This window comes from Vibrio sp. NFR, from assembly GCF_027587095.1.
Classification (GTDB): domain Bacteria; phylum Pseudomonadota; class Gammaproteobacteria; order Enterobacterales; family Vibrionaceae; genus Vibrio; species Vibrio harveyi.
The window spans coordinates 1-230,686 of record NZ_JAPPTN010000003.1; the positions used below are offsets into that span (position 1 = coordinate 1).

A 230,686-nucleotide genomic window follows, 5' to 3' on the forward strand; every position below is an offset into this window, starting at 1 on the left:
CTCAATGGTCACTTCGTTTCATTGAAACCTAATTTGAAGCCAAAGCTTCTAATTGGATTATCATCAACGAGTGCCCACACAGATTGATAGGTTCTTATTTTTAAAGAGCAGACTTTGAAGTTCTCTTCAAAGTGGACGGTCATTTTAGCGAGATAACTTGCCGTGTCAAACACTTTTTTAAGTTATTTCTCTGTGAGTTAACTTCTAACTCACTGACCTTGTCATCTTGGTTTCGCTTAGCTTGCTTTCCCGTGACAACGGAGGCGCATTATAGGGAGTTCCCTAAGGAACACAAGCCTATTTTTCAAAAAAACTTAGCTTTTTAGTTCGTTCGTATAGAAAACAAACAAAACTCAATAAAAGTGTATTAAAAAGGGGGCTATCGCCCCCTAAAGTTTGAACTTTATCCCACTTTTCAGTGCATCAATGCAATTATTGATGAGCAATGATTTGGTCATTGCTAACAATCAGCTGTACTTTCTTGTCTGGTAATATCTCTCCAGCCAAAATCGACTTCGCTAATGGGTTTTCTACATTCTGTTGAATTGCACGTTTTAAAGGTCGTGCACCATATACTGGGTCGAAGCCAACTTGGGCGATCAAATCGAGGGCTTTATCAGATACCTCAAATTGGTAGCCTTTTTCTTCTAAACGTTTAGCCAAACGTTCTAGTTGAATAGACGCAATAGATTTAATGTGTTCTTGACCTAGTGGGTGGAAGACGACACTTTCATCAACACGGTTTAAGAATTCCGGACGGAAGTGTTTGCTTACAACATCCATCACCTCATTCTTGATTCCTTGGTAATCCAGAGTAGCAAAGTTCTCTTGAATACGAGCCGAACCTAGGTTCGATGTCATAATGACGACCGTGTTACGGAAATCCACCGTACGACCTTGTCCGTCAGTTAAGCGTCCGTCATCTAATACTTGCAGTAGAATATTGAACACATCAGGGTGAGCCTTTTCTACTTCATCTAATAAGATGACGGAATAAGGTTTACGACGAACCGCTTCAGTTAAGTAGCCCCCCTCTTCATAGCCGACATAACCCGGAGGCGCACCAACCAGCCTTGCCACAGAGTGTTTCTCCATGAACTCTGACATATCGATACGTACCATGGCATCTTCACTATCAAACATGAAGCTAGCGAGTGTCTTACACAGCTCTGTTTTACCTACGCCTGTTGGACCTAAGAATAAGAAGGAACCAATTGGTTTATTTGGATCGGATAAACCAGCTCGGCTACGACGGATAGCATTCGATACCACCTCAACCGCTTCAGCCTGGCCAATGACACGTTTATGCAGAACATCTTCCATACGGAGTAATTTCTCTTTTTCTGCTTCAAGCATTTTTGAAACAGGAATACCCGTCTGCTTAGAAAGCACTTCTGCAATTTCATTGTCAGTAACCTTATTACGCAGTAGCGTCATCTCTTGCATTTCTGCTTGAGTTGCTAGGTCTAATTGCTTTTCTAATTCAGGAATACGTCCATACTGCAGCTCAGACATACGGTTTAAGTCACCAGCACGACGAGCAAAGTCCATATCCATACGAGCTTGTTCTAACTCACCTTTAATATGTTGCGTACCTGATAGCGCTGCTTTTTCAGCATTCCACACTTCTTCAAGCTCTGCATACTCACGCTCTTTCTCGTTCAACTCATCGTTAAGCACATCCAAACGTTTTTCACTCGCTTCATCATGCTCGTTGCTCAGCGCTTGCTGTTCGATTTTCAGTTGAATGATTTTGCGCTCAAGTTTGTCTAGCGACTCTGGTTTAGAGTCAATTTGTAGACGAATACTAGAAGCGGCTTCATCAATTAAATCGATCGCTTTGTCGGGTAGTTGACGATCAGAAACATAACGATGCGACAAGCTAGCCGCCGCAACAATCGCCGGATCTGTAATTTCTACGTGATGGTGAAGCTCATAGCGTTCTTTTAAACCACGCAGAATAGCAATGGTATCCTCAACACTTGGCTCATCCACCAGCACTTTTTGGAAACGACGCTCAAGCGCAGCATCTTTCTCTATATACTGACGGTATTCATCTAGTGTTGTAGCGCCCACACAATGAAGTTCACCACGAGCCAGCGCTGGTTTTAGCATGTTACCGGCATCCATAGAGCCTTCACCTTTACCTGCACCAACCATAGTATGAAGCTCATCAATAAACAGAATGACGTTGCCTTCTTCTTTGGCTAGTTCATTCAATACCGACTTCAAGCGCTCTTCAAATTCACCACGGTACTTCGCGCCCGCAACAAGTGCGCCCATATCTAATGAAAGCACTCGGCGACCACGTAGCCCCTCTGGAACTTCATTATTAATGATGCGCTGAGCCAAACCTTCTACGATTGCTGTTTTACCAACACCTGGTTCACCAATGATTACAGGGTTGTTTTTAGTACGGCGTTGCAATACTTGGATGGTACGACGAATTTCGTCATCACGACCAATAACCGGATCCAACTTACCCTGCTCTGCACGTTCAGTAAGGTCTATGGTGAACTTTTCCAACGCTTGTCGAAGTTCTTCCGCATTCGGGTCATTAACCTTTTGGCCACCTCTGATCTTTTCGATCGCTTGACTCACTTTTTGCTCGGTCAAGCCCATCTCTTTCAATAACTGACCAAGTGGACCACGGTCTTCTAATGCTGCAAGCAAGAAGACTTCGGAGGAAATGTAGGAGTCCTGACGCTTTTGAGCCACTTTGTCACACAAATTGAAAAGCGTACCCATAGAGCTAGACAGCTGAACATCACCACCGATGCCACTGACTTTAGGCAGTCGATCTAACATTTCGCTCAATTTAGAGCGTAGATGAGTCACGTCGACATCTAACATTGTTAGCAGTGGACGAATTGGGCTACCGTTCTGATCAAGCAATGCCACCATTAGGTGCACTGGTTCGATATATTGATGATCGCGCCCTAACGCTAGTGACTGAGCATCAGAGATAGCGATTTGAAACTTGCTTGTGAATCTATCAAGACGCATATCTTCCTTCCTAACCTCAACTGAAGAAAATTCTTTTGACAGTTAGAAAGATGGATACGCACAGAGGGAATTTCAAGGGAGAGAATTAATAAAGATAGCTTTGCAAAAATGAAGCTATGCATCTTTGTACTTTTGGGTTGTAGTGGTTAGTCCTCGATCCAAATAAAAGTCGCTTGTCTACCCGTCACACCATCACGACGATATGAGTAAAAATCTTCTCTATTTTGGAAAGTGCACAATCCGGAATCAAATACTTGAGTGACTCCAGCTTTGTTAAGACGTTGAGTTGCAAGCTTGGACATATCAGCCAGCCACTTACCTTCAACATTACGAGGTGTAAATGCTTGATGCGCTTGAGAGTCAAAATCTAAAAAGGATTGTAAGACATCCTCACCCACTTCAAATGCTTGAGGTCCAATTGCAGGACCAAGCCACGCTATTACTTCACCAGAAAATAGCGCTAGTGCATTTTCAACAATACCATTTGCTAAACCGCGCCAACCAGCATGCACGGCTGCCACTTGGCTGCCCTGTGTATTGGTTAATAGAACAGGTAAACAATCTGCAGTCATCGCAGAACAGACAATATTATTTGAAGAAGTAAACACACCATCAGCGTCAAGTACTTGTGTTGTTGGTGTGCTTACTTGAGCTACCACAGTAGAGTGAGTTTGATTCAACCAAATTGGCGCATTTGGCATATTCGCTTGTTGCGCCAACCAATTACGGTTCTTCTCTACTATAGACGCATCATCCCCAACATGCGCACCAAGGTTCAGCCCTTGATATGGCGAAGTCGAAAAGCCTCCGACTCTTGTAGAGGCGAAAGCTTTAACATTTTTCGGCGCGGACCAATTGGGAACAATCGTCTTCATATTAGAACTCGTCAGGTAGACCGAACTCTTCTGTATCTTTACGCAGCGCTTCTGTCATCTCTACCATGTCATCAGGAACTGGAGCATGGAACTCTAGCTCTTCACCAGTGATAGGATGTTCGAAACGTAGCATTACCGCGTGCAATGCTTGACGATCAAAACCACGAATCATGGCTGTTAGCTCTTCCGATGCACCTGTTGGGATACGAGCACGACCGCCATAAGCAGTATCACCGAGTAGCGGATGCTGTAGGTAAGACATATGAACACGGATTTGGTGCGTGCGACCGGTTTCTAGACGAAGACGGATACGTGTGTGTTCACGGAAATGCTCTGCAACACGGTAATGCGTTACCGCCGGTTTACCCAGAGGCGCAACTGCCATTAGCGTACGCTTAGTCGAGTGACGGCCAATTGGCTGATCCACTTTACCACCCGCCGTCATACGACCGATTGCAATCGCTTCGTACTCACGGGTGATGTTACGTTTTTGCAAAGCGCGAACCAGACGAGTTTGTGCCGGAACAGTTTTCGCAACCACCATCAGACCAGTGGTGTCTTTATCTAGACGGTGTACGATACCTGCACGAGGTACTTCGGCGATGTCTGGGTAGTGATGCAGCAATGCGTTTAGTACTGTGCCGTCTGGTGTACCCGCACCTGGGTGTACAACAAAATCACGAGGCTTGTTGATTACGATGATATCTTCATCTTCGTAGACGATATCTAGCGGGATATCTTGTGCTTCCCAGCGTTCTTCATCTTCCAGCTCGGCTTGCAAGGTAATTTCCTCACCACCCATTACTTTGGTGCGAGGTTTAGTGACAACTTCACCATTCACTTGTACCTTCCCGTCAAGCAACCACTCTTTCAAGCGAGAACGAGAGAAGTCCGCGAACAATTCGGCGATAGCTTGGTCTAAACGTTGACCTAACTGGCTATCTTTTACGGTGTTGGTTAAAACAATCTGCTGAGCCATATCGAACTTTTTTAAAAACTGTGAGACTAATGCTCACGACTGTGGAAAAATAGACTATTACGTCATTGTATCTGTTACTGGAAAGAAAGTAACGGCAGCTTAAGAAATATTTAGATTCAAGGAACAGACTCCTGATATGAAACATCAGACTTTAACAGGCCTTTTAGCGGTATCCCTTCTGTTTGGCTGTGCAAGCAAAGAAGAAATCGTTCCTGATGTGCCACCTTCTGAACTGTATGCAGACGCGCAAACTTCTCTGCAAAGCGGTAACTGGCTTTCTGCCATCGAGAAATTAGAAGCTTTGGATTCGCGTTACCCGTTTGGTGCCTACTCTGAGCAGGTACAACTTGACCTTATCTACGCGTACTACAAAAACGACGACCTAGCACTCGGTCTAGCAACTATTTCTCGCTTTATGCGTTTGAACCCGACTCATGAAAAAATGGACTGGGTATTGTACATGCGTGGTTTGAGCCACATGGCACAAGATCGTAACTTCATGCATGACCTATTTAACGTTGATCGCAGTGACCGTGACCCAGAGCCCGTTAAGAAAGCATTTGATGATTTCAAAAAACTGCTAGAGCGTTACCCGAACAGCCCATACGCGGAAGATTCACAGAAACGCATGGTGGCGCTGAAGAACCGTCTTGCAAACTACGATCTTGCGACAGCAGATTTCTACTTGCGTCGTGAAGCTTGGATTGCGGCGATTAACCGTTCTCAAGAGCTTCAAAAGACTTTCCCTGATACAGAAGCAGCTCGCAAGTCGCTTGAGATTCAACTAGAAGCTTACAAACAGTTGAAACTGGATGACGCCGTTGCCAGAACGGAAGAGCTTATCAAGCTAAACCCAGCAAACTAATCCTCAACCGCCACAGCTCAAACTGTGGCGGTTTTGTTTTCCCTTCTTATTTTTGCTCCACCCGCTAACTTGATGATTTTTTGAGCGCTACTTATGCTTAAAGTTCTCCTTCACCATCAACATGGATGTGAACGTGACATTATCAAAGTTATGGATAGGATTGCTGCTTCTACTCTCAGCATCGAGCTTTTCTCTTGAGCTCTCCCCTCTTAGACAACCACCTTACACGGGGGATCTGGATGTCATTAAAGAGAAAAATGTTTTACGCGTATTAGTGTCTGCCGACCTTGGTTTCTATTACATAGAAGGTGGAGAACCGAAAGGCATTGGTGCAGAACTATTGGCTCATTTCGAAAAAGAGCTCCGTAAGCTCAAACCAAAACTCAACATTCAAATTATCCCAGTTTCACGCGATGAGTTGCTACCTTCTCTTGAGCAAGGTTTAGGGGATTTAGTGGTTGCCAATCTCACCATTACCGATGCACGCAAGAAGCTGGTCGATTTTAGCGATCCTGCTATTACAGGGATTGAAGAATGGGTCATCACTAACAAAAAAACACCAGCAATGACGAAGATTGAACAACTGAGTGGCAAAGAAATTTGGGTTCGTGCCAGTTCAAGTTATTTCGAGAGCATTCAGGTATTAAACAAACAGCTTAATAAAAAAGGCTTACCACCAGTGGTGGTGCACTTTATTGAAGAGACGCTGCAAGACTATGAACTGGTAGGAATGCTAAACAATGGCTATATCAAAGCTATCGTACTTGATAGCCACAAAGCCAAGCTGTGGATGAACTTTATGGATGACATCCGAGCACACACCAAGATTCCGATTAGAGAAGGGGGTGAAATTGGTTGGGCCATGCGCCATAACAGCCCGGAGCTAAGAAAAGCGGTCAACAAGTTCATCCAAACTTCCAAGTCAGGAACACTACTGGGCAACGTCATTTATGGAAAATACATCGATAACACCAATTGGCTCAACAAAGCACTGAACCCCAAAAAGATTGCTCAGCTTGAAAAGCTCTCATCACTGTTTGCTAAGTATGGGGAGAAGTACGACTTTGACTACCTCCTCATCGCAGCGGTGGCCTATCAGGAATCAGGGTTCGATAACAGTCTAGTATCAAGCCGTGGTGCCGTTGGTATTATGCAAATCTTACCGAGTACGGCGAGTGACCCTAATGTGAACATTAAGAATGTCCGTAATCTAGAGAACAACGTTCATGCAGGGGTGAAATACTTAGCGTTTCTTCGCCGGTATTACTTCAGTGATAGCAACATAACTAAAGAGAACAAGCTCTACTTAACGTTAGCTGCATACAATGCTGGACCTGGAAACATTGAGAGAATGCGTAAACGTGCCGCTCAGCAAGGTTACGATCCGAATGTATGGTTCAATAATGTGGAGGTCGTAACACGTAGAAGCTTAGGGGAAACCATCAGGTACGTAACGAATGTGAACCGCTACTACGTGATCTACAAACAGTTAGAAAGTCTCGACCTAGCAAAAACTCTCGATAATGTTCTGCTTGTGCCTGATGACCCTGTCTTTATGACGCCATTGCGCAGCGTCAGCCAAACGCCTCAATTGAAAACACACTAGCTAGAAACCAAAAACGCCGCTCATTTGTTGAGCGGCGTTTTTGAATCTAACTTATTGTGCACTTTAAGAGTGATCTGATTCACATCTTTGATCTGGTTAATTTTTAACTAACTAGAATTACAGGCCGTATAACTCCCCTAAAAACGGGTTAGTTTTCAGCTCAGTACTCTATCCAATCTAATGATTTCGAATCCGATAACAAGCAATTTTCACATAAATCTCAGCAGTTCTTGAGTGAGATCACATTCATTTTTCATCTCGAAAAACCCATCCAAAAAAGCGATCTAGATCACATTCTTTTCTCCTCAAAGCGGTAATCTGAACTCAACCCATGAGGGATGAAACAGAGGAAAAACATTTATGACAATGAACATTACTGGTAAAAACATCGAAATCACCTCTGCAATCCGCGCTCATATTGAGAGCAAATTTAAAAAGCTGGAGAAATGGCAAGTAGACATCATTGGATGCCAAGCAACATTCAGCGAGGAACCAAACAAACAGAAGAAATTCGAAGCCGTTATTAAAGTTCCTAAAGGCCAGCTAATCGCCTCAGCAACTCACGAAGATCTTTACGCAGCTATTAATGAAGTGGAGCAAAAACTAGAACGACAACTGAATAAGCTGACCCACAAACCTGAAGCTCGACGTGCGAATAAGCCTGAGCTAGTGGAAGAAGAAGAGTAAAACGTCCAGATTGAGGAAGTAGCGCCGAAAGGCGCTATTTTTTTGCTTGACGCTCCCCGCCTGCTTGCTTATTGTGTTTAAACACTCACAAATTAAGCACTATTTATGCACTCAACTAACCTGTTTCTTTTTGACTTCTTTTTCCTTCCATAGTTGGAGGGGCTAACTCGTTTGTGAAAGAAAAGTCAAAAACAAACAGAAAGCCTCCCAAATCGGGGGGCTTTTTTTATAAGGAAAGAATTGATGACTGACCAACCTATTTCCCTGGAAGAAATTCGTTTACGTTTGAATGAACTCGATGACGAGTTATTAAGCCTGCTGTCCGAACGCCGTAAGCTCAGCATTGAAGTCGCTAAAAGCAAAGTTCAAACTTCGAAACCTGTTCGTGATGCCGTCCGTGAACAACAGCTTCTAGTAAAACTGATCACCAATGGTCGTGATAAATACGAACTCGACGCTCAGTACATCACCAAACTTTTCCATACCATCATTGAAGACTCGGTCCTTCTTCAACAAAGCTACCTACAAAACCTTGTTAACCCACAGCAAAGCCGTAAGCCACTTGCTCGTGTCGCTTTTCTTGGTGCGAAAGGCTCTTACTCACACCTTGCAAGTCGCGAATACTTCAGCCGCAAGAACACAGAGTTAATTGAACTCAACTGTGAACACTTCAAAGAAGTGACTCAAACGGTCGAATCAGGTCATGCTGATTATGGTGTGCTGCCAATTGAAAACACCAGTTCAGGCTCGATCAATGAAGTCTACGACCTACTGCAACACACAACGCTGTACATCGTTGGTGAACTGACTCAACCAATTGAACATTGCTTGGTGGCAACCAAAGACATTCGTCTTGAGAACATCAAAACGCTTTACTCTCATCCACAACCACACCAACAATGCAGCGAGTTCCTGAGTCGCATGAAAGGCGTGAAACTAGAATCTTGTGCAAGTACTGCAGATGCGATGCAAAAAGTGCAAGAGCTCAATCGTGATGATGTAGCGGCAATCGGTAATGCTTCAAGCGGTAAGCTTTATGGTCTACAAGCGATTCAGGGCAATATCGCAAACCAAACCGAAAACCACACACGCTTTATCGTAGTTGCGCGTAAACCAGTAGAAGTATCGACACAGATCCCTGCAAAAACCACACTGATCATGTCGACTTCTCAAGAAGCAGGCTCACTGGTTCAAACGCTATTGGTACTTCAACGTTACGGCATCAATATGACCAAACTAGAATCACGTCCAATCATGGGTAACCCATGGGAAGAAATGTTCTACGTTGACCTTGAATCTCATCTTGGTTCGAACGAAATGCAACAGGCAATTGATGAGCTAACTAAAATCACTAAGCACTTGAAAGTACTAGGCTGTTATCCAAGTGAGAATGTGAAACCGACTCAAGTTAAACTGAGCTAAAAGACATCCGTAGGTAAAAAGATCATGGCAGGCCAAAAAGTCGTTATCGCATCACTTAACCCAGCGAAAATCAAAGCCGTAGAGAGTGCTTTTCACAGCGCTTTCCCTGAGCAGAAGTTTGAATTCATTGGGGTCAGCGTTCCAAGTGAAGTCGCAGATCAGCCAATGACAAATGATGAAACACATCTCGGAGCTCTGAATCGCGTTCGTAACGCTAAAGCCGAAATAACGAATGCCGATTTTTATGTCGGTTTAGAAGCAGGTATTGAAGGGAAAGTCACATTTGCTTGGATGGTGATTGAATCTGATACGCATCGCGGGGAATCTCGCTCTGCAAGCTTGATGTTGCCACCAGAAGTACTACAGAAGCTTAAACATGCCAATGAACTTGGTGATGTGATGGATGAAGTTTTTGGTACCGACAACATCAAACAGAAAGGCGGTGCAATTGGGTTGCTAACTCAAAACCAACTGACTCGTAGCTCGGTGTATCATCAAGCTTTGATTCTGGCGTTGATTCCATTTACGAATCCCGAGCACTTCCCTGCGAATTTATAACTGCTTTTAGACTCATGGCTAAATAATACACGAATTAAAAAGGGCGGTTTTTCCGCCCTTTTTACTGTCTATGATATAGAAACTCAAACGACCTTACTGAGCACCTTGCTCGAGCAACGTCTTGAGTTTGTCCTTATCGACTTCCGACTTTGACTTCAACTCATTTGAGCCGCGAGTGATCGTTGCTATGCCAACCCCCAGCATTTGACTGATTTGACGTTGAGAAAGCTCACCTTTCAGCAATTCATTCAGAATGTTCACACGTGCGGTGAGTGATTCTCTCTCATCCGGTGTCATTAGCATGGTCAACAACATCTCATGTTGCTGGTTATCCACACTTGAGCGGATCAATTCAACAATCTGCTGCCAGTCTTTGTACTCAGGTTCGTGTGACATCAAGTTACCTCACTCAATACTTGGTATTGATCTCATTTGGGGTCAAGAACGCACCATCGACACCTAAAAGGTCACGGTAATACGTTTCAAACATCAAAATGTTCTGCACATAACCGCGAGTCTCTTTAAACGGAATCGCTTCAATAAAGGAATAAGCGTCCACTTTTCCTTGGGTTCGCTCTCGCCACGTTTTTACTCGGTTAGGTCCTGCATTATAAGCGGCGAGCGCAAAAATACGATTATTATCGTAATCCTCCATTAACCCTTGTAAGTAATGACTACCGATTTCAATATTCTTACCTACATTGTACAAGTCTTCCGTGCCTTGGTATTTAAGCTTATATTTACGAGCAGTGTACTTCGCGGTTGCAGGCATAATTTGCATCAAGCCACGAGCGCCAACGGGTGAGCGAGCCTCAGAGTCCAGTGCACTTTCTTGTCGAGCCAAAGACATCATAGTAATAGGATCGATGTTATGTTTCTCGGCATAGAAATTAAACCACCAGCGGTGAGCGACAGGAAAACGCAGAGGTATGTTGTCCCACATTTTAGCTTGAATACTCGCTGTTACCGTTAAATTATGCCAACGTTTAGAAGCAGCATAAGCCGCCAACATCTTTTTCTCTTCTTTACCAACACGACGCAGCAAATGTGCCCATTCACTTTTGGCAGCAGCAATTTTGTCGGTTTCAATCAACTCTTCAATTCGCACTAACGATTTTTGGTAAGGTTGAACCACCTTTTTATCGAGCTTCACAGTACTCGATGGATACTTAATCGACTGACCAATCGCATTCGCTGCAGCAACACTATAAAAATTCCGTTGACCCGCCAATTTAGCCAAGCGCTGTTTGCCCGCGACTTTATCACCCAACGCCATCTCACTGCGTCCTAACCAGTATTGCCACCGAAGCGTCGCTTGTTCTTTTTCATTTAAAACTGCAATCCACTTCTGTACCCCTTTCCAATCACCATTTTGAATCGATAAACGAATGCGGCTTTCAATCAAGGGTAAATTCTTACTCGATCTCGTCTTATCATCACGCCATTGAGCCAACGAATCTGACTCGGTACGAATCAAACGAATCGCAATATAGTCAGCTAATGCTTGTGCTTTCTCTGGTGAAAACTTCTGTCCTTTCACAACGATTGCGTAAGCGTCTTGCGCCTTTTTTGTATCCTTACGCGCTAGTTTTTCTAACGCGAATTCACTTTGAGCACGGTTGAAATCATTAGCAGGTTGTTTCTTAGCAAATGCAGCGACCGTTTCTGGTTTATCAAACAGTGCCTTCATCGCTTTGGCTTGCTGCTGCGCCTTGCTTGATTTAGGCAGTTTTTGTAGGTAACTCAATAAACCACCGTTACGCGCATCAAACGCCAGCAACATGCGTTGTAAGATAAGTTCATCAGAGCGCTCACCCGCTTTATCCCACGCAGAGAATAATGGGTCACACTCATCTGCAATGCTGCTGCCACGCAACCACATGTGTTCTGCACCTTTGAACGCAGCCACTTGTTTGCCTTGATTTAATTGGGCGACGTAAAAAATACATTGATAGCGCTCACCACTTGGTTCCACTCTCTGAAACTCAGTAATGGTTTTCCAATCTTTCTGACGATAAAGGTTATCTAAGTAAGGGGCACGAATTCGACGCGAGAATGGAAAAGCCTCATGGTCTTTAATAAATTCGTCTACCTGTTGTGGAGACTTACTCGATAATTGCCTCAGAAACACCCGATAATCCACATAAGGAGTCAGTGGATAGTTGGCGATTTTTGAACGGATAGATAAGTAACCATCAATGTCATTCTTATCTAATAGGTCTTGAGCTTGTTCATAGACCTGGCGCTGCTTTTCTAAACTCAGCGCAGCGTTTGCTGATACGCTAACCGCACATAAAGCGGCTGCATAACATACTCTTTTAGCCAATTCAGATACGTTGAATCTCATGTGCGTCATTTTCCTCAGACGTTTATCACTCCATGCCTTACTAATGATGAATACAAAGCGTAGTAAGTCATAAAGCATATGCATCTATTTACACCGTATTAAGTTCTCATTGTAAAGCGACTTGATGTAATAAATGTTGTACTCGTGAAACTTTAGAACCCTTAAAGACAAATAGATTCCCAACAATCCATTCTTCCTGATGAATCGCAGCACATTGAATTAAGGATGAACAAGAAAAGTGTATACCCTAAAGTTGTGAGTTTCCGGTCAGCAATGAAGAAGAAATCACATGAGCGGCGAATTTCTTGCAATGCGGTAACAAAACTCAAGGAGTTGGTATAAAATAGACGCTTTGAATGACAGTTAATTTAGGAACGATCGGCAATGGCTGAATACGTATATACCATGTCGCGGGTGAGCAAAATCGTGCCACCTAAGCGTCAAATTCTTAAAGACATCTCTCTAAGCTTCTTCCCAGGTGCAAAAATCGGTGTTCTAGGTCTGAACGGTGCGGGTAAATCAACTCTGCTACGTATCATGGCGGGCATCGATACTGATATCGATGGTGAAGCACGTCCACAACCTGGTCTAAACGTAGGTTACCTACCTCAGGAGCCAGTACTAGACGAATCAAAAACCGTTCGTGAAGTGGTTGAAGAAGCGGTATCTGATGTTGCAGACGCGCTGAAGCGTTTGGATGCGGTATATGCTGCGTATGCAGAACCAGACGCAGACTTCGATGCACTTGCAAAAGAGCAAGGCGAACTAGAAGCGCTAATTCAAGCGAAAGACGGTCATAACCTAGACAACGCGCTAGAGCGTGCGGCTGATGCACTTCGTCTACCTGAGTGGGATCAAAAGATTGCAAACCTATCTGGTGGTGAACGTCGCCGTGTTGCTATCTGTCGTCTTCTTCTAGAGAAGCCAGACATGCTACTACTAGACGAACCAACCAACCACTTGGATGCTGAGTCTGTTGCATGGCTAGAGCGCTTCCTAGTTGATTACACAGGCACAGTAGTTGCGATTACCCACGACCGTTACTTCCTAGATAACGCTGCGGGTTGGATCCTAGAACTTGACCGTGGTGAAGGTATTCCATGGGAAGGTAACTACACGTCTTGGCTAGAGCAAAAAGATGCACGTCTACAACAAGAAGCATCTCAAGAAAAAGCTCGTCAAAAGACCATTGAGAAAGAACTTGAATGGGTTCGTCAAAACCCTAAAGGTCGTCAAGCGAAGTCTAAAGCACGTATGGCGCGCTTTGAAGAGCTGCAAAACACTGACCACCAAAAACGTAACGAAACCAACGAGCTGTTCATCCCACCAGGTGAGCGTCTAGGTGATAAAGTTATCGAAGTGAACAACCTGACGAAATCATTCGACGGTCGCGTTCTTATTGATGACCTATCATTCAGCATGCCTAAGGGTGCAATCGTAGGTATTATCGGTGCCAACGGTGCTGGTAAATCGACCCTATTCAAGATGCTAAGCGGCACAGAACAGCCTGATTCAGGTACGATTGAGCTAGGTGAAACCGTGAAGCTAGCGTCCGTTGAGCAGTTCCGCGACTCAATGAACGACAAGAACACCGTATTCCAAGAAATTTCTGAAGGCGCTGATATCATCAAGATCAACAACTTCGAAATTCCTGCACGTGCTTACTGTTCTCGCTTCAACTTCAAAGGTTCAGATCAACAGAAGATTATCGGCGAACTGTCTGGTGGTGAGCGTAACCGTGTACACCTTGCTAAGCTTCTTAAAGCTGGCGGTAACGTACTATTACTCGATGAGCCAACCAACGACCTTGACGTTGAAACACTACGTGCGCTAGAAGAAGCTCTACTAGAGTTCCCTGGCTGTGCAATGGTTATCTCGCACGACCGCTGGTTCCTAGACCGTATCGCGACACACATCATCGACTACCGCGATGAAGGTCAAGTTAACTTCTACGAAGGTAACTATAACGAGTACATGGAATGGCTGAAGAAGACGCTTGGTCCTGAAGCGGCTGAGCCACACCGTATCAAATACAAGCGCGTATCGAAGTAATTTCGACCGCAGGTTGATGTGCGGTATTTCACCTTACATCTCACCTTTGCTTGTAATTCGTACAAAGGTCGCTATCATAGCGACCTTTGTTGTATGTGTTGCATAAATAGCTCAAATGCCCTTGTAGCATGTAAAGAGCCTAACCTTTAGCCAGCATAACTCTGTAGCATTTTCGACATTTCAAACACAAAAATCGAACATTTTTTGTTCTATTTGGTATAGTCTTGCCATTGTTTGACACTTTACGAGAAAGCTCTATGACGGAAAGACGACGCTTTTCACGCATCATCTACCAAGTACCAGCCTTAATTGAACAGAGAGATTTGGTAATACCAGCTACCATTCAAGACCTTTCTTTACATGGCTTGTTATTAAAAGCTGAAGATGCAAAAAAACTGAATTTATTACAGCCCGTAGAAGTCGGTTTTTCGTTTATTCAATCAGAGCAAACCATGCGATTAAATGCTGACGTCATTTCAATTGCAGACAATGAAGTTCGGCTAAAGATCAGCAACATAGACATCGACAGTATTAGCCAATTAAAACGATTCATAGAATTGAATGTAGGCAATAACGAGCTCCTAAATCGAGAGTTAGAACACCTTTCGGATTTAGGGGAAGAATAAACTGAACGCCTGCTTTAGTAACAATAATCATGTCTAAAAAAATCATCATGCAGATCCCAACCAAAGATGGGAATCAGCAATTTCATTTGGGTCGCCTTTCGATCCTAACCATTTGCGCATCGGTCATTGCGCTACCGGCTGTCATTGGTGGTGCTTGGTATATGAACCAAAAACAGGTTCATGACGCACAAACATTAAACCAGACCATCGCAAAGCTTGAGAGCGAGAAAGCACAAATCACTGCATTGTACGAAGAGCAGTTGGACACCAACCATTCATTATCTCAGTCTCTGACGGACAAAAATAACCAAATACAACTTCTCGGGAAGCGCGTATTTGATGTTGAATCCGTACTCGGCTTGGCAGATGAAGAGTTAATAGGTGAAGAAAGCAATCTCGCGTTAGAAGAGCGGATCGATGCAGCTGCGATAGACTCAGCGGTCAGAGCTACCATGTTTCGCTTGATACCAAACGACAGCCCGATGACCTACCAACGTATTTCATCTTCATATGGCAGTCGTATTAACCCTATTTCTGGTAAACGCCATGTTCACACCGGTATCGATCTCACCTGCAAACGCGGTGAAGAGATCCTGGCTCCAGCCGATGGGGTTGTGGAGACAGTACGACCAAGTAACAGAGGTTACGGCAACTACCTAACTCTGCGTCACTCTTTTGGTTTCTCGAGCTCTTTTGCCCACTTAAACCGTTTTAAAGTGAAAAGTGGTCAGTTCGTAAGTAAAGGTGATGTGATTGCACAATGTGGTAATTCAGGCAACTCAACTGGACCACACTTACATTATGAGGTGCGCTTCTTAGGTCGTGCGTTGAATCCTCAATATCTGATGGATTGGACACCAGAAAACTTCAACTACGCATTCGAGAAAGAGAAAAAGGTGAAATGGGGACCATTGGTTCAATTGATTGATAATGTCGTTCGTCTGCAAATCAATCTGACTAACTCACCTTACCGTGATACTAGCATCAGCACCGTATCAAGCGAAGATAAGACAGGAACCGCAACCAACTAAGGTTTTACGCTCCTTTTCTTCACTTCACATATAAAAAGAGCAGCCTCAGGGCTGCTCTTTTTATCTATCAAATCGGTGTTTATCCACGATGGATATTGTCATTCGCTTGTTTTAGCAGATTCTGACTCTCGTTCATAAATTGTTGAGAGTACTCACCAAACCAATCACTGACTTGTTCAAAGCTTTCAACAAATTCTGCTTTGTCTTTGCTATCCAAAATGCTCAGCGCCTCACCAAAACGTTGGTGGAATCGCTTAATCATATCGATGTTCTCTTGCGACGAGAGAATAATGTCACCGTAGAGGTTTGGATCTTGACCAAACAAACGCCCTACCATCGCTAACTCCAAGCGGTAAATTGGCGAGCTCAACTTTAACAACTGTTCAATGTTTGGATTCTCTTTGCTTAGGTGCATACCGTAAGCAAACGAAGTGAAGTGGCGCAGCGCCTGAATCAATGTCATGCCATGATCGTGCTCTTGCGCATCAATTTGGCACAGGCTTGCGCCCCAAATCCCAAATTGTTGCAATAGCCATTGGTATTGTTCGTTACCACGACCATCACAGTACACAATTACCTGTTTCGCTAAGCTTGGCACATCTGGACCAAACATAGGGTGTAAACCAACAACCGGACCTTGGTGCACATTCAACATTGCTTGCAATGGCTTAGACTTGATGGAAGTCAGGTCACAAAGAATGCAGTCTTTTGGTAGGTTGCCTAGCTTTTCAATCACACCTTCTGTCAGGTGAATCGGAACAGTAACCACCACCAGCCCAGCATCTTCCAAGATGTCGTCTGCATGATCCCAGTCTTTACTGCCCAGCACTTTAACTTGGTAACCAGACAGCTTAAACATTCGACCAAACAGACCACCTAACTGACCATTACCACCAATAATAACCACTGAGCGCAATTCTGGGTTCAAACACTTAAAACCGGAATCTTTCTCGCTGGCATAAGACTCACGCATTGTTCGACGAAGAATGTCTTCAATCAGTTGTGGAGGGATCCCCATTTTTTCAGCTTCAGCTCGTCGTGATGCCAGCATTGCCGCCTCACGATCTGGGGCATAAATTGGCAAACCGTGTTCGCTTTTTACTTCCCCTACTTTCTCTACTAGAGCCAAACGCTGAGCTAATAGCTCCAACATTTGCTTGTCGACTGCATCAATCTGATCGCGTAATGCGTTAAGTTCAACTGCCATTGATGTTCCTTAAATCCCGTGTTGTTAGCCTTTTAGACGATTCTCTAAGAAAGGCACCAGCTCTTCGTGTGCATGACGTAATAGTGCCTCAGTTGAATCCCAATTGATACATGCGTCGGTGATCGATACGCCGTATTTCATCTCTTCGAGTGGCAGGTCAGAAGATTGATTACCTTCATTGATATGGCTCTCAATCATCAAGCCAATGATTGACTTGTTTCCTTCACGGATTTGATGAATCACATCTTCTGCGACCAATGGCTGACGACGGTAATCTTTACGCGAGTTCGCATGGCTACAGTCCACCATCAGCGAAGCATCGAGACCAGACTTCGCCATTTCTTGCTCACATTCAGTCACTGATACTGAATCGTAGTTGGTTTGCTTACCTCCACGTAAAATGACATGACCATTTGGGTTGCCTTGTGTCGTTAGCAGTGCCACTTGGCCTTCACGGTTGATTCCCATGAAACGATGACTAGAAGAAGCCGCTTGCATCGCGTTAACAGCAGTTGCCAAGCTACCATCCGTACCATTCTTAAAACCAATAGGCATAGAAAGACCACTTGCCATCTCGCGGTGAGTTTGTGACTCCGTTGTGCGAGCACCGATCGCCGCCCAGCTAAAAGTATCCGCAAGGTATTGTGGGCTGATTGGGTCAAGAGCTTCTGTTGCTAGCGGGATTTCCATCTCTGCCAATTCAACCAGCAGTTCACGACCAACATGCAAACCATGTTCAATGTCGAAGCTACCATCTAGGTGTGGGTCATTGATCAAACCTTTCCAACCAACCGTGGTTCGAGGTTTTTCAAAGTAAACACGCATTACAATATACAGTTGGTCGCTTAGTTGTTCTGAAAGGGCTTTTAGGCGCTTAGCGTAGTCCTTCGCTGCCTCTACGTCATGAATAGAACATGGTCCACATACAACAAGCAGACGATGATCTTTCTTGTGAATGATGTCAGCGATGGTTTGACGAGACTCTTGAATGAAACGACGTGCCTTTTCACTCAAAGGAAGCTTAACTTTTAGCTCCTCAGGCGTGATCAGTACTTGTTCTTCGCTGATGTTGATGTTGCTCAATTCACTTCTTTGCATAACTTCGACCTGTATATTTTTGTTTACACCCAACCAATTCCTTGGTGAGACAACTAAGCTTTATCGACAAGATAACAGGCTACAAAAGAAATACAAGCGTACACAATAAAAAACATTCAATGTAAACTTAAATTTACACACAAAGAAAAAGCCGAAATGCAGGGCACTTCGGCTTAAAATAGGTGTTTTCGACAGTTTACGTATCCCCCCAAGTAAACCAATACTCAAGGTTTACATGGCTAACCAATCAATCGCTTCATGGCTTCAGTAGCGTCTTTCCACTCTTGAGACAATTTTAACTCGCTTAGTGTAAAGTTTTGTTTTTTCAGCAAGGCATCAGCAAGAGGAACGGAAGTAATTGGCAGGTTATCGAGTACTTCCACTTGTGCATCGCGCTTGTTACAAACTAATAGCATGTCACAACCTGCTTTTAATGCCTGTATGCCTCGCTGGGCAGGACCACCCATAATTGCGGCACCTTCCATGGTCAAATCATCAGAGAAGATCAAACCCTTAAAACCAAGTTGTTGACGCAAGATTTGTTTTAACCAGTACTCTGAACCACTTGCAGGTTGATCATCATAATTGGGGAAAATGACATGAGCAGGCATCATCGCATCTAAGATGCCGGAATCGATTTGCGCTTTGAAAATAGCCATATCTTGCTCAAAGATATCACTGCGCTCATCGTACGGAGTCTCTAGATGTGAATCAGCAATCACACCGCCATGACCAGGAAAGTGCTTACCTGTTGTTGCCATACCGACACTCTTCATGCCATGCATGTAAGCAGAACTGTGACGCAAAATTGTGTCCATATCCTCACCAAAAGCTCGACTGCCGATCGCTTTACACTGATGGCCTTTATCCAGCACAGGCGCGAAACTTAGGTCAATGTCATGAGCTATCAGCTCTGCAGCCATCAACCAACCACCCATGCGTGCCAGTTCCTCACTATTTTGGTGCTTGGCATATTCGTCAGCCGCTGGAATGAGAGAGAAACCTTCACGGAAACGCTGAACGCGCCCGCCCTCTTGGTCAACACCAATCAAAATCGGACGTTTCGCCGCTTTACGGATAGACTGGGTAAGAGCTTGAAGCTGCTTGCTGTCGTGGTAGTTACGTGTAAATAAAATCAAACCACCAACTGTTGGATGTTCCAAAATTTCTCTGTCTTCTGCAGTCAATTCGTAGCCTGCAACATCAACCCATAACGGTCCCATTGTTTCTCCTCAAAATCGGCTGAATATCTCGTATTCGATGAGGTTATTCGCTTCAGAATTGCTTTACAATAAGTGAATCGAAGAATTGACGGAATCGGCTGTGAATCTTAACAATCTGTACATTGGCGTAATGTCTGGAACCAGCATGGACGGTGTGGATACGGCACTGGTAGAAATTGAAAATGACCATGTTTGCCTAATTGCGCACGATGATTACCCAATGCCGCCTCACATTAAACAAATGCTTCTGTCGATTTGCACAGGACAAGACACTAACCTGAAAGCACTTGGCGAACTGGACCACCAACTCGGGCATTTGTTTGCCGATGCCGTATTACAACTACTGAATAAATCTGGCTATTCCGCTGAGCAAGTCCGAGCCATTGGCAATCATGGTCAAACCGTTTTCCACCAGCCAACTGGCGATCTGCCCTTCACTACTCAACTGGGTGATGCCAACATCATTGCGGTCAAAACCGGTATTGATACCGTGGCAGATTTTCGACGCAAAGACATGGCGCTAGGTGGACAAGGTGCACCACTTGTTCCTGCGTTTCACAAAAGCATCTTTGCGATGCAAGACTCCACAACGGTAGTGCTTAACATCGGTGGTATTGCCAATATCTCTGTATTACATCCCGAGCAGCCGGTGATTGGTTATGACACCGGTCCGGGTAATATGTTGATGGACGCATGGTGTGAGCAGAATACTGGACAAGGCTTCGACAAAGACGCCCAATTTGCTCTGCAAGGTAAGATCAATGCAGCTTTACTGGCTCAACTGTTGGAGGCTCCTTATCTTGCGATGCCACCGCCTAAAAGCACAGGGCGAGAACTGTTCAATATCGATTGGTTACATCAACAGCTAACGAATCACCGTGTCTCTGTACAAGATGTACAACGCACACTTTGCGAATACTCGGCAATGACCATTGCTGTCGAAGTGGAAAAGTTCACTCATGGTCAAAAGCCTCAGCTTTTAGTGTGTGGTGGTGGAGCAAGAAACCCACTATTGATGCAACGTTTGGCAGCCCTTCTCCCTCAGTGGCAAGTCGCAACAACCAACGACAAGGGTGTCGACGGAGACTATATGGAAGCCATGGCTTTTGCTTGGCTTGCACAGCGCCACGTTCATGGATTGCCAAGCAACTTGCCAGAAGTGACAGGGGCAATTCGTCTTGCTTCACTCGGTGTGCTCTATCCTAAAAACTAAATGAGTTGTCCTAAATACAGCTTAAAGATGAAACGAATTCAGTATTCAAAAGGCTTAAATCACTATGACAAATGACGCGCTTATTGCCGCTCTCGCTCACCTTGTTTCAGAAGGTCGCAACCCAGATACGATGGACATCGACTTATTACCATCTCTGGATATTGTTCAGCGTCTTAATCAACAAGACAAACTCGTTCCACTTGCCGTTGAGAAAGCGTTGCCGGAGATCGCCCTCGCGGTAGATAAAATCACCGACGCATTTAAGGTAGGCGGTCGTTTGGTTTACATGGGCGCAGGCACCAGTGGTCGTTTAGGGGTGCTTGATGCATCAGAATGCCCACCAACATTTGGTGTGTCTGACAAGATGGTGGTTGGCTTGATTGCAGGTGGTCCAGAAGCCATCCTCAAAGCGAAAGAAGGCGCAGAAGACTCTCCAATTTTAGGTGAACAAGATTTGAAAGACATCGAGTTCACTCATCATGATGTCGTGGTCGGCATCGCCGCTAGTGGACGCACACCTTACGTGATTGGTGGTTTGGAGTACGCCAACGAGATAGGTGCGACGACAGTGGCACTGTCTTGTAACCCAGACTCACCAATTGCAGAGATCGCTAGCATCGCCATTTGTCCTGTCGTAGGTCCTGAAGCTTTAACCGGTTCAACACGTTTAAAATCAGGAACCGCGCAGAAGCTGGTTCTGAATATGCTGACCACAGCGAGCATGATCCGTTTAGGTAAGAGTTATCAAAACCTGATGGTCGACGTGAAAGCGACCAACAACAAACTGGTAGCGCGCGCCGCACGCATCGTTATGCAAGCGACCGATTGCAGCAAAGAACAAGCAACCGAAGTACTCAAGCAAACAGACTATGAAGTAAAACTGGCGATCTTGATGATCCTGACCGATCTTGATATCGATTCAGCTCGTGCGCATCTGCATCATCAAGATGGCTTCTTACGTAAAGCCGTTGAAAGTCACCAGCCAAAATAACGGGTGAGATGGTTAACCAGATTGACCAACACAAGAAAAACAAAAAGGAGACCTCAAGGTCTCCTTTCTTATTCTGATATCAAGAATCAGTCTCCATATAGCCACTCATCAAATTCTTGGTTAAGCTTGTCATTCGCTTTGCGCTTGATTTGATCAGGATTCGTCATGTTTTTCACACGGTCGACCTTATTGGTGTACTTGCTAGTGGTATTGTTTACCTTGCGCTTAACCTGGTTCTCCACATAAGTGCCATCGGTGATCTCTTTGATATTACGCTTAGTGTGATTGATGGTGTTGGTTATATGATGCTTGTCATGGTCATACTTTCGCTTCATCTTGATCGACTCTTTCAATACATTGGTTGCGCCAACGGTCAAAGGGAACAGTGCTAATACGACCAAAAAGACTTTTTTCATGCTTCCATTTCACTTCTGATTGAATCTAATCATATCAGTACATCAAAGCGATAAAATTCAAATGTCAGAAGATTAACAAGGCAAATTGCTGTCTTGATTATGAAACAGAACTAGTTACTGTATTCGTTCCAACCGCGTTGCCATTCCATTCGAAACTTCTGCGCTTGTGGTGTGCCTTCGCATACACCTTCATAGTACTGACCAGACAATCCCATCTGGTAAGCGAAATCAGGATTACAGTATTCCGTCACCCCTTCGAGATAACCTTGGTCGTAGTCACCTTGCTTAGCATTACCGAGTTGATTGAGTTCTTTCACCGTACGAGAAGTATGCCCTGCAATGCCATCTTGATAACCGATCTGATACCAATCACCAGATTGCGCTAATTCTTCCGTGGTCGCCGCACAGCCTGCCAATAAAGCCAGCGCCAAACCTAACGTTGCCTTTTTCATGATTCTTCCTTAACTAGTTGTTTTCCAAACAAGCTTACCACTAAAGCCCGTAATGTGCCGCTTATCTGTCGATTTCGCCACTTAACTCTTAAGGTAACCACTTACCCTTAATCACAGCCACTCAATGGTGAATAGAACCACTTAACCCATCGTGCTACCACTAAGCAAACGATAAAACCACTTAATCTTTATATCGACCACTCGCTTCTCTATTCGACCACTCATCCACTGAGCGAATGCACTTATCAAAAGAGGCGAATACCATACATCCTGAGCTTAAAAAATTACCCTACCTAATAAACCAAGGACAATTGCTATGATGTGGTTTCTAACCTGTGTCGCAGCCCTTATCGGCGGATACTTCATCTACGGTGCTTTCGTTGAGAAAGTTTTCGGTATCAATGAGAATCGCCAAACTCCTGCCCATACAAAAACCGACGGTGTTGACTACGTTCCAATGTCAACCAAACGCGTTTACCTTGTTCAACTACTCAACATTGCTGGTGTTGGTCCTATTTTCGGTCCAATCATGGGTGCCCTATACGGTCCTGCCGCTATGTTGTGGATTGTTGTAGGTTGTATCTTTGCAGGTGCAGTACACGATTACTTCTCAGGCATGCTTTCTGTTCGTAATGGTGGTGCATCAGTACCAACGATTACAGGTCGCTACCTAGGTAATGGCGCAAAACACTTTATGAACATCTTTGCCATTGTCCTGCTGCTTCTTGTTGGTGTGGTATTCGTATCTGCGCCTGCTGGCATGATCACGAACCTAATTAACGACCAAACTAGCCTAAACGTCAGCATGACAACGATGGTTGTATTGATTTTCGCTTACTACATCATCGCTACAATTGTTCCAGTTGATAAAATCATTGGTCGCTTCTACCCACTGTTTGGCGCACTACTGATCTTCATGTCTGTTGGTCTGATGACAGCTGTCGCGTTTTCTAGCGAACACACAGTGATGGGTGATTTCCAAGTAAGCGATATGTTCACTAACTTGAACCCTAACGACATGCCTCTATGGCCAGCGCTGTTTATCACTATCGCATGTGGCGCTATCTCTGGCTTCCACGCAACTCAGTCACCACTGATGGCTCGTTGTATGGAAAACGAGAAAAACGGTCGCTTCGTTTTCTACGGTGCGATGATTGGTGAAGGTGTTATCGCGTTAATCTGGTGTGCTATCGCTCTGTCTTTCTTCGGTACGCTTGACGGTCTTGCAGAAGCAGTGAAAAACGGTGGTCCTGGTAACGTGGTATACAGTGCTTCATTTGGTCTACTAGGTGTATTCGGTGGTGTGATTGCCTTCCTAGGTGTTGTAATTCTGCCAATCACATCAGGTGACACAGCATTCCGCTCTAGCCGTCTGATTCTTGCTGAATACTTCGGTATGGAACAAAAAACACTACGTAACCGCCTTCTAATGGCTGTACCACTATTCGTTATCGGTGGCGTTTTGACTCAAGTAGATTTCGGTATCATTTGGCGCTACTTCGGCTTCGCAAACCAAACAACAGCAGTAATGATGCTTTGGACTGCATCGGCTTACCTACTGCGCCATAACAAGTTCCACTGGATCACGACTGTCCCAGCGGTCTTCATGACAACCGTGTGTGTTACGTTCATTCTAAACAACAGTACATTAGGCTTTGGCCTGCCAATGCAAATCTCGACCATCGCAGGTATTCTGTTCTCACTAGCCGCTGCTGGCTACGTAATTAAAATCTCTAAAGGTAAAGGTGAGACTGAGCTTGCTGACGAAGAGAAACCACAAGCTGCTTCAGAAACTGCATAATGAATACCTTCGCTTGCTAACCGATTCATTATCAATGACTGGATAAAACCAAGAGCCTGCCCACCGCAGGCTCTTTTTGTTTCTCTTCTACGTTACAATAACAACATCATTTTTAGGTTAGGTTCGCTATGGAACTGGTCATCTCCCTTTTACAACAAATGTGTGTTTACTTGGTGCTGGCTTACATGCTGAGTAAAACGCCGATCATTTTGCCCCTGCTGAGTATCTCCTCTCGCCTCAGTCATCGGCTCATTTGTTATGTACTCTTCTCTGGCTTTTGTATTCTCGGCACCTACTTCGGCTTGCATATTAACGATGCTATCGCCAATACGCGTGCCATTGGTGCTGTGATGGGTGGGTTGTTTGGTGGTCCTGTGGTCGGTTTTGCTGTGGGGTTAACCGGTGGTATTCACCGCTACACACTTGGCGGTTTTACCGATTTAGCCTGCGCGATTTCTACCACGGCTGAAGGCTTGATTGGCGGCTTGCTGCATGTCTACCTTATCAAGCGTAACAAGGGAGCCATGCTGTTCAATCCAAGCGTGGTATTCAGTGTCACTTTCGTAGCAGAAATTGTGCAGATGATTCTGTTACTCGCTGTAGCCAAACCTTTCGACCAAGCCTATGCGCTTGTCTCAGCGATTGCAGCTCCAATGATCATTGCTAACTCGGTTGGTGCGGCACTGTTTATGAGTATCCTGCAAGACCGTAAAACCATTTTCGAAAAATACTCAGCCACCTTCTCCCGCCGAGCATTAAGCATCGCCGATCGCTCAGTTGGTATTCTAAGTACCGGCTTTAACAGTGAGAATGCAGACAAAATCGCCCGCATCATCTACGACGAAACCAAAGTAGGTGCCGTCGCGATCACCGACCAAGAAAAGATCCTAGCTTTCGTTGGTATCGGCGATGATCACCATAAGCCAAATACTCCTATTTCATCGCAAAGCACGCTAGATTCGATGGAAAAGAACGACATCATCTACCTTGATGGTAGCGAACGACCGTATCAATGCTCATTAGCACAAGACTGTAAGTTGGGCTCTGCATTGATAATTCCTCTGCGTGCAGGCAAAGAGGTGGTGGGAACCATTAAGCTTTATGAACCAAAACGCAAACTGTTCTCTACTGCGAATATGTCAATGGCAGAAGGGATTGCTCAGCTTCTTTCAAGCCAAATCTTGTATGGTGATTATCAGCAGCAACAAACTCTACTGGCTCAGGCAGAAATCAAACTGCTGCATGCTCAGGTGAATCCACACTTCTTGTTCAACGCGTTAAATACCATTAGTGCCATCACTCGTCGTGATCCTGACAAAGCACGAGAACTGATCCAAAATCTGTCTCATTTCTTCCGCAGTAACTTAAAGCAGAACATCAATACAGTGACGCTAAAAGAAGAATTGGCGCACGTGAATTCCTACTTATCGATCGAAAAAGCACGTTTTACCGATCGCCTAGAAGTTGAGATTGATATTGAACCAGAATTACTGGATATCAAGCTGCCGAGTTTTACTCTTCAACCTCTGGTCGAAAATGCCATCAAGCATGGTGTTTCTAATATGTTAGAGGGAGGAAAAGTGAAGATTTATAGCCAAGCACACCCTCAAGGTGCGCTGATAACGGTTGAGGACAACGCAGGTAGTTATAAGCTGCCAAAAGAGAATCATTCTGGTTTGGGTATGGAAATCGTCGATAAGCGCTTGTCGAATCAATTTGGGCGTGATTCAGCGCTAAAAATTACCTCTCAGCAGCATCAATTTACTAAAATGAGTTTTATCATTCCCCACTCGCGATAAGCGCAATGAAAACGCACAAAAGGTAATCTTGGATGTTAACCGCCCTCGTCATTGATGATGAACAGTTTGCTCGTGAAGAGTTGGCAGAGCTATTGGATGAAACGGGTCAAATTGAGGTGATTGGCGACGCGTCAAACGCCATCATGGGACTGAAGAAAATCAATGAGCTGAAACCAGATGTGGTGTTTCTCGACATCCAAATGCCTCAGGTGACGGGCATTGAGCTGCTGGGAATGTTAGACCCAGAAACTATGCCTTACGTGGTGTTTGTGACAGCTTATGATCAATACGCTATTCAAGCCTTTGAAGACAATGCCTTCGATTATTTACTCAAGCCCGTTGATCCATGTCGTTTGACCAAAACCGTCAAACGCCTTAGCAAGGTGATGAGTCAATCTGCGCTCACTCAGCAACTGTCAGCCATCGCACCAGAAAACCTCGACCAAATTCCATGTATTGGGCACAACCGCATAGTGATCATGGCGACGGAGACAGTTGAGTGTGCTTACAGTGATATTAGCGGTGTACATGTGCGCTCCACCAGCCAAACCGCAAGTACTCAATTAACCCTGAAAACCTTGGAAGAGAAAACGCCACTGGTACGTTGTCATCGACAGTATCTCGTAAGTATTAAAGCCATCAGCGAGATTAAGCTATTAGAAAACGGGCTGGCAGAAATCATTACCAAAACAGGCTTTGAGATCCCCGTGAGCCGCCGCTATTTAAAAGTACTCAAAGAGCTACTCGGCATTAGTCATTAGTCATTAGTCATTAGTCATTAAGGTATATACCCAAATACCCCCGAAATGGCTGGGTATAAACTATCACGAGTAGATAGAAACCACACAATCAAAAAAGGCGACCTTCTGGTCGCCTTTTGCATATTTTCATCGCCTTAATCAACTTGCTTGATTTGTAGCTCTTTTGGTACTTCGAAGAACATGTTTTCTTCGCGACCAAGCACTTCATCTACGGCTTGCGCCCCAACCAACTCTTTGATGCGATCTAGGATTTGATTAACCAGCTCTTCAGGCGCAGATGCACCAGCAGTCACACCAACCTTGCCTTTACCTTCAAACCATTCAGGCTTAATGTCTTCAGGACAATCCGTTAGGTATCCTGGCGTACCTAGCTTTTCAGCGAGCTCTTTTAAGCGCGTTGAGTTTGATGAATTCTTGGAACCTACCACGACCATCACATCTACGTCAGCAGAAAGCTCACGCACAGCATCTTGACGGTTTTGCGTCGCGTAACAGATATCATCTTTACGAGGACCTTGAATGTCTGGGAATACGCGGCGTAGCTCTTCAATTACGTCAGCGGTTTCATCAACAGACAGTGTCGTTTGGCTCACGTAGTGTAGATCAGATGGATCCTTTACGATCGCTTTTAGCTTCTCAACATCCGCAGGTGTTTCCACAAGGTACATACCGCCTGTATCACTTGAATACTGACCCATTGTGCCTTCCACCTCTGGATGACCAGCGTGACCGATCAATACCACTTCCATATTGCGACGGCTTGCACGTGCTACTTCCATATGTACTTTGGTTACCAGCGGACAGGTCGCATCAAACACAGTTAAATCACGAGACTTCGCTTCTTGGCGAACCGCTTGAGATACACCATGAGCGGAGAAAATCACAATGTTGTTGTCTGGCACTTCGTGCAGTTCTTCAACGAAGATAGCACCACGCTGTTTTAAACCTTCAACCACAAAGCGGTTGTGCACTACTTCATGTCGAACATAGATAGGTGGCTGATACATCTCTAGCGCACGTTCTACGATGCTAATCGCGCGGTCAACACCAGCACAGAAACCACGTGGGTTAGCTAACAGGATTTTCATTTCATTGCTCATGGAAGTTATCTTTTATTTGGTTCGCTATTCTACTGACAAAATTTCGACTTCGAAAGTCACGTCTTGTCCTGCGAGTGGATGGTTGAAGTCCACTGTTACTGAGTCGCCAGCAATCTCAGTAATGATGCCTGGGATTTCCATACCATCGGGACCACTGAACGCCATAATAGTGCCGACTTCAACTTCCGCTTCGCCCACAAATTTAGTGCGATCCATATGGTGGATATGGTCTGGATTTGGCATGCCAAAAGCGTCAGCCGCTTTTAGTTCAATTGCCTTTTGTTCACCTACTTGCAAGCCTAATAGGCACTGCTCAAAGTTCTCACTTAAGCTGCCGTCGCCCATCACGAACTTAGCAGGCTTGCCCATGTTATGTGTGCTGTCCGCTACAGAGCCATCTTGCATTTTGATGGTGAAATGCAGTGTTACTGCTGAATCTTGATTTATTGTTGTCACGTTACTGCTTCCTTGTTCTTGGGTTTTCCTGCGCTCTATATGATCACTCACCGTGATTACTTTTATTGTACGAAGATACGCGGATTGCGCTCCAACATAATAAAAAGCGTCGTCCGAATCAACGGACGACGCTTAGGGTTATTCGATATATCGCAAAAGATTACTTGTCAGCGTCCTTTTTGCGGAAGCCATCAAGAATGATCATTGCCGCACCAATACAGATAGTTGTATCTGCAAGGTTGAATGCTGGCCAATGATAGTTACCCCAGAAGAAGTCTAAGTAATCAACAACAAAGCCATGAACAACACGGTCAAACACGTTGCCCACAGCACCACCAATAATCAGTGCGTAAGCGATGTTGTTCCATTTTTCTTTCGCTGGAAGCTTGCTCATCCAGTAGGTCAAAAGACCTGTAACAACAAACGCGATACCTGTGAACAACCAGCGCTGCCAACCCGCTTGATCGCTCAAGAAGCTGAATGCTGCACCGTAGTTATGAACATAAAGTAGGTTGAAGAATGGCAGCACCTCAATTCGGTTTGCCCATCCATAGCCCATGTTGTCCATCACCACCAATTTGATGCCAATATCTGCAATAAATACCAGAATTGCTAACCACAGCCAGCGAACTCCAGATTGCTTTAACGTCAGTGCTTTTTCACTCATTACTTTACCTACAAACAGCCCCAGTAAATACTGGGGCTGTTAATTTTAAAAAAAGTTCAGTTGTACTGGGTAATTACGCGAATTTACGTACTTCACCTTCGCCGTCAACGTTAGACACACAACGACCACAGATCTTCTCGTGACCTTCGATTGTGCCTACGTCTGGCGTGTGGTGCCAACAACGGTCACACTTCTCGCCTTCAGCGGCTGCCACTTCAACAAACAAGCCTTCGATATCTGTCGCTTGTGCTGCATCAGTCTTCTCACTTAGAGACTTAACTTTCGCAGCAGAAGTTAGTAGAACAAAGCGCAGTTCATCTTCTAGTTTGTTGATTTTCGCCGCTAGAGCGTCATCAGCAAATAGCGTCACTTCAGCTTGTAGTGCACCACCGATGGTTTTCTCTTTACGCGCATCTTCTAGAAGTTTGTTTACTGCACCACGAACCGCTTGGATCTCAGTCCAAAATTCGTTGTTCAGCTCTTCACCTTCAGCAAGACCGAATAGGCCATCGAACCACTCACCAGTGAATACGAACTTGTCGCGCTCGCCTGGCATTTCGTTCCAGATTTCATCTGCAGTGAACGACATGATTGGCGCCATCCAACGAACTAGCGCTTCTACGATGTAGTAAAGTGCTGTCTGACAGCTACGTTGAGCGTTACCGCCACGTTTTGCTGTGTACTGACGGTCTTTAATTACGTCTAGGTAGAAAGAGCCCATTTCGATTGAACAGAATTGCATTAGACGCTGAGTTACACCGTGTGTGTTGTACTCTTCGTACGCTTTAACAATCTCTTCTTGTGCTGCTAGCGCACGACCAACTGCCCAGCGATCTAGCGCAACCATCTCCTCAACAGGAACGATGTCTGTTTCTGGGTTGAAGCCGCTCAGGTTAGCTAGGAAGAAACGCGCTGTGTTACGGATACGACGGTACGCATCTGCGCTGCGTTTTAGGATTTCATCAGAAACCGCAACTTCACCAGTGTAGTCAGTAGATGCAACCCATAGGCGAAGAATGTCAGCACCTAGCTTGTTCGTTACGTCTTTTGGCGCAACCACGTTACCGATAGATTTAGACATCTTACGACCGTGACCATCAACCACGAAACCGTGTGTCAGTACTTGTTTGTAAGGCGCTTCGTCTTTCATCGCGATAGATGAAATTAGCGAAGACTGGAACCAACCACGGTGTTGGTCAGAACCTTCTAGGTATAGGTCTGCACTGTTGCCGTTGTACTCTTCACGAGCATCAACAACAGAGAAGTGTGTTACACCAGAATCGAACCATACGTCTAGCGTATCTAGTACTTTTTCGTACTGGTCTGCTTCGTCACCTAGTAGTTCTGCTGAATCAACATCCCACCACGCTTGAATGCCTTTCTCTTCAACCAACAGAGCAACCTTCTCGATAAGCTCTAGTGTATTTGGATGAAGTTCTGCTGTTTCTTTATGAACAAACAGAGCAATTGGCACACCCCAAGTACGTTGACGAGAGATACACCACTCTGGGCGACCTTCGATCATACCTTCGATACGGCTTTGACCCCACTCAGGCATCCACTCAACATTCTTGATTGACTCTAGTGCTTTAGCACGTAGGCCAGCTTGGTCCATAGAAACGAACCATTGTGGTGTTGCACGGAAGATGATTGGAGTCTTATGACGCCAACAATGTGGGTAACTGTGCTCGTAAGCGTGGTGGTGTAGTAGTGCACCTTTTTCTTTTAGTACTTCTACTACTGCATCGTTCGCTTTAAATACGTGCTGACCAGCAAATAGCTCAGTGTCCGGTAGGTAAACGCCGTTTGAACCAACTGGGTTTGCTACTTCTAGGTTGTACTTGTTACCAACCGCGAAGTCTTCTTGACCGTGACCAGGAGCAGTGTGAACAACACCAGTACCTGAATCAGTTGTAACGTGATCACCAAGGATCGCCGGTACTGTGAAATCGTAGAATGGGTGTTGGAACTGAGAAAGCTCTAGATCCGCACCTTTTGCAAAGCCTAGGTTGTGGAAGTGCTCGATACCAGCACGATCCATTACGTCTTTCGCTAGCTCAGCAGCAACGATAATACGCTCAGCGTTGTCGCCTTCTGTTTGGATAAGTACGTATTCTAGATCATCACGTAGACATACTGCGCGGTTTGCAGGCAGCGTCCAAGGCGTTGTTGTCCAGATAACGATAGACACGTCACCTTGACCTTCATGACCTTCTGTCAGTTCAAACTTAGATAGCAGTGCCGCTTCGTCAGCCGCTTTAAAACGAACGTCGATAGATGGCGATACTTTATCTTTGTACTCAACTTCTGCTTCAGCAAGAGCTGAACCACAGTCTGTACACCAGTGAACTGGTTTAAAACCTTTCAGTAGGTGACCTTTGCTTGCGATCTTACCAAGAGCACGAATGATGTTCGCTTCAGTTGCGAAATCCATAGTGCGGTATGGCTTGTCCCACTCACCCATGATACCAAGACGCTTGAAGCTCTCTTTCTGACCTTCAACCTGACCGGCCGCGTACTCACGACATTTCTCGCGGAACTCAGCAGCTGTCACTTTTTGTCCTGGTTTGCCAACTTTCTTCTCTACCATCAATTCGATTGGTAGACCGTGACAGTCCCAGCCTGGGATGTAAGGTGCGTCAAAACCTGAAAGTGTTTTGGATTTAATAATAATGTCTTTAAGAATCTTGTTTAGTGCGTGACCAATGTGAATGTCACCGTTCGCGTAAGGAGGGCCATCGTGCAGTACGAATGACTTTTTGCCTTTCTTAGCTTTACGGATTTCACCGTAAAGATCTTCTTTGTACCAACGCTTAAGCATTTCTGGCTCACGATTGGCCAGGTTGCCGCGCATTGGAAACCCTGTTTCAGGTAAGTTCAGGGTATCTTTATACTCACTCATCGATTCTTAATTCCGTTATATTGGGCGAAAATTAGACATTATGTTGCACGGTGGAATAAACCGCTCAACGCTTAAGCTGACGCAGCCACACCCTTGCTGCTTCAGCATCCAATTCGATTTGTTGTTTAAGTGCTTCAAACGACTCAAACTTTTGCTCATCTCGAAGTTTGTGCAAAAGTTCCACTTCTAGCTGCTTGCCATATAAATTAGCGTGAAAGTCGAATAAGTGTACTTCTAACTGCTGGCGAACACCATTTACTGTTGGTCGTTGACCAATATTAGCGACACCGCCAACTGGCTTATCTCCTAAGCCAAGCGCTTGAACAACATAAACTCCGGAAACCGGAGAAACACAGCGTTTCAAAGGAATATTTGCAGTAGGGAACCCAATGGTTCGACCTAGCTTTCTTCCATGAGAAACACGACCGCTGATGCTGTAATCTCTTCCCAGCATCTCTTGCGCGGAATGCAAATCATCACGAGCCAGCGCTTTACGAATAGCCGTGCTACTCACTCGTAATTGCTGTAAACAAAAGCTTTGGGTACTCACGACTTCAAAGCCGTACTTTTTCCCCGCTTCTTGTAACATTGCAAAGTTTCCTGTTCGACCTTTGCCGAAACAGAAATCATCACCAATGACAAGAAACTTAACACCCAATCGACCAACCAACAAGTCACGGATAAACTCTTCCGCCGTTAGGTCAGCAAAATGACGATTGAAGTTAACACACAGCAGACGATCGATGTCGAGCTTACTCAGCTGAACAAACTTATCACGCAGTCGCGTTAACCTCGCAGGTGCCTTATCTCGAGCAAACAGCTCCATCGGCTGAGGTTCAAAGGTCATCACAACCGAAGGTAACGAAAGTTTCTCCGCTTGTTCAGACACTTGCTGCAATACTTGTTGATGACCTCTATGCACGCCATCGAAATTGCCAATAGTCAGCACGCACCCATGATGGTGCGACTTGATATTGTGAATGCCTCTAATCAGTTCCATTGGATACTGCTTTATGCCTCTGTTTTTACTTTGCACTGTGTGAAACTGACGGATTATATACCAATCAACCTTATTCTGTCCCAGCTTTTAGGTCTTTTAAACGTACACCGAGTAAAAACACGACGGCTAGGTAAACACCTGCACCAAGCGCAATCAGCATTCCTAATACGCCACTGCGATGAGCAAAGCTCCAATCTAACCATACCGACATGTCTTCTAGCTGCCACAAAATAGCCGCAACCATCGCAGCTCCCGCGATCATCAAACGTATAATAAAGAGGACTGTACGTTTGGTCACTTGGTACACACCTGCGATATGGAGACCGCGGTAGAGTAATGCCATATTTACAAAAGCAGAGAGCGCAGTCGCGATAGCCAGACCAACATAGCCATAGAAATAAGCAAAGATCGCATTGAATACCATGTTAGTTAGCATCGCAATGATGCCGTATTTCACTGGCGTTTTCGTGTCTTGACGAGAGTAGTAACCCGGAGCAAGAACTTTGATCAGCATAAAGTTAAGCAAGCCAGAAGCATACGCTAATAAAGAGAGAGAAGCTTGATGCACATCCTGCGGAGAAAACTCACCACGCATGAACAGCACCATTAACATCGGCTTCGCCAGTACCATTAAACCAAGCATTGCTGGGATTCCCAGTAAGGTCACCATACGAATGCCCCAATCCATGGTGTGTGCAAAACCTTCACTGTGAGCATCTACGTGCTTACGTGATAACGCTGGGAGAATCACCGTCGCTATCGCAATACCAAACAGGCCTAACGGGAATTCCAACAATCGATCGGAATAGTACAACCAACTGATTGAACCGGTTTGTAGAAAACTGGCAATAAAAGTGTCAAACAGTAGATTGATTTGGCTTACAGACACACCAAATAAAGCAGGAATCATCAAGGTACGGATCTTCACCACCCCCGGATCGCGCCAACCCCATTTTGGCTTGACCATAACTCCCGCTTTAATAAGGAAAGGAATTTGAAATAAGAACTGAACCAACCCACCAAGAAAAACACCAATGGCAAGACCAATCTCAGGTTGTGACATCTGCGGAGAGATAAACCACGCAGCCAAAATGATCATCACATTGAGGAAGACGGGAGTAAAAGAAGAAACCGCAAACTTACCTAGTGTATTGAGAATGGCTCCCGATAAGGCAACAAAAGTGATGAACCATAAATAAGGAAAGGTAATCTTGAGCATTACGCTGGCAAGTTCAAACTTCTCAGCCGCGGGACCACCATGCATCCAGTCTAAAAACCAACCAAAACCAAATAAAGCGGTCACGACGCCAGAGCCAAGAACACCAAGGATGGTAACAATAGAGACAATCACACCCAATGTACCAGCAGCACGAGCAATCAACTCACGAGTTTTGTCCATGTCCCCTTGTGCGTGACTTTCAGTTAATACAGGAACGAAAGCTTGAGAAAATGCGCCTTCAGCAAACAAACGGCGTAAGAAATTAGGAATTTTATTGGCAAAGAAGAAGACGTCGGCACTCGCGCCTGCCCCCATCAAGTTTGCTACTACTACATCACGAACTAAACCTAGGACGCGCGAAATTAATGTCATGGCACTGACGATCATGCCAGACTTGAGCAGTCGTTTACTCACTGTAACCTCGGAATATCACCAAAAGATAGCCAACCCTATTCCTCTAAGCCTTTGAAAGCTACAAATGGGCGTTAAAAATATATCCGGTTATTGTTAGATCTAAGCGGATAATTATTAGCAATGGTCTAAAAATGCTGTTAGAATCCCCGCCATCTTAACCGCGATAACCTTTCTTACCAAAACTTGTTTTGGCTTCGATGGGTTTTTGCACAAATCATTTGACATTTAGGCGCAAATGAGGGATAGTCCTCGCCCTTAAATTGTCACAGAACTAAGTTTTTGGGAGTTAGACCCTTGGCAAATAGTAAATCTGCTAAGAAGCGCGCTATCCAAGCTGAGAAACGTCGTCAGCACAATGCTAGCCGTCGCTCAATGATGCGTACTTACATGAAGAAAACTGTTGCTGCTATCGAAGCAGGCGACAAAGAAGCTGCAACTGCTGCATTCGCTGCAGTTACACCTATCCTAGACCGTATGGCGACTAAAGGCCTTATTCACAAGAATAAAGCAGCTCGTCATAAGTCTCGTTTCACTGCACAAATCAAAGCTCTATAATAGAGAATTGATTCTACAGTGAAGAAAAAACCGGCTAACGCCGGTTTTTTTATACCTAAAATTCAGCAAAGCTCGAATTCAAGACAATAAAAAAGCTGGCACTGCCAGCTTTTCTAATTTGTGACCTGTCATCACGCGGTTGCTTCTGCACAATAAAGACCATGAAGTGTTTGAATTAGCGCTTTCACTTCATCGCTCTTCAATGTGTAGTAGACCGTTTGTGCTTCTTTTCTTGTCGCAACTAACTCATCACGACGAAGCCACGCTAAGTGTTGAGACAATGCCGACTGGCTCAACTCTAGTTTTGCGCAAAGTTCCCCGACCGAAAGCTCTTGATTATGCAGCATGCAAAGGATTTGTAGGCGTCTCTCGTTTGCCATCGCCTTGAGCAGCACGACAGCCTTGGCGGAGTTTTTCTCCATTTCTTGTAGATTCATGCGTTGGACCTCTAGCTACAACTTACTTTTCCCAACCCTGGCCAGTTTGTTGTGTGTTACAGAATTTTATAATTTCGAGTTATAATTTTATCGATAGTAATCTATTTAATTGAGCAACGGAACGTGTTCATTCAAACATTTGGCTAAAATCTGCATCACATACGTTCTTAACCGCTGGATGTTGTATCATTCGTTCCGCAAAAATGACGTAGTACTCTTCTTTTAAGTCTTCAACATGACCAATCAGTTGTAAGTTTCGGTCATCTTCAATCTCCGACATATAAACTGTTGGAGCCAAAAAGATCACATCATCGCGGTAGCGTGCAAAAGCTTTCATGAGTGCCACATCGTCAAACTCACCCAATACATCCGGTTGTAAGCCTTGGCGATCAAACCACTGCAATACTTTACGACCCATTGCCGTTCGGCTTGCCGGGATCAACAACTTTTTCTTCTCTAAGACTTCAGGAAAGCTCACTCCTGCGATTTCAGACGAAGCAAAAAAGCTCATACTACTTTCACCCAACTTCTTACTGTACAGACCCGGGCTTTGTGTCGAATCTACTGGGCAATCGGAAAGGATCATATCGAGTTTATGTTGTGACAAGCGCTCCAACAGCAACTCGTGTGTTGATTCATAACAACGTAAATGAATGCTGTTGTCTTCAGGAACTGTCGTCATCAAGACTTTGCTGACAAGACGTTTAGAAAGCGCATCGGCGACGCCGACTTCGAAAAGGATATTAGAGTGTTGGCTATAGTTAACAATATCGAGCATTTCGTAGCTCAAACCAAACATACGGTCGGCATACTTAAAAACTAACTGCCCAAGTTCTGTTGGTTCAACTGTACGTCCATTCCGTTTGGTCAACTTCCCCTTCATACGGTCTTCAAGTGCTTTAATTTGTCCGGTAACCGTTTGAGGCGTCAGGAATAACGCATCTGCTGCTTTTGTTACCGAGCCTTGTTTACACACCATCCAGAAGTAATAAAGGTGGTTGTAGTTTAAATGTGACATAGCCAATCCCTATAAAGAAGATGACACTTTTTATATCAAATGTGACACCGACAAACAATAAGTTCGACAAAACCTACATAAAGCTACAAAACATATGGTTTTACCGAAAATATAAGATTCACACTGTCATAAAACTTGAAGCCAAACGCACTTTTTTGATCTTACCCAGAAATAAACCCGCCGATCTATAAGCAATAAATACCCTTAATAATCAACACCTTAATTTGATGTGAAATTTTCTTCACGGATAACTATCAAAAAGAATAATAAAAATCCTCTATAGAAACCTAACTGTAATATTACTGAAATATTTCATCTCTAACATCGCCCTCAGTTTCAACAACAGACCAAATAAACGAACTGAAAGGTCCACGGAGAAAATTATGATGAACCAAGCTACTTCTACAGCAGCACCAATCTCGAGCACGACTCGCTGGTTACGCTGGGCTAACTTGGCATTCATGTTGTATCTGCTTCTTCTAGCAGTATCTATGGTTGGTAGCGGCTTCAAATGGGCGACTGGCGATCAAGCTAAAGTACTCTTTGAATTTGCGTCTCACCCAGTCGCAGGTCTAATGATCGGTTTGGTGGCTACGGCACTGATCCAATCTTCCAGTACCGTAACTTCTATTATTGTAGGTTTGGTTGCAGGTGGTCTACCTGTAGAAACCGCTATCCCTATGGTAATGGGTGCGAACATCGGTACAACCGTAACAAATACACTGGTTTCGCTTGGTCACGTTCGTTGTAAAGACGAATTCAAACGTGCATTCGCAAGCGCAACAATCCACGATTTCTTCAACTTACTTGCAGTACTGATCTTCCTACCACTGGAAATGATGTTCGGCATCCTAGAGAAAATCTCTCACTGGTTGGTGTCACCATTACTAAACACAGGTGATATGAGTATGAAAGGCTTTGATTTCATCAAGCCAATCACGAAACCAGTAGTAAGTGCAATCAAAGAGCCACTAGCAACATTTGGCGACACTATGGGTGGCGTAGCGCTAATCGCTCTAGGTATCGGTACTATCTTCGTAGCTATCACTGTTATGGGTAAGCTAATGAAGAGCCTAATGGTTGGTCGTGCACGTGACATCCTTAAGAACGCAATCGGTCGTGGTCCTATCCACGGTATCGTATCGGGCTCAGTAGTAACTGTTCTTGTTCAGTCTTCTTCTACGACAACAAGTCTAATGGTTCCACTTGTAGGCTCAGGTGTTCTAAAAGTACGTGACATCTACCCGTTCACTCTTGGTGCAAACATTGGTACATGTATCACGGCTCTACTAGCAGCAACAGCGGTATCTGGCGAGTTCGCAGTATTCGCACTACAAATTGCACTAGTACACCTAACGTTCAACATTCTGGCGACACTGTTCATCTTCGGTATCCCGTTCCTACGTGAGATTCCAGTGAAATGTGCAGAAGTGATTTCAGAAATGGCGATTAAGAACAAAGCAGTTGTAGCAGGTTACCTACTAGCAGTATTCATCGTGCTACCAGGTTCTATCCTTGCTCTGACAGCATAATAATAAGATTACCATCGCTTATTTAGGCTCCACTTCGGTGGAGCCTTTTTTCGTTTTGGGGAAGCAAGAAGCGCTCTCATTTCTTAATCACGCAGTAAACTATGGTAAAAGAGATTCCCGACGACGCTCCTTCGTCGCTTTCGGGAATGACACCGTTTGATTTCAGAGTGATTGAACGTCATCCTCAAGAGCGAGGCACGAGCGAGTTGGGGATCATTTATTCCCTCTCGTATCTCGAAACGTAAGCTTTCCTTACGACGAAGTCCGCTCCCGGCTCTCGAAGCGCAGCATTCTATAGGGTGAAGCCCGTTCCCTTCTTTCCCTGCCCTTCAGGCGTAAAAAAGCCGCCATGCAGGCGGCTTAGAAAACTCAACATACTCGTTAAACTGAGAACGGGTACTGAATTGGATCGTGATGCTCGTAACCTTCTACCCAGAAGTCATCTAGGGTTACCCATGTTTCTAAATCTTCTAGCGATTTAATTTCTGGGTTGATGTGGAAAGTTGCGGCTTTTAGTGGCTCACGTTTCAACTGAATGTCACGCATTGGTGCAAGCTGATCTTCGTAGATGTGTGCGTTAACAATCTTGTGGTATGCCTGACCAGGTTTCTTGCCCGTGATTTGCGCCATGATTGCCAAGAACACATACACTTGAACCATATTGAAATTCAGACCTAGCGGGACATCACAAGAGCGTTGCGTGCTGTTTAAGTAGAGCGTGTCACCTAACAGTGAGAAGTGGTGGCTGTACATACATGGACGCAAACAACCCATGTGGAATTCACCCGGGTTGTAGAAGTTTAGGATTTCACCACGGTCATCAACACCACGCGTTAAATCATCCACAATCTTACGCAGTTGGTCGATATGACCGCCATCTGGCTTCGCCCATGAACGACCTTGAACGCCATATACACGTCCCATGTCATCTTCACCTTTGCGGAACGGGTTGTTTAGCCATGCTTCATTTAGGTTTGCGTTCGCATCCCACGTTTTCGTACCTAGCTTACGGAAATCTTCTGCGTTGTCGTAGCCACGAATGTAGCCAAGTAGCTCAGCAACTGCCGCTTTCCAAAAGCTCTTACGTGTCGTAACTAATGGGAATTGGTTGTTGGCAACATCGTAGGTCAAGTCTGCGTTGATCACCGTTAGGCAGCGTTTGCCTGTGCGCTCGTTTTCAACCCAAGTGCCTTGGTCAACGATACGCTGACACAAATCTAAATACTGTTTCACACCAATTCCTTACTTCGTTTCTGCTTGGACTTTGTCTTGGTAAAGACCACGTTTGTACGCCCAAACCATCATAAGAACACCCAGAATGATCATCGGTGACGATAGGATTTGTCCCATCGAAATGTAACCACCAAATAGACCAAGCTGTGCATCCGGTTCGCGAACAAACTCAACTAGGAAACGGAATGTACCATATCCAGCTAAAAATAGCCCTGATACCGCACCTAAAGGACGAGGCTTTTTGATGAACCAGTTGAGAATGAAGAACAGCACAATGCCCTCTAGGAACATCTCATAAAGCTGAGATGGGTGACGAGGCAGTGGGCCACCATTCGGGAAGATGATCGCCCATGGCACATCTGTTACGCGTCCCCAAAGTTCACTGTTCATGAAGTTACCCATACGCCCCATGCCAAGACCAAACGGCACGAGCGGAGCCACAAAGTCAGCCACACCGAAGAAAGTTCGACCATTCTTATGTGCGTACCAGAACATTGCCGTGATAACACCTAACAAACCGCCGTGGAATGACATGCCGCCAGTCCAAACTTTAAATAGGTATAGGGGGTCTGCTAAGAACAAATCAAAGTTGTAGAAGATAACGTAGCCAACTCGACCACCAATCACTACCCCAAGGAAACCAGCGAACAACAAGTCTGAAACTTGTTCACGCGTCCAACCACTACCCGGTTTATCTGCGCGACGATTTGCCAACCATAGTGCGAACATAAAGCCGACTAGGTACATCAAACCGTACCAACGAACAGAAACAGGACCAATAGAGACTAAAACCGGATCAATATTGGGAAATTCTAAGTATCCCTGAGACATAACTCATTCTCTTCTTATTACTAATAAAACAGGTGGACTTTACAGCAGCATGGTCGCTGCAACAAACATCAAGAACACAGCAAAGATCTTTTTTAAGACTGCCGTAGGAAGGTTGGTTGCCATTTTAGCGCCGACTTTCGTCGTGAGCATCGACGTCATCGCTATCGCCGCTAAAGCTGGTAGGTAAACATAGCCAATACTGTAGTCAGGTAACCCCTCAACTTTGTAGCCATGCAAGATAAATCCAATCATGCCTGAAATCGCAATGACACAACCGCATACCGATGAGGAGCCAACCGCTTTGCGCATTTCAATGCCATGCTTGTTTAAGAAAGGCACCGACAGAGAACCACCGCCAATACCAGCAAGACTAGAGACTACACCAATTCCCGTTCCGTACATCATAGTGACCGGACTACTCGGCATTGGCTTCTCACTTTTCGTCTTGATGGAGCGAAACATTTGTATTGCTAAGCACAGCACAATCACACCGAAGACTTTCGGTAGGTAATGAGTCGGGATCCATTCCGCGATATTAGCCCCAACAAAACCACCGATAACCACGCCAGGCATCAACCATTTGACGACAAACATATCGACATTTCCAAGCTTCAGGTGGTTCAGTGCAGAAGAACCTGACGTGACAATGATACTCGCCAATGACGTTGCTAATGCCATATGCATGCTCATTTCAGGAGAGATACCAGCAAGAGGAAGAAGGTATAGTAACGCAGGTACGACAATCAGCCCGCCTCCGATACCAAGAAGCCCCGCCATCACGCCTACAAAAGCGCCTAGCGCGAGCAATAATATAAATAAAGAGATGGTCACTGTTACCCTACTTCTTACCTGCACGAATAAAGCCGGCAAAGCCTTGCTGGATAAAGAAATCATGCATCATTTGATGGATTTCTTGCCCGTAAGAGCATGACATGGCTTTCTCGACGAGTTTTTCTAGTTCTTTTTGTTGGCTATGACGAATCAAATACTTCACCTTAGCCACGTTCGAGGTGTTCATACTCAAACTGTTGTAGCCTAAGCCCAACAGGAGCAGCGCACCAAATGGATCACCTGCTAGCTCACCACAAATACACACAGGTACTTGATACTGGAGGCAAACATCGTGAATTTGTTTTAACGCTAACAACACCGCCGGATGCATGGATTCATAGACATCCGCAACACGGGAATTGTTCCGATCAACTGCCAACAAATATTGCGTTAAGTCGTTTGTACCCACCGAAACAAAGTCAACACGATGAGCAATGGCCGGTAACAAGTACACCATTGATGGGACTTCTATCATCACCCCAACCTTTGGTGCTTGAATTCGCTCATCCAGCAACACGACTTCACTGTACGCTTGATTGATAAGCGTAATCGCGTCATCGAGCTCTTTTATTCCCGAAACCATAGGAAGCAAAATACTTAAGTTGCCGCTTTCAGCACTCGCCCTTAGCATCGCTCTCAGTTGGATCAAAAAGATATCCGGATGATCCAAAGTAAAACGAATACCGCGCCAGCCCAAGAACGGATTATCTTCATCAATCGGCAGATACGGCAATGGCTTATCACCACCAATGTCCAAGGTACGCATCACAACGCGCTGATTCGGATAACTATTAAGAATTGCTTGGTACTGATGATACTGCTCATCTTCAGAGGGAAAGTGATGCTGAAGTAAAAAAGCGATTTCTGTTCGATACAGACCAACGCCATCGACACCTGAGTTGATCGCGATATTGCTATCGGCACTCAACCCCGCGTTAAGCATCACTTCAATGTGGCAATCGTCTTTTGTAATGGCTGGCAGTGCCAAGTCTTTGTTCACCATGGCGAACAGTTCAGACTCTTCACTCACAAGGCTACGATACTCGCGTAGAAGCTGCCTGTTAGGTTCTAAATAGATCTCACCAGTGTAACCATCCACAATCCCCTTCTTGCCATTCACGACACTGGTGTTAATGTTCGCGCCCATGATGGCAGGTACACCCAATGCCCTTGAAAGAATCGCCGCGTGAGAGTTCGCTGCACCTTCCAATGACACGACCGCTAAAAGGTGTTGTTTTGGAATCGACGCTAATAACGTGGCCGTTAGTTCATTGGCAACCAAGATCACCGGACGATCGATCGAGGCATGTTCTTGCTCGCTATTGTGCAAGAAATAGAGCAGGCGTTGTCCTAGTTCACGAATATCTTGCGCACGTTCACGCAGGTACACATCCGACATACGTGCAAAGCGGTTCGAATAGGTCTCAACAACTTGTCGCAACGCCCAATCTGCTCGGTCGCCTTTCTCGATCTGCTTCTTCAGATCACCACGCAACATTGGATCGTTAAGTAAGTGGGTAAAAAGGTCGAAGATCGCCAAGGCATCTTTATTGATTTCGCTGTCGAACTTTTTCCGCATACGGCGAAAGTCACTCAATGCCCTTTCTACTGCAACCGCTAGAAGTTCATGCTCACGCTCTTTATCTAACGCTGACGCAGGAAACACATCATTTAAGTTTGGTTGTGTATTATCAAACCAGAACTCACCAATCGCTACCCCAGTTGAAGCCGGTAGGCCTTTGATCACCGTAGGTTTGGAAGCAAGTTGCCAATGACCGAGGTTTTGCGCATGGGCAATGAGCACCGCAAGCTGTGCCGATAGGGTAACAAGGAAAGACTCTTCCATCTCACTGAACAAACGCGGTGTTTTCTGCTGGATAACCAACACGCCAAGTACTTGTTTGCGATGAATGATTGGCGTACCAAGGAAGGAGTGGTAAACCTGCTCGCCTAATTGGGGGAAGAATTTGAAATCAGGGTGAGTGGAAGCTTCTGCTAAGTTAAGTGGCTCTGCACTGCGCTTCACCAAACCAACCAAGCCTTCATTGAAGTTGATATGGATGCTATCGCCTTCAAAAATAAGGCCTTGAGTTGCCATTAACTCAAGGCGCTGCATTTCTTCGTTAGCAAGATAGATAGTACAACATTCAGTGCATAGGGCGGCACAAGTCTCTTTTACCAATATATCGAGTGCCAGATGCACATCATCGACTCTGGAGACTTTCTCAACTATTTCCCTTAGCTGACTGAGCATGTTAACCCTCTATCTACGTTGCTTTTTTCTTTTCCCTTTCGTCTTACGCTCTCGAAAAGGCATGGCTAAAGATGCAAACTCTTTCATTGCTCGACGGTATACGTCACGCTTGAAAGAAACAACTTGCCTAACTGGATACCAGTAGCTTACCCAGCGCCAACCATCAAATTCAGGGGATTTCCCGCGCTGCATATTGATGCGAGACTCATCGCACTCTAATCGCAGCAGAAACCATTTCTGTTTTTGGCCGATACAAACAGGCTTGGAGTCCCAACGCACCAATCGCTTTGGTAGCTTATATCTTAACCAATGACGACTTGTAGCGATGATCTTAACGTCTTTTTTCGTCAGACCGACTTCTTCATATAACTCCCTGAACATGGCTTGTTCAGGTGTTTCACCTTCGTCAATCCCACCTTGTGGAAATTGCCATGAGTGTTGCCCGTATCGTTTAGCCCAGAAGACCTGACCATGGTTATTACATATCACAATACCAACATTGAGTCGGTAACCATCGCCATCTATCACTGGCTAACCTCTATGAATAATTTTTTATTACCGTGATTTTTCCACATATCCCCATTACTAGCAAACTTACTGATGTGATATGAGCAAGATTTATTACCTTTCGCCCCGTTTTGGATATCTTTTGAACAGACATTATTTTATCAACACAAGTTTGAGACATAGCCCACATTTATTCACCTTTTCTGTGAATAACTTTGTGAAGAAAACGCTATCAACAAAGAATTTTGTTCAAAACCATTATTGTCGACATTTATAAAGGCTCAACCAAAAATATATAACTAAATGATTAAAAAGGAATAAAAAGCAATATTGATGATTTATTGATCTTATTTGCCTTGATGATCTTTTCATCAAACACAGATCGGTCAAAGATCGCACAATCGGTTATTTATCCACATTCGACAGGTAGGACTTCATGGCATCTCAATAAAAGCAAGTCTCAATCGCTACCTAAACCCCTGTTTATTCATCCAGCTCAGCTAGAGATCCTATTGGTCACTTCCTAATCTGTGGATAAGTTATGAATTGATCATTCTTAATCCAGCTCGATGAAATCTTAGACAGAGGATTTTATTCAAATTTGTTAGACTAGATGTTTTCCAATACCACCTTGTCATTATGAAACCAGAACCACAATCCGAAGCTGAACTGATGGAACGCGCGCACGACATTGCTGGCTTAAGCTTTGCTGAGCTTGCCGAAGAGGCTGGTATGACCGTTCCAGAGAACTTGAAACGCGACAAAGGTTGGGTTGGTCAATTGCTTGAATGGCATTTGGGTGCGCCTTCGGGTAGTAAGCCGCAACAAGATTTCGCTAAACTTGGGATCGAACTAAAAAGCATTCCGATCAGTTATTCTGGTAAGCCATTAGAAACCACTTTTGTCTCTGTAGCACCATTGACTGGTGTACAAGGCTTAACATGGGAAACCAGTCACGTACGCAACAAACTTTCCCGCGTACTTTGGGTTCCCGTGGAAGGCGAGCGCGAAATTCCTTTAGCAGAGCGACGAGTTGGCAGTCCATTGATTTGGTCACCAGACCAGGAAGAGGAGCTAGTCCTAAAAAACGATTGGGAAGAGCTGATGGAAATGATCGTGTTAGGTAAGTTTGATCAAATTTCCGCCAGACACGGAGAGGCACTGCACTTACGACCGAAAGCTGCAAACGCAAAAGCTTTAACAGAAGCATACAGTTCAAATGGTAAACCGATCAAAACCCTGCCTCGCGGATTCTACCTCAGAACACAGTTTACTGAGCAGATCCTACTGAAGCACTATATCAACGCTCAATCCGAGTAACTAGGTTCTGTTGGTCTTTTGCGGTTCATTTCTACAGCGTTATCGGCTTCTCACGTAGGCTAGCTACGCTTCAAAGCCTTTGTCTTGTAGAAATTTCCCACAAAGTGCGGCAAAAATCAGCTCAAAAGATCAACAGCCCCTAATGCGTTACCAGTGACAATTCAATATCACAATATGAGGCTGCGCCATCGCTACCAAATTCATCGTACGCGTTGTGTAGTCTTAAATAAGCTTTATCAATCCCCAACCTAAGCAGTTCTTCTTTCACCAAGTCTAACGATCCAAAGTGAATCGGATCTTCGCCATCTTTGATCGGCTCAAGTTGGTGTTTGTACTCCACTGCTAATAGATAGTCAGAGACATCAGAACAACCTATCACAAAGACCTTCGGTGTTTTGTAGGAGTCTTTGTGGTGGCCATGCAACCACATGTCGAGTTGATGCTTCTGCATAATGCACCTCCTTCACAAGATCTTTTAAGTCTAGTTACCGTATTGATAACTTTCGAGTTAACTACAAAGCGAAAGTTAAATCATTTGCGACAGCGACTAAAAATCCCCTATATTGGAATGACTTATTCAGTCGGTAATTCTTCAAGGACGTGAAATGCAATATACAAAACTACCGCACTCATCACTTGAGATCAGTAAGATCTGCCTTGGCACTATGACGTTTGGTGAGCAAAACACCGAACAAGAAGCGTTTCAACAACTCGACTTCGCCCTCGACCGTGGCGTGAACTTTATTGATACTGCAGAGATGTATCCCGTTCCACCAAAAGCAGAAACACAAGGACTCACTGAGCAATATATTGGAAATTGGTTAGCGAAAAGTGGCAAGCGCGAAAAAGTGGTATTGGCAACGAAAGTCGCTGGTCCACGCAACGTGCCTTATATTCGAGAGAACATGAGTCTGAATCGTCGCCATATTCATACCGCTATCGATGACAGTCTCAAGCGTCTACAAACCGATTATGTCGATCTATACCAATTGCACTGGCCACAACGCCAAACCAACTGCTTTGGTCAACTCAACTACCCTTACCCAGATAAGCAAGAAGAAGTCACACTGATCGAAACACTTGAAGCACTGACCGAACTAGTTAAAGCAGGCAAGGTACGTTACATAGGTGTATCGAACGAAACCCCATGGGGTGTGATGTCACTGCTGCGTTTAGCAGAAAAACACGATCTGCCTAGAATAGTTTCAATCCAAAACCCATATAACTTGTTGAACCGCAGCTTTGAAGTTGGTTTGTCTGAAATCAGCCATTATGAAGGTGTTCAGCTACTTGCTTACTCACCTCTAGCCTTTGGTTGTTTAAGCGGTAAATACCTCAACGATGCGAAGCCAGAAGGTGCCCGATGCACTATTTGGGAACGCTTTGCTCGTTACTTCACTCCACAAGGCGTGAAAGCAACAGAAGCATACGTCAATCTAGCTCGTGACCATGGTTTGGATCCTTCGCAAATGGCACTTGCCTTCGTCAATCAGCGACCATTTGTGGGTTCTAATATCATTGGCGCTACTAACCTAGAACAACTTAAATCCAATATCGACAGTATCGATGTTCACCTCAGTGAAGCATTACTCAATGACATCCAAGCGATTGGCACCACTTACTCAAACCCTTGTCCGTAAGACTTCATGTTGACGTGACCAACACACTAAAGTAACGGACACTAAAAACAAAACAGGCTGACCATAGTGGTCAGCCTAGTTTGTTTCTATCAAGCCCAAATTGAACCAAGTGCATTAAGGAAAGTTCAATTTGGGCTTTTGATTACGTCAGTATTCGCGAAGTTAAAACTCGGCGAAGATGGCGAACTCGACGATCAACTTTTACGGCGTCTGGGACGCTAGTTCGAGTTGAGCGGCCGTCTTTATCTAAGCCAATATCTTTTAGCAAGTGTTCGTTAGTCCATGGAATATCATGTGAGCTACGACGAACCATACGTTGCCATTGTTTTTCTTCACGTTTTAGATCTGCTTTCAATAGCACAGTTGCTAGTTTCAGATAGATAGAGTGACGCATAACTTATTCTCCAAATTGCGATAAAGGATCGACTGGGAAAAATAGTGCGTAATTGGACAGAAAAATTCTGTTGAGACTAAGCCGCTACTTTTCCGCAGCCTAGTAAAAGAGATAGGTTACGGATTAATTTAATCTAATGAGCCAGTGGCATCCTGTTTAGTCGCGTCAAAGGTTGAGCGAACAGCAGGCATACGATCAGCGCAAGCAGTGGTGTTAACAACGTAATGTTTCATCTTGCGCCTCCTAGCTAAAAATTAATCCGTGATTGATGTGGTATAACTCTTTGAGTTACGGCTAAATTGTAAGCAACGGAGGATATTTATCAAACAATTTTTATCCTTTCGATTAAAAACAAACCAATGACCTAAAATTAGGTTTCATATGGTTTTTTGAGTAACATATTCAACTAAGGAATATATAAAACATCGAGTTTTATAAATAACCGAATTCTATTCACAAAAAAGGAGCGCATATGCACTCCTTTTTGGGATAAGTTGTTTCGTCAGCACTTACTGATTCAAATTAGATTAAACCGTCTGCTCTGAAATCAAATTATGCTTGTTCAATAGTCGATACATGGTTGCGCGCGATACGCCAAGCTCTTTCGCTGCGTTCGATACCTGACCGGAATGTGATTCCAACACAACAAGCAGTGCATCACGCTCGCTCTTTTCACGAATTGACTTCAAGCTACGTTTAGAATCATTGCGTTGCGGAAGATCAAGATGATGTTCTTCAATCATTACGCTATCCGACATCAGTACAGCACGTTTGACTTGGTTCATCAACTCACGCACGTTACCTGGCCAGAAGTAACGTGTCAGTGCTTTCAGCGCATCTTCAGAAAAGCTTTTCGCCTGCGAGTTATATTCTTTTGAGAACTCTTGTAGGTAGAAGCGCGCTAATAGTGCGATATCACTTGCGCGTTCTTTCAAGCTTGGCACATTAATGCGAAGCACATTGATGTAATGGTAAAGCTCTTCATTGAAGTCACCATCAATCAGTGCTTTTTCAACATCAGAAGAGTTAGCAGCAAGAATACGAACGTTAACATTTTTCGCACCATCACGAGTTTCAATCGTGCCTTCTTGCAAGAAACGCAGAAGGTTCATCTGCTGTTCTTTAGAGATGGTCAAGATATCGTTGAAAAGCACGGTACCACCATCAGCCTGCTCAAGCAGACTTGCTTCCATATCGTCATCAGCATCAATGCCAAAGACTTCGGCTTGGAAGCGTTGCTCGTTAAGCGCGCGACAGTTAATTGATAGGAATGGCTTGTGAGAACGTGAGGATACTTTATGAATCGCACGTGCAACAGCTTCTTTACCTGTACCGCTTTCACCATAGATTAGAATACTTACATCGGTTGGACCGATACGTTTCACTTGGTCACGTAGACGTTTCATTGGGATAGATTCGCCGATCAGCCCCATGTCTAAGCTGCTACCAAAGCTTGGCCATACTTTTTTCTCTAGCTTCAACATACCAAGTTGGTGACCAATGGTACTCAATAGCTGTGCATCAGGGATTGGTGCCGTGAAAAAGTCGATACAGAAGTTCACAATGAACTGACAGATGGTATCAGTTCCGAGTTGAGATTCACGGATGAAGGCTAACCAACGAACGTGCTTGTGAGAACTCACTAAGTTCGCCAAACCATTAAGACTGAACTCGTCATGGCTAAGGTCAACTATACCAATACATGGACCAATATCTTCTAACAATGTGTTGGCTTTACGTAAATCACCCACTTGGTGACATTTCCATCCCACTTGCTCTAGCACCGAAAGCCAAGGTTCATAAGTACCGCCAACTACTACAAGCGATCCCGGAATGGAATCCATCTTAAACTGCCCAGCCATTCTCTAACCCTTATTGATTGTTCATAGAAATTTCGCGCCACAAACCCATCTTTGCGAACGGGTAACATTATCGAGACTACGCGCGCTGAAGTCTGTCTCAATATTAAGACTATGCAACAGATTGAGATTTGGCGAATGCTTATTTAGACCTCTTATATACAATCAAATGCAAACAGTTGAATTTATTCAAATTAAAGATACAAAAAAACCACCCGAAGGTGGTTTTTTCATTACTCAGCGAGGAGATTACGCTTGTGGGCGCATCGCTGGGAATAGGATCACGTCACGGATAGTGTGCGTGTTAGTCAGCAGCATAACTAGGCGGTCGATACCGATACCTTGACCTGCTGTTGGTGGTAGACCGTGCTCTAGTGCAGTGATGTAGTCTGCATCGTAGAACATTGCTTCGTCATCACCAGACTCTTTCGCTTCTACCTGTGCTTTGAAACGCGCGTCTTGGTCTTCTGCATCGTTAAGCTCAGAGAAGCCGTTTGCTACTTCACGACCACCGATGAAGAACTCAAAGCGGTCTGTGAAGAATGGGTTGTCATCGCTACGACGAGCCAGAGGAGAGATGTCCGCTGGGTAGCCAGTGATGAACGTTGGCTGCATTAGCTTAGGTTCTGCAGTTTCACCAAAGATTTCTTCAAGAAGCTGACCACATGTCCAGAAAGGTTCGACTTCAACGTGCACTGATTTCGCGATAGAAACCATTAGGTCACGGTTTTGAATGTCTTCTTCTGTTAGCGCTTGGATTTGTGCGTGGTCTGGGTTGTAGTGCTTGATTGCTTCAAACATGCTCATACGAGTGTAAGTGCCACCAAACTCAACCGTGTCATCACCGTAAGGCATTGACGTTGAACCTAGAACTTCTAGAGCGACTGAGCTTAGTAGTTCTTCAGTTAGGTCCATAAGATCTTTGTAATCCGCGTACGCCATGTAGAATTCCATCATTGTGAATTCTGGGTTGTGACGTGGAGAAAGACCTTCGTTACGGAAGTTACGGTTGATTTCGAATACGCGATCAAAACCACCAACAACTAGACGTTTCAGGTATAGCTCAGGCGCGATACGTAGGTACATTGGCATGTCTAGTGCGTTGTGGTGCGTGATAAATGGACGCGCACTCGCACCGCCAGGGATAACGTGCATCATTGGCGTTTCAACTTCCATGAACTGTTTAGAGATCATGAAGTTACGGATTGCAGACATTACTTTAGAACGTACTACGAACGCTTGACGAGAATCTTCGTTAACGATTAGGTCAACGTAACGTTGACGGTAACGCATCTCTTGGTCAGTTAGACCGTGGAACTTCTCTGGTAGTGGACGAAGTGCTTTAGTTAGCAACTCGTACTCTTCCATGTTCACGTATAGGTCGCCTTTACCTGATTTGTGCAGCGCACCTTTAACACCGATGATGTCACCGATATCAAGACCTTGGTATTTGTCTTTTAGTACTTTTTGAACCGCTTTGTCAGCGTAAGCTTGAATACGACCAGAAGTCTCTTGGATTACTAGGAATGGACCACGCTTAGCCATGATACGACCAGCGATTGCAACTACGTGGTTAAGCTCTTCTAGCTCTTCCTTCGTCTTTTCACCGAACTCTTTTTGAAGGTCGCCCGCTAGTGCGTCACGACGGAAGTCGTTTGGGTGGCCATTTGCTTTGCAGCTCTTTCGGATTTCATCCAGTTTAGCGCGGCGTTCAGCAATTAGCTTGTTTTCTTCTTGTACAGTTTCGTTTTGAACAGCATCAGTCATTTTCGATGTATCCTGTTTTTGTCGGTGAAAAGCTTTATAGACCTGATTTCAGGCTAGCTTCAATAAATTTGTCCAGATCGCCATCAAGAACCGCTTGAGTATTACGGTTTTCAACGCCCGTACGGAGGTCTTTAATGCGTGAGTCATCCAATACGTAAGAACGGATCTGGCTACCCCAGCCAATGTCAGACTTAGCGTCTTCATTAGCTTGTTTTTCCGCGTTTTGCTTTTGCAATTCAAGCTCAAATAGCTTCGCTCGAAGCTGTTTCATTGCCTGATCTTTGTTCTTATGTTGAGAACGGTCATTCTGACACTGAACCACTGTGTTCGTTGGTACGTGTGTAATACGAACCGCAGATTCGGTGGTGTTTACGTGCTGACCACCAGCACCTGACGCACGGTAAACGTCGATACGTAGGTCAGATGGGTTAATGTCGATATCAATGTTTTCATCAATCTCTGGGTAGATAAACGCAGAAGCAAATGAAGTATGACGACGACCGCCTGAATCGAATGGCGATTTACGAACTAGGCGGTGAACGCCTGTTTCTGTGCGTAGCCAGCCGTAAGCGTACTCACCAGAGATCTTCACTGTTGCGCCCTTAAGACCCGCAACTTCGCCTTCCGATACTTCGATCACCTCAGACTTGAAGCCTTTTGCTTCAGCCCAACGTAGGTACATACGTAGCATCATGTTGGTCCAGTCTTGTGCCTCTGTACCACCTGAGCCAGCTTGCAAATCAATGTAGCAATCAGAGCTGTCATGGTCACCAGAGAACATACGACGGAATTCAAGCTGTTCTAGCTTCTCTTCCAACTCAGCAAGTTCTGGTTCGATTTCGTCAAACGTTTCTTGATCTTCTTCTTCAACCGCAAGCTCAAGAAGACCTTCAACGTCCTCTACACCTTGCTCTAGTTGATCGATAGTTTCAACAACCGCTTCAAGAGATGCACGCTCTTTACCTAGTGCTTGTGCACGTTCTGGCTCGTTCCATACATCTGGTTGTTCAAGTTCTGCGTTGACTTCTTCTAGACGCTCTTTCTTAGCGTCATAGTCAAAGATACCCCCTCAGGACATTCGTGCGCTCAGACACGTCCTGTAGACGGTTTTTAATTGGATTGATTTCAAACATGTTGGCTCAACATTTTAGAATAGAATTTAACCGAGAAATTCTACTCAAAAATGTGACCGAGATACAGGAAAATTTCGGCTGGGAAATCAGATTGCAATTAGAGAGAGCACGGTCATAAAATTTTTGCCCCACAAAAAGGCGACCGTACTCTAAAAGAAGTGACTTTCTAGGTCCTACTTAGCTTCAATGTGATCAATCATTAACTGTAATGATTGATTGCCGCGAAACTCATTCACATCCAACTTATACGCGAGGCGTACTGTTTTCACTGATGCATCCGGCCAACGACGCAAGTCAACATTAAATGCAATGCCATCGATCATGACGTTTGTTGGATGACCTTTGAAAAGTGGTTCTAGCATCAGCTTAAGGTGCTTCTCACCGACCAGTTTCTGGTGCAATACTTTGAACTCACCATCAAAGATAGGTTCTGGGAACGCTTGCCCAAAAGGACCACCTGAGCGCAATTGTTCAGCAACATTCATCGAGAACTCTTCGGGTTTAAGCTCGCCGTCCGACATAACCACACCTTTCAGCGCCGCTTCGTCCAGTTCTTTCTTCACGACTTCATCAAACAAACGGCTAAAGCGCTCGAAGTCTTGTTCTTTGATGGTCAAGCCTGCCGCCATCGCGTGTCCACCAAATTTGATGATCAAGCCTGGGTTTTGCGTATCGATGAAATCCAGCGCGTCACGCATGTGTAGCCCCGGAATAGAGCGACAAGAACCTTTAATTGTCCCCTCTCCGCCATCGGCAAAGGCGATAACAGGACGATGGAACTTCTCTTTAATGCGCGAAGCAAGAATACCGATAACACCTTGGTGCCAATCACGTTGGAACAGTGCTAAACCGTAAGGCAATTCACTGTTTTCACCAAATTGAAGACGCTCACAAAAAGCCATCGCTTCTTGCTTCATCCCTTCTTCAATCTCTTTACGGGTTTGGTTCAAACCATCCAACTCACTCGCCATACGACGCGCCGCATGGATGTTGTTACACATCAGTAGTTCAACACCGAAAGACATGTCATCCAAACGACCTGCGGCATTAATACGAGGACCAAGTGCAAAGCCAAAATCAGATGCAACCAAACGACGAGCATCTCGCTTCGCGACTTCAATCAGAGCTTGAATTCCCGGGCGTGCTTTGCCTGCACGAATACGCTGTAAGCCTTGGTGTACAAGAATGCGGTTATTTTCATCCAGCGGCACAACGTCGGCGACGGTGCCGAGAGCAACCAAGTCGATCAACTCCATCAACTTAGGCTCTTGCATGCCTTGCTGCGCGAACCAATTTTGTTTACGCATATACACACAAAGCGCCATCATCAAATAGAAAGCAACGCCAACCCCTGCCAATGCTTTCGATGGGAACGCACAGCTGTCGAGGTTCGGGTTCACCATGGCATCCACATTCGGCAGCTCTTGCCCTGGTAAGTGATGGTCAGTAACCAGTACAGTAATGCCGTTTTCTTTGGCGTAGCGAACCCCTTCAATCGACGACACACCGTTGTCTACCGTCATAATCATCTCAGCACCCAGCTCTAACGCCTGGTCCACGACTTCAGGACTGAGGCCGTAGCCATCTTCAAAGCGGTTCGGCACCAAGTAGTCCACGTTATTACTGCCAAGCATACGTAGGGCAAGCACTGACAACGCCGAGCTAGTCGCGCCATCGGCATCAAAATCACCAACGACAATAATACGCTTTTGCTCATTAATGGCTTGGAACAACAACTCAACCGCCTGGTCAATGCCACCCAACTGTTGGTAAGAATGTAAGCCACGAGCAGAAGTCTCTAACTGTGCTACATCTGTGATACCACGGTTAATGTAGATGCGCTTGAGAATAGGTGGAATGGAATCGGGAAGAAGAGAAAGATCCGGTTCAGGACGTCGTTGAATTTCTATCATGTTTGAAAAGAGCCAACGAATACCGCTGGCTCTGCTCCTTAAAGGATTATTGTTGCTCTAAGCGTTTTAGTAGTTCAGCCGGTGGAAGGTAACCGCCTACGAGTTCACCACTTGGTAGGAAGATTGCTGGCGTACCAGAAATACCAAGTTCACGACCTAGGTTGTAGTGCGCTTGAATGGTTTCTTTGCACTGTTTTAGATCTTTCGCTGGATTGTCGAAAGTGCGCTCAACTTTTGCATTGTGCATTGCTGATTTCGGATCTTCTGCACACCAAATTGTCGCCATTTGTTCAGCAACTGGACCTGTTGCACCTTGACGAGGGTACGCCATGTAACGAACAGTAATACCCAAGTCGTTGTAACCTTGCATCTGGCTGTGTAGACGTACGCAGTAACCACACGTGATATCGGTAAATACCGTCACCACATACTTCTCGTTGTCCGCTTTGTATTCAATCACGCTATCAGATAACTTCGCGATTTTCTCTGCGTTCAATGGTGCTTGACGCTCAGCAATCACGTCTTTGTAGCCGCCGTTATCATCAATGGCGTAAAGTGTACCGGCAATAAAGTGGTTGCCATCGTTTGATGCGAACAACACACCACCATTGGTTTGGATTTCTAATAGTCCAGCAACGTCTGATGGTTGGATATCAAGAATAGACACACCCAGCTTAGAGAACTTCGCTTTTAGCGCAGCTTCATCAAAGTTCTGTTTTGCCGCTGGCGCGACTTGTTGTGCAGGAGTTTCCGTTTTTGCCTGACTTTCTTCAGCACCACAAGCGGTTACGAAAAACGGTAAAGTCAGCAGAGTTAGTCGGCGTAATACGCTCATTAAATTCACCTTAAAATAAAATCTTTTCATCCAATGAGACAAAGGATGAACCAAACCATCATTATGCTCTTGGGTGGTGTTGACTGTGGATCTGTTTCAATCGTTCAGTCGCCACGTGAGTATAAATTTGCGTTGTCGATAAGTCACTATGCCCCAACAGCATCTGTACGACCCTGAGATCTGCGCCATAGTTCAATAAGTGTGTCGCAAAAGCATGGCGCAATACGTGTGGAGACAGTTGGTCGGTATCAATACCCGCTATCACAGCGTAGTACTTGATACGGTGCCAAAAGGTCTGACGGGTCATTTGTCTCGCACGTTTACTTGGGAATACCACATCCGACGTAGTCTCTCCCAATAGAGCAGACCGACCTTGCTGGATAAAAGTTTCAATCCAATCGACCGCGTTTTCTCCCATAGGAACGAGGCGTTCTTTACCACCTTTACCGGTCACGCGCACTACCCCTTGACGCAAACTGACGTTTTCCATTGTCAGACTGACCAACTCTGTCACACGCAACCCAGTCGCGTAGAGTAGCTCAAGCATGGCTTTGTCTCGCAGCTCAACGGGATCATTAGGATCTGGCGCATCAAGCAGTGCGTCCACTTGCTCTTCACTGATGTCTTTAGGCAGACGCTGAGGCAACTTTGGGCTGACCAACAGCGCACTCGGATCATCGCCGCGTACTTTTTCACGGTGAATGTATTGGAACAAGCGACGAATCGCTGACAACATACGCGCGCGGGATGTCTGCTTGTAATCTAAATCAACGAGGTAACTTTGATACTCTTGCAGACCAGACAAACTGATGAAATCTAGACGGTAGCTATGTTGCTCCATCCACGCGAGCAATTTCATTAAATCATTTCGGTAGGAAGCCAACGTGTTCTCCGATAGACCACGCTCCATCCACATTGCATCTAAGAATTGTTCAACCAGACCAAAATCTTGTTGATTGACAGGCTGTTGTGCCGTCATGAACGCTTCCTTATCTGTTTATATTTACAGTATTGAGAGTAAGGCAACTGCTCAACCAATACCATAAAAAAATCATCTCCCGCGGGATATTCGCTGCAATCTTCCCCGATTTATGGTTAGAATCTGCCACAACAGCAACATAAAAAACGACGAATATAATGAAAATCGGACTCTTTTACGGCTCAACAACCTGCTACACAGAAATGGCAGCAGAGAAAATTCGCAATATCATTGGTGAAGACCTTGTCGACATTCACAACGTGAAAGAGACACCGCTGTCGCTGATGGCAGATTACGATTTACTGCTAATTGGTATCTCTACTTGGGACTTCGGTGAAATCCAAGAAGACTGGAGCGCTATCTGGGAAGATATTGCAACCACACCGCTAAAAGGCAAAGTCGTAGCTTTATTCGGCTTGGGAGACCAAGAAGGCTACGGCGAGTGGTACCTTGATGCGATGGGTCTACTGCATGACGAGCTAAAAGCAACGGGCGCGCAGTTTATTGGTTACTGGCCAAACGAAGGCTATGAGTTCGAAGCATCAAAAGCACTGACAGAAGATGGCAGTCAATTTGTCGGCTTAGCGTTGGATGAAGATTCCCAGTACGAACTCAGTGATGAGCGCATCGAGAAATGGTGTGAGCAAGTCTTAGTAGAGTTCCACGACACACTTTAAGTCATACGGCATCCAGCACTTGCTAGACAACAGATAAACAAAAAGCCCGGCGAATCACTTCACCGGGCTTTTTTTGTTTTGCTAGTCAGCAATTATGCAGTTTCTTCAGTCAACTCTGGTTGTGAGGACTTAGCAATAAAGAACATGCAAACAATCGCTGCAAATGTTGGTAGAACCCAACCCATGCCCACTTCAAATAGCGGCAGCATGTTGAATGCAGACACGTCTAGACCCGCAACTTTCGCAGCATCAATCAATGCAAATAACAGTGATACTAGCAGTACAGAGCGGTAAGCCACTCGTGGGTTTGGAAGCTTGCTACGTACAAACGTTAGCGCAACCAATGCTACTGCTACTGGGTATAGCGCGAACAGAACCGGAACTGATAGAGAAATTAGCTGAGACAGACCAACGTTTGCAATCAGTGCACAAGCCGCGCCGTTGATAATAACCCACTGCTTGTAAGTCAGTTTCGTTTTAGAGCTGAAGAAATCTGAACATGCAGAGATAAGACCGATAGCCGTCGTCAAACATGCAAGCAATACGATGATTGAAAGTACAATCTGACCGTAAGGACCAAATAGCGCCTGAACGTATTGGCTCAGCACTGCACCACCGTTGTCTGCGCCTGCTGCAATAGTTGAACTCGTCGCACCTAGGTAGAACAATGAGATGTATACGAACGCAAGACCTGCAGCGGCAATACAGCCAGCACAGATTAGGTATTTTGTCGTTGCTGCACGCTCAGTGATGCCTTTACTGCGAAGTGCGTCCACCATTAGCATACCGAACATCAACGATGCGAACGTATCCATGGTGTTGTAGCCTTCAAGGAAGCCCTTAGTCAATGGTTGAGTTAGGTACTCGCCGTGCGCGCCCATCATTTCGCCTTGTGGGTCAATGAATACCGCAATAGCAAGAACGATAAGACCAAGGAACAGAACTGGCGTTAGCACTTTACCAATCAAATCAATCAAACGACCTTGGAACCAAGCGAAGATCATGGCCACCGCAAAGAACAAGATTGAGAATGATGTTAGATGCGCTTGAGAGGCATCTAGGAAGAATGGTTTCACTGCCATTTCATATGCTACAAGACCTGTACGAGGTGCAGCAAATGCAGGACCAATGATGATGAAGATCAACGCCGCCATCAGCACTGCTGCTTTCTTAGGAAGATCTTGAGTCAAGTGCTCCCAAGAGCCGCCTGCCACAGCAATAGCAACGATAGTAATAAGAGGTAGACCTACCGCTGTTAGCAAGAAACCGAACATTGCTGGCATCAGGTGATCACCGGCTAGCTGACCCGCTAGTGGTGGGAAAATGATGTTGCCAGCACCCAAAAAGAACGCAAATAGCATAAAGCCTACTGCGATAATATCTGTTAGTTTTAACGTCTGCTTCACAGATAACCCTTTTTCTCTAATTGATGAATGTTGTGTATGCATCGACCACTTTTTTGTATACCCAAAGTTAATGAGTACCTGTGGTTCAATCTATAAATTTCCGCCGCATAATGACGAAGTACCCATCATTTGGCAACCTTTAAGAAAAAAACACCATATTAATTTAGTTCGTCAACTTAAAAGCAGTGAATATCACTACCTATAGATTTGAGACCAGTTCATTATCTCGATCAAATTGAAATACAATTTAATAACCAACAAGATAACAATCTATACAATTAAGAAACAATAGAGAAATTAACTCTATTATTGAGTAAAAATAAAACAATCATGAAGAGCGAAAAATTTCAGACTAAGGACTTCAAGTTCAAGCAGTTTTCGATTCACGGCGGTGAAAGTGGCATGCCCGTCAGCACTGATGGTGTGATGCTTGGCGCTTGGGCAAATTGCTCACCACAGAGTAAAATTTTGGACATTGGTACAGGCACGGGCTTGCTAGCACTAATGTGTGCACAGCGATTTCCTGCCGCACAGATCACCGCTCTTGATATTGAAACATCGGCGGTAGAAGCAGCGCAGCAAAACTTCACCCTATCCTCTTGGTCCGACAGGCTTCACATCCACCACGCCGATGTATTGCAGTTTGAACCAACACATCGCTTCGAGCACATCATCTGTAATCCGCCCTACTTCAACAGTGGTGAGCAATCGAAGCAAAGCCAACGTGCAACTGCTCGACACACGGATACTTTGCAACACGCTTCATTACTTAAACGCTGTAATGAACTACTCGAAGAAGACGGTACTGCCAGTTTTGTTCTGCCGATTACAGAAGGCGAATTGTTTATTGCCATGGCTAAACAGCAAGGATGGTTCTTATCGCGCATCTGTCGCGTGCAACCATCACAGAAAAAGCCAGTCCACCGTTTACTGTTTGAATTAGCCAAACAAGCTTGTGATACTCAAGAAACGCACTTGATCATTCACTCAAACGAGGGTTATAGCGACGACTTTACTCAGCTAACTCGCGAGTTTTATCTTAAGATGTGAAATAACATGTGATCCTTGTCACCAATCACTTTATAATGTGCGACCTTTTTATATTCTATGCTGCTGTGGCGAACCATTAACCAAGCTTTGCTTGTGGAGAACTCATTGTGATCAGAACCTTTGCTGAACTTGATCTAGACCAAAACCTACTTGAAGCCATTGACGAGATGGGCTACGAACGCCCAACTAAAATTCAGGCAGAAGCGATTCCACAAGCGTTAGATGGTCGTGACATTCTAGCGTCAGCACCAACTGGTACTGGTAAAACGGCAGCATTCGTCCTGCCAGCACTGCAATACCTGCAAGATTTCCCACGTCGTAAACCGGGACCTGCACGTATTCTGATCCTAACCCCAACTCGTGAACTTGCGATGCAGGTAGCGGATCAAGCTCGTGCTTTAGCGAAAAACACCAAGCTAAACATCTTCACCATCACTGGTGGTGTTCAATACCAAGAGCACGCAGATATCCTAGCAACGACGCAAGATATCGTGGTAGCAACACCAGGTCGTCTACGTGAATACATTGACGCAGAACGTTTTGACTGTCGTGCGATTGAATGGCTAATCCTTGATGAAGCAGACCGCATGCTAGACATGGGCTTTGCTCCAACTGTTGACCGTCTGTCTAACGAATGTCGCTGGCGCAAACAAACCCTTCTGTTCTCAGCAACACTAGAAGGCAAAGGCGTAGAGGGTTTCACAGCAGACCTACTGAACGAACCAGCAGAGATCGACGCAAAATCACCACTACGTGAGCGTAAGAAGATCGCACAGTGGTACCATCGTGCTGATGACGCAGAGCATAAACTTGCCCTACTAAAACACATCATCACAGAGCAAGCAGAACGCACTATCGTATTCTTGAAGACTCGCGAGCGTTTAGCAGAGCTTCGTGCCCAGTTAGAGAGCGCACAGATTCCATGTTCTTGGATTCAAGGCGAAATGCCTCAAGATCGTCGTAACAACGCGATTTCTCGCTTCCGTGAAGGCACTGTAAACGTGCTATTAGCGACAGACGTAGCGGCACGCGGTATCGACCTTCCTGACGTATCACACGTAATCAACTACGATATGCCACGCACGGCAGACGTGTACCTTCACCGCATTGGTCGTACGGCTCGTGCAGGTAAGAAAGGTAATGCTATCTCAATCGTAGAAGCGCACGACCAACCAATGATGGATCGCGTTGCTCGTTACGTGAAAGAGGACATCAAAGAACGTTTCGTGAAAGAGATGCGCCCTAAACACAAAAAGCCTGTGTTTAAGAAGAAAAAGAAAAAAGACGACAAGAAGAAAGTAGCGAAAAAGAAAACCGCTAAGAAGAAGTAATCACGTCTGATTGATTTCAAATCTAAAAGAGCCGCAATCGCGGCTCTTTTTGTTTTTCATCTATAGTTGATGAGCAGGCAAGGTTTTGTCTTCATAGGCATCAGCGAAGCCATGGTTACGGTCACGGTGCCCCGCTTCATCCTCTCGAATACGCAAAATCACATCTCTTAGCATCGCATCAGTTGGCAGCTTGTAGTAATCAATCGCCAGAGTCGGGGCTGGTACGTTCTCCACTTCCCCGCTATCAATTTTCTCTAGGTACTCAGTGTAGCTGTTACACGCTTCTTCTTCGAAGTAACCAACAACACGGTGAGCGATTTTAGAAGACAGCAGATAGATGAAGCTGTACACAACAATGAAAACACCTTGTCCCAGCAACACCAACAAACGCTCAACCAAACTTGGCTTGGCAATATCGAGGAAAATCATCAGGTGCATGCGCTCGTTCTCAGCCTCATCGAGAAGTTCTCGGATCCAGCCTTCATCATCTTTCATTCGGCGTAGCGCTTTCAAGTGATTGAACATCCCAGCTACCATGCCCGGCACGGCTGCGATGGTTTCGAGAATTACCGCTCGTTTCGCGTATTTCTTGCCATAAAAGATGTTCAGAGTGAATTTCAGCAATTTGGTAATACGCAGTGCAACGTACTCCGATAACTTAGAGGCTTTTTTGTGTGTGAGCTTGAAGTCTGACATAGGAGAACTCCTTATTTTTAAAGTTGCATTTAAAATACAACTTTAAACTTTATTACTCAACTATTTTTTAAGATATAAACTTTTTATGTAAAAAATTCGATTAAGATCAAATCGAATAGGCATAAAAAAAGCCGGATAACTATCCGGCTTTTTGGCGTACTTTATTTCGCTGAATCATCAACTCGCGATTGACTGACTTCAATCAGTTTTGCTCTTCTCGTTTGAAAACTAAGTCTGTTGGTGTCGACTCTTCTTCAACGAAGTAGTAACCCGCAACATCAAACTTAGTGAGGTCAGCAACACTTTCGATACGGTTTTCGATGATGTAGCGAGCCATCATGCCGCGCGCTTTCTTCGCGTAAAAGCTGATCACCTTATATTGACCATTCTTACAGTCTTTGAAGATAGGCGTGATCACTTGTGCATCCAAGTTCTTTGGCTTCACCGCTTTGAAATATTCATTTGATGCAAGGTTAATCAATACGTTGTCGCCTTGCGCAGCAATCGCTTCATTCAGCTTATCGGTAATGACATTACCCCAGAACTGGTAAAGGTTAGATCCCTTGTCGTTCGCCAGCTTAGTGCCCATCTCAAGACGGTATGGCTGCATTAGATCGAGTGGCTTAAGCAGACCATATAGACCAGATAGCATTCTTAGGTGATCTTGAGCGTAGTCAAAATCAGCGTCAGAAAGGGTTTCCGCTTCAAGACCTGTGTACACATCGCCTTTAAATGCCAAAATGGCTTGGCGTGCATTATCTGTGGTGAAAGTTTCACTCCACTCTTGGAAACGGCCAACGTTCAAATCAGCGATTTTGTCGCTCACTTTCATCAGTGATGCAACATCGGCAGGTGTTAATTTACGGCATACCTCGATCAGCGCTTTTGAATAGCTAACCAAGTCAGGTTGAGTAAACTTCTCGGTCGCGAGTGGTGATTCGTAATCGAGCGTTTTAGCTGGAGAAACTACGATGAGCATGACTTTAACTTCCCTAATTCTATTTTCTATTTAGAGTACAAAAAAAGCCATGCATTGTCTGCATGGCTTTTTGAATCGTGTTGATAGCTTTCAACAATGATTGGCAGTGAACATCACTTAGTCTTCTTTTTTCGTGTTGTCCCAAATGCCATCTTCTAGCTGAGACTTCAGCTCAGGGAAGTCATTTGCATCAAACGTCGGCACTTTACCTTCGCTTAGCTGGCGGTTGTAGTCTTTCGCCAGTTTAATCACGATACCAGATAGCAATAGAATCGCCACCAAGTTCACTATCGCCATCAAACCCATTGATACGTCAGCCAGTGACCAAACCACAGGTAGTGATGCTAGCGCACCAAACATAACCATACCCAATACAATGATACGGAAGATGCCTAGACCTGCTTTGTGGTTGTGCTCTAGGAAGATTAGGTTCGTTTCAGCGTATGAGTAGTTCGCAATAATCGAAGTAAATGCGAAGAAGAAGATCGCAACAGCAACAAAGATGCTGCCCCAATCACCAACTTGTGAGCTCAATGCACGCTGAGTTAGCTCAATACCGGTCACTTCCGTTGCTTGACCAACGTACTCACCTGACATAAGGATGATAGCCACTGTCGCAGAACAGATAACAATCGTATCCATGAATACGCCTAGCATCTGAACGTAACCTTGAGATGCAGGGTGCGGTGGATAAGGGGTTGCAGATGCTGCTGCATTTGGTGCAGAACCCATACCAGCTTCGTTCGAGAACAGACCGCGTTTGATACCGTTGATCATCGCTTGTGCGATTGCGTAACCAAGACCACCCGCAGCTGCTTCTTGCAGACCAAATGCGCTCTTGAAGATAAGCATTAGCACATCTGGTAGTTTGTCTAGGTTAGAGAACATCACAAACAACGCTAGTAGTAAGTATGCTAGTGCCATCACTGGAACAATCAGTTCAGCTACTTTCGCAATACGCTTAATACCACCAAAGATAACGACGGCTGACAGTGCTACAACAGCAATACCAACATAAAGGTCATTCCAACCAAATGCAGTGCTCATTGCGTTTGCAATTGAGTTTGCTTGAACGGCATTGAATACCAAACCAAAAGCGATGATTAGGAAAATCGAGAACAGCACGCCCATCCAGCGCATGCCCAAACCTTTTTCCATGTAGTAAGCAGGACCACCGCGGTAGTTGCCATCATCATCTTTGGTTTTGTATAGCTGCGCTAGCGTACTTTCCGCAAACGACGTCGCCATACCAAGCATTGCAATCAACCACATCCAGAAGATTGCACCAGGACCACCTGCTGTCAAAGCAACAGCAACACCCGCCATGTTACCTGTACCTACACGTGCAGCAAGACTAGTACAAAGCGCTTGGAAAGAAGAAATACCAGCTTTGTCTGCTTTACGGCTGTTCTTCAGAACAGAGAACATGTGGCCGAAATGACGGAATTGAATGAATCCCAATCGAACGGTGAAGTAGATTCCTACACCAACAAGAAGATAAACCAGAATCGAACCCCAAAGGAGATCGTTCATCAAATTGATTAAGTCTGTCATGTGTACCTCAAAGTGAGTTGCGCCGGTCTTTGCTTCCAAGCCATCCACCAGATTGCCTGCTAAGTGTCAAAGTGTGCTTAGCTTTTTGAGTAATGTTTATTGCGCAATCTAGAATCGTAAACGTCGCTTCATGCATCCATTTTACGTACCAGCGTATTTTTTGACGGGCGGATAATGCAGCCTCGAAAAGCAAAAATCAATATGCAACAAGTAAAATAACCTTGTTATTTTTCACTAGAAAGTCACCAAAAGTTAACATAAAAGGAAAACTTAACGCTCACAAACAGCAACATCTTGTTTATCAAATCTCAACATAAATAGCCCTTCCATCATTAACAAAACGCAATACCATTTATTTTTGATGAGGCTAGTTATCACAAGGTATCTGAGAAAAATTTCTTACTCCGCTTTGTTACGATTGGATACATTTTAATCAAAGCGATGCTATGCAACCTTAGTATTCAAAAATTGAGTAAAATGAGCCCTTCGAATTAACATACCAAATCTCTTCATTTAATCGTTTTCGTGAGTTCGTTCGCTTATTTTTTGTCCACTTCAGATATGTGCAAAATGTGATTCTGTGAGTATTTTTACGCGAAAATGTCATGTTACCGACACAAATGCGAAATATATCATGGTTATTCTCACGCCTATTGTGGTACTTAAAAAGCTCCACAAGGACTGGATATAACAGTTTAGATAGAAAAAGGTAAAGGTGGCTTATGGAAGGCTTTCAACTCGATGACCTATTTGGTCTGGATACTACCTCAACAACCAAGTCTCGCTCAAAACCAGTGAAGCGTAAGTGGCGAGAAATCGAAGAAATGAACGATAGACGCAATTTGCTCAAAGAGCTGCGCGAACTCGATGTCTGCAACGACATCACTCTGGATGACATCAAACTATAATTCGCACAAAAGGCACCTCAATGGTGCCTTTTGTCATTTATAGAGAGGACAAAAGTGGGTGATTTTCATGCTGATTTTATTGGCATAACGCCCATTCTTATCTATTGAGAATTTCCCTCAGTTTTCACTCATATTTTAAACGAGACAATTTCTAAACAATTCCCATTAGACAAGAAAATGACGAAACAAACTACGCACACGCAATCGATTACTTCGTCATTTTTATGTTTTAGACAAACTCAGCGTCGTTCTGACGCACTCGATCAGCAAGTTGCTTGTAGCGATCTGCAATAGTATTACCAAACACAGGATCGTCCTCGTTCTCATGCCATAGGCTTTCAACATATTGCCAGTCTTGCGAAGTGAACAACTCTTCAATTAGAGGTAAGATTTGGCGCTCTTCTAGCTCCAGATGGCGCTTTTGCGTCACGATGAAGTCTTCAAGCTGAGCAACGAACATATCTTGAGGGACAACAGCATCCTGCAAAATCATCTCAATCAACATTGAAAACGCTTTGGTTTTGTCCGCCAGATCTTGATGTTCCTGTTCCAAGTTTTCCATGGTCTTTTGCTGACCATAATGCTCTAGGAAGTAGCGATAGAGAATGTCTTCTTTAGGATGGTGAATTTTTTCTGAATGGTTAGAAAGATAATCCACGATCTCACTCACCAACGCATAGTTGATGGCGCGTTCTTGTTTAATCTCATTCAATTTGTGGCGCAGTATTGCCAGCAGACGGACCATATAGCCGTGTTCGCGTCGAATTCTTTCGATCATCATAGCGTCTCTCCTTAACACCTACTTTTAATAAGTGTATATGAGAAAGCGAAAACCTGACTCGACGGTGTTCAAAAAAACAGCGATCGTGATGTCACGATCGCTGTACTGATTGCTCTCTCCTTATATAAGAGGAAAGTGCACTTTACACCGCCATTGGTAGGTGCCAATTGATGACCTCTTTGCCTTGCTGAGAGAGGATCTGGTTCGCTTGTGAAAATGGTTTGCTACCAAAGAAACCTCGGTGAGCAGACAACGGTGATGGATGCGGTGCCGTTAACACATAGTGTTTGTTACGATCGATAAAGCGACCTTTCTTCTGCGCGTGTGAGCCCCACAGCAGGAACACCACACCTTGTTGATGCTGGTTAATCGCTTCAATTACGCGGTCAGTAAAGGTTTCCCAGCCCGTTTTTGAGTGCGAGTGTGCTTTGCCCTGCTCTACCGTCAATACGGTATTTAGTAGCAACACACCTTGCTCTGCCCAGCTTTGCAAAAAACCATGTTGAGGAATTTGAAAACCTTCGATATCTTGCGCCAACTCTTTGTACATATTCACCAAAGACGGTGGCGTTTTAATGCCGGGCAACACAGAGAAACACAAACCATGCGCTTGATTAGGACCGTGGTAAGGATCTTGCCCCAGAATCACTACCTTAACGTCTTTGAACTCGGTAAAACGAAAAGCGTTAAATACGTCTTTGGCTGGCGGATAAATGGCTTTGCCTGCCGCTCGTTCTGCTTCAACAAAATTCAAAGTATCGACAAAGTAGCTCTGCTGTTTTTCTTCGCCGATCACATCGTGCCAAGTGGGTAACTGATTCATGGAAAGTTCCTGTCCTAAAGTTTCCCTCTATTCTAACGAGCGAAACCCAAACAAACAAAAACTTACCACCAGCTTGAGACGGCTTTTCAAAAACTGACGCGCAGACAGCTGGTGTTAATCCATGCTGGTTTGGCTAAAACCAAAGTAACCAATACTAATAATGATGACGCTAATTACGCTGCGGCGTTCGAAAGTGTCCTTGTCCTGAGATATGGCGGTTTGGAGTAGGTAAACGTAATACTCGTCGAGAGTGTGTCGCTGGGATAAAAGAAACTGGTCGAGACATATTGTCATCCTCCTAACTAGCTTCGCCTAACTACAACGTTGAGTTCAGGCGTTTAAAACAAGCGCATAACCGCTCAATGGTTTTAGCTAAGAAAGAAGGATGCCAACTTTGCCATCCCGTTAGGAATTAACCATTTCTTCAATGTGGAATTGACGTAAGGTGTTGATTTCTTGCTGCCAAATATCTGGGTCAATTGTTTCTAAAATCAAAGGGATACCATCAAAACGTGGATCTTTAGCGATGTACTCAAAACAGCTCCAACCGATCTCGCCTTTGCCTAATGAGTGGTGACGGTCAACCTTGCTAGCGAATTCGACTTTTGAATCATTTAGATGCATTGCTCTCAAATAGTGCATGCCTACGATACGATCGAATTCGGCAAAGGTATGCTCACAATCCTCTTTGGTACGCAGATCGTAACCGGCAGTAAACGTGTGGCAAGTATCAAGACACACGCCAACACGTTCTTTGTCTTCTACTTGATCGATGATTTCAGCAAGATGCTCAAACTTCCAACCCAAGTTAGTGCCCTGACCTGCAGTGTTCTCAATCACTGCGATCACATTCGGCACTGCTTTGTGCGCAAGATTAATCGACTCAGCGATCGTCGACAAACACGCCTGTTCTGACACTTTCTTTAAGTGGCTACCGGGGTGGAAGTTGAGCAAGGTTAAACCTAACTGGTTACAGCGCTCCATCTCATCAATAAATGCCGCGCGGGATTTATTCAGCTTTTCTTCTTCCGGCGCCCCCAAGTTAATCAGATAAGAGTCATGGGGCAGAATGTGCTCGGCGCCAAAACCAAGCATTTTGCAGTTCGCCTTGAATGCACTAATGGTTTTTTCTTCGAGTGGTTTAGCAACCCATTGACGCTGGTTCTTAGTAAACAGAGCAAACGCATTCGCACCAATCTCACGAGCACGAAGAGGCGCTTGATCGACTCCTCCAGCCGCGGACACGTGAGCACCAATAAATTTGTTTCCAAACTTGTTTTTCATGTTTGTCATTTAATCACTTTAGACTTTCAGGATGACTACCTAAATACAGGCAGTTGCGTTACCAAGGTTAATTTTTGAGCTCGTTTTGTAGTAAATTTACAACAAAATTAACTTTTAAATATTTTTTATATTATCAAATAAATTGTAAATAGTATGTTTTCAAACGTTTTATTGATTTAACTCAAGAAAATCACCTTCAAAAAATTAAGGTTTTTGGTTGTTTTTTGACTTAAATCAATATTAAAATAATGGATATTGGCTATATAATACTTAGCTCGACAAAAATTCGAAAATTAACACCAATAATCACCACGTAAGTGGTCTAGGAGATAGTGATGATCCAAGGTATCCAAATTACTAAAGCAGCTAACGACGAACTACTAAACTCAATCTGGCTACTAGATAGCGAGAAGAACGAAGCGCGTTGTGTTGCTGCAGCATCAACTTACGAAGCAGACCAAGTTATCGCAATCAGCGACCTAGGTGAATACGAAAGCCGTGAAATAGCAATCGAAACTGCTCCTCGCATCGAAGGTGGTCAACACCTAAACGTGAACGTTCTTAAACGTGAAACTCTAGAAGATGCAGTTGCACACCCAGAGAACTACCCACAGCTAACTATCCGTGTTTCTGGTTACGCAGTACGTTTCAACTCGCTAACTCCAGAACAGCAACGTGACGTAATCGCTCGTACTTTTACTGAGTCTCTATAATCTCTCAGTAAACTAGTTTGCTAGAATTTAAAAAGCTTGGTCAGCAATGACCAAGCTTTTTTTGTTTCTGGATCCTTCGAAACCCTTCCGATAGTAAAAAGCAACTCGCCTTCAAGGTGCATTTCTTTGCGAAGGATCTTTCTGAAACGCTTGTGCCAACGAGGTTGGATCAAGCCTATCTCTTTGCAGTAACGCCCCTTCTGCCCACCAAATCAGTTGATGCAGGGTGCGATTCATATAACTGTCCCACTGCGCCTGCTCCGACTCATTCGCAGCCACACCGTGCTCATCAAATACCTCTTGTGCTTTCGGAATGTGGATCATTGCCGACACAGGCAAGCACCCCAACTCGGATAAGAAAGTACGCATCGACACTGCAGCACGAGCACCACCCCATTGCCCGGCAGAGTAGGTCACGATAGCACTTGGCTTATAGGAAAACAGCGAACTGCCAAAGTGATTAAGCATGTTTGCCAAAGCTGGGCTCATCGAATGGTTGTATTCCGGGCTAACCATCACATACCCATCCGCATGTTTGATTTTGTCTGCCAACTCACTTAGGTGCTGCGGCACTTTAGAGCGGTGATAAGCAAACTCGGGCTTAAACACATCACCAAAGTCATAGTTCAATGGGTCAATGATTTCGACAGTATGTTGCGAATGCTGACTCACGATGAGTTTTTCACACGCTAAACTGACTCGCATCCCTAAACGGGCTGGTCGTGGTGGCGTGCTGTCTCTCACTGAGCCAAGAAAAAGCAAAAAATGCATGCTTCTCTTTCCATCTCATTTAGTTAAGTTCGTTTCTCAATCATAAAGAGAGTTAAAACTTACCGGCAATAAAAAAGGTGAATGATTGCTCATTCACCTCTCGTTATTTGTGTTTTTGATACTTACTGTGCTTTTGAAGCTTACTGCACGCGGCGCAGTACTTGCTTCAGTGCGTCAAAGTCTGCGTCGAGATCTTCCGATAGCAACTCCATCGCAGCGTGCTTCGCTAGTGGCGCAGGAAGGTCGATATCTGATTCTAGAATGTCATCCACCACTTCTTTGAACTTCGCAGGGTGTGCAGTACATAGGAACAGACCGGTCTCACCATCTTGCAGTTGCTCTTCAAGAACACGGTAAGCAATCGCACCGTGCGGTTCACACAGGTAACCTAAAGCATGTAAGTCTTTCACTGACTGAGCGCTTTGCTCATCAGATACAGCACCTTTTCCTAGCGTCTCCAAGCCCCACTCTTTCACGCGACACAACTCTTCGATACGAGGCCAGTTGTTTGGTTGACTCACGTCCATCGCGTTCGATGTCGTTGCAACCGTTGGTTTTGGCTCCCACTTACCCGTTTGTAGGTAACGCGGTACCGTGTCATTAGCATTAGTTGCAGCGATAAAACGTTTGATAGGCAGACCCAGTGCTTTTGCCAGTAGACCAGCAGTTAGGTTACCAAAGTTACCACTTGGTACAGACACGACTAGGTTTTCACGCTCTTGCTTACTCATTTGCGCGGCAGCTTCAAAGTAGTAACAGATTTGTGCCATCAAGCGGCTGATGTTGATTGAGTTTGCAGAGTTCAGACCGATCTCTTCACGCAATGCCGAATCATCAAAAGCTTGCTTAACCAGAGCCTGACACGCGTCGAAGTCACCATCGATCGCGACAGTGTGAATGTTTTTACCAAGCGTACAGAATAGCTTTTCTTGCAGTGGGCTGATCTTGCCTTTCGGGTAAAGAATCACAACGTTGATGTCTTCCATACCGTAGAAAGCATGCGCAACGGCTGCGCCAGTATCGCCAGAAGTTGCAGTCAGAATGGTGATCTTGCCGCCGTCCGAAACGGCTGCAAGAGATTGCGCCATAAAGCGACCACCAAAGTCTTTAAATGCAAGCGTTGGACCATGGAACAGTTCCAGAGCGTAAACACCGTCTTTCACTTGATTAATTGGCGCAGGGAATTGGAATGCAGCGTCAACCAATGCGTTAACTTGCTCTTCCGCCAGCTCATCACCAATCAGTGCAGATAGGATTTTCGTGCTACGAGAGACAAAGTCTTCTGCCAGTAGCGCATCAACGTCTTCAAATTTTGGTAGTTCCGATGGGAAAAATAGACCTTGGTTACGACCTAACCCTTGGCGAACGGCTTGACCAAAGGAAACTTGTTCATCATTTTCTTTTATATTGTAAAGCTTCATAGCTCACTTCCTGTTACTTTCGAACCCTGCTTATCTAAACGACAAACGTGGACGAATCCTTCTTCGTTTTGTACGTAGTTCTGTTCTAACCAGCGAGCAACTCGCTCAGCGACATCTTTCTCTTTGCAAATACTGAACAGTGTCGGACCACTGCCAGAAATACCGGTTGCCAATGCACCCGCAGACGCTGCGTATTGACGTGCATTTGCAAAACCCGGAAGCAGTTTCTCACGATACGGTTCTGCGATCACGTCTTTGATCATTTTTGCAGCAAGTTCTGGCTGACCAGAATGACACGCATGAATAAAGCCCGCAAGATGACGACCATGAGCAATGATATCTTGTCGGCGGTATTGAGATGGTAGGATCTCACGCGCTTCTGCTGTTGATACTTTGATACCCGGATATGCCATCACCCAGAACCAGTCATCAAAGCAAGGCACTTCTTGGCTGATGATACCCAACTCTTCAAGCATCAATTGCACACCACCAAGGTAACACGGCGCGACGTTATCGTAGTGAATACCACCAGAGATCTTACCTTCCATTTCTCCCATCAGCGCCAGTAACTCTGTCTCGTTAAGCGGCTGACCATGGAATCGGTTCAATGCATCTAATGCAGCAACGATAGAACATGCACTTGAGCCTAATCCAGAGCCGATTGGCATGTTCTTTTCTAGTGTCATTTCAAGTGGCTTTAGCTCGACGCCTTTCTTGTCTAGCTCGCGAGCAAACACTACCCAACAATCGTAAACGATGTTCTCTTTTGGCTCAGTTGGTAGCTTCTCAACAAAATCACCAGCCGTCTTTAGGCTGAACGGCTCAGCCCCAGATTTAACCAATACACGGTCACCCAATAGTGTGCCATCAACTGGGGACACCGCCGCCCCCAGAACATCAAAACCAACGCTTACATTACCAATTGATGCTGGGGCGTAGACCACTACATCCATATCACTTGAACTCATTGTCGTTATACCCCTAGCTTCCAACCTAAAGTACGCATCACATCCGAGAATACGCCCGCAGCCGTAACCTCAGTACCTGCACCGTAACCACGCAATACCAGTGGAATTGGTTGGTAGTAGCGGCTGTAGAATGCCAGTGCGTTTTCACCATCTTTGATCTTAAACATCGGATCATTTTCATCTACGGCAGCAATGCTTACCGTGCATTTACCATCAACAATTTCACCCACATAACGCAGCACTTTGCCCTCTTCCGCCGCTTTAGCTGACAGCTCTTTAAAGTACGCGTCCGCCTCTGGTAAACGTTCCATGAACTCTTCAACGCTGCCTGAGTCGTCAAAACCTGGTGGCAGAGCTTGATCAACCACAACATCTTCTAGTTCTAGGGACATACCAGCTTCACGAGCAAGGATAAGTAGCTTACGCGCAACGTCCATACCCGATAGATCATCACGAGGATCAGGTTCGGTAAAGCCGTTTTGCTTGGCGATGTTGGTTGCTTCACTTAGGCTCATGCCTTCGTCTAACTTGCCGAAGATGTAAGAAAGAGAGCCAGAAAGGATGCCGCTGAAGCGCTCTAGTTCATCACCTGCTGAGATTAAGTTTTGTAGGTTTTCGATTACCGGTAGACCTGCACCTACGGTTGTTTCATACATCAGCTTACGACGAGAGCTGCGCGCAACATCGCGAAGTTGATGGTAGTAGGCCATGCTTGCTGTGTTTGCTTTCTTGTTTGGCGTGACTACGTGGAAACCTGCAGCTAGGAAGTCTGCGTATTGATTCGCGATATCTTCACTTGAAGTACAGTCAACCAATACTGGGTTGATGATGTGGTTGCGTTGTACTAAAGAAATCAGACGCGCTAGGCTGAATTCTTCTGTCGCTGCCGACATACGGTCACGCCAATGCTCCAGTGGCAGCCCTTCACTATCAAGTAGAAGACCTTTACTGTTTGCTAAGCCGCATACGCGAATCACAATGCCTTTTTCCGCAAGCTTCGCTTGTTGACGCTCGATCTGATCCACCAGTTCACCACCAACGCCGCCAATACCAACCACGAATACATCTAAGAAGTGCTTAGAGTTGAATAGGTTCTCGTGACAGGCTTTGATCGCTTCAGAGATTTTATCTTCAGGAATCACAGCTGAGATTGCACGCTCAGATGAGCCCTGTGCAATGGCGACAATGTTTACGTTCACTTCAGCAAGAGATGAGAAGAAACGAGATGCAACACCGCGTGATGTACGCATACCGTCACCCACAAGTGTCACAATAGAAACATCATCAATGAACTCGACTGGTTCAAGTAGACCGTCTTTTAGTTCAAGTTCAAACGCATCCGCCAACACTTGTTGTGCTTTTGCTTTGTCTTGCGCTTCAATACAGAAGCTGATGCTGTACTCAGAAGAAGATTGAGTGATCAGAACGATAGACACACCAGCTGATGACATTGCACCAAATACTCGGCTTGCCATGCCAACCATACCCTTCATACCAGGACCAGACACGTTAACCATCGTTAGGTCGTTCAGCGTCGTGATGCCTTTGATAGCGAGGTTATCTTCGCCAGTGTCTTGACCAATCAACGTACCTGCCCCTTGTGGGTTAAAGCTGTTTTTGATCAGACAAGGAATATGGAACTGTGCGATAGGTGCGATGGTTTTCGGATGCAGAACGGATGCACCAAAGTAAGAAAGCTCCATCGCTTCTTGGTAGCTCAGTGATTTAAGAAGACGAGCATCTTCCACCAAACGAGGGTCACAGTTGTAAACACCATCAACGTCAGTCCAAATTTCACAGCAATCTGCGCGCAAACACGCTGCAAGAACCGCAGCAGAGTAGTCAGAGCCATTACGACCAAGTGTTACTAACTCACCTTTCTCATTACCTGCGGTAAAACCAGGCATGATATTTACGTGACCTTGAGGAAGAGGATTTTGGCGGAAGTTCTGAGTAGAGACTTCAACATCGACCATCGCTTCTAGGTGATCGCCTTTTGCGTATAGATACTCGACTGGGTCGATAAGATGCGCAGGTTGCCCTTTCGCTTCTAATACCGCTTTCATCAACTGAATCGAGACGCGCTCACCTTTACTAATGATGCGTGCGTTGACGTTGTTTGGGCACATACCAAGAAGATTAATGCCATGAACGAATTGGCGAAGCTGAGAAAGTGAAGTTTTTACTTGGTTATCAAATGCAGCACCATCGATGTTTGGCAATACATTTTGGATATCTGAAAATAATGCTTTGAACGAAGCTTCAAGTTCATTGATTTGCAACTCAGCTTCACCATTGCGAAGTGCACCTTCAATCACCGCGACCAGTTTATTGGTCGTTTTACCTGGTGCTGAAAGTACCACTGCGACTTCTTCTTGCTGCGCATTGTTGGCGATGATATCCGCCGCTCTTAGAAAGCGATCTGCATCCGCTAATGATGAGCCGCCAAACTTTAATACTCGCATCCCTTCCTCCGATGTATCTTCTTAGATCTGTCTAAATTCTTTATAAAAAAGCATAAAAAAAGGCCTGTATCTTGTTGGATACAGGCCTTTCTTGTGAATTTCTTTCGCTCAGCAGCCTGCCCCAACATTGGTCGTGTCGGTAATAATAATGGTTGTGGTCATTACTACTTGGCTGTGAGATGTCATAAATAAATATTCAACGATAGTTGTGTGTTTTCTTAACTCTACGTTTACCGAGTTTCCGAAACAGAGTCAACAAAAAATTGTGTATTTTCCGGCCTTGTAGAGATTTCTGCTGCGCAATGTCGTTGATATTTAAGTGTAATTACAATGAGTTAGTCTGCTTACGATTTTATTCTTTTTTTTCAGTCATTCGCTCATGGGTCTTACAGATCTATTAGGATGAAGATCCTATGTAAGATCTTGATGCAAATATGCACAATCGAAAACTGATCTTTGCAGGTTCTATTTAACAACAACTTAACTGTGATCAAGGTTCCTAGGATCGAATTAAGTGGAAAATAAATGAGCTGGCTTTCATATTCTATGCTTTAATAGTGAGAAGCTTTTAGCACATACTAATAACAAAGTTAGACACAAGGAGTGGTCACATGAAAAAATGGATTTTTCTGTTGCTATTCGCCGTGCCTAGCGTTTGTCTTGCTAACGATCTTCCGCCTCTTCCAGGCAAAACTTCTTCGTCTCCACACAAGCTTTTCATCTCTAGTGAAAACTATCAAACAGATAGCTTCGATGTATGGAACATAGATGGTGGTTACTCATACGAGCTGTTTGATTCCGTTGATCTTTACGTTGGTGCGCGAGTCAACAACTCGCCAACAAAAAACCAAAGCGGTTTTCTTAGTGGGATCAGTTATCACTTTAATGATCGAGTAACAGTGAAAAGTACTGTTAGATCTTATAAAGCTGAAACGGCGGAAGGTATCCGAGAAGAAGACAGTAGCCTTGCTGCTGAAGTCTCAAGTCGCGTGAAAATCACCGAGAATTTGGATCTTCACGCCACTCTAGATTACCAAGATTGGCAACAAGGCTTCGAAGTAGGATTAGGTTTCCGCTTCTAGAAGTCCAGCGCTTCTTTCGAAATCAAAACCCCATTCCAGTCTGCGTAAACATAGTGTTTTGGCTGCACGATTTGGTTTTGCATCGTCAATGTCACGTTGACTTCTCCCACGCCACGCTTCTCTGTTTTAAACGGGCATGTACCCAAAGCTTGAACACCAATATCCATTTGTGACATTTGTGCCACATCGCGAATCGCACCGTAAACAATAATGCCTTCCCAACCATTTTCGATACCGAGAATCGCGAGCTGATCACCTAGCAACGCTTTTTGACATGAGCCGTGTCCATCAACAATCAGCACTTTTCCAGTGCCATCTTCGTTCAGTACTTCGCGTACTTTGGAGTTATCGTGGTAACAACGTACAGTGACAATCTCGCCATGAAAGGCCGTGCGTTGACCAAAGTTCTGCAATGGTAAGCTAAGCAGGATGACTTGGTCCTCAAACTGGTCACAAATGTCTGGTGTTATGTCTCTCATATTTCCTCCGTGAATTGTCTCACCTAAGCTGAAGCTCAGATAAGTAGTATCCTTCTAGACGAGTCGCGGCTGTATTGTTCCGAGCTTGTGCAAAACTTCAGGTTCTGAACAAGCAATCAAGTAAAGCTCGTCATCAATGACGTAATAAATCGCGTTTTGTTGAAATTGATTCGCCAGGTCTATTGCGGCTTGCGGTGTTAACTCAGCAGCATAGCTCTCTTCAAACCATTCAAATGTCTGATCGCCAACCGTGACAGGCACGTATTTAACGTGGTTTAATTGTTGTTCGAGTTTATGATTACTTATGCAGTTCTCTTCTTTTGACCGCAGATTACTGTAAGGGTTCCAAGCAGTTATCACCGCGTAGTTGGTTACCTCCCATTCAGCGTGAAAACGGAAGAAAGACTCTGAATAAGCATTCCATAACGATGCGTCTATGTTCGTATTACTTTTTTCTATCATAACTCTTAAACGATTAATAACAGTTACATTTCATCAATTGATGTAAATCAACAAACTGAATGGAATTAACATTTGAGCATTGTTAGCATGCTGTTAACAATATAAAATCCGCTCCATATCTTAGGGTGTTTACGTTTCAGGCTCCGTAATTACAGGGAATTGAAAGGTAAACAAGCCCTATAGAATAAACGTCGCCATCGGATACTGGTGAGTTGGCAAAATTCCAAGGAAGGCGGATAACTGAAAGAAGTGTTTTTTTGATCAACTTGATTTATTATCAAAATCACATTACCTGTATGTTATATTTTTGCCTAGAATTTATTCTATTAGCACAATTTTGTCACAAATTTAGGTACCGCCAATGCAAACCCCGCAGATTCTTATCGTAGAAGATGAGCAAGTAACTCGTAACACTCTTAAGAGTATTTTTGAAGCAGAGGGATACGCTGTTTTTGAAGCCAGTGACGGTGAAGAAATGCACCAAGTGTTGTCTGAAAATTCAATCAACTTGGTTATTATGGACATTAATCTTCCAGGCAAGAATGGTCTCCTTCTAGCACGTGAACTTCGCGAGCAAGCGAACATCGCACTGATGTTCCTGACTGGTCGTGACAATGAAGTAGACAAGATCCTAGGTCTTGAAATCGGTGCTGATGACTACATCACGAAACCATTCAACCCGCGTGAACTAACTATCCGTGCTCGCAACCTGCTAAGCCGCTCAATGAGCACTAACGCTGTACAGGAAGAGAAACGCTCGGTAGAAAAATACGAGTTCAACGGTTGGGTGTTAGACATCAACAGCCGCTCTCTAGTGAGCCCATCTGGTGACAGCTACAAACTGCCACGCTCTGAGTTCCGTGCTCTACTGCACTTCTGTGAGAACCCAGGTAAGATTCAAACTCGTGCTGACCTTCTTAAGAAGATGACAGGTCGTGAGCTTAAGCCACATGACCGTACTGTAGACGTAACTATCCGTCGCATTCGTAAGCACTTCGAATCAGTATCAGGTACACCTGAAATCATCGCGACTATTCACGGTGAAGGCTACCGCTTCTGTGGCGATCTAGAAGACTAATCTGCCCCAGCATAAACAATAAGGGCTTGCTCAATGAGCAAGCCCTTTTGCTATCTGTCACTTAGCAATGAATGCAAACTTAATGGTTAATACAAGCTTAGTGGCTAATACACTTTGTCGATCTTGATGCCTTTCTCGACTAACCACTCTTTCTTGCCTGCGTCATCTAACAATAACGCCAAATCGACCGACTTCTCCATATCCGCTTCGATTTGCCATACAAACGCCACTTCCCACTGATTTTCACTGTGGGTACGTAACTCTAATAAGTCACCATCAATTTCCCACTCTGAATCACCTTGCTTAATAATCAGAGCATCAACCGTTAAGTTTGCAGGCAGCTCATTATCTGCTTTTAGGTACAATGCGCCATGAACGTTCTGCTCTTGAACTTCACCAATGGTTGGCATCAGGTTTACCCATAGGTTGCTCTTTAGCTCAACGTTCACTGTATTCATCGTGACTTGGCTGCCTTGTTGCCATCCAACTTGAGGAGCAGAACTACAACCCGCCAGTAGCGCAATTGCCAGTGCTGCCGATGCAAATTTCTTCATTTTATTTCCTCTGTTCCAACCAACTCTTCAATACTTGAATATCATTTTGATATTCGTTTTTAATTTCTTCGACCCAATCCGATATGTTTTCCCACCAAGCAGGCATATCAGGAGATTGTGCTTTCTGTGCGACGCTTTGGATGTGTTTTAAACCAATCGAGCCTGCTGCACCTTTAATTTTATGTGCTTCAGAAACAATACCGTCTTGGTCTTTTGCCGTCATGTTTGAGTCCAACACCTCGATATAATCAGGCATCATGTCTTCAAACATCTTAATACTGTCATACACAGGCTTTACGCCAACGATATCCACGTAAGACTCTAGCATATCAAGATCCAGCAAGTGGGTATTGATGACTGGAGATGGCATCGGTGTCGCCTCTTCGATGACTTCAGCTTCTGCGATCTCTTCCATCACACTCTCATTGTTCTCAACGCGCTCAACGAAGAACTTATCGATCACCGCTTGTAACGCTTGAACTGCAAGTGGTTTGCTTATGGCATCATCCATACCGTTATCGAGATATTCACGACGATCTTTCATGACATTCGCAGTCAATGCCACCAGCGGCGGTAGATTATCGTAGTGTTCACGGTAGTACTTAGCCACGTCAAACCCAGTCATGTCCGGAAGCTGAATATCAAGCAAAGCTAAGTCGTATTCATCCGGTACGAAGTTCACCAGCGCTTCCTCACCCGTCATTGCGACAGTAACAGAGTGCCCCAAGCTTTCGAGCAGAGATTTCGCAACAGTGACATTAAGTTCGATGTCTTCGACCATAAAGATATTAAGATGTACATTGTCGCGTTTTGCATCGATAACAGGTGCTTCTAACTCAACCACTGGCACGTGAATCGATACGGTAAAGGTACTACCGAATCCTTCCTCACTTGCTACGGTAATGTCACCGTCCATCATGTTGATCAGCTGCTTAGAAACCGCCAAACCGATACCAGTACCCACCGCATGCAGGTTATCTTTGCCTGATTTCACTTGGTAGTACATCGCAAAGATCTTATCGAGCTCTTCGTCTGGAATACCAATACCGGTGTCTTCCACTTCCATAATGATGGTTGCGTAATCTTCTTCAACATCGGCGCTCACCGTCATTACGACGCCACCTTCTTTGGTGAACTTCATGGCGTTGCTAACCAAGTTCCAGATAACCTGGCGTAGACGTGTCGCATCCACTTCTATCGCTTTTGGTAGCGAGCTCAAACGCTCTAGATCGAAGCGTAGCCCTTTCTGTTCAGCCATCAGAGCCGAGATACTCTCAATTTCAGCGACGAAGTCTTCAAAATTCAATGGTGCAGGTAACAACTCCAACTTACGACGGTCAAATTTGTCCATGTCGATAATGTCGTTAAAGATGTTGCCCAAAGTAATGGCACTAACATTGATGGTTTGCATGTGCTTACGTTGCTCTTCAGTCAACTGACTATCAAGCAACATACGACTCAAGCCTACAATGCCGTTTAACGGTGTGCGCAGCTCATGACTGATAGTGGAGATAAAGGTGGTTTTATCACGGCTGGCTTTTTCTAATGATTCTTCATGACGCTTACGCTCGGTGATATCGCGACCGAAACCAACCAGACCAAGGTGGCGACCATCTTTGCTGTAGAACGGTACTTTGCGCAATTCAAAGTAATGTTTGCGACCATCAGGGTATTCTAGCCATTGCTCGTAGGTAATTGCTTGGTTATCAGCAAAGACTTTTTGGTCGGTATCGACGATATGCTCAGCCACTTCTTTGCTGTAGACATCCCAAGGGCTCAAGCCCACTAATTGGTGCTCTTTCTTACCAGTTAACTCTTCCATCGCGCGGTTACAGCCAGAAAAAACGCCATCAGCGTTGCGGTAGTAAATCAAATCTGGAGATGCATCGATAAAAGAACGTAACAGCGCCGTACGCTCGGCAAGCTCAAGCTGAGTACGCTCACGTTGGAACACCTCATTCTCCAAGTCTTGCATCGCTTCTTCACGTGCTTCTTCTGCTTTAATACGCTCTTCAATTTCTTGGTTGAGCTTTTCAATGTTCTGCTGCAGTTGAAAGTTCAGCTCTTGGTCACGCGAACGCATGTCCTTAAGCTTAGATACTAACTTGGTCAGTCTTTGACGAGACTCTTCAAGCTGATCCACCACGACAGATAGGAAATACACCGCCCAAGGGGTAATAAGTAGACCAAAGAATACCGAACGAACGATATCTATATCGTCAACGTTACCCTTAAGCGCCAACGTGATACCAACTTGCACAACAACAGCCAGTGCAACCAGCGCCAACGCCAGTAGTATCGAGAAACGGACAATCCCCAGCTTAACCAATAGGTCAACATAGTACTGGGCGAGATTTTTCATGGGCTTCATTCACTACTCCATGGAACAAGCTAGACATCGAACCCTGATCAGTTTGAAAAGCAAAACCGTTAAGCGCAGTTACTCAACAGCATCAATGTTTGAAAGACACACAACTGAAATGGCGACGCTTCAGGGCTCATCAACGCCTCATGCTGTGTATTCGCAGTTTAACGTGTTTGATACGGTGATTTAAACCGCCTGCTCTCAACTTAGAGCAAGCGGTCACAAAGCGTTAATAAGAACCAGGATGAACTCGAGTGCAGTCACGCCCATCAGCCTTAGCTTGATAGAGTGCGCTGTCTGCCATTGCAACGCCCATTTCTGGTTCGTCACCATGATGCGGGATGTAAGAAACAAAGCCGATACTCACCGTCAACCGATCCGAAGTCGTTGAGTTACTATGTTCCACAGCAAGTTCATGGATTTGTTCATGGATGCGTTTGGCAACTTTGTGTGCACCTTCCGTTGTGGTGTTTGGCAAGATAAAGCCAAACTCTTCCCCACCATATCGTGCTACGCAGTCCGATGACCGACTCACCACCTGTTGAAACGCCGCAGCGACTTGGACTAAAGCATCATCACCTTTTTGGTGACCATAGCAGTCGTTATAGTCTTTAAAGAAATCAATATCACACAACATGATCGTCAGCGGCAATTTCTCACGAATATGGTGATACCAAAGAGTATGAAGTTGTTCATCGAAGCGGCGACGGTTAGCGACTTTTGTCAGGCTGTCAGAGAAGCTTAATTTTTCTAACTCCAAATTCGCTTCCTCAAGCTTTTGCTCTGCAAGATAACGCTCAGAGATATCACGTGCCATAATCAATACACCGTTAGTACCCGATGCTCGGTCTTTAAATGGCGATTTCACCACATCAAACCAAGTATGATACCCATCAGTGCTGCTCACTTTATCGATGTAGCGTACAGGTTGTGTTTGCTGCAATGCTTGCATGTCACTAGCTTCCAAACGAAGGTAAATATCATCAGGCACTACGTCTTGTAGTCGCTTACCAATCAAATCCCCTACATCAGAAATGCCTAACGCATTCACAAATGGCTTATTACAAGCCTGGTAAACCATGTTTTCATTGAAGATACCGATAGAGTCTGGGCTGGCATCCAAAATGGTTTGTAAGATGGTATCGCGCTGTGCCAAGGCGACTTCGGTATCTTTACGACGTTCCATTTCGTCGCGCAAATTCTGCTGCATCTTGTGCCATTCAGTAACATCATGGCTGATAGATAAAGTACCAATCATCTCTCCGGACTGAGAAACCAAAGAACTTTGGTTTACTTCCAACAAACAACTTCGACCTTGCTGATCGGTTGTCCAACGCCTCTCAGTTTTACGTGTAGCTATTGGGTTCATCTTGGAGGAGCAAGCTTCTTCTCTGCGCCCTTCCCAAAACAGGTCAAACGCACGGTTGGTTGTCAGTACTTTACCTTGCTTATCTTGCAGACATATCAATTCAGATAACGAGTCGAGAGCGGAACGAGCAATACCTAACTGCTCTAATTCTTGTTGCTGCTCTTGGCGAGTAAACTGGTAAGGCTGAGCGTAAATAATCCATACGCGATGCCCACGAAGTAAGCTCTTTCGACCAGATAACTCAATCTTAATATTCTCTGTTTCAGACAACCGCCAATCAAACAGCTGCTGCCCAAAATGTCGGCTGGAAAAGCTATCAAGTAATGCAATTATCTCGTCAGTATTAAAAGAAGCAGGATAGAGAAACCCAGAACCTAAACGGCGGATACCAAGAAATTGCATGGCAGAATCATTGGAGAGCAACAATTGACCACTGCCCGCATCTAACACGAGAACAGGGTAAGGAGAGTCCGTAACGATAAGTTTTAAAGCAGATTGAAATCGTATATAGATCAGCGTAACTGTGATTACACATACAACAGAGAGCAGGACCACAAATCCGTAGTCGCCCTGCCCATCCCAGAGCCAATTGAGTAACTGATCCATTTTTCCGACCTTTCAAGCAAATCGGAGGAAATATAACAGTTATTAATCGATCATTCTGCCTTTAATTCTGGTTTGATATAGATGAAGGCATCACCAGTTAAGCTGCCTTGTGAGCCTTCTCGATCCAATGCACGACCAATTTCAGTCATCGCTAACCAGCGGTTTTCACACCACAACGGCGACAAAAGAGTAGGACGGCGAGCAGCTGAGGAAACGCGATGGAAGATCACTTCTTTAGGAGTCATGCGGATCATTTCACTGGCGATAGCAACATAATCCTCCAATTCTGGGGCTTCTAGCTTTCCGGCACGCCACGCTTTCGCCATCGTACTGCCTTCTACGATATGTAAACCATGCAGTTTGATACCATCTGTGCCGACGTCCAAAACTTTACGCAATGTGTCGATGTTGTCATCGCGTGTTTCTCTAGGCAAACCGACGATCAGATGAGTACAAACTCTAATACCTAGTGCCCGAGCACGTTTGGTGATTTCTGCATAACACTCAAAGTCATGACCACGGTTGATACGCTTGAGGGTGTCATTGTTGGCAGTTTGAAGACCTAGCTCTAGCCAAATCTCATAACCTTGATTCACGTAGTCCGACAATAGATCCAGTACTGCGTCAGGAACACAATCAGGGCGAGTCCCAACACACAAACCAACAATATCTGCAGCCTTGAGTGCTTCCTCGTACATGTTTTTAAGAACTTGCACTTCTGCATAGGTACTGGTGTACGCCTGAAAATATGCCAGATACTTCTTCGCCCTGTGGATCTCTCCAGCACGATCTTTCAATTGATCGTGGATACTTTTGATCTGTACTTCTTCATCCGCAAATGAAGCCACATTACAAAATGTGCATCCACCTCGACCAATAGTGCCATCGCGGTTTGGACAACTGAAACCACCGTGCAAAGTCAGTTTATGGACTTTTTCGCCATAACGGCGCTGAAGGTCTTGGCCTAATGTGTTGACCAACTCATGTAACTGCATAGATTCTCACCAATAGTAAACCGTAATAAATCTCACTACGATTTATGTAACTAAATTACATCCCTGCAAGAAAAAACAAATAATTCTAGTCAATTCAAACAAACAGGTGGCGGTGCGAAATCAATAAAACTGCATAAAACCAACTTAAAACCTGCAATGTTGCGTAAATGTTAAACAAAAAGTGAATATTTAAACGAAAAATTGGGTCACAAAGACGACTTTTCGTTGCATTTCGAAGTCACAAAATTGTAGGATACTTACACAACCCCGTCGTTTTTGTGACTTTTATTACAACATCAACTGCGGGAATTGTCGGCGTTATCCCGCTCCCACCTATATAAGTCACTAAATTGTGGCAATAAATAAAGGGATATCACCAAGGATTGTTTTTCTCGCAAAATTTTTCCTGCGAGATACGGAAAGGAATCAAGACTGGTCAACCTCGATCAGTGGCGAATCATAAATATAAAGGACAAGACGTACAGAGCGTACCTAAGACAGTCGAGATCTGTCCGGGGTTCTTGCGTCGACATTGAACTGGAAGGATGTATCTATGGTAGATAGAGAGCAAAATTCACAGGGTCTGTACACTCCGGAACTGGAGCATGACGCTTGTGGTATCGGTTTTGTTGCTCACCTTAAAAACCGTAAATCTCATGAAGTAGTGACTCAAGCATTGGATATGCTGGCTCGCATGGAACACCGTGGTGGTCAAGGTTGTGACCCATGCAGCGGTGATGGTGCGGGTATCTTGCTACAAAAACCTCATGAATTCCTATTAGAAGAAGCCGTTAAGCTAGGCATTAAACTGCCTTCGTTCGAAAAGTATGGTGTTGGTGTCGTTCTTTTCCCGAAAGACGAATACAAACGCGAACAATGCAGAGATATTCTAGAACGCAACGCACAGCGTCTAGACCTCGAAGTTATCGGCTACCGCGTTTTGCCAACCGACAACTCAATGATCGGTGCTGACCCGCTAAGCACTGAGCCTCAGTTTGAGCATGTGTTTATCTCTGGTGGCCCAGGCATCACACCTGAAGAGCTAGAACGCAAACTGTACGTACTTCGTAACTACACTGTGCGAGTTTGCCTAGAAAGCGTTTCGAACATTGGTGACGACTTCTACATTAACTCAATGTCTTACAAGACATTGGTGTACAAAGGTCAGTTAACAACCGAGCAAGTACCTCAGTATTTCCTTGATCTGCAAAACCCAACCATGGTGACAGCACTGGCACTGGTACACTCTCGTTTCTCTACCAATACCTTCCCGAAATGGCGTCTTGCACAGCCTTTCCGTTACATTGCCCACAATGGTGAAATTAATACAGTTCGCGGTAACTTGAACTGGATGAAAGCCCGTGAAGCAATCTTAGAATCAGACCTATTTACTCAGGCTGAAATCGACATGCTTCTTCCAATCTGTCAGGAAGGTAGCTCGGATTCATCTAACTTCGATATGGCACTTGAGCTCCTAGTTCTTTCTGGTCGTAGCCTGCCACACGCATTGATGATGATGATCCCGGAAGCATGGCAAGAAAACAAAAACATGGATCCTAAACGTCGCGCGTTCTATCAGTACCACGCGAACATCATGGAACCATGGGATGGTCCAGCTTCAGTATGTTTTACTGACGGTGTTCAAGTTGGTGCGACACTCGACCGTAACGGTTTGCGCCCTTCTCGCTACACAGTGACCAAAGACAACTTCCTAGTGATGGCATCAGAATCTGGTGTTGTGGATATTGAACCAGAGAACGTAGAGTTCCGTGGGCGTCTACAGCCAGGTCGTATCTTCGTTGCTGACCTAGAGCAAGGTCGCATCATCTCTGATGAAGAAGTGAAAGACACCATTGCAACGGCGCAGCCTTACGAGAAGTGGGTAGAAGAAAACCTACTGAGCTTGAAGAAGCTGCCAGATGCAAGCAACCAGTTCAGCCAACCTTCTCCTGAGCGTTTGTTGCACCGTCAACAAGCTTTCGGTGTGAGCACTGAAGAAGTGAACGAAATCATCGTTCCAATGGCGAATGATGCGAAAGAGCCATTATCAGCCATGGGTGCAGACTGGCCTCTTGCGGTTCTATCTCATCAGTCTCAACATCTTTCAAACTACTTCAAGCAACTGTTCGCACAGGTAACCAACCCACCGATCGACCCGATCCGTGAGCGTATGGTTATGTCACTGAACACTTACTTGGGTAAAGACCAAAACCTTCTGACTGAAACACCACTTCACTGTCAGAAAGTAGAATTGGAATCGCCTGTTCTGGCGAACTCTGAGCTTGAGAAATTGCGTGCGATCGATAACGAGCACCTACAAGCGAAGACACTGGATATCGTGTTCCAAGCTAATGAAGATCAAGGCAAGCTTGAGCGCGCTCTAAAACGTATCTGCCAATACGCAGAAGACGCGGTTATCGATGGTTACTCAATCATCCTATTAACTGACCGTGCAGTAAATTCAAACCACGCGGCGATCCCAGCAATGCTGGCAGTTGGCGCAGTGCACCACCACTTGATCCGTAAAGGTCTACGTGCGAAGTGTGACATCGTGGTTGAAACCGGTGACGCACGTGAAACGCACCACTTTGCAACGCTACTTGGTTACGGTGCGAATGCGGTTAACCCTTACCTAGTGATTGAAACCATCATTGAGCTTCAACGTACGAAGAAGTTGGATCCAGAAGCGAACCCTCGCGATCTGTTCAACAACTACCGTAAAGCGATCAATGGCGGTCTTCTGAAGATCTTCTCGAAGATGGGTATCTCTACGCTACAGTCATACCACGGTGCGCAAATCTTCGAAGCCTTGGGTATCCACAAATCAGTGGTCGACAAGTACTTCACAGGTACGGTTTCTCGTATCCAAGGTCTAACCCTTGATGATATCGCCAAAGAAGTACTTATCCGTCACCGCATCGGTTACCCACAACGCGAAATCCCAATTCAAATGCTGGATGTAGGCGGTGTTTACCAATGGAAACAGCGTGGCGAGAAGCACCTCTTCAACCCAGAAACCATTTCTCTACTGCAAGAGTCTACGCGCAACAAGAACTACGATCAGTTCAAGCAATATGCGACAGCCGTAGATAAGCAAGGCGACAACGCGGTAACCCTGCGCAGCCAACTTGAGTTCATTAAGAACCCAGCAGGTTCTATCTCTATCGACGACGTCGAGCCAATTGAAAGCATCGTGAAACGCTTCGCGACCGGTGCTATGTCATTCGGTTCTATTTCTTACGAAGCACACTCCACACTGGCTGTTGCTATGAACCGCCTTGGCGCGAAATCGAACTCTGGTGAAGGTGGTGAAGACCCAATGCGTTTCGAGCGTAAAGAGAACGGCGATTGGGAACGCTCTGCGATCAAGCAGGTGGCTTCAGGTCGTTTCGGCGTAACCTCTTACTACCTAACTAACGCTGAAGAGCTGCAAATCAAAATGGCTCAAGGTGCGAAGCCAGGTGAAGGTGGTCAGCTACCAGGTGATAAAGTAGACGACTGGATCGGTGCAACACGTCACTCAACTCCGGGCGTCGGTCTTATCTCACCACCGCCACACCACGATATCTACTCAATCGAAGATTTGGCTCAGCTGATCTACGACTTGAAGAATGCGAACCGCGCAGGTCGTGTAAACGTGAAGCTGGTATCAGAAGCAGGCGTAGGTACGATCGCTTCTGGTGTAGCGAAAGCGAAAGCGGACGTTGTACTTATCGCAGGTTTCGACGGTGGTACAGGTGCATCCCCAATGTCTTCAATCCGTCATACAGGTCTTCCTTGGGAACTTGGCTTGGCAGAAACGCACCAAACACTACTGAAGAACGGTCTACGTAACCGTATCGTGGTTCAAGCGGATGGTCAGATGAAGACACCTCGCGACCTTGCAGTGGCAACACTACTCGGTGCAGAAGAATGGGGCGTGGCAACCGCAGCATTGGTGGTTGAAGGTTGTATCATGATGCGTAAGTGTCATAAGAACACATGTCCTGTTGGTATCGCGACTCAAAACAAGACGCTTCGTGAGCGCTTTGATGGTCGCGTAGAAGACGTCGTAACCTTCTTCCAATACATGGCACAAGGTCTGCGTGAAATCATGGCTGAACTTGGCTTCCGCACTATCGATGAGATGGTCGGTCAAGGTCAGAAGCTGAAGATTCGCCAAGACGTTTCTCACTGGAAATACAAGAACCTAGATCTGTCTCCTGTTCTCCACGTTGAACAGCCACGCGAAGCCGATGGCGTATTCAACCAAGCTCAGCAGAACCACAACCTAGAAGAAGTACTAGACCGCAAGCTGATTCAAGCAGCTATCCCGGCACTCGAGAAAGGCGAAGCGGTGAATGCCGAATTCCCTATCGTTAACACGGACCGCTCTGCAGGTACCATGTTGTCGAACGAAATCTCGAAAGTGTACAAAGATGCGGGTCTACCTCAACCAATGAACGTGAAGTTCAAAGGCTCTGCGGGTCAGTCATTCGGTGCATTCCTCGCTAAAGGCGTGAAGTTCGAAGTGGAAGGCGATGCGAATGACTACTGGGGTAAAGGCTTATCTGGCGGTACGTTGGTACTTTACCCAGACGCAAAATCAAGCATTGTCGCAGAAGACAACATCGTGGTTGGTAACGTGTGTTTCTACGGTGCAACTTCGGGCGAGTCTTTCATTCGCGGCATGGCTGGCGAACGTTTCTGTGTTCGTAACTCAGGCGCAAAAGTAGTAGTAGAAGGCGTCGGTGACCACGGTTGTGAATACATGACTGGTGGTGCTGCAATTATCCTTGGCTCAACAGGTCGTAACTTTGCCGCAGGTATGAGTGGCGGCGTGGCTTACGTGTGGGATAAATCAGGTGACTTTGAGTCGAAACTGAACCCAGAGCTAGTAGACCTAGATCCAATCGAGCAAGAAGACAGAGATCTATTACTCGACATGCTAACTAAGCATGTTCAATTCACAGGAAGTGAAGTCGCTCAGTCTTTCCTAAACAATTTTGAAGCTAGCCTAGCCTCTATGGTTAAGGTAATGCCGCGTGACTACAAAGCGGTTCTTCAAAAGCGTAAAGCTGAAGCACAGTCTCAAGGAAACGAAACTCAAGCGGAGGCCGTATAATGGGTAAGCCTACTGGATTTTTAGAGCATGGTCGTGAACTACCACAGAAGATCGACCCAGCTGAACGCATCAAGAACAACAAAGAGTTCGTTCTGAACGAGGAGTTTGGTGACAAGATCAATACTCAGGCTTCTCGTTGTATGGATTGTGGTGTGCCGTTTTGTCATAACGGCTGCCCTATCGGTAACATCATCCCAGAGTTTAATGACGCAGTTTATCGTGATAGCTGGGAAGAAGCATGGAACATTCTAAGCTCGACTAATAACTTCCCTGAGTTTACTGGTCGTGTTTGCCCAGCACCATGTGAAAGTGCTTGTGTACTTGGCATCAACCAAGACCCGATCACTATCTGTAATATCGAGAAAACCATCGTAGAAACGGCGTATCGAGAAGGGTACGCCAAACCAAAAACACCACGCTCTCGCACAGGTAAAACTGTTGCGATCATCGGTTCAGGTCCTGCAGGTCTTGCGGCTGCCGAGCAGCTAAATAGCGCGGGTCATACTGTGACTGTATTCGAGCGAGACGAGAAAGTGGGTGGTCTACTGCGTTTTGGTATCCCAGACTTCAAACTGGGTATGGATGTGATTGACCGCAAAATCAACTTGATGGCAAAAGCGGGTATCGAATTCAAAGTAAACCAACACGTTGGTGTCGATGTGAATGCTCAGCAACTACGTCAAGAATTCGATGTGGTTCTGCTGACTGGTGGCTCAACTGTTCCACGTGATTTGCCCGTTCCGGGTCGTGAACTAAAAGGCGTCCATTTTGCAATGGAGTTCCTAGGTCAAAACAACCGTCGTGCCAATGATATGGATCTTAAGGGTGAAGAACTTCACGCTGCGGGTAAGCATGTTGTGGTGATCGGTGGTGGTGATACCGGCTCTGACTGTGTGGGTACATCTAACCGTCATGGCGCAGCAAGCATCACTCAGGTTGAAATCATGCCGATTCCACCAGAGAAGCGCCCGGCTAACATGCCATGGCCACAGTACCCAATGATTCTACGTACTTCGACCTCTCATGAAGAAGGTGTTGATCGTCACTGGAACATCCTGACCAAAGAGTTCATTGGCAATGACAAGGGTGAAGTTACAGGTCTTCGTTTAGCTGACATCGTTTGGCAAGATGCGAAACTAGGCGAACGTCCGAGCTTCAAAGAAGTAGAAGGCAGTGAGCGAGTTATCCCATGTGATATGGCATTCCTAGCGATGGGCTTCCTGCACCCAGAACCAACAGGTGTACTTGCTCAATTGGATATTGCACTCGATGATCGCGGTAATGTAGCAACCCAAGGTTTTGCTACAAACCAAGAAGGCGTATTTGCAGCTGGTGATATGCGAACAGGACAATCTCTGGTTGTTCGTTGTATCAACGAAGGTCGTGAATGTGCCCGTGCTATCGATGACTATTTAATGGGTGGCACAAACCTAGAAGCAAAAGCAGATTCACTGATGCTTTCTGCGTAAAGGGAGTGTTCTCACTTCCTCTTTCTGAGCATTAAACCCAGCCATCAGTAGTATCGATGGCTGGTAGCAAAGAAAGAAAACAGTTCCTTCCAACCTTTTTATTTTGACCAGCATTTTGTGCTGGTCTTTTTTATTCCTGTCAGAATCAAATGTTACTTTTTTGTAACAATCGTTTTTCTATCTAACTGAATTTATTAGATTATTTTAGCCAATTAAATGGTAAATCGCATATTCACGTGATTATTCACTAATAACTTGACCTTTTTTACAATAAGCTATAGCTTGTGAAGTTGGTGAAAATAAAACACACAATTTTTGTTAAGATATTTGACGAATTTTATTGAATAGATATACATAAAACTTAGAAAGTGACGCATAGTTAGTCATCATTATCAACTTGAGCAGTGTTGATATATCTGTCGGGATGACAGATAAGCAAAGGGAGAATTGCAATGGCTCTTTATGATCCAAGTCTTGAGAAAGACAACTGTGGATTTGGCTTAATCGCGCACATGGAAGGCGAGCAAAGTCACAAGCTGGTACGTACAGCAATTTCTGCACTTGATCGCATGACCCACCGTGGTGGCATCGCCGCCGATGGAAAAACCGGTGATGGTTGTGGTCTTCTTCTACAAAAGCCCGATTCCTATTTACGCCTTATCGCCGAAGAAAATGGATTCAACCTTGGCAAGCAATACGCCGTGGGGATGATTTTCTTTAACCAAGATCCGGTGAAAGCTCAACTCACCAAAGACATCGTAAACAAAGAACTGGCTCAAGAGACCTTAACCGTAGCGGGCTGGCGTGAGGTTCCAACTAATTCAGAAGTACTCGGTCCGATCGCTGCTGATTCACTTCCAGACATTCAACAAGTCTTTATCTCTGCACCAGCAGGTTGGCGCGAGCGTGACATTGAACGTCGCCTCTATATCGCACGCCGTCGCATCGAGAAACAAATTACAGAAGATCCTGACTTCTACATCTGTAGCTTGTCAACGCAAGTTCTGGTGTACAAAGGTTTGTGCATGCCTGCGGACTTACCGCGCTTCTATCTTGATCTTGCTGATCTACGCATGGAATCTGCTATCTGCCTGTTCCACCAGCGTTTTTCAACCAATACTCAACCTCGTTGGCCTCTGGCTCAACCGTTCCGTTACCTCGCTCATAATGGTGAGATCAATACCATTGAAGGTAACCGCCAATGGGCTCGCGCTCGTGCTTACAAGTTTTCATCGCCACTGTTGCCAGATCTTCAAACTGCAGCACCATTTGTGAACGAGACAGGCTCTGACTCTTCCAGCTTGGATAATATGTTGGATCTCTTTTTAGCAGGCGGTATGGATATCTTCCGTGCCATGCGCATGCTTGTGCCACCAGCATGGCAAAACCACCCAGATATGGACCCAGATCTGCGAGCGTTTTATGACTTCAACTCCAAACATATGGAGCCATGGGATGGTCCGGCAGGTATCGTTCTGTCCGATGGTCGATACGCCGCATGTAACTTAGATCGTAATGGTCTGCGTCCTGCACGTTATGTGATAACTAAAGACAGGCTGATCACTCTAGCATCAGAGATCGGCATTTGGGATTACGCTCCGGATGAGGTTGCCGAAAAAGGGCGCGTTGGTCCAGGCGAACTGCTGGTTGTCGATACTCGCAAAGGCAAACTATGGCAATCAAGTGAGATCGATAACGATCTGAAATCTCGCCACCCTTATCGCGAATGGATGGAAAACAACGTTCGCAAACTCACGCCTTTTGCTCAATTACCAGAAGAGCAAGTTGGCGAGCGCAGCTTTGATGAAGACTTGCTTAAGACTTACCAAAAGCAATTCGCCATGAGCAACGAAGAAGTCGATCAGGTGTTGCGCGTTCTCGGTGATATGGGACAAGAAGCGGTCGGCTCTATGGGTGATGACACCCCGATGGCCGTCTTATCCTCTAAAGAGCGCTTGGTGACTGACTATTTCCGTCAGAAGTTCGCGCAGGTAACCAACCCGCCGATCGATCCACTGCGTGAAAAACACGTGATGTCACTAGCAACCAGCATCGGTCAAGAGATGAATGTCTTCTGTGAAACTGATGGACACGCGCACCGAGTAACCTTCGATTCACCAGTGTTACTTTACTCAGACATGCAGCAATTACTCGAGCTTGGAGACAATTACTATCGTAATACCATTCTCGATATCAACTACGATCCACAACAGAAAGATCTTAAACAAGCCATTGATGATCTGTGTGAGCAAGCAGAACACGTGGTGCGTGAAGGCACTGTGCTAGTGGTGCTTTCGGATCGTGCTTTAGTTAAAGGCAAACTGCCAATTCCTGCAGCAATGGCGGTCGGTGCCGTTCAAACTCGCCTGATCGATGCGAACTTACGTTGTGATGCCAACATTGTTGTTGAAACAGCCACGGCACGTGACCCACACCAATTTGCCGTCTTGCTTGGATTTGGTGCCACTGCCGTTTACCCATACCTTGCTTATGAAGCACTAGGTAAACTCATTGATGATAAAGCGCTAGAAAAAGACTATCGCGATGTGATGCAAAACTACCAATACGGCATCAACAAAGGCCTGTACAAGATCATGTCGAAAATGGGGATTTCTACCATCGCCTCTTACCGTTGCTCACAACTGTTTGAAGCAGTTGGCTTGAGCCAAGAAGTGGTCGATTTGTGCTTTAAAGGTGCAACAACTCGTATTGAAGGCGCAAATTTCGACGACTTCCAACAAGACTTGTACAACCTTTCTCGCAAAGCTTGGGCGAAACGTAAAGCCATCGAGCATGGTGGTTTATTGAAATATGTCCACGGTGGTGAATATCACGCCTACAATCCAGACGTGGTTGGCACACTGCAAACTGCGGTGAAATCAGGCGAAAGCAACGATTATCAGAGCTTTGCTAAACAGGTGAACCAACGTCCTGTTGCCATGCTACGTGACTTAATGGCGTTGAAAAAATCAGATTCCCCATTACCACTTGAGCAAATCGAGCCAAGCACAGAACTCTTCAAACGTTTTGACTCGGCGGCAATGTCCATTGGTGCACTTAGCCCAGAAGCACACGAAGCACTTGCAACAGCGATGAACCGTCTCGGAGGCTACTCTAACTCAGGTGAAGGTGGTGAAGATCCACGTCGCTTCGGTACAGAGCGTAACTCACGCATCAAGCAGATTGCTTCCGGGCGATTTGGGGTTACGCCTCACTATCTAACCAATGCGGACGTACTGCAGATCAAGGTCGCACAGGGTGCGAAGCCAGGTGAAGGTGGTCAGTTACCGGGACACAAAGTCACCGCAGAAATCGCAAAACTGCGTTATTCGGTACAGGGGGTGACTCTGATCTCCCCTCCTCCACACCACGATATTTATTCGATTGAAGACTTAGCCCAGCTGATCTTCGACCTAAAACAAGTCAATCCAAACGCATTGGTTTCGGTGAAGTTAGTTTCTGAGCCAGGCGTCGGCACCATCGCAACAGGTGTAGCAAAGGCCTACGCTGATCTCATTACCATCTCGGGTTACGACGGTGGTACTGCAGCAAGCCCACTAACCTCAGTGAAATACGCAGGTAGCCCTTGGGAATTGGGACTGGCAGAGACACAACAAGCACTGGTTGCTAATGGTCTACGTCATAAGATTCGTCTACAGGTAGATGGTGGTCTAAAAACCGGTCTGGACGTGGTGAAAGCGGCAATTCTCGGTGCCGAAAGCTTCGGTTTTGGTACTGCGCCAATGGTGGCAATGGGTTGTAAGTTCCTACGTATTTGTCACCTCAACAACTGTGCTACTGGCGTTGCAACTCAAGACGAGACGCTGCGTAAAGAGTACTTCAAAGGTCTTCCGGAAATGGTGATGAACTACTTCATTGGTCTGGCGGACGAAGTACGCGGATTACTCTCTGAACTTGGTGTTGAAAAACTGACTGACTTGATCGGTCGTACCGATTTATTGGAGACCGTTGAAGGTCTGACAGCAAAACAAACCAAGCTGGATTTGTCGAATATCCTTGAGGCACCAGTCTCTCCAGAAGGGCACCCTCTTTATTGGACACAGCCAAATACACCATTTGATAAAGCAGAGCTAAACAACAAGATCATTGAAGACGCGCTGCAAGCGGTTGAGAAACGTCAATCTGCTAGCTTCTTCTACAACGTGATCAACACCGACCGTTCTGTTGGTGCTCGTCTATCAGGTGAAATCGCTCAGCGTTACGGCAACCAAGGCATGGCGGCAACGCCAATCAAACTGCATTTGGATGGCACCGCTGGTCAGTCATTTGGCGTTTGGAACGCAGGTGGCGTAGAGCTTTACCTCACTGGTGATGCCAACGACTACGTAGGTAAAGGCATGGCTGGCGGTAAGGTGGTTATCAAACCTCACCTTGGCACTGCATTTAAGTGTAATGAAGCAACCATCATTGGTAACACCTGTCTGTACGGTGCGACCGGCGGTAAACTGTTTGCGGCAGGTAAAGCAGGTGAGCGTTTCGGCGTACGTAACTCAGGTACGATTGCCGTCATTGAAGGCGCTGGTGATAACGCTTGTGAGTACATGACCGGTGGTATTGTTGCCATTCTAGGCGCGACTGGCGTGAACTTCGGCGCAGGCATGACCGGCGGGTTTGCATACGTATTGGATGAGAACCAAGACTTCCAAGGTCGCGTGAACAACGAATCGGTTGAAGCGATATCTCTGTCAGATCTCTACATCCACCAAGAGCACTTGCGTGGTCTGATTGCCGAACATCTCGAAGAAACCGGCTCTAGCCACGCAGAAGATATCTTGGCGAACTTTGATGAATGGATTCCAAAGTTCTACTTGGTGAAACCACAAGCGGCGGACTTGCGCACGCTACTTGGTCACCAGAGTCGCAGTGCCGCAGAACTGCGCGTTCAAGCCCAGTAATCATGGAGGATGTTTGAATCATGAGTCAGAACGTTTATCAATTTATCGATGTTCAACGCGTAGATCCTGCGAAGAAGCCTATCAAAGTTCGTAAGATCGAATTCGTTGAAATCTATGAACCATTTACCAAGCAACAAGCGACTGCGCAGGCGGATCGCTGCTTGGATTGTGGTAACCCATATTGTGAATGGAAGTGCCCAGTACACAACTACATCCCACAATGGCTAAAGCTTGCCAATGAAGGTCGTATCCTCGAAGCCGTAGAGCTATCGCACCAAACTAACAGCTTGCCTGAAGTTTGTGGTCGAGTGTGTCCGCAAGATCGTCTATGTGAGGGCTCTTGTACTCTCAATGAAGACTTTGGCGCCGTCACTATAGGTAACGTTGAAAAATACATTACCGACAAAGCCTTCGAAATGGGCTGGAAGCCTGACATGTCTAAGGTGGAGTGGACCGATAAAAAGGTTGCCATCATTGGTGCAGGTCCAGCAGGCTTGGCTGCTGCTGATATCTTAGTGCGCAATGGCGTGAAACCTGTCGTATTTGACCGCTACCCTGAAATTGGAGGCCTACTGACCTTCGGTATCCCTTCGTTCAAACTTGAAAAAGGCGTGATGGAAAACCGCCGCCGCGTCTTCACCGAGATGGGCGTAGAGTTCCAGATGAATGTCGAAGTAGGTAAAGATGTGCAGATGCAAGAACTGCTTGATGAGTACGATGCCGTCTTTTTGGGGGTTGGTACTTACAAGTACATGCGTGCGGGACTAGAAAATGAAGGTGCACCGGGTGTTTACGATGCTCTGCCATTCTTGATTTCAAATACTTACAAGGTCATGGGCTTGGAGCACGACAAACCTTTTATCGACATGGCAAAGCAGCGCGTAGTTGTACTCGGCGGTGGTGATACCGCGATGGACTGTGTTCGTACCTCTATTCGCCAAGGCGCGTCAAACGTGGTATGTGCTTACCGTCGTGATGAAGCTAATATGCCCGGCTCTCGCCGCGAGGTGAAAAACGCCAAAGAAGAAGGCGTGAAGTTTATGTTCAACCTTCAGCCTTTAGGAATTGAAGTCGATGCGTCAGGTAAGGTCTCGGGGGTCAAAGTGGTGAAAACCGCTCTTGGTGAGCCTGATGAAGCGGGTCGTCGCCGTCCAGAGCCCGTCGAAGGCAGCGAACACGTTCTACCGGCAGACGTCGTGATCATGGCGTTTGGTTTCCAGCCACACAAAATGGACTGGTTAGCTCCGTTTGATGTCGATTTAGATCAATGGGGTCGTATCAAAGCCCCTGCGAAACAAGAGTTCCAATTCCAGACCAGCAATGAAAAGATCTTCGCGGGTGGCGATGCGGTGCGAGGCTCTGATCTAGTCGTCACTGCAATTGATGAAGGACGAAAAGCAGCAGAAGGCATTCTCGATTACCTCGAAGTTTAATCACAGCTAACATCACAAAAAGGATCCTATTATTGGATCCTTTTTCTTTTGTATCCATATAATTAGAAGCAAAATTATAAGAGTAAATACAATGAAAAAAGCCGCTCTCCTTTCCATCACTTTGCTCGGCTTAACCGCTTGTAGCCAAGGAGTCACAACCATGACGGATCGTTCTCAATCACCTTGTGGTGACAAACCAAACTGCGTCTCCACTCAAGATACGCGTGCAGAATACAACCTAACGCCATTCACCCTGACTGATTCAGCGAACATCGATGCTATTGAGCAAATTGCACTTGAACTGCCAGGTGCGAAAACAGCGGTGAAAGAAGGCAACTACATACGCGTAGAGTGCACATCTAAAATCATGCGCTTTGTGGACGATTTAGAACTTAAGGTAGAAGGCGATCAGCTGATTGTTCGCTCAGAATCTCGTGTTGGCTATTCAGACTTTGGCGTGAACCGTAAGCGTGCTGAACAATTACGTTCACTGCTGATGAATGCTGAGTTAATCAAATAACGACCACATATTGGTGCAGAGTGGTATACTCTCGCCAACTTAAATTTTTATCGAAAGAGAGTGTTATGAAAGTTGGTATCATCGGTGCGATGGAACAAGAAGTCACCATCCTGAAAGAAGCAATGACAAACTGCCAAACAGTGAACAAAGCAGGTTGCACGTTTTTCTCTGGTCAGATTAACGACGTTGATGTGGTACTGCTTCAATCTGGCATCGGTAAAGTAGCAGCAGCAGTTGGTACAACCATTCTGCTAGACGAATACCAACCAGATGTGGTTATCAACACTGGCTCTGCGGGCGGTTTCGACTCAAGCCTAAACCTAGGCGACGTTGTTATCTCAACAGAAGTTCGTCACCACGATGCAGACGTAACCGCGTTTGGCTACGAAATGGGTCAAATGGCAGGTCAACCAGCGGCATTCAAAGCAGATGAGAAGCTAATGGACCTTGCTGAAAAAGCACTGGCTCAAATGGAAAACACTCACGCAGTTCGCGGCCTGATCTGTACTGGTGATGCGTTTGTTTGCACGGCAGAACGCCAAGAGTTTATCCGTAAACACTTCCCTTCAGTTATCGCTGTAGAAATGGAAGCATCTGCTATCGCTCAAACTTGTCACCAATTCAACACGCCGTTTGTTGTTGTGCGCGCTATCTCTGACGTAGCAGACAAAGAATCACCAATGAGCTTCGAAGAGTTCTTACCGCTAGCGGCGAAAAGCTCTTCAGAAATGGTATTCAAAATGTTGGAACTGACTAAGTAAGTCTGTCGAATTTCATGGAAGAAACCTTTCAGCAGTTTTATGCCAATGGTGCGCTCCTCGTCATGTGGGGCGCATTATTATTCCATCTCCTGCTCCCCATACCGCACGCTGCGCATCCAGTGACGCTTTGGCATAAATTCGCCGAGCAACTGGCTAACAAGGTCAATAACAACCACAACTACTCGCAAAGTATCATCTCTGGCGGACTCGCTCTTCTTCTTATGCTTGTGCCTTGCTTGATATTACTGCTCGCGATGAAGCCTTTAGTTTGGCAAGCACCGCTATTTGAACTGGCATTACTGCTGATTGCTCTTGACTGGCGAAACAATGAATCACTTGCTAAACAACTCGTCACCGCAATGTCGAATGAGAATAAAGTACAATGCCGAGCACTACTCAAGCCTTACCTGAACCGCGATACAGAGAGCTTATCGCTACTAGGCATTGGTAAAGCTGGAGCAGAAACCATCATCATGGGTTACGGACGTAACGTAGTGTGTGTGCTGTTTTGGTATGGAGTAACTGGTGGAATTGGCGCGTTGATGTATCGTCTTACTGCTGAGTTAGCTCGAGCATGGTCTCCTAGTCGACGTCAATATTCACCATTTGGCAAACCAGTTATTCAATTAACGGCGGTCCTAGAAATCATTCCATTACGCTTATTCGCGATGTTTATTGGTGCGGGTAAAAACGTATCAAGCGTTTCAACTGCTATGCTTCAACAAGCGAAATCTTGGCCGCTTCCTGGACCGGCATGGTTGTTGTGCTCGATTGGTAACAAGCTTCAATTGTCACTTGGTGGTCCAGCTTTGTATCAAGGACTGCGAGCCGAACGTGCAAAACTTGGGGGGCGTATTGCACCATCAGCCATTCATCTAGCGCAAATCCAAACACTGATAGTTTGGCGTATCTTTGCTTGGATAGTTATCCAAAGCCTAATTCTCGGATTCATTTATCAAGGACTATGATGAAAAAACTTTGCGTTGCCCTTCCTCTTATCTTCTCTGTTGTTTCTTTTGCCAATGAACCTGTTCAACGAGTCATCAGCTTAGCGCCACATGCAACAGAAATCGCCTATGCAGCTGGTCTTGGAGACAAGCTGATTGCGGTCAGTGAGATGAGTGACTACCCCGAGCAAGCCAAAGACCTAGAAAAAGTATCAAACTATCAAGGCATTAAACTCGAACGCATCATCGCCCTTCAACCCGATTTAGTTATCGCTTGGCCTGCAGGTAATCCAGCCAAAGAACTTGATAAACTCAAGCAGTTTGGCATTCCGATTTACTACTCAACAACAGGAACGTTGGAGGATATTGCCAAGAATATTGAACAACTCAGCCGATACAGTGAGAAGCCGGAAGTAGGACGAAAAGCCGCTGAAGATTTTCGTGCACAGTTAGAAGCGTTAAAAGAAAAGTACAATACCGAAGATAAAGTTAGGTACTTCTATCAGTTGAGTGAAAAACCGATCATCACCGTTGCGGGCAAGAACTGGCCAAGTGAAGTCTTCACCTTCTGTGGTGGTGAAAATATCTTTGCCAAAGGCAGTGCCCCTTACCCACAAGTCAGCATCGAGCAAGTGATTACTCGCCAGCCTGAAGTACTGTTTACCTCTCGCCATGCCATGAGTAATGATGGAATGTGGGCAGAATGGAAGAGCGACATCCCTGCATTAAAAAATGGTCATGTTTGGTCACTTAATTCCGATTGGATCAACCGCCCGACCCCAAGAACCTTAAACGCGATCACAGAGGTGTGTGAACACTTTGAAAGCGTTCGGCAAAAACGCTAACGTTTTCGTTGGAAATCCCGTACAATTTCCGTCCCATTTCTGTTCCCCCACAATTTGTTTATAAGGTACCAAGTAACATGGACTCCATGCTGCTTTATATGATCGATTTATTCGGTACTGCTGTCTTTGCGGTTTCTGGAGTTTTGCTCGCAGGCCGATTAAAGATGGATCCTTTCGGTGTGATCGTGCTCGGTAGTGTGACTGCTATTGGCGGTGGCACTATTCGTGATATGGCGCTTGGCGCTACCCCAGTATTCTGGATTACTGACACGACCTATCTATGGGTAATTTTCATTACCTGTTTATTAACCATGATTTTAGTTCGTCGCCCTAAACGTCTACCTTGGTGGGTCCTTCCTGTATGTGACGCAATTGGTTTGGCAGTATTTGTTGGTATCGGTGTTGAAAAAGCCCTAGCTTACAATGCATCCGGCATGGTGGCAGTTATCATGGGCGTCATTACTGGCTGTGGCGGCGGCATCATTCGCGATGTGCTAGCACGTGAAGTGCCGATGGTTTTGAGAAGCGAAGTCTATGCGACAGCATGTATCATCGGTGGTATTTTTCACACGACCGCATTGAGCATGGGTCATGACCACTCTTTCGCCCTACTTGCAGGCGTCGTTTCAACATTGATTATTCGCCTTGGGGCGATTCGCTGGCACTTATCACTGCCAACCTTCGCCATAAATCGATAATGTTCACCTATTGATTGAAAAGAGCCGTCATAACCGACGGCTTTTTTTTGGTAAACGTCAGTCGCTTCTGATTCTGAGCTTAGTTATATTAAGGCTATTATTCCCAACATTCATGGATAGACATGTTACTGGAAGGCATCGAAACACTATTAGTTTTAAGCAAAGCGAAAACCATGAGCCGCACAGGGAGTTTGCTGTATATCAGCCAATCTGCGGTAAGTAAACGCATCGCGAATCTAGAGAAAAAACTGGGAAAGAAACTTGTCGAACCATCGGGTAGAACCATAAAACTCACACCAGATGGCATGGCTTTGATCGAAAATATTGGTCCCTCTTTTAATGAGTTACGTGGTCTTATCTATGAACAGCAAGAACTAGAAGATACGTCTTTAATCACCCTCGATAGCTCAAAGTCTCTCATTGCAGGTTATCTCGGGAAAACGATTGGTGATTACCTCAAACAAGACCAGTACTTAACCATAACCACTAACCACAGCCCTAGAATCGTTGAGCGAGTTCAATCCGGTAAAGCGACCGTTGGGCTTTGTGCAGGACTATTGCCACCGCATCATGGTTTGATGGCTTTCCACTTATGTGATGAGCCTTTTTTCCTCGTTAGTGATCAACCACTGTATACGCTCCCGAAAAAAGTAATCACAAATGATTTAACCAATCCATCCAATAGCTACCAACTGCCAGCATTAGAGAAAATCGGTATTAAGCCATTGATGGAAATGGATGCCTACACAGCGGCAGCCCAACTCGCACTGGGAGGAGCAGCTCCTGCATTAATCCCGCTATCAATCGTCAGAGCGTTGAAGATTCCTGGCGATAACTGCTTTATGTTTGAGCCACTGACCTCTTTGATTCGACCAATTCATATCTGCGTTAGGCAGAACGTGTACCAGTCACCAAGAGTTAAAACAGTGATAGAAACCATTGGTGATGTTGTTGCCAAAGAAGTTTTGTCGCCATCAACATAGACATGGTAATGACTAAAGGTCGAATCCATTTTTGACCTTTGGTGACGACAACTTTGGCACCAAGCTGAGCACCAATAAAGCCACCTACGGCCATGGTAAGGCCGATTTCCCACACAGGTAAACCAGCAAGAATAAAGAACAGTAGCGCCGCAATGTTTGAGGTGAAGTTAAGAATCTTAGTGCGGGCAGTCGCATCAACCAGTGAAAAGTGACCTAGTGCGACAAAACAAAGAGCAAAGATAGAGCCAGTGCCTGGTCCAAAGAAACCATCGTAGAAGCCTACGCCCCCACCAACACACAAAGCAAACATCGCTTCAGAAAGCTTGGGGTCACCTTCAGCCGCTTTCGAGGTTGAAGAAAGCAAAAAGTAGAGAGAAATCGCGATCAGCAAGACTGGGATAAGACTAGTGAGCACACCGGCATCGATAAACTGCACAGCCTCTGCACCAATGGCAGAACCAATAAAGGTACATAGAATCGCTAAGCGCATCTCTTTCAGGCTAACAATACCATTACGCACAAAGTACCAACTGGCAGAAAAGCTTCCAAACGAGCTTTGGAGTTTGTTGGTCGCCAATGCCTGAGTAGGACTTAACCCTGCGGCCAACAAAGCAGGGAGCGTCAAGAGACCACCGCCACCAGCCATCGCATCAATAAATCCCGCAGCAGATGCGACAAAAAACAATGCAATTAAGATTTCGAACGTAACTTCCACTTGTGCGTCCTTGTAAATATTTGTAACCAAGATGGAACAACGATAGCACTGTCTGACAGACGAACAAAAGGAAACTCAAGACACCAACCTATTCCAGGTTTTCATCATTTAACTTAAAAAACAATAAATAACAAAATAGATTATTACACAAAGACTTTTAACTCCGCCCATTAAATAACAAATATGCCTTATCCCCATCAATTAATTGATGCAAAATAATTATTAATCCATAAAAATAAAACGCTATGTATCATAGTAACCTCTCAAGAGAAATTATCTAGAAAAATATATTCTTATATGAAGTTTAATCTCTAAGTTAAGAAGCCATTCAAAATATGATAAAGTTCAAGCCTTAATGAGGACATTGGAAATTTAAATTAAATAATTTATAAAAATCAAAACTGGATGAGGAGATATCTTTAAAATGAATAACAACAAAAAAAGGTTAGAAAACAAAACATATATATTTCTATCCGCTATAATTTTCTCCACGTTAGGAGTTTCAATGATACACATGTCATTTAATGAAATATTTAATTTCATCAGAAACATAGAGATTGAAGAGAGAAGTGTGAATTTTTCACGTTCATCCATAGCCTTAACTTCTGGGTCAATATTATTTATACTTTTCTCCTGCTACTCTTTAGTTGCATTAATTAGAGATAAAAAATTCTCCAAAGAAACAAATAAAGTGACATTAAAAATATTTTTTATAATATTCTTCACATCTATAATATCACCATACCCTGTTAGCTACTATTTAGAAAAAGTAGCACTGGAAAATGGATATAAATACTCAGATAAATTAAGTCAATCCTGGCTGTATGATAAGAACTACGTTTATATAAAGTGATAAGAATTAGAAAACCAATATTATTTGGATTAATCATCCTCTACATTCGATAAGAATAGGTTGTGATACTAGAAATGGAATATTAACACATGAGTAAATGGGTATTATGATGAAGCATGGTAACTACGATAGAACGCAAGCATTATTCTACTTGATACTCTTACTCACATCATCAATCTCTCTATTTATATACTCATTTAAAGGTATCGTCGACTTCTATGACAATATAGTCACCAAAAGTGAAATAGCAACCTTTGATCAAGTATATGTATATATGTTTGGAGCGAGTTTCATTCTTTTTGAATGCTTGAGAATACTAGTTATCTCAATTATATCAAACAACTTTTTGACTAAGGGCCAATTCAAAAAATCAAGTGAGATTTTTTTAGCACTCTCCATAACTACTTTTTTATCATTATACCCTGCAATTATCTTAGCTGATGTATTTGCTAAGTCTAATAACTATATATTTAGCAAAGACGAATCAACTTACAATTTTTTATTGGAGAAAAGATCATACAAAATAAAAAATAGAGTTTAATGTATGGAGCGCGACTCCTTATAAATTACTCTCGAAATCGGATACATATCAAGTTTCAACTTAAGAATTAAAGAGGGTCGCATGACTAAATGGTTTCTCCCTATTGCTTTATATCTATGCTTGACTGTAGGTCTAGCAATAAGCCTAAACATCTGGAATGAATGGTTTTCTATCAAGCGAAGAATTGGGGTTGATATTTACTTAATTCTCTTCGGCACAATAACTGCAATAGTAATATGTGTTCCAAACATTCTAACGATTAGCAAAGGCTTGAGTATTGCAGCTAAGGTAAATTTGATCACTATTGCATTTATTCTGGTTACTTGTAGCTCTAATTTTGTTATTGCAAATGGCAGTGCTATTTCTTCATCTTTAGGGACGTTACTTTCAGCCATTAGTTTGATGCTGTACAAAAGTCCGCTCTATCAGGCTTTCTTAGCGCACTTCAATTCTCTCCATTTTAAGCAACCTTAAAGACAAAAAAGCCCGCTCAAATGAGCGGGCAATGAGGTTGTCATATAAGCCCTATTTTTCGGGCTTACTGATTTTTATCTATTACGCTTCTAGGCTAGCTTTCACTTTTGCGTGTAGCTCTTGAACCGAAGTTACTGTGCTCTTCGCATCTGCCGTGTGTGCCATACAAGTCGCGAATGCAGCGTTTAGCGTTGTCGTGTAGTTCACTTTCTCAGCTAGTGCACCGCGACGCAGAACTTTAGAGTCTTCAATCGCTTGACGACCAGCAGCCGTGTTTACGATGTAGGTGTACTCGTTGTTCTTAATACGGTCAAGAATGTGAGGGCGACCTTCGTGTACTTTGTTTACTAGACGTGGGTTAATGCCCGCTTCACCAAGAATGACAGCTGTACCGTGTGTTGCATCCAACTGGTAACCAAGTTTTGTCAACTTAGACGCTAGGTCCACAACGCGCTCTTTGTCACCTGCACGAACAGAAAGAAGTGCACGACCACCTTCTGGGTAAATGTTACCACAACCCAATTCTGCTTTCGCGTAAGCTTCTGCAAACGTCGCACCAACACCCATAACTTCACCAGTAGAGCGCATTTCAGGACCCAACAGCGGGTCAACACCTGGGAACTTATTGAATGGCAGTACAACTTCTTTTACAGAGTAGTACGGTGGGATGATTTCTTTCGTAAAGCCTTGAGACTCTAGCGATTGACCCGCCATTACACGCGCAGCAATCTTAGCGATTGGCGCACCAGTTGCTTTAGATACGAACGGTACCGTACGCGCTGCACGAGGGTTAACCTCGATTAGGTATACTTGGTTGTTCTTAACCGCGAACTGCGTGTTCATCAGACCACGAACACCCAATTCAAACGCTAGCTTTTCAACTTGCTCACGCATTACGTCTTGGATTTCTTGGCTTAGCGTGTATGCAGGAAGAGAACATGCTGAGTCACCTGAGTGAACACCCGCTTGCTCGATGTGCTCCATGATACCGCCGATAACCACACGCTCACCGTCACAGATAGCATCGATATCGACTTCAACTGCGTCGTCTAGGAAGCTATCTAGTAGTACTGGAGATTCGTTTGATACGCTTACTGCTTCGTTGAAGTAGCGACGTAAGTCTTGCTCGTCGTATACGATTTCCATCGCACGACCACCAAGTACGTAAGAAGGACGTACAACCAGTGGGTAACCGATTTCACGAGATTTCTCTACTGCTTGCTCCATCGTCGTTACTGTCGCGTTCTCTGGCTGTAGAAGACCTAGACGGTCGACAGCAACTTGGAAACGCTCACGGTCTTCTGCACGGTCGATTGCATCAGGGCTAGTACCGATGATTGGCACGCCAGCAGCTTCAAGTGCACGAGCCAGTTTAAGTGGTGTTTGACCACCGTACTGAACGATAACACCTTTTGGTTTCTCAACACGTGCGATTGCTAAGACGTCTTCCAGTGTTACTGGTTCGAAGTACAAACGGTCAGATGTATCGTAGTCTGTTGAAACAGTCTCAGGGTTACAGTTAACCATGATAGTTTCGTAGCCATCTTCACGTAGTGCTAGCGATGCGTGTACACAACAGTAGTCAAATTCAATACCTTGACCGATACGGTTTGGACCACCGCCTAGAATCATGATCTTGTCTTTGTCTGTTGGGTTAGCTTCACACTCGTCATCGTAAGATGAGTACATGTAAGCTGTATCAGATGAGAACTCAGCCGCACACGTATCAACACGCTTGTACACTGGGTGAATATCGTACTGGTCACGTAGACGACGGATTTCGCTTTCCGCAACACCTAGAATCTTAGATAGGCGCGCATCAGCAAAACCTTTACGCTTCAGCTTGTTAAGTTCTTCTTTGTTTAGACCAGCGAAACCTTTTGCTTTTAGCTCTTGCTCAAGCTTCACGATGTCTTCGATTTGAACTAGGAACCAGCGGTCAATTTGCGTTAGGTTGAATACGCCATCGACTGACATACCCGCACGGAATGCATCCGCGATGTACCAAATACGCTCTGCGCCTGCTTCTTTCAGCTCATGACGAATTTTCGTCAGAGCGTCTGGTGCATCTAGGTCAACCATCTCGTCAAAACCAGTCGCGCCAACTTCTAAACCGCGAAGTGCTTTTTGTAGTGACTCTTGTTGGTTACGACCAATTGCCATTACCTCACCAACTGACTTCATTTGCGTCGTTAGACGGTCATTAGCACCTGCAAATTTCTCGAAGTTAAAGCGAGGAATCTTAGTTACTACGTAGTCGATGGTTGGTTCGAATGATGCTGGTGTAGCGCCACCAGTAATGTCGTTCATTAGCTCGTCTAGTGTAAAGCCAACAGCCAGTTTCGCTGCAATCTTAGCGATTGGGAAACCTGTTGCTTTTGAAGCTAGAGCAGAAGAGCGAGATACACGTGGGTTCATCTCGATGATAACCATGCGGCCATCTTTCGGGTTGATACCAAACTGTACGTTAGAACCACCAGTTTCAACACCGATCTCACGCAGTACCGCTAGAGATGCGTTACGCATTAGCTGGTATTCTTTGTCTGTTAGTGTTTGCGCTGGTGCAACCGTGATTGAGTCACCCGTGTGGATACCCATTGGATCGAAGTTTTCAATCGCACATACGATGATACAGTTGTCCGCTTTGTCGCGAACCACTTCCATCTCGTACTCTTTCCAACCAATAAGAGACTCATCGATTAGAAGTTCGTTAGTTGGCGACAGGTCTAGACCGCGACGACAGATTTCTTCGAACTCTTCTTTGTTGTATGCGATACCGCCACCAGTACCACCCATAGTAAATGATGGACGGATGATACAAGGGAAGCCAACCATATCGAGCACAGCGTAAGCTTCTTCCATCGTTTTAGCAGTATCCGCACGTGGACACTCAAGGCCGATAGACTTCATCGCTTTATCGAAACGAGAGCGGTCTTCCGCTTTGTCGATTGCATCAGCCGTTGCGCCAATCATCTCAACGCCGAACTCTTCTAGAACGCCGTATTTCTCTAGGTCTAGAGCACAGTTCAATGCAGTTTGACCACCCATTGTTGGTAGTACTGCATCTGGCTTTTCTTTCGCGATGATATTGCGAACCACTTCCCATTGGATTGGTTCAATGTAAGTTGCATCCGCCATGTCTGGGTCAGTCATGATGGTTGCAGGGTTAGAGTTCACTAGGATAACTCGGTAACCCTCTTCACGCAGTGCTTTACACGCTTGTGCGCCAGAGTAGTCAAACTCACATGCCTGACCGATAACAATCGGACCAGCACCAAGAATAAGAATACTTTGAATGTCAGTACGTTTTGGCATTATCTACTACTCCGAATTAAGCGCTGTGTTTTTTGATTAGTTCGATAAAGTGGTCAAATAGCGGTGCCGCGTCGTGTGGACCTGGGCTCGCTTCAGGGTGACCTTGGAAGCTAAATGCTGGCTTGTCTGTACGGTGAATACCTTGTAGAGAGCCATCAAATAGCGATACGTGAGTAGCACGTAGATTTTCAGGTAGTGTTGCTTCGTCTGCGGCAAAACCGTGGTTCTGCGACGTAATCATCACAACATTACGCTCCAAATCTTTTACTGGGTGGTTTGCGCCGTGGTGACCAAACTTCATTTTCACTGTTTGTGCACCCGACGCTAGCGCAAGGATTTGGTGGCCTAGACAGATACCAAAGATTGGCAGGCCTTTTTCTAGGAATACTTTTGTCGCTTCAATCGCGTAAGTACATGGTTCTGGGTCACCAGGGCCGTTTGATAGAAAAACGCCATCTGGGTTTAGAGCCAGAACTTCTTCTGCTGAAGTTTCAGCAGGAACAACCGTTAGGCGGCAGCCTCGGTCAACCAACATGCGCAGGATGTTACGTTTTGCGCCGAAGTCGTAGGCAACAACGTGATATGGCAATTCGCTGTCGTCTTTCGCTTCTGGAAGTCCACCCTCAAGCGTCCACGAACCTTGTTTCCATTGATACGCTTCTTTTGTTGTAACCTCTTTCGCAAGATCCATTCCTTTCAAACCAGGGAATTCTTTTGCTTTCGCTAGTGCCAAAGCTTCGTCTAGATTCTCTCCGTTTATAGAAGAGCCAGCTACGATACAACCGTTTTGAGCACCTTTTTCACGCAGGATACGAGTTAGCTTACGCGTGTCGATGTCTGCAATGCCGACGATGTTTTGCGACTTAAGGTAATCAGAAAGGGATTGTTCATTACGGAAATTAGAAGCGATAAGAGGGAGATCGCGAATCACAAGGCCTTGTGCGTGGATTGAAGAAGATTCTTCGTCTTCGGAATTGGTTCCGGTATTGCCAATGTGAGGATAAGTAAGAGTAACGATTTGTTGAGAATAGGAAGGATCAGTGAGAATTTCTTGGTACCCCGTCATCGAGGTATTAAAAACAACTTCACCAACGGAAATACCATCTGCTCCAATGGAAACACCGCGGAACACTGTCCCATCTTCTAGGACTAACAGTGCTAATTTACCCAAGACAACCTCCAGAATAAAAATGCATAAAAAATAAATTAAGCTGCAAATTTGCCTTCCTTTACCTTGATAATTTACATAAACAGGTATTTTTGACAAATTGGCGGTATTCTAAAGACGGACTTTGAAACTGTCAACACACATTGAAAAATAAATTGGCACTTTCTAGCGAGTAATGACGTTTCAACAGAAAAAGCCCTAAAAAAGTAAGTTTTAGCTATCTACAGATCACTTACCATGACTTTTTTGTGAATTTTACAAATTTGAACTTATTGAAGATCACAAAATTTTGTGAGATTTTTGCGCAAACGTTCATCCTGCAAATTCAACTACAACTTTTAGAGCTTACAGCAATTTTTACACACCAAGCACACAAAATAATAATAAAACTATGAGAAATCTTGCGACCTTATGGAACCATTTTGTTTACATAATTTTCTCCAAAAACAAAAAAGCCGGCTTACGCCGGCGAATAATTATGTATTTACAGTTCATTAAGCCCGAGAACATCTGTCATGGTATAAAAACCTGCTGGCTTAGCATGCAACCAAACTGCGGCTTTTACCGCCCCATTAGCAAAGGTCATTCGGTCGGTCGCTTTATGAGTAATCTCAACGCGTTCACCAATGTCAGCAAACATTGCAGTATGTTCACCTACAATATCCCCAGCACGGATCGTAGCAAAACCAATTTCATCTTTTGTTCGCTCACCCGTAATACCTTCACGAGCGTAAACGGCAACATCGCTTAGCTTATTGCCCATCGCTCCTGCGATCGCTTCCCCCATACCAATCGCGGTACCAGACGGAGCATCAACTTTGTGGCGGTGATGCGCTTCAACAATCTCAATATCACAGTAATCCCCCATCACTTTGGCCGCTTTCTCGAGAAGCTTAAAGACAAGATTCACACCGACTGAATAGTTAGGAGCCATCACAACTGGCACTTGCTTCGCAGCAGCATCGATCAATTCACGCTCTTCTTCGCTAAAGCCAGTCGTGCCAATGACGATACTCTTGCCATGTTGTTTGCAAAGCTCTAGATTCGCTAGCGTGCTCACTGGAGCCGTAAAGTCGATAACAACATCGAAGTTGTCGACCTCTTTTGCTAAATCATCCGTCAGAAAGACATCAAACTTACCTTCACCGCACAACTCACCAACATCTACGCCAACTAGCGAAGACTCTGGACGTTCAGATCCCGCAGTCACGGATGCCTCTGAGTTTAAATGCGATGCTTTAACTAGGTTGCGACCCATGCGGCCAGCAGCTCCTGCAATTGCAATACGAACCATTGCGCTTTCTCTCCTTCTCTGGATAAACGAGGCTTGCCTCGTCCTCTTTCGTTTCGCCGAATCTTTTTAAACTAACAATATCCCGTGTTAACCACAAGATAGTTCGCAGCGAGTTAAGAAAACTCTTTAATCACTCGCTCTAGAATCGGTACGTTTGCCTCTGGGAAGGTGTAATCAAGTAATGCAGCAACATCAACCCAACGTCCTTCTTGACCTTCGCGACCATAAGGTTGGTTATCGAACTGAGATACTGTCATGAAATCAAACTTCAAAGACTTTTCTGGATAGTCATATTCCAAGTGTTCAAATAGGGATTGCTCTGTCACTGTGATACCAATCTCTTCTTCCAGCTCACGAATCATCGCTTGCTCAACACTTTCACCTTGCTCTACTTTGCCACCAGGGAACTCCCAGAATCCTCCTTTGTGTTTGTCATCTGGACGTTTAGTGATGAAGATTTGCGATTTATCTTGGTTAAAGATGATTGCCGCAACAATATGAATTCTTTTCATTAGATTCGTTCCTAGATCCATCGATACAAAAAGAGCCGCCTAAGCGACTCTTTATCAATATGGGACTGTATTAGTCAATTTTCCCGTGGCACTGTTTGTACTTTTTACCACTGCCACATGGACAAGGCTCATTACGACCCACTTTACGCTCTTCACGAACCATTGGTTGGTTAGACGTTTCTTCAGACTCTTCGCCTTCAGTTAGTGGGTTTTGTGCTGCTGCGTGTTGAGCTTGGGCACGACGAGCTGCTTCTTCAGCTTGTGCGCGACGTTGCTCTTCCATACGCTCAACTTCTTCTTGTTGTTGAACACGTACGCGAGATAGCACGGTAATCACATCCGTCTTAAGCGCTTCTAGTAGACCTTCAAACAGTTCAAACGACTCACGCTTGTACTCTTGTTTCGGGTTCTTCTGCGCATAACCACGTAGGTGAATACCTTGACGTAGGTGATCCATTGCCGCTAGATGCTCTTTCCAAAGCGTATCTAGCGTTTGAAGCATAACTGACTTCTCGAAGTTGCGAAGTACTTGCGCACCGACTACTTCTTCTTTCGCTTTGTAGACTTCAACTGCTAGGTTGATGATCTTCTCACGCAACGCTTCTTCGTATAGCTTGTCGTCTTCTTCAAGCCATTGCTTAATAGGCGCATCTAGATCGAAGTCCGCTTTCAAGCGCTCTTGAAGACCTTCTACATCCCACATATCTTCTAGAGATTGTGGTGGAATGTATTCATCGATGATCGCAGTAACAACATCTTCACGGTTTTGTTCGATCATATCGCTAATGTCGTCAACGCTCATTAGCTCATCACGTAATTCGTAAACTACTTTACGCTGATCGTTTGCTACATCATCGTATTCAAGAAGCTGTTTACGGATGTCGAAGTTACGACCTTCCACTTTACGTTGTGCTTTTTCGATTGAACGAGACAACATCTTAGATTCAATCGCCTCACCTTCTTCCATACCGCTTTGGATAAGGCTAGCCATACGATCTGAAGTGAAGATACGTAGTAGTGAATCTTCCATCGATAGGTAGAAACGAGATGAACCTGCGTCACCTTGACGACCTGAACGACCACGTAACTGGTTATCGATACGACGAGATTCGTGACGCTCAGTACCAATGATGTGCAGACCACCTGATTCTAGTACTTGATCGTGAACTTGTTTCCACTCAGCTTTGATAGCATCGATCTGTTCTTTGGTTGGATCTTGAAGCGCTTCGACTTTCGCTTGCCAGCTACCACCCAACACGATATCCGTACCACGACCAGCCATGTTAGTCGCGATCGTTACCGCACCAGGTGTACCTGCTTCTGCAACGATCTCTGCTTCGCGTTCGTGGAACTTAGCGTTCAGTACATTGTGTTTAATCTTAGCTTTCTTAAGTGCGTTAGAGAGTAGCTCTGATTTCTCGATAGAAACCGTACCTACTAGAGATGGTTGACCTTTCTCTACGCGCTCTTTGATGTCTTCGATAATTGCAGCGAATTTCTCAGCTTCAGTACGGTAAACTACGTCTGGCATATCGTTACGGATCATAGGTTTGTTGGTTGGGATAACCACTGTCTCTAGACCGTAAATCGATTGGAATTCGAATGCTTCTGTATCCGCTGTACCTGTCATACCTGACAGTTTTTCGTATAGGCGGAAGTAGTTCTGGAAGGTGATCGATGCCAGCGTTTGGTTTTCGTTTTGAATCTTAACGCCTTCTTTCGCTTCAACCGCTTGATGAAGACCTTCAGACCAACGACGACCCGGCATTGTACGACCGGTATGTTCATCGACGATCACAACTTCGCCGTCATCATTGACGATGTAATCTACATTGCGTTCAAACAATACGTGTGCACGAAGCGCTGCATTAACGTGGTGTAGTAGGCTGATGTTAGTTGGAGAGTAAAGTGTATCGCCCTCTTCCATCAGACCATTTTTCACCATTAGTTCTTCAACGAATTCTTGACCCGTTTCCGTTAAGTGAACTTGTTTAGATTTCTCATCAACCGTGTAGTGACCGTCGCCGCGGTATTCTTCAGAGTCTTCTTTATCTTGCTTTTGAAGATTTGGAATAAGCAGGTTAATACGAGTGTATAGATCCGAGCTATCTTCTGCTGGACCAGAGATGATCAGAGGAGTACGAGCTTCATCGATAAGGATTGAGTCCACTTCATCGACAACTGCGAAAAAGCGTTCACGTTGAACACGGTCTTCATTGCGGAAAGCCATGTTGTCACGTAGGTAGTCAAAGCCAAACTCGTTGTTTGTACCGTAAAGGATATCAGCTTGGTAAGCTTCTTTTTTCGCTTGAGGAGGCATGTTTGGCACGTTCACGCCAACTGTCATACCTAAGAATTCAAATAGTGGACGGTTAGTCTCAGCATCACGTGTTGCTAGGTAGTCGTTCACAGTGACTACGTGTACACCTTTACCTGGAAGTGCGTTTAGGTAAGCAGGAAGGGTTGCAGTTAAAGTTTTACCTTCACCAGTGCGCATTTCCGCAATTTGACCGCCGTTCAGTACCATACCACCGATAAGCTGAACGTCGAAGTGACGCATACCGTAAACACGCTTAGATGCTTCACGAACCGTAGCAAAAGCTTCTGGAAGTAGCTTATCAAGAGTCTCACCTTGCTCTAGGCGCTCACGGAACTCAACAGTTTTCGCTTTTAGCTCTTCATCAGAAAGTGCTTCGAACGTTGGTTCGTAGTTATTAATCTCTTTTACAATTTTTCTAAGGCGGCGCAGTGTTCGGTCGTTGCGACTGCCAATTACTTTTGTCAGTAGCTTAGTTATCATTTTTCGTGAATCTCTCTTTAATCAGACCGTTCCCGATCTACTCGTAATGCCTTCAGTCTCTGCCAGTTTGGAACTAAGAATACTGAGATAAATCATTTATCAAAGATATTGAGTTCAAACATCCATATTTCAAGGCTAAATTTTGAATCAATGTGGCTTAGTGTAAGGATTTTTCGTCGATACAACCATAAATAGACGTATTTGTTTGAAGCACTCGTAAGTTTTTAGACAAACTGATGATGTATTAGCCACTATTACCCCCTCATCAAAGCGCAAAGTCGGTATTTTATAAGCCATTCTTTAGAAGAATCAGCCTCTAGTGGCTAAGTTCAAATCGTCGCTATGAGCTGAAGATAAAGGCAATAATGTAAACCATCGCCCAGTAGAAAGCTGCTTTTGAATACCCATATCTCAACAAAATTAGATTTTACCTATGTAAGATCATAATTTTATCGCCTTCACTTAAAAAGGATCCTAAGTTTGGTGTTCAACGTTAAAAGATCATAATGGTAAGAAAAGGATCGGCAACGCCTTGCCAAGCGGTAAAAAGTGGCAATGTTTCACTATTCGCCATTGCCATTTCTAATAGGCATTTACAGGACATCTGTATTCATTGAAAGTAATATCTTCACAGAAGATCGTTGAACGATCATTTGCAGAACGCTTCACATGCTGCCAAAAGCCTATGTCAAACAAAGCGTACGTCAGAAAATATAGACTCAACATTCAGATACTAAAAAGCCAGGCATTGCCTGGCTTTTTTAATCTGTTTGCGCTGTTTATTACGCTAAAACCATGTTTGGTTCTGCAAAAGCAACTGGTGAACCCACTTCTTCTTCGAATGTTGTCCATTCCCATGCTTCTTGATCCGCAAGAACTGCACGTAGAAGCTGGTTGTTTAGACCGTGACCTGATTTGAAAGCACGGAACTCACCGATAATGGCATGACCACACATGTAAAGGTCACCAATAGCATCTAGTACTTTGTGAGTAACAAACTCATTATCAAAGCGTAGACCTTCTTCGTTAAGAATACGGTAATCATCCAGTACAATTGCATTATCGAAACTACCACCAAGAACTAAGTTCTGAGATTGTAAGTATTCAATATCACGCATGAAACCAAACGTACGTGCGCGAGAAATTTCACGAACGAAACCTTGAGATGAGAAATCAAACAGAAGACGTTGCTCGTCTGATTCAATCGCAGGGTGGTTAAAGTCGATTTCGAAGTCCATACGGAAGCCATTAAATGGAACAAACTCTGCCCACTTATCGCCATCTTCAAAACGAACTGGTTTCTTAATACGAATAAAACGCTTAGGTGCATTTTGCGTTTCAACACCAGCTTGCTGTAGCAGGTATACAAACGGGCTTGCACTGCCATCCATAATTGGAATTTCAGGAGCGTCTACTTCGACAATAATATTGTCGATACCCATACCAGCAAGTGCTGCATTCAAGTGTTCTACAGTTGAAATTCGCACGCCTTCATCGTTCACCAATGCTGTACATAGCATAGTGTCTCGAACAGACGCTGGGTCAGCTGGAAAATCTACAGGTGGGTTTACATCTGTACGACGGTAAATGATACCTGTGTTTGCAGCAGCTGGGCGCAGAGTAAGTGTGACTTTACGACCAGAGTGGAGACCCACACCAGTTGTTTTCACTATTTCTTTCAGAGTACGTTGTCTGATCATCTGCTTGCCTCTCTAAAATATGCTACAAAACACGGTCGTCTGTAACGTCGACCGTGAATGCTACCATAATCTTGAGCTATGTCAAATTTATGGGTTAAAGATTAATCAGCCTGACGACGCAAAAATGCCGGGATATCTAAATAACCACTTTCCTTCTCTTGCTTAGGAGCGGCAGAACTCTGACCCGCAGAAGCTGGAGAAGAAGAAACTGTGTTTGTCGGCTGAGGAGTTACCTGTGGCTTCTCTTGCACTGGAGTAGTTTGCAAAGTCTGTGCCGGTTTCTCTTCAGCTTGTGGTGCCGCAGCTTGCTGTTGTGGTTGAGTTTGCGGAGTCGCAGTTGGTGCTACTTTCGCTTTGCCACCAGCAACTAGCGTAATGTCTGGTTTTTTCTCGTTGCCGATACCTGTCGCAACAACTGTTACGCGGATTTCATCAGTCATATCTGGGTCTAGAGAAGTACCGATAACTACGGTTGCATTGTCAGAAGCAAATGCTTTCACTGTGTTACCAACAGTCTCAAACTCATCAAGACGCATATCCAGACCTGCAGTGATGTTAACAAGAACACCACGAGCACCAGCTAGATCGATGTCTTCTAGAAGTGGGCTAGAAATTGCCATTTCCGCTGCCTCTTCTGCACGATCTTCGCCTTTCGCGATACCACTACCCATCATTGCGTGACCCATTTCAGACATCACAGTACGTACGTCTGCAAAGTCGACGTTGATCATGCCAGGGCGAGTAATTAGCTCCGCAATACCTTGAACAGCGTTCTTAAGAACGTCGTTCGCACTTGCGAAAGCTTCTAATAGCGTTACACCACGACCAAGTACTTTAAGTAGCTTTTCGTTTGGAATTGTGATCAAAGAGTCAACATGCTTAGACAGCTCATCGATACCTTGCTCAGCAAATGCCAAACGCTTTTTGCCTTCAAAGCTGAACGGTTTTGTTACGACCGCAACAGTAAGAATGCCAAGCTCTTTAGCTACTTCAGCAATAACAGGTGCTGCACCAGTACCTGTACCGCCACCCATACCTGCTGCGATAAACACCATATCGGCACCAGTTAGGGAATCTTTAATTCTATCTCTGTCTTCGAGAGCTGCCTCACGGCCGACCTGTGGATTCGCACCTGCACCCAGACCTTTAGTGATATCACCACCAATCTGAATGACATTGCCAACGCTTGTCTTACGAAGTGCTTGCGCATCAGTGTTGACGCTGATGAATTCCACACCTTCGATGGATTCACGCACCATGTGTTCAACGGCGTTACCACCGCCGCCACCAACTCCAACGACCTTGATTACTGCATCGTCAGACATTTCCATCATCGGTTCAAACATGTGTTGTCTCCGTTTATCCTGCAACTCAGGTTAAAACTCTTTTTGTATCCAATTACGCAATTTACCGAAAAAGCCAGTAACAGATGAGCGCTTAGGTTCATTATAATCGCTATCGTCGCTAGACTGCATGTCTCTTGCGTAATGAAGTAATCCAACTGCCGTAGAATGGTACGGCTCTTTTACATAGTCAGTTAATCCGCTGACTTCAAGCGGTTTGCCAACCCTTACTTGGTTGCGGAATACGCGTTCCGCACATTCTACCACTCCTTCGATTTGCGCAGCACCGCCGGTAAGAACTACACCCGCAGCGAGATGGTGCTTAATGCCCTCTTCGCGCAATTTCGCTTGTACAGAGTCGATAGTTTGGTTAACCAGTCCCATAAGCTCAGAGTATCGTGGTTCAATCACTTCTGACAACGTCTGACGTTGCAGACTACGTGAAGGTCGACCACCTACGCTAGGAACGTTAACCGTGTCATCCTTACTGACTAGTTCGCTCAAGGCACAGCCATATTTGACTTTTATTTCTTCAGCATCGCTCACTGGCGTACCAAAAGCAAAAGCAATATCGCTAGTTACTGCATTTCCTGCGTAAGAAAATACTTCAGTGTGACGTAACGCACCACCGGTCCAGATAGAAATGTCCATCGTGCCGGCACCGATATCAACCACACAAACCCCAAGCTCTCTTTCATCCTCGGTGATCACTGCATTACTTGCAGCAAGCCCAGAAAACACAAGTTGCTCTACTTTAAGACCACAACGTTCTACAGCCTTAATAATATTGCGTGCCATATCATTATGGCATGAGATCAAATGGACACTGACTTCCATTCTCACTCCTGATAATCCAAGTGGGTTTTTAATGCCCTCTTGGTAGTCGATGGTGAACTCTTGTGGAATCACATGAAGGATTCGCTGTTCATCACCGATTTTAATCGATTTTGCAGTATGGATAGCGCGATCCATATCTTCCTGAGACACTTCCTCATCAGATATGGTGCCCATGCCTTTTTCAATTCGGCTTGCGATATGCTTACCAGACAACGAAATAAATACTCGGCTGATTTGGCATTCCGCCATCAACTCAGCTTGATCAATTGCGCGTTGTACTGATTTTACAACCGACTCCAAATCATTCACGCCGCCTTTATCCATGCCACGTGAAGGGCTGCTACCCGCACCAATAATATTTATTTGGCCATCCGGTAGAATCTCACCCACTAGAGCTGATACGGTTGCAGTGCCTATATCAAGACCAACAATAATGTTGTCATCAGCGGCCTTAGTCATTCGTACTCTCTTGTTCTAACTCATGTTCAGGGAACCAACCAACTGCGGCTCCCGTATCGTACCTAAGATCGATATAACTGATTCTTTGAGTGTCACTGCCGAGCTTGTTATAAAGCAAAAAGAAGCGCTCTATCCGCTCATCCAGAGACTCTTTACCGAGCTCTAGTCGAATACCGTTATCAAGGATGATCTGCCAAGCTCGTCGTTCGTTTAACACTAATGACGAAATAGCCAGCCCCAACGTTTGGAACTTAGGACGGAGATTGCGATAGGTTTGCAAAACTTCCGGTCCAGTCTCATTGGGACCATATAACTTAACTTTTTCTTCCTTTAGCAGGCCAACATCACCATTAAATACTAAGCCATTAGCATCTAACAGCTCATTGCCATTCCAGATGGCAACGGGTTGATGTTCTGTCAAAAATACTTTTACCGTGTCTGGCCATTGCTTACGAATCGCAGCATGCGCGACCCATGGAAGGGCTTCGACACTTTGCTGCAACACATCAATGTCTTGAGACATAAAGGTGCCAATATGATCAATTTGTCCAAACGCTGCTTGCACATCGTCTGCTGTGACATACTCCAGTTTTCCCTGAAGTACAATTTTGGAGAGAGGTAACCTTTGGTCATCCCACATCCAACTGATCGCTGAGTACAAAACAGAACTAATTAAGGTCACCACAACAAAGAAAAATAGCGCACCCAAGATTTTATCTTGACGACCACGGTTATTGTCCGTGTTAAGTCGCTCTTCATTCAGTGCAATATTCAACAACGTCTTCGTTTCCTGACTTTTGTCCTGTACTTTTCACCGTGTTAGTACACATTGGCAAAAGCATTGACTTTAACCTTGGGATTATACTGAGCTCTTGTAAACTATCAAACACTGATAGTGATAAATCACAACGTTCTTGACGCAAAATCGAGATCTAGGTCTTTCTCTGCACTTTGCGCCCGTCCCTATTGTTAGCCAAGCATCTTATTTATATTCAATTCAAGAGCAGCAAGCTGCTTGGCAACTTTACCAACATCACCTGCGCCTTGAGTCAAAATCAGGTCGCCATCTTGTATAACGTTAGCCAAAACTGAAGGTAATTGCTCGATTTCTGGGACAAAAATTGGATCGACCTTTCCGCGACTACGAATAGTGCGGCATAAAGCACGTCCATCCGCGCCGGCAATCGGTTTTTCGCCCGCAGCGTATACATCCAACATGATCAGAACATCCACTTGCTCCAGCACATTCGCAAAGTCATCGTATAAGTCACGGGTACGGCTATAACGATGAGGCTGGAAAATCATGACGAGACGTTTATCCTGCCAGCCACTGCGTGCTGCGTTAATCGTCACGTCCACTTCTGTTGGGTGATGACCATAGTCATCGACAAGCATTGCATGACCATTACCAGTATCGAACTCGCCTAAATGATCAAATCGACGACCTGTACCTTGTGTACCCGCCATTGCTTTTAAGATCGCTTCATCACTGATGTCGTCTTCTGTAGCAACCGCAATCGCTGCAGATGCGTTCAATGCGTTATGACGACCAGGGATGTTCAGCGTGATATCCAGGTTTGCGCGACCTTCACGAACCACCGTGAACTTGCCCTGTTGACCTTCCTGATGGTAATTCTCTATGCGCACATCAGCGTCTTCAGAGAAGCCATAAGTAATCACTTGGCGACTAATACGTGGAATAAGCTCACGAATGACTGGATCGTCAATACAGACAATAGCTTGACCATAAAACGGCAAGTTGTGAAGAAAATCGATGAATGTCTGCTTCAACGTTTCGAAATCGCCACCATAAGTATCCATGTGGTCAGCTTCGATGTTCGTCACGATGCTTACCATAGGTTGTAGGTGCAAAAATGAAGCATCACTTTCATCTGCTTCTGCAATCAGAATTCGGCTCGAACCTAAGCGTGCATTTGTACCTGCACTCTTAACTAAACCACCGTTAACAAACGTTGGGTCAAGACCTGCTTCAGAATAGATTTGCGTAACTAGAGCAGTCGTCGTCGTTTTACCGTGTGTACCCGCAACAGCAATCCCGTGACGGAAGCGCATTAATTCAGCAAGCATCTCTGCTCGACGCACGATAGGGATACGCAACTCACGTGCTGCCATCACTTCTGGGTTTTCTTCGTTGATCGCGGTTGAAACCACAACAACACTGGCTTTTTCAACATTACTTGCTTGGTGACCGATAAATACCGTCGCACCTTTTGATACTAAACGCTCTGTCACTGGGTTCTCTGATAAATCAGAGCCTGTGATTTGGTAGCCTTCGTTCAACAGCACTTCTGCAATGCCGCTCATGCCCGCACCACCAATACCGATGAAGTGGATGGATTTCACGCGGCGCATCTCTGGCACCATTGCGCGAATCTGAGCTAAGTCTTGTGTATGTTGGATAGTCATCAATTCTATTCTCAATAATTCGTTAACGCTTTTCGGTCAAAGCGACAATGGCTTGTGCGACAACTCGGTCCGCATTCAATTTTGCAGCGCCACGCGCTTGCTCTGCCATTGTAAGTAAAGCTTGTCGATCCAATTGTTGGATCTGCTGAGTCAGTGACTCAACGGTTAAATCTGGTTGTTCCATCATTTTCGCTGCACCGCAATCGACTAAGTGGTCTGCATTTAATGCTTGCTGACGGTCTTTATGCATAAACGGAACGAAGATAGCACCCACACCAGCAGCAGACACTTCAGATACCGTTAGCGCGCCTGAGCGACAAACCAGTAAGTCTGCCCACGCATAAGCTTGCGCCACATCATCGATAAACTCTGTTACCTCTGCATTCACCACGCCATTGGCTTGGTATGCTGCGTTGACTTCTTCCGCTGCGCCTTTGCCCGCTTGATGGCGAATAATGTAATCTTGACCCAATTTCGCCATCACTTCTGGCAGAGTTTGGTTAAGAATGCGTGCGCCTTGGCTGCCACCCATAACCAGAATGCGAATAGGGCCTTGGCGTTCTTGCATGCGTTCGGTTGGCGCGGTTAATTGAGTCACGTCTTCACGAACTGGGTTACCAACCACTTCGGCATTTGGAAAAGCGCCCGGGAAAGCTTGAAAAACCTTCTTAGCGATTTTTGATAACCATTGGTTCGTTAAACCTGCTACTGCATTTTGCTCGTGCAATACAACAGGGATTCCGCTCACCCAAGCCGCAATACCACCGGGACCACTGACATAGCCGCCCATGCCTAGCACAGCATCGGGTTGCCAGCGCTTCATATGAGTGCGAGCTTGCATGATGGCATTAATAATCTGAAATGGTGCCGCAAGAAGACGCTTAACGCCTTGACCTCGTAGACCTTTTACTTTGATAAAGTCGATTTCGATACCGTGTTTTGGCACCAAATCAGCTTCCATTCTATCCGCGGTACCCAACCAGCGAATTTCCCAGCCTTGCTCTTGTAGCTGCTTAGCTACCGCTAGACCAGGGAATACGTGACCGCCAGTACCACCAGCCATCACCATCAAACGTTTATTTTTCTTCATCGACTTGTTGTTCTGATTCTTTCTTGCCGTGCTTTAAGCGGCATTCATGATCGATACGCAGCAAGATAGACACCGCCACGGACATAATAATAAGACTCGAACCACCATAACTGATCAGTGGAAGAGTAAGACCTTTGGTTGGAACGATACCGGCAGCAGCGCCGACGTTAACCAACGTCTGGAAGGCAAACCAAATACCAATACCAAATGCGAGGTAACCACCAAACATTTCGCCTTCTTCGAACGCTCGTTTGCCAATGTAAACCGCTTTAAGCACCAAGCTGAAAATCAGCATTAGCACTAACACAACACCAACAAAACCCAGCTCTTCAGCCAGTACCGCAAACACGAAGTCAGTGTGCGCTTCAGGTAGGTATTCAAGTTTTTGGATTGAGTTACCAAGACCTTGACCAAACCACTCACCGCGACCAAATGCCATTAAAGATTGCGTTAGCTGATAACCACTACCGAATGGGTCTTCCCAAGGGTCTAAGAACGAAGTGACACGACGAATACGGTATGGCTCGACCAAAATCAAGCCAACAACAGCCGCAATACCGGCAATCATTAGAGCCAAGAATTGTGTCAGCTTCGCCCCTGCAATGAACAACATGCCAAACAAGGTCACCAACATTACAACCACAGTACCTAAATCGGGCTGCCCCAGGAGCAATACTGCGAAGAAAGCAAATACCATGATTGGCTTCATAAATCCGCCAAAGAAAGTCTGACGGACCTCGTCTTGCTTACGTACTAAATAACCAGACATGAAGACAAATAGCGAGAGCTTGGCGACTTCGGCAGGCTGCAAGTTAAACAGACCGAGAGGTATCCAACGCGATGCACCGTTCACCGACTTACCCGCAAGCAGTACAACAATCAGTAACCCAAAAGAGAGCCAAAGAAGATAATGACTTCTCTTAAACCACTGCTCTAATGGCACTTGCAGAATTACGGAAGAGACACCTATCGCGAGCACAAGAAAGGTTGCATGACGGAACATGAAATGAAATGGCTGATCCGTCAAACGAGAGCTGATTGGAAATGATGCTGATGTCACCATCACCAACCCCGTTAACATCAAACCCAACGCAATCCATACAAGCTGACGATCAAAAAGCGCCTCAGGTGCAGGATGCTTAAGCCAAGTACCAATGCTGCGTTTAACGTTACCTAAACCCACGAAGTGTGTGACCTTTAATTATGCGTATTTCTCGGCAAGAGCTGCGAATGCGTCACCTCTTGCCATAAAGTTGTCGAATTGATCAAAGCTAGCACATGCCGGAGACAGCATCACCATATCACCCGTTTTTAACTGCGAAGATATCTGCTGAATCACATCTTCCATGGTGTCGAAACGAGTTGCTGATTCGTGCAGTGGCATAAATTCATCGCCATCAGCGCCAAAACAGCAAAGTTGCAGGTTCAGCGTCGCGAAGATCGGTTTTAGTGGAGTGAAATCCGCACCTTTACCAACACCACCAACGAGCAAGTACAGTTTGCCCGTCGACTCTAAACCAGAAAGCGCTGCCATAGTGCTCGCAATATTGGTCGCTTTTGAGTCATTCACCCATTTTACGCCACGATTATCCGCAACCACTTGGCATCGATGTGTCAAACCCGTGTAAGTTTTAAGTGCATTCAATGATTTGTGATAATCCACACCTGCCGCTTTAAGCAGTGCAAGTACGACTAGAGCATTGGCTAAATTGTGCTTACCAACCAGCTTTAGCTCATCACTAGCAATGACACGCTGACCATGATCGAGCAACCAAGTACGATTGCCATCCAATTCAAGACCGTAAGCTTGCTCATCGTTCCCGAATGTCACTAACGGCATATCAATATCAGGGAAGGTCTCTTGGTCATCTCGATTTACAACTGCCAGTTCTGCATGGTTGAAAATACGCAATTTAGCTTGTCGATAATCCGCCATGCCGTCATAACGATCCATGTGATCTTCAGAAAGATTTAGAAACGCAGCGGCTTTGAGTTTTAAGCTCGACGTAGTTTCTAATTGGAAGCTGGACAATTCAAGGACATACAAATCTGCATCTTGCTCTAGCAAATCAAGAGCAGGAACACCGATATTGCCACCGACACCTACCGTTAGACCTGCGGCTTTCGCCATGACACCAGTTAAGTCCGTTACTGTGCTTTTACCGTTAGAGCCAGTAATCGCAATAACAGGTTTATCGGCAGCCCAAGCGAAGAGTTCAATATCGCCAACAACTGGCGTCCCTTTCGCAAGAATGACTTGAATTTCTGTTGTCGCCAAAGCAATGCCGGGATTAGTCACCACTAAGTCAGCTTCTGCAAGCCACTCAGTATTCCACCCGCCACTGTGCAATTCGACTTGCTCAGGCAAGCGTTCAGCCCCAGGAGGGTTAGTACGCGTATCAATGACTTTGACCGCTAGTTGCGGTTGTGTTTTTGTTAGGTGTTTAACGACAGAGAGCCCGGTAATACCGAGCCCTACAACAACAACCTTATGTATGTTTTGCCAACGTTCCATATTTGCTCACGCAATTTGTCTTATTCTTGGAAAGTGCGATTAACGCACTTTCAGTGTCGCTAGACCAATCAGAACAAGAACCATAGAAATAATCCAGAAACGCACGATTACGCGAGGCTCTGGCCAACCTTTCAATTCGTAGTGATGGTGAATCGGTGCCATACGGAAAATACGTTGACCACGTAGCTTGTACGAACCTACCTGTAGGATTACCGACAGTGTTTCCATTACAAACACACCACCCATGATCACCAATACCAACTCTTGACGAACAAGTACTGCGATCGTACCAAGCGCACCACCAAGAGCAAGTGAACCAACATCACCCATAAACACTTGCGCTGGGTATGTGTTGAACCACAAGAAACCAAGACCCGCACCAACAATTGCCGTACATACAACTACCAACTCAGATGCGTGTGGTAGATATGGAATGTGGAGGTATTCTGAGAAGTTAACGTTACCCGTCGCCCACGCAATCACGGCAAAGCCGGCTGCAACTAAAACGGTCGGCATAATTGCCAAGCCATCCAGACCATCGGTTAGGTTTACCGCATTACTGGTACCCACAATCACAAAGTAAGTGAGGATAATGTACATGAAACCAAGTTGCGGCATGATGTCTTTGAAAAACGGCACAACAAGTTGAGTAGCGGCTGTATCTTTGCCATAAGCGTACAACGCAAACGCCACAACAAATGCAATCAACGACTGCCAGAAGTACTTCCAACGAGCAATCAAACCATCGGTGTTCTTACGAACGACCTTACGATAATCGTCGACAAAGCCAATCGCACCATAACCTAACAACACGGTTAGTACTGCCCATACGTAAGGGTTTGATAAGTCAGTCCACAAAAGAATGGTGATAGAAATAGCTGCCAAAATCATGATACCGCCCATCGTTGGGGTACCACGCTTGCTAAAGTGGGATTCTGGACCTTCGTTACGGACAACCTGACCAATTTGTAGCATCTGTAGACGCTTGATCATGATAGGTCCCATCCATAGGGATAAACCTAAAGCGGTTAATACGCTGAGGATTGCTCGAAAAGATAGGTATTCAAACAATCGGAAAAAAGATAGGTATGGCTGTAGCAGCTCGGCAAGCCAAATAATCATTAATAATACTCCTTCAAAGCAGCAGCGACTTCAAACATACGTGCACCGTTCGCCCCTTTCACCAACATCGTGTGATGCTCAGGAGCCGCTTGGTCTAGATGCTGCTTGATGTAGTCAATCATCTCTTGATGTGTCTCAAAATGGATGCCGTCGCAGAGTTCGCTAATAACCCTTGCATCTGCACCATACGTGAGAACATGTTCAAATTTTTGTGGGGCAGCATGTTCCCCGACTTGACGATGAAGTGCAAGACTTTCCTCACCCAACTCCGCCATATTGCCTAAAATCAACCAACGTTGTCCTTGAAATGCCGCTAGCAAATCAACAGCAGCCTTCATTGCGGGAACACTTGCGTTGTAGCTGTCGTCAATCAGTTTGATCTTGTCGCTCAGCTCTTCCACTTCGACACGACCTTTAACTTTATTAAGATGCTTAAGACCAGCTCGAACCTCTTCTAAGGTCGCTCCCATTTGCAGTGCAATGATAGAAGCGGCAATTGCGTTAGACACGTTGTGTTGACCAATAATACCCAGAGACAGTTCAATTTCTTGTGAACCTGCGGCGATATGTAAGTCAAAGCTTGCTTCACCTGCGGCGTTCATCACGATATTTGTCGCATAAAAGTCAGCGTTTGTGTTGCTTTGTGAGAAAGTAATCACCTTCTTATCAGCGAGAACCCCCTCCCACTTAGCTTCACCATGACTGTCTAAGTTCACAATCGCAACGCCACCAGCGGAAAGCCCTTGGTAGATCTCTCCTTTTGCTTGCTTCACTCCATCAATCGAACCAAAGCCTTCAAGGTGTGCTGCAGCTACGTTGTTAACAAGGGCCATATCGGGTTTAACTAATTGAGTAGTATAAGCAATCTCACCAATGTGGTTTGCTCCAAGCTCAATCACAGCGTAGTCATCGTTTTTTTGCGAACGTAATAGTGTCAGCGGAACGCCGATGTCATTATTAAAGTTACCCGCAGTAAATAACACCTGACCTTTCAATTGTAAGATGCTTGCGACCATCTCTTTTACTGTGGTTTTTCCACAACTTCCGGTGATCGCAACCGTTGGTGTTTGACATGATTGGTGAACCCACGCAGCAACTTCGCCCAATGCTATCTTACTATCAGCAACAACAACTTGCGGCACATTCACATTGAGTGTTTTTTGCACCAATAGTGCCCCAGCACCAGACTCTACGGCTTGTTCACAGAAATCATGAGCATCAAAACGCTCACCGACTAAAGCAACAAATAGTGCCCCTAGGTCGATTGTGCGAGTATCAGTAGAAACAGATTCGATGGCAACGTCATTGCCAACCAATTCACCACCTGTGATGTCAGCAATTTGAGAAAGCGTTACGGTGATCATGATCAAAGCCCCAATAATGTCATGGCTGACTCGCGGTCAGAGTAGTGAATGGTTCCAGAATTTAGAACTTGATAGTCTTCATGACCTTTACCAGCCAGAAGAATAATGTCTTGAGAAGAGGCATTTTCAAGTGCATAAGACAGTGCTTTGAAGCGGTCGTGTTGCACAATAGCATCAGCTGGCTTAGTTAACCCTGCCAGCATGTCTTTCATGATAAGAGCCGGATCTTCACTGCGTGGATTGTCGTCCGTCAGAACCACTTTATCACCCAAACGCTCGGCAATTTCCGCCATCATTGGGCGTTTTCCAGCATCACGATCGCCCCCACAACCGAAGATAGCCCAAAGATTACCTTGGCAATGAACACGAAGCGCTTGCAGCGCTTTTTCCAAAGCATCAGGTGTATGAGCATAATCCACAACCACTTTCGCGCACTCTTCCGCTTGAAACAGTTCCATTCGACCAAGTACAGGCTGCAACTGTGCAGCCGTTGCAAGCAAGCTCTGTTTATCGAAACCTAGGCTAAGCAACGTTGTAAATGCCAACATTAGGTTCGCTGCATTAAATTCTCCGATCAACGGAGCATGTAATGTGCCCTCACCAAACTTGCCGCTAAACTCAATCGTAATGCCTGATTCTGCATAAGCAATATGATTAGCAAACACTGTATGCGCAAAATCTGTCGTTGGTTTGAGTGATACGGCTAGAGCATTAGGAAGCTGTTTCGCCCAAGTTGCACCGACTACATCGTCTACATTGATGATTGCGTGTTCGCATTGATGGGCTGTAAATAGGGTAAGTTTAGCTTTAGCGTACTCTTCCATAGTGCCGTGGTAGTCTAGATGATCTCGGCTTAGATTAGTAAATACGCCCGCAGCGAAAGACAGAGCCTTAACACGACCTTGAATCAGACCGTGGGAAGAAACCTCAAGCGCAGTGTATTGCGCTTTTTGCTCAGCGAGGGAAGCAAGTGTCTTTTGGATTTCAACGGCGTTGCCCGTTGTATTTGCAGCTTCTTGCAGGTTATCAAGGAAACCATTACCCGTTGTACCCATAACCGCTGCTTTTGCACCGACTAAATCAATCCACTGAGCAATCAGTTGAGTGATGGTGGTTTTTCCGTTCGTACCTGTGACACCAATCAGCTCCATATTTGGATAGTGGTACAACTGACCCGCAATTTGAGATAAGCATTTGTCTAATGCATCAAGATAAACAACTGGTACGTCGTTAATGATCTCAATCGAGCCATGCGCTTTTACATCACAGGCTTGAGCGATAACCGCGTTCGCTCCTTGTTCAATTGCTGTTGGGATAAACTGACGTCCATCGACAACATGACCGATAATGGCAACAAACGTGGTACCAGATTGAACTCTTCGGCTATCGAGTTCCAATTCAGAGACAAGGATAGAGGACAAGCTAGGGCAATCTACCCAAGTGGAAAGCAGCGTGTCCATACTGATGGCTTTAGTCATATATGTTCTCCGAGCATGCGCTCAGCTTTCTTCATTTTGTTTCTTAGCAGACTTATATAAGCCTACTGTTGGAATTTATTTTCGTCAGGGGCAACATTCAAGATTTGCAGCGCACCTTTCATGATTTCAGAAAAGACAGGAGACGCTACTGAACCACCGTAGTAATCATCACCTTGTGGCTCATTCACAATCACTACCAACGCAATTCGCGGGTCGCTCACAGGCGCAAGACCAGCGGTATACGTAATGTACTCATCACTATAGCCACCTGCTGTCGCTTTACGTGACGTACCGGTTTTTGCCCCGACTCGGTAACCTGGAACAGCCGCTCTTCGAGCTGAACCACCTTTTTGTGTTACCGTCTCTAGCATATCTAACACTTGACGAGCATGCTCTTTGCTCACCACTTGGCGTGACATATCGTTATCGTTACTTTCGATAATATGAATTGGTTCGTATTTTCCTAAGTTGCCTAGCGTCGCGTACGCATGAGCAAGCTGAATTGGCGTGATGGATAAGCCGTAACCAAAAGAAATCGTTGCTCGCTCAATAGGAGACCAACGAGAGCGGCTTGGGAAAATACCGGTCACCTCACCAACCAAGTTCAAGCCGGACAATTCGCCCAAACCAACAGAGCTATACAAACCCAATAACGCTTCCACTGGCATTCGCATCGCAAGCTTGGTCACACCGATGTTACTCGATTTTTTCAAAATCTTGGTCAGGCTTGCTTTACCTACTTTGGACACGTCACGAACACGGCTACCACCGAGTTGAAGAATGCCATTTCCGGTGTCGACGATCGTATCTTTGTCCGCCACACCATTTTCTAAAGCGGCTAAGATCACGAATGGCTTAATCGTCGAACCAGGCTCCATTGAGTCGGTAATAACTCGGTTACGCATCTTGTAGCTTTGCCAGTCGCTGCGGTTATTTGGGTTATAAGATGGCGCATTCACCATCGCCAACACGGCACCTGTTTTTACATCAAGCATTACTGCAGAGCCGGAAGTTGCACGGTGATCGGCTACAGCTTGCTTAATTGCGCGATACGCGATGGCTTGCAGTCTTTGGTCAATGGTCAGTTGCAGCGGCTTACCTTCTTGCTTCTCTTCCAAAGCAATGTTCTCGACGACACGACCATAACGGTCTTTACGAATGGTTTTCTTACCCGCAGCGCCAGTCAGCCATTCATCGTAGCTACGTTCAACACCTTCTAAACCATGTCCATCAATACCTGTCACACCGACTAAGTGGGCACTAACTTCACCTGCGGGATAGTAACGACGAGATTCGGATTTCAACCCCACACCCGGCAGCTTTAACTCTCGAATGTAGTTCGCCATCGCTGGACTTACTTGACGTTGAAGGTAAATAAAACGGCGGGATTCGTTCTTCTTAATTTTGTTAATCAGACCTTGGCGATCTAAACCAAGCACGTCGGCAAGTGCATACCAACTTTTAGTTTGCTGCAGTGCGCCTTCTTTAAAGATGGTTTTCGGGTCTGCCCAAACGGCTTCTACCGGTACGCTCACTGCCAGCGGTTCACCGTTACGGTCAGAGATGATCCCACGCGCGGAAGGAATGGCTTTTACACGGATAGAACGAAGATCACCTTGCTTGATAAGGTTGTCTGGCTCGATGATTTGAATGTAAGCCACGCGCCCAACGAGAAGAGCGAAGGCACAGAAGACAAAAAACAGCAGCAAGTGAAAACGCCAGCGAATCAAAAATGACTCTGGTTCTGCCGTTACTTCTGTTTCTTTTGTTTCTTTGGTGGGTTGCGGTTTTGCTGCAGAAACTTTCTTTTCTTTTGCAGCAGACTTGCGCGTATTTCCTTGTTTAGATTTGGCTTTCTTTCCAATCATTTTAGCGTGATAACCACTTCTTTATCGCCATCTGGTCGTTTCATTTCAAGATCCTTCTTTGCCAAGTCTTGAACGCGACTGTGTTCTGCGAGAGCTGTTTCTTCCAACATTAGGTTGCGCCATTCGCTGTCCAATCGCTCCCGCTCAACCAATGTATGATCTTTTTCAGTGATCGCTTGACGCGCATGGTGGGTTGCAAACACCACTCCCATTGCGGTTGCGAAGATCAAAATCATCAACAACAACGACCAGCGACCGACGGTAATCAAATCCGTCGCTATCAACTTAGCAAGGTTAGGAGTGGTTTTCGTCATAATAATTAAAGCTTTTCTGCAATTCTTAGCACTGAGCTTCGAGAACGCGGGTTCATGTCAATTTCTTGCTTAGTTGGTTTGATAGCTTTACCAACAGGCTTCATGTTTGCACTACCCAGAGCACGAATCTGCTCTTCTGTCATTGGGATACCGTGTGGCACTTCTGGACCTTTACTCTCTTTACGAATAAAGCGTTTTACCATACGGTCCTCTAAAGAGTGGAAACTGATCACTGATAAGCGCCCCTCTGGAGCCAAGATGCTCGCTGCGCCTTTTAGTGCTGTATCAATTTCTTCTAATTCACTGTTGATGTAAATACGAAACGCCTGAAAAGCACGAGTCGCTGGGTGTTTTTTCTCTTTGAAACTCTTTGGAGCGGCATCCGAGATCAATTTAGCTAATTGACCAGTACGAACCATAGGCTCGTTTTCCTCGTCTTCGCGGTATGCCACAATCGCTTTCGCTATGCGACGTGCGTGTTTGTCTTCACCGAACTCGCGAATGACCCAAGTAATGTCATCCAAATCCGCTTCCATCAACCATTGAGAAACGGGGATACCTGATGTTGGGTCCATACGCATATCTAGTGGACCATCTTTCATAAAGCTAAAGCCACGCTCAGCATCATCTAACTGTGGAGAAGACACGCCAAGATCAAGCAGGACACCGTCAACTTTACCAACTAAACCGTATTCTTCTGCGTACTTCGCCATACCAGAAAATGGACCATGAATGATGGTAAAACGAGGGTCGTCGATTTTGCTCGCTTCTGCGATAGCCTGTGGATCACGGTCGATACTGTATAGACGACCATTCTCCCCGAGCTTCGACAAGATAGTTCTGCTGTGACCGCCACGGCCAAATGTTCCATCGATATAGATACCATCGGGTTTGATAGCCAAGCCATCAATGGATTCATTTAATAACACTGAGATATGTTGAAATGTTTCGGTCATAGCTTTCTCGTTGAATGATCTTGAAGCGATTCTTTAGTGTACTGATTTCCCACATCATCGCCACCTCAAGTCTAAAGTTAGACGTGATTCAGCGCCAAGTTTATTGGTAATGACATAGTTTGCGTCAATAAAATGCAAAAAACCCATCACTACCGAAGTAGGGATGGGTCTCGAATAGGTGGAGCCGACACATAAGCCGGGTTCTGTTCCGCTTGCGCGGCGGTAGCCATTCGTCTAGGCCAGCAATCACTCACTGGCTCGAGCAACCTACCCGCCTCCTTACGCGAGCAACGCAATGTGGAGGCCTATTTGGTCTTGCTTCAGGTGGAGTTTACCCTGCTACGAACTATTACTAGTCGTCCGGTGCGCTCTTACCGCACCCTTTCACCCTTACCTGTGCCCTAAGGCCATCGGCGGTCTTCTCTCTGCTGCACTTGTCGTAGGCTTGCGCCCCCCAGGCGTTACCTGGCACCTTGCTCTATGAAGCCCGGACTTTCCTCCCCTTTGTCAGTCTCCCGAAGGACGTCAACGTCAGTCTCCCAAAGGGACTTCGACGTCAGTCTCCCGAAGGACATCAACAAAGCAGCGACTACCCAGTCAGCTCCGATGGCGGATTGTATAGAGTTATCCCTTCTGAGTCTAGTGAGATCACAGATATGATGAAATGAGGATGTTAATTGCTCAGAAAACAAACAAGAATACTTAAATTTGGGGAACATTGCATTGCCGGATTAGAGAACCGGGAGCACGATACCCCGAAGAGAGAACGTTGTAGGTAAGCTTAAAAAATAAAAAGGAGAACCGAGTTGATGGTTCTCCTTTCAAACATAAATTCCCTTAAGATAAATGAACGTCTTGGGATATATTGATAGCTGAGCGCAGGATTGAGACCGCTATATTCTCGAGTCTCACCTCCAGAAGCGAAGCGTTTCCAAAGTGCCGGCGTTCGTTCTAGAAGCTTTTACCCCAAATTCTCCAAGCCCCACTTGTATAAAGCATTCTTCTTCAAACTGTAGATTTCAGCGGCAAGCGCAGCGGCTTTCTTCAATGGTAACTCTTTAGTCAAGATGCCCAATGTACGCGTCGCTTCATCAGGTAGGCTCTCTTCCGTTGAATCTCGGTGACCATGAATCAGTAATACCATCTCGCCACGTTGTTGGTTATCGTCACTCTTCACCCACTCAATCAACTCACCAAGAGGCATTCCTTGAATAGTTTCAAAGGTTTTGGTTAGTTCACGAGCCAATACCACTTCACGTTCTGGACCAAGAACGTCTAACATATCTTGTAGAGAGTCTAAAATACGATGCGGAGATTCGTAGAAGATACAAGTACGTTCAACAGAAGCAATCTCCAAGAACTTGTCTTTACGACCTTTACTTTTCGGTGGTAAGAAGCCTTCGAAACTGAATCGGTCAGATGGTAGACCTGAAGCACTTAACGCAGTGATGACCGCACACGCACCAGGAAGAGGCACAACTCTTACGCCCGCTTGACGACATTTTGTCACCAAATGGTATCCTGGATCGCTTATTAGCGGCGTACCAGCGTCAGAAACCAATGCGATAGACTGACCTGACAGTAGCTTTTCAACTAGAACTTGTGCTTTTTGTTGCTCGTTGTGATCATGCAGCGCAAAAGTTTTGGTTTGGATATTGAAGTGAGACAGTAATTTGCCTGTATGTCGAGTATCCTCAGCGGCAATGATGTCCACATTCGACAGAACTTCGATAGCACGTTGAGTGATATCCGCTAAATTTCCGATTGGAGTCGGTACGATGTATAGAGTTGGCCCCTCATTCGGCAACTTATTTTTATCTGTCATTTGTTTACCATCACTTCAACGATTAATATAGAGACAATTTTGTACAAAATTATAGAGAACTCACGGCAATGATGAACCATAAGAGACTCAGTGTACCACGCTTACTCACTCCTGTTGCACTGGCAATTACGCTCGCCGCCTGTTCTTCAGGTCCGCGACAACCAGATAGCGTAGATATTACACTTGAGCCGACACAGTCTGTTCAGAACTACATGATTCAAGCTGATAGCACCGAAGGTAGCCTACAAAACGACTGGTTGATCATGGCAACCAAAGCGGCAATCCAAGCAAATGAGTTAGACCAAGCTGAGCTGTTAATCAAACGTCTTTCTCGTCAGCAACTGAGCGAAGTTCAACAGGCTGAGTGGCAATTGGCTCGTGCGACCTTACAGCAAAAGCAAGGTAAATACTCACAATTGCTGCAAGGGCTGAACTTTAAACCTTGGTGGAAACTGCCAAGCGAACAGTGGAAAGACTACTACGAGTTGCGCGCGGACGCTTACCAAAGCTTAAACCAACCGTTTGAAGCAAACCGCCAATTGGTAGCCGAAGGTCAATACGCGTCATCAGCAGAGCAACGTGAGATCTCTAGCCGTATTTGGATGAACTTCGGCAGTTACTCTGAAAATGAACTGACGGCATTGCAAACTGAACCAAGCGAAGACGTACTAGATGGTTGGCTACAATTAGCGATCTATGCAAAAACGTTATCGAGCAATATTCCTCAGCTTAAAAACACGCTTGAGCACTGGTTAAGTGAAAACCCTTCACATCCAGCAGCGGTTTATACTCCTGCAGAAATTCAAAACATCCTCTCGTTAGAGATTGTGAAACCAAACAACACAGCGCTTCTGTTACCGCTAACGGGTAAATTTGCTCCGCAAGCACAACTGATCCGCGATGGTTTCATCTTTGCGATGATGAACGACCAAGCACGAGATCCAAGTGCGACGCTGACGGTGATTGATACACACGCTTACAGCGCCGATCAAATCAAACAGCGCTTAATCAATGAGAACATCGATTTTGTCGTTGGTCCTCTACAAAAAGAAAACGTAGAGAAGCTACAAGCGACATTAGACGGTTCCGAAACAGGCGTGAAAATTCCAACATTGGCACTTAACATTCCGGAAGAAGTGCAAGCTGGCACAGACATGTGTTACCTAGCACTTTCTCCAGAGCAAGAAGTTGCACAGGCAGCCAAGTACCTATTCAGCCAAGGCTACCAATTCCCAATGATCTTAGCGCCAAACGGAGCTTATGGTCAGCGTGTTGTTGAAGCGTTTAATGAAGAGTGGAGCAAATACAGCTCAAACAAAGTTGCGACTAGTTACTTTGGTGATAAACGCCAACTGCAAAAGAACATTAATGGTGTATTTGGCTTACAAGAGAGTCAGCAACGCATCGCACAAATGCAGTCTCTGATGCGCATCTCTTTAGAGAGCCAACCTCGTAGTCGTCGTGATGTGGATGCGGTATATATTGTCGCACGCAGTTCCGAACTGACGTTGATCAAGCCATTTATCGAAGTCGCGATTAACCCTGATGCAAAACCACCTAAGTTGTTCTCTAACTCTCGCAGTAACAGTGGTGGCGCAACTTACGAAGATCTATCAGGCGTGGCGTACAGCGACATTCCGATGTTAATCAATCCAGATCCAACCATCGCGACACAAATGAATGAGCTATGGCCAGATCAATCCAATATGGAAAAACGCTTAGAAGCATTAGGTATGGACGCATACAAACTGCTTGGTGAGTTACCGCAAATGAAGTTACTACCGGGCTACTCAGTTGATGGTCAAACAGGTGTATTAAGTATCAACAACAACTGTGTAGTACAACGTGAGTTAGACTGGGCCGAGCGTGGGGCTCTTTAGTAAGCGACAAATCGGCAATCAATACGAAACCCTGGCGAAGCGATATTTGCAGCGTCAGGGTTTGCGCTTTTTAGATCAAAACTTCCTAACGAAAGTCGGCGAAATTGATTTAATTTTCCAACAAGGTGAAACTATCGTCTTTGTTGAGGTCAAATATCGTAAGAATGATGCTTTTGGCTCTGCAGCAGAAATGGTCACCTACGCAAAAATGCGTAAACTAGTCAAAACAGCTCAAATTTGGCTAAGCCAGCAAAAATGCTCGGCACACACTATCGATTATCGGTTTGATGTTATTGCCATTCACGACAGTGGTCGAGACATCAACTGGATACAAAATGCAATCTCTGAAGGATAAACGATGCTAGACAGCATTAAAGACAGTTTTACAGAAAGTATTCAAATTCAAATCGCTGCAGCAGAAGCACTACCAGATGCAATTACTCACGCTGCTCAGGCAATGGTTTCAAGCTTACTCAACGGCAATAAAATCCTATGCTGTGGCAACGGGGGCAGTGCGTCGAATTCACAACAATTTGTCTCTTGTCTTTTGAACCGATTCGAAACAGAGCGCCCTAGCCTACCAGCAATGACGTTGACGGCGGATAACACAACGCTCACTGCCGTTGCCAATGACTACCACTACCAAGAGATCTTCTCCAAGCAAGTACGCGCTTTTGGTCAGCCGGGCGACATCTTGCTCGCAATCTCTACCAGTGGTAACAGCAAAAACATCATCAAAGCAATGGAAGCCGCGGTAACTCGCGATATGACGATCATTGCTCTTACTGGTAAAGATGGCGGTGAAATGGCTGGCTTGCTTGGTGAAAATGATGTGGAGATTCGCATTCCATCACATCGAACAGCACGCATCCATGAAGTACATATGGTGACCCTTCATTGCTTGTGTGACCTTATCGACCAAGTTCTTTTCCCTGCTCACGAAGAATAATTGAAATTGAGAGTTTAGAAATATGATACGTAGTCTTGTCATTTTATTTGCAGCACTCAGCATGAGTGGCTGTGCGGGTTTGTTTATTGCAGGGGCAGCAACTACTGCCAATATCGTTACAGATACACGTACAACCAAAGAAATTTGGCAAGACAACAACATCGAATTTGAAGTTGCAGCGATTGGCAATAAAGCACCATTCAAAGGAAAAGCTCGCGTCGTTGCGAGTTCATACAATGGGACTGTTGTATTAATGGGACAAGCCCCAACTCGCGAACTGATTAATGAGTTTGAACGTCGAGCTCGTGCTGTAAGTGGTGTGAAAAATATCCATAACCAGATCAAACAAAAAGAACCATTGAGCGTAACTCAAATCAGCAACGATAGCTGGATCACCACCAAGGTTAAATCAGCATTACTGACTGATAGCGAGTTAAATGGCATCAAAGTAAAAGTGATTACTGAAGACAGCGATGTATTCTTGTTTGGTTACGTCACGCCACAACAAAGCGATCGAGCAACAGAGATTGCACGTAATATCTCAGGCGTAAAACAAGTGATTAAAGGCTTCCAATATGGTGATGAAAAGCCATTAAAAGTGGAAGAACCAGAAACAACACAGCCTGAAGCAACAGTCACTGAATTAGGCTCTCAAGTGAACTAGCTAGACAGTTGTTTAATACAACTTAGCAGATAATAAAAAAGCAGCGTGGGCACGCTGCTTTTTTTATTTGATAACTCGTAAGCTTGGCCTGCCTTTCGGACGAGGTGCTTCTTCCTCTTCAGACTCCGAGTCCATGACTTCTGAATCATCACTCACGGTAGTAAAAGTTGGTGACTGTTCTTCTTCAACAATCCCTTCTTCTTCGATATGAGTGTACGCTTCTTCAGGTTCAAACATGGTGCCAGCGCCATTCTCTCGAGCGTAAATCGCTTGTACCGCATAAACCGGTACGATCACTGAATGAGGGCGACCACTAAAACGAGCATGGAAGGTAATCGCATCATTACCCAACTCAAGTTGACCAACAGCACGTGGAGCAATATTCAAGATGATTTGACCATCTTGAATAAACTCAACTGGTACACGCACACCCGGCATCGTTGCATCAACCACCAAGTGAGGAGTTAAGTCGTTGTCTACCAACCAATCGTAAAATGCACGAAGCATATACGGACGGCGAGCAGTCATTTTTGCAATATCCATAACGTGTTATCTAAATCGCTTAGCGAACTAGGCGCATTTCACGTTCAGCTTCAGTTAGAGAAGCAAGGAATGAATCACGCTCAAATACGCGGTTCATGTAAACTTTGATCTCTTTTGAACCAGGACCTACAAGGTCGATACCTAGTTGAGGCAGACGCCACAATAGTGGAGCTAGGTAGCAGTCGATTAGGCTGAACTCTTCGCTCATGAAGTATTCGTATTCAGCGAAGATTGGCGCTAGAGTCAGAAGATCGTTACGTAGTTTAGTACGTGCTTTTTCTGATTCTTCCGCGTTACCCTTAACAACTTTTTCAGCTAGTGAGTACCAGTTGCGTTCAATACGGTACATCATCAAACGGCTGTTACCACGAGCAACTGGGTAAACAGGCATTAGAGGTGGATGAGGGAAACGCTCGTCCAAGTACTCCATGATGATTTTTGAATCGTAAAGAGCTAGCTCACGGTCCACAAGAGTTGGTACTGATTTGTATGGGTTCAGTTCCACAAGCTCAGCAGGAAGGTTAGCTTCATCAACAAGCTCAACTTCAACACTTACGCCTTTTTCAGCTAATACGATGCGAACCTGATGGCTATACAAATCTGATGCACTTGAGAAAAGAGTCATCACAGAACGTTTATTGGCAGCTACAGCCATGGAGCCCTCCAGCACACTTACAAATAAAAATAATGGAGGCTAAGCCTCCATTATTCGTCAATTAAAATTGGGAATTAGCACGGTATGATAGCACAATTAATGCACATCACGCCAATACTCTTTCTTGAGCATCACGACAACAATTGTTAGTAGAACGAGGAAGCCCATCACCCACCAACCAAGCGCATGACGCTCTAGTTGAACTGGGTCGCCTGAGTAAACTAGGAAGTTAACTAGGTCACCAACCGCTTTGTCATATTCGCCAGAGCTTAGCTCACCAGTACCGTCTGTTTCAGTACCTACAACGACCTGAACTTCCTCACCATCAACCACTTTCGTGCCGTAGACTGGAGTAGGAATGCCTTGAAGCTCTTCAAGTACATGTGGCATACCAACGCTTGGGAATACAATGTTGTTCACACCGAACGGACGTGATGGGTCAACATAGAAAGAGCGTAGGTAAGTGTACAGCCAATCTGCACCACGAACTCGAGCAACAAGAGTTAGATCCGGTGGCGGAGCACCAAACCAATCACCAGCTTGCTTTGCAGGCATTGCGTTCACCATAAGGTCACCAATTTTCGCTTCAGGGTCGAAAATCAGGTTTTCCTTCATTAGGTCAACAGGAATATCCAAGTCTGTCGCTACTCGCTCGTAACGCTGGTATTGCGTTGAGTGACAAGCAAAACAGTAGTTCATGAATAGCTTCGCGCCGTTTTGTAGCGAAGCTTTATCCGATAGGTCCACGTTCGCCTTGTCTAGCGGTACGTTGGCACCCGCTGCCATCGCGAGAGATGGCAACATAGCAAATAGAATTACAATCCACTTCTTCATTTGAATGTCACCCTCTCTGGTAATGGTTTGGTCGCTTCATTTTTGCTGTAGAAGAACAGCAGGACAAAGAACATGAAGTAACACAAGCTAAAGATCTGAGACAAAAGCGTGTACAGCGGCGTTGCCGGTAGTGCACCCAAAATACCCAGAGCGATAAAGGCGATAGTGAACTGAACAATATTCAATAGGTGAATTTTGCTGCGGTAACGGTAAGAACGAACTTTACAACGATCCAACCAAGGTAGAACAAACAGTACTGCAATTGACGCACCCATTAGGATTACACCCAATAGCTTGTCCGGAACCGCACGTAAGATTGCGTAGAATGGTGTGAAGTACCAAACAGGAGCGATATGCTCAGGTGTCTTCAGTGGGTTTGCAGCTTCAAAGTTAGGTGGCTCAAGGAAGTATCCACCCATTTCTGGGTTGAAGAACAGCACATAACAGAAGAAGAACAAGAAACCAGCCACACCAACTAGGTCCTTAACCGTACCGTATGGATGGAAAGGAATCGAATCGATGATGTCGTATTTCTTCGTGTAGTAATCGTGGAACTTGAACTGTGTTTCGTAATCGTCGCCCATTGAGCCTTTTGGTAGCTTAGTCTCGATACCATCCGGGTTGTTAGAGCCAACTTCGTGTAGTGCCAATACGTGCAGAACAACAAGAAGAAGTAGAACGATAGGTAGCGCAATAACGTGTAGTGCGAAGAAACGGTTTAGCGTTGCACCTGAGATGATGTAGTCACCACGGATCCAAAGCGTTAAGTCATCGCCAATAACAGGAATCGCACCAAATAGAGAAATGATTACCTGAGCACCCCAGTATGACATCTGACCCCATGGTAATAGGTAACCCATGAAAGCTTCAGCCATTAGAACCAAGAAGATCAACATACCGAAGATCCAAAGTAGCTCACGAGGCTTTTGGTATGAACCGTAAATCAGACCACGGAACATGTGCAGGTAAACAACAACGAAAAACGCTGACGCGCCAGTTGAGTGCATGTAACGCAACAACCAGCCGTAATCAACGTCACGCATGATGTATTCGATAGAAGCAAACGCACCATCACCAGAAGGAACGTAGTTCATTGTCAACCAAATACCGGTTAGGATTTGGTTAACCAGTACCAACATTGCCAGAGAACCGAAAAGGTACCAAAAGTTGAAGTTCTTAGGCATTGGGTATTCAGACAAATGCTTTTTATAAGCATTCATCGCGGGAATTCGTTTTTCAACCCAGTCTAGTAGTGCTTGCATTATGCGTCTCCCTCATCAACACCGATCATGAGCTTCGTATCACTCAAGTACATGTGCTTAGGAACCACAAGGTTCAGAGGTGCAGGAACACCTTGGAACACTCGACCAGCCATATCGAATTTAGAACCGTGACATGGACAGAAGAAGCCAGACTTAACGCCTTGAACTTGCTCGGAGAACGTGTCAGGTAGATAGGTCGGTGAACAACCTAAGTGAGTACAGAAGCCAACTGCCACGAAATACTCAGGCTTGATCGAACGATGCGCGTTCTGAGCATAAACTGGCTGTTGTTCCATTTCTGATTGTGGGTCACGAAGCTGTCCGTCGATGTTCTTTAGGTTATCCACCACTTCTTGAGTGCGACGTACAACCCATACAGGCTTACCTTGCCACTCAACACGAACCATCTGACCAGCTTCGATTTTACTGATATCCACTTCCACCGGTGCACCCGCAGCTTTTGCTTTGGCGCTCGGATTCCATGATTTGATAAAAGGCACGGCGACGGCAGCTGCCCCTAATCCACCAACAACTGCCGTTGTAGCGGTTAGAAAACGCCTGCGACCGTTATTTAAAGGCGCGTTGCTCATCCAAACATTCTCCCATTTGCTCCCTTTGGATCGTTATTATTCCGCTTATAAGAGCATGGCTAACAAATAATGAATTTAGTTCTATTTATTGGGGGGAAATGATAAAGAAAACCCTACTTTTTGACAAGATAAAGCTACCTTTTTGTAACAATTGTGAGGCAAATCGCTCACGCCGTCACAAAAGCGGCAAAATTATAAAAAATAGATGTGATTTGTAACAAGAAAGCGAAACGAAGAATGGCTAAGAATGGGATAAAAAGCCTTGTATTCCGGCTGTTTTCAGTCGATTACATAGAAAGATATGTCAAGAATGTGAAGGGACTCCCCACTTTTGTTATCTCCGTCTTGTAGCACGAATAAATCCAGAAAAAGTGCAGATAAAACATTCAAATGTTGCGAGGATATTAAGTGGCGATGTGAAGTTCGATATGAAATGAAAAAACGCTTTTCCACGCATTAGAAAAACAAAAAGCTCGGCATATAGCCGAGCTTTGGTACACAGTATCCAGAGAAACTCTGGAACAGCATAATTTCCGATAAAAGGAAATTAACGCTTAGAGAACTGTGGACGACGACGTGCTTTACGTAGACCAACTTTCTTACGTTCAACGCAACGAGCGTCACGAGTAACGTAACCAGCTGCACGTAGAGTAGGACGTAGAGACTCATCGTACTCCATAAGAGCGCGAGTGATACCGTGACGGATAGCACCAGCTTGACCAGAAATACCGCCACCTTTAACAGTAACGTATAGGTCTAGCTTCTCAGTTAGTTCAACTAGCTCAAGAGGTTGTTTAACAACCATGCGAGAAGTTGGACGACCGAAGTACTCATCAAGGCTACGCTTGTTGATTACGATGTTGCCGCTGCCTGGTTTGATGAAAACACGCGCAGCTGAGCTTTTGCGACGGCCAGTGCCGTAGTATTGATTCTCTGCCATTTTCGAAATCCCCAATTAGATGTCTAGTACTTGTGGTTGTTGAGCAACATGGTTGTGCTCAGCGCCCGCGTAAACTTTAAGCTTACGGTACATAGCACGGCCTAGAGGACCACGTGGAAGCATGCCTTTAACTGCAAGCTCAAGAGCCATCTCAGGTTTACGATCGATCAACTTTTCAAAAGTGATAGATTTTAGACCACCTGGGAATTCAGAGTGACGGTAGTACACTTTGTTCTTAGCTTTGTTACCAGTTACAGCAACTTTCTCAGCGTTGATAACGATGATGTAATCACCAGTGTCAACGTGAGGAGTGTATTCAGCTTTGTGTTTGCCACGTAGGCGAGATGCAATTTCACTTGCTAGACGGCCAAGAGTTTTACCCTCTGCGTCTACAACGTACCAGTCGCGTTTTACAGTTTCTGGTTTAGCAACGAAAGTTTTCATGCTAATAATAACCCGTTAATTAAAATTTAAACTTTAAAGGAACACCCAATAGTGCTCCCACACTGTCTAAGAGCCCAGTCATCACCCCTTCGAGTCGTTGGTACTCTCGACCTTCTATGTCGAAATAACTTCGATAATCAGGTCTGCAGTAACGGTGGGTCGCAGGATTATAGAGAAGAGCGAAGAAAAAATCACCTTTTTTTGCGTTAAATCACGAATTTTTTCTTCACTTTTTTAAGATGAGTTGTCGATTTTTACGCCAGATGCTCTCTAGCGAGGTATTCATGGCTTTGCATCTCAGTCAATCGAGACAAACAACGTTTAAATTCGAACTCTAACTGCCCTTGCGTATACAGAGACTCCATCGAGACTTCTGCAGAAATAATCAGTTTCACGTTACGTTCGTAAAATTCATCGACTAAAGCGATAAAACGTCTTGCTGCATCATCAATCTTACGATCCATCTGCTTCACCTCTGCCAATAATACCGTATGGTAAATACGCGACAGTTCAATATAGTCATTCTGACTGCGTGGTGTCTGGCAAAGTTGCTCAAAAGACGCATGTAGCACGCCATCACTTGCTTCAATTACTTTAACTTCACGATGATTTACTTCAATGCTGTGCGCTGCGACCTTTCTTTCGCCAATCAACTGGTGGTAGTACTTATTGAGATTGACGGACGCTTGTTCATCTAGCGGATAATGGTAGATTTCAGCTTGTTGCAGCGTTCTTAGACGGTAATCCACTCCACTATCGACATTAAGCACGTCACAGCGCTGAATGATCATGTCTATCGCTGGTAAGAAGCGCGCCCGTTGTAAGCCATTACGGTACAAGTTTTCAGGTTCAATGTTGGATGTTGCAACCAAAATCATCTGGCGTTTAAACATCTCTTGCAGCAATGTCGCTAAAATCATCGCATCGGTAATGTCAGAAACAAAAAACTCATCGAAGCAGACCACATCCGCTTCTTTTTTGAATAAGTCAGCGACTTTTGACAGTGGATTTTCAACTTCCCCTAACCGCTTGAGTTCATCATGGACTCGATACATAAAGCGGTGAAAATGCACTCGCATCTTTCGTTCTGTAGGCAACGCGTCAAAAAACGCATCCATAAGATAAGTTTTACCACGCCCAACACCACCCCAAAAGTAGAGCCCTTTCGGCGGTTCTGGTAATTCTGGCTTTTTACCAAGTAATTTCTGCCAAGTGCTAAGCTGAGGAATAGGCGCAGACTGAAACTCTGCAATCGCATGGTAAAGATTGTCTAAAGCAACGACAGCGTTATATTGGGCTTCATCACGCTGGAATCCATGCTCTGCTATGTCTTGTTGGTATCGTTTTAATGGTGTCATGGTATAGAGTCGTATCAGAGGTACAGAAAAAATTGTCACCTCGGGGTCAGCGTTGAGCATAGAGAGAGGTAGATATCAGTCCCCGAAGACTTACCGCTATTTTTCTTTATCGGCTGTTCAAGCCATAGTAACATGGACAAGCACCGCGTGTAACTAAGTAGTAAAAGACTTGTTAAAACAACTATAAGGAGCAGTTATGCCTTGGATTTATGCCATTGTGGGTTTGCTGGTCGGTACAATCGTAGGCGTAGTCATTAGTAGACTAACCACCCCCGAATACAAAAAACAAAAGTCTGTGCAAAAAGAGCTGGAAGCAGCTAAATTTGAACTAGAGCAACAACGTCAAGAGCTCGTCGATCACTTTGCACAAACTGCAGAAATGCTGGACACCTTAGGTAAAGATTATACCAAGCTATACCAGCACATGGCGAAGACGTCTTCTGAACTTCTGCCAAACTTGCCTGAGCAAGACAATCCATTCGATAAGAAGACTGCAATGTCATCTGATAAAGTCGAAGAGGATCAATCAGACGTCAATGAACAACCAAAAGACTATGCCAACGGCGCAACTGGTCTTTTAAAAGATCAGGAAAAAGAAATCATCGACGCACCTGAAGCAGTCACAGCGAAAGCGTCTTAATCCCCTTATCCTGCCTAATTGGGTCAATACATTCACATTTCTTATCAATTTGTATTGACCCTTGTTGAACTTTTCTTAAGCAACTCATCTCTAACAACTTGTGTGCTGCCGCCACGTTTTGATTGTCCGAATTCGTCCCTATATTAATTACTATCAATAAGAGACAAAGCATTCGGATATTTCTTTTTTGGCAGACCCGTTTCAAGAGGAGTTATTGGATGAAAAAACCATTGCTTGCGTTAACCGTTCTATCTTTAAGCTTGGGTTCAATCATCACCCCAGTCACCGCAACAGCGGCGCTTCCACTCAGTGTGGATGGGGAGCAGTTACCTAGTCTTGCCCCAATGCTCGAAAAAGTAACCCCTGCGGTTGTGAGTATTGCGGTCGAAGGCAAACAAGTTCAAACCAGTCGTATTCCAGAGCAGTTTCAGTTCTTCTTTGGTCCTGATTTCCCGACAGAACAAACTCGTGAGCGTCCGTTCCGAGGTTTAGGTTCTGGTGTCATTATTGACGCTAAGAAAGGTCAAATCGTAACGAACTATCACGTTATCAAAGGCGCTGATGACATTCGTGTCCGTCTATATGATGGTAGAGAGTACGATGCAGAACTCGTCGGCGGAGACGAGATGTCAGACATTGCCTTGCTTAAGCTCGAAAAAGCAAAAGACCTGACACAAATTAAAGTCGCGGATTCAGACAAACTACGCGTAGGTGATTTTACCGTAGCCATTGGTAACCCGTTTGGTCTAGGTCAGACAGTGACATCCGGCATCGTTTCTGCACTGGGTCGAAGCGGCTTAAATGTCGAAAACTTTGAAAACTTCATTCAAACCGATGCAGCAATTAACAGTGGTAACTCCGGTGGCGCTTTGGTTAATCTCAATGGTGAACTGATCGGCATCAACACCGCCATTCTTGGTCCAAACGGAGGCAACGTCGGTATTGGCTTTGCAATTCCGTCCAACATGATGAAGAACCTAACTGATCAAATCTTGGAGTTTGGTGAAGTAAAACGCGGCATGCTTGGTGTTCAAGGTGGTGAAGTCACTTCTGAGTTGGCAGAAGCTCTGGGCTATGAATCAAGTAAAGGTGCCTTTGTTAGTCAAGTGGTTCCGGACAGTGCCGCTGACAAGGCTGGTCTAAAAGCTGGTGATGTCATCGTTTCGATTAATGGCAAAGCGATTGATACGTTCGCCGAGCTTCGTGCGAAAGTCGCAACCTTAGGGGCTGGTAAAAAAGTCACGCTTGGCGTTGTCCGAGACGGTAAGAAGAAGAGCTTTGATGTGACCTTGGGAGAATCAACCAATGTCAAAGCGAAGGCTGAGACTCTACATGAAGGGCTCAAAGGCGCTGAGCTTAGCAATACGACACCAAGTGATTCTATCCAAGGTGTGAAGGTAACGAGCGTTGCTGAGAACTCGCCAGCAGCACAATATCAGTTGGCAGAAGGCGACATTATCATTGGTGTAAACCGTAAACGCGTGAAGAACTTAGCGGAGTTACGTGCGATTGTAGAGAAGCATCAAGGTGTACTCGCGATCAACGTTCAACGCGGCGATCGAACGGTTTACCTCGTTATCCGCTAATCGTGTTGAGTTAACAGCAATCACGTAAGCTAAAGTAAACGTGCGTTAACCACATCGATATTCGTGATAACGCTCGAACACTTTACCTCGTATGTCATGGTTTTATAAAAGGGTAAGACGATTACGTCTTGCCCTTTTGTTATTTTTCAATGTAATGCTATCCTTCAGTTTTCTATGCCAATTGGGCGCTCAATCATGGAGAGGTTATGCTTAGCTTTTTGTTACGTTCTGTCTTTTTAGGCTTAGCAACTGCCATCATCGTATTACTCGCCGTTCCATCTTTGCGCAGCAATGTTATTCCTACAGCACTCAGCGATCCGCAGCCGAGCAATATCGCCTCGCTCGAAGTCTCTTTTAACCAAGCGGTAAGAAAGGCAGCGCCTGCGGTTGTGAATATCTATAGTCGCAAGTATGTTGAAAACGACCGAAGCAAGCTTTCAACTCAGGGCTTGGGATCTGGTGTGATTGTTAGCGAGAAAGGCTACATCATTACTAACTACCATGTCGTCGCTCAAGCAGACCAAATAGTAGTCGCACTGCAAGATGGTCGTGTTGCTGCAGCTCAGTTGGTCGGTACGGATAAGCGTACAGATATCGCGATTTTACGCGTTGAAGGCTCTAATTTACCTGTCATCCCACTGAATCCTGATTACAAGCCTCAGGTTGGTGACGTGGTACTGGCTATCGGAAACCCATACAACTTAGGTCAAACCACGACGTTTGGCATCATCTCAGCAACAGGACGCTCATCGATCAGCGATGGTCGTCAAGCCTTCATTCAAACCGATGCGGCAATCAACGAAGGTAACTCTGGCGGCGCTTTGGTCAACACTCAAGGTGAACTGGTAGGCATTAATACGGCTTCATTCCAACAGGCGACAGACCTTGAGACCTACGGTATCTCTTTTGCGATTCCGGCTCCTCTGGCGAATAAGATCATGCAAAAGATCATTGCTGATGGTCGCGTGATCCGTGGCTACATTGGTATTGACGGACAGGATATCAATGCGGTTACTGCCCGCTTACTAGGTAACCAGCACATTGGCGGTATTGTCGTCCTAGGCATTGATCCAAATGGACCTGCAAGTGCGGCTGGCTTTGAAAAGCAGGACATTATTATCAGCATTAACGGAACCAAGGTGCAAGGTCGTCAAAGTGTGATGGATATTGTTACTGACTTGCGTCCAGGCACCAGCGTTGATGTTGGTATTATCCGCAAGGGTAAAGAAATGAATTTGAAAGTAACCATCGCCGAAGACAAACAAGAAGCATAAAAAAATCCCAGCCATTGGCTGGGATTTTTGTTTGTGCGTTATTCGCTATCGCTCGGCTCTTCTGAAACCTCTGAGCTTCCACCCATTTCAATTTCAATTCGAGTTACGCGCTGCAAACCTCGCGGTAGCAAGCTGCCTCGACGTCCGCGTTCACCACGGAAGTTCTCAAGATCAGCAGGTTTCAAACCTAACTTTCGCTTACCTGCATAAAGTGTAAGAGACGCACCTTGTGGCAGAGCCATCAAGTGAGAAAGCACCTCTTCACGTTCTTTCGCCTTCGCTGCTGGGATGTTGATGATCTTGTTACCCTTACCTTTCGCTAATTGCGGTAGGTCTTTGATTGGGAACAACAGCATACGACCTTGATTCGTAATGGCTAGAATTTCATCTGAATCCAAGTCTGCAATCGTCTTTGGTGTCATCACCTCAGAGTTTGCAGGTAGAGTCACCAATGCTTTACCGCTGCGGTTCTTAGATAGCAAATCTGAGCCTTTACATACAAAGCCGTAACCAGCATCAGAACCCACCAACCATAGCTGATCTTCTTCACCCATGATCACTTGGCGAATATTGCTGCCTGCGGTGATATTCAAACGACCTGTAATTGGCTCGCCTTGACTTCTTGCAGACGGTAATGAATGCGACTCAAGTGAGTAGCTTCGACCATCACTGCCAAAGAACACCGCTTGCTGGTTACTCTTACCACGCGCATGTGCTAAGTATTGGTCACCAGACTTGTAGCTCAAGCCCTCAGCATCCACATCATGACCTTTCGCGTGACGAATCCAACCTTTCTCAGAAAGCACAACCGTGATTGGCTCACTTGGTACTAGGTCACGCTCAGTCAGTGCTTTTGCTTCTGCACGTTCAACCATTGGAGAACGGCGGTCATCACCATATTTCTCTGCATCTGCTTTGATTTCTTTCTTCAGTAGAGTGTTCAGACGACGCTCAGAGCCTAGTAGCTGTTCTAGCTTCTCACGTTCTTTCTCTAGCTCGTCTTGCTCACCACGGATCTTCATCTCTTCTAGTTTTGCTAGATGACGAAGTTTGGTATCTAGAATTGCATCCGCTTGGATATCGGTAATGCCAAAGCGTTCCATCAGCACTGCTTTTGGATCGTCTTCAGTACGAATGATCTCAATCACTTCATCTAGGTTTAGGTAAGCAACCAACAAACCTTCCAAGATGTGTAGACGAGCCATTACTTTGTCTAGGCGATGTTGTAGACGGCGACGTACAGTCGTACGACGGAACTCGATCCACTCAGACAGAATTTGTACCAGACCTTTAACTTGAGGACGGTTATCCAAACCAATCATGTTCAAGTTAACGCGGTAGCTGCGCTCAAGATCCGTAGAAGCGAACAAGTGGTTCATCAACAGATCGCAATCAACGCGGTTTGACTTCGGAACCACAACGATACGCGTCGGGTTCTCGTGATCCGATTCATCACGAAGATCGTCAACCATTGGCAGCTTCTTAGCACGCATTTGGTTAGCAATTTGCTCAAGTAATTTTGCACCTGATACTTGGTGTGGCAAAGAAGTGATTACGATATCTGAACCTTCTTTGTGCCATACCGCGCGCATCTTGATGCTGCCACGACCGTTGCGGTAAATCTTCTCAATATCTGCTTGTGGCGAGATGATTTCCGCTTCTGTTGGGTAATCCGGACCTTTAACGAACTGCATCACATCTGGCAGTTCCGCCTTCGGGTTGTCGATCAAATGAATGGTCGCATCCGCCACTTCACGAACGTTGTGAGGTGGAATATCCGTCGCCATACCAACCGCGATACCGGTTACACCGTTTAGCAGAATATGAGGCAGACGTGCTGGCAACATTTGTGGCTCTTTCATCGTGCCATCAAAGTTAGGTTGCCATTCAACTGTGCCCTGACCTAATTCGCCTAACAGTACTTCGGCAAACTTAGACAGTTTTGCTTCGGTATAACGCATTGCTGCGAATGATTTCGGGTCATCTGGCGCACCCCAGTTACCTTGACCGTCAACCAATGGGTAACGGTAAGAGAATGGCTGCGCCATCAATACCATCGCTTCGTAACATGCAGAGTCACCGTGCGGGTGGTATTTACCCAACACGTCACCAACGGTACGTGCGGATTTTTTGTATTTTGCTGATGCCGAAAGACCAAGCTCCGACATTGCGTAAATGATGCGTCGTTGAACCGGTTTCAGACCATCGCCAATGTATGGCAATGCGCGGTCCATGATCACGTACATCGAGTAGTTCAGATAAGCGTCTTCGGTGAACTTGCGCATTGGCAACTGTTCAACGCCATCGTAAGTAATTTCTGTAGACATCCGTTAAACCTCTGCCATATCGCCGTTGTTTTGCAGCCAAGAACGACGATCATCTGCTCGTTTCTTACCAAGCAGCATGTCCATCATTTCCATGGTCGCCGCCGAGTCATCGATGGTTAGCTGAACCAAGCGACGCGTGTTTGGATCCATGGTCGTTTCGCGCAACTGAAGTGGGTTCATCTCACCCAGACCTTTGAATCGTTGCACGTTGATTTTGGCTTTCTTCTTAGACAAGCGCTCTAATACACCATCTTTTTCGTCATCGTCTAAGGCATAGAATACTTCTTTGCCACAGTCGATACGGTATAGAGGCGGCATCGCGACGTAGATATGACCAGCTTCAACCAGCGCACGGAAGTGACGAGTGAACAGCGCACATAACAGCGTTGCGATGTGCAAACCGTCCGAGTCCGCATCGGCAAGGATACAGATTTTACCGTAACGAAGGCTGTCTAGGTTGTCGCTGTCTGGGTCAATGCCCAGAGCAACTGAGATATCATGCACTTCTTGAGATGCAAGCACTTGGTCTGCAGAGACTTCCCACGTGTTTAGGATCTTACCGCGCAATGGCATTACCGCTTGGAACTCACGATCACGTGCTTGTTTAGCAGAACCGCCCGCCGAGTCACCCTCCACGAAGAAGATTTCGGTGCGGTTGAGATCTTGCACAGAACAGTCTGTCAGTTTGCCTGGTAGAGCAGGACCTGATGCAACCTTCTTACGCACAACCTTTTTACTAGCACGCATACGGCGGTGGGCATTCGCTATACACACTTCCGCTAACTGCTCAGCCAGTTGTGGCTTTTCGTTCAACCATAGGCTGAATGCATCTTTTACTACACCAGAGACAAAGGCAGCCGTTTGACGAGAAGACAAACGCTCTTTGGTTTGACCGGCAAATTGCGGGTCTTGGATCTTAACTGATAGGACGTAAGAACAGCGGTCGAAAACGTCATCACCAGTTAGCTTCACACCACGAGGTAACAAGTTGCGGAATTCACAGAACTCACGCATCGCATCAAGCAAACCTTGGCGTAGACCGTTAACGTGTGTACCACCTTGAGCGGTAGGGATAAGGTTCACGTAACTTTCCGTGATCATCTCGCCGCCTTCCGGCTGCCAGATTACCGCCCAGTTTGCCGCTTCAGTTTCTGCTGAGAACTCACCAGTAAATGGTTCTTCAGGTAGAACTGGATAACCTTTCACACCTTCCGCTAGATAGTCTTTAAGACCATCTTCGTAGTGCCATTTGTAGTCTTTGTTGTTTACTTTATCGGTAAACGTAATCTCTAGACCCGGGCAAAGTACTGCTTTCGCACGTAGGTTGTTCACCAGACGCGTAACAGAGAAGTTTGCGGAATCAAAGTACTTTGCATCTGGCCAGAAATGCACGCTGGTACCACGGTTACGACGACCGCATGTACCTGTGACAGTGAGGTCAGAAACCTTGTCACCATGCTCGAAAGCAATCTCATAAATTTGACCGTCACGACGAACCGTCACTTCAACACGCTTTGATAGCGCGTTTACTACAGAGATACCTACACCATGCAAACCACCAGAGAATTGATAGTTCTTGTTGGAGAATTTACCACCCGCATGAAGCTTACATAGGATCAGCTCAACGCCTGATACCTTTTCTTCTGGGTGTATATCAACAGGCATGCCTCGACCATCATCGATCACTTCTAGTGATTGGTCAGCATGTAGGATGACTTGTACTTTTGAGGCATGTCCGGCAAGCGCTTCATCGACACTGTTATCGATAACTTCTTGGCCCAAGTGGTTTGGGCGCGCTGTATCCGTATACATCCCTGGTCGGCGACGTACTGGCTCTAAGCCATTCAGTACTTCAATGGCACCAGCATTATATTGTTCAGTCATAATACGGAATTGTTCTCAAAGTTTACTTGTAACCCGAGCCTCGCATTCACGCGAGCTGTACTCGAGAAACGAAAAAGCTACCCCGTCTGCACATTTATCTAAAGATAAAGAAGATGCATAACAAAGTAGTCAGGGCTTAAATACCCTTAAGATCTTTTTGGCAAAACATAGTCGGAAAGCATATCGACTATGTCAAGAAACAGTTGGATATATCAATAAAAACTATGAGCCTATTCCAATCCGTCTCTTTAGTATTACAGTTTTAAGAATTCAATGATTTGAGCAGGATAACGCTCAAAGCCTACAAAACTGTGATCACCGCCCTCTTCTACCGTTTGCGTCGCGTGTGCGAACTTTTCTACGGCTTGGCGATAGTCTAAAACCTCATCTTCGGTTTGTTGTAAAAGCCAAAAGGATTGAGGCGACGCGATGCTTTGTACATCAAGAGCTTTTAGCTCGTCAATATGACAAGCTTCAAGTGTATAGGTTTCATGCGTGTAGGGGTTAGTTTGCTCCCCTAAATAGTCCACCAGCAACTCATACGGCTTTACCGCGGGGTTAACAACCACTGCTCTAAAACCAAACTTATCGTTGAGCCAAGTAGACATGTATCCACCCAATGAGCTACCCACCAAGCCGATGTTGTAGTCATCTTTGTATTGCTCAATGATATCGAGCAAGCATTGTGCAGCAAGTTGAGGGAAGCATGGTAACTGAGGCACGATGACTTTTATATCTGGACGCTGCTGCTCACAATACTCTTTCATCAAGTTCGCTTTCATCGAAAGCGGTGAGCTGTTAAAACCGTGAATATAAAGCAGCAAAGAAGATTGGCTCATGGTTGCCTCATGTAAAAAAGTAAGCCCGAACATAAAGTTCGGGCATGGTAATGATTAGTAACCGCTTGAGGTAAAATCTGGCTGGAATTGACCATCTGGTAAACGGTTAACCTGTGTCGAGATGTCACCGTTACTATGTAGTTCTAATTCCCGCCAGCCTGGAGACTGTGTATCTAATGCAAAGTCATCAGAGTTCGGCTTGAATTGTACACACGTTGAAGGCGTTGCCATCACACGAATACCTTTGTGAATAATGTTCATATCCTGATGAACATGACCACAGAGAATACCCTTCACATTGTCAAATCGGTCTACGACCTGCCAAAACGCCTCTGCGTCTTTCAGCGTGTGTTGATCTAGCCAAGCACTGCCCACTAAAAGTGGATGATGATGCAAAAGCACCAACGTATGTCGCTGCGGATTTTCTGCGAGCTTTTCTTCAAGCAAAGTCAGTTGTTGATCGCTTAATCGCCCATGAGGAACGCCAACCACTTGTGAATCCAGCAGAATTACCTGCCAATGGTCACCCAGCTTTAGGTGTTCAACAGCTTGAATTTGAGGGGATGGTAGCACACTACCCATGTTTGGCTTGTAGTCGTGGTTGCCCGGAAGCCAAAAACAATCTTTTTTCAGCGGCGAGATACCCTCAGCAAAACGCTGATATGACTCTGCACTATGATCTTGTGAAATGTCGCCTGTAGCCAAGATGTATTCAAATGGCACTTGACGATGAAGAATCTCTTTTACCACGGCTGCAAAGCTGTCGGCGGTTCTTACGCTCAGCAAACTGCCCTCATCTGCCTCAAACAGATGAGTATCCGTGATTTGTAATAGCTTTATGCTGTCACTAGATGGTTGCAAAATGAAAACCTGATTCGTCCACTATATAGTTTTTTGTTATTTTTCCTTAGTGACGTGACAATCAATTGAAGGCAAGCGGCGTTCTACTAATGCCACTTCGTAAACAGAATGTCAGCCATTCACCAAGAAACGTATTAAGTTGATGCTTTTCATCTTTCTGCATCAACTGGTCGTTGGGATAATCATATTTAGCTTTAATGCGAGAAAACTCTCCGCTTGAGCATACTTCAGCTACTCTCGCATCGTGATAAAGCCTGACAGACATCGTCGGTAAAGGAAACACTGGTGTTTCATCACTCTGACATATCTCAACAACTGTGGTGTATTTTGTGATTTCATTCACGGTCAGTTGATAAACCATATTCGCCGCCTGATAACAGCGTACGTCACCAACTTCGGCAGAGGCAGGCAGCAAAGCGTTCAACTTCGCATAGTTGGTCTCATAAGTTCTCATAAGACCTGCTAAGTCGACATGGTATCTTTGCTTTTCAGCTACTTGCGCCATTACTTACTCTCCACCATAGGGGATTTACCCCATTGTGATGTCAATTCTTGATGATTTAACTGCAACCATTGAAGCGCAATGATTGAAGCACCATTTTCAAATTTGCCATCTTTCACCCACTGATACGCAGTTTCACGGCTCATTACATGGACTCGAATATCTTCATTCTCATAGTCTAAACCATGAATGCCATGCGCTTTAGATGCATCGACTTCACCAATGAACACATCAAGCTTCTCTGAGCAGCCGCCCGAAGAGGGATAATAAGAGGTAACCGAAGCAACACGTCCTACTTGAATGCCCGCTTCCTCTTCTGCTTCTCGACGAATCACAGCTTCTGCTGATTCATCTCGATCAATCATGCCAGCAACAATTTCGAACTGCCATGGGTGCGAATGCTCTAATGCTCCAACGCGGATCTGTTCGATGATCACGACTTGGTCAGTCACGGGGTCATACGGGAGCATGGCTGCAGCATGACCACGTTCGAACATTTCTCGTTCGACAATCCCACTCCAGCCACCGGCGAATAATCTATGCTTAAAACGGTATTTCACCATTTTAAAGAAGCCTTTAAATACGGTTTCTTTTGAGATTATTTCCACATCTTGGGGAGTAAAATCATTCTGTTGCTTGTCACACTGTTGCATTCAACACCTCTCTGAGTGAATCTTGTAGTTTACTCATTGTTATTCGCTTGCTCAAAGGACTTGGCTCAACTTTTTGTACAATAGTTATAAATTATTTTAAGCAATTCTCATTTATTTATTGCACAACTGGATAATTACGTGTAAAAAAGTGCAAAGTTTCGAGTAAATATCGTCCAAATTGAGTTAAACTACTGAGAATTAACCAATCTATAGACCGCGGGAATAGAAAATGAAAAAACTGCTTCCACTATTTATCAGTGCAGCGCTAGGCAGTATGAGTACATCTGCATGGGCAGACTCTCTTGCTGAAATCTATGACTTAGCAAAACAAAATGATCCTCAATTGCTCAGTGTAGCAGCGCAGCGTGATCAAGCTTTTGAAGCAATCAACTCTAGCCGCAGTGCCCTACTACCACAGATCAACTTGACAGCAGGCTACGACATCACTCGTGGCGACAGAGATCTAGATGCAGGCGGAAAAACGTCTACTGACGAAAATGTACTGTCAGCAGGTGTTGGTTTTACACAAGAGCTATACAACCGTGCATCTTGGATCACGCTTGATACCGCAGAGAAAACAGCTCGTCGTGCCGACGCAAACTATGCCGCAACACAACAAGGTTTGATCCTTCGAGTTTCTCAAGCGTACTTCGAAGTGCTACGCGCACAAGACAACCTAGTGTTCGTTCGTGCAGAAAAAGCAGCGGTTGGTCGCCAACTAGAGCAAACTAAACAACGTTTTGAAGTTGGTTTGTCAGCAATCACTGACGTACACGATGCGCAAGCACAATACGATGCTGTACTTGCAGACGAAGTATTGGCGGAAAACTCGCTAATCAACAGCTACGAATCGCTACGTGAGATTACAGGTCAAGAGCACAAGAACCTAAACGTTCTAGATACTGCTCGCTTCTCTGCAAGCCGCTCTTCTGAAGCTGCTGAAACATTGATTGAAGAAGCGAAGACAACCAACCTAAGTCTATTATCTGCACGTATCGGACAAGACATCGCGCGCGATAACATCTCACTAGCAAGCTCCGGTCACCTGCCAACGCTTTCGCTAGACGGTGGCTACAACTACGCAGATACATCTGAAAGTGTTACAGATAACACGACTGACGGTTTCAAAGTCGGTGTTAACTTAGCAGTTCCTCTATACACTGGTGGTCGTACAACGTCTGAAGTGAAACAAGCAGAATACGGCTATGTATCAGCAAGCGAAGAGCTGGAAAAAGAATACCGTAGTGTTGTGAAAGAAGTGCGCGCGCAAAACAACAACATCAACGCTTCTATCGGCGCACTAAAAGCGTACGAACAGTCTGTAGTGTCAGCGCAATCTGCACTAGAAGCGACAGAAGCCGGTTTCGATGTAGGTACTCGTACTATCGTTGACGTATTAGACGCAACTCGCCGTCTATACGATGCAAACAAGAACTTGTCAGACGCACGTTACAACTACATTCTTGCTGGTCTTCAGCTACGCCAAGCGGTAGGTACACTGAGCGAGCAAGATATCCTAGATGTTGATGCAGGCCTTAAGCCAGCAAAATAAATGTCTCATGTATACCCAAGTAACCTCTAGACGCTTAGTTCAGCGAGAATGACTTGGGTATAATTCATAAAACGCCAGTTGAGCTTTCAACTGGCGTTTTTTATTGCGAGCTATTTTGCTAAGCATTGCGTTCCAAAAAACAATTACGATCAAAAAAGGTCGCCCATAGAGCGACCTTTTCTTTAAGAATCGAAAGCAAGGAAGGCTTAGCCTTTACCGCCTTTGATGGCATTGATGATTTCGCTAGTTGAGCAACCATCTTCAAAGTTCAACACGCGGACCTCACCGCCTGCGGCAATCACTTCTTTACCACCAGCGATCTCTTCAGGCTTGTAATCACCACCTTTCACTAACAAGCTTGGTAGTACTTCCGAAATAAGGCGTTGAGGCGTGTCTTCGCTGAAAGGCACAACCCAATCGACAGCACCTAAACCAGCTAACACAGCCATACGACGATCGGTTGGGTTTACTGGACGACCAGGACCTTTTAGACGTTTTACCGAATCATCCGTGTTTACCGCAACAATCAAGCGATCACCGAGTTCTGCGGCGTGGTTTAAGTAAGACACGTGACCAGCGTGTAAGATATCGAAACAACCATTGGTCATCACAACCTTCTCACCTTTCGCTCGTGCTTTCTTCACGGCTTCAATCAGAGCTTGCTCTGAAATCACACCGTAATCTGTATCTTGGCTACCGTGAATGGCTTCTGCCAGCTCAATTTCAGAAAGCGTTGAGGTACCCAATTTACCAACCACAACACCTGCCGCTGCATTGGCTAGAGCACAAGCTTCTTCAAATGATTTGCCTGCGGCAACAGAAGCCGCCAATACAGAGATCACCGTATCGCCCGCACCAGTTACGTCATAGACTTCTTTTGCTTGAGTCGGTAGATGGAATGGTTCCTGACCACGGCGGATCAGCGTCATACCATTTTCACTGCGCGTTACCAATAGAGCTTCAAACTCGAACTCTTCTACTAGTGCTAGCGCTTTTTCTACCAGCTCTTGCTCTGACTTCACCTTACCAACAACATCTTCAAACTCTTTCATGTTTGGTGTCAGTAGCGTTGCACCACGGTAGCGTTCGAAGTCTGCGCCTTTCGGATCGATGAAGACTGGGATATTCGCAGCTCGTGCTTTCTGGATGTAAGCCTGTACATGCTCTAACGAGCCTTTCGCGTAATCAGACATGATCACAGCTTTCACGCTTGGCAAAGCAGTTTCCATACGAGATAACACAGGTTCAGCATCGGTGTTTTCGAACTTGTCTTCAAAATCCAGACGAATCAATTGCTGACCACGGCTCATCACACGTAGCTTAGTGATGGTTGGGTAATCAGGCAGCGCGACGAAATCGCATTTTACTTTTAGCGAGTTCAGCGTTTCAGTCAGAACTTTCGCTGGCTCATCCATCCCCGTTAGACCAACAATGTGAGCGTGACCGCCAAGTGAAGCAATATTCATTGCCACGTTCGCAGCACCACCCGGACGCTCTTCATTATTTTCTACTTTCACAACAGGTACTGGCGCTTCAGGAGAGATACGTCCAGTCGGGCCATACCAGTAACGATCTAGCATGACATCGCCGATGATAAGCACACCAGCGCTGTTGTAATCAGGTAGAATTGGTTTCATTATTGGTCTCCAAAAATTAAATCGTGGTGAGTTTAACACAGCCTTTTTCTAGGCTGAACCTTGTGCACTACTTCTGCTTAGGCAAACCATTGATTCCATGCTTGCTTCACCCACTCTCGCTCCGCAATAAATTTCTCTTCTGCCACATCGGCATCTAAGTTAAGCAAGTTTCGACGATGAATTTCATCGCGCATTGATGTGTATGCGCGTGTCAGTTGCATCGCTTGATCTTCTTCCATGACACCTTGTGCGATTAGAGTTTCAAAAATACGTACATTATCGCACCAGCGAATGAGCTTAGGCTTACTGTGACTGTAGTTGAGCACAAGGTATTGAGCGAGAAATTCAATATCGGTAATGCCGCCGTTATCTTGCTTAAGCATAAAACGACCTGACTTTTTCCCGCCAAGATGGTCACGCATTTTCTCACGCATATCGACCACTTCTTTCTTTAACGAGTCTTGGTCACGCGGTTTACACAACACATCATGGCGAGTGTTATGGAAGGCGATCGCCAAAGGCTCATCACCATAAATCATACGAGCACGCACAAGAGCTTGATGCTCCCACGTCCAGGCATCTTTATGTTGATAATCATCAAATGCATCTGTTGGGCTGACTAATAAGCCTGAAGCGCCAGATGGGCGTAAGCGAGTATCCACTTCATAAAGAATGCCTGATGCTGTACGAGTTGAGAAAATATGGATGATGCGCTGCGCTAAACGAAGATAGAACTGGCGACCATCAATTTCTTTTTTACCATCGGTATAAACGTTAACTGGGCAATCGTGCATGAACACAATATCAAGGTCTGAGTTATAACCTAGTTCCCAACCGCCGACTTTCCCGTAACCAATCACGGCGAAGCCTTTGCCTTCACGATCTTTCACATGCGTTGGCTCGCCATACTTTTCCGACACTTGCAGCCACGCTTGGTTCACTACCGCTTCAACGATCGCTTCCGCTAAATACGTTAAGTGGTCACTCACTTTCATGACGGGCAATACACCAGCAATGTCTGCCGCTGCAATACGTAAGATACAGATTTGCTTAAACTGGCGCAGCGCTTCCATCTGCTGCTCCATATCATCCTCTGGGATGCGGGCAAGGAAATCACGTAGCTCTGTTCGGTAGCTATCAAGTGGAATTGGGTTATACAGATGCTGAGGGTCGATCAACTCATCAAGCAGAATCGGATAACGCGATAGCTGCTCTGAAATCATAGGACTGGCGGTACATAAACGAACCAGTTGTACCAAGGCTGCCGGATGTTCATCCAACAATTCAAGATACGTTGTACGAGTGCAGATGTTGTGCAGCAAGTGCAAAACACGTGGCAAACCGAATTGCGCATCTGGGTGGGCAAATACCGCATCAAAGACTTTAGGCATCAACTTAGTCAGCACTTCACGACCACGCGGTCCAAGTGTTTTCTTTGCCAAGTCCGCTTTGAACTGCATGATGGTTTTTGCTAACTCTTGTGAGTTTTCAGCTTTAATGTCCTCTTGTAGAACGTGTTCAAGCACATCTTGTTTGGTCGCCATGTCCCACAATTCGTGGAAATGACGAGCCACCGCTTCTGTTTCATCTTCTTCGTCATCACCGATTAAGCTTTCAAACACCTTGTGGACATTTGCCATGTGTTGTTGGGTTTGAGCAATGAGCGTATCCCAAGATTCAAAACGCATCGCCGTAGCAAGTTTCAATTGCTCATCTTCACAATCCGGCAAGGTTTGCGTTTGCTTGTCTGCCATGGCTTGCAACAGGTTTTCTAGCTGGCGCAGATATTTATAGGCAGCTTCAAGATTATCAACCTCTGATTGAGTCAGCTGACCTAGCTCACCAATGGCATTCAAAGTTTCTAGTAAACCACGACCACGTAAAGAAGGTTCACGACCACCACGAATTAACTGGAACACTTGAGCGATAAACTCAATCTCGCGAATGCCGCCAGCACCCAGTTTAATGTTGTTACTCAAACCGCGACGGCGCACTTCACTGCTGATCATTGATTTCATGCGGCGCAGGGATTGAATCGCACTGAAGTCGATATAACGGCGGAAAACAAACGGACGCAGCATCTGACGCAACTCTTGATATTGCGGATACATTTCACTGCCCATCACACGCGCTTTGATCATCGCGTAACGCTCCCAATCTCTTCCTTGTTCTTGGTAGTAATCCTCTAGTGCCGCATAGCTCATTACCAACGGACCACTCTCACCAAACGGACGCAAACGCATATCTACACGGTAACAGAAGCCGTCAAAGGTTTGTTGGTCGAGCGCTTTAATGATGCGCTGCCCTAAACGGGTAAAGAATTGCGCATTAGCAATGCTGCGGCGCGCGCCTTGTGTCTCACCGTTTTCTGGATAAGTAAAAATCAGATCGATATCAGAAGAGAAGTTCAGCTCGCCGCCACCAAGTTTACCCATGCCGATGATCAGCATAGGCTGCGCTTCACCTTCGGCATTGGTTGGCGTGCCCCACTCATTACAGCAAATCTTGTATTGCCATTGATAAGTTTCGAAGATCATCGCTTCAGCCAGTTGAGACAAATGACAAAGCGATTCTTCTAACGTCCAAGTATGGGTGAAGTCTTTCCACGCAATGTAAACCATTTCGCGGTTACGGAACTGACGCAGCACACGATGCCCAGCCATCTCATCTTGGCATCCAGCCAATAGCTCTGCTAGACGAGCACGATACGCTTGTTGTCGACTGCTTTCTGCCAGCATGTTTGGCAAGTCTTGCGCGAGTTTCTCATCACGGTGAATCGCTTCGGTAATGAACTTACTTAGACCAGACACAAAACGAAACTGTTCGGCAATCTCGGTAGGCCATTGTTGAAAGTATCCCGCTTGATCAGCATTTTGAACCGCGGAATCCGCGACAGAAATCAGTGACGAAGGCAGCTGCATTTTTCTTCCTTGTTTGAAAAGCACTGTGGTTTGAGAGGTATACACTCTTTTATACCAGAGTTGACATAAATAAAAACGCCCACAAAAGGTTTGTGGGCGTTTTATCAAAGCTTACAGAAACTAGACTTCGAAAGATTTAATCTTCTTATCTAGCTCTTCGGCGTTGCTTTGCATCATCTCAGAGGTTTCCAATAGCTCAGTCACGACCACAACTGAAGCTTCAACAAGCTCACGAACGTTGGTTAAGTTTTGACTCATTTCCTCTGCAACGCTGCTTTGTTGGCCTGACGCCGTTGCGATTTGGAAGTTCATGTCGTTAATCTGCGTCACCTGCCCAACAATGCCGTCCAACTCGCTACCAGCATTTGATACCAGCTCTACCCCTTCTGCTGCTTCAACAACACTTTTCTCCATCAATTCCACTGCTGAGGTGGCACTTGATTGAAGCTGAGTAATCATCTCTTGGATTTCAACAGTTGCTTGCTGAGTGCGTTGTGCAAGGTTACGAACTTCATCTGCAACGACAGCAAAGCCGCGACCAGCTTCACCAGCTCGCGCCGCTTCAATTGCCGCATTCAGTGCAAGCAAGTTAGTTTGCTCAGAAATACCTTGAATGGTGCCAACGACACTGCCAATTGCGTCAACACGCTCTTCTACTTGGTTAACAGCACTTGCCGAAGACGCGATATCGGAAGACAGTTCACTCATCTTAGAGACCGTTTTCTGCAAGAACTGCTGACCAGTCACGGCTTGCGTTGATGCCTGCTCGGTCAATGAAGATGCCGTCTGCGCATGATCCGCAACCGTTTGAACTGTCGATGACATCTCACTCATTGCGGTAGCAAGTTGATCGATCTCGTTGAACTCTTCTTGTGCCGACTCTTTCGTTTCCGACATACTCAATGTCATCACTTCGGTCAACGTTGCAAGCTCATCAGATGCGTTGATCTGCATTTGGATGACATCATGCAACTGACGACGGGTTTTCTCTAGCTCACGTGCTACGTCACCGTATTCGTCTTTACAATCCATACCAAATGGCACAGAAAGATTTTTGCTTGCCATTAACTTGATTGCATCGTTCAAGTATTGTGTTTGTCGTAGCATGACACGAGCTGCTGCAAGCAGTAACACCACAAACACCACAATCAACAATGCAGTTTGCCAAGCCACTTGTGTTAAGTAGGCTTCATAGTGCTGTTGGGCAACTTGTTCATTTTGCGTTGCTGCAAGTAATGAGTTGTAGAAGGTACTTGCGTCCCACAATTGCTTTGCCACAATCAAGATGGTGCTGAATACCATCAACATGACCATTTTCGGAACGAGCTTGATGTCGGATATCACCCTTTCCCACGGCTTAAATGCCAGCTTTTCCATTGTCAGTTCTCCACCGAGTCTTATATAGTCTTTGTATTACTTATAGTTATGCGCGCGATTGGCTCTGGTTGCGCGATTTATTTCGAGCTTCGTATGAAAAACTATGATATCAAAGACAGCACCAAACCGATGGGGTTGCTATCACTAATATTGTCCTTTATGGCGCTATTTGTGATCTCAGGCCTGTTGTTTTTCCCACTTGATCACGAAACCCGTCAAGTTCTTATCGGTCTGGATTTTATAATCTGTAGTATTTTTCTACTGCAGCTCATCGTAGATTTGATCCGAGCCACAGATCGTTGGTCATTTCTCAAGCATCACTGGATTGATTTTGTGGCGAGCATCCCAATGATTGAGCCTTTACGCTTCGCTCGCTTATTTCACATCCTGCGTGTCATTCTGGTCTTACGCTCTTCAAAGTTCATTCTTTTCCAGCTCAAGCAAAACCGCCGTGAAACTACATTAGCGTCTATTCTGCTGTTAATGGTGGTTCTCATCACTCTTGGTTCTAGCGCCATGTTGTTTATTGAAGGGCAAAACCCTGAAGCCAATATTCAAACAGGAACAGACGCTTTGTGGTGGGCATTTGTCACTATTTCGACCGTTGGCTACGGCGACCACTATCCAGTCACGACAGGAGGCAAGCTGCTTGCCGTACTGATCATCATTTGTGGTGTCGGCATCTTCGGTATGATTTCAGGTTTGATCACGTCGATCCTAACCGCACCGACCAGACAACAGGACAATCGTTCTAAGAATAAAGAGAAGCTCTTGGAGCAAGTATTAGAAAGGCAGGAGCAGATCTTAAATCGACTGCAGTCCATCGAAGATGAACTGCAAGAGCAAAAACAACAGACAAAAAAATAGGACCAGAGGGTCCTATTTTTTGCTCTTATTCTTGCCAGTATGGCTCGACTTCAACACTGATTGCACGAGTCTGATCCATGGCATGCAGGATGGAACGTTCTTGGCGGTGCAGCCAGCGCTCTAACTGCTCTTGTTCTTCCCCTTCTAACATGCCAATTAATGGCAGAAGGTGATTAAGCATAAGCAGGTCGTCGATACCATGCACTAGGTCTGCCCATGGTAAACGGAAGGTATTGCGCTCTTCTGCATCGTACAAGCTCGCAAAACCAATACCGGTGTACAAGTTACGTAAAAGACGGTATCGCTGATCCACATACTCTTGTGCCGAGAGCTCTCGCTCTGCGGGGAAAGCTTCCATCAGCTCAGCCCAAGTGCGATCCAACTGCTTCACTGAGAAAGGTTGAATGTTGCTCGACATCTTTTCGCGCGCTTTATCATCCAAAAATGGCTGCCAACCACGCGTCAGAATCCAACGGCTCAAATCCAATAACAAACCGGTGTAACGTGCAGAGCTTAATAGCTCTAACACCGCTTCGCGGCTTGGCAACTCGCCCAGTTGTTGTGTCAACTCAGAAACAAGGAACTTACGCGCATCAAGTTTGCGCAGCACGTTGCCTTTATCATCTAGCAGCTCTTCTAAGTGAGCGTGTTCATCTAACCATTCAAGCTCTTCTTCTAGCCACTTCATTTCTTGGCGAAGAATTGCACTTGCTCGACGCGGCACCATGCTGCCAAAGATAGTAAATGTCTGGCGGATAAAGCGAATCGCATTAACGATTTCACGTAATGCTTCAACGCAATCACGCTCAGTGTAGATTTGCTCATGGTAATGCCAGTGCGATAGCGCATGCTCTAGCGAATTAATCAGGCAGTACTCGACTGTGTCGTTTTTCGTGCTGTCCACTAATGCTAGTGGTTTGACTTCATCACCAGCGTAACCACTGGCTAAGCGATAGCCTTTCGCAGCTTTACTCAGGTTACCAAGGCGCATACCACCTGCTTCACACAAACTGCGAGCAAGGGTAAACAAAGCATCTGTCTGACCCGATTTCAGCTCTAATTCAACTTCACAGATAGGATCTTGCTTCTCTTCTCCATCCGTACCTTGAGCAATCACAGCTCCTTGGTCGAACGCAACTTCGATTTGGCTACCATCAGGCATCCCAATCAACCATTGTTCACGAGTAAAGTTGGTAGAAAAGAGCGGCGTCAGTTCCGCTTGTAGCGTAGCGACATCTTTGCCAGAAGGCCAGATATCAGAAGGATGAAGCGTGAGGTCCGGCTCATTACTGGTGTGCTCAGCATTGTATTCTGGTCTTTGATGAAGACCTGCAACAACGCGTCCTGCTGTTTTTACAGTCTGGACAAAAACATCATCAAAACGGCGAATTCTTAAACCAATGTCGTGCTTTCTTAACCATTTATCAGCGGTATCAAAGTAGGTGTTACCCAAATCACGACTACTGTGCTGAAGTACTTTTGTTTCGGAAATTTTAGCTCTTAAAGTCTCTGAAAATTCAGGAGAAACAAAAAACTTCAGTTCTATCTCGGTTTCCATAGCTATACCTTTCAAAGCAGATAGAAACAGGATATTGCCTAATTTCTCACACGGCAAGAAAGAAATATCACCCGAATGATGATCTAAAACAGTTTTAATGAGCGATTTAATGCGTTAACATGCGCGCCTTTATAGCCATCGTTCAACATTTCGCCAAGAAATGGTGTATGTTTTTTTAAGGTTATAGTTATTAGGTTGAATGACCATGCCAGTAAATACAATTATGGGGTTATTTGCAAAGTCCCCAATTAAGCCTTTGCAGCGCCACGTTGTGTGTGTCAACGAATGTTGTTCACACCTGGTTAAGTTCTTTGAAGTATCTTCAAAGGGTGACTGGGAAAAAGCAGCTGAAATCCGTGCTCAAATTTCTCACCTAGAGAAAGAAGCGGACGTGCTAAAACGTGAAATCCGTCTAAAACTGCCTCGCGGTTTGTTTATGCCAGTCGATCGTACTGACATGCTTGAGCTTCTAACTCAACAAGACAAACTTGCTAACCTGGCAAAAGACATTGCTGGCCGTGTATATGGTCGTCAACTTGTCATTCCTGAGGCTCTCCAACCAAACTTCCTCGCATACGTTCAACGTTGTCTTGATGCGGCTGATCAGGCGCAAAAAGTAATTAACGAACTTGATGAACTTCTAGAGACCGGCTTCAAAGGCCGTGAAGTAACGCTCGTTGCTGAAATGATTCATCAATTGGACGTAATTGAAGATGATACCGATGCAATGCAGATTGAACTTCGCCAACAACTGATGGTGATTGAATCTGACATGAACCCTATCGATGTCATGTTCTTGTACAAGATTCTTGAATGGGTAGGTGGTATTGCCGACCAAGCGCAGCGCGTAGGTGCTCGTTTGGAAGTCATGCTATCTCGATCTTAAAACATAAGTTAACGACATAACGAAGAGCATTATTCACGCGTGTCAGATGGACGATGACAAAATTCACCGTCTTATGGGCTGACGCGCGCAAAATTTTGCTCCGCTTGTTATAAAACAACTAGGTATTACGATGGATATCCTTGCGAACTACGGCACTGTCCTGATTATTGTTGCAGCGATTTTTGGTTTCATGATGGCGATTGGTATTGGCGCGAACGACGTTGCTAATGCTATGGGTACATCTGTTGGCTCAAAAGCGCTAACCGTAAAACAAGCAATCATCATTGCGATGATCTTTGAATTTGCGGGTGCATACCTTGCAGGCGGTGAAGTAACCGACACTATCCGTAAAGGTGTTATCGAAACATCTCTATTTGCTAGCCAACCTGATATTCTTGTCTACGGCATGATGTCAGCACTTCTTGCGGCTGGTACTTGGCTTCTACTTGCTTCTTACATGGGCTGGCCAGTATCGACTACTCACTCTATCATCGGTGCAATCATCGGTTTTGCGTGTGTGTCTGTAGGTACTGAAGCAGTTGATTGGAGCAGTGTACAAGGGATTGTCGGTAGCTGGATTATTACTCCGGTTATCTCAGGCTTCTTTGCTTACGTCATTTTTGTCAGCGCACAGCGTCTGATCTTTGATACTGAGAACCCACTATTCAACGCAAAACGTTTCGTTCCAGTTTACATGTTCATCACGACAATGGTGATTGCACTTGTAACTATCAAGAAAGGTCTGAAACACGTAGGTCTACACCTTAGCAACGGTGAAGCATGGATGTGGGCAGCAGTCGTATCTGCAGCAGTAATGGCTGGCGGTTACTTCTACATTCAGAAGAAATTTGCTAACCGTGAAGAAGACCGCAGCTTTGCTGGCGTAGAAGGTATCTTCAGCGTACTAATGGTTATCACAGCGTGTGCTATGGCATTCGCTCACGGTTCAAACGACGTAGCTAACGCGATCGGTCCACTGTCTGCAGTTGTATCAACTGTTGAGCACATGGGTGAAATCACAACGAAGAGCTCAATCGCATGGTGGATTCTTCCTCTAGGTGGTTTTGGTATCGTTGTTGGTCTAGCAACACTAGGTCACAAAGTAATGGCAACAGTTGGTACTGGTATCACTGAACTAACACCAAGCCGTGGCTTTGCTGCTCAGCTAGCAACAGCATGTACAGTAGTTCTAGCGTCAGGTACAGGTCTACCTATCTCTACAACGCAAACACTGGTTGGTGCGGTTCTAGGTGTAGGTTTCGCTCGTGGTATTGCAGCCCTTAACTTGGGCGTAGTTCGTAACATCGTTGCATCTTGGATCGTTACGCTACCTGCTGGTGCACTACTAGCAGTCGTATTCTTCTACGGCATCCAAGCGATGTTCTCGTAACACTGCTTTAGCGCGAAGCGCTGGGTCAATACAATGTAAACGCTTTGTCATTATTGACTCAAACGCACAGAAAGGGAGGCTTTGCCTCCCTTCTTTGTTGCACCCAAGTTTGAAACTGCATAATATTCGTCTATTTCCGGCTCCAATAATTCGGTGCCAAAGCTGTATCCAAGAAAATCGTTAAGGGATTTACTGTGAAAAAACTAATCATCACGGTTTTGTTTACTTTGCTAGCAGCGCCAGCGGCACTAGCGGCAGACCGTTATATTTCTGATGACCTATTCACTTTCATGCACTCTGGTCCAAACAACACTTACCGTATCATGGGTAGTGTTAACGCAGGCTCTAAAGTACAACTTCTTCAAACAAACAAAGACACGGGTTACACCCAAATCCGTGATGCGCGCGGTCGTACTGGCTGGGTTCAAAGCAAGTTTGTAACTAACCAAGAGAGCATGGCAATCCGCCTTCCTCGCGTTGAGAAAGAACTGAAAGAAGTGAAAGAGCAACTGGCAAACGCACGCCAGAACTCAGACACAGAAAAAGCGGGTCTAGTAACCTCACTAGAAACACGCAACCAACAAATTTCTGATCTAGAGAAGAAATACTCTGAAATTAGCGACCAGCTTACTTCTGTTGAAACAGAAAACCGCGAACTTCGCGCCAAACTAGACACACAAAAAGACGACATGTTACTGAAGTACTTTACTTACGGTGGTGGTGTTGCAGGTCTAGGTCTACTGTTTGGTTTGATTCTTCCTCATATCATCCCACGTAGAAAGAAATCACCAGCAGGTTGGGCATAATCACCTTACTCTGATGAATCGGTAAAAGAAAAGCCAGTCGAACTCGACTGGCTTTTTTGTTTTGTCTGTTTAGTCCTGAATGACACAGAGAAAGAAACGATAGGATGCCTCTAGCCTTTCCATTCATACAAAGCAGGGATACGGATCTGCTCGCCTTGGAATTCGACAATGACCGCTTGAGGTTGGATCTCTTTTAAGGTCACTTGCCCATCGACAACATCGCCTTGGTGGTACTCAACATTGTTAATTTTCACCCAACGTCGCTTTACATCACTTGAGTACATGTGAGTTTGTAAGTTAAGAGCAGGCAAACGACCATGCCATTGTTGAGCTTCTCGCTCTAAATCGTCAACAGACGAGCTATCGTTTGTCGATGGCTGGTCATCGTTCGCAAGCGCGTTCTCTACTTTCAAAGCAAGGTCAGGCGACAATGAGGACAAATCAAGATCATCTAAAGACAAACCAAGGTCATCACCACTTCGCATTGTAGGGCTTGTTTTTACTGTTTTCTGAGGCTCGTTGAGTAGCTCTTGCTCACCAGGAACGGCGTCATTACTCGCATACTCTTCACCAATAAAGGTACCAATGTCCTGTGAGAGCTCTGCTGTTGGCCATTCACGCTGAAGCTGCGCCAATTGGGGCTCTTCAGGATAACTCAAGCTTTCAAAGTTAGTCGTAGGTTTAAGCTCAACCGATGCATTGGTTGCTTGTGCTTGTATCTCTGTTGCCGCTGGAGCTACGCCCTCTTGAGCAAATAAGTCCAAATACCAAGCAGCACCGACTGCCGTAATGCTTACCGGCAATAAAAAGAGCCCCACATGCTTCATGACTGACATTATACGCCCTCCTCTTTAATCTGTTTCAAGGCAGGAGCATCAGTTTGCACGCTCTGCTGTAAGCGCTCTAAAGTTCTTTGGCCGGCAATACCATCAACGCCAATGCTCTGCCAACGCTGGAACAATTCCACTCGCTCTTTTAATGCAGCATCAAAGATGTCCGTGCCTAATGGCTGTTCATTCACCGCTTGAGCGAGAAGGGTATCCAATACTTCAATTGCTGGACCTTCCATATCTAAACGTAGGGTCTCTCTCAGAGGAGCTTGCCACAATTCAATGATATTGCCCTGCCACAGTGGTTTAAGCCATGAAACAGGCAATCGCAAACGTTGGCTACCATTAAGGACTTCCACCTTGTCATTTCCAATCGCGTACAACAGGACGTAACCCACTTGTCCTTGGTAATTCAGCTCTAAGATGACAGGGCGATTTTGTTGCACTAACAACGGCCACGTTGCCATTTTACGCTCACAACGCATGGTTGATTGCGGTTCGGACAAACACAAGTTGTCACGAACAGAGGCACGATAGCCCCACAACTTGTACAGTTCATTAACTGCCAAGTTCGATTGCGTCTGCTCTAAGAGCATATTGCGTTGTTCACTGGTGAGTTGCTCGTTCATCTCTGCGATTACAGGTTGCGATGTCGTCTGAGCAACTTGAATGGGATTAGATTGGATACTGGTACTAACTTGAGATGGCATTTTCTGCATCACTGCCCAACCAATACCTACCGCGGCAAACACGCCAATCGCAGCAGAGCCCCAAGTAGGCCATTCAAAGCTACGACGGACAGGCTGGTCTTGCTGGTAAATTTCGGCTTGGAACTGCATCACCTCTTCACAAGCCTGATGTACTGTTTGCTTATCAACCACAACATTACCTTTGTGGTAACTCAGGTTTAACGACTTATCACAAATCAGGTTAATCAAGCGTGGGATGCCGTGACTGTACTTAGCAATCAATTTGGTCGAGCTACGGTCAAACAACTGTTTATCACCACCAGCAGTATGCAGGCGGAAAGTAATATAGTCCGCAGTCTCTTTCTCATCGAGTGGTAGCAGGTGATATCGACCAGTAATCCGTTGAGCAAGTTGACGCAATTGAGTGGTTTGCAGCAAGCGTTGCAGCTCTGGCTGCCCAACTAACAGCACTTTGAGGAGCTTTCTGGTGTCCGTTTCTAAGTTGGTTAATAAGCGAAGCTGTTCAAGCACATCAGCGGCTAAGTGCTGAGCCTCATCAATCACCAATAAGGTCGTCCAGCCCATTTTATGATTGCGCAATAAGTAATCATGAATCGCTTGGTTAAGCTGCTTGAGGCTCGCTTCTTCGGGGTAGGTGACTTTGAACTCGTCACAAATGGCTTCAAGTAAATCGCGGCTTGAGAAGGTCGGATTAAGGATCAAGCCCGCTTTCGTATTCTCATCCAAGTTTGCCAGCATGGCTTTAGCAACCGTGGTTTTACCTGTCCCTACTTCACCGGTTAGCATGGCAAAACCACCACCATCGCCTAACCCCGCCTGCAGATGCGTAATCGCCTCTTTATGACGTTGACTCAGATACAGATAACGCGAGTTTGGAACTATGGAAAATGGCAGTTCAACAAACCCGAAAAAGTCCTTATACATTAGGATCTCCAGCTAAAACCCACCCTCAATCAAATCGGGTATTTCCTTATTAGACTTAAACAAAGCGCTAAGTTCTTTTAGAAGTAAAGAAAAGTACCATTGCTTGCTACAATGTCCAACGTCAGATCGATAAATTAAGAGGTAATCCGTGCAAGTTTATTTAGTTGGTGGAGCAGTTCGAGATCATTTGCTTGGAATAGACAGCTACGACAAAGACTGGGTTGTAGTTGGAGCAACGCCGGAAATCATGCTTAGCCAAGGCTATACTGCGGTTGGAAAAGATTTCCCTGTGTTCTTACACCCTAAAAGCAAAGAAGAACATGCCCTTGCACGAACCGAAAGAAAATCTGGCGCAGGCTACACTGGCTTTGATTGCTTTTTCGATCAAAGTGTCACATTAGAAGACGATCTGATCCGTCGTGACCTCACTATCAATGCAATGGCAATGGATAATGACGGCAAGTTGTACGACCCCCATGGTGGCCAGCAAGACCTGCAAGCTAAAGTGCTGCGCCATGTTTCGAATGCCTTTATCGAAGATCCACTGCGTGCTTTGCGTGTCGCACGCTTTGCTGCAAAGTTAGCCCACTTAGGCTTTAGTGTCGCAGAAGAAACCATGCTGCTGATGCGCAATATGGCAGAATCAGGAGAACTGAGCACGCTGACACCAGAACGCGTTTGGCAAGAATGGCACAAGTCATTGTCCACTGCTCGACCTGACGTATTCTTATCAGTGCTTAGAGATTGCGGTGCATTAGCGGTTGTCTTGCCTGAAATTGATGCATTGTTTGGGGTCCCTCAACCAGAGAAGTGGCACCCGGAGATTGATACTGGTATCCACACCTTAATGGTGGCTGAGCAAGCAGCAAAACTCAGTGATTCACTGCCAGTTCGATTTGCTGCACAAGTGCATGATTTGGGTAAAGGCATCACGCCTGAAAAGGAATGGCCGAGCCATAAGATGCATTGCCATACCGGTTTGAAGCTAATCAAAAAACTGTGCGATCGTGTACGCGTACCTAATGAGTTCCGCGACTTAGCATTAATGGTGTGCGAACAGCACTCCAATATTCATCGAGCGGCTGAGCTTAAACCTCAAACCGTCATCAAAATTCTCAATAAGTTTGATGTTTGGCGTAAATCCGAACGCTTGCAAGATATCTTAATTTGCTGCCAAGCCGATCACGCAGGTCGTAAAGGATTAGAACTGCAACCCTACCCGCAAGCAGAATTGTTTATGCAAGCCTATAAAGCGGCGGCATCAGTCGATGTGCAAGCCATTATTAAAGACGGTTTTCAAGGACCCGCTATTCGTGATGAACAAGAGAAGCGCCGTGTAGAAGCGGTTAGAATTGCATTAGGCAAATAAGTCCGGCAAAGCAGGTAGACAGACAAAAACGCCCGCAATTAAAAGCGGGCGTTTTTATTTCAGTTTTAGCTGCTCAACTTAAGCCGTTAGCAAGAAGGCGAATAAACCGAAACCTAGAATCAGACGGTAAATCACAAATGGCGTCATACCCATACGTGAAATCATCTTCAAGAAGAAGTGGATACAAATGTACGCACTGATAAAGGATGTCACAATACCAGTTAGCAGGAAGCCAACGTGTACAGGCTCGCCACTTGTTACCAGTTTCAAGCCTAGGTAACCACCAGCCAAGGTGATGATTGGAATCGACATCAGAAACGAGAAACGCGCCGCAGCTTCACGAGTAAAGCCAAGGTACAAAGCCGCAGTAATCGTGGCACCAGAACGAGAAGTACCAGGGATCATAGCAAGCGCCTGAGCGATACCAATAAATAGCGCTTTCTTCCAACCCGTTTGGTATTCATCGGCAACCAGTTTTGCATTCTTGTCTACCCACCAAAGTAGCAGACCAAAAATGATGGTCGTCGTTGCAATTACATAGGCACTACGCAAATAGATCTCAATGATATCTTTCATCAACAAACCAAATACACATGCAGGAATCGTAGCCAGCACGATCATCCATGCTAATTTGGCTTCTTTACTGCGATCACCCTTAAAGATAGAAGCAAATAGCGCTTGGAATAGCGTGATGACCTCTTGTCGGAAGTAAATCACAACGGCCATTAACGTACCAACGTGAACAGCAACATCAAATGCCAGACCTTGGTCTTCCCAACCAAGAATGGCAGAAGGCAGGATCAAATGGGCAGAGCTGGAAATTGGCAAAAACTCTGTCAGACCCTGAATCAGAGCCAAAATAAAGGCTTCAAAGTAACTCATGTAAACAACTCAAAATTAAAGTGAAAAAGAAACTGGTTTGAGTGAATCGACTGGCTGCATCGCCTGCCAAATATCTGCGATTGTTCTTCCATCGCCGGGGATCACCAATTGAGGTTCGAGATCATACAGGGGCTTTGTTACAAAAGGATATTTGTAGATATCACTGCGAGGTAGCTCAGGTTTTTGTGGCGAAATGCATTCACCGAACAAGACTATATCGAGATCTAAGGTTCGATCCTGATACTTTTGCGCGTTTTCTTCGCGCCCCCACTGAAATTCAATCTCGCGTAAGTGGTGACTCAACTCTTCGAGTGATAGCTTCGTGGAGAAACTAATCACGAAGTTGTAGAAGTTTTGACTACTAAAGCCGATTGGCTCGCATTCATATATCGGAGAAACACACAGATCGCAGCCTAGCTTTTGCAACTCTTGATAAGCTACTCGCGCGTGCTGCTCTCTTTCTATATTGGTGCCTACTCCGATATACGTTTTGATCATGCCTGACCTCGCTCAATCACAACACCAACTGCGCGTGCTTGAGGAACCGCACCAGGCTTCGCTAAACGAATTTTCACCCAAGGTACAGAGAAACGTTGCATGATAAGTTCTGCAACTTCTTCTGCGACACGCTCAACCAACAAGAAACGACCATTTTCGATGTGATTCAACACCGCTTCACTCACTTGTGAGTAATCCAACGCATCTTGAACATCATCACTCTTACCCGCAGGTTTGTTGTCGTGTGCCATTTCGATATCCAGAACCAGCTTTTGCTTGATTTGCTGTTCCCAATCGTAAACGCCGATGGTGGTGATTACTTCTAACTGTTCAATAAAAACTTTATCCAGAGCCATCTTATGTCCTTCTTTTACAGAGGTCGGATACCCGATTTGGGCAAATTGATCGTACTATTCTATACCCAAGCAACCTACTATGACCTTTCACTCTGTAAATTGGCTGAAAAAGTCGCTTGGGTATAAACTGCGAAGACTCTTTATATACAAGAAATCCCATAATGCAAGCTCTATCGCAGAGAGTATTTTTGCTCAAAGCCGAATCGCGGTATGATAGCAATTACTCAGGAACTGAGCATTAAATTCCAATCCATCAAGGACTTCTATGGACGCACTGGCACTAATAATGACAATGGCAGCCTATTTGCTGGGTTCTATCTCCAGCGCAGTGCTAATTTGTCGTTTATTAAGACTGCCGGATCCGCGTAAAGTGGGCTCTAACAATCCTGGAGCCACCAATGTCCTGCGTATCGGAGGCAAAGGTGCAGCGGCGGCAGTGTTGCTGTTCGACATGCTCAAAGGAACAATTCCGGTTTGGAGCGGCTACTTTCTTGGTATCGACCCAATCATCCTTGGCGTTATTGCCATTGCAGCGTGCCTTGGTCACATGTACCCAATATTCTTCCACTTTAAGGGGGGGAAAGGTGTCGCAACAGCACTTGGTGCAATAGCCCCTATTGGATTGGATCTGACTGGGCTGGTCATGCTGACTTGGTTATCGGTCGCTTTGTTGTTTCGCTACTCTTCTCTAGCTGCGCTTGTTACGGTACTCGTTACGCCCTTCTATGCTTGGATGTTCAAACCGCAGTACACCTTACCTGTCGCGATGCTTTGTTGTTTGATCGTGTTTAAACATCATCAGAATATTCGCCGCTTATTGTCAGGGGAAGAACCCAAGATTGGTGAAAAGAAATTGGTAGAAAAAAACTCGGCGTAATGCCGAGTTTTTTGTTTATTCAATCGTTACTTGAAGAAATTACGACGCATGCACTTTATTCAAGAAATCCAACAACATCTGGTTGACGATTTCTGGCTGTTCCAATGAACTGATATGACCCGCTTCAGGGATCTCAACCAACTCACTGCCAGTGATGCAATCGTTCATTAAGTAAGATTCAAATACTGGACGAGGCTTATCCTCGCGACCAACCGCAATCAAGGTTGGCAATGCAAACATCTCTGCATCTTCGATAACGTCACGACGCCCAAACACCATACGTCCAATACGAGCTACTTCGACCGCGCGCTCACCTTGCAATGCTTCAAGACTTTGCTTGAATGATGCCACAAGTTCAGGATTGGCTTGCTCTGCGTTGTTGGCAAAGAACAGCGGTGTGACAGCCTCAACGATCGGTGCTGGTACGGCTTGAACTTGGCTTATCGCATCCAGCATCGCAAAGTATTTCTTATGTGTAACTTCAGGTTCCAAACCGATGAATGTATCCATAAGAACCAGAGATTTAACACGTTGAGGAGCTTGTGACGTCAGCTCTGCTCCCCACATCCCACCAACCGATAAACCAACAATAGAGAATTGTTCGATCTCCAAATGATCCATGAGTGTCAGCATATGTTGAGCGTAATCGACTAAAGATCGTGTCGAAGCAGGCGCGGCGTCCGACTCACCATGCGCCCATAGATCAGGCACGATACAACGATATGATTGGCTCAACACTTCAATCTGTGGAGCCCACATTTGGTTATCCCACAAGTAGCTGTGACCAAACAGCAATACAGGACCTTCGCCCTTATCTAGGTAAGCAAGCTGCTGACCTTCAATTTCAAACTTATTCATTGTTATATCCATTTATTATTCTTCGGCACAATCCTATCACTGAAACGAAACAAAACTGCTCGCATCAGTTAGGCTCTTACAATCAATTACACAAGGTCTTTCAATTAGCTAGTTAAAAATAAAGGCCTCTGATGAGCAGAGACCTTTATCATGTTGAATATATTTCAAACCTTCAGTAGAAGTTTGATTACGCGATTGGCGTAAGCTGGTCGATAGGCCAACGCGGACGCGCTTCTACCGACATATCTGCCACTTCACCGTTTTTCAGGCGTTGCATACCTGTGTATGCGATCATCGCGCCATTGTCCGTACAGAACTCAGTGCGTGGGTAGTAAACTTCACCACCAACTTTCTTCGCCAGTTTTTCAAGCTCAGCACGCAGACGACGGTTAGCACTTACACCGCCAGCAATAACGATGCGCTTCATGCCTGTTTGCTCTAGTGCACGCTTACATTTGATTGCGAGTGTTGCACACACGGCTTCTTCGAATGCTAAAGCGATGTCCGCGCGTGTTTGCTCGTCATCACCGTTTGCCGCAATAGTATTAGCAGTAAAAGTCTTTAGACCAGAGAAGCTCATGTCCAAACCTGGCACGTTGGTCATTGGACGTGGGAACTTAAAGCGACCCGGTGTGCCTTTTTCTGCCAGTTTAGACAGCAGTGGACCACCTGGGTAATCCAAGCCCATTAGCTTGGCGGTTTTATCAAACGCTTCACCCGCTGCGTCATCAATCGATTCGCCTAGGATTTTGTACTCGCCGATGCCTTTCACTTCCACCATCATTGAGTGACCACCCGATACCAATACCGCAACAAACGGGAACGGTGGTGGGTTATCTTCTAGCATAGGCGCCAGTAGGTGACCTTCCATATGGTGAACAGGCACCGCAGGCACACCCCAAGCATAAGCAATACTGCGACCGATAGTGGCACCGACAAGCAATGCACCTACCAAACCCGGACCTGCCGTGTATGCAACACCGTCGATGTCTTTGGAAGTCAGATTCGCTTCTTTCAGAGCCTCTTTAATAAGAGGAATGGTTTTCTTAACATGGTCACGTGAAGCCAACTCAGGCACCACGCCGCCGTAATCTGCGTGAAGTTTTACTTGGCTGTAAAGCTTGTGTGATAAAAGACCTTTCTCATCGTCATAAATCGCGATGCCAGTCTCGTCACAAGAGGTTTCAATACCAATAATGCGCATGGTTTTCTCAGTGTGCTTTCTATATAGAGGAAATTTGGGCGTCATATTACCCGGCCTTGGTGCTTCAAACAAATTTTGTACAGACAATAGGCGATAAAACGCTTTACAAAGCTGTGTTGATCGGATTAAAATTCCGCACCATTTTTGATCAAGCTGGTAACTGACCAAACAATTGTGATTTGGTTCATTAAATTCCAGCGTTAACGAATAACCCCTGAGGTGAAAGGCATATGCCAGTAGTTAAAGTACGTGAAAACGAACCGTTCGACGTTGCTCTACGTCGTTTCAAGCGCTCTTGCGAAAAAGCAGGTATCCTTTCTGAAGTGCGTCGTCGTGAGCACTACGAAAAACCAACTACAGTTCGCAAACGCGCTAAAGCAGCAGCTCAAAAGCGTCACGCTAAGAAGCTAGCTCGCGAAAACGCTCGTCGCGTTCGCCTGTACTAATAACTGAGCTCCGGAAAGGAATTTAGTTATGGCTCTGATTGATAAACTCAAAGAAGAGCAAAAATTAGCGATGAAAGCCAAGGACAAATTGCGCCTTGGTACTATTCGTTTAGCTCTATCTGCAATTAAGCAACGTGAAGTTGACGAACAGATTACTCTGGGCGACGACGACATTCTTGCTGTGTTGACCAAGATGGTTAAACAACGTCGCGACTCTGTAACGCAATTTGAAGCAGCAGGTCGTCAAGATCTAGCTGATGCGGAACAAGCTGAAATTACCGTTCTTGAGGACTTTATGCCTCAACCACTGACAGACGAAGAAGTTGCAGCTCTTATTGAGAGCGCAGTTGCTGAATCTGGCGCAGCTGGCATGCAAGACATGGGCAAAGTAATGGGCGTTCTGAAACCGCAAATTCAAGGGCGTGCAGATATGGGTAAAGTAAGCGGTTTAGTTCGCGCTAAATTGGCTTAATACCCCACCCAATTGCAGCAAGCCGTGCTATCCTTTGGAACGCACGGCTTGTTTGTATCTGGCAGAATGGAATAACAAAAAGCCGCACACATGCTTTTCTCTGTAACCCATTCACACCAATCATGGTTTTCTTTTTTTGTTAGGTTTTATGGCTGGACACATCCCTCGCAGTTTTATTGATGACCTCCTAGCTCGACTCGATATTGTCGATATCATCGACGCGCGCGTGAAACTTAAGAAAAAAGGCAAAAACTACGGCGCTTGCTGCCCTTTCCATAACGAAAAGACACCGTCATTCAGCGTTAGCCAAGAAAAGCAGTTTTATCACTGTTTTGGTTGTGGCGTGCATGGCAATGCCATCGACTTCATTATGGAGTTCGAACGCCTAGACTTTGTCGAAGCCATTGAAGAACTGGCATCTTATCTTGGATTAGATGTACCACGCGAACAACGCAGTGGTGGTGGTCAATTTAACTCAGGACCACAAGCCAGCAGCAGCGAAAAACGTAGTCTCTACGATATCATGGGCAGCATTGCTCAGTTCTATCGTAACCAACTCAAGCAGCCAACAAGTAAAGTGGCGATTGAGTACCTAAAAGACCGCGGTTTGTCGGGTGAAATCGTACAGAAGTTTGGCATCGGCTATGTGGCGGATGAATGGGACTTAGTCCGTAAAAACTTTGGTCAGAACAAAGACAATCAAGACATGCTTGTGACTGGCGGCATGTTGATCGAGAACGACAAAGGTAACCGCTATGACCGCTTCCGTGGTCGTATCATGTTCCCCATTCGTGATCGCCGTGGTCGAGTGATTGGATTTGGCGGTCGCGTACTTGGCGACGGCACACCAAAATATCTGAACTCACCAGAAACGCCTATCTTCCATAAAGGTAAAGAGCTTTATGGTCTTTACGAAGTGCTACAAGCATATCGTGAACCACCACGAATTTTGGTGGTTGAGGGTTATATGGATGTTGTCGCGTTGGCGCAATATGGCGTAGATTACTCTGTCGCCTCTTTGGGCACGTCAACCACTGGCGACCACATTCAAATGCTGTTTAGGCAAACGAATACCGTCGTATGTTGTTACGATGGTGACCGAGCAGGTAAAGAAGCCGCATGGCGCGCGCTAGAAAATGCACTTCAGTACCTTAAAACGGGTAATACATTGAAGTTCCTGTTCTTACCTGACGGTGAAGACCCTGACAGCTACGTTCGAAAATATGGCAAGCAAGCCTTCGAACAGCAAATAGAACAAGCCACACCGCTTTCGAGTTATCTCTTTGATAACCTGATTGAATTACACCAAATCAACTTGGGTAATAATGAAGGTAAATCAGCACTACGAGCCTATGCGAGTGCATTGATTGACAAGATTCCTGATCCCTATTTTCAGGAGTTACTCGAAAAGCTGCTTGATGAACGCACGGGTTTTGATAACCGCTTACGTCAACCACGTAAAAAGACGGGTGAAAGTCGACCTCAGCCGCACAAAGAGATCAAACGAACTCCGATGCGCGAGGTAATCGCTCTACTTATTCAGAATCCGAGCTATGCTCAAATGGTACCAGATCTTTCCTCAGTGAGAGATTTATCCATACCAGGCCTAAGTTTATTTGTTGATGTACTTGATAAATGTCAGGCGCATCCCCATATCAACACTGGCCAATTATTAGAGCATTGGCGAAACAGCCAAAATGAGACCCTTCTGTCTCGTCTCGCGAGCTGGGATATTCCCCTCGATGAAGACAACCAAGAAGAAATATTTTTAGACTCACTGGATAAAATTATTGCCCAGTGCGTAGAAAAACAAATTGAAAACCTGCAGGCCAAAGCAAGAAGTGTCGGTTTATCAGCCGAAGAGAAAAGGGAGCTGCTAGCTTTGATGCTAGATTTAAAAGCGTAACCCTGTTTAATTAGTCAGCAACAATTTAATTTGTTATAGTAAGTGGTTTGCATTTCGCATACTGATTCCTTCACCAGATTACGAAGTTGGATACCGTCTATGGATCAAAATCCGCAGTCACAGCTAAAGTTACTTGTTATTAAAGGCAAGGAACAAGGCTATCTGACCTACGCCGAAGTAAACGACCACCTACCTGCTGAAATCGTAGATTCAGAACAGGTAGAAGACATCATTCAGATGATCAACGACATGGGTATCAAGGTAGTAGAAACTGCTCCTGATGCTGATGATCTTGCACTGAACGATGACACAAACATCACCGATGAAGATGCAGCTGAAGCTGCAGCAGCAGCACTTTCTAGCGTAGAAAGTGAAATTGGTCGTACAACAGACCCAGTGCGCATGTACATGCGTGAAATGGGTACTGTAGAGCTGCTGACTCGCGAAGGCGAAATCGACATCGCAAAACGTATTGAAGAAGGTATTAACCAAGTTCAATCGTCTGTTGCTGAATACCCTGGCACTATCCCATACATTCTTGAGCAGTTTGACAAAGTTCAAGCAGAAGAACTTCGTCTAACTGACCTAATCTCTGGATTTGTTGACCCTGATGCAGACGACACAGCTGCACCAACAGCGACGCACATCGGTTCTGAACTAACTGAATCTCAGCTAGAAGAAGAAGACGAAGAAGACGTTGATGAAGACGAAGAAAGTGATGACGATTCAGATGACTCTGAAGAAGATGTAGGTATCGACCCAGAGCTTGCGCTTGAGAAATTCAACCAGCTACGCAGCACATACCAAAACCTTCAGCTTGCAATCAACGAGCACGGTTACGAAAGCCCGAAAGCAACAGTAGCTAACGAGTTGATGCTAGACGTATTCAAAGAATTCCGTCTAACACCAAAACAGTTCGACCACTTAGTGAATGAACTGCGCACAGCAATGGATCGCGTTCGTACTCAAGAACGTCTGATCATGAAGTCTGCAGTTGAATACGGCAAAATGCCGAAGAAGTCGTTCATCGCGCTGTTCACAGGTAACGAATCAAGCGAAGCATGGTTAGATGAAATCCTATCATCTGACAAGCCATACGCTGAGAAGATCAAACGTAACGAAGAAGAAATCCGTCGTTCAATCGCTAAACTAAAAATGATTGAAGAAGAGACTTCTCTGAACGTTCAAAACATTAAAGACATCAGCCGTCGTATGTCTATCGGTGAAGCGAAAGCTCGCCGTGCGAAGAAAGAGATGGTTGAGGCGAACTTACGTCTAGTAATTTCTATCGCTAAAAAGTACACCAACCGTGGTCTACAGTTCTTGGACCTAATCCAAGAAGGTAACATCGGTCTGATGAAAGCGGTAGATAAGTTCGAATACCGTCGTGGTTACAAGTTCTCGACTTACGCAACGTGGTGGATCCGTCAGGCAATCACTCGTTCAATCGCGGACCAAGCACGTACGATTCGTATTCCGGTACACATGATCGAAACGATCAACAAGCTAAACCGTATCTCTCGTCAAATGCTACAAGAGATGGGTCGTGAGCCGTTACCAGAAGAACTGGCAGAACGTATGCAAATGCCAGAAGACAAGATTCGTAAAGTACTGAAGATCGCTAAAGAGCCAATCTCTATGGAGACACCAATCGGTGACGACGAAGATTCGCATCTAGGTGACTTCATCGAAGATACTACGCTAGAGCTACCACTAGATTCTGCTACGGCAACGAGCCTGAAAATGGCAACGAAAGACGTACTTGCAGGTCTAACACCACGTGAAGCAAAAGTACTTCGTATGCGCTTTGGTATCGACATGAACACTGACCATACTCTAGAAGAAGTAGGTAAGCAGTTCGACGTTACTCGTGAACGTATCCGTCAGATCGAAGCGAAAGCACTACGTAAACTACGTCACCCAAGCCGTTCAGAAACACTGCGCAGCTTCCTAGACGAGTAATCGAAGCGATTAAAATCAAAAAAGGTGACCAATGGGTCGCCTTTTTTATTATCTGTGAAGCTAAGTGAATAAAAACTAAGCGCAATTGCCCCACCTAGTGGCTAGACACCTCGCAACGCTTCCCCTATAATCGTTGACCTATTAAGGCCCCTTAGCTCAGTGGTTAGAGCAGTCGACTCATAATCGATTGGTCCCCAGTTCAAGTCTGGGAGGGGCCACCATATTCCGAAAGGCTCGTAGAGAAATCTACGGGCCTTTGTTGTATCTGGAAGATAGAGATTCCATCCAATATCCTCATCGCAAGCCAAGCACTTACGTTTAGGTTTATTTCCAGCTAAGGGCGCTCTAACTCAAGCTTGCTGACCTGATACTCTTCTGTTGCTGAAACTAAGCCGGGACGGTTAATCACTTTCCATAAGAAATAAGGCGGGATCAGGAATGCGATAAAGTAGAACGATTCATGGAAAAAAATATGCGCAATATTCTCTTGATGTTCGCACAGCGCTACAAGAGCACAGAAGTCCAGTAAGATACTCAATACTCCGAATACCACAGAGACAACAATGGTTAAGCCTAACAACTCTCTGAGGTAATGTTTAAAGGCCATTCTAGTAATTCCTTCTAGCTAATAAGTGCGGTCAAAATTACGCCTCTAACTCCTTCTGTGAATTGACTTTTATCAACTTCATTGCCAAACAAATAAGAACTTAGTTTTATAAAAGATCACTTGCATAAACGAGAAAAACCACAGTACTTATAATGCAATCGATTGAACATAAAAAAAGCCAGTCAAATGACTGGCTTGGGAGATTAGGTTGAAACTTGAGATAATCTTACTTAGTCCGATAGGTAATACTGAACAGTTGAAACAACGCGTACCTTCTTGATGTAAGGCGTATTGCTATCTCGGTCATAAATTGAGAACTGACCTTGTGTCGCTCGCTTAATTTTACCGAGTGAGCTCTGTGAGTCTTTAGCAAATTTTTCTGCTACTTCTCGTGCATTCTTCGTCGCTTCCTCAATCATATCGGGCTTAATCTCGTTAAGCTTAGTAAAGCTATACTCCACACGATTCGAATAAGGATCTTGGTTTAATAAAACGCCCTGTTTGCCTAGTTCGCCAATTTCATTGATTGCCGCTCTCACCAAATCAATGTTCTGGCTGTAAACCGTCACAGTTCGGTTTGCGAGGTAGCGATATTCGATATCTTGCTCACTACCATATTGCTGAGCTTTACGGTCAATGACAGCTGGTGATGACAGAGAGAAGTTTGATTCATTCAGTCCTTTTGCTACAAGAAAATCGATGACCAGCTTAGTCTGCTGATCAATGTCATCAAACATTGCGGTCATATCATTACTCGCCACAGTAAATTGAATAGGCCAAATTACTGTATCCGCTGGGTACTCTCGCTCAGACAAGCCTTTCACCGTAACCACACGTTCATACGCTTTGTATTTCACCGCTGTCTGCTGGATAAAGAAACCCAACACTCCCAAACCAATAATTAGACACAGCCCTAACCATATTGACGCTTTGTTGGAAACGTTCTCCATTCATCCTCCTGATTTCGTTAAACCAATCAATTTGTTATGCAGATAAGATAGCTTACGAATGGCAACAAAATAGCGACCAAAAGCTAAATTTCTGTCATATCACTCGAAATGATGAAGACAATAACATAAAATCGAACAGTGTTTTATTATTGAGTTTATCATCATGTTGAAAACAAAGTTAATGCTTATTATTAGTGGTGTCTTCATCTCAACTTCTTGTTTTAGTGCCAACAATATGACCTCTGAAGACCCAACGATTGATAAGCAAATCACCGAAGAAAATACGCATGAAGAGCGAACATTGGATTGCGAAGAAGAGCCTTGTGGAACCAAGGGGTTTGACGGTCGTCTACTATTGGAAAATGAACCAACCAAACAGGTATTAAGCTCTATAGAGTCAATCAGTAAAACGCTTAACACCATGAGCGTCCTGATGTTTGCCGGTGATAAATCATAAACAAACTCCCCTCATAAATCTGGGTGAATAGCCTTTGTTCAATAAAGCTTCACGGCTTTGTCATCAAAGGCTCATGCTTTTGCCTCTGAACTGTCATCTGTAATTTCTACCATCCAATCAGCAACTTGTACGCTGAGGTAAATATGGATAGTTCGACCCCCTTTCGTCTCCCTCGTAAAACGCCATTTGGCATTGGTGAAAATGTTACTGAATGGGCAACGGGTTTAAACCAACTTGATAAGTTCTACGCCCGACGACCTATCAGTGCCGACACCAAAACCTTTCTCCGCTTTACCCTAGATATCTTGGGCATCGATTATCGTATCACTCATGGTTCACTCGACTCTGTTCCTAAGCAAGGTGCAACCGTCATTGTGGCGAACCACCCTCTAGGGTGTGTGGAAGGCGTGATTTTGGCGGAGCTGCTGTTGATGGTCAGGGGTGATATTCAAATCTTAGCCAATCAATACCTTAAGACCGTTCCTGAGCTGGATCAGCTCTTCATTGGCGTCGATGTATTTGAAGGCAAAGACGCTGTCAAATCCAACATGAAAGCGCTTAGAGCAGCCAACAAGCATCTGGCTAATGGTGGCTTATTACTCGTCTTTCCTGCCGGTGAAGTATCGCAATTAGTCGATGCGAAACCACAACGTATAGAAGACAAAGAGTGGAGCCGCAGTGTCAGTAGCCTTATCCGCAAAAACAAAGCGACTACGGTTCCAGTCTTTATCAGTGGTCAAAATTCCAAACGCTTTTACATGGCGGGGAAAATCCACCCACTTTTGCGCACCCTAATGCTTGGTCGAGAGCTATTGAACAAACACGCACAAACCATCAAGCTTTCGTTTGGGCAAGCCATAAAATTTAAAGAACTCAACACACTTAACGATGATCAGGTCGTGAACTATTTGCGCCTCAATACTTATTTACTTAATCGTGACACCCAACCAATTAAGCCCTCATCCTCTTCGGAAATGCTCTCTCCAATTGCGGCAGGGTTACCCATAGGCGAATTGCTTGGAGAGCTGAACAACCTACCAGAAGAAGCAAAGCTACTCGAAAGTGGAGAGTTCGATGTCTATTGTGCTGAGGCGAAGAGCATTCCTTCTCTACTGCATGAAATTGGTCGTCTACGTGAATTCAATTTTCGTCAAGTTGGTGAAGGCACTGGATTAGCGATAGATATTGATCACTTCGATCATGACTATCTGCACCTATTTGTGTGGGACAGAGAAAACCAATGCTTGGTCGGCGCTTATCGCTTAGGTTTGGTTGATCAACTGATTGAGAAGCGTGGTGTAGAAGGTCTGTATTCACGTACGCTGTTTAACTATGACCAATGCTTTTTAGATCAGATGGGAAAATCGATCGAGATGGGGCGTTCGGTGATCGCTCAGCAATATCAAAAGAGCATGAGTGCATTATTGCTACTGTGGAAAGGCATTGCGACCTTCGTACATCAAAACCCAGATTACACACACCTATTTGGTCCAGTCAGTATCAGCAATGACTACAGCGACACAGCACGCCAGTTGTTGGCTCAATCAATGACACTGCACCACTATGACAAAGACTGTGCGGAACACGTCACGCCATATAACCCTCTGCCAGAGAACCATCGTGGTTGGAATACCAGCATGCTTACGGCATTAGGCGATTTACAACTACTGTCTCGAGTGATTGCCAGAATTGACGAAGGGAAAGGTGTGCCAGTGTTGCTACGTCAGTATTTAAGTCTCAACGGCAAGCTGGTTTGCTTCAATGTAGACCCAGCATTCAACAACGCTTTGGATGGATTGATCATGGTTGACTTGCGTAATGTCCAAGAAAAAACATTAGCACGGTACATGGGGGGCGAGCAGGCTCACCGTTACTTAGGTCAACACCGCTGAGTATTGAAATATCAATGAAAAGTGCGTTGTCATGGATAGAATGAAGCCCTAGAGCAATGCACTTCTAATCTTTCTATCACTAATGACATATCACTGCGTGAAGTGGCTCGAAAAGACATTCATCAACGCAATTTATCAAAACCTTAGCGATGACATTGGTCACGCTAATTACGTCAAAAACTTTCACAAATTACCAAACCAGATGTAGATCACACTTACAAGATCAAGCAATACAACACAAAGTGTGACATTGATCGCTTGCGGTATTTAATTCGGATTTCAAAAGAAATCAAAAGTGATCTAAATCACAAAGTATTTTGGATTTTAATTTGTCAGAAGATCGAATTGATCACTAGTATTTTTATTGACAGATTTAAAAGTGGCTTTTTGTTATTTATTTACAGGTCAATAAGTCGATCCAAGTCACTTAAAAACCGTTTCTCAGCCTAGGAAATGCGGGCGTAGATCACGAAAAACCCGTTGTCAGTTCCAATTGGAAAATGTGTGGTAAATTGATTGGGTACTAAGCAATCAAACAAGCGGTTTTGGCGAACCGTTTACTACAACAATATTCATCAGAACATCGAACGGGGAATTGTTATGATATCACCAGATGCCAAGATCAAGATACAAAATTTTGGTCGTTTTCTGTCAAACATGGTAATGCCAAACATCGGCGCGTTTATCGCGTGGGGCTTTATCACTGCTCTATTCATCCCAACTGGATGGCTACCTAACGAAACGTTAGCCTCTATGGTTGGTCCTATGATTACCTACTTGCTACCACTGCTTATCGGTTATACCGGTGGTAAATTAGTCGGTGGCGATCGCGGTGCGGTAGTCGGCGCAATCACAACAATGGGTGTGATTGTCGGTACAGACATCCCAATGTTTATGGGTGCAATGATGGTCGGTCCGATGGGTGGCTGGGCGATCAAAAAATTCGATAACTACATCGACGGTAAAGTAAAAAGTGGCTTTGAGATGTTGGTTAACAACTTCTCTGCAGGCATCATCGGCATGCTATGTGCGATTCTTGCTTTTATCTTTATCGGTCCATTCGTAAAAATTCTATCTGGTGGCTTAGCAGCTGGCGTTAACTTCCTAGTATCTGCTCACCTGTTACCACTGACTTCAATCTTCGTTGAACCTGCGAAGATCCTGTTCCTAAACAACGCGATCAACCACGGTATCTTCTCTCCACTAGGTATCCAACAAGCGTCTGAGACAGGTCAATCTATCTTCTTCCTAATCGAAGCGAACCCAGGTCCTGGTCTAGGTATCTTGCTGGCTTACATGGTGTTTGGTAAAGGAACGGCTCGTCAAACTGCCGGTGGTGCATCAATCATCCACTTCTTCGGCGGTATCCACGAAATTTACTTCCCATACATTTTAATGAACCCTCGCCTAATCCTAGCAGCTATTGCTGGTGGTATGACTGGCGTATTCGTTCTAACAATGTTTAACGCAGGTATCGTTTCTCCAGCATCACCAGGTTCAATCTTCGCTATCTTGTTGATGACTCAGAAAGGTTCAATCGTAGGTGTACTCGCATCTATCGCAGCAGCAACAGGTGTGTCATTCGCAGTAGCGGCACTACTAATGAAGACGCAAACGTCAACAGAAGAAGACGGTGATGAAGCTGCACTAGAGAAAGCAACATCACAAATGAAAGACATGAAATCTGCATCTAAAAACGATGCGGTGGTAAACAGCCAAAGCAAAGGTGACGTAGACCTAGCGACAGTACAAAGCATCATTGTCGCTTGCGATGCGGGCATGGGTTCAAGCGCAATGGGTGCAAGCATGCTGCGCAAAAAGGTTCAAGACGCCGGTCTGAACATCCATGTAACCAACCTTGCTATTAACAGCTTACCAGAGAGTGCAGATATCGTGATTACTCATAAAGACTTAACGGATCGTGCACGTAAGCATGCTCCGAACGCACACCACATTTCATTGACGAACTTCCTAGACAGCGAAATGTACAACCAGCTAGTCACCAAACTACTAGCAGCACAAAACCAATCCGCAGCCAATGACGACCAAATGGTAAAAGTGTCGGTAATGGCGGCGAACGACGACAGCTTTGAGCCACAGCAACCATCTGTATTCCAAATTCAACGTGAGAACATTCACCTAGGTTTGAAAGCAGCCAACAAAGAAGAAGCCATTCGCTTTGCAGGCAACAAATTGGTTGAACTTGGCTACGCAGAACCAGAATACGTAGACGCGATGTTTGAACGTGAAGCGTTGGTTCCAACTTACCTAGGCGAATCTATCGCAGTACCTCACGGTACAGTAGAAGCGAAAGACCGCGTGAAGAAAACAGGCATTGTAATCTGCCAATACCCTGCGGGTATCCAATTTACTGAAGACGACGATGATGTAGCAAAACTGGTTATCGGCATTGCCGCTAAGAACGATGAGCACATCCAGGTGATTACCACCATTACAAACGCGCTCGATGAGCCGGAGGCAATTGAGAAGCTAACTAGCACCAACGATGTAGAAGAGATTCTGAACATCCTTGGTGGTCAGCAAGCGGCTTAATCACTCCTTTTAATTTGCTCCTGAGCAAACCGAGGTCAGCTGTCACCCCCTATGCGGTTGGCCTCACCCTAGATTCGTTTTAGTCAACATTTCAGACATTGGTAGGTAAGAATTATGAAAAACGCAGTTCATTTTGGCGCAGGTAACATTGGTCGTGGCTTCATCGGAAAACTATTGGCAGATGCAGAAGTCGAGGTCACATTTGCAGACGTTGATGCTCCACTGGTTGATCAACTTAGCCACAAACAAGAATACAAAGTAAAAGTGGTCGGTACGGAATGCCAGATTGACACCGTAACCCACGTCACCGCTGTTAACTCCGCCAGCGAAGATGTCATCGATCGCATTGTAAAAACTGACTTGGTAACAACTGCCGTAGGTCCCAACGTACTGGACATCATTGCAAAAACCATCGCGACCGGCATTGCAAAGCGCTTTGCGGCAGGCAACGAAAAACCGTTGAACATCATCGCGTGCGAAAACATGGTTCGTGGCACGACTCACCTAAAAGGTGAAGTGTACAAACATTTGGATGAATCATTACACGCGAAAGCAGACGAGCTAGTTGGCTTCGTCGACTCCGCAGTGGACCGCATCGTACCACCAGCAGAAGCCGCGAACGATGACCCACTAGAAGTCACGGTAGAGAGTTTTAGTGAATGGATTGTGGATGAACAGCAATTCAAAGGTGAAATCCCTGATATCGCAGGCATGGAAAGAACCAACAATCTAATGGCGTTTGTCGAGCGTAAGCTGTTCACCCTAAATACGGGTCACTGCATTACCGCTTACTTAGGTTGCTTGAAAGGACATCGCACTATTCGCGAAGCAATTGAAGACCCAAGCATTCACGCAGAAGTAAAACAAGCAATGCAAGAAAGCGGAGAAGTACTGATCAAACGCTACGGTTTTGACCGCGACATGCACAACGCTTACATCGAAAAGATCCTAGGTCGCTTTGCCAACCCTTATTTAGTTGATGAAGTTGATCGTGTTGGTCGCCAACCAATTCGTAAATTGGGGGCGAACGATAGATTAGTGAAGCCTTTACTCGGTACAATTGAGTATGGCACTGAAAATAAAACTCTTTTGAAAGGCATTGCTGCTGCGTTGAAGTACACTAACGACACCGACCCACAAGCAGTAGAACTGCAAACCTCATTAAAAGAAGTGGGTGTGAAGAAGACGCTAGCGACATACACAGGTCTTGCAGAAGACAGTGCTGAAGTGGCTCAAATCGAGACACTTTACAACCAACTTTGATTTACCTAGGGGAGCTTGGCTCCCCTTCTATATCCTTATCCACTTAAAGAGATGGGGATACTAATAATTAGAAATGTATTCAGTATATGGCAGATAACATCAACGAAACCGAGATCATTGAGCGATTAAACAGCGCACCTTCGGTACGAGGCTTTTTTATTGCAACCGTCGACGTATTTAACGATTCGATCGATGGGCTAGTGCAAAGAATTTTTCGTAAAGATAACTTCGCTGTCCAATCTGTGGTCGGTCCGCTGCTACAAGACTCAGGACCGCTGGGCGATCTATCTGTTCGTTTGAAGTTATTGTTTGGCTTAGGTGTGCTTCCCGATGACATTTATCACGACATCGAAGACATCATCAAACTCAAAAACCAACTCAATAGTGACGCTTCTGATTACGAGTTCACAGACCCTAATATTCTAGAGCCAATCAAAAAACTGCACTTGGTGAAGAAGATGGGTATGGTACAACTCGAAGTCAGCGAACCAGATGACGATATCGACCTTGAGTTTTATCAGCTTCAACTGCAACGTCAACAACAAATCATTAAGTCAGGGCTCTCGCTTGCTATTGTCGAAATCTGTAATGAACTCGGCAAAGAGAGCCCATTCTAACGCTATTTATACCCAAGTTACCTTCAAAAGGATTCGAGGTTGCTTGGGTATAACAACATAATCAATGTCAGCCGCTCTACACCCTACGTAGGAGCTCTACCAATGTTAAAAGCTGTACTTTTTGATATGGATGGACTGATTTTCGACACCGAGTCTATCTACAAACAGAGTTGGCAGTACGCCGCCACCGAGCAAGGCTTAGCCATCACTGATGATTTCTATCAACAATTCATCGGCGTCCAAGACCCTGAATGTGAAAGAATACTCGCCGAGCATTTTCAACAAGCCATCGATATGCCGCGCTACAAGGCTGTGCGAGATGAGCATTTCCATCACCTCAGAGACCAAGGTATTGCGCTCAAACCTGGTTTCGATTCGTTGTTACGAGCCATTAAACAACGTGGTTTGCTCACTGCTATTGTGACCTCTTCTCATCTCCCAGAAGTAAAACATAACTTCAATAATACTGAGTACCTTACCCAGTTCGATTTAGTGATTACCGCTGAAGATGTAGAACGTGGTAAGCCCAACCCCGACTGCTATCAAATGGCTTATCACCACCTCGGCATCGATGCAAAAGAGAGTCTTGTATTGGAAGATTCGAACAATGGCATTAAAGCTGCTCTCGCTGCTGAATGCCACGCCGTGATGATTCCAGATTTACTGCCACCACTGCAGGAATTTAAAGATAAAGTGATAATTAAAGCATCTCTTGAGGAAGTGATTCCGCTTCTGGATACGCTTTAGCTGCGGGCAATATTAAACAGAACTGGGTTTGGTGTTCTTCTGAAGTCACGGTGATCTTGCCATCATAAGCGTGAACGATCGACTGTGTGATCGACAACCCTAGCCCAGCTCCAACGCTGCCAGAATGTTGGCGTGACTTGTCGATTCGATAAAAGCGATCAAATAGATACGGTAGATTTTGCTTAGGTATCGTCTCACCGACGTTGTGAACGGTAATGGTGACAAACTCATCACTCTGCTCGACATCAACACGAATCGTTGTTTCATCATAAGCATGGCGAATGGCATTAGAGAGCAAATTCCCTACCGCTCTCTCAAACATATTTCGATCCATGTACAACATCGCTTGCCCCGAAGTGATGATTCTCAAAGCAGAATCTTCCGCCAGTATGTCAAAGTACTCGATTAAGTGAGCAAGCTGTTCATGAACAGCGAAGTGCTCATTGTGTCGATGGATAAGCTTATTCTCCGCTTTTGCGATATACAGCAAATCATTGATGGTCTTGGTAATTCGGTTTAACTCTTCAAGCGTAGAAGCAATCGCTTCTTGGTATTCCTCCGATGTACGGCACGCGCCTAATATCACTTGGTTTTGGGTCGTAATATTGGTCAAAGGCGTTTTGAGCTCATGAGCAATATCAGAAGAAAACTCACTCAAACGATGAAAACCAGTTTGTAACCGATCCAGCATGGCATTGTGCTTAGTAGCAAGTTCACGTAGCTCTACTGGTAAGGTTTCTGGGGCAATGCGGATATCCAACTGTTCTGGTGTGATGTGTTGAATGTGCTTATTTAAGGTCAAAATGGGCTTTAAACCGCGATTTACGATCACCCGGCTAAATAGCGTCGATGCAATAAATGCGAAGCCTAAAGACCAAAATAAGATCCAACCAAGCTTATTTAAGAATAATCGATGATGGTTGATGCTCACGCCAATAACAACAGTGACATCTTTGGTTTTAAAAGCGAACGCTCGAATATCTAACGAGTTTTCACGCCACTCAATCGCATTGTTTTGATTTAAGATCTGTGGAGAGCTCAGCGTCAACGACAAATCCTTAGGGATAGAGAGCGTCGAGTTTTTGTAAGTCAGTGCTTCCTCTTTAAATGCCCACATATAGACAGAGCTATTGTCGATAAGTAGATAAGCCGACTCCGGTGAGACCAGCATCGTCTTTTCTATCGAGTTATATTTGGTCACTGTGTCGTTGTAATCTTGGGTGAAGAAATGACGTTCGATGGTGTAATACAGAATGAATGCTAAAGCGAGATATACCACCAATGTCGTGCCAACAAACATCAAAACGAGCTTGTTTTGCATAGAGAGGTTGGCTGGTAACTTACGCATCAAGAGCTTCCAACTTGTAGCCCATCCCTCTAACGGTGTGGATCAAAGGTACCTCAAACGGCTTGTCGACCTTTTGGCGCAATCGCTTAACGGCAACATCGATAACATTGGTGTCGCTATCAAAGTTCATATCCCACACCAGTGAAGCAATGGTCGTTCGTGATAGGACTTGTCCCTCTTTTCGCATCAACAGCTCAAGTAGCGCGTATTCTTTGGCAGTTAAAGTGATGGTTTGCCCGTTCCGCGTCGCAACTCGCTTCATCATGTCTAGCTTTAGGTCGGCTATTTGCAGCGTCTGCGAAGAAGTTAAAACTCGCGAGGAAGTATGATGGCGAAACACATTTTGAATTCTCGCCAGAAGCTCGGCAAAGGCATAAGGTTTGACGACGTAATCATTGGCTCCTAATTCAAAACCACGAACACGATCCTCAATTTGTTCTTTAGCCGTAAGCATAATGACCGGGGTATGGATATCACTGCTACGCAGGGTGTTAAGGACTTGCCAACCGTCGAGCTTTGGTAACATGATATCGAGAAGAATAAGATCATAAGACTCACTTGTTGCATGATACAGCCCGTCTACACCATCGCGCACCCAGTCAACAACATAACCCGATTCTACCAACCCTTTTTGCAAGTATTCTCCGGCTTTCAATTCATCTTCTACAATCAGTAATTTCAACTTCTATCCTCTACCTCAGCCATCAAAAAAAGAGTACGACGCAACAACATCATACTCTTTTCACGCTTCACTTTTATCGATTACTGTCGCGCTCTGCATAGTGCACTTTGACATTCACTGTACCGACATATTCCAGCTGCCCATCTGCGTTCATACGTTCTTGAACCGTGATGAACCCACTGTCTTTCAGATGAGTGCTCTTAGATGCAATATTGAAGTTAGAGATATTCAGCTCTTTATTAAGCTCACGAGCCGACATGCTTTTCAAAGCATTAAGTTCAGCGAAAGCTTGTTGGTATGCGGCATCTGACGTTGCGGTAGGTTCCACAGAGAGAGTCTTCATCTCTTCTCTGCTCACATAATTACCGCTAGTGAAGATAGGGTTGGCAAACGCGGATGCGCTAGTGATTGCCATAGCTGCGACAAGGAGAGCGGTTTTCATTGCTTTCATGTTGATGACCTTTTCAGTGTGTTTGTTTTCAATGACTTCATTATTCAACAAGACACCTGACACCAACCTATCCCAAAGATGACATTTTTGTCATAAATCCAACAATCATCTTCGCCTCACAAGGAGCATAATCAAATCTCGTAAGTTAAACCAAAGTGGAATTTGTAGTCGTCTTTCTCTGGTACTACCCCCTCCGAATCGGCTTTGGTGTCAGAGACATGATCCCAAACGGCTTTAATGCTAAGTTCAAGATCATCAACAAGATCGATATCGAAACCTAGCTCATTGGTATGACGGGCGCCGCCCGCGTCGTTACTTGCCCAATTCAGGTTATAGGTATGGCTTAAATCGATGTCATCGGTCAGTTCATACTCAAAGTTAGATTCAAACGCCAGCGTGTTACTGGTCGCGTCACCCGATTCCCCCTCTTCTACCGTCTTAAAATCGGTGTACTGATAACCGGGACCAATAGAGACATCCCACTCTGTTTGTGAATTGGCAATGATAAAGTAACCCATCTGCATTGAAGCATTAACCTGGTATTCAATGTTTTGAAACTCATCACTGAGTACAGAGAGTTTGAGCGGTCGAAAGAACAGACGATTGCTCAAATAGATGTCGTAGGAGCCATCAAACGAACTATTGTTTGCCGTCGTTTTATCATTCGTCTTGGATTTTTCGTGCTTCGCTTTTAACTTGGTGCGTGAGCCAACGGTATTTCTTTCCGCTTCCACTTCACCGAGCAGTGAAAACTCATCGGTGTTGCCTTTGCTAATGTCTAAACCAAAGAAAATCTCGGTCGTCCAATGATCAGAGTCTTTCTCTGCCCCGCGATAAATCGATACAACATCCGTAATAGGAAACGCCATCTCTTCACCGTCATTAGTCAAGTACAGCTGCTCATCACGAATCGACAGGTAACCATCGAAAACATCACCGCTTGCGGTTCGAATGGTAAAAAAGCTCGCTGTTTCTAATATCGCGATATCTTCCAGTTCAATCTCTTGATCACCAAGATCATCACTATCAAATTCAATCTCTTGATCGAACGAGTTCGTTTCTTCTTTGATTGTCCCCGTTAACTCGCCTTTGATCACCTCGCCAGATTTAAGTTGTAGCCAATCATCGTTTTCATCAATAAATACTGTTTGGCTTTTGCGTTGCTGCGTTTGTTCTTCATCTGCTAAGGCGTAGTGATGGTAGAACGAAGAAACAATACATACTGCCAAGAGTTTGATTTTCATAGTGACCTTTTCAGTTCAATAGAAACCACATCCGTTGGGCTTACGATAGTAATGCTCGCCGTCCGACGTGTCAGAAAGTAAACAAGTGAATGTCAACGTATTGCGCATCATAACCATGTCAACAAGCATAAAAAAAGCGAAGTCATGTGACTTCGCTTTAGGTTCTCGCTACTTACATAGCGCAACATAAACAAGTGTAATCTTAATCACACCATGTGTTGATTATTCTACGGTTACCGCTTTCGCTAGGTTACGTGGTTGATCTACGTCCGTACCTTTGATCAGCGCTACGTAGTAAGAAAGTAGCTGCATTGGAATGGTGTAGTAGATCGCCGCCGTGATTTCACTAACGTGTGGCATTGTGATGATCTTCATTGTCTCATCACCTTCAAAGCCTGCGTCAGCATCGGCAAATACGTAAAGCAGACCACCACGAGCACGTACTTCTTCAACGTTTGATTTCAGCTTCTCTAGAAGATCGTTGCTTGGTGCAACAACCACAACTGGCATATCTGCATCGATCAATGCTAAAGGACCGTGTTTCAATTCACCTGCCGCGTAGGCTTCTGCGTGAATGTAAGAGATCTCTTTTAGTTTTAGAGACGCTTCCATCGCGATTGGGTAGAACTCACCACGACCTAGGAATAGAGTGTGGTGTTTATCGGCAAAGTCTGGTGCTAGTGCTTCAATTTCTTTTTCGAAAGACAGCGCTGCATTGATTTGTTTCGGTAGAGCGTGAAGCGCTTCTACGATCTCTTTTTCTTTCTCTTTGCTAATGCGGTTTTGTTGCTTACCAAGTGCCGTCACTAGCATGAGTAGCGCAGAAAGCTGAGTCGTGAACGCTTTAGTTGATGCCACACCGATTTCCACGCCTGCACGTGTCATGAATGCGAAGTCAGACTCACGAACCAAAGAAGAACCCGCTACGTTACAGATGGTCATTGCCGCCATGTAACCTTTCTCTTTTGCTAGGCGAAGTGCTGCTAGCGTATCGGCGGTTTCACCAGATTGAGAAAGCGTGATCAATAGGCTGTTTGGACGCGTCACAAACTTGCGGTAACGGAATTCAGACGCGATTTCTACATCACAGCTCACGCCCGCAATGTCTTCAAACCAGTAACGTGCTGTCATACCTGCGTTGTAAGATGTACCACATGCAACGATTTGTACGTGTTCCACTTTGCTTAGGATTTCTGCCGCGTTAACACCGATTGCTTCAGTGACAACAGAGTCTGCCGTGATACGACCTTCCATTGTGTTGATCAACGCTGTTGGTTGTTCGTAGATCTCTTTCTGCATGAAGTGACGGTATTGACCTTTGTCACCTGCGTCGTGTTCCGCGTTTGATTCTGTGATTTCGCGTTCTACACGCTCACCTGTTGCATCAAATACCGTTACGTCACGACGAGTGATCTCAGCAACATCACCTTCTTCTAGGTACATGAAACGGCGTGTTACGTTAAGTAGCGCAAGTTGGTCAGACGCGAGGAAGTTTTCACCCACACCAAAACCAATAACGATTGGGCTACCTGAGCGCGCCACAACAATACGTGAAGGATCTTTACGATCCAGTGCCACTGTACCGTATGCACCTTCAAGTTGTTTTGCTGTTTTTTGTACTGCTTCAAGCAATGTTTCTGAAGTGCGAAGCTCCCACTCAACCATGTGAGCGATAACTTCAGTATCCGTTTGAGATTCAAATACGTAACCGCGAGATTGAAGTAGCTCACGTAGCTCTTCGTGGTTTTCGATGATGCCGTTGTGTACCACTGCGATGTCACCAGACATGTGTGGGTGTGCGTTCACTTCTGAAGGCTCACCGTGTGTTGCCCAACGAGTGTGTGCGATACCAGTACCGCCGATCACTTTTGCTTGATCAACTGCGTCTGCCAGCTCTTGTACTTTACCTAGACGACGAATACGCGTTAGGTTGGTTTCGCCATCAACGATCGCTACGCCCGCTGAGTCATAACCGCGGTATTCCAAGCGACGTAGACCTTCAACCAAAATTTCTGCAACATCTCGTTGTGCTACTGCACCTACGATTCCACACATGTGTTTATCTCCGTTTGTAGTTTTGTTCTTCCCTAGCCATGGTTTCAAATAGAGGCAGCAAGCAAAGGCCTTTATCCAGAGGGAAGTGAAATATGAAACTGTTTACTTAGTTAGATTAGGCGCAAATGACTTTTACGCCATGTTGTTCAATCTGTGCTTTGTGTTCTGGCTGTAACTCTGCGTCGGTAACCAATACATCAATTTGGTCCCAAGCCAACTCTAAGTTCGGAATTTTGCGTCCGACTTTTTCAGACTCGATCATAACAATGACTTCACGAGAGACTTCTGCCATGACTTTGCTTAAGCCAACCAATTCATTGAACGTTGTGGTTCCGCGCTCTAAATCGATACCATCAGCACCGATAAACAGCTGGTCAAAGTCGTAAGCTCTTAGTACAGATTCGGCTACTTTGCCTTGGAAGGATTCTGAGTGCGTATCCCAAGTTCCACCTGTCATTAACAGGGTTGGTTCGCTCTCTAATTCGTTAAGTGCATTTGCGACATGCAACGAGTTGGTCATTACAACCAAACCACGTTTGTCGTTTAATTGCTGAATCAATGCCGCTGTTGTGCTGCCACTATCGATCACAATTCGGTTATGATCACGAATCAGTGATGCTGCCGCTTTTGCTAGACTTAACTTTCGACTCGAAACAATTGGACTCAATTCTTCATGAATAACTTCGGTTGGAATCGAAATCGCACCACCGTAACGGCGCAAAAGTTGTCCATTTTTCTCTAAAGAAGCTAAGTCCTTTCTAATCGTGACTTCTGAGGTTTCAAATTTCTGCGCCAGTTCATCAACGCTGACTTCCCCAAGCTCATTTACTAGGTTAGAAATGGCGTGTCTTCTTAGTTGAGTGTTTCGTTTCGACATTTATGTTTTGATTTTAAGTTTCGGTTTGAAATTTATTATAGTCAAAACGAAACTTTTAAGTCCATTTATTTCGATCCAAAAAATTAATATTTCTCGATAAAACCTTGTCCTAAGACAATTCTTAAACAGTGATATTGGATTCATTCGGTGGTAGAATTCGCCACCGAAAAGAAAAAAAATTACAGAATTGAAGGTTATTTTTTTGCAACTTTCTGCATATAAAGTGGGATTAGTCACAAAAAGGTAACCAAAATCGCCGATCTTTTAGTCATAAAATGACTAAACTTGGTGAAAGACTTACAGAATCTGAAGTTCCAATAATGCGGCGGAAAATCGGTGGGTGACAGGCACTAAATGTCATCAAAACGCCCTAACTTCAGAGTAAACAACCGACTTTCAAATTGTAACTATACTTACCGGAGAGTATCTTCCATGAAAAAGACCAAAATCGTTTGTACGATTGGCCCTAAAACTGAATCTGTAGAGAAGCTAACTGAACTAGTAAACGCTGGCATGAACGTTATGCGTCTTAACTTCTCTCACGGTGACTACGCAGAGCACGGCACTCGTATCGCGAACTTCCGCCAAGTAATGGAAGCTACAGGCAAACAACTTGCAATCCTTCTAGACACTAAAGGTCCAGAAATCCGCACTATCAAACTAGAAGACGGCAACGACGTTGATCTAGTAGCTGGTCAAGAATTCACTTTCACAACTGACATCTCAGTTGTAGGTAACAAAGACAAAGTTGCAGTAACTTACGCTGGTTTTGCTAACGACCTAAACGTTGGTAACACTATCCTAGTAGACGACGGTCTAATCGAAATGGAAGTGCTTGCAACTTCTGAAACTGAAGTTAAGTGTAAAGTTCTTAACAACGGTGCTCTAGGCGAAAACAAAGGTGTTAACCTTCCAGGCGTTTCTGTAAACCTACCTGCACTATCTGAAAAAGATAAGAACGACCTTAAATTCGGTTGTGAGCAAGGCGTTGATTTCGTAGCTGCTTCTTTCATCCGTAAAGCTTCTGACGTTCAAGAAATCCGTGAAGTACTTGCTGCAAACGGCGGCGAGAACATCCACATCATCTCTAAAATCGAGAACCAAGAAGGTGTTGATAACTTCGACGAGATCCTAGAGCTTTCTGACGGCATCATGGTTGCTCGTGGTGACCTAGGTGTTGAAATCCCAGCTGAAGAAGTAATCTTCGCTCAGAAGATGATGATCGAGAAGTGTAACCGTGCACGTAAGATGGTTATCACTGCAACTCAAATGCTTGATTCTATGATCAACAACCCACGTCCTACTCGTGCGGAAGCTGGCGACGTTGCTAACGCGGTAATGGACGGTACTGACGCAGTTATGCTTTCTGGTGAAACTGCTAAAGGTAAGTACCCAGTTGAAGCGGTAACTATCATGGCTCAAATCGCGAACCGTACTGATTCAGCTCTAAAAGCTGAGCTAGGTTCTCGTCTAGACAGCCCACGTCTTCGCATCACTGAAGCAGTATGTAAAGGCGCGGTAGACACAGCTGAAAAACTAGCTGCTCCACTTATCGTTGTTGCAACTGAAGGTGGTAAGTCTGCACGTTCAGTACGTAAGTACTTCCCAACTGCAAACATCCTAGCACTAACGACTAACACTAAGACTGCTGCACAGCTAGTTCTAACTAAAGGTGTTACTCCAGTAGTTGTTGAGTCTATCCAAAGCACTGACGCGTTCTACGTAGCAGGTAAAGAACTTGCTCTAGAATCAGGTCTAGGCAACAAAGGCGATATCGTTGTTATGGTTTCTGGTGCTCTAGTAGCTTCAGGCACAACGAACACAGCTTCTGTACACGTTCTATAAGACTGAAGAATTCAATCATCAGTTCAATAAAAAAGAGGGCTTCGGCCCTCTTTTTTTATATATTTAATCTTGCCCTCATAATCAGTACGCTGTATTATCAATCACAACCGAACTACGTACTGTTTAGTTGTCGTCACGATAATAAAATTTCATGAGGTTGCTTGTGTCCAGTCCTACTCTTACCGACAAAGTTTCGAAAATGATCTGTCAGGACATCCTGACGGGTGAATTAAAGCCAGGTCAAAAGCTTGTGGTTGCTGACCTGAAAGAGAAATACAACGTTGGTGCATCACCTATCCGCGAAGCACTTGTGCAACTGTCTTGGAGCAAGTATGTAAAGCTTGAGCCACAAAAAGGCTGTTGGGTTGCGCCTGTGTGCAAAAAAGAATTGAACGACCTATACGAAAGCCTTCGTGTGGTTTCTTCTGTACTGCTTAAGAAAGCAATCTTGGCGGGTGATGAAAGCTGGGAATTGGACGTGCTAACGTCATACCATAAGCTATCTCGTCTGAACTTTGACGAAACATTCTGTTGGAAAGAGTGGGAAGAGCGCCACCATCAGTTCCACGTCTCTTTGTTGGAAGGTGCCGATTCAAAGAACATGTTTGAGTTCTTCAGTGATCTGATCAACCAAATCAAACGCTACCGCTACTTTGCGATGCAAACATTGAACTCTGAGCAAGATGCTCTGTTCAACATTGATGAACATGAGATGATCATGAAGCTTGTTCTTGCGAAGAACAGCGAAGAAGCAATGACACTGCTTGATAAGCATTTATTGAGCTCAATGCAGCGTATTGAAACTGTACTAGAGCTAGAAACGGCTTAATCAATCGTCGCCCAATAGATAGCAAAAAATCGGGGTTATCCCGATTTTTTTATTTGCTAGAGAAGCCAATTACTGCTTTTTCTCATCGCCTCTAAGCAATGTCATCAAAACTGTGACAAATCGACACTCGGTTCCGCCCTGCACTTTTTGACTCGTACAGGGCAATATCGGCACATTTGTAACTGCGAGTTCTATCCGCAGTCACATCGCTGTAACCCACACTTACGGTCACTGAACGGTCACTACTTAGCTCTACTGCAACACGCAAGCGATTCAAAACCACTTCTGCCTCTTGCGTAGTAGTGTGCGGCATGATCACCGCGAACTCCTCTCCACCAACTCGAGCCACGAAGTCGGTGCTTCTCACCCCACGAAGTAAAGTTTCAGCCACCGTACAAATGACTTTGTCGCCTTCATCATGCCCCAGTTCATCGTTGATACGCTTGAAATGGTCGATATCAAACAAGGCTAAACAAGTCGTGGGTGTATTCGGATAGCGTTCAACCAAGTTGGTATATTGTGCAAGCTGCTCTTCAAATTTACGGCGGTTCCAAAGGCTGGTTAAACCATCTTTCTCACTTAAGTTGCGCAGCTTTTCTTCTAGCTCTTTACGCTCCGAAATATCCACCAGTGAAGTGATGTAATAACTGACCTTACCAGACTTTGCCATAATGGCTTGAATACGCATAATGGCAGTAAATACGTGATTAAGTTTAGTACGACAACGCACCTCACCTTCCCATACTTGCTCAACACCCAGTTGATTCCAAATCGCCAGAATATTTTCAATGTCTTCGGGGATAAAAATCAGATTGTGGGCATTCCAGCCTCGTAAGCGAGAATTCGAATAACCCATCATATTTTCGAACTCTTGGTTAACCATCATAATTCGGTGTGAAGTATCCGATATCATCACTGCGGTCATGCCATCCAGTGCCGCTCGAGCCAGCTTGGACTCAATGCTATGGCGACGATAGTGCAGTGCTAAAGTTGTTATCGGGAGCGCGAAAACCAGCATCAAGCTTAAAACAAAGAGAGCTTCTTGCAATAAGTCATCAATGTCTCGATCAGCTCGCTCTAAGAGCTGTTCTTGCGAAAGATCGATAATTAAATGAAGAGACTCCCCCGGCACAAAGTTAATCGTATTAAAGATCACCAGATGGTTACCATCGTATTCGTAGCCCATCTTTTCTGCACCCATGTTCTGCCAAACTTTGGGGTGAAGCAAACCAAAGTTGAATCGAGAGCGAGCAGGAATAATATCGCCATACAGCTTGTCATTATGAGAGCTCGCAACGTAGTAACCCGCTTGGTTGATAAGCTCGATGTTAAAATCTCTTACAGGTGAGTAATTTAAACGTGACGACAAATATTGAACGTTGATGTTCAGTACCAGATAGCCTTCGCGCGTGCCATCCATCGCAACAGGCATCATGATACGAATCGATGGACTGTACGGATAAACGAGCTCACTATTTTCTCGTTCTAACTCTATCCCCCAAGAGCCGATCTGGTCATTGCTAAGATTCTGAGCGAATTGGAAATAAGCTCGCTCGGACTTATCTTGCAAAACCTGAGCTGGCGCAGCAATGCCCGTTTTGAAGTCGTAATTAATCCGTACGTTCTCTTGCCCTTCAAGGTTTAGGAAACGTATCTGTCGATACCATTTTTGGTTAACGGCGACTGAGCTCCACACCTCCTGTAAAATGGCGAGATTTTTGTCGCTAGGATCACGTAAATAATCATAAAGGCTTTGGCTATGACCGAGTAGATCACTGATGGAAGAGATTTGATCTTGAACGTTGTTATATTCTCGCTCGGAATACGCGAGTTGATGAAGAGCTTCTTTAGCGGTGCTCTTGACGTTATCCGCTAACAGCGTTTGATATTTCTGATAGTAGTAGATTGAGATGAGCGCGCTAAAAAATAGCGTCGTCGCCAACAAAGCGCTGACTAACTTCCTGACTTTCACGCGTTCTACTACTCACATTGATTACGAAAGCAGCAATTATATCACTGTTTGTTATTTTCTAAACAAAAAGCCATCGAACAACGATGGCTTTTCTTAAATGCATCAGATTTCATTAAGGCTTGAGGCAACGTTCCCCGCGAGCAATGCCTACGACACCGCTTCGAGCCACTTCGACCACTTCCGTAACTTCCGAAATCGCTTGGATGAAAGCGTCCAGTTTCTCGCTGGTACCCGCAAGTTGCACCGTGTATTGAGAAGCCGTGACATCAACAATCTGACCACGGAAAATATCCGCGGTACGCTTCACTTCAGCACGAGCAAAACCACTCGCTTTCACCTTGACCATCATCAGTTCGCGCTCGATATGGTCAAATTCCGTGACTTCTTGCACTTTGAGCACATCGATCAGCTTATGCAGTTGCTTCTGAATCTGCTCCAACTGCATTTCATCAGAGTTAGTCGTGATATTTAGACGCGACAGTGTTTCGTCATCAGTTGGTGATACGTTCAACGATTCAATGTTGTAACCACGCTGAGAAAACAAACCGACAACGCGAGACAAAGCACCTGGCTGGTTTTCCATTAACAAAGAAATAATGTGTCTCATATTAAGTACGCTCCGTTTTGCTTAGCCACATCTTGTCCATACCCTCGCCTTTGATCTGCATTGGGTAAACGTGTTCGGTTTCATCTACGTTGATGTCGACAAACACCAAACGATCTTTCATGTCGAGCGCCTTTTGGAGACCCGCTTCTAGCTGATCTGGCGTTTCGATACGAATACCGACGTGACCATAAGCTTCTGCAATCGCTGCAAAATCAGGAACAGAACTCATGTACGAGTTAGAGTGACGACCTTGATAAATAATGTCTTGCCATTGTTTTACCATGCCTAGAAAACGGTTATTCAAGTTAATGATTTTTACAGGGATGTCGTATTGCATGGCCGTCGACAACTCCTGAATATTCATTTGGATACTGCCATCACCAGTCACAACCACCACTTCTTCTTCTGGCATTGCGAATTTCACACCCATACCAGCAGGTAGACCGAAGCCCATTGTGCCGAGACCACCCGAGTTAATCCAACGGCGTGGCTTATTAAATGGATAGTACAGTGCCGCAAACATCTGGTGCTGTCCCACATCAGACGCAACGTAAGCGTCTCCCTTGGTTAGCTTGTGCAGTGTTTCGATAACTTGTTGCGGCTTAATGCGCTCAGGAGATGTCTCATACGCCAAGCAGTTGCGATCTCGCCATACTTGAATGTCTTCCCACCACTGACCTATCGCTTCTTGATCGTTGTTATTGCCCTGCTCGTTGAGCAGACCAACCATGGTCGCTAATACTTTTTCAGCAGAACCTACGATAGGCAAATCAACTTTCACATTTTTCGAGATAGAAGATGGGTCAATATCAATGTGCATCACTTTAGCATTCGGACAATACTTCTCTAGATTATTGGTCGTACGGTCATCAAAACGTACCCCAATACCAAAGATAAGATCCGCTTCATGCATCGCCATGTTAGCTTCGTAAGTACCGTGCATACCTAGCATACCAAGCGAGTTTTTATGTGTACCCGGGAAGGCACCTAACCCCATTAGTGTGCTTACAACAGGAAGGTTTAACTGCTCCGATAGCGTTTGAATATGCTCATGCGCACCGGAAATTACCGCCCCACCACCGATGTACAGTACTGGTTTCTTCGCTTCAACAAGCGACTTCAACGCTTTTTTGATCTGACCTTTGTGACCAGACGTCGTTGGCTTATATGAACGCATCGAAATGCTTTCTGGGTACTCGTAAGGAAGCTTGATTTGCGGGTTCAAAATATCTTTCGGCAAATCAATCACAACCGGTCCCGGTCGACCTGTTGTCGAGATGTAGAACGCTTTTTTGATCGTTTCAGGAATGTCTTCCGCTTTCTTAACGAGGAAGCTGTGTTTCACAACAGGGCGTGAAACACCCACAATGTCACACTCTTGGAAGGCATCATTACCAATCAGGTTGTTTGGTACGTTACCTGAGATAACAATCATTGGAATTGAATCCATGTATGCAGTCGCAATACCTGTGATGGTATTGGTTGCACCAGGACCAGAACATACCAGTACGACTCCGGGCTTGCCCGTCGCTCGCGCATAGCCATCTGCCATATGGGTAGCGGCTTGTTCGTGTCTTACTAGTACGTGTTTGATTTGATCGGTTTTGGCGTGCAGTGCGTCGTAGATATCTAAAACGGACCCACCAGGGTAACCAAAGATTTGCTCTACGCTCTCTTCAATCAGAGATTGCACAACCATCTCTGCGCCTGACAACATTGCTGTCATAATTTGCTCTCCTTACCAGTTTTCCTCACCGTAAGGCCAACGGTTTGGTCTGGTTTTACATAGTCTAGGTCTTATTCGTAGCCTAATAGAAATACTTCCACTTTTTCAGCTATGTCTTACGTCTGTCATAACAAAACGCAAGGTAACACAACAAATGTAACGTTTTATTATCAACGGGTCTAATGAGAGTTGAATCAAATTTTAAACAAGATGCTATAAATCAGAACAAAGGCAGGGTTTGACGCTAACTAAGTAGCGCAAAATAGAATCAAGATAAGAAACCAAAAGAAAATAAAGTGAATAATTTCAATAGAAATAGCAACTTTCAGCGAAACTTCCTTCATAAGTCACAACTAAAAGTGTGAAAGACGGTCATAAAAAATCCCCAGCAGCACAAGATCAGGCAACTGGGGACATTTTCATCAATCTGAAATCTAAGTTAGCTTAAGTTACTTTTTATCAGACTTTTCAGTGTACATTTCTTCGATTTCGTCTTGGTATTTGTCGTTAATGACTTTACGACGAAGTTTTTGTGTTGGGGTCAACTCACCATCATCCATCGAGAATGCTTTAGGTAAAAGTTTGAATTTCTTAACTTGTTCAAACTTAGCCAGTTCTTTCTGCAGGTCATTAACACGCTTCTCAAGCATCTCAACAATCTGATGATGTTTGATCAATTCAACACGATCGTGGTACTTGATATTTAGTTCTTTCGCATACTCTTCAAGTGAGTCGTAACACGGAACAATCAGAGCCGATACAAATTTACGTGTATCTGCGATGACAGCAATCTGCTCAATGAAGTGGTCTTTACCGATTGCACCTTCTACGACTTGAGGTGCAATGTACTTACCGTTTGAAGTCTTCATCAGTTCTTTGATGCGGTCAGTAATGAACAAGTTGCCATTTTCATCAATGTAGCCTGCATCGCCAGTCTTCAAGAAGCCATGTTCGTCAAACGTCTTCTCAGTTTCCTCTGGCATTTTGTAGTAGCCACGCATCACCATTGGACCGCGCACTAAAATTTCGTTGTTTTCACCAATCTTAACTTGAGCGCCTGGCATTGCCATACCGATAGAGCTCGGATCAAAGCATTGATCATCCCAACAAGATACGGTTGCCGTGGTTTCTGTCATACCGTAGCCAAGCTTAACATTGATGCCAATTGCGTGGAAAAAACGCCCAATGGTTTCATCTAGCTTCGCGCCACCACATGGCATGAAATTAATGCGTCCACCCAATAATGCACGTAGCTTGCTCAACACTAGCTTGTCTGCCAAAGCATAAGATTTACGTAGCATTAGTGATGGCTTGCGGTTTTCTTGATGACAAGCAGCCATCTTCGCACCCATGTTGACCGCCCAAGTAAACATAATTTTGCGATGGAATGGTGCACGTGACACTTTCTCGTGGATCGCAGAGAAGATCTTCTCATAAAAACGAGGAACCGCACTCATCACGGTTGGGCGCACTTCACTCAGGGCATCACGTACTTGCATGGTGTCTTGCAGGTAGCAGTTGGTACCACCTTTATAAAGCACATAGAATGTCCATGCACGCTCAAACACGTGTGATAATGGCAAGAAACACAGCGATACGTCGTCTTCAGTTAAACTCAAGCGCTCATCATGACCTTCAAGTTGGGCAGAGATGTTCGCGTAATCTAGCATTACACCTTTCGGTTGACCTGTGGTACCAGAGGTGTAAATCAGGGTCAGTAGATCTTCTTCTTGCGCATGTTCTAAACGAGTTTCTAGCTCAGCTTGGTGACTAACGTCGCCCTTAGCAACGAAGTCTTTCCATGTCATGGCAAATGCATGATCGCCTAGGTCAATATCATCTGACATCGCAACGATCAGTTCTAGCTGCTTACATTCATCGAAAATGCTAACCGCGGCATCAAACTGTGGCTGCTCACCAACGAACAACACTTTGACGTCTGCGTTATCAATGATGTAAGCCGATTGAGCTGCGGTGTTAGTTGGATAGATAGGTACGGTAACGCCACGCAATTGCAGTGCTGCAAAATCAGCAATGGTCCATTGCGGCATGTTATTTGAGAAAATACCGATCTTATCTTGGACGCCCAATCCCTGAGCCAAAAGCGCAAGTGACAAAGCATCTACTTGCTGACCAAACTGCTCCCAAGTAATACCTTGCCATGTGTCGCCGACTTTATGTTTAAGCGCAACACGAGTACTACCCTTCGCAATTTGTTCACGAATACGTTTTACGATATGAAAATCTAACTTGGCCATTCTTTACATTACCTTTTGGCTTACAGGCGTAAGCTATTTGAGCGCACAAGTGTAACCTCGACGCTTAAAAACGCAACTGACCATTATCAAACTTATCATTATTAAGAGACGACTATCACTAATGAGAGCATAGCAGGTCTTTAACTGCTGAAGGTTTAATCAACTTAAGTCGCTGTTTCGACTATTAAATAGCGGACATAAAAAGCCCCTGAGAGACGGCGTTCTCTCAGGGGCAAGGAATTGTAAAAATTGATGATTACAAGTCCAGTCTGACCAGTTGATCAGGCTAAAAATTCAGCTTATTTAAGCGCAACAACTTCACCACAAGTGATCATAAGTTGGTCACGTAACCAGATGTGGCCTTTGTCCTTCTCACTTGATTCGTGCCAGCTTAGGTAACCACTGATTTCCTTGTTTTCAAATGGGAAATCTAGGATTTGCAACTGGTCGCTGTTCACTGCATTCTCAGCCATCCAGCGAGGAGCGATAGTCACAAGCTCAGATTGGCTTACTACGTATAGCAGGTTGCTTAGGCTTGAACCTTCATAAGCGGCTTGGCAATCAAGTTCGCGGTACGCTTGCTCAGAGAAGCTACGTTGACCATGTACACGTGATAGCTTCGCGTGTTTCTCGTTGATCAGTTGCTCAGCAGATACACCACCTTGGATGCGAGGGTGCGTCTTAGAAGCAATAACCACTAGCTCATCTTTAAAGATTTCAGTGCTTGAGAAGCCTTGATCATCAAAACGTGCGTAGTCAATTACGAAGTCGATTTCTTGGTAGCGCATACGCTCAGATAGAAGGCGATCAAATTCCGCATCTAGGTGTAGCTGTACGCTTGGTGCTTGCTCGTTAATGTTAGCCATGATTCTCGGTGCGAAACGCATATCACATGGGCTACAAATCGCCAGTTTAAACAGACGAGTTGAAGACTCAGGTTGGAAAACTGAGCTTGGAAGTTCGTTACGAATAAGCTGTAGTGCTTGGCGGATAGGACCAAACAGTTGACGAGCACGCTGAGTTGGCTGAATACCACGACCCTGACGCATGAATAGCTCATCATTAAACATTACTTTTAGGCGAGCAACCGCATTACTTACTGCTGGTTGTGACATGCCAAGGTTATGTGCTGCACGAGTAATATTTTGCTCTTGCATCACTGCATCAAATACGGTCAATAGGTTTAAATCTACACCACGCAATGTGCTTTCCATACGGTAGCTAGCAATTGCGCTCATCGCGTCTTTTTTATCTAACATGGAGTGCGCCTCTTATGTAATCGTCAACTTGGTTCAATGAATTCTTAACGAATAGAATCTCTTTGCACACAAACGACCGTGGCTGGATTCAAATCATTTTTTAAGGAATAGAAAACCGAATTTGTATTATATTTATCGTCCAGATATTTCCGGCTCGAACCGTACTATCAACTAATCAATCAAGGTTTCGCAACTAGATTGATATTTAATCATTAAATTTTAGCCAATTAGTTATTTATTCCATATTTATCATATCGTTAAGAAAAACATAAAAAAGTATAAAACGCCTAAATCAGAGGTTTCTTACAACCTATTTAGCACGTTAATGACAATCTACAGGGATCATACAACCCATTTGCCCTGCTTATTGTTTGCATTTGCGTTCAAAAACCAGCATCAATAGTTAAGTTCACAAAACATGCAAATCAGTTAAAGAGTCAGCAAAATGACCGTGAATAGAAATGATATAGAAGGCATAAAAATGCAGCCAATCAGCGCGTGAATGACTGCAACTTAGAAGATAAATCGGACGTTAAATATTCGATACGTAACTCGGAAAATCGACTTGTTCCCATAGTTGTTCAGAGAGTTTTTCAGGTGCATCCCAAGCACCTTGTAATACCCAGTTGGCGATCGCTTTTGCAACATCAGGATACTTCACGCTTTCTGCTTGTTGTTCTTTCAACCACTGACGTACCGTCGAAATATCAAGATTTTCCATCGAAGATGCTAGCCCTAAATCTTCCAATGTTGCGACGTTACTTTGCTGTTCAAATTGCCCAGAAAGCGGTTTAAGTAATAGCTTCTTGCCAAGAGAAAGGGCTTCCGATGGCAGTTCAAAACCACCATTGGCAATCACTCCACTACAACGTTGCAAATGAGATTGAAAGTTAGTGTGACACAGAGGTCTTAGTTCAATATTTTCCACTTGCTCACACTCAATCACGTTCGGGTGATAACAGACAAAAGACTGTTGATTAAAATGGAACAACAAATCGCTGATGTCTTCTATTGATTCAAACGGAAGATAGACGAGAACAAAGTCATCATTACCACTCGTTTGCTCAAGCGTATGAACGATAGGCGGTAAGATCGGCTGATCAAAGTGATACCAATGCAAGCCTAGGTGGTGTTGCGAAGGAGCAAAATGCTCTATGACGGATTTATCCAACCAACTCGCCCCCTTAAGAGGTACTGGGTAGCGGAATGCATTTTGATGACTGATACCAATACAAGGTTTGTTCTGCTTACGAGCAGCCCAAGCCGAGACGGGTTCGAAATCATTGATCACCAGATCATAAGAAGACAAATCCAGCTGATTTACTTCTTGGATAAACTGAATCAAGTTATTGCGTAATGCCGTTTTAGCATAGCTCACGGCACCTTTCTCTGTCACAAAGGTAAAGCCACGCCGAGTTTGATAGTTTCCAAAAGACTCCATTGAAAAGTACTTTTCTGGTTCGCGTCCAGAGAAAAGAAAATCAACCTGCACGTCGTGAGTTTGAAAAGCTTTACTCATGGCTCTTGCGCGGGCGATGTGACCATTTCCTGTGCCTTGAACACCATACAGAATTTTCATCCATTAACCTCCAATGAGCCCAATTGCCAAAGAACCACATAGGCTCCCCAACAAAGCACCAATGATAATGTCAGTAAAAAAGTGCACGCCAAGCAGAATACGTGATGTCCCAATCAAGGCTGCCCAAGTGAAAGCAAATATGCCTAAGTCTGGATAAAAATGATGAATGAGCGTCGCCATCAAAAAGCCCGCCGCAGTATGACCTGACGGTAAGCTGTAGCGGTCAGAAGGAGTAATAAAGGCAGGAAGCAACGCGCTCAATTCCTCAGGACGACGGCGCTTAAAGCTGTTTTTCAACACCCAGTAAATGGGTAATTCGATGGCAAATGCGGTTAACCCGGTAATCAAGAACCAATGACCATGTTGCTTATCAAGTAGCCAAGCTAACAACCCTAACACCACATAGAGGTGTCCATCCCCACTATGAGAAACTCCTTTACTGATATTCGCGACTTGCTGATTAAATCGATGTTGTAAACACACACTGGAGAACGCCAAATCAAATTTAGCAATGCTTGCCATTGGCTGGCTAATTGTCTCTAAAGCTCGCATGTAACATTCCTTTACTTTGACCTTTATATGAAAACTAGGCGTGTAAGGTGACAACTACATGACGAGAATTTGGATAATTAATGACACGTTATCATTTGCAGCAGAGCAGAAAAAACGGCGGGAGTTAAGAGTAGCAATAAGCTCGGTAATCGTTACGTTGATCAACCGAGCTCATAAGTACGAAGATATTCACCCAGAAGATCTGAGCATAAAAGATCAAGACTGATTGGAAGCAGAGACTGGTGCATCGATGTACCAGATCTTTCTTTGTTTACGACATGCTCTAAGCGAGCCGGTGGTCATGTGACCATCTTTCGTGAGCTCATAGCTCAAATCACGGCAAGTATAGCTACCGAACAATTCGTTTTTCCCTTGTTCGCTTGGCTCAACATTATGCTTTAATAGTGGATTAGGCTTGATCGACAAAATGTCTCGGTTGACGACATTACTACGAGCGTAGTCTTTGTGTACGTAACCTCTAATCACACCTTTTTGTTCGACCAGCAACCATGGTTCGCCTTCCACTTTAGCAAGAGCATTAAAGACCTCACCTTTGGTTAGCTCTCCCAGCTTCTCTCCTTTTAAGCTCGGTTTTGCTCGCAAATTAAGAGTGGTCTTTGAGCGATATGAAACATCCATAAATTCAAGTGTATTTGACGTATCCACTCCCTCTACAATAGGACGACTTACTTCTGCTTCCTTCCATTGATTTGGCTGGACACGGATCTTCCACCAAGAGTAGGTGTCTGGATCTTTACCTTTAAACTTGTCACGGTTATCCGACTCTAACGCCACCAGCATTTGATTTAGAAAGGATTCACGTCCATCTTCACTCAAGTATTCATCCATTTGGTGGTTGATCATCAAGACACTATGAGCATGATCGCTCGCCACCACTGAAGAGGTGGCCTCTGTCGGTTGCCCAAATTGAAGTAACTGACACCCAGATAAAGAAACCAGAGCTAGAGCCAGCGCAGAACGTCCAAGTTGTTTCGCTAAATCCATTAATCCCTAACCTATTTGCCTCAAAAATTCGGTAGATACAACCGTTCTACTATAAATCGCTCTGCTGAATTTATGCCAACCAATTGCCTCCTTTGTGTGATAGCTCGCAAAGCATGCAGTATCAAAACAATGAGAAGAAGATGGTGAGCGTGATCTTAGTCGCGGCAATAATTGTTGTAGCACAAACATCTCCCCTTTCTTCACATTGAAGACGTCCATCATTGATAGAAGATTAATTCACCTACTGATCCGATATGAATAAAAAATCAACTTTAGGGTTGACGTGCTCCATTGAGTGCGGTACTAATTTGTTAACTTAATTTTGTGGAATGCTTAACAACTATGTCAGCACGTTTTTCTATCCTGCTTAGCCTCCTCCTGATCGTGACCAGTTCGCGCGGGTAGGCTGTGGAAGAAAAATAACCACACCAATTTCTTAGAAACCCGCATGCAAATGCGGGTTTTTTTATATCTAAATACCGGAAGTAAACGATTAACTTGCGCGAAAGTGCAAAAATCATGAAGGAAGCAAACATGAACGATCAGGTCATTATATTCGACACCACATTGCGTGATGGCGAACAAGCGTTGTCAGCAAGCTTGACGGTTAAAGAAAAACTGCAGATTGCCTATGCGCTTGAAAGGCTGGGCGTTGATGTTATCGAAGCGGGTTTTCCTGTCTCTTCACCAGGTGATTTCGAGTCCGTACAAACCATCGCAAAACACATAAAAAATAGTCGAGTTTGTGCCCTTTCGCGTGCCGTTGCGAAAGACATCGATGCCGCCGCTGAAGCACTAAAAGTCGCTGATGCTTTCCGAATTCACACCTTCATCTCCACTTCGACTGTTCACGTTCAGGACAAACTTCGACGCAGCTACGACGATGTGGTTGAAATGGGTGTTAAAGCAGTAAAACACGCACGCAATTACACCGACGACGTCGAGTTTTCTTGTGAAGACGCAGGACGCACTCCAATCGACAACCTATGCCGCATGGTTGAAGCCGCTATCGATGCGGGCGCAAGCACCATCAACATTCCAGACACCGTTGGCTACACAGTACCAAGTGAGTTTGGCGGCATCATTGAAACCCTATTCAACCGCGTACCCAACATCGACAAAGCCATCATCTCTGTGCACTGCCACGATGACTTAGGTATGTCAGTCGCAAACTCTATCGCAGCCGTCCAAGCAGGGGCGCGACAAGTAGAAGGCACCATTAACGGTATCGGTGAGCGTGCAGGTAACTGTTCTTTAGAAGAAATCGCGATGATCCTAAAAACACGCCAAGAATTCATGGGTGTGCATACCGGTCTAAAACACGACGAAATCCACCGCACCAGCAAGTTGGTTAGTCAGCTATGTAACATGCCAATTCAGAGCAATAAAGCGATCGTTGGTGCCAACGCATTCAGCCACTCTTCAGGCATTCACCAAGATGGGATGCTAAAGAACAAAAACACTTACGAGATCATGACGCCTGAATCGATCGGTCTTAAAAACCAAGCTCTGAACCTAACCAGCCGCAGTGGTCGTGCAGCCGTGAAAAGCCACATGGATTCAATGGGCTACAAAGAAGAAGAATACAACTTAGATGCGTTGTACGAGGACTTCTTGAAGCTTGCCGACCGTAAGGGTCAAGTATTTGATTACGATCTAGAAGCCCTAATGCACTTCTCAAACTTGCGTGAAGAAGATGATTTCTACAAGTTGAACTACCTAAGTGTGCAATCAGGCAGCGTAATGGCGACCACCAGCATCAAGATGCAATGTGGTGATGAGGAAACGTGTGAGGCTGCAGTCGGCAATGGTCCGGTTGATGCGCTATACCAATGTATCTACCGCGTGACAGGTTACGACATCGTTCTAGACAAGTTCGACCTAACGGCAAAAGGTGAAGGTGAAGATGGTCTTGGTCAAGCAGACATCATCGCCAACTACAAAGGTCGTAAGTACCACGGTACCGGCGTTTCTACCGATATCGTAGAAGCATCTGGTCAAGCGCTATTACACGTCATCAACAGCATTCATCGTGCCGATAAGATTGAAGAGATGAAGCAAAAGAAAATCGCGACAGTTTAATGTGATTCATTGGGGGCTGATTTACATCTCAGACTCCAACCAAATTCGTTTAGATAAGCTCAAAAATTTAGAAATATTAAAGGATTAACATGACAGACAAATCATACAAAATTGCCGTTTTACCTGGCGACGGTATCGGCCCAGAAGTGATGGCGCAAGCGCATAAAGTGTTGGATGCAATCGAAAAGAAACACGGTATTGCATTTGAGCGTGACGAGCATGATGTTGGTGGTATTGCGATCGACAATCACGGCTGCCCACTTCCAGAAAGTACAGTCAAAGCGTGTGAAGAGTCTGATGCCGTCCTATTCGGTTCAGTAGGTGGACCAAAGTGGGAGCACTTACCACCAAATGACCAACCTGAACGTGGTGCCCTACTTCCGCTACGTAAACACTTCCAATTATTCTGTAATCTTCGTCCAGCACAGATCCACTCTGGTCTAGAAGCCTTCTCACCACTTCGTGCAGACATCTCAGGTCGTGGTTTTGACATCGTGGTAGTACGTGAATTAACTGGTGGTATCTACTTCGGTCAACCGAAAGGTCGTGAAGGTGAAGGCGCAACAGAAAAAGCATTTGATACCGAGGTTTACCACCGCTTTGAGATCGAACGTATCGCAAAGATTGCGTTTGAATCTGCACGTCTACGCCGTAAGAAGGTGTGTTCAATCGATAAAGCGAACGTTCTGCAAAGCTCAATCCTATGGCGTGAAGTGGTAGAAGAAATCGCAAAAGATTACCCAGATGTCGAGCTGTCACACATGTACATTGATAACGCAACAATGCAGTTGATTAAAGACCCAGCTCAGTTTGACGTAATGCTTTGTTCAAACATCTTCGGCGACATCATTTCTGATGAGTGTGCAATGATCACTGGCTCAATGGGTATGCTGCCTTCAGCAAGCCTAAACGAAAGTAAATTTGGTCTGTACGAGCCAGCAGGTGGCAGTGCACCCGATATCGCAGGTAAGAATATTGCTAACCCTGTGGCGCAAATCCTATCAGCAGCACTGATGCTGCGTTACAGCCTAGGTGAAGAAACTGCGGCGCAAGACATTGAAGCCGCAGTATCAAAAGCACTTTCAGCTGGGGAGCTAACGGGCGATCTTGCTGGTGACAACCCTGCGCTTACAACATCTGAGATGGGCGATAAGATCGCTGAGTACATCTTAAACTCATAATACAGAACAGATTCATAATAAATACTAAATCCTCTATCCACCAATGACTTACCTCTCAGTCATTGGTGCTAAAACAAAGCGACAAGGATAACGAGGAAAGGAAGCAAACCAATGGGCAAAACACTATACGAAAAAGTCTACGACGCACACGTTGCCGTCGCAGCAGAAGGGGAAAACCCAATCTTGTACATCGACCGTCATTTGGTACACGAAGTGACGTCTCCGCAGGCATTTGACGGCTTGCGTGAAAAAGGTCGTAAAGTGCGTCAGGTCAGCAAAACTTTTGCGACTATGGACCACAACGTTTCCACGACGACAAAAGACATCAATGCTTCCGGCGAGATGGCCCGTATCCAGATGGAAACGCTATCGAAAAACTGTGAAGAATTTGGCGTTACGCTTTACGACATTAACCACAAATACCAAGGCATTGTGCATGTAATGGGACCAGAACTTGGCATTACGTTACCGGGTATGACCATTGTTTGTGGTGACTCACATACCGCAACTCACGGTGCATTTGGTTCACTTGCATTTGGTATCGGTACTTCAGAAGTGGAGCACGTGCTAGCAACTCAAACGCTAAAACAAGCACGTGCAAAAACGATGAAAATCGAAGTGAAAGGCAAAGTAGCTCCGGGCATCACTGCTAAAGACATCGTACTTGCCATTATTGGTGAGACCACAGCTGCTGGCGGTACAGGTTATGTCGTCGAGTTCTGTGGAGAAGCCATCACTGATCTTTCCATGGAAGGTCGTATGACGGTATGTAACATGGCGATTGAGCTAGGCGCAAAAGCAGGCTTGATTGCACCAGATGAAACCACATTCGATTACATTAAAGGTCGTAAGTTCTCGCCACAGGGGGCTGAATTTGATGCGGCAGTGGAATACTGGAAAACCTTAAAAACAGATGATGATGCTCAGTTTGATGCCGTAGTAACGCTGAACGGTGCAGACATCAAGCCACAAGTCACTTGGGGCACAAACCCAGGTCAAGTAATCGCTGTAGACCAGCCAATCCCAACACCAGAGAGCTTTGCAGATCCAGTAGAAAAAGCCTCTGCTGAAAAAGCGTTGGCTTACATGGGGCTTGAAGCTGGTAAGTCGTTATCAGATTACAACGTCGATAAAGTCTTTGTTGGTTCTTGTACTAACTCACGAATCGAAGACATGCGTGCAGCAGCAGAAGTAGCGAAAGGTCGTAAAGTCGCAGAGCATGTTCAAGCTCTTATCGTTCCGGGCTCAGAACAAGTAAAAGCCCAAGCTGAAGCGGAAGGCTTGGACGTTATCTTTAAAGAGGCAGGATTTGAATGGCGTCTACCGGGTTGCTCAATGTGTCTGGCCATGAACAACGACCGCTTGGGTCCCCATGAGCGTTGTGCGTCAACATCAAACCGTAACTTTGAAGGTCGCCAAGGTCGTGATGGTCGCACCCACTTGGTTAGCCCTGCTATGGCAGCGGCAGCGGCAATCGCTGGTCACTTTGTTGATATTCGCGAATTGACTTCTTTTGAGAACCAGGACTAGGAGAGAACAGATGTCAGGTTTTAAACAACACACAGGCTTAGTTGTTCCTCTAGATGCAGCGAACGTAGATACCGATGCCATTATTCCTAAGCAGTTCCTACAAAAGGTATCTCGTCTAGGTTTTGGTAAACACTTGTTCCATGACTGGCGTTTCTTAGATGATGCTGGCGAACAGCCAAATCCAGAGTTCGTGATGAACGCTCCGCGCTACCAAGGCGCTTCTATCTTGCTAGCACGAGAAAACTTCGGTTGTGGATCTTCTCGTGAGCACGCCCCTTGGGCATTAGCCGATTACGGCATCAAAGCGATGATTGCACCTAGCTTTGCCGATATTTTTTACGGCAACTCCATCAACAACCAGATGGTACCTGTTCGCCTTACAGAACAAGAAGTGGATGAAATATTCCAATTTGTTGAGGCTAACGAAGGCGCTGAAGTGGAAGTGGACTTAGAAGCTAATGTCGTTCGTGCTAACGGCAAAGAATATGGTTTTGAAATCGACACCTTCCGTCGTCATTGCTTACTGAACGGTTTAGACAATATCGGTCTGACCCTTCAACACGAAGATAAGATTGCTGAATACGAAGCGAATATTCCAAGCTTCTTAAGCTAATTCAAATCGAGATTGAAACAAATACAAGGTTGGCTTATGCCAGCCTTTTTTCTTTTATTTTCATTACCTCAGAAAGAAACTACTTCTTCTACAGGTCTACACTATCAACAAGGTTTAACCCAAAGGTTCAATTATGAAGCGTCTATTATTGATATTGTGTGCCCTCGTCTCTTTCTCCGCTTTTTCTGCGCCGAAATCCGATTTGTGGCCGTATTGGAAGCAATCGAATCAAGCCAGCAAAACACAAATTTCTCACCAAGAATGGCAACAACTATTAGACCGCTATTTGGTTGAGCAGGATGAAAACACGTTATTTCGCTATAACCAAGTTTCAGCAACGGATAAAGCGAAGTTAAAACAGTACATCCAACGCTTAGCCAAACTCGATCCCCTACAATACAATCAAGCAGAGCAATACGCGTATTGGGTTAACCTTTATAACGCCATCACCGTTGACCTAATTTTGGATAACTACCCTGTTAAATCCATTACGAAACTAGGCGGGCTATTTAGCTTTGGACCTTGGGGAGACGAAGTTGTGGTGGTGAATGGTAAAGATTTGACTTTAAACGACATTGAACATCGTATTTTGCGTCCAATTTGGCAAGATCCGAGAACACACTATGCAGTGAATTGTGCAAGCTTGGGATGTCCAAATTTACAAACTCAAGCATTCACCGCTGAAAACACGCAAGCGCTACTCGACTCTGCAGCCAAAACATTTATTAACAGTAGTAAAGGTGTATCAATTAAAGGTAATTCAGCGCAGCTTTCTTCCATTTATGACTGGTTTGCTGAAGATTTTGGCGGTGAGGAACAAGTATTTAATCACATTGCTCAATATGCACCGCAATACCAAGGCTTTTCTGGAAAAGTAAAATACGAATACGATTGGAATTTAAATCAAGCCAATTGATGGTGACTGGTAGGTCTATACGCTTTTGGATCATGCTAACCCGAAAGCTCGAAACCATCACCAAACCAAAGACCAGATAGAAACTAAAAAAGGGCACTAGGTGCCCTTTTTATTGAGATTTGATAAGAATACGCGCTTATTTAAAGCCCTTCACCTTTTTGATCAGATCGTACGCGTTTTGAATTTCCTGCGACTTTTCTTTCGCAACGTTCATCATCTCTGGTGGTAGACCTTTTGCCATCAATTTATCTGGGTGATGCTCGTTCATCAATTTACGGTAAGCACGCTTAACGGTTTTACCGTCTGCATCTGAAGACACATCTAGAATTTTATAGGCATCGGCCAACTGGTCTGCTTGTGACGCTTGCTGCCACCCTGCACCTGAAGATTGATACTGACCTTGCTGCTGACCATGGAAGCCACCTTGGCTTTGGAAACGGAAAGCCGCTTCTTGCATATTGAGACGTCGCTCTAGCTGTTCGGAAGAGAAACCAAGACCACGAGCAATTTTATGTAGAACACTGCGCTCACTCGGATGAATAGAACCATCGGCAAATGCGGCAGAAATTTGTAACTCTAAAAAGAATTGCAGCAAATCAAAGCGACCGGCTGAAGAAATCTTCACTCGGACCAATACTTCTTCCAGTGGAAAGTCGCTCTCTTTACCTTCTCTGAATGCATCTTGGGCAGCACGGCGTTGCTCACCATGAAGGCTCATGCGGTCCATCATCGTTGAAGCAAGTTGAATCTCTTCTTTCGTTACCTGCCCTTTGGCTTTAGCCACATGTCCCATTACTGCGAATGCTGCTTTAAAAAATTCTTCCTGACGTTGAGCTTGGCTTGGACCTTTACCAAAACCGCCAGTAGAAAACCCCGCTTGACTCAAACGACGTGCTTTATCGAATTGGTGACCGATAAATAGACCAAACAATAAACCGAATGGACCTCCGAGTAACAAGCCAAAAAAGGCACCCAATATTTTGCCAAAAATATGCATTATGTGTTCTCTATCAATGAATTTTTATCGACGACGGCGGTCTTATAGTGCCGGACGCAACGATTTCCTTTATGATAATGGAATTAGTTTTTTTACGGTCAGGCTATTTCGCCTGCTTATCTTTGCAGCTATTTTATATCGGCATTATGCCACAGCGAGTCCATGCTCTGGGATAATTGCAAACTATAGTTGATTCATTTGGCTATAAAGCTAGGGTACAACAAGCCCTATAGCCATCGAGTAGTAGTGACACAGGAAAGTTCAATTCAATGCAACATTTCTCCCGCACATTTTTAGCGGCCTCTATCAGCACCGCCTTGTTTGTACCCACCACTCAAGCTGAAGCGAATATCAATGATAGTGTGCAGGAAATGCCCATCACAGATCAATGTTTGGTCGAGACAAGTGGTGAGGAGGACGCGCTAAATTCCCCAGTCGTAGTACAAGCTGATAGTCTTCAGGCGATCAATGGCGACAAAGCCCAATACTCCGGCAACGTAGAAGTGACGCAAGGACCAAAGAAGATTACTGCGGATAGCGTGACACTTCATCAACAAGACAATGTAGTGGTAGCGGAAGGTAACGTAACCTTCAATGACGGTAAGGTGAAGGCGCGCTCTGATCGTGTCACCAACGACATCAACCGAGATACCTTCTCGCTAGAAAATACCGACTACCAATTCCTTTGCCAGCAAGGTCGAGGTACCGCAGCGTATATCGCACGTACGGGTCAATCCGTTTATGAGCTGGAAGACGGCTCTATCACATCATGCCCTCAAGGCGATAACTCTTGGCGATTAGTCGCATCAGGTATTGATGTCGACCAAGATGAAGAAACCGCTACACTGCACCACCCTCGTTTTGAAGTATTGGACGTTCCCGTTTTTTACGTACCGTACTTAACAATGCCAATTGGTGATACGCGTAAGACAGGTTTCCTATTCCCTTCTCTGTCGTATGGCTCCAACGATGGTATGGAAGTTGAGATTCCATTCTATTGGAACATCGCGCCTGAGTACGACATGACGATTACCCCGTTATACATGCAGAAGCGTGGTAACAAGCTCGACGCTGATTTTCGTTACCTAACCGATGGTTGGGGACAAGGTGAAATCAAAGGCGAGTACATGAACAGCGACAAGAAGTACAACGACGAGTCGCGTTGGGGTTACCAGTTCAAACATGAAGGCATCATCAACAAGCAATGGTTAGTCAACTTAGACTACTCCAAAGTCAGCGATATTGATTACTTCCGAGATCTCAGCTCTGATATTGGTAACCGAGAAGATGGTCAGTTGCTTCAAGAAGGTGAAGTACAATACCGTTCGAATTTCTGGGATGCATCACTGCGAGTTCGTGATTTCCAAATCCTACTTCAAGACGAGAACCAACCATACCGTCTGCTGCCTCAGTTGGATTTGAACTACTACACACCACTCATGGGCAATTACGTTAACTTTGACGTGAAGAGCCAAATCAGCCGCTTTGATACTGATGATACAGCTAAGCCCGATGCAACTCGTGTTCACGTAGAGCCAGGTCTTACTATCCCGCTTTCGAACTCATGGGCGACATGGACTACAGAAGCTCGTGTCCTATCGACATACTACTCTCAAGACTTAACAGGGCTAACAGATACTAATTTACGCAACCAGCTTGATGAAAACGTATCACGCGTCATTCCAGAGTTCCGTACGCATGCACGTATGTATCTAGAGCGTGACACTAGCTGGATTGAAGGCTACACACAAACGCTAGAGCCTCAGTTGCAGTACTTGTATGTCCCTGAAGAAGATCAGACGAACATCTACAACTACGATACCACCTTGCTGCAAACTGACTACTATGGTCTATTCCGCAGCCGTAAATACAGTGGCATTGATAAGATCGCATCAGCAAACCAGTTGAGTTACGGTGCAAGTACTCGATTCTTTGATGATGACTATAAAGAGCGCCTCAATATCTCGTTTGGTCAGATCTACTACTTCGATAAGAAAACCAAGATCAGTAACAGTCCTAGCGTGCCAGATGAGACCTCAAACTACTCATCTTGGGCAATTGAAACAGACTTCAACTACAACGATTACCTGTTCTACCACGGCGGTATTCAATACGACATTGATTTGAGCGCAATGCAGCTTGCTAACAGCACGCTGGAATACCAATTCAATGGTGGTTTTGTTCAAGGTAACTACCGTTACGTCACTCGAGAATACATCGAAGATACGATCATTCTCGAAAACCTAGATACGATCACTCGTAAGGGGATTTCACAAGCGGGTATTGTAGCGGCTTACGAGTTCAACCCAAGCTGGTCTGCAAGTGGTCAGTACTACTATGACCTGAATGAAAACATTGATATGGAATGGTTGGCGAGCGTGCGTTACCAATCTGACTGTTGGTACTTTGGTTTGACATATTCCAACCAACTGCTTGGCTGGGATGAAAAAGCCATCGGCAGTGCTGGCGCATCACCAAAATACGAAAACAACATCAGCGTGAACTTTGGTATTCAAGGTTTTGCAACCAACCAACGAGCTGATACTGCGGCGAAAGAGCTTGATGGCTCAGACAACGCAATCAAATACGGTCGTCCATTCTATTTGAACAATTAATCAAATTAGGCGTCTTAAACAATAGCAAGACGCTTAATCTATATTACTGACGGAATTTTTAATGAAAATTTGGAAATCACTCTTATTCACCGCGCTACTTTCTTGTGGTGTAACCGCTGCGCCAGTAGAGCTTGATAAGGTTGCGGTTATCGTTAACGACGGCGTAATTCTTCAAAGTGACATCGATACTGCGATGAAGACGCTTCAGGCAAATGCTCGTCAAAATGGCAAGAGCCTACCTTCAGCAAGTGTGCTGAAAGACCAAGTGGTAGAAAAACTGATCATCGACACACTACAAGGACAGGAAGCTGATCGTATTGGCGTCCGTATCGATGACAACCGTCTAAACCAAGCAATTGCGGAAATTGCTCGTAATAACAAGCAGACCGTAGAGCAACTTGCAGCATCTGTTCAAGCTGAAGGTCTAAGCTACCCAGAGTTTCGTGAACAGATCCGTAAAGAAATTGCGGCTTCTGAAGCTCGCAATGCGCTAGTGCGTCGTCGTATCAATATTCTTCCTGCTGAAGTAGATAGCCTTGCCGACCAACTGGCAAAAGAAACCAATGCAACCGTTCAGTACAAAATTGGTCATATTCAACTTCGCTTCTCTGATGATAAAGACAAGTCAGAAGTAGAAGCCGAAGCAAAAGCCTTGGTTAAGAAACTAAAAGACGGTGCTGACTTCTCGGAAATGGCATACACCTATTCAAAAGGTCCAAAAGCCCTACAGGGTGGTGATTGGGGTTGGATGCGTAAAGAAGAAATGCCGACCATCTTTGCAGACCAGATCAAAATGCAAAACAAAGGTAGCATCATTGGTCCATTCCGCAGCGGCGTAGGCTTCCACATCCTAAAAATTGAAGATGTAAAAGGTCTTGAAACCGTGGCAGTAACAGAAGTAAATGCTCGCCATATCCTAATCAAACCGACGGTAATCCTAAGTGATGATGGTGCGAAGAAAGAGCTAAACGACTTTATTCGTCGTATCAAGGCAGGCGAAGCGACCTTTGCTCAGTTGGCGACACAATACAGCCAAGACCCTGGTTCAGCAGCGCAAAATGGTGAGCTAGGTTACCAAACTCCTGACCTATACGTGCCAGAATTTAAACACCAAGTAGAAACACTACCGATCGGCTCAATCAGTGAACCATTTAAAACGGTACACGGTTGGCACATTGTTGAAGTTCTAGACCGTCGCCAGGTAGACCGCACGGATTCAGCGATGAAGAACAAAGCATACCGAATTCTATTTAACCGTAAGTTTAATGAAGAAGCTGGCGCATGGATGCAAGAGCTACGCGCAAGCGCATTCGTTGAAATCGTGGATGATAATGATGGCAACTAATTCGATTCGCAGAATCGTCGTAACCGCAGGGGAACCTGCGGGTATCGGTCCCGATTTGGTACTCGCCTTGTCTAAGGAAGACTGGGCACACCAAATCGTCGTCTGCGCAGACAAAAACATGCTGTTGGAACGTGCCGCACTACTCGGCATTGATGTTCAACTGACTGATTACAATCCAGAAGAAGCACCCAAAGCCCAAAAAGCGGGTACCTTGATCGTTGACCATATCGAAATGGCAGAGAATGTCATCGCTGGTCAACTCAATGAAGCTAACGGTCACTACGTATTAAAAACACTAGAAAGAGCTGCTTTGGGCTGTATGAATGATGAATTTGATGCTATTGTCACCGGCCCTGTACATAAGGGGGTGATCAATCGCTCAGGCGTTGCTTTCAGTGGTCATACTGAATTCTTCGCCGAGAAGTCCAACACACCGTTGGTCGTGATGATGCTGGCAACTGAAGGACTGAGAGTAGCACTTGTCACTACGCACATTCCTTTGGCTTACGTATCAAAAGCCGTCACGGAAGAGCGATTAGAAAAAATCATCGATATTCTTCATAAAGATCTTGTAGAAAAATTTGCCATCTCGCAGCCAAACATCTATGTTTGCGGGTTAAATCCACATGCGGGAGAAGATGGCTGTTTGGGTCGCGAAGAGATCGAGACCATCACTCCGACATTGGAAAAGATTCGACAAGAAAAAGGAATCAATCTGATCGGTCCATTACCGGCAGATACCATTTTCAATGAAAAGTATTTAAACGATGCTGATGCTGTTTTAGGCATGTACCACGACCAAGTGTTGCCAGTATTAAAGTACAAAGGCTTTGGTCGTTCAGTAAACATTACTCTTGGTCTACCTTTTATTAGAACCTCGGTGGATCACGGTACTGCATTAGAACTGGCAGGGACAGGTCAAGCGGATACAGGGAGCTTCCGAACAGCGCTCACGCATGCGATAGAATTGGTAGAGAAGAAACAATGAGAAATGATGTCCATTTAGGACACAAAGCGCGTAAACGTTTTGGTCAAAACTTCCTGAACGATCCGTACATTATTGACGGTATCGTATCAGCAATTAACCCAAGACCAGGTCAAAACCTGGTTGAGATCGGCCCGGGTCTAGGTGCAATCACCGAACCTGTTGGTCGCGAAGTCGACAAGTTCACGGTGATCGAATTGGACCGTGACCTAGCAGAACGTCTACGCAACCATCCTGAATTGGCAGATAAGCTTACTATCCATGAAGGCGACGCGATGCGTTTCGACTTCACTCAACTGGTGAAGCCAAACAACAAGCTGCGTATCTTTGGTAACTTGCCATACAACATCTCTACACCATTGATGTTCCACCTATTTGAATTCCATAAAGACATTCAAGATATGCACTTTATGCTTCAAAAAGAAGTAGTAAACCGCTTGGCAGCAGGTCCGGGTAGCAAGGCTTATGGTCGTCTAACGGTCATGGCGCAGTACTACTGTAAAGTAGTACCAGTGCTAGAAGTGCCACCAACCGCTTTTGTTCCGCCACCGAAAGTAGACTCAGCTGTTGTTCGTCTAGTACCTTACGAAGAACTTCCATGCCCAGCTAAAGATCTACGTTTGCTGGAGCGAGTATGTCGTGAAGGCTTTAACCAACGCCGTAAAACAGTACGTAACTGTTATAAATCTCTGCTCAGTACAGAGGTGTTGGAAGAGCTTGGTATCAACCCAGGCATGCGTCCAGAAAACTTGACGCTACAACAATTCGTCGCCATGGCGAACTGGCTCGCGGATAACCCGCAGCACTAAGAACTCAAACGATAAGCCAAACCCTTGCCGGTTTGGCTTATTATTATTGGGATATTACGTTTCTGAGGAGTGCACATGGACGTCATTCAACCTTGCATTAAGATTCAAGTTCATACCAAATACATCGAAGAACAGTCCAATCCAGAGCTACAACGCTATGTGTTCGCTTACGTCATCACAATAAAAAACCTCAGCCAACAAACGGTACAATTAGTCAGTCGTCGCTGGTTGATTACCGACTCCAACGGTAAACAAATGACGGTAGAGGGAGAAGGTGTCGTTGGTCAACAACCCTTTATCGCAGGTAATGACGAGTATACTTACAGCAGTGGCACTGCGTTAGAAACACCAGTTGGTGTCATGCAGGGACACTACATGTTACTGGATGAAAAAGGACAGGAATTCATCACTGAGATTGATCCATTCCGCTTGGCTGTTCCTAACGTCTTAAATTAATCAGGAGACTCTGTGGCTAACTACATTGTTGGTGATATCCAAGGCTGTTTTGACGAGCTTCAACAGCTATTAGAGCAAGTTAATTTTTCTGTAGAACATGACCAACTTTGGTTAGCTGGCGACCTTGTCGCTCGAGGTCCTAAATCATTAGAAACACTGCGCTTTGTTCGTTCTCTTGGTGACAGTGCTAAAGTCGTGCTCGGTAATCATGACCTGCACCTTATGGCGGTCTCGCAAGGACTCAAAAAGGTCAAAGATAAAGACAAAACCGCACCCATATTCTCTGCCCCAGACAAAGACGAATTACTGACTTGGCTCGCTCAACAACCACTACTTGCAGAACACGATGAGTTTGTAATGTGCCATGCCGGTATCTCTCCGCTATGGGATCTTGAAACCGCCAGAGCCTGTGCCCGTGAAGTGGAAGCGATCATTCGAAGTGAACAATTACCTTGGCTGCTAGAAAACATGTACAGCAACCAACCTGATCTTTGGGATGAATCCCTATCGGGACTTGATCGCTATCGCTATACCATCAATGTCTTTACCCGTATGCGTTTCTGCTTTCCTGACGGGCGACTGGATATGGATTGTAAATTGCCACCGCAAGAAGTATCAGAGGATGAACTGGTGCCGTGGTTTAAGTTACCGCAAAGAATCCCTCTAGAAAAAGCGGTACTTTTTGGGCATTGGGCGGCACTGCAAGGTCATATCGATGAAAGCATTATTGGACTTGATACGGGCTGCGTTTGGGGGGGCTCACTAACTATGATTCGTTGGGAAGACAAACAAGTCTTCATTCAAGAAGCTCTCAGTTAACGGCTCTGATTGCCGGACTAAAAAACAAAAAGCACCGCGTTTGCGGTGCTTTTCTCATTCTATCCGATTACTTTTCAAGGACAGTAAAACGCATGTTGTAAGCGTTTTTCTCATCTGCTTGGTATGCCTCAGAGTACGTTTCTTTAAACTCAATACCCCAATCAGGGAACTGAGTATCGCCCTCAATTTCAGCTTCGATATGAGTCACATACAACTTGGTTGCCATTGGCAGACAAGCTGCGTAAATCGCACCACCACCAATGATCATCACCTCTTCCACCTCACCCGCAACGTCTAACGCTTGCTCAATCGATGTGACAGTTGTTACACCTTCAATACAAAGTGACTCATCACGACTGATGACAATGTTCAAACGACCAGGTAGAGGACGCCCGATCGATTCATAGGTCTTACGTCCCATCACAACAGGCTTGCCCATAGTGCAGCGCTTAAACCATGCAAAATCTGCAGGAAGATGCCAAGGCATCTGGTTGTCTTTACCGATGATTCGATTGTCTGCCATCGCGGCAATCATGCTGATGATCATATTGGGTCCTTATACTATGGGTCTGCGGCGATAGAATAACAGCCCCGGAACCGCCAAGCCAACCGCTAAGCCTGCAATAATAAACATCGCCTTAAGAAAGTTTTCCATGCACGTCGCAATGAGTTCAGGCGAATAACCTAAGTGGTTTATCTCAACCATGGCTATCATGGCTTTATAAGCGAATACCCCTGGAACCATAGGGATTAAAGCAGCCACAGTGAATACTTTTGGATGAGCCAGAAAGCGATGGGACCAGTGAACACCTATCAAGCCCACTAAAGTCGCCGCGAAAAAGGTCGCCCATTCAATTGGCAAGCCAAAGTGCATCATTAGATAACGGCTACCATGACCGATCGCACCACCTGCCGCACAGTACTTAAGTGCCTTTTGTGGCACGTTAAAGACCATAGCAAAACCAACCGCAGGAATAGCGGCAAAGAACATGTCGTTTAAAAGCCCTAAAATAAGCTCAAATACACTCATTAGCTCATCCATCCCCAAATACCGGTTACTTCCATTGCAGCAACAATACCAAGACAAGTAGCTAGAGTGAGCAAACTCGCCATAGTGAAACGTGCAATGCCCATATTGATATGACCTTTCAACATATCGGCAACCGAGTTAATCAATGGAAAGCCTGGAACCAACATTAATACGGAAGATGCCATGGCAACAGTCGGCAAGTTACCAATTTCGAAGATAACCGCTTGAGCTGAAATCAACGTCGTAACAAAGGCCGTAACAGCAAAATTGAGAAGGGGATTAAAGTGTCGATGACCAATTTCTTGTCGCACGATCATACCGCCAGCAGAAGCAAGAAAAGTCATGACAAACACCCCTAAATCACCTCCAGCCAAATGACTGAATGCCGCACAGGAAAGCCCTATCATAAATACAACTAACCAACGGTCATAGCGCTCAGGACTAATACTATTGAGCTTCTTCTGCGCCATTTTCACATCAAGTAAGCCACGCTCCATCATGATACAAATGCGTTGGATCTGAGTTATCACGCGCATATTAATGCCACGATCCGCACAGCTTCTTGTGGTGGTGATGCAGTGATCGTCCTTTACGGTCGTCACCACTAAAGCATTGGCTGATAATGCCACCGCAACGTCACTCACACCGCATGCAATGCCAATGCGCTGCATAATGTCACTAACCAGCGTACTTTCTGCCCCATGGGCTAATAACATTTGCCCTGCTTGGGCAACAAGCCGAGAGATGGCTCTTTGATTGGATGCCGTCGTAGTACAAGACGGTATAGCTTCCAGTGTCATAAATACTTCCTAAGTCCATTTATACCCAAGTAACCTCAAGACGTTTGGTTCAGCAAGAATGTCTTGGGTTGTAGACGCACAGCGATTTAAGGATTTAGTGAACCTAAATTAAAAATCGACAACAAAGTGCACAAGCCAAGACAACTCGCCCTTTGTAAGCGTGTCATCGACTCGCTCTGACTCCTTCACCTTGAAGTCACTTGGGTATAATTTATTATTGTGCCGTAAATCACATCTACTAAACATGATTTAGATACAAAAAAAGCCGCAATACACATTGCGGCTTAGTGAATTAGCTAGCGATTAGTCGCGGACGTAAACAACGTGACCGTCGTCTTCTTCATCGTCCCAGTCATCCCAATCGTCGTCGTCTTCAGTAACAACGTCTTTACCAGCGATCGCGTCTTTATGGTAGTCATCCCACATGAAGTTAACTTTATCTTCTTCAGCAACTTCTTCCTCTTCGCGAGGTAGGTTTTCCATAAAGTCAGCTAACTTGTAGCAAAGCTCTTTTGTACCGCTACGGTTGATCGCCGAGATCTTAAAGTACTCGTCTTCCCAACCTAGCGCATCCAAGATCTCTTGGATCTTTTCATTCGCTTCTTCTTCAGGCATCAGATCCGTTTTGTTGAAAACTAACCAACGAGGTTTGCCTGCTAGTTTTTCACTGTACTGCTCTAACTCATCAATGATAGTTAGGGCATTTTGGATTGGATCTGACTGATCGATTGGCATGATATCGATCATGTGCAGCAACACACGACAACGTTCTAGGTGCTTAAGGAAGCGAATACCTAGACCAGCACCGTCAGCTGCGCCTTCAATTAGACCTGGAATGTCTGCAACAACAAAGCTTTTCTCAGGTACGACACTCACTACACCCAAGCTTGGGATTAACGTAGTAAATGGGTAATCTGCTACTTTTGGTTTTGCTGCTGATACTGCGCGGATAAAGGTTGATTTACCTGCATTAGGCAGACCAAGCATACCAACATCAGCCAATAGCAATAGCTCTAAACGGATCTCACGGATTTCACCTTTAGTACCCAGCGTTCTCTGACGAGGTGCGCGGTTTACTGAAGATTTGAAACGCGTGTTACCAAGACCGTGCCAGCCGCCTTTAGCGACCATCACTTTCTTACCGTGTTCTGCTACTTCGGCAACGATTTCGTTAGTGTGGATATCAACTGCGCGAGTACCTACTGGCACGCGAAGTGTGATGTCTTTACCACGTTTACCAGTACAGTTACCGCCGCGACCGTTTTCACCGCGTTCTGCTTCGTAAAAGCGTTGGAAACGGTAATCGATCAGGGTATTTAGGTTTTCATCGGCTTGGATGTATACATCACCACCATCACCACCGTCGCCACCATCAGGGCCACCTTTAGTGATGAATTTTTCACGCCAGAAACTTACAACGCCGCTACCGCCGTCACCAGCCTGAACTTTTACTACCGCTTCATCTACGAACTTCATCTTTTACTCCGACTACTTCGTGCGTGGATTAAATCTGATTTGCCATCAAACAATTTTAGCAGATGACAGATCTAAGCTCCCAGATTCCAACCGCGATGGGCTAAAACGAGAAACTTGAATATGCCGACTGCTACAAATAAAAAACCCCGCCGAATCGGCAGGGCTTTTGAATTCAGCTATAAAGCTTTAGTAATTAACCAAAAAGGTAAAATTACTCAGCTTCGATGCTTACAAACTTACGGTTCTTAGGACCTTTAACCTCGAACTTCACCTTACCTTCAGTAAGAGCGAATAGAGTGTGGTCTTTACCGATACCTACGTTGTTACCAGCGTGGAACTTAGTACCACGTTGACGAACGATAATGTTACCTGCAAGAACAGATTCACCACCGAAACGCTTAACACCTAGACGTTTGCTTTCTGAATCGCGGCCGTTACGAGTAGAACCACCAGCTTTTTTGTGTGCCATTGTTAAACTCTCCTAATAGATTAAGCGTTGATACCAGTGATCTTCACTTCAGTGAACCACTGACGGTGACCCTGTTGCTTACGAGAGTGCTTACGACGACGGAACTTAACGATTTTAACTTTATCGCCACGACCGTGTTGTACAACTTCAGCAACAACTTTGCCGCCCTCTACAAGAGGAGCACCAACTTTGATGTCTTCGCCGTTAGCAACAAGAAGAACTTTATCAAATTCTACAGTTGCACCAGTTTCAACGTCTAATTTCTCTAAACGAAGAGTTTGACCTTCGCTTACACGGTGTTGTTTACCACCAGATTGGAAAACAGCGTACATATTTTACTCCGCTTTTTCCGCACAGCCTTTTCATGAGGGTGTGCGCTAAACTAATCATCAATAGGGCGCAGATTCTACAGAAGAGATGCCCCTATGACAAGCCATATTTTGAAAAAATTGGCGAAAAGCTAATCGCCAAAGAAAAGTGCGGCAATCATGCCCTTTAGTAATGTATTAATCAACGTTTTTTAGTGTATTATTCGACAATTATATAAATCGAATAAGCCTTGCAGGGTCTAACTTCAGCCGGATATACGATGGATTTTAAAACTATCCAAGCGCTTACTGCCGATGACATGGCAAAAGTGAATGAAACAATTCAAGCCCAACTAAATTCTGATGTCTCTTTAATCAACCAACTCGGTTTCTATATCGTGAGTGGTGGAGGCAAACGCCTGAGACCACTTCTGGCGATATTGTCAGCTCGTGCTCTTGGTTACCAAGGTAACGGTCATACCATGGCTGCGGCGTTTATCGAGTTCATCCATACTGCGACTCTGTTGCACGATGATGTAGTTGATGAATCTGACATGCGCCGTGGTAAAGCGACAGCGAATGCTGCGTTTGGTAATGCCGCGAGCGTATTAGTTGGGGACTTTATTTATACTCGCTCATTTCAAATGATGACTGAGCTAGGATCAATGAAGATCCTTAAACTGATGAGTGATGCAGTTAATGTGATCGCAGAAGGTGAGGTTCAGCAGTTAATGAACTGTAATGATCCTGACACGACTGAAGAAAGCTATATGCAGGTCATCTACTCAAAAACTGCGCGTCTGTTTGAATCAGCAACACAGATTGGTGCCATCTTAAATGACGCACCAGAAGAAGTAGAAGTGGCATTGCAAAACTACGGCAAATACCTTGGCACCGCATTCCAACTGATCGATGACGTGATGGACTATACGTCAGACGGTGAGGATATGGGTAAGAATGTTGGTGACGATTTGGCTGAAGGCAAACCAACGCTTCCTCTATTGCATGCGATGCGCAATACCACGCCAGATAACGCAGCGATGATTCGTGAAGCTATCGAGAAAGCTAACGGTATGGATCGACTAGAAGATATCTTAACGGTTATGCAGCAAGCTGGTTCTCTTGAGTACACAACACAAAAAGCGTTAGAAGAAGCCGATAAAGCCATTGCTGAGTTGGCGGTGCTGCCTGAATCCGACTATAAGCAAGCACTAATTACACTCGCTCATATGTCTGTGAAGCGTACTAGCTAACAAAAAAGAAAGACCCAAAAGTAAAAAGGAAGAGCCATGCTCTTCCTTTTTGTTATCTTTTACTGGTAACAGTCCTTAGTAATATTGATCGCAGTTACCATGCAACTGTGGGTTGTCTTCTATTTCATCAAAGCTTACCGCAAGCTGCTCTTCTGACCCCTGCTTCACCAATAGAACGGTTTCAGCTTCTTGATCGACGACCAAGATGGTTCCAACACCTTGCTGACACTCTACAACCATACCTTTACGGATTCGACTCGCTTCCATCATCTTCTCCTTCACAAAGTTGTTTGGTTCTGACTCTGATACGGCAAGCCAAAAGAAAGGATCAAAAAAGCCGATCCTAAGATCGGCTTTCTTTGCTATTTGTCTTGTTTACATGCTTTGTATGTAGAGACGCTTATTTTGCGAATTCAACACCAATGTTGATATCACCATTTAGCGTTTCTAGCATGCCATCAAGTGCCGACTTCTCGTAGTCGCTTAATGCGCCGTAGCTTAGAACTTCTTCTACGCCATCTTTACCTAGCTTCACAGGTTGCGCGAAGTAAGGAGCATGCTCGCTATCGCCTTCAACATATGCACACTCGATCACGCCTTCTTCACCTTGAAGAGCACGAACTAGCGCTAGACCAAAGCGACATGCCGCCTGACCCATAGACAGAGTTGCACTACCGCCACCCGCTTTTGCTTCTACAACTTCTGTACCTGCGTTTTGGATACGCTTCGTCAGAGCTTCTACTTCTTCAGCCGTGAACTCAACACCTTCAACTTGAGAAAGTAGAGGAAGAATAGTTACGCCAGAGTGACCACCGATAACAGGCACGCGGATATCACCTGGATCTTTGTCTTTTAGCTCAGCAACGAATGTTTCTGAACGGATAACATCTAGCGTCGTTACACCAAACAGCTTGCGCTTGTCGTAAACGCCTGCTTTTTTCAACACTTCAGCAGCAATTGGCACCGTTGTGTTCACTGGGTTAGTGATGATACCTACACATGCTGTTGGACATACAACGGCAATCTTCTCTGCTAGCGATTTAACGATGCCAGCATTTACGTTAAACAGATCCGCGCGATCCATACCAGGCTTACGAGCCACACCAGCTGAGATTAGCACCACGTCCGCACCTTCAAGTGCAGGCGTTGGATCTTCACCAGCGTAACCTTTGATAGAAACTGGAGTTGGGATATGGCTAAGATCAGCAGCCACACCAGGAGTTACTGGAGCAATATCGTATAGGGCTAAATCAGAACCTGCAGGAAGACGGTTCTTAAGTAGAAGGGCCAGTGCTTGACCGATGCCGCCAGCGGCACCAATAACGGCTACTTTCATGTAGTTCTCCTTGAGAGTATTTCTCTTATAAACGTATTCGTAGGGTATTTTGTAACCAGCTGAAATAAAGCTATCGGAATCACAACTTGATTACAATCAATTAACGCCAGCTTTGCGACCTCGCGCAACTCACTGTTACCGTGCTACAAACAAAGGTCTGATTATTCTTTTATTCTGTTGAAATGACAAGAAATTCAACACAATAAATAGGTCAACGATTTCATACTTAAAGAATTCTATCCTGTTTAGGGTTTACAGTGATGGAATTAACATAATGTCGTGACTTTTTGGCACTGCATGAATATCTATGCGAGAATATGCAAAATTGCTGACCCTTGATAAGAGAATCATAACGACTATGCGCAATTCAGAAAAACAAGATAACTTAGTTCGCGCTTTTAAAGCCTTATTAAAAGAAGAGAGTTTTGGCTCACAGGGCGAAATCGTTGATGCACTAAAACAACAAGGTTTTGAAAGCATCAACCAATCTAAAGTCTCTCGCATGCTAACCAAGTTTGGTGCTGTCCGTACACGCAACGCAAAAATGGAGATGGTTTACTGTCTGCCTGCTGAGCTAGGTGTACCAACAGTGAGCAGCTCTCTACGCGAGTTGGTATTAGATATTGATCATAACGCCGCTTTGGTTGTCATTCATACAGGTCCAGGTGCTGCTCAACTGATCGCACGCTTGCTTGACTCTCTTGGCAAATCTGAGGGTATTCTTGGTGTCGTTGCGGGCGATGACACTATCTTCATTACCCCAACAATGCCAGTATCTACAGAACAACTGTTCAAATCTGTGTGTGAACTTTTCGAATACACAGGCTAAGTAACTGTTTGTGGGCTATGAAATTAATTGAATTTTGTAGCCCATTAAAAATGTAAATTTTTTGATTTTACAGCTTATTTTTCACCCAGCAATTTTGTGACCAACATCACGCTATTGATTTTTTTAACACCTCTTCTCAAACTCATCATAAGTATTTGTTCTAGAAAGAATTAACTTACAAATTTATCTCCACTCTCAGTCGCAACATTTAGACTTATTCGCTATAACTTTTAACAATCGGATAATTTTCTGCCAATTTTTTGTTATGATTCGCTCGCTTTTTCAAACGATTGGATTGGAAAAGATGCCGTTTCCAAATAGGAAACTCCTGAAGTAATTTATGGTTATTTCCGGGTTAATAATGAATATAAGGAAGGGAAATTCATGGCATTTAACAAACTTCTTAAAGTAGGCGCTATCGCTGCAGCAGTTATGGGCGCAGGCGCAGTTAACGCTCAAGAGTTTATTACTATCGGTACTGGCTCTGTTACAGGTGTTTACTACCCTACTGGTGGTGCTATTTGTAAATTGGTAAACAAAGGTCGTAAAGATCACAACATTCGTTGTTCAGTAGAATCGACTGGCGGCTCAATTTACAACGTCAACACAATCCGTGCTGGCGAGCTAGACTTTGGTATCGTGCAATCGGATTGGCAGTACCACGGCTACAACGGTACGAGCAAGTTTGCTGAACAAGGTCCGTACAAAAAACTACGCGCAATGTTCTCTCTTCACACAGAACCTTTTAACATCATTGCACGTGCAGATTCTGGTATCGAAAACGTTAAAGACCTGAAAGGTAAACGTGTAAACATCGGTAACCCAGGTTCTGGCGACCGCGCAACAATGGGTGTAGTGATGGATGCAATGGGCTGGACTAACGACAGCTTCAAGCTAGCATCAGAGCTTAAAGGCTCAGAGCGTTCACAAGCTCTATGTGACAACAAGATCGACGCGTTCATCTACATGGTTGGTCACCCGAATGGTTCAATCAAAGAAGCAACAACCTCTTGTGACGCGAAACTGATCCCTGCGACAGGCCCAGAGATCGACAAGATCGTTGCTGAAAACCCTTACTACGCGTTTAGCACAGTACCTGCTGGTATGTACCGTGGTACAGACAAAGACGTAAACAGCTTTGGTGTTGCGGCAACAATGGTAACAACATCAGACGTTTCTGATGATGTCGCTTACAACGTGGCAAAAGCGGTGTTT

196 protein-coding genes, 1 tRNA gene, 1 other RNA gene and 2 other annotated features (1 of these 200 cut by a window edge) are annotated in these 230,686 nt (G+C 45.1%); of the genes, 78 read left to right on the forward strand and 120 right to left on the reverse strand.

What is annotated here, in order from left to right:
* Nucleotides 1-432 precede the first annotated feature (432 nt).
* The 3 genes from clpB to rluD all read right to left on the reverse strand — a co-directional run bounded on the left by clpB (nt 433) and on the right by rluD (nt 4,860).
* On the reverse strand, nt 433-3,006 hold the full coding sequence (clpB, locus tag OH463_RS06515) for an ATP-dependent chaperone ClpB (RefSeq protein ID WP_005447963.1): 2,574 nt from the start codon (nt 3,004-3,006) through the stop codon (nt 433-435).
* A 146-nt stretch (nt 3,007-3,152) separates the two neighbouring features.
* On the reverse strand, nt 3,153-3,881 hold the full coding sequence (pgeF, locus tag OH463_RS06520) for a peptidoglycan editing factor PgeF (RefSeq protein WP_009697651.1): 729 nt from the start codon (nt 3,879-3,881) through the stop codon (nt 3,153-3,155).
* Between the two features lies 1 nt (nt 3,882).
* A complete protein-coding gene (gene rluD / locus OH463_RS06525) occupies nt 3,883-4,860 on the reverse strand; it encodes a 23S rRNA pseudouridine(1911/1915/1917) synthase RluD (protein WP_005447961.1) in 978 nt (325 codons plus the stop codon).
* Between the two features lie 136 nt (nt 4,861-4,996).
* Between rluD and OH463_RS06530 the strand changes: the two genes are divergently transcribed.
* From OH463_RS06530 to yjjX, 5 genes are all read left to right on the forward strand, one after another.
* Entirely contained in the window at nt 4,997-5,725 is a 729-nt protein-coding gene (locus tag OH463_RS06530; protein WP_005447960.1) for an outer membrane protein assembly factor BamD, read from the forward strand.
* 121 nt (nt 5,726-5,846) lie between these two features.
* On the forward strand, nt 5,847-7,331 hold the full coding sequence (locus OH463_RS06535; protein ID WP_009697650.1) for a lytic transglycosylase F: 1,485 nt from the start codon (nt 5,847-5,849) through the stop codon (nt 7,329-7,331).
* A 360-nt stretch (nt 7,332-7,691) separates the two neighbouring features.
* Nucleotides 7,692-8,018, forward strand: a complete 327-nt coding sequence (gene hpf / locus OH463_RS06540) for a ribosome hibernation-promoting factor, HPF/YfiA family (RefSeq protein ID WP_005447957.1) — start codon at nt 7,692-7,694, stop codon at nt 8,016-8,018.
* Nucleotides 8,019-8,126: 108 nt separating this feature from the next.
* Nucleotides 8,127-8,248: a sequence feature (Phe leader region), on the forward strand.
* Nucleotides 8,249-8,261: 13 nt separating this feature from the next.
* Entirely contained in the window at nt 8,262-9,440 is a 1,179-nt protein-coding gene (pheA, locus tag OH463_RS06545) for a prephenate dehydratase (protein ID WP_005447956.1), read from the forward strand.
* Between the two features lie 24 nt (nt 9,441-9,464).
* Nucleotides 9,465-9,998 carry an inosine/xanthosine triphosphatase gene (yjjX, locus tag OH463_RS06550; protein WP_005447955.1) on the forward strand — a complete coding sequence of 178 codons (534 nt, stop codon included), beginning with the start codon at nt 9,465-9,467 and terminating at the stop codon, nt 9,996-9,998.
* Between the two features lie 93 nt (nt 9,999-10,091).
* Here yjjX and trpR read toward each other — a convergent pair whose 3' ends face one another.
* Nucleotides 10,092-10,394, reverse strand: a complete 303-nt coding sequence (trpR, locus tag OH463_RS06555) for a trp operon repressor (protein WP_005447954.1) — start codon at nt 10,392-10,394, stop codon at nt 10,092-10,094.
* Nucleotides 10,395-10,407: 13 nt separating this feature from the next.
* On the reverse strand, nt 10,408-12,354 hold the full coding sequence (gene sltY, locus OH463_RS06560) for a murein transglycosylase (protein ID WP_005447953.1): 1,947 nt from the start codon (nt 12,352-12,354) through the stop codon (nt 10,408-10,410).
* A gap of 375 nt (nt 12,355-12,729) precedes the next feature.
* Here sltY and ettA point away from each other — a divergent pair, with 375 nt between their 5' ends.
* The 3 genes from ettA (at nt 12,730) to OH463_RS06575 (ending at nt 16,054) form a co-directional block, all read left to right on the forward strand.
* Entirely contained in the window at nt 12,730-14,397 is a 1,668-nt protein-coding gene (gene ettA, locus OH463_RS06565) for an energy-dependent translational throttle protein EttA (protein ID WP_005447952.1), read from the forward strand.
* A 257-nt stretch (nt 14,398-14,654) separates the two neighbouring features.
* Nucleotides 14,655-15,023: a PilZ domain-containing protein gene (locus OH463_RS06570; protein ID WP_009697646.1), complete on the forward strand. Its 369-nt coding sequence runs from the start codon at nt 14,655-14,657 to the stop codon at nt 15,021-15,023.
* Between the two features lie 29 nt (nt 15,024-15,052).
* Entirely contained in the window at nt 15,053-16,054 is a 1,002-nt protein-coding gene (locus OH463_RS06575) for a M23 family metallopeptidase (protein ID WP_009697645.1), read from the forward strand.
* Nucleotides 16,055-16,133: 79 nt separating this feature from the next.
* On the opposite strand, the gene tyrA is transcribed toward OH463_RS06575, so the two are convergent.
* The 3 genes from tyrA to nagZ form a co-directional block, all read right to left on the reverse strand.
* A complete protein-coding gene (gene tyrA / locus OH463_RS06580; protein WP_005447947.1) occupies nt 16,134-17,261 on the reverse strand; it encodes a bifunctional chorismate mutase/prephenate dehydrogenase in 1,128 nt (375 codons plus the stop codon).
* A gap of 24 nt (nt 17,262-17,285) precedes the next feature.
* Complete coding sequence (locus OH463_RS06585) at nt 17,286-18,359, reverse strand: 3-deoxy-7-phosphoheptulonate synthase (protein WP_005447945.1); 1,074 nt, start codon at nt 18,357-18,359, stop codon at nt 17,286-17,288.
* 239 nt (nt 18,360-18,598) lie between these two features.
* Nucleotides 18,599-19,582 carry a beta-N-acetylhexosaminidase gene (gene nagZ, locus OH463_RS06590; protein WP_009697644.1) on the reverse strand — a complete coding sequence of 328 codons (984 nt, stop codon included), beginning with the start codon at nt 19,580-19,582 and terminating at the stop codon, nt 18,599-18,601.
* Nucleotides 19,583-19,682: 100 nt separating this feature from the next.
* Here nagZ and OH463_RS06595 point away from each other — a divergent pair, with 100 nt between their 5' ends.
* On the forward strand, nt 19,683-20,795 hold the full coding sequence (locus OH463_RS06595) for an anhydro-N-acetylmuramic acid kinase (protein ID WP_269990922.1): 1,113 nt from the start codon (nt 19,683-19,685) through the stop codon (nt 20,793-20,795).
* Nucleotides 20,796-20,859: 64 nt separating this feature from the next.
* Nucleotides 20,860-21,786 (forward strand): N-acetylmuramic acid 6-phosphate etherase, encoded by a 927-nt coding sequence (gene murQ, locus OH463_RS06600; protein ID WP_005447940.1) that lies wholly within the window; start codon nt 20,860-20,862, stop codon nt 21,784-21,786.
* An 86-nt stretch (nt 21,787-21,872) separates the two neighbouring features.
* On the opposite strand, the gene OH463_RS06605 is transcribed toward murQ, so the two are convergent.
* Entirely contained in the window at nt 21,873-22,202 is a 330-nt protein-coding gene (locus OH463_RS06605) for a hypothetical protein (RefSeq protein WP_101960653.1), read from the reverse strand.
* Nucleotides 22,203-22,312: 110 nt separating this feature from the next.
* Entirely contained in the window at nt 22,313-22,654 is a 342-nt protein-coding gene (locus OH463_RS06610; RefSeq protein ID WP_005425322.1) for a DUF2799 domain-containing protein, read from the reverse strand.
* 316 nt (nt 22,655-22,970) lie between these two features.
* Between OH463_RS06610 and OH463_RS06615 the strand changes: the two genes are divergently transcribed.
* The 3 genes from OH463_RS06615 to btsR all read left to right on the forward strand — a co-directional run bounded on the left by OH463_RS06615 (nt 22,971) and on the right by btsR (nt 27,015).
* Entirely contained in the window at nt 22,971-24,455 is a 1,485-nt protein-coding gene (locus tag OH463_RS06615; protein WP_009697641.1) for a carbon starvation CstA family protein, read from the forward strand.
* A gap of 128 nt (nt 24,456-24,583) precedes the next feature.
* Nucleotides 24,584-26,254 (forward strand): sensor histidine kinase, encoded by a 1,671-nt coding sequence (locus tag OH463_RS06620; protein WP_269990923.1) that lies wholly within the window; start codon nt 24,584-24,586, stop codon nt 26,252-26,254.
* Between the two features lie 32 nt (nt 26,255-26,286).
* Nucleotides 26,287-27,015 carry a two-component system response regulator BtsR gene (gene btsR, locus OH463_RS06625; protein ID WP_005447935.1) on the forward strand — a complete coding sequence of 243 codons (729 nt, stop codon included), beginning with the start codon at nt 26,287-26,289 and terminating at the stop codon, nt 27,013-27,015.
* A 134-nt stretch (nt 27,016-27,149) separates the two neighbouring features.
* Here the strand turns inward: btsR and ispH are convergent, their stop codons facing one another.
* From ispH to murJ, 6 genes are all read right to left on the reverse strand, one after another.
* On the reverse strand, nt 27,150-28,115 hold the full coding sequence (ispH, locus tag OH463_RS06630; RefSeq protein ID WP_017190109.1) for a 4-hydroxy-3-methylbut-2-enyl diphosphate reductase: 966 nt from the start codon (nt 28,113-28,115) through the stop codon (nt 27,150-27,152).
* A 24-nt stretch (nt 28,116-28,139) separates the two neighbouring features.
* Nucleotides 28,140-28,571 (reverse strand): FKBP-type peptidyl-prolyl cis-trans isomerase, encoded by a 432-nt coding sequence (gene fkpB, locus OH463_RS06635; RefSeq protein ID WP_005447933.1) that lies wholly within the window; start codon nt 28,569-28,571, stop codon nt 28,140-28,142.
* A gap of 160 nt (nt 28,572-28,731) precedes the next feature.
* Entirely contained in the window at nt 28,732-29,238 is a 507-nt protein-coding gene (lspA, locus tag OH463_RS06640; RefSeq protein ID WP_005440576.1) for a signal peptidase II, read from the reverse strand.
* A 73-nt stretch (nt 29,239-29,311) separates the two neighbouring features.
* Nucleotides 29,312-32,140, reverse strand: coding sequence for an isoleucine--tRNA ligase (ileS, locus tag OH463_RS06645; protein ID WP_045490851.1), 2,829 nt, complete (start codon nt 32,138-32,140; stop codon nt 29,312-29,314).
* 64 nt (nt 32,141-32,204) lie between these two features.
* Nucleotides 32,205-33,140 carry a bifunctional riboflavin kinase/FAD synthetase gene (ribF, locus tag OH463_RS06650; RefSeq protein ID WP_005447930.1) on the reverse strand — a complete coding sequence of 312 codons (936 nt, stop codon included), beginning with the start codon at nt 33,138-33,140 and terminating at the stop codon, nt 32,205-32,207.
* 70 nt (nt 33,141-33,210) lie between these two features.
* Entirely contained in the window at nt 33,211-34,773 is a 1,563-nt protein-coding gene (murJ, locus tag OH463_RS06655) for a murein biosynthesis integral membrane protein MurJ (RefSeq protein ID WP_005447928.1), read from the reverse strand.
* 294 nt (nt 34,774-35,067) lie between these two features.
* On the opposite strand from murJ, the gene rpsT reads away from it, so the two are divergent.
* The gene (gene rpsT, locus OH463_RS06660; protein ID WP_005447926.1) at nt 35,068-35,328 is read left to right on the forward strand and encodes a 30S ribosomal protein S20; all 261 of its coding nucleotides are present in this window, start codon (nt 35,068-35,070) and stop codon (nt 35,326-35,328) included.
* 131 nt (nt 35,329-35,459) lie between these two features.
* Here the strand turns inward: rpsT and OH463_RS06665 are convergent, their stop codons facing one another.
* Nucleotides 35,460-35,765: an ArsR/SmtB family transcription factor gene (locus OH463_RS06665; protein WP_005447923.1), complete on the reverse strand. Its 306-nt coding sequence runs from the start codon at nt 35,763-35,765 to the stop codon at nt 35,460-35,462.
* A 127-nt stretch (nt 35,766-35,892) separates the two neighbouring features.
* Nucleotides 35,893-36,783, reverse strand: a complete 891-nt coding sequence (nhaR, locus tag OH463_RS06670) for a transcriptional activator NhaR (RefSeq protein WP_005447920.1) — start codon at nt 36,781-36,783, stop codon at nt 35,893-35,895.
* Between the two features lie 386 nt (nt 36,784-37,169).
* Between nhaR and OH463_RS06675 the strand changes: the two genes are divergently transcribed.
* Nucleotides 37,170-38,315, forward strand: a complete 1,146-nt coding sequence (locus tag OH463_RS06675; protein ID WP_026000321.1) for a Na/Pi symporter — start codon at nt 37,170-37,172, stop codon at nt 38,313-38,315.
* Between the two features lie 381 nt (nt 38,316-38,696).
* Here OH463_RS06675 and OH463_RS06680 read toward each other — a convergent pair whose 3' ends face one another.
* The 5 genes from OH463_RS06680 to rppH are packed head-to-tail and all read right to left on the reverse strand — an operon-like array spanning nt 38,697 to nt 43,992.
* Nucleotides 38,697-39,548 (reverse strand): thymidylate synthase, encoded by an 852-nt coding sequence (locus tag OH463_RS06680; RefSeq protein ID WP_005434888.1) that lies wholly within the window; start codon nt 39,546-39,548, stop codon nt 38,697-38,699.
* Between the two features lie 9 nt (nt 39,549-39,557).
* Nucleotides 39,558-40,379, reverse strand: coding sequence for a prolipoprotein diacylglyceryl transferase (lgt, locus tag OH463_RS06685; RefSeq protein WP_005447915.1), 822 nt, complete (start codon nt 40,377-40,379; stop codon nt 39,558-39,560).
* A gap of 39 nt (nt 40,380-40,418) precedes the next feature.
* Nucleotides 40,419-41,210 (reverse strand): sulfite exporter TauE/SafE family protein, encoded by a 792-nt coding sequence (locus tag OH463_RS06690; RefSeq protein WP_005447912.1) that lies wholly within the window; start codon nt 41,208-41,210, stop codon nt 40,419-40,421.
* A gap of 7 nt (nt 41,211-41,217) precedes the next feature.
* Complete coding sequence (ptsP, locus tag OH463_RS06695) at nt 41,218-43,464, reverse strand: phosphoenolpyruvate--protein phosphotransferase (protein WP_005447910.1); 2,247 nt, start codon at nt 43,462-43,464, stop codon at nt 41,218-41,220.
* Between the two features lie 9 nt (nt 43,465-43,473).
* Entirely contained in the window at nt 43,474-43,992 is a 519-nt protein-coding gene (rppH, locus tag OH463_RS06700; RefSeq protein ID WP_005434895.1) for an RNA pyrophosphohydrolase, read from the reverse strand.
* Nucleotides 43,993-44,610: 618 nt separating this feature from the next.
* On the opposite strand from rppH, the gene mutH reads away from it, so the two are divergent.
* Nucleotides 44,611-45,291: a DNA mismatch repair endonuclease MutH gene (mutH, locus tag OH463_RS06705; protein ID WP_005447908.1), complete on the forward strand. Its 681-nt coding sequence runs from the start codon at nt 44,611-44,613 to the stop codon at nt 45,289-45,291.
* A gap of 139 nt (nt 45,292-45,430) precedes the next feature.
* On the opposite strand, the gene OH463_RS06710 is transcribed toward mutH, so the two are convergent.
* The gene (locus OH463_RS06710) at nt 45,431-45,742 is read right to left on the reverse strand and encodes a DUF6482 family protein (RefSeq protein ID WP_005447906.1); all 312 of its coding nucleotides are present in this window, start codon (nt 45,740-45,742) and stop codon (nt 45,431-45,433) included.
* Between the two features lie 154 nt (nt 45,743-45,896).
* On the opposite strand from OH463_RS06710, the gene OH463_RS06715 reads away from it, so the two are divergent.
* A complete protein-coding gene (locus tag OH463_RS06715) occupies nt 45,897-46,931 on the forward strand; it encodes an NADP(H)-dependent aldo-keto reductase (RefSeq protein WP_005447904.1) in 1,035 nt (344 codons plus the stop codon).
* Nucleotides 46,932-47,073: 142 nt separating this feature from the next.
* Here the strand turns inward: OH463_RS06715 and OH463_RS06720 are convergent, their stop codons facing one another.
* The 7 genes from OH463_RS06720 to xerD all read right to left on the reverse strand — a co-directional run bounded on the left by OH463_RS06720 (nt 47,074) and on the right by xerD (nt 55,811).
* On the reverse strand, nt 47,074-47,325 hold the full coding sequence (locus OH463_RS06720; protein ID WP_005447902.1) for a hypothetical protein: 252 nt from the start codon (nt 47,323-47,325) through the stop codon (nt 47,074-47,076).
* Nucleotides 47,326-47,852: 527 nt separating this feature from the next.
* A complete protein-coding gene (vpsR, locus tag OH463_RS06725) occupies nt 47,853-49,187 on the reverse strand; it encodes a cyclic-di-GMP-binding transcriptional regulator VpsR (RefSeq protein ID WP_005447897.1) in 1,335 nt (444 codons plus the stop codon).
* Nucleotides 49,188-49,433: 246 nt separating this feature from the next.
* Nucleotides 49,434-50,951, reverse strand: a complete 1,518-nt coding sequence (gene lysS / locus OH463_RS06730) for a lysine--tRNA ligase (RefSeq protein WP_005447896.1) — start codon at nt 50,949-50,951, stop codon at nt 49,434-49,436.
* Nucleotides 50,952-50,985: 34 nt separating this feature from the next.
* Nucleotides 50,986-52,084 (reverse strand): peptide chain release factor 2 gene (gene prfB, locus OH463_RS06735; protein WP_100208484.1). Its coding sequence is split into 2 segments (ribosomal slippage): nt 50,986-52,008 and nt 52,010-52,084, totalling 1,098 coding nucleotides; the frame shifts between segments, so codons are not numbered across the junction.
* 173 nt (nt 52,085-52,257) lie between these two features.
* Nucleotides 52,258-53,997: a single-stranded-DNA-specific exonuclease RecJ gene (recJ, locus tag OH463_RS06740; RefSeq protein WP_005447894.1), complete on the reverse strand. Its 1,740-nt coding sequence runs from the start codon at nt 53,995-53,997 to the stop codon at nt 52,258-52,260.
* Between the two features lie 46 nt (nt 53,998-54,043).
* Entirely contained in the window at nt 54,044-54,832 is a 789-nt protein-coding gene (gene dsbC, locus OH463_RS06745; protein WP_026000319.1) for a bifunctional protein-disulfide isomerase/oxidoreductase DsbC, read from the reverse strand.
* Nucleotides 54,833-54,893: 61 nt separating this feature from the next.
* On the reverse strand, nt 54,894-55,811 hold the full coding sequence (gene xerD / locus OH463_RS06750; RefSeq protein ID WP_005447892.1) for a site-specific tyrosine recombinase XerD: 918 nt from the start codon (nt 55,809-55,811) through the stop codon (nt 54,894-54,896).
* A gap of 158 nt (nt 55,812-55,969) precedes the next feature.
* On the opposite strand from xerD, the gene fldB reads away from it, so the two are divergent.
* Nucleotides 55,970-56,488: a flavodoxin FldB gene (fldB, locus tag OH463_RS06755; RefSeq protein WP_005447890.1), complete on the forward strand. Its 519-nt coding sequence runs from the start codon at nt 55,970-55,972 to the stop codon at nt 56,486-56,488.
* Nucleotides 56,489-56,580: 92 nt separating this feature from the next.
* On the opposite strand, the gene brnQ is transcribed toward fldB, so the two are convergent.
* A complete protein-coding gene (gene brnQ, locus OH463_RS06760; RefSeq protein ID WP_026000318.1) occupies nt 56,581-57,894 on the reverse strand; it encodes a branched-chain amino acid transport system II carrier protein in 1,314 nt (437 codons plus the stop codon).
* Nucleotides 57,895-58,224: 330 nt separating this feature from the next.
* Between brnQ and OH463_RS06765 the strand changes: the two genes are divergently transcribed.
* Both OH463_RS06765 and srmB read left to right on the forward strand, forming a co-directional pair.
* Nucleotides 58,225-58,944, forward strand: a complete 720-nt coding sequence (locus OH463_RS06765; RefSeq protein ID WP_009700497.1) for a tRNA1(Val) (adenine(37)-N6)-methyltransferase — start codon at nt 58,225-58,227, stop codon at nt 58,942-58,944.
* A gap of 107 nt (nt 58,945-59,051) precedes the next feature.
* Complete coding sequence (gene srmB / locus OH463_RS06770) at nt 59,052-60,275, forward strand: ATP-dependent RNA helicase SrmB (protein ID WP_005447883.1); 1,224 nt, start codon at nt 59,052-59,054, stop codon at nt 60,273-60,275.
* 60 nt (nt 60,276-60,335) lie between these two features.
* Here srmB and OH463_RS06775 read toward each other — a convergent pair whose 3' ends face one another.
* The 3 genes from OH463_RS06775 to OH463_RS06785 form a co-directional block, all read right to left on the reverse strand.
* Nucleotides 60,336-60,971, reverse strand: coding sequence for an alternative oxidase (locus tag OH463_RS06775; RefSeq protein ID WP_005447882.1), 636 nt, complete (start codon nt 60,969-60,971; stop codon nt 60,336-60,338).
* Between the two features lie 202 nt (nt 60,972-61,173).
* On the reverse strand, nt 61,174-61,950 hold the full coding sequence (gene yaaA, locus OH463_RS06780) for a peroxide stress protein YaaA (protein WP_005447880.1): 777 nt from the start codon (nt 61,948-61,950) through the stop codon (nt 61,174-61,176).
* Between the two features lie 117 nt (nt 61,951-62,067).
* Nucleotides 62,068-63,504, reverse strand: a complete 1,437-nt coding sequence (locus OH463_RS06785; RefSeq protein WP_005447878.1) for an alanine/glycine:cation symporter family protein — start codon at nt 63,502-63,504, stop codon at nt 62,068-62,070.
* A 722-nt stretch (nt 63,505-64,226) separates the two neighbouring features.
* On the opposite strand from OH463_RS06785, the gene OH463_RS06790 reads away from it, so the two are divergent.
* Nucleotides 64,227-64,412, forward strand: coding sequence for a DUF3545 family protein (locus tag OH463_RS06790; protein WP_005447876.1), 186 nt, complete (start codon nt 64,227-64,229; stop codon nt 64,410-64,412).
* A 229-nt stretch (nt 64,413-64,641) separates the two neighbouring features.
* Here the strand turns inward: OH463_RS06790 and OH463_RS06795 are convergent, their stop codons facing one another.
* The 3 genes from OH463_RS06795 to nfo all read right to left on the reverse strand — a co-directional run bounded on the left by OH463_RS06795 (nt 64,642) and on the right by nfo (nt 67,309).
* Nucleotides 64,642-65,193: a hemerythrin domain-containing protein gene (locus tag OH463_RS06795; protein WP_005447874.1), complete on the reverse strand. Its 552-nt coding sequence runs from the start codon at nt 65,191-65,193 to the stop codon at nt 64,642-64,644.
* Between the two features lie 142 nt (nt 65,194-65,335).
* On the reverse strand, nt 65,336-66,016 hold the full coding sequence (gene ung, locus OH463_RS06800) for a uracil-DNA glycosylase (protein WP_005447865.1): 681 nt from the start codon (nt 66,014-66,016) through the stop codon (nt 65,336-65,338).
* 405 nt (nt 66,017-66,421) lie between these two features.
* Nucleotides 66,422-67,309 (reverse strand): deoxyribonuclease IV, encoded by an 888-nt coding sequence (nfo, locus tag OH463_RS06805; protein ID WP_005447864.1) that lies wholly within the window; start codon nt 67,307-67,309, stop codon nt 66,422-66,424.
* Nucleotides 67,310-67,635: 326 nt separating this feature from the next.
* Between nfo and grcA the strand changes: the two genes are divergently transcribed.
* Entirely contained in the window at nt 67,636-68,013 is a 378-nt protein-coding gene (gene grcA / locus OH463_RS06810; RefSeq protein WP_269990924.1) for an autonomous glycyl radical cofactor GrcA, read from the forward strand.
* Between the two features lie 111 nt (nt 68,014-68,124).
* Here grcA and OH463_RS06815 read toward each other — a convergent pair whose 3' ends face one another.
* The 4 genes from OH463_RS06815 to thrA all read right to left on the reverse strand — a co-directional run bounded on the left by OH463_RS06815 (nt 68,125) and on the right by thrA (nt 73,638).
* Nucleotides 68,125-68,784, reverse strand: a complete 660-nt coding sequence (locus tag OH463_RS06815; RefSeq protein WP_269990925.1) for an NADPH-dependent FMN reductase — start codon at nt 68,782-68,784, stop codon at nt 68,125-68,127.
* A 140-nt stretch (nt 68,785-68,924) separates the two neighbouring features.
* Nucleotides 68,925-70,205: a threonine synthase gene (thrC, locus tag OH463_RS06820; protein ID WP_005447862.1), complete on the reverse strand. Its 1,281-nt coding sequence runs from the start codon at nt 70,203-70,205 to the stop codon at nt 68,925-68,927.
* On the reverse strand, nt 70,202-71,158 hold the full coding sequence (thrB, locus tag OH463_RS06825; protein WP_005447861.1) for a homoserine kinase: 957 nt from the start codon (nt 71,156-71,158) through the stop codon (nt 70,202-70,204). The genes thrC and thrB overlap by 4 nt, the downstream gene beginning before the upstream one ends.
* Nucleotides 71,159-71,178: 20 nt before the next feature.
* On the reverse strand, nt 71,179-73,638 hold the full coding sequence (thrA, locus tag OH463_RS06830; RefSeq protein ID WP_005447860.1) for a bifunctional aspartate kinase/homoserine dehydrogenase I: 2,460 nt from the start codon (nt 73,636-73,638) through the stop codon (nt 71,179-71,181).
* A 53-nt stretch (nt 73,639-73,691) separates the two neighbouring features.
* Nucleotides 73,692-73,808, reverse strand: a sequence feature (Thr leader region).
* Nucleotides 73,809-74,249: 441 nt separating this feature from the next.
* On the opposite strand from thrA, the gene OH463_RS06835 reads away from it, so the two are divergent.
* Nucleotides 74,250-74,720 carry a hypothetical protein gene (locus OH463_RS06835; protein ID WP_005447857.1) on the forward strand — a complete coding sequence of 157 codons (471 nt, stop codon included), beginning with the start codon at nt 74,250-74,252 and terminating at the stop codon, nt 74,718-74,720.
* Here OH463_RS06835 and OH463_RS06840 read toward each other — a convergent pair.
* Nucleotides 74,717-75,199, reverse strand: coding sequence for a putative 4-hydroxy-4-methyl-2-oxoglutarate aldolase (locus OH463_RS06840; protein ID WP_005447855.1), 483 nt, complete (start codon nt 75,197-75,199; stop codon nt 74,717-74,719). The two genes, OH463_RS06835 and OH463_RS06840, sit on opposite strands and share 4 nt — an antisense overlap.
* Nucleotides 75,200-75,253: 54 nt before the next feature.
* A complete protein-coding gene (locus OH463_RS06845) occupies nt 75,254-75,661 on the reverse strand; it encodes a DUF3293 domain-containing protein (protein ID WP_005447853.1) in 408 nt (135 codons plus the stop codon).
* A gap of 361 nt (nt 75,662-76,022) precedes the next feature.
* On the opposite strand from OH463_RS06845, the gene arcA reads away from it, so the two are divergent.
* The gene (gene arcA, locus OH463_RS06850) at nt 76,023-76,739 is read left to right on the forward strand and encodes a two-component system response regulator ArcA (protein ID WP_005447851.1); all 717 of its coding nucleotides are present in this window, start codon (nt 76,023-76,025) and stop codon (nt 76,737-76,739) included.
* Nucleotides 76,740-76,843: 104 nt separating this feature from the next.
* Here arcA and OH463_RS06855 read toward each other — a convergent pair whose 3' ends face one another.
* Both OH463_RS06855 and arcB read right to left on the reverse strand, forming a co-directional pair.
* On the reverse strand, nt 76,844-77,293 hold the full coding sequence (locus tag OH463_RS06855) for a hypothetical protein (RefSeq protein WP_005447850.1): 450 nt from the start codon (nt 77,291-77,293) through the stop codon (nt 76,844-76,846).
* Nucleotide 77,294: 1 nt separating this feature from the next.
* A complete protein-coding gene (arcB, locus tag OH463_RS06860) occupies nt 77,295-79,664 on the reverse strand; it encodes an aerobic respiration two-component sensor histidine kinase ArcB (protein WP_038899012.1) in 2,370 nt (789 codons plus the stop codon).
* On the opposite strand from arcB, the gene OH463_RS06865 reads away from it, so the two are divergent.
* Nucleotides 79,654-79,848: a hypothetical protein gene (locus OH463_RS06865; protein WP_005447847.1), complete on the forward strand. Its 195-nt coding sequence runs from the start codon at nt 79,654-79,656 to the stop codon at nt 79,846-79,848. The genes arcB and OH463_RS06865 overlap by 11 nt on opposite strands.
* A gap of 39 nt (nt 79,849-79,887) precedes the next feature.
* Here OH463_RS06865 and OH463_RS06870 read toward each other — a convergent pair whose 3' ends face one another.
* On the reverse strand, nt 79,888-81,633 hold the full coding sequence (locus OH463_RS06870) for a sensor domain-containing diguanylate cyclase (protein WP_005447839.1): 1,746 nt from the start codon (nt 81,631-81,633) through the stop codon (nt 79,888-79,890).
* Between the two features lie 50 nt (nt 81,634-81,683).
* Nucleotides 81,684-82,628 (reverse strand): TIGR01212 family radical SAM protein, encoded by a 945-nt coding sequence (locus OH463_RS06875; RefSeq protein ID WP_017190093.1) that lies wholly within the window; start codon nt 82,626-82,628, stop codon nt 81,684-81,686.
* Between the two features lie 553 nt (nt 82,629-83,181).
* Between OH463_RS06875 and gltB (OH463_RS06880) the strand changes: the two genes are divergently transcribed.
* From gltB (OH463_RS06880) to OH463_RS06925, 10 genes are all read left to right on the forward strand, one after another.
* Complete coding sequence (gene gltB / locus OH463_RS06880; protein WP_269990926.1) at nt 83,182-87,732, forward strand: glutamate synthase large subunit; 4,551 nt, start codon at nt 83,182-83,184, stop codon at nt 87,730-87,732.
* Nucleotides 87,732-89,201, forward strand: coding sequence for a glutamate synthase subunit beta (locus tag OH463_RS06885; protein WP_269990927.1), 1,470 nt, complete (start codon nt 87,732-87,734; stop codon nt 89,199-89,201). The genes gltB (OH463_RS06880) and OH463_RS06885 overlap by 1 nt, the downstream gene beginning before the upstream one ends.
* 452 nt (nt 89,202-89,653) lie before the next feature.
* Nucleotides 89,654-94,117: a glutamate synthase large subunit gene (gltB, locus tag OH463_RS06890; RefSeq protein WP_269990928.1), complete on the forward strand. Its 4,464-nt coding sequence runs from the start codon at nt 89,654-89,656 to the stop codon at nt 94,115-94,117.
* A gap of 20 nt (nt 94,118-94,137) precedes the next feature.
* Nucleotides 94,138-95,550: an FAD-dependent oxidoreductase gene (locus OH463_RS06895; protein ID WP_005447834.1), complete on the forward strand. Its 1,413-nt coding sequence runs from the start codon at nt 94,138-94,140 to the stop codon at nt 95,548-95,550.
* Nucleotides 95,551-95,641: 91 nt separating this feature from the next.
* Nucleotides 95,642-96,070: a DUF1499 domain-containing protein gene (locus OH463_RS06900; protein WP_005447833.1), complete on the forward strand. Its 429-nt coding sequence runs from the start codon at nt 95,642-95,644 to the stop codon at nt 96,068-96,070.
* A gap of 65 nt (nt 96,071-96,135) precedes the next feature.
* Nucleotides 96,136-96,831: a 5'-methylthioadenosine/S-adenosylhomocysteine nucleosidase gene (mtnN, locus tag OH463_RS06905; protein ID WP_005447825.1), complete on the forward strand. Its 696-nt coding sequence runs from the start codon at nt 96,136-96,138 to the stop codon at nt 96,829-96,831.
* Between the two features lie 14 nt (nt 96,832-96,845).
* Nucleotides 96,846-97,799 (forward strand): cobalamin biosynthesis family protein, encoded by a 954-nt coding sequence (locus tag OH463_RS06910; RefSeq protein WP_009697615.1) that lies wholly within the window; start codon nt 96,846-96,848, stop codon nt 97,797-97,799.
* On the forward strand, nt 97,799-98,623 hold the full coding sequence (gene btuF / locus OH463_RS06915) for a vitamin B12 ABC transporter substrate-binding protein BtuF (RefSeq protein ID WP_269990993.1): 825 nt from the start codon (nt 97,799-97,801) through the stop codon (nt 98,621-98,623). The genes OH463_RS06910 and btuF overlap by 1 nt, the downstream gene beginning before the upstream one ends.
* A gap of 77 nt (nt 98,624-98,700) precedes the next feature.
* Nucleotides 98,701-99,321, forward strand: coding sequence for a TRIC cation channel family protein (locus OH463_RS06920; RefSeq protein ID WP_017190089.1), 621 nt, complete (start codon nt 98,701-98,703; stop codon nt 99,319-99,321).
* Nucleotides 99,322-99,443: 122 nt separating this feature from the next.
* On the forward strand, nt 99,444-100,304 hold the full coding sequence (locus tag OH463_RS06925) for a LysR family transcriptional regulator (protein WP_017190088.1): 861 nt from the start codon (nt 99,444-99,446) through the stop codon (nt 100,302-100,304).
* Here the strand turns inward: OH463_RS06925 and OH463_RS06930 are convergent.
* Nucleotides 100,240-101,019 carry a TSUP family transporter gene (locus tag OH463_RS06930; protein ID WP_017190087.1) on the reverse strand — a complete coding sequence of 260 codons (780 nt, stop codon included), beginning with the start codon at nt 101,017-101,019 and terminating at the stop codon, nt 100,240-100,242. The two genes, OH463_RS06925 and OH463_RS06930, sit on opposite strands and share 65 nt — an antisense overlap.
* A gap of 424 nt (nt 101,020-101,443) precedes the next feature.
* Here OH463_RS06930 and OH463_RS06935 point away from each other — a divergent pair, with 424 nt between their 5' ends.
* On the forward strand, nt 101,444-101,872 hold the full coding sequence (locus OH463_RS06935) for a hypothetical protein (RefSeq protein ID WP_269990929.1): 429 nt from the start codon (nt 101,444-101,446) through the stop codon (nt 101,870-101,872).
* A gap of 622 nt (nt 101,873-102,494) precedes the next feature.
* Nucleotides 102,495-102,887 carry a hypothetical protein gene (locus OH463_RS06940; protein ID WP_171904759.1) on the forward strand — a complete coding sequence of 131 codons (393 nt, stop codon included), beginning with the start codon at nt 102,495-102,497 and terminating at the stop codon, nt 102,885-102,887.
* Between the two features lie 81 nt (nt 102,888-102,968).
* Here the strand turns inward: OH463_RS06940 and carB are convergent, their stop codons facing one another.
* The 21 genes from carB to rsmI form a co-directional block, all read right to left on the reverse strand.
* Nucleotides 102,969-106,202 (reverse strand): carbamoyl-phosphate synthase large subunit, encoded by a 3,234-nt coding sequence (gene carB / locus OH463_RS06945; protein ID WP_005447814.1) that lies wholly within the window; start codon nt 106,200-106,202, stop codon nt 102,969-102,971.
* Between the two features lie 16 nt (nt 106,203-106,218).
* Nucleotides 106,219-107,373 (reverse strand): glutamine-hydrolyzing carbamoyl-phosphate synthase small subunit, encoded by a 1,155-nt coding sequence (carA, locus tag OH463_RS06950; RefSeq protein ID WP_005447811.1) that lies wholly within the window; start codon nt 107,371-107,373, stop codon nt 106,219-106,221.
* A gap of 481 nt (nt 107,374-107,854) precedes the next feature.
* Complete coding sequence (dapB, locus tag OH463_RS06955; protein WP_009702641.1) at nt 107,855-108,664, reverse strand: 4-hydroxy-tetrahydrodipicolinate reductase; 810 nt, start codon at nt 108,662-108,664, stop codon at nt 107,855-107,857.
* 113 nt (nt 108,665-108,777) lie between these two features.
* Nucleotides 108,778-109,176, reverse strand: a complete 399-nt coding sequence (mutT, locus tag OH463_RS06960) for an 8-oxo-dGTP diphosphatase MutT (protein WP_009697612.1) — start codon at nt 109,174-109,176, stop codon at nt 108,778-108,780.
* A gap of 70 nt (nt 109,177-109,246) precedes the next feature.
* Nucleotides 109,247-111,976 carry a preprotein translocase subunit SecA gene (gene secA / locus OH463_RS06965; RefSeq protein ID WP_009697611.1) on the reverse strand — a complete coding sequence of 910 codons (2,730 nt, stop codon included), beginning with the start codon at nt 111,974-111,976 and terminating at the stop codon, nt 109,247-109,249.
* Nucleotides 111,977-112,758: 782 nt separating this feature from the next.
* The gene (gene lpxC, locus OH463_RS06970; protein WP_005447804.1) at nt 112,759-113,676 is read right to left on the reverse strand and encodes a UDP-3-O-acyl-N-acetylglucosamine deacetylase; all 918 of its coding nucleotides are present in this window, start codon (nt 113,674-113,676) and stop codon (nt 112,759-112,761) included.
* Between the two features lie 101 nt (nt 113,677-113,777).
* Complete coding sequence (gene ftsZ, locus OH463_RS06975) at nt 113,778-115,022, reverse strand: cell division protein FtsZ (protein ID WP_269990930.1); 1,245 nt, start codon at nt 115,020-115,022, stop codon at nt 113,778-113,780.
* A gap of 30 nt (nt 115,023-115,052) precedes the next feature.
* Nucleotides 115,053-116,315: a cell division protein FtsA gene (gene ftsA / locus OH463_RS06980; protein WP_005447800.1), complete on the reverse strand. Its 1,263-nt coding sequence runs from the start codon at nt 116,313-116,315 to the stop codon at nt 115,053-115,055.
* Entirely contained in the window at nt 116,308-117,093 is a 786-nt protein-coding gene (locus tag OH463_RS06985; RefSeq protein WP_005447798.1) for a cell division protein FtsQ/DivIB, read from the reverse strand. The genes ftsA and OH463_RS06985 overlap by 8 nt, the downstream gene beginning before the upstream one ends.
* 191 nt (nt 117,094-117,284) lie before the next feature.
* The gene (gene murC / locus OH463_RS06990; RefSeq protein ID WP_005447797.1) at nt 117,285-118,742 is read right to left on the reverse strand and encodes a UDP-N-acetylmuramate--L-alanine ligase; all 1,458 of its coding nucleotides are present in this window, start codon (nt 118,740-118,742) and stop codon (nt 117,285-117,287) included.
* A 22-nt stretch (nt 118,743-118,764) separates the two neighbouring features.
* Nucleotides 118,765-119,832, reverse strand: coding sequence for an undecaprenyldiphospho-muramoylpentapeptide beta-N-acetylglucosaminyltransferase (gene murG, locus OH463_RS06995; protein ID WP_269990931.1), 1,068 nt, complete (start codon nt 119,830-119,832; stop codon nt 118,765-118,767).
* Nucleotides 119,819-121,015, reverse strand: a complete 1,197-nt coding sequence (gene ftsW, locus OH463_RS07000; protein WP_017190080.1) for a cell division protein FtsW — start codon at nt 121,013-121,015, stop codon at nt 119,819-119,821. The genes murG and ftsW overlap by 14 nt, the downstream gene beginning before the upstream one ends.
* Before the next feature lie 18 nt (nt 121,016-121,033).
* Nucleotides 121,034-122,347: a UDP-N-acetylmuramoyl-L-alanine--D-glutamate ligase gene (gene murD, locus OH463_RS07005; RefSeq protein WP_049534677.1), complete on the reverse strand. Its 1,314-nt coding sequence runs from the start codon at nt 122,345-122,347 to the stop codon at nt 121,034-121,036.
* A 39-nt stretch (nt 122,348-122,386) separates the two neighbouring features.
* Entirely contained in the window at nt 122,387-123,469 is a 1,083-nt protein-coding gene (gene mraY, locus OH463_RS07010) for a phospho-N-acetylmuramoyl-pentapeptide-transferase (RefSeq protein WP_005447790.1), read from the reverse strand.
* Complete coding sequence (locus tag OH463_RS07015) at nt 123,469-124,833, reverse strand: UDP-N-acetylmuramoyl-tripeptide--D-alanyl-D-alanine ligase (RefSeq protein ID WP_050907501.1); 1,365 nt, start codon at nt 124,831-124,833, stop codon at nt 123,469-123,471. The genes mraY and OH463_RS07015 overlap by 1 nt, the downstream gene beginning before the upstream one ends.
* A gap of 2 nt (nt 124,834-124,835) precedes the next feature.
* Nucleotides 124,836-126,311, reverse strand: coding sequence for a UDP-N-acetylmuramoyl-L-alanyl-D-glutamate--2,6-diaminopimelate ligase (gene murE, locus OH463_RS07020; protein ID WP_050907500.1), 1,476 nt, complete (start codon nt 126,309-126,311; stop codon nt 124,836-124,838).
* A 62-nt stretch (nt 126,312-126,373) separates the two neighbouring features.
* Nucleotides 126,374-128,179 (reverse strand): peptidoglycan glycosyltransferase FtsI, encoded by a 1,806-nt coding sequence (locus OH463_RS07025; RefSeq protein WP_005447785.1) that lies wholly within the window; start codon nt 128,177-128,179, stop codon nt 126,374-126,376.
* The gene (gene ftsL / locus OH463_RS07030) at nt 128,176-128,493 is read right to left on the reverse strand and encodes a cell division protein FtsL (protein ID WP_005428577.1); all 318 of its coding nucleotides are present in this window, start codon (nt 128,491-128,493) and stop codon (nt 128,176-128,178) included. Before ftsL ends, OH463_RS07025 begins: the two co-directional genes overlap by 4 nt.
* 5 nt (nt 128,494-128,498) lie before the next feature.
* On the reverse strand, nt 128,499-129,449 hold the full coding sequence (gene rsmH / locus OH463_RS07035; protein ID WP_005447784.1) for a 16S rRNA (cytosine(1402)-N(4))-methyltransferase RsmH: 951 nt from the start codon (nt 129,447-129,449) through the stop codon (nt 128,499-128,501).
* A gap of 176 nt (nt 129,450-129,625) precedes the next feature.
* Nucleotides 129,626-130,054, reverse strand: an RNA gene (gene rnpB / locus OH463_RS07040) — RNase P RNA component class A.
* A gap of 356 nt (nt 130,055-130,410) precedes the next feature.
* Nucleotides 130,411-131,274 (reverse strand): 16S rRNA (cytidine(1402)-2'-O)-methyltransferase, encoded by an 864-nt coding sequence (gene rsmI, locus OH463_RS07045; RefSeq protein WP_005447783.1) that lies wholly within the window; start codon nt 131,272-131,274, stop codon nt 130,411-130,413.
* A 68-nt stretch (nt 131,275-131,342) separates the two neighbouring features.
* Between rsmI and OH463_RS07050 the strand changes: the two genes are divergently transcribed.
* From OH463_RS07050 to OH463_RS07065, 4 genes are read left to right on the forward strand one after another with little or no spacing between them, the layout of a single operon-like run.
* Nucleotides 131,343-133,154: a penicillin-binding protein activator gene (locus tag OH463_RS07050; protein ID WP_009697603.1), complete on the forward strand. Its 1,812-nt coding sequence runs from the start codon at nt 131,343-131,345 to the stop codon at nt 133,152-133,154.
* Complete coding sequence (locus tag OH463_RS07055; protein ID WP_005447774.1) at nt 133,141-133,509, forward strand: YraN family protein; 369 nt, start codon at nt 133,141-133,143, stop codon at nt 133,507-133,509. The genes OH463_RS07050 and OH463_RS07055 overlap by 14 nt, the downstream gene beginning before the upstream one ends.
* A 3-nt stretch (nt 133,510-133,512) precedes the next feature.
* Nucleotides 133,513-134,103: a phosphoheptose isomerase gene (locus OH463_RS07060; RefSeq protein ID WP_005447772.1), complete on the forward strand. Its 591-nt coding sequence runs from the start codon at nt 133,513-133,515 to the stop codon at nt 134,101-134,103.
* Nucleotides 134,104-134,125: 22 nt separating this feature from the next.
* Nucleotides 134,126-134,767 (forward strand): BON domain-containing protein, encoded by a 642-nt coding sequence (locus tag OH463_RS07065; RefSeq protein WP_005447770.1) that lies wholly within the window; start codon nt 134,126-134,128, stop codon nt 134,765-134,767.
* 63 nt (nt 134,768-134,830) lie between these two features.
* Here OH463_RS07065 and sspB read toward each other — a convergent pair whose 3' ends face one another.
* The 8 genes from sspB to zapE all read right to left on the reverse strand — a co-directional run bounded on the left by sspB (nt 134,831) and on the right by zapE (nt 141,393).
* A complete protein-coding gene (gene sspB / locus OH463_RS07070; RefSeq protein WP_005447768.1) occupies nt 134,831-135,310 on the reverse strand; it encodes a ClpXP protease specificity-enhancing factor in 480 nt (159 codons plus the stop codon).
* A 19-nt stretch (nt 135,311-135,329) separates the two neighbouring features.
* Nucleotides 135,330-135,965: a stringent starvation protein SspA gene (gene sspA, locus OH463_RS07075; RefSeq protein ID WP_005436105.1), complete on the reverse strand. Its 636-nt coding sequence runs from the start codon at nt 135,963-135,965 to the stop codon at nt 135,330-135,332.
* Between the two features lie 96 nt (nt 135,966-136,061).
* Entirely contained in the window at nt 136,062-136,799 is a 738-nt protein-coding gene (locus OH463_RS07080) for a cytochrome c1 (RefSeq protein WP_009697600.1), read from the reverse strand.
* On the reverse strand, nt 136,796-138,061 hold the full coding sequence (locus tag OH463_RS07085; RefSeq protein WP_005447764.1) for a cytochrome b: 1,266 nt from the start codon (nt 138,059-138,061) through the stop codon (nt 136,796-136,798). Before OH463_RS07085 ends, OH463_RS07080 begins: the two co-directional genes overlap by 4 nt.
* Nucleotides 138,061-138,651, reverse strand: a complete 591-nt coding sequence (petA, locus tag OH463_RS07090; protein WP_005436095.1) for a ubiquinol-cytochrome c reductase iron-sulfur subunit — start codon at nt 138,649-138,651, stop codon at nt 138,061-138,063. Before petA ends, OH463_RS07085 begins: the two co-directional genes overlap by 1 nt.
* A gap of 547 nt (nt 138,652-139,198) precedes the next feature.
* A complete protein-coding gene (gene rpsI / locus OH463_RS07095) occupies nt 139,199-139,591 on the reverse strand; it encodes a 30S ribosomal protein S9 (protein ID WP_005436094.1) in 393 nt (130 codons plus the stop codon).
* 15 nt (nt 139,592-139,606) lie between these two features.
* Nucleotides 139,607-140,035 carry a 50S ribosomal protein L13 gene (gene rplM, locus OH463_RS07100; protein ID WP_005372872.1) on the reverse strand — a complete coding sequence of 143 codons (429 nt, stop codon included), beginning with the start codon at nt 140,033-140,035 and terminating at the stop codon, nt 139,607-139,609.
* 254 nt (nt 140,036-140,289) lie between these two features.
* On the reverse strand, nt 140,290-141,393 hold the full coding sequence (gene zapE / locus OH463_RS07105) for a cell division protein ZapE (RefSeq protein ID WP_005447762.1): 1,104 nt from the start codon (nt 141,391-141,393) through the stop codon (nt 140,290-140,292).
* Nucleotides 141,394-141,589: 196 nt separating this feature from the next.
* On the opposite strand from zapE, the gene zapG reads away from it, so the two are divergent.
* The 3 genes from zapG to degS all read left to right on the forward strand — a co-directional run bounded on the left by zapG (nt 141,590) and on the right by degS (nt 144,893).
* Nucleotides 141,590-142,033: a Z-ring associated protein ZapG gene (zapG, locus tag OH463_RS07110; protein ID WP_005447760.1), complete on the forward strand. Its 444-nt coding sequence runs from the start codon at nt 141,590-141,592 to the stop codon at nt 142,031-142,033.
* A gap of 218 nt (nt 142,034-142,251) precedes the next feature.
* Nucleotides 142,252-143,619, forward strand: coding sequence for a Do family serine endopeptidase (locus tag OH463_RS07115; protein WP_005447751.1), 1,368 nt, complete (start codon nt 142,252-142,254; stop codon nt 143,617-143,619).
* A gap of 206 nt (nt 143,620-143,825) precedes the next feature.
* Complete coding sequence (gene degS, locus OH463_RS07120; protein ID WP_009697598.1) at nt 143,826-144,893, forward strand: outer membrane-stress sensor serine endopeptidase DegS; 1,068 nt, start codon at nt 143,826-143,828, stop codon at nt 144,891-144,893.
* A gap of 38 nt (nt 144,894-144,931) precedes the next feature.
* Here degS and parC read toward each other — a convergent pair whose 3' ends face one another.
* From parC to nudF, 6 genes are all read right to left on the reverse strand, one after another.
* Nucleotides 144,932-147,220: a DNA topoisomerase IV subunit A gene (parC, locus tag OH463_RS07125; RefSeq protein ID WP_005447746.1), complete on the reverse strand. Its 2,289-nt coding sequence runs from the start codon at nt 147,218-147,220 to the stop codon at nt 144,932-144,934.
* A gap of 3 nt (nt 147,221-147,223) precedes the next feature.
* Nucleotides 147,224-149,104 (reverse strand): DNA topoisomerase IV subunit B, encoded by a 1,881-nt coding sequence (parE, locus tag OH463_RS07130; RefSeq protein WP_005447744.1) that lies wholly within the window; start codon nt 149,102-149,104, stop codon nt 147,224-147,226.
* 254 nt (nt 149,105-149,358) lie between these two features.
* The gene (gene yqiA / locus OH463_RS07135; protein WP_222325820.1) at nt 149,359-149,943 is read right to left on the reverse strand and encodes an esterase YqiA; all 585 of its coding nucleotides are present in this window, start codon (nt 149,941-149,943) and stop codon (nt 149,359-149,361) included.
* A gap of 54 nt (nt 149,944-149,997) precedes the next feature.
* A complete protein-coding gene (gene cpdA / locus OH463_RS07140; RefSeq protein WP_009697596.1) occupies nt 149,998-150,804 on the reverse strand; it encodes a 3',5'-cyclic-AMP phosphodiesterase in 807 nt (268 codons plus the stop codon).
* Nucleotides 150,805-150,865: 61 nt separating this feature from the next.
* Nucleotides 150,866-151,309: a DUF1249 family protein gene (locus OH463_RS07145; RefSeq protein WP_005395930.1), complete on the reverse strand. Its 444-nt coding sequence runs from the start codon at nt 151,307-151,309 to the stop codon at nt 150,866-150,868.
* Nucleotides 151,309-151,959, reverse strand: coding sequence for an ADP-ribose diphosphatase (gene nudF, locus OH463_RS07150; RefSeq protein ID WP_005450390.1), 651 nt, complete (start codon nt 151,957-151,959; stop codon nt 151,309-151,311). The genes OH463_RS07145 and nudF overlap by 1 nt, the downstream gene beginning before the upstream one ends.
* A 229-nt stretch (nt 151,960-152,188) precedes the next feature.
* On the opposite strand from nudF, the gene tolC reads away from it, so the two are divergent.
* On the forward strand, nt 152,189-153,511 hold the full coding sequence (gene tolC, locus OH463_RS07155) for an outer membrane channel protein TolC (RefSeq protein WP_005450392.1): 1,323 nt from the start codon (nt 152,189-152,191) through the stop codon (nt 153,509-153,511).
* A 206-nt stretch (nt 153,512-153,717) separates the two neighbouring features.
* Here the strand turns inward: tolC and hldE are convergent, their stop codons facing one another.
* From hldE to OH463_RS07170, 3 genes are all read right to left on the reverse strand, one after another.
* Nucleotides 153,718-155,148, reverse strand: a complete 1,431-nt coding sequence (hldE, locus tag OH463_RS07160) for a bifunctional D-glycero-beta-D-manno-heptose-7-phosphate kinase/D-glycero-beta-D-manno-heptose 1-phosphate adenylyltransferase HldE (RefSeq protein ID WP_005450394.1) — start codon at nt 155,146-155,148, stop codon at nt 153,718-153,720.
* A 77-nt stretch (nt 155,149-155,225) separates the two neighbouring features.
* Nucleotides 155,226-158,069, reverse strand: coding sequence for a bifunctional [glutamate--ammonia ligase]-adenylyl-L-tyrosine phosphorylase/[glutamate--ammonia-ligase] adenylyltransferase (gene glnE / locus OH463_RS07165; protein WP_269990932.1), 2,844 nt, complete (start codon nt 158,067-158,069; stop codon nt 155,226-155,228).
* Nucleotides 158,070-158,189: 120 nt separating this feature from the next.
* Entirely contained in the window at nt 158,190-159,446 is a 1,257-nt protein-coding gene (locus tag OH463_RS07170) for a methyl-accepting chemotaxis protein (protein WP_005450397.1), read from the reverse strand.
* Between the two features lie 48 nt (nt 159,447-159,494).
* Between OH463_RS07170 and OH463_RS07175 the strand changes: the two genes are divergently transcribed.
* Nucleotides 159,495-160,313, forward strand: coding sequence for an ion transporter (locus OH463_RS07175; RefSeq protein ID WP_005450400.1), 819 nt, complete (start codon nt 159,495-159,497; stop codon nt 160,311-160,313).
* A 25-nt stretch (nt 160,314-160,338) separates the two neighbouring features.
* Here OH463_RS07175 and OH463_RS07180 read toward each other — a convergent pair whose 3' ends face one another.
* The gene (locus tag OH463_RS07180; RefSeq protein WP_009697592.1) at nt 160,339-161,871 is read right to left on the reverse strand and encodes a CYTH and CHAD domain-containing protein; all 1,533 of its coding nucleotides are present in this window, start codon (nt 161,869-161,871) and stop codon (nt 160,339-160,341) included.
* Nucleotides 161,872-162,076: 205 nt separating this feature from the next.
* Between OH463_RS07180 and OH463_RS07185 the strand changes: the two genes are divergently transcribed.
* The 3 genes from OH463_RS07185 (at nt 162,077) to OH463_RS07195 (ending at nt 164,953) form a co-directional block, all read left to right on the forward strand.
* Nucleotides 162,077-162,757: a TIGR00153 family protein gene (locus OH463_RS07185; protein ID WP_005450406.1), complete on the forward strand. Its 681-nt coding sequence runs from the start codon at nt 162,077-162,079 to the stop codon at nt 162,755-162,757.
* Between the two features lie 130 nt (nt 162,758-162,887).
* Nucleotides 162,888-164,147, forward strand: a complete 1,260-nt coding sequence (locus tag OH463_RS07190; protein WP_005450407.1) for an inorganic phosphate transporter — start codon at nt 162,888-162,890, stop codon at nt 164,145-164,147.
* Between the two features lie 194 nt (nt 164,148-164,341).
* On the forward strand, nt 164,342-164,953 hold the full coding sequence (locus OH463_RS07195) for a TIGR04211 family SH3 domain-containing protein (protein ID WP_005450408.1): 612 nt from the start codon (nt 164,342-164,344) through the stop codon (nt 164,951-164,953).
* Nucleotides 164,954-165,063: 110 nt separating this feature from the next.
* On the opposite strand, the gene OH463_RS07200 is transcribed toward OH463_RS07195, so the two are convergent.
* Together OH463_RS07200 and OH463_RS07205 are read right to left on the reverse strand one after the other, a co-directional pair.
* Nucleotides 165,064-165,789: a general secretion pathway protein GspB gene (locus OH463_RS07200; protein ID WP_050940925.1), complete on the reverse strand. Its 726-nt coding sequence runs from the start codon at nt 165,787-165,789 to the stop codon at nt 165,064-165,066.
* The gene (locus OH463_RS07205; RefSeq protein WP_269990933.1) at nt 165,789-167,417 is read right to left on the reverse strand and encodes an ExeA family protein; all 1,629 of its coding nucleotides are present in this window, start codon (nt 167,415-167,417) and stop codon (nt 165,789-165,791) included. The genes OH463_RS07200 and OH463_RS07205 overlap by 1 nt, the downstream gene beginning before the upstream one ends.
* 148 nt (nt 167,418-167,565) lie before the next feature.
* Here OH463_RS07205 and OH463_RS07210 point away from each other — a divergent pair, with 148 nt between their 5' ends.
* The gene (locus OH463_RS07210) at nt 167,566-168,786 is read left to right on the forward strand and encodes a multifunctional CCA addition/repair protein (protein WP_269990934.1); all 1,221 of its coding nucleotides are present in this window, start codon (nt 167,566-167,568) and stop codon (nt 168,784-168,786) included.
* Between the two features lie 78 nt (nt 168,787-168,864).
* Here OH463_RS07210 and OH463_RS07215 read toward each other — a convergent pair whose 3' ends face one another.
* From OH463_RS07215 to folB, 3 genes are read right to left on the reverse strand one after another with little or no spacing between them, the layout of a single operon-like run.
* Nucleotides 168,865-169,668 carry an undecaprenyl-diphosphate phosphatase gene (locus OH463_RS07215; RefSeq protein ID WP_009697588.1) on the reverse strand — a complete coding sequence of 268 codons (804 nt, stop codon included), beginning with the start codon at nt 169,666-169,668 and terminating at the stop codon, nt 168,865-168,867.
* 15 nt (nt 169,669-169,683) lie between these two features.
* Nucleotides 169,684-170,166, reverse strand: coding sequence for a 2-amino-4-hydroxy-6-hydroxymethyldihydropteridine diphosphokinase (gene folK / locus OH463_RS07220; RefSeq protein WP_005450416.1), 483 nt, complete (start codon nt 170,164-170,166; stop codon nt 169,684-169,686).
* Nucleotides 170,163-170,522 (reverse strand): bifunctional dihydroneopterin aldolase/7,8-dihydroneopterin epimerase, encoded by a 360-nt coding sequence (folB, locus tag OH463_RS07225; RefSeq protein WP_005436044.1) that lies wholly within the window; start codon nt 170,520-170,522, stop codon nt 170,163-170,165. The genes folK and folB overlap by 4 nt, the downstream gene beginning before the upstream one ends.
* A gap of 265 nt (nt 170,523-170,787) precedes the next feature.
* Here folB and plsY point away from each other — a divergent pair, with 265 nt between their 5' ends.
* Nucleotides 170,788-171,399 (forward strand): glycerol-3-phosphate 1-O-acyltransferase PlsY, encoded by a 612-nt coding sequence (gene plsY, locus OH463_RS07230; RefSeq protein WP_005450419.1) that lies wholly within the window; start codon nt 170,788-170,790, stop codon nt 171,397-171,399.
* A gap of 39 nt (nt 171,400-171,438) precedes the next feature.
* Here plsY and OH463_RS07235 read toward each other — a convergent pair whose 3' ends face one another.
* The gene (locus OH463_RS07235) at nt 171,439-172,257 is read right to left on the reverse strand and encodes an alpha/beta fold hydrolase (RefSeq protein ID WP_047512540.1); all 819 of its coding nucleotides are present in this window, start codon (nt 172,255-172,257) and stop codon (nt 171,439-171,441) included.
* Nucleotides 172,258-172,444: 187 nt separating this feature from the next.
* Nucleotides 172,445-173,461, reverse strand: coding sequence for a tRNA (adenosine(37)-N6)-threonylcarbamoyltransferase complex transferase subunit TsaD (tsaD, locus tag OH463_RS07240; protein ID WP_269990995.1), 1,017 nt, complete (start codon nt 173,459-173,461; stop codon nt 172,445-172,447).
* Between the two features lie 230 nt (nt 173,462-173,691).
* Between tsaD and rpsU the strand changes: the two genes are divergently transcribed.
* The 5 genes from rpsU to OH463_RS07265 all read left to right on the forward strand — a co-directional run bounded on the left by rpsU (nt 173,692) and on the right by OH463_RS07265 (nt 178,468).
* The gene (gene rpsU, locus OH463_RS07245; RefSeq protein ID WP_001145625.1) at nt 173,692-173,907 is read left to right on the forward strand and encodes a 30S ribosomal protein S21; all 216 of its coding nucleotides are present in this window, start codon (nt 173,692-173,694) and stop codon (nt 173,905-173,907) included.
* Nucleotides 173,908-173,935: 28 nt separating this feature from the next.
* Nucleotides 173,936-174,379 (forward strand): GatB/YqeY domain-containing protein, encoded by a 444-nt coding sequence (locus OH463_RS07250; RefSeq protein WP_005450424.1) that lies wholly within the window; start codon nt 173,936-173,938, stop codon nt 174,377-174,379.
* A 148-nt stretch (nt 174,380-174,527) separates the two neighbouring features.
* Nucleotides 174,528-176,285, forward strand: a complete 1,758-nt coding sequence (gene dnaG / locus OH463_RS07255) for a DNA primase (protein WP_009697586.1) — start codon at nt 174,528-174,530, stop codon at nt 176,283-176,285.
* Nucleotides 176,286-176,384: 99 nt separating this feature from the next.
* Nucleotides 176,385-178,247, forward strand: coding sequence for an RNA polymerase sigma factor RpoD (gene rpoD / locus OH463_RS07260; protein ID WP_005450428.1), 1,863 nt, complete (start codon nt 176,385-176,387; stop codon nt 178,245-178,247).
* A 145-nt stretch (nt 178,248-178,392) separates the two neighbouring features.
* Nucleotides 178,393-178,468 (forward strand) — tRNA-Ile (locus tag OH463_RS07265).
* A 113-nt stretch (nt 178,469-178,581) separates the two neighbouring features.
* Here the strand turns inward: OH463_RS07265 and OH463_RS07270 are convergent.
* Nucleotides 178,582-178,854: a hypothetical protein gene (locus tag OH463_RS07270; protein ID WP_009698831.1), complete on the reverse strand. Its 273-nt coding sequence runs from the start codon at nt 178,852-178,854 to the stop codon at nt 178,582-178,584.
* Nucleotides 178,855-179,084: 230 nt separating this feature from the next.
* Nucleotides 179,085-179,804: an SIMPL domain-containing protein gene (locus OH463_RS07275; protein ID WP_005450432.1), complete on the reverse strand. Its 720-nt coding sequence runs from the start codon at nt 179,802-179,804 to the stop codon at nt 179,085-179,087.
* Nucleotides 179,805-179,967: 163 nt separating this feature from the next.
* Between OH463_RS07275 and OH463_RS07280 the strand changes: the two genes are divergently transcribed.
* The 6 genes from OH463_RS07280 (at nt 179,968) to OH463_RS07305 (ending at nt 187,333) form a co-directional block, all read left to right on the forward strand.
* Nucleotides 179,968-180,261: a hypothetical protein gene (locus OH463_RS07280; protein WP_005450433.1), complete on the forward strand. Its 294-nt coding sequence runs from the start codon at nt 179,968-179,970 to the stop codon at nt 180,259-180,261.
* A gap of 143 nt (nt 180,262-180,404) precedes the next feature.
* The gene (locus OH463_RS07285; protein WP_269990936.1) at nt 180,405-182,153 is read left to right on the forward strand and encodes a lysophospholipid acyltransferase family protein; all 1,749 of its coding nucleotides are present in this window, start codon (nt 180,405-180,407) and stop codon (nt 182,151-182,153) included.
* A gap of 600 nt (nt 182,154-182,753) precedes the next feature.
* Nucleotides 182,754-184,706 carry a PTS mannitol transporter subunit IICBA gene (locus OH463_RS07290; RefSeq protein ID WP_009698834.1) on the forward strand — a complete coding sequence of 651 codons (1,953 nt, stop codon included), beginning with the start codon at nt 182,754-182,756 and terminating at the stop codon, nt 184,704-184,706.
* Between the two features lie 114 nt (nt 184,707-184,820).
* Nucleotides 184,821-185,969, forward strand: a complete 1,149-nt coding sequence (locus OH463_RS07295; RefSeq protein WP_005450436.1) for a mannitol-1-phosphate 5-dehydrogenase — start codon at nt 184,821-184,823, stop codon at nt 185,967-185,969.
* A gap of 86 nt (nt 185,970-186,055) precedes the next feature.
* Complete coding sequence (locus OH463_RS07300) at nt 186,056-186,586, forward strand: MltR family transcriptional regulator (protein ID WP_005450437.1); 531 nt, start codon at nt 186,056-186,058, stop codon at nt 186,584-186,586.
* Between the two features lie 102 nt (nt 186,587-186,688).
* Nucleotides 186,689-187,333, forward strand: a complete 645-nt coding sequence (locus OH463_RS07305; RefSeq protein WP_017190058.1) for an HAD family hydrolase — start codon at nt 186,689-186,691, stop codon at nt 187,331-187,333.
* Here the strand turns inward: OH463_RS07305 and OH463_RS07310 are convergent.
* The 6 genes from OH463_RS07310 to OH463_RS07335 form a co-directional block, all read right to left on the reverse strand.
* On the reverse strand, nt 187,287-188,681 hold the full coding sequence (locus OH463_RS07310) for a heavy metal sensor histidine kinase (protein ID WP_269990937.1): 1,395 nt from the start codon (nt 188,679-188,681) through the stop codon (nt 187,287-187,289). The genes OH463_RS07305 and OH463_RS07310 overlap by 47 nt on opposite strands.
* Nucleotides 188,674-189,363, reverse strand: a complete 690-nt coding sequence (locus tag OH463_RS07315; protein ID WP_009698838.1) for a heavy metal response regulator transcription factor — start codon at nt 189,361-189,363, stop codon at nt 188,674-188,676. The genes OH463_RS07310 and OH463_RS07315 overlap by 8 nt, the downstream gene beginning before the upstream one ends.
* Nucleotides 189,364-189,436: 73 nt before the next feature.
* Nucleotides 189,437-189,814, reverse strand: coding sequence for a DUF3316 domain-containing protein (locus OH463_RS07320; RefSeq protein ID WP_009698839.1), 378 nt, complete (start codon nt 189,812-189,814; stop codon nt 189,437-189,439).
* Between the two features lie 131 nt (nt 189,815-189,945).
* Entirely contained in the window at nt 189,946-191,058 is a 1,113-nt protein-coding gene (locus tag OH463_RS07325) for a DUF481 domain-containing protein (protein ID WP_269990938.1), read from the reverse strand.
* 222 nt (nt 191,059-191,280) lie between these two features.
* A complete protein-coding gene (gene glmS / locus OH463_RS07330) occupies nt 191,281-193,113 on the reverse strand; it encodes a glutamine--fructose-6-phosphate transaminase (isomerizing) (RefSeq protein ID WP_005450449.1) in 1,833 nt (610 codons plus the stop codon).
* A 115-nt stretch (nt 193,114-193,228) separates the two neighbouring features.
* Nucleotides 193,229-193,990, reverse strand: a complete 762-nt coding sequence (locus OH463_RS07335) for a DeoR/GlpR family DNA-binding transcription regulator (protein ID WP_005450450.1) — start codon at nt 193,988-193,990, stop codon at nt 193,229-193,231.
* A gap of 432 nt (nt 193,991-194,422) precedes the next feature.
* On the opposite strand from OH463_RS07335, the gene pykF reads away from it, so the two are divergent.
* Nucleotides 194,423-195,835 carry a pyruvate kinase PykF gene (gene pykF / locus OH463_RS07340; protein ID WP_005450451.1) on the forward strand — a complete coding sequence of 471 codons (1,413 nt, stop codon included), beginning with the start codon at nt 194,423-194,425 and terminating at the stop codon, nt 195,833-195,835.
* A 151-nt stretch (nt 195,836-195,986) separates the two neighbouring features.
* Nucleotides 195,987-196,664 (forward strand): GntR family transcriptional regulator, encoded by a 678-nt coding sequence (locus tag OH463_RS07345; RefSeq protein ID WP_017190055.1) that lies wholly within the window; start codon nt 195,987-195,989, stop codon nt 196,662-196,664.
* A gap of 91 nt (nt 196,665-196,755) precedes the next feature.
* On the opposite strand, the gene OH463_RS07350 is transcribed toward OH463_RS07345, so the two are convergent.
* From OH463_RS07350 to OH463_RS07385, 8 genes are all read right to left on the reverse strand, one after another.
* Nucleotides 196,756-198,636, reverse strand: a complete 1,881-nt coding sequence (locus OH463_RS07350) for a sensor domain-containing diguanylate cyclase (protein WP_005450453.1) — start codon at nt 198,634-198,636, stop codon at nt 196,756-196,758.
* 112 nt (nt 198,637-198,748) lie between these two features.
* Complete coding sequence (gene ilvN, locus OH463_RS07355) at nt 198,749-199,243, reverse strand: acetolactate synthase small subunit (protein ID WP_005450454.1); 495 nt, start codon at nt 199,241-199,243, stop codon at nt 198,749-198,751.
* 1 nt (nt 199,244) lies between these two features.
* Nucleotides 199,245-200,969 (reverse strand): acetolactate synthase 3 large subunit, encoded by a 1,725-nt coding sequence (locus tag OH463_RS07360; protein ID WP_005450455.1) that lies wholly within the window; start codon nt 200,967-200,969, stop codon nt 199,245-199,247.
* 449 nt (nt 200,970-201,418) lie between these two features.
* Nucleotides 201,419-203,227: an AMP-dependent synthetase/ligase gene (locus tag OH463_RS07365; RefSeq protein WP_009698844.1), complete on the reverse strand. Its 1,809-nt coding sequence runs from the start codon at nt 203,225-203,227 to the stop codon at nt 201,419-201,421.
* A 299-nt stretch (nt 203,228-203,526) separates the two neighbouring features.
* Entirely contained in the window at nt 203,527-204,486 is a 960-nt protein-coding gene (calR, locus tag OH463_RS07370) for a LysR family transcriptional regulator CalR (protein ID WP_005430441.1), read from the reverse strand.
* Between the two features lie 532 nt (nt 204,487-205,018).
* Nucleotides 205,019-206,065 carry an MJ1255/VC2487 family glycosyltransferase gene (locus tag OH463_RS07375; RefSeq protein ID WP_005450457.1) on the reverse strand — a complete coding sequence of 349 codons (1,047 nt, stop codon included), beginning with the start codon at nt 206,063-206,065 and terminating at the stop codon, nt 205,019-205,021.
* 3 nt (nt 206,066-206,068) lie between these two features.
* A complete protein-coding gene (locus OH463_RS07380; protein WP_005450458.1) occupies nt 206,069-206,617 on the reverse strand; it encodes a phosphatase PAP2 family protein in 549 nt (182 codons plus the stop codon).
* A 216-nt stretch (nt 206,618-206,833) separates the two neighbouring features.
* A complete protein-coding gene (locus OH463_RS07385; protein WP_005450460.1) occupies nt 206,834-207,622 on the reverse strand; it encodes an SH3 domain-containing protein in 789 nt (262 codons plus the stop codon).
* 534 nt (nt 207,623-208,156) lie between these two features.
* Between OH463_RS07385 and leuA the strand changes: the two genes are divergently transcribed.
* The 5 genes from leuA to OH463_RS07410 all read left to right on the forward strand — a co-directional run bounded on the left by leuA (nt 208,157) and on the right by OH463_RS07410 (nt 213,944).
* A complete protein-coding gene (gene leuA, locus OH463_RS07390; protein WP_005450461.1) occupies nt 208,157-209,704 on the forward strand; it encodes a 2-isopropylmalate synthase in 1,548 nt (515 codons plus the stop codon).
* Between the two features lie 89 nt (nt 209,705-209,793).
* A complete protein-coding gene (gene leuB, locus OH463_RS07395; RefSeq protein ID WP_005450462.1) occupies nt 209,794-210,885 on the forward strand; it encodes a 3-isopropylmalate dehydrogenase in 1,092 nt (363 codons plus the stop codon).
* Between the two features lie 111 nt (nt 210,886-210,996).
* Complete coding sequence (gene leuC / locus OH463_RS07400; RefSeq protein WP_005450463.1) at nt 210,997-212,415, forward strand: 3-isopropylmalate dehydratase large subunit; 1,419 nt, start codon at nt 210,997-210,999, stop codon at nt 212,413-212,415.
* Nucleotides 212,416-212,425: 10 nt separating this feature from the next.
* Nucleotides 212,426-213,028 carry a 3-isopropylmalate dehydratase small subunit gene (leuD, locus tag OH463_RS07405; RefSeq protein WP_009698848.1) on the forward strand — a complete coding sequence of 201 codons (603 nt, stop codon included), beginning with the start codon at nt 212,426-212,428 and terminating at the stop codon, nt 213,026-213,028.
* A 133-nt stretch (nt 213,029-213,161) separates the two neighbouring features.
* Nucleotides 213,162-213,944, forward strand: a complete 783-nt coding sequence (locus OH463_RS07410) for a DUF547 domain-containing protein (protein ID WP_009698849.1) — start codon at nt 213,162-213,164, stop codon at nt 213,942-213,944.
* A gap of 136 nt (nt 213,945-214,080) precedes the next feature.
* On the opposite strand, the gene djlA is transcribed toward OH463_RS07410, so the two are convergent.
* The gene (djlA, locus tag OH463_RS07415) at nt 214,081-214,941 is read right to left on the reverse strand and encodes a co-chaperone DjlA (RefSeq protein ID WP_009698850.1); all 861 of its coding nucleotides are present in this window, start codon (nt 214,939-214,941) and stop codon (nt 214,081-214,083) included.
* Nucleotides 214,942-215,210: 269 nt separating this feature from the next.
* Here djlA and lptD point away from each other — a divergent pair, with 269 nt between their 5' ends.
* The 6 genes from lptD (at nt 215,211) to apaH (ending at nt 221,970) form a co-directional block, all read left to right on the forward strand.
* Nucleotides 215,211-217,556 carry an LPS assembly protein LptD gene (gene lptD, locus OH463_RS07420; RefSeq protein WP_005450467.1) on the forward strand — a complete coding sequence of 782 codons (2,346 nt, stop codon included), beginning with the start codon at nt 215,211-215,213 and terminating at the stop codon, nt 217,554-217,556.
* Nucleotides 217,557-217,617: 61 nt separating this feature from the next.
* Nucleotides 217,618-218,901 (forward strand): peptidylprolyl isomerase SurA, encoded by a 1,284-nt coding sequence (gene surA / locus OH463_RS07425; RefSeq protein ID WP_005450468.1) that lies wholly within the window; start codon nt 217,618-217,620, stop codon nt 218,899-218,901.
* Nucleotides 218,891-219,889: a 4-hydroxythreonine-4-phosphate dehydrogenase PdxA gene (pdxA, locus tag OH463_RS07430; protein ID WP_005450469.1), complete on the forward strand. Its 999-nt coding sequence runs from the start codon at nt 218,891-218,893 to the stop codon at nt 219,887-219,889. Before surA ends, pdxA begins: the two co-directional genes overlap by 11 nt.
* Nucleotides 219,886-220,695, forward strand: a complete 810-nt coding sequence (gene rsmA / locus OH463_RS07435) for a 16S rRNA (adenine(1518)-N(6)/adenine(1519)-N(6))-dimethyltransferase RsmA (RefSeq protein ID WP_005450470.1) — start codon at nt 219,886-219,888, stop codon at nt 220,693-220,695. The genes pdxA and rsmA overlap by 4 nt, the downstream gene beginning before the upstream one ends.
* A gap of 75 nt (nt 220,696-220,770) precedes the next feature.
* Nucleotides 220,771-221,151, forward strand: coding sequence for a Co2+/Mg2+ efflux protein ApaG (gene apaG, locus OH463_RS07440; protein WP_005450471.1), 381 nt, complete (start codon nt 220,771-220,773; stop codon nt 221,149-221,151).
* Nucleotides 221,152-221,163: 12 nt separating this feature from the next.
* Nucleotides 221,164-221,970: a bis(5'-nucleosyl)-tetraphosphatase (symmetrical) ApaH gene (apaH, locus tag OH463_RS07445; RefSeq protein WP_269990939.1), complete on the forward strand. Its 807-nt coding sequence runs from the start codon at nt 221,164-221,166 to the stop codon at nt 221,968-221,970.
* Nucleotides 221,971-222,037: 67 nt separating this feature from the next.
* Here the strand turns inward: apaH and folA are convergent, their stop codons facing one another.
* The 6 genes from folA to rplU form a co-directional block, all read right to left on the reverse strand.
* Entirely contained in the window at nt 222,038-222,517 is a 480-nt protein-coding gene (gene folA / locus OH463_RS07450; RefSeq protein WP_005450473.1) for a type 3 dihydrofolate reductase, read from the reverse strand.
* A gap of 9 nt (nt 222,518-222,526) precedes the next feature.
* Complete coding sequence (locus OH463_RS07455) at nt 222,527-223,000, reverse strand: threonine/serine exporter family protein (protein ID WP_009698851.1); 474 nt, start codon at nt 222,998-223,000, stop codon at nt 222,527-222,529.
* Nucleotides 223,000-223,800 (reverse strand): threonine/serine exporter family protein, encoded by an 801-nt coding sequence (locus tag OH463_RS07460; protein ID WP_269990940.1) that lies wholly within the window; start codon nt 223,798-223,800, stop codon nt 223,000-223,002. The genes OH463_RS07455 and OH463_RS07460 overlap by 1 nt, the downstream gene beginning before the upstream one ends.
* Nucleotides 223,801-224,103: 303 nt before the next feature.
* Entirely contained in the window at nt 224,104-225,276 is a 1,173-nt protein-coding gene (gene cgtA / locus OH463_RS07465) for an Obg family GTPase CgtA (RefSeq protein WP_053049225.1), read from the reverse strand.
* A gap of 211 nt (nt 225,277-225,487) precedes the next feature.
* The gene (rpmA, locus tag OH463_RS07470; protein WP_005383095.1) at nt 225,488-225,745 is read right to left on the reverse strand and encodes a 50S ribosomal protein L27; all 258 of its coding nucleotides are present in this window, start codon (nt 225,743-225,745) and stop codon (nt 225,488-225,490) included.
* Between the two features lie 20 nt (nt 225,746-225,765).
* The gene (rplU, locus tag OH463_RS07475) at nt 225,766-226,077 is read right to left on the reverse strand and encodes a 50S ribosomal protein L21 (RefSeq protein ID WP_000271393.1); all 312 of its coding nucleotides are present in this window, start codon (nt 226,075-226,077) and stop codon (nt 225,766-225,768) included.
* Nucleotides 226,078-226,334: 257 nt separating this feature from the next.
* Between rplU and ispB the strand changes: the two genes are divergently transcribed.
* Nucleotides 226,335-227,306, forward strand: a complete 972-nt coding sequence (gene ispB / locus OH463_RS07480; protein ID WP_005450493.1) for an octaprenyl diphosphate synthase — start codon at nt 226,335-226,337, stop codon at nt 227,304-227,306.
* Between the two features lie 75 nt (nt 227,307-227,381).
* Here the strand turns inward: ispB and OH463_RS07485 are convergent, their stop codons facing one another.
* Both OH463_RS07485 and mdh read right to left on the reverse strand, forming a co-directional pair.
* Nucleotides 227,382-227,573, reverse strand: a complete 192-nt coding sequence (locus tag OH463_RS07485; protein ID WP_193222971.1) for a hypothetical protein — start codon at nt 227,571-227,573, stop codon at nt 227,382-227,384.
* Nucleotides 227,574-227,706: 133 nt separating this feature from the next.
* Complete coding sequence (gene mdh, locus OH463_RS07490; RefSeq protein WP_005450494.1) at nt 227,707-228,642, reverse strand: malate dehydrogenase; 936 nt, start codon at nt 228,640-228,642, stop codon at nt 227,707-227,709.
* Between the two features lie 358 nt (nt 228,643-229,000).
* Here mdh and argR point away from each other — a divergent pair, with 358 nt between their 5' ends.
* Nucleotides 229,001-229,471, forward strand: coding sequence for a transcriptional regulator ArgR (gene argR, locus OH463_RS07495; protein WP_005430583.1), 471 nt, complete (start codon nt 229,001-229,003; stop codon nt 229,469-229,471).
* A gap of 384 nt (nt 229,472-229,855) precedes the next feature.
* On the forward strand, nt 229,856-230,686 hold the 5' portion of the coding sequence (locus tag OH463_RS07500; RefSeq protein WP_009698854.1) for a TAXI family TRAP transporter solute-binding subunit. 138 nt of this gene lie beyond the right edge of the window; only the first 831 of its 969 coding nucleotides appear in the window; its start codon is at nt 229,856-229,858; its stop codon lies beyond the right edge, outside the window.

Bases quoted from the DNA above. Each gene is read 5' to 3' on its own strand.
- clpB (WP_005447963.1), bottom strand. From the start codon at position 3,006: ATGCGTCTTGATAGATTCACAAGCAAGTTTCAAATCGCTATCTCTGAT.
- pgeF (WP_009697651.1), bottom strand. From the start codon at position 3,881: ATGAAGACGATTGTTCCCAATTGGTCCGCGCCGAAAAATGTTAAAGCT.
- rluD (WP_005447961.1), bottom strand. From the start codon at position 4,860: ATGGCTCAGCAGATTGTTTTAACCAACACCGTAAAAGATAGCCAGTTA.
- OH463_RS06530 (WP_005447960.1), top strand. From the start codon at position 4,997: ATGAAACATCAGACTTTAACAGGCCTTTTAGCGGTATCCCTTCTGTTT.
- OH463_RS06535 (WP_009697650.1), top strand. From the start codon at position 5,847: ATGGATGTGAACGTGACATTATCAAAGTTATGGATAGGATTGCTGCTT.
- hpf (WP_005447957.1), top strand. From the start codon at position 7,692: ATGACAATGAACATTACTGGTAAAAACATCGAAATCACCTCTGCAATC.
- pheA (WP_005447956.1), top strand. From the start codon at position 8,262: ATGACTGACCAACCTATTTCCCTGGAAGAAATTCGTTTACGTTTGAAT.
- yjjX (WP_005447955.1), top strand. From the start codon at position 9,465: ATGGCAGGCCAAAAAGTCGTTATCGCATCACTTAACCCAGCGAAAATC.
- trpR (WP_005447954.1), bottom strand. From the start codon at position 10,394: ATGTCACACGAACCTGAGTACAAAGACTGGCAGCAGATTGTTGAATTG.
- sltY (WP_005447953.1), bottom strand. From the start codon at position 12,354: ATGACGCACATGAGATTCAACGTATCTGAATTGGCTAAAAGAGTATGT.
- ettA (WP_005447952.1), top strand. From the start codon at position 12,730: ATGGCTGAATACGTATATACCATGTCGCGGGTGAGCAAAATCGTGCCA.
- OH463_RS06570 (WP_009697646.1), top strand. From the start codon at position 14,655: ATGACGGAAAGACGACGCTTTTCACGCATCATCTACCAAGTACCAGCC.
- OH463_RS06575 (WP_009697645.1), top strand. From the start codon at position 15,053: ATGTCTAAAAAAATCATCATGCAGATCCCAACCAAAGATGGGAATCAG.
- tyrA (WP_005447947.1), bottom strand. From the start codon at position 17,261: ATGGCAGTTGAACTTAACGCATTACGCGATCAGATTGATGCAGTCGAC.
- OH463_RS06585 (WP_005447945.1), bottom strand. From the start codon at position 18,359: ATGCAAAGAAGTGAATTGAGCAACATCAACATCAGCGAAGAACAAGTA.
- nagZ (WP_009697644.1), bottom strand. From the start codon at position 19,582: ATGGGACCGTTATGGGTTGATGTTGCAGGCTACGAATTGACTGCAGAA.
- murQ (WP_005447940.1), top strand. From the start codon at position 20,860: ATGACAAATGACGCGCTTATTGCCGCTCTCGCTCACCTTGTTTCAGAA.
- OH463_RS06605 (WP_101960653.1), bottom strand. From the start codon at position 22,202: ATGAAAAAAGTCTTTTTGGTCGTATTAGCACTGTTCCCTTTGACCGTT.
- OH463_RS06610 (WP_005425322.1), bottom strand. From the start codon at position 22,654: ATGAAAAAGGCAACGTTAGGTTTGGCGCTGGCTTTATTGGCAGGCTGT.
- OH463_RS06615 (WP_009697641.1), top strand. From the start codon at position 22,971: ATGATGTGGTTTCTAACCTGTGTCGCAGCCCTTATCGGCGGATACTTC.
- OH463_RS06620 (WP_269990923.1), top strand. From the start codon at position 24,584: ATGGAACTGGTCATCTCCCTTTTACAACAAATGTGTGTTTACTTGGTG.
- btsR (WP_005447935.1), top strand. From the start codon at position 26,287: ATGTTAACCGCCCTCGTCATTGATGATGAACAGTTTGCTCGTGAAGAG.
- ispH (WP_017190109.1), bottom strand. From the start codon at position 28,115: ATGAGCAATGAAATGAAAATCCTGTTAGCTAACCCACGTGGTTTCTGT.
- lspA (WP_005440576.1), bottom strand. From the start codon at position 29,238: ATGAGTGAAAAAGCACTGACGTTAAAGCAATCTGGAGTTCGCTGGCTG.
- ileS (WP_045490851.1), bottom strand. From the start codon at position 32,140: ATGAGTGAGTATAAAGATACCCTGAACTTACCTGAAACAGGGTTTCCA.
- ribF (WP_005447930.1), bottom strand. From the start codon at position 33,140: ATGGAACTGATTAGAGGCATTCACAATATCAAGTCGCACCATCATGGG.
- OH463_RS06665 (WP_005447923.1), bottom strand. From the start codon at position 35,765: ATGAATCTACAAGAAATGGAGAAAAACTCCGCCAAGGCTGTCGTGCTG.
- nhaR (WP_005447920.1), bottom strand. From the start codon at position 36,783: ATGTCACATTTAAACTACAACCACCTTTATTACTTCTGGATGGTGTGT.
- OH463_RS06675 (WP_026000321.1), top strand. From the start codon at position 37,170: ATGAACCAAGCTACTTCTACAGCAGCACCAATCTCGAGCACGACTCGC.
- lgt (WP_005447915.1), bottom strand. From the start codon at position 40,379: ATGTCTCAGGGATACTTAGAATTTCCCAATATTGATCCGGTTTTAGTC.
- ptsP (WP_005447910.1), bottom strand. From the start codon at position 43,464: ATGCTCAGTCAGCTAAGGGAAATAGTTGAGAAAGTCTCCAGAGTCGAT.
- mutH (WP_005447908.1), top strand. From the start codon at position 44,611: ATGAAACCAGAACCACAATCCGAAGCTGAACTGATGGAACGCGCGCAC.
- OH463_RS06710 (WP_005447906.1), bottom strand. From the start codon at position 45,742: ATGCAGAAGCATCAACTCGACATGTGGTTGCATGGCCACCACAAAGAC.
- OH463_RS06715 (WP_005447904.1), top strand. From the start codon at position 45,897: ATGCAATATACAAAACTACCGCACTCATCACTTGAGATCAGTAAGATC.
- OH463_RS06720 (WP_005447902.1), bottom strand. From the start codon at position 47,325: ATGCGTCACTCTATCTATCTGAAACTAGCAACTGTGCTATTGAAAGCA.
- vpsR (WP_005447897.1), bottom strand. From the start codon at position 49,187: ATGGCTGGGCAGTTTAAGATGGATTCCATTCCGGGATCGCTTGTAGTA.
- lysS (WP_005447896.1), bottom strand. From the start codon at position 50,951: ATGACTGATGCTGTTCAAAACGAAACTGTACAAGAAGAAAACAAGCTA.
- recJ (WP_005447894.1), bottom strand. From the start codon at position 53,997: ATGATAGAAATTCAACGACGTCCTGAACCGGATCTTTCTCTTCTTCCC.
- dsbC (WP_026000319.1), bottom strand. From the start codon at position 54,832: ATGAGCGTATTACGCCGACTAACTCTGCTGACTTTACCGTTTTTCGTA.
- xerD (WP_005447892.1), bottom strand. From the start codon at position 55,811: ATGACGGCACAACAGCCTGTCAATCAACAAGATTTTGGTCTGGTTGAA.
- fldB (WP_005447890.1), top strand. From the start codon at position 55,970: ATGAAAATCGGACTCTTTTACGGCTCAACAACCTGCTACACAGAAATG.
- OH463_RS06765 (WP_009700497.1), top strand. From the start codon at position 58,225: ATGAAGAGCGAAAAATTTCAGACTAAGGACTTCAAGTTCAAGCAGTTT.
- OH463_RS06775 (WP_005447882.1), bottom strand. From the start codon at position 60,971: ATGTCAGACTTCAAGCTCACACACAAAAAAGCCTCTAAGTTATCGGAG.
- yaaA (WP_005447880.1), bottom strand. From the start codon at position 61,950: ATGCTCATCGTAGTTTCTCCAGCTAAAACGCTCGATTACGAATCACCA.
- OH463_RS06785 (WP_005447878.1), bottom strand. From the start codon at position 63,504: ATGACAGACTTAATCAATTTGATGAACGATCTCCTTTGGGGTTCGATT.
- OH463_RS06790 (WP_005447876.1), top strand. From the start codon at position 64,227: ATGGAAGGCTTTCAACTCGATGACCTATTTGGTCTGGATACTACCTCA.
- OH463_RS06795 (WP_005447874.1), bottom strand. From the start codon at position 65,193: ATGATGATCGAAAGAATTCGACGCGAACACGGCTATATGGTCCGTCTG.
- ung (WP_005447865.1), bottom strand. From the start codon at position 66,016: ATGAATCAGTTACCCACTTGGCACGATGTGATCGGCGAAGAAAAACAG.
- nfo (WP_005447864.1), bottom strand. From the start codon at position 67,309: ATGACAAACATGAAAAACAAGTTTGGAAACAAATTTATTGGTGCTCAC.
- grcA (WP_269990924.1), top strand. From the start codon at position 67,636: ATGATCCAAGGTATCCAAATTACTAAAGCAGCTAACGACGAACTACTA.
- OH463_RS06815 (WP_269990925.1), bottom strand. From the start codon at position 68,784: ATGCATTTTTTGCTTTTTCTTGGCTCAGTGAGAGACAGCACGCCACCA.
- thrC (WP_005447862.1), bottom strand. From the start codon at position 70,205: ATGAAGCTTTACAATATAAAAGAAAATGATGAACAAGTTTCCTTTGGT.
- thrB (WP_005447861.1), bottom strand. From the start codon at position 71,158: ATGGATGTAGTGGTCTACGCCCCAGCATCAATTGGTAATGTAAGCGTT.
- thrA (WP_005447860.1), bottom strand. From the start codon at position 73,638: ATGCGAGTATTAAAGTTTGGCGGCTCATCATTAGCGGATGCAGATCGC.
- OH463_RS06835 (WP_005447857.1), top strand. From the start codon at position 74,250: ATGAAAAAATGGATTTTTCTGTTGCTATTCGCCGTGCCTAGCGTTTGT.
- OH463_RS06840 (WP_005447855.1), bottom strand. From the start codon at position 75,199: ATGAGAGACATAACACCAGACATTTGTGACCAGTTTGAGGACCAAGTC.
- OH463_RS06845 (WP_005447853.1), bottom strand. From the start codon at position 75,661: ATGATAGAAAAAAGTAATACGAACATAGACGCATCGTTATGGAATGCT.
- arcA (WP_005447851.1), top strand. From the start codon at position 76,023: ATGCAAACCCCGCAGATTCTTATCGTAGAAGATGAGCAAGTAACTCGT.
- OH463_RS06855 (WP_005447850.1), bottom strand. From the start codon at position 77,293: ATGAAGAAATTTGCATCGGCAGCACTGGCAATTGCGCTACTGGCGGGT.
- OH463_RS06865 (WP_005447847.1), top strand. From the start codon at position 79,654: ATGGGCTTCATTCACTACTCCATGGAACAAGCTAGACATCGAACCCTG.
- arcB (WP_038899012.1), bottom strand. From the start codon at position 79,664: ATGAAGCCCATGAAAAATCTCGCCCAGTACTATGTTGACCTATTGGTT.
- OH463_RS06870 (WP_005447839.1), bottom strand. From the start codon at position 81,633: ATGGATCAGTTACTCAATTGGCTCTGGGATGGGCAGGGCGACTACGGA.
- OH463_RS06875 (WP_017190093.1), bottom strand. From the start codon at position 82,628: ATGCAGTTACATGAGTTGGTCAACACATTAGGCCAAGACCTTCAGCGC.
- gltB (WP_269990926.1), top strand. From the start codon at position 83,182: ATGGTAGATAGAGAGCAAAATTCACAGGGTCTGTACACTCCGGAACTG.
- OH463_RS06885 (WP_269990927.1), top strand. From the start codon at position 87,732: ATGGGTAAGCCTACTGGATTTTTAGAGCATGGTCGTGAACTACCACAG.
- gltB (WP_269990928.1), top strand. From the start codon at position 89,654: ATGGCTCTTTATGATCCAAGTCTTGAGAAAGACAACTGTGGATTTGGC.
- OH463_RS06895 (WP_005447834.1), top strand. From the start codon at position 94,138: ATGAGTCAGAACGTTTATCAATTTATCGATGTTCAACGCGTAGATCCT.
- OH463_RS06900 (WP_005447833.1), top strand. From the start codon at position 95,642: ATGAAAAAAGCCGCTCTCCTTTCCATCACTTTGCTCGGCTTAACCGCT.
- mtnN (WP_005447825.1), top strand. From the start codon at position 96,136: ATGAAAGTTGGTATCATCGGTGCGATGGAACAAGAAGTCACCATCCTG.
- OH463_RS06910 (WP_009697615.1), top strand. From the start codon at position 96,846: ATGGAAGAAACCTTTCAGCAGTTTTATGCCAATGGTGCGCTCCTCGTC.
- btuF (WP_269990993.1), top strand. From the start codon at position 97,799: ATGAAAAAACTTTGCGTTGCCCTTCCTCTTATCTTCTCTGTTGTTTCT.
- OH463_RS06920 (WP_017190089.1), top strand. From the start codon at position 98,701: ATGGACTCCATGCTGCTTTATATGATCGATTTATTCGGTACTGCTGTC.
- OH463_RS06925 (WP_017190088.1), top strand. From the start codon at position 99,444: ATGTTACTGGAAGGCATCGAAACACTATTAGTTTTAAGCAAAGCGAAA.
- OH463_RS06935 (WP_269990929.1), top strand. From the start codon at position 101,444: ATGAATAACAACAAAAAAAGGTTAGAAAACAAAACATATATATTTCTA.
- OH463_RS06940 (WP_171904759.1), top strand. From the start codon at position 102,495: ATGACTAAATGGTTTCTCCCTATTGCTTTATATCTATGCTTGACTGTA.
- carB (WP_005447814.1), bottom strand. From the start codon at position 106,202: ATGCCAAAACGTACTGACATTCAAAGTATTCTTATTCTTGGTGCTGGT.
- dapB (WP_009702641.1), bottom strand. From the start codon at position 108,664: ATGGTTCGTATTGCAATTGCAGGAGCTGCTGGCCGCATGGGTCGCAAC.
- mutT (WP_009697612.1), bottom strand. From the start codon at position 109,176: ATGAAAAGAATTCATATTGTTGCGGCAATCATCTTTAACCAAGATAAA.
- secA (WP_009697611.1), bottom strand. From the start codon at position 111,976: ATGATAACTAAGCTACTGACAAAAGTAATTGGCAGTCGCAACGACCGA.
- lpxC (WP_005447804.1), bottom strand. From the start codon at position 113,676: ATGATCAGACAACGTACTCTGAAAGAAATAGTGAAAACAACTGGTGTG.
- ftsZ (WP_269990930.1), bottom strand. From the start codon at position 115,022: ATGTTTGAACCGATGATGGAAATGTCTGACGATGCAGTAATCAAGGTC.
- ftsA (WP_005447800.1), bottom strand. From the start codon at position 116,315: ATGACTAAGGCCGCTGATGACAACATTATTGTTGGTCTTGATATAGGC.
- murC (WP_005447797.1), bottom strand. From the start codon at position 118,742: ATGACTATCCAACATACACAAGACTTAGCTCAGATTCGCGCAATGGTG.
- murG (WP_269990931.1), bottom strand. From the start codon at position 119,832: ATGAAGAAAAATAAACGTTTGATGGTGATGGCTGGTGGTACTGGCGGT.
- murD (WP_049534677.1), bottom strand. From the start codon at position 122,347: ATGGAACGTTGGCAAAACATACATAAGGTTGTTGTTGTAGGGCTCGGT.
- mraY (WP_005447790.1), bottom strand. From the start codon at position 123,469: ATGATTATTTGGCTTGCCGAGCTGCTACAGCCATACCTATCTTTTTTC.
- OH463_RS07015 (WP_050907501.1), bottom strand. From the start codon at position 124,833: ATGATCACCGTAACGCTTTCTCAAATTGCTGACATCACAGGTGGTGAA.
- murE (WP_050907500.1), bottom strand. From the start codon at position 126,311: ATGACTAAAGCCATCAGTATGGACACGCTGCTTTCCACTTGGGTAGAT.
- OH463_RS07025 (WP_005447785.1), bottom strand. From the start codon at position 128,179: ATGATTGGAAAGAAAGCCAAATCTAAACAAGGAAATACGCGCAAGTCT.
- ftsL (WP_005428577.1), bottom strand. From the start codon at position 128,493: ATGACGAAAACCACTCCTAACCTTGCTAAGTTGATAGCGACGGATTTG.
- rsmH (WP_005447784.1), bottom strand. From the start codon at position 129,449: ATGACCGAAACATTTCAACATATCTCAGTGTTATTAAATGAATCCATT.
- rsmI (WP_005447783.1), bottom strand. From the start codon at position 131,274: ATGACAGATAAAAATAAGTTGCCGAATGAGGGGCCAACTCTATACATC.
- OH463_RS07050 (WP_009697603.1), top strand. From the start codon at position 131,343: ATGATGAACCATAAGAGACTCAGTGTACCACGCTTACTCACTCCTGTT.
- OH463_RS07060 (WP_005447772.1), top strand. From the start codon at position 133,513: ATGCTAGACAGCATTAAAGACAGTTTTACAGAAAGTATTCAAATTCAA.
- OH463_RS07065 (WP_005447770.1), top strand. From the start codon at position 134,126: ATGATACGTAGTCTTGTCATTTTATTTGCAGCACTCAGCATGAGTGGC.
- sspB (WP_005447768.1), bottom strand. From the start codon at position 135,310: ATGGATATTGCAAAAATGACTGCTCGCCGTCCGTATATGCTTCGTGCA.
- sspA (WP_005436105.1), bottom strand. From the start codon at position 135,965: ATGGCTGTAGCTGCCAATAAACGTTCTGTGATGACTCTTTTCTCAAGT.
- OH463_RS07080 (WP_009697600.1), bottom strand. From the start codon at position 136,799: ATGAAGAAGTGGATTGTAATTCTATTTGCTATGTTGCCATCTCTCGCG.
- OH463_RS07085 (WP_005447764.1), bottom strand. From the start codon at position 138,061: ATGCAAGCACTACTAGACTGGGTTGAAAAACGAATTCCCGCGATGAAT.
- petA (WP_005436095.1), bottom strand. From the start codon at position 138,651: ATGAGCAACGCGCCTTTAAATAACGGTCGCAGGCGTTTTCTAACCGCT.
- rpsI (WP_005436094.1), bottom strand. From the start codon at position 139,591: ATGGCAGAGAATCAATACTACGGCACTGGCCGTCGCAAAAGCTCAGCT.
- rplM (WP_005372872.1), bottom strand. From the start codon at position 140,035: ATGAAAACTTTCGTTGCTAAACCAGAAACTGTAAAACGCGACTGGTAC.
- zapE (WP_005447762.1), bottom strand. From the start codon at position 141,393: ATGACACCATTAAAACGATACCAACAAGACATAGCAGAGCATGGATTC.
- zapG (WP_005447760.1), top strand. From the start codon at position 141,590: ATGCCTTGGATTTATGCCATTGTGGGTTTGCTGGTCGGTACAATCGTA.
- OH463_RS07115 (WP_005447751.1), top strand. From the start codon at position 142,252: ATGAAAAAACCATTGCTTGCGTTAACCGTTCTATCTTTAAGCTTGGGT.
- degS (WP_009697598.1), top strand. From the start codon at position 143,826: ATGCTTAGCTTTTTGTTACGTTCTGTCTTTTTAGGCTTAGCAACTGCC.
- parC (WP_005447746.1), bottom strand. From the start codon at position 147,220: ATGTCTACAGAAATTACTTACGATGGCGTTGAACAGTTGCCAATGCGC.
- parE (WP_005447744.1), bottom strand. From the start codon at position 149,104: ATGACTGAACAATATAATGCTGGTGCCATTGAAGTACTGAATGGCTTA.
- yqiA (WP_222325820.1), bottom strand. From the start codon at position 149,943: ATGAGCCAATCTTCTTTGCTGCTTTATATTCACGGTTTTAACAGCTCA.
- OH463_RS07145 (WP_005395930.1), bottom strand. From the start codon at position 151,309: ATGGCGCAAGTAGCTGAAAAGCAAAGATACCATGTCGACTTAGCAGGT.
- nudF (WP_005450390.1), bottom strand. From the start codon at position 151,959: ATGCAACAGTGTGACAAGCAACAGAATGATTTTACTCCCCAAGATGTG.
- tolC (WP_005450392.1), top strand. From the start codon at position 152,189: ATGAAAAAACTGCTTCCACTATTTATCAGTGCAGCGCTAGGCAGTATG.
- hldE (WP_005450394.1), bottom strand. From the start codon at position 155,148: ATGAAACCAATTCTACCTGATTACAACAGCGCTGGTGTGCTTATCATC.
- glnE (WP_269990932.1), bottom strand. From the start codon at position 158,069: ATGCAGCTGCCTTCGTCACTGATTTCTGTCGCGGATTCCGCGGTTCAA.
- OH463_RS07170 (WP_005450397.1), bottom strand. From the start codon at position 159,446: ATGGAAAAGCTGGCATTTAAGCCGTGGGAAAGGGTGATATCCGACATC.
- OH463_RS07175 (WP_005450400.1), top strand. From the start codon at position 159,495: ATGCGCGCGATTGGCTCTGGTTGCGCGATTTATTTCGAGCTTCGTATG.
- OH463_RS07180 (WP_009697592.1), bottom strand. From the start codon at position 161,871: ATGGAAACCGAGATAGAACTGAAGTTTTTTGTTTCTCCTGAATTTTCA.
- OH463_RS07185 (WP_005450406.1), top strand. From the start codon at position 162,077: ATGCCAGTAAATACAATTATGGGGTTATTTGCAAAGTCCCCAATTAAG.
- OH463_RS07190 (WP_005450407.1), top strand. From the start codon at position 162,888: ATGGATATCCTTGCGAACTACGGCACTGTCCTGATTATTGTTGCAGCG.
- OH463_RS07200 (WP_050940925.1), bottom strand. From the start codon at position 165,789: ATGTCAGTCATGAAGCATGTGGGGCTCTTTTTATTGCCGGTAAGCATT.
- OH463_RS07205 (WP_269990933.1), bottom strand. From the start codon at position 167,417: ATGTATAAGGACTTTTTCGGGTTTGTTGAACTGCCATTTTCCATAGTT.
- OH463_RS07215 (WP_009697588.1), bottom strand. From the start codon at position 169,668: ATGAGTTACTTTGAAGCCTTTATTTTGGCTCTGATTCAGGGTCTGACA.
- folK (WP_005450416.1), bottom strand. From the start codon at position 170,166: ATGATCAAAACGTATATCGGAGTAGGCACCAATATAGAAAGAGAGCAG.
- folB (WP_005436044.1), bottom strand. From the start codon at position 170,522: ATGGCTCTGGATAAAGTTTTTATTGAACAGTTAGAAGTAATCACCACC.
- plsY (WP_005450419.1), top strand. From the start codon at position 170,788: ATGGACGCACTGGCACTAATAATGACAATGGCAGCCTATTTGCTGGGT.
- OH463_RS07235 (WP_047512540.1), bottom strand. From the start codon at position 172,257: ATGAATAAGTTTGAAATTGAAGGTCAGCAGCTTGCTTACCTAGATAAG.
- tsaD (WP_269990995.1), bottom strand. From the start codon at position 173,461: ATGCGCATTATTGGTATTGAAACCTCTTGTGACGAGACTGGCATCGCG.
- rpsU (WP_001145625.1), top strand. From the start codon at position 173,692: ATGCCAGTAGTTAAAGTACGTGAAAACGAACCGTTCGACGTTGCTCTA.
- OH463_RS07250 (WP_005450424.1), top strand. From the start codon at position 173,936: ATGGCTCTGATTGATAAACTCAAAGAAGAGCAAAAATTAGCGATGAAA.
- dnaG (WP_009697586.1), top strand. From the start codon at position 174,528: ATGGCTGGACACATCCCTCGCAGTTTTATTGATGACCTCCTAGCTCGA.
- rpoD (WP_005450428.1), top strand. From the start codon at position 176,385: ATGGATCAAAATCCGCAGTCACAGCTAAAGTTACTTGTTATTAAAGGC.
- OH463_RS07270 (WP_009698831.1), bottom strand. From the start codon at position 178,854: ATGGCCTTTAAACATTACCTCAGAGAGTTGTTAGGCTTAACCATTGTT.
- OH463_RS07275 (WP_005450432.1), bottom strand. From the start codon at position 179,804: ATGGAGAACGTTTCCAACAAAGCGTCAATATGGTTAGGGCTGTGTCTA.
- OH463_RS07280 (WP_005450433.1), top strand. From the start codon at position 179,968: ATGTTGAAAACAAAGTTAATGCTTATTATTAGTGGTGTCTTCATCTCA.
- OH463_RS07285 (WP_269990936.1), top strand. From the start codon at position 180,405: ATGGATAGTTCGACCCCCTTTCGTCTCCCTCGTAAAACGCCATTTGGC.
- OH463_RS07290 (WP_009698834.1), top strand. From the start codon at position 182,754: ATGATATCACCAGATGCCAAGATCAAGATACAAAATTTTGGTCGTTTT.
- OH463_RS07295 (WP_005450436.1), top strand. From the start codon at position 184,821: ATGAAAAACGCAGTTCATTTTGGCGCAGGTAACATTGGTCGTGGCTTC.
- OH463_RS07300 (WP_005450437.1), top strand. From the start codon at position 186,056: ATGGCAGATAACATCAACGAAACCGAGATCATTGAGCGATTAAACAGC.
- OH463_RS07305 (WP_017190058.1), top strand. From the start codon at position 186,689: ATGTTAAAAGCTGTACTTTTTGATATGGATGGACTGATTTTCGACACC.
- OH463_RS07310 (WP_269990937.1), bottom strand. From the start codon at position 188,681: ATGCGTAAGTTACCAGCCAACCTCTCTATGCAAAACAAGCTCGTTTTG.
- OH463_RS07320 (WP_009698839.1), bottom strand. From the start codon at position 189,814: ATGAAAGCAATGAAAACCGCTCTCCTTGTCGCAGCTATGGCAATCACT.
- OH463_RS07325 (WP_269990938.1), bottom strand. From the start codon at position 191,058: ATGAAAATCAAACTCTTGGCAGTATGTATTGTTTCTTCGTTCTACCAT.
- glmS (WP_005450449.1), bottom strand. From the start codon at position 193,113: ATGTGTGGAATCGTAGGTGCAGTAGCACAACGAGATGTTGCAGAAATT.
- OH463_RS07335 (WP_005450450.1), bottom strand. From the start codon at position 193,990: ATGTCGAAACGAAACACTCAACTAAGAAGACACGCCATTTCTAACCTA.
- pykF (WP_005450451.1), top strand. From the start codon at position 194,423: ATGAAAAAGACCAAAATCGTTTGTACGATTGGCCCTAAAACTGAATCT.
- OH463_RS07345 (WP_017190055.1), top strand. From the start codon at position 195,987: ATGAGGTTGCTTGTGTCCAGTCCTACTCTTACCGACAAAGTTTCGAAA.
- ilvN (WP_005450454.1), bottom strand. From the start codon at position 199,243: ATGAGACACATTATTTCTTTGTTAATGGAAAACCAGCCAGGTGCTTTG.
- OH463_RS07360 (WP_005450455.1), bottom strand. From the start codon at position 200,969: ATGACAGCAATGTTGTCAGGCGCAGAGATGGTTGTGCAATCTCTGATT.
- OH463_RS07365 (WP_009698844.1), bottom strand. From the start codon at position 203,227: ATGGCCAAGTTAGATTTTCATATCGTAAAACGTATTCGTGAACAAATT.
- calR (WP_005430441.1), bottom strand. From the start codon at position 204,486: ATGTTAGATAAAAAAGACGCGATGAGCGCAATTGCTAGCTACCGTATG.
- OH463_RS07375 (WP_005450457.1), bottom strand. From the start codon at position 206,065: ATGAAAATTCTGTATGGTGTTCAAGGCACAGGAAATGGTCACATCGCC.
- OH463_RS07380 (WP_005450458.1), bottom strand. From the start codon at position 206,617: ATGCGAGCTTTAGAGACAATTAGCCAGCCAATGGCAAGCATTGCTAAA.
- OH463_RS07385 (WP_005450460.1), bottom strand. From the start codon at position 207,622: ATGGATTTAGCGAAACAACTTGGACGTTCTGCGCTGGCTCTAGCTCTG.
- leuA (WP_005450461.1), top strand. From the start codon at position 208,157: ATGAACGATCAGGTCATTATATTCGACACCACATTGCGTGATGGCGAA.
- leuB (WP_005450462.1), top strand. From the start codon at position 209,794: ATGACAGACAAATCATACAAAATTGCCGTTTTACCTGGCGACGGTATC.
- leuC (WP_005450463.1), top strand. From the start codon at position 210,997: ATGGGCAAAACACTATACGAAAAAGTCTACGACGCACACGTTGCCGTC.
- leuD (WP_009698848.1), top strand. From the start codon at position 212,426: ATGTCAGGTTTTAAACAACACACAGGCTTAGTTGTTCCTCTAGATGCA.
- OH463_RS07410 (WP_009698849.1), top strand. From the start codon at position 213,162: ATGAAGCGTCTATTATTGATATTGTGTGCCCTCGTCTCTTTCTCCGCT.
- djlA (WP_009698850.1), bottom strand. From the start codon at position 214,941: ATGCATATTTTTGGCAAAATATTGGGTGCCTTTTTTGGCTTGTTACTC.
- lptD (WP_005450467.1), top strand. From the start codon at position 215,211: ATGCAACATTTCTCCCGCACATTTTTAGCGGCCTCTATCAGCACCGCC.
- surA (WP_005450468.1), top strand. From the start codon at position 217,618: ATGAAAATTTGGAAATCACTCTTATTCACCGCGCTACTTTCTTGTGGT.
- pdxA (WP_005450469.1), top strand. From the start codon at position 218,891: ATGGCAACTAATTCGATTCGCAGAATCGTCGTAACCGCAGGGGAACCT.
- rsmA (WP_005450470.1), top strand. From the start codon at position 219,886: ATGAGAAATGATGTCCATTTAGGACACAAAGCGCGTAAACGTTTTGGT.
- apaG (WP_005450471.1), top strand. From the start codon at position 220,771: ATGGACGTCATTCAACCTTGCATTAAGATTCAAGTTCATACCAAATAC.
- folA (WP_005450473.1), bottom strand. From the start codon at position 222,517: ATGATCATCAGCATGATTGCCGCGATGGCAGACAATCGAATCATCGGT.
- OH463_RS07455 (WP_009698851.1), bottom strand. From the start codon at position 223,000: ATGAGTGTATTTGAGCTTATTTTAGGGCTTTTAAACGACATGTTCTTT.
- OH463_RS07460 (WP_269990940.1), bottom strand. From the start codon at position 223,800: ATGACACTGGAAGCTATACCGTCTTGTACTACGACGGCATCCAATCAA.
- cgtA (WP_053049225.1), bottom strand. From the start codon at position 225,276: ATGAAGTTCGTAGATGAAGCGGTAGTAAAAGTTCAGGCTGGTGACGGC.
- rpmA (WP_005383095.1), bottom strand. From the start codon at position 225,745: ATGGCACACAAAAAAGCTGGTGGTTCTACTCGTAACGGCCGCGATTCA.
- rplU (WP_000271393.1), bottom strand. From the start codon at position 226,077: ATGTACGCTGTTTTCCAATCTGGTGGTAAACAACACCGTGTAAGCGAA.
- ispB (WP_005450493.1), top strand. From the start codon at position 226,335: ATGGATTTTAAAACTATCCAAGCGCTTACTGCCGATGACATGGCAAAA.
- OH463_RS07485 (WP_193222971.1), bottom strand. From the start codon at position 227,573: ATGGAAGCGAGTCGAATCCGTAAAGGTATGGTTGTAGAGTGTCAGCAA.
- mdh (WP_005450494.1), bottom strand. From the start codon at position 228,642: ATGAAAGTAGCCGTTATTGGTGCCGCTGGCGGCATCGGTCAAGCACTG.
- argR (WP_005430583.1), top strand. From the start codon at position 229,001: ATGCGCAATTCAGAAAAACAAGATAACTTAGTTCGCGCTTTTAAAGCC.